Source organism: Psychrobacter sp. DAB_AL43B (assembly GCF_900168255.1).
GTDB lineage: Bacteria > Pseudomonadota > Gammaproteobacteria > Pseudomonadales > Moraxellaceae > Psychrobacter.
Map to the genome: position 1 here is coordinate 1,038,089 of NZ_LT799838.1, position 230,686 is coordinate 1,268,774.

Annotated in this window: 193 protein-coding genes, 6 pseudogenes and 2 riboswitches (2 of these 201 cut by a window edge); of the genes and pseudogenes, 96 read left to right on the forward strand and 103 right to left on the reverse strand. The window is 41.8% G+C overall.

Features of this window, described 5'->3' with window-relative positions; genetic code table 11:
- Together dps and DABAL43B_RS04520 are read right to left on the reverse strand one after the other, a co-directional pair.
- Positions 1–294 carry the 5' portion of a DNA starvation/stationary phase protection protein Dps gene (gene dps, locus DABAL43B_RS04515; RefSeq protein WP_079691263.1) on the reverse strand. 204 nt of this gene lie to the left of the window's left edge, so the window shows 294 of its 498 coding nt (coding positions 1–294); it begins with the start codon at positions 292–294; its stop codon lies beyond the left edge, outside the window.
- Positions 295–605: 311 nt separating this feature from the next.
- Positions 606–1,025, reverse strand: a complete 420-nt coding sequence (locus DABAL43B_RS04520; protein ID WP_079691264.1) for a GFA family protein — start codon at positions 1,023–1,025, stop codon at positions 606–608.
- Between the two features lie 184 nt (positions 1,026–1,209).
- On the opposite strand from DABAL43B_RS04520, the gene uvrB reads away from it, so the two are divergent.
- The 3 genes from uvrB (at position 1,210) to DABAL43B_RS04535 (ending at position 5,491) form a co-directional block, all read left to right on the forward strand.
- On the forward strand, positions 1,210–3,321 hold the full coding sequence (gene uvrB / locus DABAL43B_RS04525; protein ID WP_079691265.1) for an excinuclease ABC subunit UvrB: 2,112 nt from the start codon (positions 1,210–1,212) through the stop codon (positions 3,319–3,321).
- Positions 3,322–3,425: 104 nt separating this feature from the next.
- Entirely contained in the window at positions 3,426–4,886 is a 1,461-nt protein-coding gene (locus DABAL43B_RS04530) for an AbiH family protein (RefSeq protein WP_171996323.1), read from the forward strand.
- Positions 4,887–5,122: 236 nt separating this feature from the next.
- Positions 5,123–5,491: a hypothetical protein gene (locus tag DABAL43B_RS04535; protein ID WP_079691267.1), complete on the forward strand. Its 369-nt coding sequence runs from the start codon at positions 5,123–5,125 to the stop codon at positions 5,489–5,491.
- Positions 5,492–5,619: 128 nt separating this feature from the next.
- Here DABAL43B_RS04535 and DABAL43B_RS04540 read toward each other — a convergent pair whose 3' ends face one another.
- The 3 genes from DABAL43B_RS04540 to DABAL43B_RS04550 all read right to left on the reverse strand — a co-directional run bounded on the left by DABAL43B_RS04540 (position 5,620) and on the right by DABAL43B_RS04550 (position 7,709).
- Positions 5,620–6,006: a hypothetical protein gene (locus tag DABAL43B_RS04540; protein ID WP_079691268.1), complete on the reverse strand. Its 387-nt coding sequence runs from the start codon at positions 6,004–6,006 to the stop codon at positions 5,620–5,622.
- A gap of 149 nt (positions 6,007–6,155) precedes the next feature.
- On the reverse strand, positions 6,156–7,202 hold the full coding sequence (lipA, locus tag DABAL43B_RS04545; protein ID WP_079691269.1) for a lipoyl synthase: 1,047 nt from the start codon (positions 7,200–7,202) through the stop codon (positions 6,156–6,158).
- A gap of 162 nt (positions 7,203–7,364) precedes the next feature.
- Positions 7,365–7,709: a carboxymuconolactone decarboxylase family protein gene (locus DABAL43B_RS04550; RefSeq protein WP_145952549.1), complete on the reverse strand. Its 345-nt coding sequence runs from the start codon at positions 7,707–7,709 to the stop codon at positions 7,365–7,367.
- Between the two features lie 596 nt (positions 7,710–8,305).
- On the opposite strand from DABAL43B_RS04550, the gene acnB reads away from it, so the two are divergent.
- Both acnB and DABAL43B_RS04560 read left to right on the forward strand, forming a co-directional pair.
- A complete protein-coding gene (acnB, locus tag DABAL43B_RS04555) occupies positions 8,306–10,909 on the forward strand; it encodes a bifunctional aconitate hydratase 2/2-methylisocitrate dehydratase (protein ID WP_079691271.1) in 2,604 nt (867 codons plus the stop codon).
- A 206-nt stretch (positions 10,910–11,115) separates the two neighbouring features.
- Positions 11,116–11,559: a PACE efflux transporter gene (locus DABAL43B_RS04560; RefSeq protein ID WP_079693033.1), complete on the forward strand. Its 444-nt coding sequence runs from the start codon at positions 11,116–11,118 to the stop codon at positions 11,557–11,559.
- Positions 11,560–11,681: 122 nt separating this feature from the next.
- Here the strand turns inward: DABAL43B_RS04560 and DABAL43B_RS04565 are convergent, their stop codons facing one another.
- On the reverse strand, positions 11,682–12,479 hold the full coding sequence (locus DABAL43B_RS04565) for an enoyl-CoA hydratase/isomerase family protein (protein ID WP_079691272.1): 798 nt from the start codon (positions 12,477–12,479) through the stop codon (positions 11,682–11,684).
- Positions 12,480–12,838: 359 nt separating this feature from the next.
- Here DABAL43B_RS04565 and DABAL43B_RS04570 point away from each other — a divergent pair, with 359 nt between their 5' ends.
- Complete coding sequence (locus DABAL43B_RS04570; protein WP_079691273.1) at positions 12,839–13,651, forward strand: alpha/beta fold hydrolase; 813 nt, start codon at positions 12,839–12,841, stop codon at positions 13,649–13,651.
- A gap of 118 nt (positions 13,652–13,769) precedes the next feature.
- On the opposite strand, the gene DABAL43B_RS04575 is transcribed toward DABAL43B_RS04570, so the two are convergent.
- The 11 genes from DABAL43B_RS04575 to DABAL43B_RS04625 form a co-directional block, all read right to left on the reverse strand.
- Entirely contained in the window at positions 13,770–14,834 is a 1,065-nt protein-coding gene (locus DABAL43B_RS04575) for an HpcH/HpaI aldolase/citrate lyase family protein (RefSeq protein WP_079691274.1), read from the reverse strand.
- Positions 14,835–14,918: 84 nt separating this feature from the next.
- Positions 14,919–16,100 (reverse strand): cysteine protease StiP domain-containing protein, encoded by a 1,182-nt coding sequence (locus tag DABAL43B_RS04580; protein WP_079691275.1) that lies wholly within the window; start codon positions 16,098–16,100, stop codon positions 14,919–14,921.
- 79 nt (positions 16,101–16,179) lie between these two features.
- Positions 16,180–16,989 (reverse strand): HAD hydrolase family protein, encoded by an 810-nt coding sequence (locus DABAL43B_RS04585; RefSeq protein WP_079691276.1) that lies wholly within the window; start codon positions 16,987–16,989, stop codon positions 16,180–16,182.
- A gap of 466 nt (positions 16,990–17,455) precedes the next feature.
- A complete protein-coding gene (locus tag DABAL43B_RS04590) occupies positions 17,456–18,427 on the reverse strand; it encodes a peptide ABC transporter ATP-binding protein (RefSeq protein ID WP_079691277.1) in 972 nt (323 codons plus the stop codon).
- Positions 18,424–19,500, reverse strand: a complete 1,077-nt coding sequence (locus DABAL43B_RS04595; RefSeq protein WP_079691278.1) for an ABC transporter ATP-binding protein — start codon at positions 19,498–19,500, stop codon at positions 18,424–18,426. The genes DABAL43B_RS04590 and DABAL43B_RS04595 overlap by 4 nt, the downstream gene beginning before the upstream one ends.
- The gene (locus tag DABAL43B_RS04600; RefSeq protein WP_079691279.1) at positions 19,500–20,414 is read right to left on the reverse strand and encodes an ABC transporter permease; all 915 of its coding nucleotides are present in this window, start codon (positions 20,412–20,414) and stop codon (positions 19,500–19,502) included. Before DABAL43B_RS04600 ends, DABAL43B_RS04595 begins: the two co-directional genes overlap by 1 nt.
- Before the next feature lie 270 nt (positions 20,415–20,684).
- Complete coding sequence (locus DABAL43B_RS04605; RefSeq protein ID WP_079691280.1) at positions 20,685–21,701, reverse strand: ABC transporter permease; 1,017 nt, start codon at positions 21,699–21,701, stop codon at positions 20,685–20,687.
- A 212-nt stretch (positions 21,702–21,913) separates the two neighbouring features.
- Positions 21,914–23,557, reverse strand: coding sequence for an ABC transporter substrate-binding protein (locus DABAL43B_RS04610; RefSeq protein WP_079691281.1), 1,644 nt, complete (start codon positions 23,555–23,557; stop codon positions 21,914–21,916).
- A 501-nt stretch (positions 23,558–24,058) separates the two neighbouring features.
- Positions 24,059–25,345 (reverse strand): phosphoribosyltransferase domain-containing protein, encoded by a 1,287-nt coding sequence (locus DABAL43B_RS04615; protein WP_079691282.1) that lies wholly within the window; start codon positions 25,343–25,345, stop codon positions 24,059–24,061.
- A gap of 93 nt (positions 25,346–25,438) precedes the next feature.
- A complete protein-coding gene (locus tag DABAL43B_RS04620) occupies positions 25,439–26,689 on the reverse strand; it encodes a S1 family peptidase (RefSeq protein WP_079691283.1) in 1,251 nt (416 codons plus the stop codon).
- A gap of 274 nt (positions 26,690–26,963) precedes the next feature.
- Entirely contained in the window at positions 26,964–28,043 is a 1,080-nt protein-coding gene (locus tag DABAL43B_RS04625) for an ATP-grasp domain-containing protein (RefSeq protein WP_227516770.1), read from the reverse strand.
- Positions 28,044–28,437: 394 nt separating this feature from the next.
- Between DABAL43B_RS04625 and DABAL43B_RS04630 the strand changes: the two genes are divergently transcribed.
- The gene (locus tag DABAL43B_RS04630; protein ID WP_079691285.1) at positions 28,438–29,682 is read left to right on the forward strand and encodes a TerD family protein; all 1,245 of its coding nucleotides are present in this window, start codon (positions 28,438–28,440) and stop codon (positions 29,680–29,682) included.
- A gap of 117 nt (positions 29,683–29,799) precedes the next feature.
- Here the strand turns inward: DABAL43B_RS04630 and DABAL43B_RS04635 are convergent, their stop codons facing one another.
- From DABAL43B_RS04635 to queC, 12 genes are all read right to left on the reverse strand, one after another.
- Positions 29,800–30,483, reverse strand: coding sequence for a hypothetical protein (locus DABAL43B_RS04635; RefSeq protein WP_079691286.1), 684 nt, complete (start codon positions 30,481–30,483; stop codon positions 29,800–29,802).
- A 117-nt stretch (positions 30,484–30,600) separates the two neighbouring features.
- Entirely contained in the window at positions 30,601–31,209 is a 609-nt protein-coding gene (locus DABAL43B_RS04640) for a TerD family protein (RefSeq protein WP_079691287.1), read from the reverse strand.
- 51 nt (positions 31,210–31,260) lie between these two features.
- Positions 31,261–32,013 carry a TIGR00266 family protein gene (locus DABAL43B_RS04645; RefSeq protein WP_079691288.1) on the reverse strand — a complete coding sequence of 251 codons (753 nt, stop codon included), beginning with the start codon at positions 32,011–32,013 and terminating at the stop codon, positions 31,261–31,263.
- A gap of 185 nt (positions 32,014–32,198) precedes the next feature.
- On the reverse strand, positions 32,199–32,774 hold the full coding sequence (locus DABAL43B_RS04650) for a TerD family protein (protein WP_079691289.1): 576 nt from the start codon (positions 32,772–32,774) through the stop codon (positions 32,199–32,201).
- A 503-nt stretch (positions 32,775–33,277) separates the two neighbouring features.
- The gene (locus DABAL43B_RS04655) at positions 33,278–34,342 is read right to left on the reverse strand and encodes a DUF475 domain-containing protein (RefSeq protein ID WP_079691290.1); all 1,065 of its coding nucleotides are present in this window, start codon (positions 34,340–34,342) and stop codon (positions 33,278–33,280) included.
- A 262-nt stretch (positions 34,343–34,604) separates the two neighbouring features.
- Positions 34,605–35,180, reverse strand: a complete 576-nt coding sequence (locus DABAL43B_RS04660) for a TerD family protein (RefSeq protein ID WP_079691291.1) — start codon at positions 35,178–35,180, stop codon at positions 34,605–34,607.
- Between the two features lie 229 nt (positions 35,181–35,409).
- On the reverse strand, positions 35,410–37,731 hold the full coding sequence (gene rlmKL / locus DABAL43B_RS04665) for a bifunctional 23S rRNA (guanine(2069)-N(7))-methyltransferase RlmK/23S rRNA (guanine(2445)-N(2))-methyltransferase RlmL (RefSeq protein ID WP_079691292.1): 2,322 nt from the start codon (positions 37,729–37,731) through the stop codon (positions 35,410–35,412).
- Between the two features lie 214 nt (positions 37,732–37,945).
- On the reverse strand, positions 37,946–39,130 hold the full coding sequence (locus tag DABAL43B_RS04670; RefSeq protein ID WP_227516740.1) for a mechanosensitive ion channel family protein: 1,185 nt from the start codon (positions 39,128–39,130) through the stop codon (positions 37,946–37,948).
- A 174-nt stretch (positions 39,131–39,304) separates the two neighbouring features.
- Positions 39,305–40,807 carry a dihydrolipoyl dehydrogenase gene (locus DABAL43B_RS04675; RefSeq protein WP_079691294.1) on the reverse strand — a complete coding sequence of 501 codons (1,503 nt, stop codon included), beginning with the start codon at positions 40,805–40,807 and terminating at the stop codon, positions 39,305–39,307.
- A gap of 162 nt (positions 40,808–40,969) precedes the next feature.
- A complete protein-coding gene (locus DABAL43B_RS04680; protein ID WP_079691295.1) occupies positions 40,970–41,467 on the reverse strand; it encodes a peroxiredoxin in 498 nt (165 codons plus the stop codon).
- A gap of 161 nt (positions 41,468–41,628) precedes the next feature.
- Complete coding sequence (locus DABAL43B_RS04685) at positions 41,629–41,958, reverse strand: hypothetical protein (RefSeq protein ID WP_079691296.1); 330 nt, start codon at positions 41,956–41,958, stop codon at positions 41,629–41,631.
- A gap of 267 nt (positions 41,959–42,225) precedes the next feature.
- Positions 42,226–43,005 (reverse strand): 7-cyano-7-deazaguanine synthase QueC, encoded by a 780-nt coding sequence (gene queC / locus DABAL43B_RS04690; protein WP_079691297.1) that lies wholly within the window; start codon positions 43,003–43,005, stop codon positions 42,226–42,228.
- A gap of 402 nt (positions 43,006–43,407) precedes the next feature.
- On the opposite strand from queC, the gene ttcA reads away from it, so the two are divergent.
- Positions 43,408–44,586, forward strand: coding sequence for a tRNA 2-thiocytidine(32) synthetase TtcA (gene ttcA / locus DABAL43B_RS04695; RefSeq protein ID WP_079691298.1), 1,179 nt, complete (start codon positions 43,408–43,410; stop codon positions 44,584–44,586).
- A gap of 104 nt (positions 44,587–44,690) precedes the next feature.
- Here the strand turns inward: ttcA and DABAL43B_RS04700 are convergent, their stop codons facing one another.
- The 6 genes from DABAL43B_RS04700 to ccoN form a co-directional block, all read right to left on the reverse strand.
- The gene (locus DABAL43B_RS04700) at positions 44,691–45,272 is read right to left on the reverse strand and encodes a FixH family protein (protein ID WP_079691299.1); all 582 of its coding nucleotides are present in this window, start codon (positions 45,270–45,272) and stop codon (positions 44,691–44,693) included.
- Positions 45,273–45,484: 212 nt separating this feature from the next.
- Positions 45,485–46,894, reverse strand: coding sequence for a cytochrome c oxidase accessory protein CcoG (ccoG, locus tag DABAL43B_RS04705; RefSeq protein ID WP_079691300.1), 1,410 nt, complete (start codon positions 46,892–46,894; stop codon positions 45,485–45,487).
- A 470-nt stretch (positions 46,895–47,364) separates the two neighbouring features.
- Positions 47,365–48,513: a cytochrome-c oxidase, cbb3-type subunit III gene (gene ccoP, locus DABAL43B_RS04710; protein WP_079691301.1), complete on the reverse strand. Its 1,149-nt coding sequence runs from the start codon at positions 48,511–48,513 to the stop codon at positions 47,365–47,367.
- Positions 48,510–48,692: a cbb3-type cytochrome oxidase subunit 3 gene (locus tag DABAL43B_RS04715; RefSeq protein WP_079691302.1), complete on the reverse strand. Its 183-nt coding sequence runs from the start codon at positions 48,690–48,692 to the stop codon at positions 48,510–48,512. Before DABAL43B_RS04715 ends, ccoP begins: the two co-directional genes overlap by 4 nt.
- Positions 48,692–49,330 (reverse strand): cytochrome-c oxidase, cbb3-type subunit II, encoded by a 639-nt coding sequence (ccoO, locus tag DABAL43B_RS04720; protein WP_079691303.1) that lies wholly within the window; start codon positions 49,328–49,330, stop codon positions 48,692–48,694. The genes DABAL43B_RS04715 and ccoO overlap by 1 nt, the downstream gene beginning before the upstream one ends.
- 9 nt (positions 49,331–49,339) lie before the next feature.
- Complete coding sequence (gene ccoN / locus DABAL43B_RS04725; RefSeq protein ID WP_079691304.1) at positions 49,340–50,821, reverse strand: cytochrome-c oxidase, cbb3-type subunit I; 1,482 nt, start codon at positions 50,819–50,821, stop codon at positions 49,340–49,342.
- Between the two features lie 851 nt (positions 50,822–51,672).
- Between ccoN and DABAL43B_RS04730 the strand changes: the two genes are divergently transcribed.
- A complete protein-coding gene (locus DABAL43B_RS04730; protein WP_079691305.1) occupies positions 51,673–52,062 on the forward strand; it encodes an SCP-2 sterol transfer family protein in 390 nt (129 codons plus the stop codon).
- 129 nt (positions 52,063–52,191) lie between these two features.
- Here the strand turns inward: DABAL43B_RS04730 and DABAL43B_RS04735 are convergent, their stop codons facing one another.
- Positions 52,192–53,175: a hypothetical protein gene (locus DABAL43B_RS04735; protein WP_079693034.1), complete on the reverse strand. Its 984-nt coding sequence runs from the start codon at positions 53,173–53,175 to the stop codon at positions 52,192–52,194.
- A gap of 449 nt (positions 53,176–53,624) precedes the next feature.
- On the opposite strand from DABAL43B_RS04735, the gene DABAL43B_RS04740 reads away from it, so the two are divergent.
- From DABAL43B_RS04740 to DABAL43B_RS04750, 3 genes are all read left to right on the forward strand, one after another.
- A complete protein-coding gene (locus tag DABAL43B_RS04740; protein WP_079691306.1) occupies positions 53,625–54,860 on the forward strand; it encodes a lipoprotein-releasing ABC transporter permease subunit in 1,236 nt (411 codons plus the stop codon).
- A 44-nt stretch (positions 54,861–54,904) separates the two neighbouring features.
- Positions 54,905–55,585 (forward strand): lipoprotein-releasing ABC transporter ATP-binding protein LolD, encoded by a 681-nt coding sequence (lolD, locus tag DABAL43B_RS04745; protein ID WP_079691307.1) that lies wholly within the window; start codon positions 54,905–54,907, stop codon positions 55,583–55,585.
- 174 nt (positions 55,586–55,759) lie between these two features.
- Positions 55,760–56,071 carry a hypothetical protein gene (locus DABAL43B_RS04750; RefSeq protein WP_079691308.1) on the forward strand — a complete coding sequence of 104 codons (312 nt, stop codon included), beginning with the start codon at positions 55,760–55,762 and terminating at the stop codon, positions 56,069–56,071.
- Between the two features lie 45 nt (positions 56,072–56,116).
- Here the strand turns inward: DABAL43B_RS04750 and DABAL43B_RS04755 are convergent, their stop codons facing one another.
- Positions 56,117–56,692 (reverse strand): DUF2062 domain-containing protein, encoded by a 576-nt coding sequence (locus tag DABAL43B_RS04755; RefSeq protein WP_227516741.1) that lies wholly within the window; start codon positions 56,690–56,692, stop codon positions 56,117–56,119.
- Positions 56,693–56,997: 305 nt separating this feature from the next.
- Here DABAL43B_RS04755 and DABAL43B_RS04760 point away from each other — a divergent pair, with 305 nt between their 5' ends.
- The 4 genes from DABAL43B_RS04760 to DABAL43B_RS04775 all read left to right on the forward strand — a co-directional run bounded on the left by DABAL43B_RS04760 (position 56,998) and on the right by DABAL43B_RS04775 (position 63,160).
- Positions 56,998–60,057, forward strand: a complete 3,060-nt coding sequence (locus DABAL43B_RS04760; RefSeq protein ID WP_227516742.1) for a ComEC/Rec2 family competence protein — start codon at positions 56,998–57,000, stop codon at positions 60,055–60,057.
- A 215-nt stretch (positions 60,058–60,272) separates the two neighbouring features.
- Entirely contained in the window at positions 60,273–61,328 is a 1,056-nt protein-coding gene (gene sppA / locus DABAL43B_RS04765; protein ID WP_079691309.1) for a signal peptide peptidase SppA, read from the forward strand.
- A gap of 135 nt (positions 61,329–61,463) precedes the next feature.
- On the forward strand, positions 61,464–62,351 hold the full coding sequence (locus tag DABAL43B_RS04770) for an alpha/beta fold hydrolase (protein ID WP_079691310.1): 888 nt from the start codon (positions 61,464–61,466) through the stop codon (positions 62,349–62,351).
- A gap of 11 nt (positions 62,352–62,362) precedes the next feature.
- On the forward strand, positions 62,363–63,160 hold the full coding sequence (locus DABAL43B_RS04775; RefSeq protein WP_079691311.1) for a CPBP family intramembrane glutamic endopeptidase: 798 nt from the start codon (positions 62,363–62,365) through the stop codon (positions 63,158–63,160).
- Positions 63,161–63,217: 57 nt separating this feature from the next.
- Here the strand turns inward: DABAL43B_RS04775 and dusA are convergent, their stop codons facing one another.
- From dusA to DABAL43B_RS04790, 3 genes are all read right to left on the reverse strand, one after another.
- Positions 63,218–64,189 (reverse strand): tRNA dihydrouridine(20/20a) synthase DusA, encoded by a 972-nt coding sequence (gene dusA, locus DABAL43B_RS04780; protein WP_079691312.1) that lies wholly within the window; start codon positions 64,187–64,189, stop codon positions 63,218–63,220.
- A 227-nt stretch (positions 64,190–64,416) separates the two neighbouring features.
- Positions 64,417–65,718, reverse strand: a complete 1,302-nt coding sequence (locus DABAL43B_RS04785) for an MFS transporter (protein ID WP_079691313.1) — start codon at positions 65,716–65,718, stop codon at positions 64,417–64,419.
- 215 nt (positions 65,719–65,933) lie between these two features.
- The gene (locus DABAL43B_RS04790) at positions 65,934–67,607 is read right to left on the reverse strand and encodes a phospholipase D family protein (RefSeq protein WP_079691314.1); all 1,674 of its coding nucleotides are present in this window, start codon (positions 67,605–67,607) and stop codon (positions 65,934–65,936) included.
- 396 nt (positions 67,608–68,003) lie between these two features.
- Here DABAL43B_RS04790 and DABAL43B_RS04795 point away from each other — a divergent pair, with 396 nt between their 5' ends.
- The 4 genes from DABAL43B_RS04795 (at position 68,004) to DABAL43B_RS04810 (ending at position 71,851) form a co-directional block, all read left to right on the forward strand.
- Positions 68,004–69,278, forward strand: a complete 1,275-nt coding sequence (locus DABAL43B_RS04795) for an O-succinylhomoserine sulfhydrylase (protein WP_079691315.1) — start codon at positions 68,004–68,006, stop codon at positions 69,276–69,278.
- 84 nt (positions 69,279–69,362) lie between these two features.
- Positions 69,363–69,692, forward strand: coding sequence for a YbaB/EbfC family nucleoid-associated protein (locus DABAL43B_RS04800; RefSeq protein ID WP_079691316.1), 330 nt, complete (start codon positions 69,363–69,365; stop codon positions 69,690–69,692).
- 107 nt (positions 69,693–69,799) lie between these two features.
- Positions 69,800–70,393 carry a recombination mediator RecR gene (gene recR, locus DABAL43B_RS04805; protein WP_079691317.1) on the forward strand — a complete coding sequence of 198 codons (594 nt, stop codon included), beginning with the start codon at positions 69,800–69,802 and terminating at the stop codon, positions 70,391–70,393.
- A gap of 147 nt (positions 70,394–70,540) precedes the next feature.
- Positions 70,541–71,851, forward strand: coding sequence for a ribonuclease D (locus DABAL43B_RS04810; protein WP_079691318.1), 1,311 nt, complete (start codon positions 70,541–70,543; stop codon positions 71,849–71,851).
- A gap of 16 nt (positions 71,852–71,867) precedes the next feature.
- On the opposite strand, the gene DABAL43B_RS04815 is transcribed toward DABAL43B_RS04810, so the two are convergent.
- The 6 genes from DABAL43B_RS04815 to gcvT form a co-directional block, all read right to left on the reverse strand.
- Complete coding sequence (locus DABAL43B_RS04815; protein ID WP_079691319.1) at positions 71,868–72,542, reverse strand: esterase/lipase family protein; 675 nt, start codon at positions 72,540–72,542, stop codon at positions 71,868–71,870.
- Positions 72,543–72,753: 211 nt separating this feature from the next.
- Complete coding sequence (gene gcvP / locus DABAL43B_RS04820) at positions 72,754–75,654, reverse strand: aminomethyl-transferring glycine dehydrogenase (protein WP_079691320.1); 2,901 nt, start codon at positions 75,652–75,654, stop codon at positions 72,754–72,756.
- A gap of 98 nt (positions 75,655–75,752) precedes the next feature.
- Positions 75,753–76,124: an RDD family protein gene (locus DABAL43B_RS04825; protein ID WP_079691321.1), complete on the reverse strand. Its 372-nt coding sequence runs from the start codon at positions 76,122–76,124 to the stop codon at positions 75,753–75,755.
- A 22-nt stretch (positions 76,125–76,146) separates the two neighbouring features.
- On the reverse strand, positions 76,147–76,905 hold the full coding sequence (locus DABAL43B_RS04830) for a nitroreductase family protein (protein ID WP_171996324.1): 759 nt from the start codon (positions 76,903–76,905) through the stop codon (positions 76,147–76,149).
- A 328-nt stretch (positions 76,906–77,233) separates the two neighbouring features.
- Positions 77,234–77,614 carry a glycine cleavage system protein GcvH gene (gene gcvH, locus DABAL43B_RS04835; RefSeq protein WP_079691323.1) on the reverse strand — a complete coding sequence of 127 codons (381 nt, stop codon included), beginning with the start codon at positions 77,612–77,614 and terminating at the stop codon, positions 77,234–77,236.
- A 67-nt stretch (positions 77,615–77,681) separates the two neighbouring features.
- Positions 77,682–78,869 carry a glycine cleavage system aminomethyltransferase GcvT gene (gene gcvT / locus DABAL43B_RS04840; RefSeq protein WP_079691324.1) on the reverse strand — a complete coding sequence of 396 codons (1,188 nt, stop codon included), beginning with the start codon at positions 78,867–78,869 and terminating at the stop codon, positions 77,682–77,684.
- 170 nt (positions 78,870–79,039) lie between these two features.
- Positions 79,040–79,178: riboswitch (glycine riboswitch) on the reverse strand.
- Positions 79,179–79,234: 56 nt separating this feature from the next.
- Positions 79,235–79,372: riboswitch (glycine riboswitch) on the reverse strand.
- A 237-nt stretch (positions 79,373–79,609) separates the two neighbouring features.
- Here gcvT and DABAL43B_RS04845 point away from each other — a divergent pair.
- The 4 genes from DABAL43B_RS04845 (at position 79,610) to DABAL43B_RS04860 (ending at position 83,286) form a co-directional block, all read left to right on the forward strand.
- Positions 79,610–79,930 (forward strand): YcgL domain-containing protein, encoded by a 321-nt coding sequence (locus tag DABAL43B_RS04845; protein WP_079691325.1) that lies wholly within the window; start codon positions 79,610–79,612, stop codon positions 79,928–79,930.
- A 237-nt stretch (positions 79,931–80,167) separates the two neighbouring features.
- Positions 80,168–80,773 (forward strand): hypothetical protein, encoded by a 606-nt coding sequence (locus DABAL43B_RS04850; protein ID WP_079691326.1) that lies wholly within the window; start codon positions 80,168–80,170, stop codon positions 80,771–80,773.
- Positions 80,774–81,073: 300 nt separating this feature from the next.
- Positions 81,074–81,937, forward strand: a complete 864-nt coding sequence (locus DABAL43B_RS04855) for an AAA family ATPase (RefSeq protein WP_079691327.1) — start codon at positions 81,074–81,076, stop codon at positions 81,935–81,937.
- 125 nt (positions 81,938–82,062) lie between these two features.
- Entirely contained in the window at positions 82,063–83,286 is a 1,224-nt protein-coding gene (locus DABAL43B_RS04860; protein ID WP_079691328.1) for a vWA domain-containing protein, read from the forward strand.
- Positions 83,287–83,363: 77 nt separating this feature from the next.
- Here DABAL43B_RS04860 and DABAL43B_RS04865 read toward each other — a convergent pair whose 3' ends face one another.
- The 11 genes and pseudogenes from DABAL43B_RS04865 to DABAL43B_RS04915 form a co-directional block, all read right to left on the reverse strand.
- Positions 83,364–84,185, reverse strand: coding sequence for a phosphodiester glycosidase family protein (locus tag DABAL43B_RS04865; RefSeq protein ID WP_079691329.1), 822 nt, complete (start codon positions 84,183–84,185; stop codon positions 83,364–83,366).
- Between the two features lie 73 nt (positions 84,186–84,258).
- A complete protein-coding gene (locus DABAL43B_RS04870; protein WP_079693037.1) occupies positions 84,259–86,061 on the reverse strand; it encodes an FMN-binding glutamate synthase family protein in 1,803 nt (600 codons plus the stop codon).
- Between the two features lie 215 nt (positions 86,062–86,276).
- On the reverse strand, positions 86,277–87,380 hold the full coding sequence (gene rtcA / locus DABAL43B_RS04875; RefSeq protein WP_079691330.1) for an RNA 3'-terminal phosphate cyclase: 1,104 nt from the start codon (positions 87,378–87,380) through the stop codon (positions 86,277–86,279).
- A gap of 538 nt (positions 87,381–87,918) precedes the next feature.
- Positions 87,919–88,377 (reverse strand): DIP1984 family protein, encoded by a 459-nt coding sequence (locus DABAL43B_RS04880; RefSeq protein WP_079691331.1) that lies wholly within the window; start codon positions 88,375–88,377, stop codon positions 87,919–87,921.
- A gap of 97 nt (positions 88,378–88,474) precedes the next feature.
- Positions 88,475–89,455: a hypothetical protein gene (locus tag DABAL43B_RS04885; RefSeq protein ID WP_079691332.1), complete on the reverse strand. Its 981-nt coding sequence runs from the start codon at positions 89,453–89,455 to the stop codon at positions 88,475–88,477.
- Positions 89,456–89,731: 276 nt separating this feature from the next.
- A pseudogene (locus DABAL43B_RS14555) lies at positions 89,732–89,836 on the reverse strand (RtcB family protein); the annotation flags it as partial.
- Positions 89,837–89,908: 72 nt separating this feature from the next.
- Positions 89,909–90,754, reverse strand: a complete 846-nt coding sequence (locus DABAL43B_RS04895; RefSeq protein ID WP_079691333.1) for a hypothetical protein — start codon at positions 90,752–90,754, stop codon at positions 89,909–89,911.
- 27 nt (positions 90,755–90,781) lie between these two features.
- The gene (locus DABAL43B_RS04900) at positions 90,782–91,072 is read right to left on the reverse strand and encodes a hypothetical protein (RefSeq protein WP_079691334.1); all 291 of its coding nucleotides are present in this window, start codon (positions 91,070–91,072) and stop codon (positions 90,782–90,784) included.
- Positions 91,073–91,106: 34 nt separating this feature from the next.
- Complete coding sequence (locus DABAL43B_RS04905; protein WP_079691335.1) at positions 91,107–91,454, reverse strand: hypothetical protein; 348 nt, start codon at positions 91,452–91,454, stop codon at positions 91,107–91,109.
- A gap of 97 nt (positions 91,455–91,551) precedes the next feature.
- A complete protein-coding gene (locus DABAL43B_RS04910; RefSeq protein WP_079691336.1) occupies positions 91,552–92,004 on the reverse strand; it encodes a hypothetical protein in 453 nt (150 codons plus the stop codon).
- 13 nt (positions 92,005–92,017) lie between these two features.
- On the reverse strand, positions 92,018–93,250 hold the full coding sequence (locus tag DABAL43B_RS04915; protein ID WP_079691337.1) for an RtcB family protein: 1,233 nt from the start codon (positions 93,248–93,250) through the stop codon (positions 92,018–92,020).
- Between the two features lie 276 nt (positions 93,251–93,526).
- Between DABAL43B_RS04915 and DABAL43B_RS04920 the strand changes: the two genes are divergently transcribed.
- Positions 93,527–94,240, forward strand: coding sequence for a hypothetical protein (locus DABAL43B_RS04920; protein ID WP_145952497.1), 714 nt, complete (start codon positions 93,527–93,529; stop codon positions 94,238–94,240).
- Positions 94,241–94,322: 82 nt separating this feature from the next.
- The gene (rtcR, locus tag DABAL43B_RS04925; protein WP_079691339.1) at positions 94,323–96,023 is read left to right on the forward strand and encodes an RNA repair transcriptional activator RtcR; all 1,701 of its coding nucleotides are present in this window, start codon (positions 94,323–94,325) and stop codon (positions 96,021–96,023) included.
- A 5-nt stretch (positions 96,024–96,028) separates the two neighbouring features.
- Here the strand turns inward: rtcR and DABAL43B_RS04930 are convergent, their stop codons facing one another.
- Positions 96,029–96,637 (reverse strand): hypothetical protein, encoded by a 609-nt coding sequence (locus DABAL43B_RS04930; protein ID WP_079691340.1) that lies wholly within the window; start codon positions 96,635–96,637, stop codon positions 96,029–96,031.
- A 193-nt stretch (positions 96,638–96,830) separates the two neighbouring features.
- On the opposite strand from DABAL43B_RS04930, the gene DABAL43B_RS04935 reads away from it, so the two are divergent.
- The 3 genes from DABAL43B_RS04935 (at position 96,831) to DABAL43B_RS04945 (ending at position 100,373) form a co-directional block, all read left to right on the forward strand.
- On the forward strand, positions 96,831–97,217 hold the full coding sequence (locus tag DABAL43B_RS04935; RefSeq protein WP_079691341.1) for a hypothetical protein: 387 nt from the start codon (positions 96,831–96,833) through the stop codon (positions 97,215–97,217).
- 56 nt (positions 97,218–97,273) lie between these two features.
- Complete coding sequence (locus DABAL43B_RS04940) at positions 97,274–98,476, forward strand: acyl-CoA dehydrogenase (protein WP_079691342.1); 1,203 nt, start codon at positions 97,274–97,276, stop codon at positions 98,474–98,476.
- Positions 98,477–98,870: 394 nt separating this feature from the next.
- Positions 98,871–100,373: an NAD-dependent succinate-semialdehyde dehydrogenase gene (locus DABAL43B_RS04945; RefSeq protein ID WP_079693039.1), complete on the forward strand. Its 1,503-nt coding sequence runs from the start codon at positions 98,871–98,873 to the stop codon at positions 100,371–100,373.
- A 475-nt stretch (positions 100,374–100,848) separates the two neighbouring features.
- On the opposite strand, the pseudogene DABAL43B_RS04950 reads toward DABAL43B_RS04945, so the two are convergent.
- From DABAL43B_RS04950 to DABAL43B_RS04990, 9 genes and pseudogenes are all read right to left on the reverse strand, one after another.
- Positions 100,849–101,970 (reverse strand): annotated as a pseudogene (locus tag DABAL43B_RS04950) (glycosyltransferase); the annotation flags it as partial.
- Positions 101,971–102,121: 151 nt separating this feature from the next.
- Positions 102,122–103,006, reverse strand: coding sequence for a TIGR03915 family putative DNA repair protein (locus DABAL43B_RS04955; protein WP_079691343.1), 885 nt, complete (start codon positions 103,004–103,006; stop codon positions 102,122–102,124).
- Between the two features lie 56 nt (positions 103,007–103,062).
- Positions 103,063–104,331, reverse strand: a complete 1,269-nt coding sequence (locus DABAL43B_RS04960; protein ID WP_079691344.1) for a putative DNA modification/repair radical SAM protein — start codon at positions 104,329–104,331, stop codon at positions 103,063–103,065.
- A 137-nt stretch (positions 104,332–104,468) separates the two neighbouring features.
- Positions 104,469–105,083, reverse strand: a complete 615-nt coding sequence (locus tag DABAL43B_RS04965) for a hypothetical protein (protein WP_079691345.1) — start codon at positions 105,081–105,083, stop codon at positions 104,469–104,471.
- 170 nt (positions 105,084–105,253) lie between these two features.
- Positions 105,254–106,186 (reverse strand): hypothetical protein, encoded by a 933-nt coding sequence (locus tag DABAL43B_RS04970; protein WP_079691346.1) that lies wholly within the window; start codon positions 106,184–106,186, stop codon positions 105,254–105,256.
- A 355-nt stretch (positions 106,187–106,541) separates the two neighbouring features.
- Positions 106,542–107,018, reverse strand: a complete 477-nt coding sequence (gene greA / locus DABAL43B_RS04975) for a transcription elongation factor GreA (protein ID WP_079691347.1) — start codon at positions 107,016–107,018, stop codon at positions 106,542–106,544.
- A 363-nt stretch (positions 107,019–107,381) separates the two neighbouring features.
- Positions 107,382–110,636: a carbamoyl-phosphate synthase large subunit gene (gene carB / locus DABAL43B_RS04980; protein WP_079691348.1), complete on the reverse strand. Its 3,255-nt coding sequence runs from the start codon at positions 110,634–110,636 to the stop codon at positions 107,382–107,384.
- A gap of 211 nt (positions 110,637–110,847) precedes the next feature.
- Entirely contained in the window at positions 110,848–112,089 is a 1,242-nt protein-coding gene (gene carA / locus DABAL43B_RS04985) for a glutamine-hydrolyzing carbamoyl-phosphate synthase small subunit (protein ID WP_079691349.1), read from the reverse strand.
- A gap of 344 nt (positions 112,090–112,433) precedes the next feature.
- Positions 112,434–113,003, reverse strand: coding sequence for a phosphatase PAP2 family protein (locus DABAL43B_RS04990; RefSeq protein ID WP_079691350.1), 570 nt, complete (start codon positions 113,001–113,003; stop codon positions 112,434–112,436).
- Between the two features lie 175 nt (positions 113,004–113,178).
- Here DABAL43B_RS04990 and DABAL43B_RS04995 point away from each other — a divergent pair, with 175 nt between their 5' ends.
- The 4 genes from DABAL43B_RS04995 (at position 113,179) to DABAL43B_RS05010 (ending at position 115,991) form a co-directional block, all read left to right on the forward strand.
- Positions 113,179–113,715 (forward strand): gamma carbonic anhydrase family protein, encoded by a 537-nt coding sequence (locus DABAL43B_RS04995; protein ID WP_079691351.1) that lies wholly within the window; start codon positions 113,179–113,181, stop codon positions 113,713–113,715.
- 44 nt (positions 113,716–113,759) lie between these two features.
- Positions 113,760–114,467: an HAD family hydrolase gene (locus DABAL43B_RS05000; RefSeq protein ID WP_079691352.1), complete on the forward strand. Its 708-nt coding sequence runs from the start codon at positions 113,760–113,762 to the stop codon at positions 114,465–114,467.
- A 101-nt stretch (positions 114,468–114,568) separates the two neighbouring features.
- Positions 114,569–115,664 (forward strand): peptide chain release factor 2 gene (prfB, locus tag DABAL43B_RS05005; protein WP_145952498.1). Its coding sequence is split into 2 segments (ribosomal slippage): positions 114,569–114,640 and positions 114,642–115,664, totalling 1,095 coding nucleotides; the frame shifts between segments, so codons are not numbered across the junction.
- A 42-nt stretch (positions 115,665–115,706) separates the two neighbouring features.
- Complete coding sequence (locus tag DABAL43B_RS05010) at positions 115,707–115,991, forward strand: pyrimidine/purine nucleoside phosphorylase (protein ID WP_079691354.1); 285 nt, start codon at positions 115,707–115,709, stop codon at positions 115,989–115,991.
- 121 nt (positions 115,992–116,112) lie between these two features.
- On the opposite strand, the gene DABAL43B_RS05015 is transcribed toward DABAL43B_RS05010, so the two are convergent.
- Positions 116,113–116,589 (reverse strand): GNAT family N-acetyltransferase, encoded by a 477-nt coding sequence (locus DABAL43B_RS05015; RefSeq protein ID WP_079691355.1) that lies wholly within the window; start codon positions 116,587–116,589, stop codon positions 116,113–116,115.
- Positions 116,590–116,761: 172 nt separating this feature from the next.
- Between DABAL43B_RS05015 and DABAL43B_RS05020 the strand changes: the two genes are divergently transcribed.
- From DABAL43B_RS05020 to DABAL43B_RS05050, 7 genes are all read left to right on the forward strand, one after another.
- The gene (locus tag DABAL43B_RS05020; RefSeq protein WP_079691356.1) at positions 116,762–117,895 is read left to right on the forward strand and encodes a DNA topoisomerase IB; all 1,134 of its coding nucleotides are present in this window, start codon (positions 116,762–116,764) and stop codon (positions 117,893–117,895) included.
- Between the two features lie 197 nt (positions 117,896–118,092).
- Positions 118,093–119,787: an AMP-binding protein gene (locus DABAL43B_RS05025; RefSeq protein WP_079691357.1), complete on the forward strand. Its 1,695-nt coding sequence runs from the start codon at positions 118,093–118,095 to the stop codon at positions 119,785–119,787.
- A 63-nt stretch (positions 119,788–119,850) separates the two neighbouring features.
- Positions 119,851–120,642 carry an SDR family NAD(P)-dependent oxidoreductase gene (locus tag DABAL43B_RS05030; RefSeq protein ID WP_079691358.1) on the forward strand — a complete coding sequence of 264 codons (792 nt, stop codon included), beginning with the start codon at positions 119,851–119,853 and terminating at the stop codon, positions 120,640–120,642.
- A gap of 132 nt (positions 120,643–120,774) precedes the next feature.
- Complete coding sequence (locus DABAL43B_RS05035; RefSeq protein ID WP_079691359.1) at positions 120,775–121,344, forward strand: L,D-transpeptidase family protein; 570 nt, start codon at positions 120,775–120,777, stop codon at positions 121,342–121,344.
- 272 nt (positions 121,345–121,616) lie between these two features.
- Positions 121,617–124,214, forward strand: a complete 2,598-nt coding sequence (gene clpB / locus DABAL43B_RS05040; protein ID WP_079691360.1) for an ATP-dependent chaperone ClpB — start codon at positions 121,617–121,619, stop codon at positions 124,212–124,214.
- A 176-nt stretch (positions 124,215–124,390) separates the two neighbouring features.
- On the forward strand, positions 124,391–125,641 hold the full coding sequence (locus DABAL43B_RS05045; RefSeq protein ID WP_079691361.1) for a PQQ-dependent sugar dehydrogenase: 1,251 nt from the start codon (positions 124,391–124,393) through the stop codon (positions 125,639–125,641).
- A 385-nt stretch (positions 125,642–126,026) separates the two neighbouring features.
- Complete coding sequence (locus DABAL43B_RS05050; protein WP_079691362.1) at positions 126,027–127,682, forward strand: BCCT family transporter; 1,656 nt, start codon at positions 126,027–126,029, stop codon at positions 127,680–127,682.
- Positions 127,683–127,808: 126 nt separating this feature from the next.
- On the opposite strand, the gene DABAL43B_RS05055 is transcribed toward DABAL43B_RS05050, so the two are convergent.
- From DABAL43B_RS05055 to dnaQ, 9 genes are all read right to left on the reverse strand, one after another.
- Entirely contained in the window at positions 127,809–128,174 is a 366-nt protein-coding gene (locus DABAL43B_RS05055) for a hypothetical protein (protein WP_079691363.1), read from the reverse strand.
- A gap of 241 nt (positions 128,175–128,415) precedes the next feature.
- Complete coding sequence (locus tag DABAL43B_RS05060; RefSeq protein WP_079693040.1) at positions 128,416–128,712, reverse strand: DUF3144 domain-containing protein; 297 nt, start codon at positions 128,710–128,712, stop codon at positions 128,416–128,418.
- 195 nt (positions 128,713–128,907) lie between these two features.
- Positions 128,908–130,074 (reverse strand): methionine adenosyltransferase, encoded by a 1,167-nt coding sequence (metK, locus tag DABAL43B_RS05065; RefSeq protein ID WP_079691364.1) that lies wholly within the window; start codon positions 130,072–130,074, stop codon positions 128,908–128,910.
- 194 nt (positions 130,075–130,268) lie between these two features.
- Positions 130,269–130,601 (reverse strand): low molecular weight protein tyrosine phosphatase family protein, encoded by a 333-nt coding sequence (locus tag DABAL43B_RS05070; RefSeq protein WP_079693041.1) that lies wholly within the window; start codon positions 130,599–130,601, stop codon positions 130,269–130,271.
- 24 nt (positions 130,602–130,625) lie between these two features.
- A complete protein-coding gene (nth, locus tag DABAL43B_RS05075) occupies positions 130,626–131,321 on the reverse strand; it encodes an endonuclease III (RefSeq protein WP_079691365.1) in 696 nt (231 codons plus the stop codon).
- Positions 131,322–131,428: 107 nt separating this feature from the next.
- Positions 131,429–132,340: an RnfABCDGE type electron transport complex subunit B gene (locus DABAL43B_RS05080; protein WP_079693042.1), complete on the reverse strand. Its 912-nt coding sequence runs from the start codon at positions 132,338–132,340 to the stop codon at positions 131,429–131,431.
- A gap of 101 nt (positions 132,341–132,441) precedes the next feature.
- Positions 132,442–133,479 (reverse strand): NAD(+) diphosphatase, encoded by a 1,038-nt coding sequence (gene nudC, locus DABAL43B_RS05085; protein WP_079691366.1) that lies wholly within the window; start codon positions 133,477–133,479, stop codon positions 132,442–132,444.
- A gap of 68 nt (positions 133,480–133,547) precedes the next feature.
- Positions 133,548–135,230: a hypothetical protein gene (locus tag DABAL43B_RS05090; protein ID WP_079691367.1), complete on the reverse strand. Its 1,683-nt coding sequence runs from the start codon at positions 135,228–135,230 to the stop codon at positions 133,548–133,550.
- Between the two features lie 149 nt (positions 135,231–135,379).
- Entirely contained in the window at positions 135,380–137,080 is a 1,701-nt protein-coding gene (gene dnaQ, locus DABAL43B_RS05095) for a DNA polymerase III subunit epsilon (protein WP_079691368.1), read from the reverse strand.
- A 422-nt stretch (positions 137,081–137,502) separates the two neighbouring features.
- Between dnaQ and DABAL43B_RS05100 the strand changes: the two genes are divergently transcribed.
- Positions 137,503–138,063, forward strand: a complete 561-nt coding sequence (locus DABAL43B_RS05100; RefSeq protein WP_079693043.1) for a hypothetical protein — start codon at positions 137,503–137,505, stop codon at positions 138,061–138,063.
- A gap of 138 nt (positions 138,064–138,201) precedes the next feature.
- Positions 138,202–138,507, forward strand: a complete 306-nt coding sequence (locus tag DABAL43B_RS05105) for a hypothetical protein (RefSeq protein ID WP_079691369.1) — start codon at positions 138,202–138,204, stop codon at positions 138,505–138,507.
- A gap of 87 nt (positions 138,508–138,594) precedes the next feature.
- On the opposite strand, the gene DABAL43B_RS05110 is transcribed toward DABAL43B_RS05105, so the two are convergent.
- Positions 138,595–139,005: a YkvA family protein gene (locus DABAL43B_RS05110; protein WP_079691370.1), complete on the reverse strand. Its 411-nt coding sequence runs from the start codon at positions 139,003–139,005 to the stop codon at positions 138,595–138,597.
- Positions 139,006–139,444: 439 nt separating this feature from the next.
- On the opposite strand from DABAL43B_RS05110, the gene DABAL43B_RS05115 reads away from it, so the two are divergent.
- Positions 139,445–140,758: an LD-carboxypeptidase gene (locus tag DABAL43B_RS05115; protein WP_079691371.1), complete on the forward strand. Its 1,314-nt coding sequence runs from the start codon at positions 139,445–139,447 to the stop codon at positions 140,756–140,758.
- A 29-nt stretch (positions 140,759–140,787) separates the two neighbouring features.
- On the opposite strand, the gene DABAL43B_RS05120 is transcribed toward DABAL43B_RS05115, so the two are convergent.
- Positions 140,788–141,834 (reverse strand): GlxA family transcriptional regulator, encoded by a 1,047-nt coding sequence (locus DABAL43B_RS05120; protein WP_079691372.1) that lies wholly within the window; start codon positions 141,832–141,834, stop codon positions 140,788–140,790.
- A 207-nt stretch (positions 141,835–142,041) separates the two neighbouring features.
- Here DABAL43B_RS05120 and DABAL43B_RS05125 point away from each other — a divergent pair, with 207 nt between their 5' ends.
- From DABAL43B_RS05125 to arfB, 6 genes are all read left to right on the forward strand, one after another.
- Positions 142,042–143,859, forward strand: a complete 1,818-nt coding sequence (locus tag DABAL43B_RS05125) for an acyl-CoA dehydrogenase (RefSeq protein ID WP_079691373.1) — start codon at positions 142,042–142,044, stop codon at positions 143,857–143,859.
- 71 nt (positions 143,860–143,930) lie between these two features.
- On the forward strand, positions 143,931–144,938 hold the full coding sequence (locus DABAL43B_RS05130; protein WP_079691374.1) for an NADP-dependent oxidoreductase: 1,008 nt from the start codon (positions 143,931–143,933) through the stop codon (positions 144,936–144,938).
- Positions 144,939–144,941: 3 nt separating this feature from the next.
- Positions 144,942–145,736: an SDR family NAD(P)-dependent oxidoreductase gene (locus DABAL43B_RS05135; RefSeq protein ID WP_079691375.1), complete on the forward strand. Its 795-nt coding sequence runs from the start codon at positions 144,942–144,944 to the stop codon at positions 145,734–145,736.
- 167 nt (positions 145,737–145,903) lie between these two features.
- Entirely contained in the window at positions 145,904–146,665 is a 762-nt protein-coding gene (locus DABAL43B_RS05140; RefSeq protein ID WP_079691376.1) for an SDR family oxidoreductase, read from the forward strand.
- A gap of 128 nt (positions 146,666–146,793) precedes the next feature.
- Positions 146,794–147,639 carry an HpcH/HpaI aldolase/citrate lyase family protein gene (locus DABAL43B_RS05145; protein ID WP_079691377.1) on the forward strand — a complete coding sequence of 282 codons (846 nt, stop codon included), beginning with the start codon at positions 146,794–146,796 and terminating at the stop codon, positions 147,637–147,639.
- Between the two features lie 61 nt (positions 147,640–147,700).
- On the forward strand, positions 147,701–148,114 hold the full coding sequence (gene arfB, locus DABAL43B_RS05150; protein WP_079691378.1) for an alternative ribosome rescue aminoacyl-tRNA hydrolase ArfB: 414 nt from the start codon (positions 147,701–147,703) through the stop codon (positions 148,112–148,114).
- A 121-nt stretch (positions 148,115–148,235) separates the two neighbouring features.
- Here the strand turns inward: arfB and DABAL43B_RS05155 are convergent, their stop codons facing one another.
- Positions 148,236–149,435 (reverse strand): sugar transporter, encoded by a 1,200-nt coding sequence (locus DABAL43B_RS05155; RefSeq protein ID WP_079691379.1) that lies wholly within the window; start codon positions 149,433–149,435, stop codon positions 148,236–148,238.
- A 378-nt stretch (positions 149,436–149,813) separates the two neighbouring features.
- On the opposite strand from DABAL43B_RS05155, the gene DABAL43B_RS05160 reads away from it, so the two are divergent.
- The 9 genes from DABAL43B_RS05160 to DABAL43B_RS05200 all read left to right on the forward strand — a co-directional run bounded on the left by DABAL43B_RS05160 (position 149,814) and on the right by DABAL43B_RS05200 (position 160,793).
- Positions 149,814–150,491 (forward strand): cupin domain-containing protein, encoded by a 678-nt coding sequence (locus DABAL43B_RS05160; RefSeq protein ID WP_079691380.1) that lies wholly within the window; start codon positions 149,814–149,816, stop codon positions 150,489–150,491.
- A gap of 330 nt (positions 150,492–150,821) precedes the next feature.
- A complete protein-coding gene (locus tag DABAL43B_RS05165; RefSeq protein ID WP_079691381.1) occupies positions 150,822–151,166 on the forward strand; it encodes a DMT family transporter in 345 nt (114 codons plus the stop codon).
- A gap of 20 nt (positions 151,167–151,186) precedes the next feature.
- Complete coding sequence (locus DABAL43B_RS05170; protein WP_079691382.1) at positions 151,187–151,756, forward strand: TetR/AcrR family transcriptional regulator; 570 nt, start codon at positions 151,187–151,189, stop codon at positions 151,754–151,756.
- A gap of 204 nt (positions 151,757–151,960) precedes the next feature.
- Positions 151,961–153,463, forward strand: a complete 1,503-nt coding sequence (gene betB / locus DABAL43B_RS05175) for a betaine-aldehyde dehydrogenase (RefSeq protein ID WP_079691383.1) — start codon at positions 151,961–151,963, stop codon at positions 153,461–153,463.
- Positions 153,464–153,581: 118 nt separating this feature from the next.
- Positions 153,582–155,282, forward strand: coding sequence for a choline dehydrogenase (betA, locus tag DABAL43B_RS05180; RefSeq protein WP_079691384.1), 1,701 nt, complete (start codon positions 153,582–153,584; stop codon positions 155,280–155,282).
- 295 nt (positions 155,283–155,577) lie between these two features.
- A complete protein-coding gene (gene betT / locus DABAL43B_RS05185; protein ID WP_079691385.1) occupies positions 155,578–157,623 on the forward strand; it encodes a choline BCCT transporter BetT in 2,046 nt (681 codons plus the stop codon).
- A 738-nt stretch (positions 157,624–158,361) separates the two neighbouring features.
- Positions 158,362–159,267 (forward strand): hypothetical protein, encoded by a 906-nt coding sequence (locus DABAL43B_RS05190; protein ID WP_079691386.1) that lies wholly within the window; start codon positions 158,362–158,364, stop codon positions 159,265–159,267.
- A 36-nt stretch (positions 159,268–159,303) separates the two neighbouring features.
- Positions 159,304–159,888: a YqiA/YcfP family alpha/beta fold hydrolase gene (locus DABAL43B_RS05195; RefSeq protein ID WP_079691387.1), complete on the forward strand. Its 585-nt coding sequence runs from the start codon at positions 159,304–159,306 to the stop codon at positions 159,886–159,888.
- 272 nt (positions 159,889–160,160) lie between these two features.
- Complete coding sequence (locus DABAL43B_RS05200) at positions 160,161–160,793, forward strand: hypothetical protein (protein WP_079691388.1); 633 nt, start codon at positions 160,161–160,163, stop codon at positions 160,791–160,793.
- 163 nt (positions 160,794–160,956) lie between these two features.
- On the opposite strand, the gene DABAL43B_RS05205 is transcribed toward DABAL43B_RS05200, so the two are convergent.
- Positions 160,957–162,855, reverse strand: coding sequence for an autotransporter domain-containing protein (locus DABAL43B_RS05205; protein ID WP_079691389.1), 1,899 nt, complete (start codon positions 162,853–162,855; stop codon positions 160,957–160,959).
- 292 nt (positions 162,856–163,147) lie between these two features.
- Between DABAL43B_RS05205 and DABAL43B_RS05210 the strand changes: the two genes are divergently transcribed.
- From DABAL43B_RS05210 to DABAL43B_RS05235, 6 genes are all read left to right on the forward strand, one after another.
- A complete protein-coding gene (locus DABAL43B_RS05210; RefSeq protein WP_079691390.1) occupies positions 163,148–164,467 on the forward strand; it encodes a short-chain fatty acid transporter in 1,320 nt (439 codons plus the stop codon).
- Positions 164,468–165,175: 708 nt separating this feature from the next.
- Positions 165,176–165,889, forward strand: a complete 714-nt coding sequence (locus tag DABAL43B_RS05215; RefSeq protein ID WP_079691391.1) for a DUF6977 family protein — start codon at positions 165,176–165,178, stop codon at positions 165,887–165,889.
- Positions 165,890–166,406: 517 nt separating this feature from the next.
- On the forward strand, positions 166,407–168,035 hold the full coding sequence (locus DABAL43B_RS05220) for a sodium:solute symporter family transporter (RefSeq protein WP_079691392.1): 1,629 nt from the start codon (positions 166,407–166,409) through the stop codon (positions 168,033–168,035).
- 75 nt (positions 168,036–168,110) lie between these two features.
- Positions 168,111–169,268: an NAD(P) transhydrogenase subunit alpha gene (locus tag DABAL43B_RS05225; RefSeq protein ID WP_079691393.1), complete on the forward strand. Its 1,158-nt coding sequence runs from the start codon at positions 168,111–168,113 to the stop codon at positions 169,266–169,268.
- Between the two features lie 143 nt (positions 169,269–169,411).
- Positions 169,412–169,747 (forward strand): proton-translocating transhydrogenase family protein, encoded by a 336-nt coding sequence (locus tag DABAL43B_RS05230; protein ID WP_197684685.1) that lies wholly within the window; start codon positions 169,412–169,414, stop codon positions 169,745–169,747.
- Positions 169,744–171,141, forward strand: a complete 1,398-nt coding sequence (locus DABAL43B_RS05235) for an NAD(P)(+) transhydrogenase (Re/Si-specific) subunit beta (RefSeq protein WP_079691395.1) — start codon at positions 169,744–169,746, stop codon at positions 171,139–171,141. Before DABAL43B_RS05230 ends, DABAL43B_RS05235 begins: the two co-directional genes overlap by 4 nt.
- 413 nt (positions 171,142–171,554) lie before the next feature.
- On the opposite strand, the gene DABAL43B_RS05240 is transcribed toward DABAL43B_RS05235, so the two are convergent.
- On the reverse strand, positions 171,555–172,571 hold the full coding sequence (locus DABAL43B_RS05240) for an ester cyclase (RefSeq protein WP_079691396.1): 1,017 nt from the start codon (positions 172,569–172,571) through the stop codon (positions 171,555–171,557).
- Positions 172,572–173,120: 549 nt separating this feature from the next.
- Between DABAL43B_RS05240 and hisD the strand changes: the two genes are divergently transcribed.
- The 9 genes from hisD to DABAL43B_RS05285 all read left to right on the forward strand — a co-directional run bounded on the left by hisD (position 173,121) and on the right by DABAL43B_RS05285 (position 181,994).
- Positions 173,121–174,434, forward strand: coding sequence for a histidinol dehydrogenase (gene hisD / locus DABAL43B_RS05245; RefSeq protein WP_079691397.1), 1,314 nt, complete (start codon positions 173,121–173,123; stop codon positions 174,432–174,434).
- Between the two features lie 66 nt (positions 174,435–174,500).
- The gene (locus tag DABAL43B_RS05250) at positions 174,501–175,274 is read left to right on the forward strand and encodes an SDR family NAD(P)-dependent oxidoreductase (RefSeq protein ID WP_079691398.1); all 774 of its coding nucleotides are present in this window, start codon (positions 174,501–174,503) and stop codon (positions 175,272–175,274) included.
- A 127-nt stretch (positions 175,275–175,401) separates the two neighbouring features.
- A complete protein-coding gene (locus tag DABAL43B_RS05255; RefSeq protein ID WP_079691399.1) occupies positions 175,402–176,460 on the forward strand; it encodes a LacI family DNA-binding transcriptional regulator in 1,059 nt (352 codons plus the stop codon).
- Between the two features lie 46 nt (positions 176,461–176,506).
- Positions 176,507–177,499, forward strand: coding sequence for a cupin domain-containing protein (locus DABAL43B_RS05260; protein WP_197684671.1), 993 nt, complete (start codon positions 176,507–176,509; stop codon positions 177,497–177,499).
- 173 nt (positions 177,500–177,672) lie between these two features.
- Positions 177,673–178,383, forward strand: a complete 711-nt coding sequence (locus DABAL43B_RS05265; RefSeq protein WP_197684672.1) for an alpha/beta fold hydrolase — start codon at positions 177,673–177,675, stop codon at positions 178,381–178,383.
- A 93-nt stretch (positions 178,384–178,476) separates the two neighbouring features.
- A complete protein-coding gene (locus DABAL43B_RS05270; RefSeq protein ID WP_079691402.1) occupies positions 178,477–179,181 on the forward strand; it encodes an RraA family protein in 705 nt (234 codons plus the stop codon).
- A gap of 95 nt (positions 179,182–179,276) precedes the next feature.
- Positions 179,277–179,819: an ester cyclase gene (locus tag DABAL43B_RS05275; RefSeq protein ID WP_079691403.1), complete on the forward strand. Its 543-nt coding sequence runs from the start codon at positions 179,277–179,279 to the stop codon at positions 179,817–179,819.
- Between the two features lie 128 nt (positions 179,820–179,947).
- Positions 179,948–181,006, forward strand: a complete 1,059-nt coding sequence (locus DABAL43B_RS05280; protein WP_079691404.1) for an ester cyclase — start codon at positions 179,948–179,950, stop codon at positions 181,004–181,006.
- A gap of 40 nt (positions 181,007–181,046) precedes the next feature.
- Positions 181,047–181,994: an ester cyclase gene (locus DABAL43B_RS05285; protein ID WP_079691405.1), complete on the forward strand. Its 948-nt coding sequence runs from the start codon at positions 181,047–181,049 to the stop codon at positions 181,992–181,994.
- Between the two features lie 217 nt (positions 181,995–182,211).
- Here DABAL43B_RS05285 and DABAL43B_RS05290 read toward each other — a convergent pair whose 3' ends face one another.
- Complete coding sequence (locus tag DABAL43B_RS05290) at positions 182,212–182,496, reverse strand: hypothetical protein (RefSeq protein WP_079691406.1); 285 nt, start codon at positions 182,494–182,496, stop codon at positions 182,212–182,214.
- A gap of 309 nt (positions 182,497–182,805) precedes the next feature.
- On the opposite strand from DABAL43B_RS05290, the gene DABAL43B_RS05295 reads away from it, so the two are divergent.
- The 3 genes from DABAL43B_RS05295 to ppiC all read left to right on the forward strand — a co-directional run bounded on the left by DABAL43B_RS05295 (position 182,806) and on the right by ppiC (position 185,267).
- Positions 182,806–183,597 carry an aspartate dehydrogenase gene (locus tag DABAL43B_RS05295; RefSeq protein WP_079691407.1) on the forward strand — a complete coding sequence of 264 codons (792 nt, stop codon included), beginning with the start codon at positions 182,806–182,808 and terminating at the stop codon, positions 183,595–183,597.
- Positions 183,598–183,819: 222 nt separating this feature from the next.
- On the forward strand, positions 183,820–184,803 hold the full coding sequence (gene rluF, locus DABAL43B_RS05300) for a 23S rRNA pseudouridine(2604) synthase RluF (protein ID WP_079691408.1): 984 nt from the start codon (positions 183,820–183,822) through the stop codon (positions 184,801–184,803).
- 185 nt (positions 184,804–184,988) lie between these two features.
- On the forward strand, positions 184,989–185,267 hold the full coding sequence (ppiC, locus tag DABAL43B_RS05305) for a peptidylprolyl isomerase PpiC (RefSeq protein WP_079691409.1): 279 nt from the start codon (positions 184,989–184,991) through the stop codon (positions 185,265–185,267).
- Between the two features lie 154 nt (positions 185,268–185,421).
- Here the strand turns inward: ppiC and DABAL43B_RS05310 are convergent.
- From DABAL43B_RS05310 to DABAL43B_RS05325, 4 genes and pseudogenes are all read right to left on the reverse strand, one after another.
- Positions 185,422–186,297: pseudogene (locus tag DABAL43B_RS05310) on the reverse strand (IS3 family transposase); the annotation flags it as partial.
- 106 nt (positions 186,298–186,403) lie between these two features.
- Complete coding sequence (locus DABAL43B_RS05315; protein WP_079691410.1) at positions 186,404–187,153, reverse strand: hypothetical protein; 750 nt, start codon at positions 187,151–187,153, stop codon at positions 186,404–186,406.
- Between the two features lie 162 nt (positions 187,154–187,315).
- Entirely contained in the window at positions 187,316–188,254 is a 939-nt protein-coding gene (locus DABAL43B_RS05320; RefSeq protein WP_145952499.1) for a hypothetical protein, read from the reverse strand.
- A 108-nt stretch (positions 188,255–188,362) separates the two neighbouring features.
- Positions 188,363–190,498, reverse strand: a complete 2,136-nt coding sequence (locus tag DABAL43B_RS05325; RefSeq protein WP_145952500.1) for a DUF2345 domain-containing protein — start codon at positions 190,496–190,498, stop codon at positions 188,363–188,365.
- A 257-nt stretch (positions 190,499–190,755) separates the two neighbouring features.
- Here DABAL43B_RS05325 and DABAL43B_RS05330 point away from each other — a divergent pair, with 257 nt between their 5' ends.
- From DABAL43B_RS05330 to DABAL43B_RS05380, 10 genes and pseudogenes are all read left to right on the forward strand, one after another.
- Positions 190,756–191,067, forward strand: a complete 312-nt coding sequence (locus DABAL43B_RS05330) for a transposase (protein ID WP_079690625.1) — start codon at positions 190,756–190,758, stop codon at positions 191,065–191,067.
- Positions 191,064–191,945 carry an IS3 family transposase gene (locus tag DABAL43B_RS05335; RefSeq protein ID WP_171996307.1) on the forward strand — a complete coding sequence of 294 codons (882 nt, stop codon included), beginning with the start codon at positions 191,064–191,066 and terminating at the stop codon, positions 191,943–191,945. Before DABAL43B_RS05330 ends, DABAL43B_RS05335 begins: the two co-directional genes overlap by 4 nt.
- 11 nt (positions 191,946–191,956) lie before the next feature.
- Positions 191,957–192,292 (forward strand): annotated as a pseudogene (locus tag DABAL43B_RS05340) (integrase core domain-containing protein); the annotation flags it as partial.
- A gap of 249 nt (positions 192,293–192,541) precedes the next feature.
- Positions 192,542–193,177, forward strand: coding sequence for a hypothetical protein (locus DABAL43B_RS05350; RefSeq protein WP_079691414.1), 636 nt, complete (start codon positions 192,542–192,544; stop codon positions 193,175–193,177).
- A complete protein-coding gene (locus DABAL43B_RS05355) occupies positions 193,174–193,470 on the forward strand; it encodes a hypothetical protein (RefSeq protein WP_079691415.1) in 297 nt (98 codons plus the stop codon). The genes DABAL43B_RS05350 and DABAL43B_RS05355 overlap by 4 nt, the downstream gene beginning before the upstream one ends.
- Before the next feature lie 138 nt (positions 193,471–193,608).
- Entirely contained in the window at positions 193,609–195,417 is a 1,809-nt protein-coding gene (locus DABAL43B_RS05360; protein WP_079691416.1) for a DUF2345 domain-containing protein, read from the forward strand.
- Positions 195,401–195,961, forward strand: a complete 561-nt coding sequence (locus DABAL43B_RS05365) for a hypothetical protein (RefSeq protein WP_079691417.1) — start codon at positions 195,401–195,403, stop codon at positions 195,959–195,961. The genes DABAL43B_RS05360 and DABAL43B_RS05365 overlap by 17 nt, the downstream gene beginning before the upstream one ends.
- Positions 195,962–195,981: 20 nt before the next feature.
- On the forward strand, positions 195,982–198,396 hold the full coding sequence (locus DABAL43B_RS05370) for a hypothetical protein (RefSeq protein WP_079691418.1): 2,415 nt from the start codon (positions 195,982–195,984) through the stop codon (positions 198,394–198,396).
- Between the two features lie 14 nt (positions 198,397–198,410).
- Positions 198,411–199,232 carry a hypothetical protein gene (locus DABAL43B_RS05375; protein ID WP_079691419.1) on the forward strand — a complete coding sequence of 274 codons (822 nt, stop codon included), beginning with the start codon at positions 198,411–198,413 and terminating at the stop codon, positions 199,230–199,232.
- 258 nt (positions 199,233–199,490) lie between these two features.
- The gene (locus DABAL43B_RS05380) at positions 199,491–199,817 is read left to right on the forward strand and encodes a hypothetical protein (protein ID WP_079691420.1); all 327 of its coding nucleotides are present in this window, start codon (positions 199,491–199,493) and stop codon (positions 199,815–199,817) included.
- A gap of 7 nt (positions 199,818–199,824) precedes the next feature.
- Here the strand turns inward: DABAL43B_RS05380 and DABAL43B_RS05385 are convergent, their stop codons facing one another.
- From DABAL43B_RS05385 to DABAL43B_RS05395, 4 genes and pseudogenes are all read right to left on the reverse strand, one after another.
- Positions 199,825–200,706 (reverse strand): IS3 family transposase, encoded by an 882-nt coding sequence (locus tag DABAL43B_RS05385; protein ID WP_171996307.1) that lies wholly within the window; start codon positions 200,704–200,706, stop codon positions 199,825–199,827.
- On the reverse strand, positions 200,703–201,014 hold the full coding sequence (locus tag DABAL43B_RS05390; RefSeq protein ID WP_079690625.1) for a transposase: 312 nt from the start codon (positions 201,012–201,014) through the stop codon (positions 200,703–200,705). Before DABAL43B_RS05390 ends, DABAL43B_RS05385 begins: the two co-directional genes overlap by 4 nt.
- 66 nt (positions 201,015–201,080) lie before the next feature.
- Positions 201,081–201,206 (reverse strand): annotated as a pseudogene (locus tag DABAL43B_RS14145) (IS3 family transposase); the annotation flags it as partial.
- Between the two features lie 42 nt (positions 201,207–201,248).
- Positions 201,249–202,474: pseudogene (locus DABAL43B_RS05395) on the reverse strand (IS3 family transposase).
- A 344-nt stretch (positions 202,475–202,818) separates the two neighbouring features.
- Between DABAL43B_RS05395 and DABAL43B_RS05400 the strand changes: the two are divergent.
- A complete protein-coding gene (locus DABAL43B_RS05400) occupies positions 202,819–203,571 on the forward strand; it encodes an IS5 family transposase (protein ID WP_079690684.1) in 753 nt (250 codons plus the stop codon).
- A 73-nt stretch (positions 203,572–203,644) separates the two neighbouring features.
- On the opposite strand, the gene DABAL43B_RS05405 is transcribed toward DABAL43B_RS05400, so the two are convergent.
- The 12 genes from DABAL43B_RS05405 to DABAL43B_RS05460 all read right to left on the reverse strand — a co-directional run bounded on the left by DABAL43B_RS05405 (position 203,645) and on the right by DABAL43B_RS05460 (position 220,706).
- Positions 203,645–204,946, reverse strand: a complete 1,302-nt coding sequence (locus tag DABAL43B_RS05405; RefSeq protein ID WP_145952501.1) for a toxin-antitoxin system YwqK family antitoxin — start codon at positions 204,944–204,946, stop codon at positions 203,645–203,647.
- A gap of 155 nt (positions 204,947–205,101) precedes the next feature.
- Positions 205,102–205,797 carry a hypothetical protein gene (locus DABAL43B_RS05410; protein ID WP_079691422.1) on the reverse strand — a complete coding sequence of 232 codons (696 nt, stop codon included), beginning with the start codon at positions 205,795–205,797 and terminating at the stop codon, positions 205,102–205,104.
- Positions 205,790–206,539, reverse strand: coding sequence for a lysozyme inhibitor LprI family protein (locus tag DABAL43B_RS05415; RefSeq protein WP_079691423.1), 750 nt, complete (start codon positions 206,537–206,539; stop codon positions 205,790–205,792). The genes DABAL43B_RS05410 and DABAL43B_RS05415 overlap by 8 nt, the downstream gene beginning before the upstream one ends.
- A gap of 20 nt (positions 206,540–206,559) precedes the next feature.
- Entirely contained in the window at positions 206,560–207,513 is a 954-nt protein-coding gene (locus tag DABAL43B_RS05420; RefSeq protein WP_079691424.1) for a GW dipeptide domain-containing protein, read from the reverse strand.
- 85 nt (positions 207,514–207,598) lie between these two features.
- Positions 207,599–208,012 (reverse strand): hypothetical protein, encoded by a 414-nt coding sequence (locus DABAL43B_RS05425; protein WP_145952502.1) that lies wholly within the window; start codon positions 208,010–208,012, stop codon positions 207,599–207,601.
- A 192-nt stretch (positions 208,013–208,204) separates the two neighbouring features.
- Entirely contained in the window at positions 208,205–210,607 is a 2,403-nt protein-coding gene (locus DABAL43B_RS05430; protein ID WP_079691426.1) for a LysM peptidoglycan-binding domain-containing protein, read from the reverse strand.
- Positions 210,608–210,950: 343 nt separating this feature from the next.
- Entirely contained in the window at positions 210,951–211,436 is a 486-nt protein-coding gene (locus DABAL43B_RS05435; RefSeq protein ID WP_079691427.1) for a hypothetical protein, read from the reverse strand.
- Positions 211,437–213,869, reverse strand: coding sequence for a DUF2345 domain-containing protein (locus tag DABAL43B_RS05440; RefSeq protein ID WP_079691428.1), 2,433 nt, complete (start codon positions 213,867–213,869; stop codon positions 211,437–211,439).
- Between the two features lie 148 nt (positions 213,870–214,017).
- Entirely contained in the window at positions 214,018–214,773 is a 756-nt protein-coding gene (locus DABAL43B_RS05445) for a hypothetical protein (RefSeq protein WP_079691429.1), read from the reverse strand.
- 314 nt (positions 214,774–215,087) lie between these two features.
- Positions 215,088–216,377, reverse strand: coding sequence for a DUF2931 family protein (locus DABAL43B_RS05450; RefSeq protein ID WP_171996325.1), 1,290 nt, complete (start codon positions 216,375–216,377; stop codon positions 215,088–215,090).
- Between the two features lie 136 nt (positions 216,378–216,513).
- Positions 216,514–217,836, reverse strand: a complete 1,323-nt coding sequence (locus tag DABAL43B_RS05455) for a T6SS phospholipase effector Tle1-like catalytic domain-containing protein (RefSeq protein WP_079691431.1) — start codon at positions 217,834–217,836, stop codon at positions 216,514–216,516.
- Entirely contained in the window at positions 217,836–220,706 is a 2,871-nt protein-coding gene (locus tag DABAL43B_RS05460) for a contractile injection system protein, VgrG/Pvc8 family (RefSeq protein ID WP_079691432.1), read from the reverse strand. The genes DABAL43B_RS05455 and DABAL43B_RS05460 overlap by 1 nt, the downstream gene beginning before the upstream one ends.
- Before the next feature lie 216 nt (positions 220,707–220,922).
- Here DABAL43B_RS05460 and DABAL43B_RS05465 point away from each other — a divergent pair, with 216 nt between their 5' ends.
- From DABAL43B_RS05465 to tssH, 9 genes are all read left to right on the forward strand, one after another.
- Positions 220,923–221,402, forward strand: a complete 480-nt coding sequence (locus DABAL43B_RS05465) for a tetratricopeptide repeat protein (RefSeq protein WP_145952503.1) — start codon at positions 220,923–220,925, stop codon at positions 221,400–221,402.
- Positions 221,403–221,421: 19 nt separating this feature from the next.
- Positions 221,422–222,228 (forward strand): tetratricopeptide repeat protein, encoded by an 807-nt coding sequence (locus DABAL43B_RS05470; RefSeq protein ID WP_079691434.1) that lies wholly within the window; start codon positions 221,422–221,424, stop codon positions 222,226–222,228.
- Between the two features lie 27 nt (positions 222,229–222,255).
- On the forward strand, positions 222,256–222,768 hold the full coding sequence (gene tssB, locus DABAL43B_RS05475) for a type VI secretion system contractile sheath small subunit (protein ID WP_079691435.1): 513 nt from the start codon (positions 222,256–222,258) through the stop codon (positions 222,766–222,768).
- Between the two features lie 3 nt (positions 222,769–222,771).
- Entirely contained in the window at positions 222,772–224,262 is a 1,491-nt protein-coding gene (gene tssC / locus DABAL43B_RS05480; protein ID WP_079691436.1) for a type VI secretion system contractile sheath large subunit, read from the forward strand.
- 54 nt (positions 224,263–224,316) lie between these two features.
- Complete coding sequence (locus DABAL43B_RS05485) at positions 224,317–224,820, forward strand: Hcp family type VI secretion system effector (RefSeq protein WP_079691437.1); 504 nt, start codon at positions 224,317–224,319, stop codon at positions 224,818–224,820.
- 99 nt (positions 224,821–224,919) lie between these two features.
- Positions 224,920–225,411: a type VI secretion system baseplate subunit TssE gene (gene tssE, locus DABAL43B_RS05490; protein ID WP_171996326.1), complete on the forward strand. Its 492-nt coding sequence runs from the start codon at positions 224,920–224,922 to the stop codon at positions 225,409–225,411.
- Positions 225,412–225,465: 54 nt separating this feature from the next.
- Complete coding sequence (tssF, locus tag DABAL43B_RS05495) at positions 225,466–227,289, forward strand: type VI secretion system baseplate subunit TssF (RefSeq protein ID WP_079691439.1); 1,824 nt, start codon at positions 225,466–225,468, stop codon at positions 227,287–227,289.
- Positions 227,253–228,308, forward strand: coding sequence for a type VI secretion system baseplate subunit TssG (tssG, locus tag DABAL43B_RS05500; protein ID WP_079691440.1), 1,056 nt, complete (start codon positions 227,253–227,255; stop codon positions 228,306–228,308). The genes tssF and tssG overlap by 37 nt, the downstream gene beginning before the upstream one ends.
- Positions 228,309–228,462: 154 nt before the next feature.
- On the forward strand, positions 228,463–230,686 hold the 5' portion of the coding sequence (gene tssH, locus DABAL43B_RS05505) for a type VI secretion system ATPase TssH (RefSeq protein WP_079691441.1). It continues 701 nt past the right edge of the window; the window shows 2,224 of its 2,925 coding nt (coding positions 1–2,224); the start codon lies at positions 228,463–228,465; the stop codon falls past the right edge of the window.

Here is a 230,686-nt window from a genome sequence, read left to right on the forward strand (position 1 = left end):
ATCAGTCGGGTAGTCATCTAAAATAGAATCTTTCACCACGCGACGGGCTGTACCATTCGGCTCACCACCTAAAATGACAATACGCTCAGCAATCGCATCTGAAACCTCACGAATACGCTCAGCAGTATCGTCTAGTAACTGATGTACACCGATAAAGCCAGTACCTTGTAGATTCCAATGACATTGCTTGCCATCTAGAGTCAAGTCGATGACGTTTGCTAGGTTGGCGTTTAACAGATCAGTCATTTTTTTTGCGGTTGCATCATCTATTCCACTTGCGTAACGTTCTCTCATATTTTGCTCCATTATTTTATTTTACTGATATTTGAGTTTCAATTAATAACTATTATCAACAACTCTTTAAGTTTCTATTTATTAAGTTGTTGCTGACTACTTATGAATTCACTATCGATAATAACAGCTTAAACAAGAGATGGAACCCTGACATTTAGGCTTTATACAGAGGTCGTGTAATGAGTTTGTTAATCGTGAAAACCTTTGTAAACATAGTGGTTAAAATGGACGATCTGATAACAATCGGTGAACACACCAATATTTTTATCTTATTGAACTTAGGCATGTGGGTTTTAAGCGGCTTAAAATTTCTAGTCTTTTGGTCTAATGCCTTTTTCTGCGAATTTATCAAACAGCTCTTGCTGGGTTAAGTTTACCGTGTCATTAGCAAATTCATAATAGTCGGGCTTCTTGTCTATAAAGATCTGGCTCTCGAAACTAAGGTTTGGATTTTCTTGAAATAATCCAAGCGATAGTACATAAGTCTCAGAGCCAAGCTGGTGATAATATAGGTTGGTGCCGCATTTATGGCAAAACGCACGCTCTGCCCATGCAGATGATGGATAGACCGTCATTGAGTCTTCGCCCTGAATGTCAGGTTTTGAGTGGCTATGTATCGCCATTAATGGTCCGCTGCCCCAACGGCGACACATCGTACAATGGCACGCCTCAAAAGTATTAATATCTTCTAATTCGATGGTGACGTTACCGCACAGACAGTGACCTTTCATAACTCGTTCCTTGATTAATGGTCATTGAACTATACCTGAGTTTTCATGCTTTTTATTGAGTGTTTTTGCATCCATCTGTGAGCGTTTAACTTAATAAATGACCTTTAAAAATAATGGTTTAACCCCATATTGTTATAAACCTAACCTCTTATAACCTTTTATAAATACCAGGAAGAAAGCCATTATGCGAATGCCTGAACCGCGCTCGTCGCGTCAGTTAAACCAATTGGCCACTCAGCTACAAGGCGAAGCTGAAATTAGTGGTGTTAATGCGTCTGGTACGCAAATATCAAGTCGCGCCTTTGAGATGATTACCGAATTTGAGCCAGCAGGCGATCAGCCGCAAGCGATAAAAAAGCTGGTTAATGGCATCAATGCTGGTATGGATGAGCAGTTATTATTGGGTGTCACAGGTTCTGGTAAGACCTATACCATGGCAAAAGTTATATCTGAGACCCAACGTCCCACCATTATCATGGCGCATAATAAGACGCTTGCTGCCCAGTTATATGGGGAGTTTAAATCATTTTTCCCCAATAACGCGGTTGAGTATTTTGTCAGCTATTATGACTATTATCAGCCTGAAGCTTATGTTGCTGCCAGCGATACCTTTATCGAAAAAGACAGTGCCATTAACGATCATATTGACCAGATGCGTCTGTCAGCTACACGTGCACTACTTGAGCGCCGTGATGCGATTATCGTTGCGTCAGTGTCCTGTATCTATGGTTTGGGTGATCCAGAAAGTTATCTGAAAATGCTGCTGCATGTTGTTGTCGGTGACAAAATAGACCGTACTGCGACGATTAAGCGTCTGGTTGAGATGCAATATACGCGTAATGAGTTGGACTTTGGGCGTGGTACTTATCGTCTGCGCGGCGAGCTGCTAGATATCTATCCTGCCGAGTCTGAGCAACTGGCGGTGCGTGTGCATCTATTTGATAATGAAGTAGAAAAAATCACGTGGTTTGATCCTTTGACAGGTAAGACCGTACGTAGTGTGCCGCGTATTACTATCTATCCAAAATCGCATTATGTGACCCCGCGTAACAAATTAGAAGCGGCTAGCCATACCATTCGTGCGGAGCTTGAACCGCGGTTAGAGTATTTCCGCGACAATAATAAACTGATTGAAGCACAGCGTCTTAAAGAGCGTACCCAGTATGACCTTGAGATGATTCAACAGCTTGGCTACTGTAACGGTATCGAAAACTACTCGCAGCATCTCTCTGGTCGTCCATCAGGAGAAGCGCCACCGACACTGTTTGATTACATTCCAGAAGATGCGCTGCTATTCATTGATGAATCGCATGTAACGGTATCGCAAATTGGCGCGATGTATAAAGGCGATAGATCGCGTAAAGAGAACTTGGTCAATTATGGCTTTCGTTTACCAAGCGCGATGAATAACCGTCCGATGAAGTTTGAAGAATGGGAGCGTATCAAGCCCAAAACTATTTATGTTAGCGCTACGCCTGCATTGTATGAGCTTGAGCATAGTGAGCAAGTGGTCGAGCAAGTCGTGCGTCCAACCGGTCTGATTGACCCTGAGATTGAGATTCGTCCGGTATTGACGCAAGTCGATGATGTGCTATCGGAGATTACCAAACGCCGTGAAAAAGATGAGCGGGTGCTAATCACGACCTTGACCAAGCGTATGTCAGAGGATTTGACCAGTTATCTAAAAGAATACGATGTCAAAGTCGCTTATCTACACTCGGATATTGACACTCTTGAGCGCATGCAGATTATCCATGAGCTGCGTACTGGCGTACATGATGTGCTGGTGGGTATTAACTTGCTGCGTGAAGGTCTTGATATGCCTGAGGTGTCATTGGTCGCGATATTTGATGCGGATAAAGAGGGCTTTTTACGTTCTGAGCGTGCCTTGATTCAGACCATTGGTCGTGCTGCGCGTCATATTAATGGTAAAGCCATTCTCTATGCCGACCGCATTACCAACAGTATGCAAAAAGCGATCGATGAGACGGATCGTCGCCGTGAAAAACAAGTCGCCTTTAACCTTGAACATAACATCACGCCAACAGGCGCGCGCCGTAGTATCACAGATAAAATTGATACAGGCGATGACCATGATGCCAACGATAATCAGATGATTCCCATTAAGAGCAACCTGCCTGATGTCGATATCAGCATCTTACGTAGTCCTGATTTGCTGGCTAAAGAAATCAATCGTCTTGAGAAGCTTATGAAGCAGATGTCGCGTGATCTGAAGTTTGAAGATGCAGCAAAAACTCGCGATAAAGTGCTAGAGTTAAAAGCGCATTTGATTTAGAAGTGTTGTAAGTTGGATAAATAGGGCGGGTTAACGGATAGTTAGCTCGCCTTCTTTTTGGATTATAAAAAGGAAACTAAAAATTGGACACAAAAAGAATATTCGTGTTAGGTAATGGTTTCGATTTGGCACATTATCTACCAACTGCTTATGTGCATTTTATGGATGCTATGATGGTTATTGAATCTTGCGAAGAAAGTCAAGAGCTTAGGTTTGATGATTTATTTCATACATATATCGCAGGTGAATGTTCCGATAGAGACAAGGATTTTTTTAGCAAAACTGAGGAGTTGTATAAAACAGCTGACTTGAGGTTGTCGATTGATACTGTGAAGGATTTGCAAATAAAGCTAAAGGATAACGGCTGGTTTCAGCATTTTAAGCATCATTTGACCGATGTGGATACGTGGATTGATTTTGAAAACGAAATCCAAAGCCTACTCGTGAAAACATGTGATTTATTTGAAATGAGTTTTGATGATAAAACCATTGGATACTTCTCAGAGAGTAAAGGGATATATTTCCCTAATAGAAGCGACAGCCATAAGTTGACTATAAAAGCTACAGACGTATTAGCTAACAATTATCGCCAAGTTAATCGAATGTTTTTTGATAGCTTTAAATTGCAAAAGATGTTTGTACAAAATACCTTAAGAAATTTTCAGCTAATAACTGATATATATTATAAAGCTGAAGATGTACATAATCCGAATGGTTTCGGTGCAAGCACTATTCAACATAGTGAAATTTGTGAATCAGAGTTTGAAAAGTTACAAGAACTTGATTCATCGTACAGTAGAAGGGTAGCTAAGAAATCGTTTAAAAATGTTATAGATACAAATTTTTTGAAAAAGTATTCAGGTAATTATTTAGAGTTTGAGGGTAGTAAGGTTTTAAAACAGATTCTAAACCATTTAAATGACTTTAATGATATTTTTAAGATGTATATTAAGACTATAGTGAACGAGCTTAAACCAATCAAAGAGTTTAAAAGGTTCGGTGAATTAGGTGAAAATCTACAAGCAATTTTTACCTTTAACTACTCTAACTCTTTCGAGCGCTTATATCCTGATTTAAACTTACTGGGTATCAAAAATGTTCAATACGTTCATGGAAGCACAGTAAGTAAAAAAATTGTTTTGGGTATTAGTGATTTAGAGGATGAACGGCTTAGAAAATATAAAGTTTATGGCTTTGTTAAAACTCATCAAAAGCTTATTAACAACACTGACTACCAATTCCTTGATCATGAAGACTTAGATATTAAGCGCAATTTAGGTCGATCTTTAAATGAAAAGCCTTATGAAATTATATTTTGGGGACATTCATTAGCTGATTCTGATGCAGAATATATTAGAGCTGTTTTTGATATGAACAATGACGAATATTCGCCTAATATAAAACTAAGAGTATGGTGTTTCGAGAACAATCCTCATGAACCCTTAGCCAACCTAATACATATCGCATCTAAGGCAGTTATCGAACGATGGATGAAAAAGGGATGGCTTGTATTTGAAGCTGCACCTGATATAAATGCAGAGAATAACAAGGAAGGAGAGACTTAGGTTAGGTAAAGTAAAGCCCAGTGATAATCTTATAGAAAACTGTGAGTTATGCTCATGTTAACCCAGACTACGGCTACTTATAATGAAATCGCATGCTTTCCAATATTAAACGTAGTTTTACACTTTCTAACTTAAAATAGACACCTACTTTGTGTAGTATAAATTAATAAATGATGGCTTGTTTGACAGCTATTTTGAATTAATTATATTTATAAGTTTTTGAAAGGGATGTAGCTATGTTTGATCTCAAGGCATTATTAAAAAGAGGCATAGAGAAAGAATTGCTCGATGTAGATGACTATATTTTCATGCCTGAGAGTATAGAGATTATGGTTGATGATGGTCAATTAAAATGCATCTTAAACAGTGATGGTCGAGTCAATATTTTTTACACTAAGCAAGGCATAACGGATGTGAGATCAGCGGCTCGTAAGCATCCATTTACTGCTTTTGAGACAGAACTGAATCACGGAATTTATGATGACATCATTCATGACTTGGTCAAAGAGGTGAATAAAATCCTTGATGGTAAATCTAAATATTTCCACCGTAGAGTTCTACCGGTAGCAGTGCCTCAGAGCCTATCGAATGGTGGGGGCTTATAAAGAGTTAAAGAATAAATGAATAAGTAGTATTGTGCTTGATAAAAAAAGAGGACGTTATGGTTAATAACGTTCTCTTTTTGATTGAGTTATCCGTCATGCTTCACGAGACAGATTTTTCAAACCACTGCTTATTTAACGATACTGGTATAACAACTTTGTAGTGACTTAGCGACGACTCTGGTCACCAATTGGGTACGATATTGCGGATCTATGGCTGCATTACCCAATTCAATGAGAGTCACTTGCTGTGGTGCTTGCTCACTTACGCAACCACAAACTCTACCTTTTACGGCTTCTTCTTGGGCGTCTGTCATAGCGACACTAGCAATACGCCACGCATTTTGGTTTTCAATCTGACTGCGACATTGATTATCAATAGCAGCCTTAAAAACGTTCATACCGATCTCGCTTGCAGTACCCATTGTATTGCCTGCATTGGTGTTTCCACCGGTTGTCGCACAACCAGATAGGACAAAAGTAGCCATTAACGCCGTTGAAATAAGTAGTTTTTTCATGATATTCCCTTTGATGTTTGTTGGTATTGATAGCGGTGCTATTTTACAGCGTTTTAACGATATAAAAGTAAAGATAAAAAACAAGAATAAAAAAAGAGGCTGTCATAAGCCTCTTTCTTTATAGTGATACAAGTTTTTGCTAAATAATTTTAACAGCCAAGTTTTCCTTCAGCAATCAGTGCTTTTTTACTACGAATTGGTGCAGGGCAATCTTCGCCATAATACTGGCGATCGGCAAAGTAACTTGAGCGTACCATAGGGCCCGCCCAAATGTTAAAGAAGCCAATCTTTTTGCCGTAGTCCATATAGCGCTGAAATTCATCAGGATGCACATAACGGTCGACTGGTGCGTGGTTTTTACTTGGTTGCAAATATTGACCGACTGTAATCATATCCACATTATGCGCTTTTAGATCATCAAGTAGTGCATAGATCTCTTCTTCGGTTTCACCAAGTCCAACCATAAAGCCGCATTTTGTAGCGATATCAGGGCGACGTTCTTTATAGATTTTTAGTAAGTCTAATGAATGTTGATAATCAGAACCTGGACGGAAGGCTTTATATAAACGAGGCACGGTTTCGATATTGTGGTTAAAGACATCCGGCGCGGTTTCAGTCAGCAAATCTAAAGCAATATCCATACGCCCACGGAAATCAGGTACCAGTATTTCAATCAAGCAATTTGGGCTAAGTGCTCTTGATTCATTAAGCACTTCGACGAAATGCATCGCACCGCCGTCTTTTAGGTCATCACGGTCAACTGAGGTAATAACCGCGTATTTTAGCTTGAGACCTAAGATAGTTTCGGCAGTATGGCGTGGCTCATCTTTATCCAGCTCATTTGGGCGACCATGACCGACATCACAGAACGGACAGCGACGCGTACAGATATCACCCATAATCATAAAGGTGGCTGTACCATCAGAGAAACACTGCGCTAAGTTAGGGCAGGCGGCTTCTTCACAAACGGTATAGAGCTTTTGCTCACGCAAAGTAGCTTTGATACGTGCTACTTCAGCAGGTGATGACAGCTTAACCCGAATCCAATCTGGCTTTTTCTTCGCCTCGATGGTCGGGATTACTTTAATTGGGATACGCGCAACTTTATCATAGCCACGTAGCTTTTCACCTTGGATGGCTTTTTTTGGTTTTGCGCGTGCAGCGGGAACGTGCGTTTGTACGGCGGCGTTTGTCATAATCAAATTATCTCTTAACCCTTGATAGGATAAGGGTTTATGGCATTATTAGAATGTTTTATGAATCGAGCTATTATAGCAGATGTGTAGCCATTAATTTTTAGACGATCGTATTAATGCGACTAGGCTCAGGCTACTATGAATGAACTCTTTAGCGTAGTTTTATTTATTGATATCAATATCTAAGTCATTCAGCACTTCTATGGCGGCACGAAACGCTTCTTGAGTGGCAGGCGCGCCGCAATAAGGCAAACTGTGCATCAAAACTTCTCGAATTTCAGCGACACTGGCACCGTTATTAATCGCACCTCGGATATGCCCTTTTAGCTCACTTGGGCTCTTTTGTGCAATTAAAAAAGCGATGGTGATTAAGGAGCGATATTTGCGCGGTAAAACTGAATCGTCTTGCCACGTACTGCCCCAAGCGTGCTCAATAATCCAATCTTGTAATGGCTGAGTAAATGGCGTCGCTGAGTCAAGCGAGCGTTTGACATGCTCTGCGCCCATTACTTCGGTGCGAACTTTTAAACCGTTTTCATAATTGGCATTTTGATTGGTGCTTTGATTGGCATTGTGACTAATACTATTAGCTTCCGTCTCTTTGTTTTCCATTATCATCCTTGATGTTATGCGTAAATATAGTGAGCCTCATTGAGGTTTAGTTATTAAATAGTATACCAGTCGAGCGCGTTTTATTTAACTGTTAATCGAGATATAGTTGATTTTATACAGCGATAACAACGTGTAATAATAACAATGTCCTAAAGTAGCAATGCCGTATTCTTTTTTAAGTGAATAGACGGTCTTCACAGCACTTTACTACGAACATATATTTTGAATGTTAAGCGGCAAAATAAGTCCTCAGTATGAAAATTTCAGAATTTATGATATAGGCACCATTAGTCATATTATTTATGGCACTATTTTTATAATAAATGTCCAATATGGCCTTATATTGCGCCTTTTCTCGGCTTAGCCATTAACTTTTTAGGCGTTTTAAGCTATGATTGCACGAATAATTATTCAATGCAGTACATCGATGTAGGCTGTCATCCTGACTACTCACGTGATGTACTGGTCACCAACCGACGAGGACGACTATTGTGTTAGAAGCTTATCGTAAACATGTCGCAGAACGTGCTGAGCTAGGTACTGTACCACTTCCACTAAATGAGAAGCAGGTAGCAGAATTGGTTGAGCTACTTAAAACTCCACCAGCGGGCGAAGATGCGTTCTTAATGGATTTGTTAGAAAATCGTATTCCTGCCGGTGTTGACCAAGCTGCCTATGTTAAAGCGGCATTTTTAGCTGCTATCGTGAAAGGCGAAGCGACCTCTTCACTAGTTAGTAAGAAAAAAGCGGTTCAAATTTTGGGTACTATGCAAGGTGGTTATAACGTACAGCCACTCGTTGCTGCATTAGATGACGCAGAAGTCGCGCAAGAAGCCGCTGAAGCCTTGAAAAAAACATTGCTAGTATTTGATGCGTTCAATGACGTGACCGAAAAAGCCGAAGCCGGCAATGCTATCGCAAAAGAAGTGGTTCAATCTTGGGCAGACGCTGAATGGTTCTTGAGCCGTGCTGCAGTACCAGAAAAGACCACATATACGACGTTTAAAGTAACGGGCGAAACCAACACGGATGACTTGTCACCTGCGCAAGATGCGTGGAGCCGTCCTGATATCCCATTACATTCATTAGCCATGCATAAAAACTCTCGCGACGGTATTACTGCCGACGTTGAGGGTGAAATTGGTCCAATGAAGCAAATTGAAGCACTAAAAGAAAAAGGCCATCCGCTTGCTTATGTTGGCGACGTGGTAGGTACGGGTTCTAGCCGTAAATCTGCGACCAACTCAGTATTATGGTTGATGGGCGATGATATCCCGAACGTGCCAAACAAACGTGGTGGCGGTCTGGTACTCGGTAACAACATTGCGCCAATCTTCTTTAATACCATGGAAGATTCAGGCGCATTACCAATTGAGAAAGTTGCTGTTGATAACCTAAATATGGGTGATGTGTTCGATATCTATCCGTATGAAGGCAAAATCACTAAGCATGACTCTGATGAAGTACTGTCAACGTTTAAACTAAACTCGCCAACCTTGCTTGACGAAGTTCGCGCTGGTGGCCGTATTCCACTAATCGTTGGTCGTGGTCTGACCAATCGTGCTCGTGAATACATGGGTCTTGGTCATTCAGACATCTTTGCTAAGCCAGAAGAGCCAGTCGATACTGGTAAAGGCTTTACACTAGCGCAAAAGATGGTTGGGAAAGCTTGTGGTCTAGCCGGTGTTCGTCCTGGTATGTATTGCGAACCAAAAATCACTACGGTCGGTAGTCAAGATACCACTGGTCCGATGACCCGTGATGAGCTAAAAGACTTAGCCTGCCTAGGTTTCCAAGCAGACTTGGTTATGCAGTCATTCTGTCATACGGCTGCTTATCCAAAGCCAGTTGATATCGAAACTCAGCACACCCTTCCTGACTTTATCATGAACCGTGGCGGCGTGAGCTTACGTCCAGGTGACGGTATTATTCACTCATGGTTGAACCGTATGCTACTTCCAGATACCGTTGGTACTGGTGGTGACTCGCATACCCGTTTCCCAATCGGCATCTCATTCCCAGCTGGTTCTGGCTTGGTAGCTTTTGCTGCTGCTACTGGTGTTATGCCACTTGATATGCCTGAATCTGTCCGTGTCCGTTTCATCGGTGAGCGTCAAGCCGGTATCACGTTACGTGATTTAGTTCATGCCATCCCTTATCAAGCGATTAAAGAAGGTCTGTTAACTGTTGATAAGAAAGGTAAAATCAACGAGTTTAACGGTCGTATTCTTGAGATTGAAGGTTTAGAAGATTTAACCGCTGAGCAAGCGTTTGAATTGTCTGATGCATCTGCTGAGCGTAGTGCTGCTGGTTGTACGATTACTCTATCTGAGAAGTCAGTTGCTGAGTATCTGACTTCGAACATCACCTTGTTAAAGTGGATGATCTCAGAAGGTTACGGCGATGCGCGTACTATTAGCCGTCGTATCGAAGGCATGCAAGAGTGGCTGGCTAATCCAAGCCTAATGCGCGCTGACGAAGATGCAGAATATACCATCGATATGACCATCGATATGTCTGAAATCAAAGAGCCGATTCTTTGCTGCCCGAATGATCCAGACGATGCAAAAACGCTAGCTGATGTCGCTGGTGATACTATTGATGAAGTATTTATTGGTTCATGTATGACCAACATCGGTCACTTCCGCGCTGCTGGTAAATTGCTAAAAGATGTCCCAGCAGGTAGCTTGCAAACTCGTCTATGGATTGCGCCACCAACCAAAATGGATGCGCGTCAGTTGATGGAAGAAGGCTACTATAATATCTATGCACAAGCCGGCGCTCGTACTGAGATGCCAGGTTGTTCACTATGTATGGGTAACCAAGCGCGTATCGCACCGAACTCTACTGCGGTATCGACTTCTACCCGTAACTTCCCGAACCGTCTAGGTCAAGGCGCTAACGTCTATCTAGCATCAGCTGAATTGGCTTCTGTTGCTGCGGTATTGGGTAAATTACCAACCAACGAAGAGTATCAGCAGTACGCTGGTATGCTTGATAGCATGGGTGAAGAAGTGTATCAATACATGAACTTCGACCGTATGGAAACCTATACTGAAGAAGCGGATAAAATTAACGTTGCTCAGTTAACCTAGTTGTTAATAGAAACGTTAAGATATCTATAAGAAAACCCCGTATCGTTATGATGCGGGGTTTTTTGCTGTGAGCGATGGGTAGTTTCTCTCATTATCTTATGTATAATATATGTGCAGACGGAAACCGTGGCTCTGTAATTTTTTCTATTTTCTCTCTCGGGACGGACCGATACTTTGATAGGCACTGATGTGCTTTGGAGTTTTGGTTGATTACTTTATCCCCCATCAAACGCCGTATAGTCTATGTGACAGTTTTTGAAATTATTGCTATCATCTCATCCACCTTGGTTCTTATGTTGTTGAGCAACAGCAGCGCCGCAGAATCTCTACCAGTTGCCGTGATGGTGTCATTGGCAGCGGTAATTTGGAATTTTATTTACAATACAGCGTTTGAAAACTGGGAACGTCGTAAGCAGGTGACGCAGCGTACGTTCTTCATACGTAGTGCCCATGCGATAGGGTTTGAAGGCGGATTGGTTTTGATTTGCCTGCCGCTATATGTGATTTGGTACGATGTTGGTTTTATTAAAGCCTTTATAATGGAAGCTGCCTTACTGCTATTTTTCTTAGTTTATACTTTTCTCTTTACGTTGGGTTTTGACAAAATATTTACCTTACCGCATCAATATAAAAGTGCCTCTGCTTCTTAGTAAGTAATAATACGGCTAGAAATTATTGTTTAGGTATCTATCGTTTATAGGTTCTTACCAAAAAAAGGCTACATAATAGCAGCCTTTTTAATGATATTACCCAGAGCAGCGTTATAAGCGTTTTATTTACCCTGATAAACAGGCTTGCGCTTTTCCATAAAGGCGGTAATACCTTCTTTAAAGTCAGCTGTTTTAGCTAGCATGGTTTGCTGATCAACTTCCATATCTAACGCTTCATTAAGACCCATATACGCATGCGTGTTAATCATATGCTTCATCGAGGCTAATGCTTTTCCGGGTAGATTGCTTAAACGAGTTGCCAATGCTTGGACGCTTGCATCCAAATCGTCTGCGCTGACGACTTCATTGATTAAGTTTAGGCGTGCCATATCTTCTGCTTTGAGCTTATCACCGAGCATCACCATCTCTGTGGTTTTTGCGACGCCAATCAATTGATTCAATAAATAAATACCGCCAGCATCTGGAATCAGACCGATATTGACAAAGGCTTGGACGAATTTGGCATTATCAGCGGCGATACGAAAGTCACAAGTAAGGGCAAGATTCATACCAGCGCCAGCGACAGCACCTTCTAGTTTAGCAATAATAGGCTTATGAATATTACGCAGTTTTAAGCTAATCTCAGCCACTTCACCGACCATAAAATTCAGCTTGTCAGATAATGCCTCGCTTTCCATGCCATTCTCTAACATCTCACCGATATGCCCACCGCTTGAGAAATGACCACCTGCACCCTGTAAAATAATGACTCGTACTTGCTCATCTTCATCTGCTTTATTAAGCGCATCTACCATCGCATTCTTGAGTGAGGTGCTAAAAGCATTAAGCGTTTTTGGGTCGTTCATCGTGATGGTAGCGATATGATTTTCTGCTTGGTACTCAACGAGAGCTTGTGACATTTCGATATCCTTAGTTAAATTTTCTATATAAACGTTGTTGGTAAAAAATAGAGGTTGGCAATAAGTGTGACAAATAATGCAATGCTGATTACTATAGCAGTTTGGGATTATTATAAAAGCTGGTTTTGTGGGCGCTGAAGACACGCTTAAAGCAATTTTTTTATTTGCAGTTATATTTATTGATAGAGGTATAAAACCTTACCGTTCAAAAATAAGGCTACTAACTGTAGGTTGGTTAAATTATGCTAGAAGGCTGTGTTTCAAAAGGCTGTGTTTTAAAGGGTTATAGGTTATAAGGGTGAGGGATTTGCTCGGTAATGTGCTTATTTTTAATTTATTAAACAAACAAGGAAGTGGTTATGCCAACGATTAATGTGAATAATGTCGATATTTATTACGAAGACAGTGCGCCCAATGACAAGCAAAAGCCAGTTATGGTGTTTGCCCATGGTTTGCTATGGAATACGAGCATGTATGACAAGCAAGTCGAGTATTTTAAAGCTGGCTACCGCTGTATTGCCTTTGATTTTCGGGGACAAGGTCAGTCTGAAATTACCAAGTCTGGCTATGATATGGAGACACTAACGGAGGACACGCTTGCGCTACTGGATGCGCTAGATATCAATAAGTGTCATTTTTTAGGCTTATCAATGGGTGGTTTTGTCGCCCAGCGTATCGCGCTAAAACGTCCTGAATTATTGCTATCGCTCACGCTACTTGAAACATCAGCCGATCCTGAAGACCCAAAAAACGTGCCACAGTACCGCAAGCTTATGAAGGCCATTCGTTGGTTGGGTATGAAGCGTGTCAGCCAAAAAGTGATGCCTATTATGTTTGGCAGCAGTTTTTTAGCTGATAAGTCGCGTAAGGCTGACCGTAGAGAATGGTTGTCCATATTACAAAGCAACCGTAAAGATGGGGTCATTAAGGCGACCACGGGTGTCATTGAGCGCACGGCAACTTATGATCAGCTAAGTGATATTAAAACGCCCACACTCATTATCGTTGGCGATGAAGATGCCGCAACACCGTATGCAAAAGCTGAGCGCATGCATTTTGCGATAGCAGGCTCTAAGCTTGTAGTGATTAAAGGCGCTGGGCATACGGCGACAGTCGAAGAGCCTGAACAGGTGAATAAAGCCATTAATAAATTCTTAGCAAATTTTGTATAGCATTTATCAGTATAGGTAAAATTTTTTAGAAAAAAGCCGTTATCATTGATTTGATAACGGCTTTTTTCTTAGGAGTCTTAAGGTATTAAATTTAAAACTGCAATTTTACTGCTTTAATTTATAGCCGCGAGGTATAGTCATTATTGCCATCATTAATGGTGCCAAACACGTCGGCTCTATTAACTATCTCAGTTGCCCAAGCGCGATGCGTAGCAGGCTCTAGCATCGTATTGTTATATTTAAATACTGCTTTTGCCTCGCTATGTAAGATTGCCTGAGCCTCGTCTAAAGTACTAAGCGGTACGCAATACGCTTGTTGCACCAAAGCAATTTGGCTTGGATGGATAACGGTTTTTCCGACCAGCCCTAAGCTTACATCACGGGTCAGCTCTTGCATAAATAACGTTGGCTCATCCAAATATTCAAATACCGGTGCAGACAAATAAAAACCATGCGGCACAAAACAGCCAAGTAGCTGATAGGCTAGCGTACCAACGGGCGTGTCATAGACAATGCTATTCTTAGGACGACGCAAACGCAGCGCCGCAAACAAATCATTGCCACCGATACGCAAGGTAAATACGGGCTGGCTAAATGCTTCTTTAAAAGCAATGGCCAACTCTTGATTATGATGTGGATTAAATAGCGCTGCGGTCTCAAGTGTCGGCATCAATAGCATGTCAGTATTTAAATTCTGACATGCCATACGCCAATTAGACAAGCTATACATATCGACTTTGGGCATGACAAAACCATCAATCAAATCGATATGTGCAAAATGCGATAGCTGTTCTAACATTGCCGGATGACGCGGGCGCACAAATACCAGTGGTCTGGTTGGCTGCTCGGTATGAATATCCGCCTCTTTTGATGGCTCATTGATGCTATCGACGTGCGCCGCCCATGTATGCAGCAAGGTTTGCAGACGTATGATTGCCAGTTCAACATCATTGTGGCTGACGGCATCTTCTAAGCAGATAATAATACTGTTAATCGTCGGTAATTTATCACGCTTAATCACTTGCCAAATATCTTGGCGCGTCGCTGGCATATATAAGCTGGCGCCCAACTGGTACGGATGATGCGCATGAGGCTTGATCATGGCATGACGCTCAGTGATGAGATGCGCATAAGACTGGGTATTCTGATAAAGGTTGGACTCGTTGTTTGGTATGTCTGACATAATGGGCATCGTAAATAGTGATAAATGAATGATTAGAGAGAGAAAGTGATACGGTAAAAACGCCAGCGCTAAGACGATAAAGTATTAACGATCTGTGGCGCGCTGCTTGATAAGGGTAATTGCTTGATAGGGTAGTATTTTATCACCTAATACACTGATAGCGATATGTCGTTGCGCACATAAATGTCGTAATAATACGGTATCGGGATGCTCAGCGCTGGCCAGCAAAATACGTTCTGGATCACGGCGTAATATCGCTCTTGTCGCCTCAGCGATAGTCGGCTTAATACGGTTGCGATTGGTGATGTTGTATTCTGCTGCCAGCTTATCGATTAAGTCTGCGGTCTGGTAGCGAGGTTGCTTGTACGTTGGCAAGCATTGCAAAGGCGTGGTCAATGTACGCCTTACGGCATCGATATGATCGACAAATGCTAAGCTATGATCTACCTCTATTAAGTTATCATAAAAGACACTGCGATGTAGCCCCGATTGCGGCTCGGTATATAAGCTACGTGAGATCAGCCCTGACACCGTACTATTTAATAAACCCGATGGAATCAACCAGTCTTCCTCGCTAGCAGCAAGCCAAGCAACGCCAGCCGGATCAGCAAGAGTCAATAAGGGAATAACACCCTTACCTTGATGGAAAATGTTGGCAAAATTGGTATGGCTAGGATCAGCAAATACTTCTAAGCTATGAGCTAACTCTTGATAAATAGCCCCCTTACCGGTCCAACCATCGATAAATACGATGGGACTGTCTGGATGGCTGTCCAATATCATCTGTAAGGCAACAGGATCAAGACCACGATCACGAATGATACTGACGCCGTAATGCACACTTGGTAAAGAATAGCTGCTATTAATATCTGCCAACGCGCGCTGTAATAATACGCCAATCGGCAAACCTGCTCGCACTAAGCTAACCAATATTAACGGGCATTCATTATTGACTGTTTTCTGAAAAACATGCTTTAGCGTATAAGCTAAATTAGCAATATCAGTCGCTGCTCTTATCTTGCCTTGCTCTAACGCCTGCATGTATAGCTGCTCATGCATGGCACTTGGTACGTCCTCTAAGGTCAACATATCGGAATAATGGCGCTGACCACTTTGGATGAGTGCTTCTTTTTGGCTAACAGGCACATCGGCAACGGCGTCTTTATCGACAATATCGAGTAGGACAGTGACATCGCTGGCAAGATAGCTACCTGAGCCGTAACGTTTTAAATCGACTGTTTTTGTATTAGGGTTATTTGAGGTCATGGTAGAAATATTAGCACTCGCTTAATGACAATATGATGATGGTGTAATGACAATGACAATGAAACGTCTATTATTAAGCTTAAAATTGCTCATGAAGTTGCCCGTGATTGGGCATACCGTACCAGTCAAGCAGTTGCAAAAATGGTAAATCTGCCAGACTGTCGCCAAAACCGAAGCTTGGGCGCTGACAGTCCAAATGCTGTTCTAATAAAAACTGCACCGCATGACGCTTATGAACCCCATGCGGCAATATCGCTAAATTATTAGCATTCACATGCACATAAAAGTGTTGTTCAAAATTTGGTATAAATATTGGTAACTGTTTGGCTAAATCTGCTAACGCTTGATGGTCTTTTTCTGTGTGTTTGATAGCGAGGTAAATGGTCAGTTCACTATCAATAAACGTATCCGTATGCGGGGTAAGCTTTAAATCGTTATGAGTACTATCGCTTCTTTGACTATAATTATGAATCCAATCAGTCAGCTGATTTAAGATATTCTGTAGTGGTGCAAGGGCATTATACATATGCTGCTGCCACGTGTTTAGTAACGCGCCATCAGGCGTTAAAATCACTGCACCATGGGTCAATATTTGCCAACTGTTGAAAGGTAATTTAACGCGTTGAATTTCATGACGATCACGCGCTGTGACGGCTATCAATTCAGTGCTAGCAAGGAGCCAATTAAAAAACATTGCTTGGCGCTGACTCATAAAGCTTAACGGCTCATCTTGTTTATTGACTGTGGCGCACACTAAGTTTTTAGGCTCAGTCGTTGGTAATTCCCATGCGTCAATCTTACGCTGAGTTTGGAATAGCGTGTCGTCTAAATCCATAAGAGCATAAGGCTTGATAATGTTTTGATTTGGTTGGAAAAATGGGAGGGACATTACGTTTTCCAAAGATAAAAGTTATGCCAAGGCTGTTTAAGTATGAGTATTCAATGGAGATAAAAGACTAAGGTTTTAAGTCGCCACTTACACATCAAACATATCTTAGCCAAATGCAGATAGTATAACGATAATCATAAAAAAGGGCAGAATAAATGAATAATAAAAGCGCAAATTTGTCAAAAGAGAATTGAATTCAGCGAATTTAAATTTAGGATTGGGCAGGTAGTTTCGAATGACCAAAGAATGAAACACTTCGTTGTAAGAACGAGTTAGGAATGACTATAGCTATAAATTTTATAAACTCAGAAAATTCAGTGTGTAAATGTTCCGAGTTTATCAGAAATTGATTATCCAAATAATAGGACGATCTTAGGCTAGTCAGGAGCCTTATCATAGAATCAGCACCAATCAACGTCCTGTTTTATTCTACTACTATTGAAAAATAGAGATATATTTAGTTGTACTATCCATATATCTCTTCTAATCTTAAACAAGATACTAAGCGTCCTTCCCATTCACGCAGCTCAGGCTCGATTTCGCTACATATAGGCTTGGCGTAGGGACAGCGTTTATGGAGAGCGCAGCCACTAGGCGGATTTAGCGGACTAGGCAGCTCACCTTGTAACGTCAGCTCTTTTTTATGTCCCGTAACTGTCGGTGCTGCTGAGAGTAAGGCAATGGTATAAGGGTGTTTAGGATTATTATAAATAGCATCTTTAGCACCGTGCTCAACAGCCTTGCCTAAATACATCACCATCACATCATCTGCGACATGACGCACAACTGAGAGGTTATGCGAGATAAAGACATAAGCAGTATGGTATTCATCTTGCAAGTCCATAAATAGATTTAACACTTGTGCTTGAATAGAGACGTCAAGTGCTGACGTCGGCTCATCAGCGACGACGATCTTAGGGTTAAGCATCATGGCACGAGCAAGAGCGATACGTTGACGTTGACCACCAGAAAACATATGGGGATAGCGACCCGTATGCTCAGGACGCAAACCTACGTGCTTCATCATTGCATGGACTTTGGTGCGTTTTTCTTCTTTGCTCAGTGTAGTATGAATGTCTAACGGTTCCGTCAGCTGAAAACCAATAGTATGGCGTGGATTGAGACTACCATAAGGGTTTTGAAACACCATCTGAATCTCAGTACGCAAGTTTTTCAGCGCGCTCCTATTATAGCTGGTTGTTGCCTCATCATTAATAAATAGCTCGCCACTGGTCGGCTGCTCTATCAAAGTAAGCTGACGCGCTAACGTCGACTTGCCACATCCTGATTCACCGACGACCGCGAGAGTTTTACCGGCTTCTAGCTCAAATGATATGCCATTCAACGCCTTGACGAATGCTTTACCTTTTCCTAATCCTAGAGATACTTGATAGTGTTTATGCAGATTATCTGCCTTTAAGACAATTTTATGACTCATATTTCAGACTCCAAAGTAGCGGTTTGAGCAGTCCGAGTAGGATGTTCGGGAAGGGTTGCGTGAATACAGCGGACTTCGCCATTTGGGGTTTTTAAAATAGGTGGTGGCACTTCACAAGCTAGCTCTTTATATGGGCAACGTGGGGAGAGTAGACAACCTGTTGGTCTATCATATTGGCTCGGCACCACACCTGGTAAGCTATTCAATCTATCTTGGCCTATTGCAAGTTCAGGAATTGCTTGCAGTAGGGCTTCGGTATAAGGATGAGCAGGTTTTTGGAATATTTCTGGCACTGTGCTGGTTTCAACTACTTGACCAGCATACATGACGGCGACATCACGAGAGTTTTGCGCGACTAAACCCAAGTCATGGGTGATAAGCACCATGGCCATCTGTTTTTCTCGTTGTAAGCGACTGAGCAAATCCATAATTTGAGCCTGAACGGTCACGTCGAGAGCGGTCGTCGGTTCATCAGCGATAAGCAGTTTTGGCTCACAAGCTAATGCCATCGCAATCATAACCCGTTGACTCATACCCCCTGAGAGTTGGTGCGGATAAACGCGCAGGCGATTCTTAGCATCTGGCATTTCAACCAGCTCTAACAACTCTAAAAGACGCTGTTTTACGGCTGCTCCGCGCAAGCCAAGATGGGTAGTTAATACTTCTCCCATTTGCATCTCAACCGTAAAGCTTGGATTAAGGCATGACATAGCATTTTGAAATATCATCGAAATATCTTTGCCGATAATCTTGCGCTTTTGTTTTGCTGGCATGGTTAGGAGTTCTTTGCCATCAAAGTTAAGACGGTCAGCAGTCACGGTAGCAGAGGACGGCAATAAACCCATTAGCGCCATCATAGTGACCGATTTACCTGAGCCAGATTCACCGACAACGGCAACGACCTCTCCTTGTTTTATTTTTAAAGAGACATCATCGACCGCACGAAATGCTCGCGCTCCTTGTCCAAAGGTTACGGATAGATGCTCGATGTCGAGGAGTAATAGGTTATCTGTGTCAAGATGGTTCATTGCTGGTTTATTCACATCAAAGCTATTTATTTGAGAATCGTTCATTAAGATACCTGCTTCAATTTTGGATCTAAGGCATCACGCAGACCGTCGCCCGTTAAATTGATGGACAATGCGGCTAAGAAAATCGCTACACCCGGCCAAATCGCTAACCAAACATTACTTTGGATATATTGACGAGCGGTACCTAGCATTGCGCCCCACTCAGCATCGGGTGGTTGAACACCGAAACCTAAGAAGCCAATCGCGCCTGCTTCCAAAATAGCAGTAGAGAAAATCATGGTAGCTTGGACGATTAATGGCGCCATACAATTGGGTAGTATGGTAATAAACAATAACCTTAATACGCCTGCGCCCATGACCTGTGAGGCAATAAAATACTCACGTTGCAGCTCAACCATTGCCGTCGCACGAGTTAACCTGATAAAAGGCGGCGTACATACTAAAGCAATCGTAATGATGGTGTTGGTCATCGAAGGCCCTAAGATAGCGGCAATAATAATGGCAAGCAACAAGCTTGGATAAGACATCAAAATATCATTAACCAACATGACAGCTTTGCCCCAAACCTTTGGCCAAAAGGCAGCGCTTAGCCCTAAAGATACGCCCACAATCATCGCTATTGAAGTGGCACTGATACCAATAAATAGTGAATAACGTGCCCCATGCATGACGCGAGAGAGCGTATCACGACCGGCATCATCAGTGCCCAAAAAGAACATCGAATCACCGCCACTAAAGAAGGATGGCGGTAGCTGCTCTTTACCGGTAAACAATTCATAAGGGTCATAAGGGGCAATGGTAGGGGCTAAGACAGCGATAATGACCATCAGCATTAAGACCATAAAACCCAGTACTGCGCCTTTATTTCGGCAAAACGTGTATAAAAATAGCTGCCAAGACGTTGGCGGTTTAGGTGCAACCTGCGCAACATCGGAAGGAATTACAGAAGGCTTCATTGGATATTCCTTTAGTGAGTCAAACCTTGTTTTACTCCACTGACTTGATTACTTTATTGGGCTAAGCTGTTTATTTAAGTTGTTTATTGCTTGAGCTAACTTAGCACCTGCTTGTCTTAGGCAAGCTGAGTAATACAAACTTAGGGACACAAGGTCATCATGGGCACTATGGGTAATTATTAAAAACTATAAATAGCTATTGCAGATACAGTTACAATATATTAGAAATGCATCAAAAATGTATTAAATGGGCTTCACCCTAACAATAAGCTATGAGGAATGGCGAATTCTAGGATTAATAAACCCATACAAAATATCGATCATTAAGCTCACTAAAATCAGTGCGGTGGCGACCAATAAAATACCATTTTGTACAATGGGGTAATCACGCGTAAAGAAGCCATCTAACAACCAGTTGCCAACACCCGGCCAACTAAAGATAGTCTCAGTGATAATGGCACCAGCCAGTAAAGTTGCCATCTGTAATCCCACGACAGTAACGACGGTAATGAGCGCATTACGCATCACGTGGATTAAAATCACACGTTTTGGTGACAAACCTTTGGCTCTTGCGGTACGTACATAATCTTCGTCTAACACCTCAAGCATTGCCGAGCGCGTCATACGAGCAATCATAGCTAGCGGAATGGTAGATAGGGCAATCGAGGGTAAGATGAAATGCTTTACAACATTCCAAAAGGCGCCGGGCTCACCAGAACTTAAGGAGCCTAGTAGCCAAGAACCATATAAAGGTTTGACGTCTAGGAACTGTGCGACAGAGATGACGCCAGAGACTGGTAGTAGGCCTAAGTAATGGGCGAAGATACCGGTTAGAATAGGGCCCAGTAGGTAGATAGGCATAGAATACCCTGCCAGTGCTCCCGACATTAACGTGTAGTCAATCCATGTACCTCGGCGTAGGGCAGCAAAAATACCTAGGCTTATACCAACCACACTAGCTATCGTAATCGCGCAAAGAGCCAACTCTAATGTCGGCACAAAATGCGCAAAAAAGTCCTGTAATATAGGCGTTCGCGTACGAAAGGATTCACCAAAGTTACCTTGCAGTATCCCGGTGAGATAATCCCAATATTGCACGGGTAAAGGTTTATCTAAACCAAGGCGGGCTAAAGCCTGTGCATGTAGCTCAGGATCAACCATGCGCTCTCCCATCATGATCTCAACGGCATCGCCAGGTACGAGGCGAATCAGGATAAAGGTCGATAGGGTTAAGCCGATATAGACCGGAATCAGGATTGAAATCCGGCGTAAAATATAAAGTAGCATAGCTCGGCTCATTTTTATAGAATTGGCTTTTACAAGATATAGCTCAGGCTCAAACAAAGACGGCTGGTACAGAGTCTCTGAACCAGCCGCAAACGCATATAAAGCAATGACTATAGAGTAAAAGGCGTCACTAGAGTTTGTTCGGTACTGGTATTGAATCTAATACCAGTACCTAATGCAGCACTGATATTAGCTAAGGTTATTTAATACCTTTATTCAATATCAACGCCGTCAAAGCGGATGGAGCCGAGTGGGCTAATTTTGTAGTCTTTTACGTTAGGTGTGGTTAGTACCGTTACGACTGAGTTGGCAACTGTGGTCCAAGGTAATTGGTCTTTAAAAATGACCTGAGCCTGCCTGTAATTGGCAATACGCTCATCTTGATTGGTAATTGCACGCGCATCGGTCACCAGCTTATCAAAGTCTTTATTACACCAGCGCGAGTAGTTGTTACCACCGACCGCATCACAAGATAATAAAACGCCTAACCAGTTATCAGGATCGCCATTATCGCCGGTCCATCCTGCTAGGATCGCTTCAGGTTCGCCTTTACCAGCGCGTTTAAGATACTCGCCCCACTCATACGTCACAAGCTTGGCTTTAACGCCAACTTTCGCCCAATCCGATTGAATCATTTCTGCCATTAGCTTGGCATTAGGGTTATAAGGGCGTTGAACCGGCATATACCATAAGTCGATTTCTAGGTTTTTAGCACCCGCTTCAGCCAGTAAGGCTTTGGCTTTTTCGATATCGTAAGGCGCGTCTTTAATGTCTTCGTTATAGCCCCACTGCGTTGGTGGCATTGGGTTGGTGGCTTTGATACCAGAACCTTGGTAGACCGCATTGATGATAGCGTCTTTATTAATCGCCATATCGAGCGCGCGGCGCACATTGACATCTTTTAGGTCTGGTTTTTCAGTGTTATAGCCTAAGTAACCGACGTTAAAGCCCGCATCATCTAGTACGTTTGCTTTGCCAGATTTTTTAGCAGAGTCCACTTCAGATGGATTAGCATAAGCCGAGACATTACATTCGCCAGCTTGTATTTTCTGGGCGCGAACCGCTGAGTCTTTAGTGATAACAAAAACAAGATTATCAATATGAATATCGTCTTTATTCCAGTAGTCAGGATTTTTGGCATAACGAATCTGCGCGTCTTTTTGATACGAGGTAAAGACAAATGGTCCGGTACCAACGGGCTTAGTGTTTAGGTCAGCGGCTTTGCCAGCATCTTGTAATTGCTTGGCGTACTCTGCAGAATGTATATAAGCAAATGGCATAGCTAGGTTTTGTAAGAATGGCGCATTGGTCTCAGACAAAGTGATTTTAACCGTATAATCATCAACTTTTTCGACATTTTTGATAATATCGGGTAAGCCCATATCTACTGAATAAGGGAATTCAGCCGGATAGTCTTTATTAAAAGCAAAGCCTGTATCGGTTAGGCGTTCAATAGTAAAGATAATGTCATCGGCGTTGAAGTCACGCGTTGGGGTGAAATAATCGGTCTTGCCGAATTTGACGCCTTTACGTAGATTGAGCGTATAAGTTTTACCATCTTCGCTAATTTCCCAACTTTCTGCTAATCCTGGTTCAATTTCGGTTTCACCACGTTTGAACTGTACGATACCGTTAAAAATAGGATAAGCACTAGCATCGAAGTCAGTACCCGCCGTATATTGCGCAGGATCAAAGCCGGCTGGACTGCCTTCTGAGCAGTAAATTAGGGTCTTAGCGGCTTTAGCATCGCTACCGGCATCTGCCGTTTTGTTCGCGGTTTTATTATCGCCGCTACAGGCACTAACGCCTAAGGTAAGGGCTGCTAGCAAGGTGAGCTTGAAGAAAGGTATTTGCATTATGATTACATCCTGTATGAAGCGTAAGATAATTATCGATTAACGGTACGACAATGATGCTATACACCATTGATAGCGAGCCCTAATCGATAAACCTTTAATTCCTTTTAAAGTATTTATCAATTCAAATTATTTCAGCGCAAGACAAATTATTTGGAATTTTAAATTGACTTAGGAAAAATTCCCTCAAGCTTTTAATCTTCTAATAATTGAGCTGTTGGAGCTGAATAAACAAATGAATAGACCGAATATATATGTAAATATAAGGTTACGCAAGGTATCTATAACGTAAATATGAATTTTTTTATGCTATAGACATCTTTTTTATTATGAGTTGTACAATTAACTTCCTTAAAATCAAAGGTATATAAAAGCAAGCTTTGTTTTAGAGAAAATATGAAACAATCTAAAGGCGCTATTATTACGGCTATCAATCCATTAGCAGTAGCTATTCTCAGTAGTTATTATCAATAGCTATTAATATTTATGCTAAGTGTTCAGTTATGTAGGGCTGACTATCAACACATTATCCAAACCTTTCCACATGCCATCGACGCTATCAGCTGATGTCTCTAGGCACAACACAATTAAGTCCCATTCATTGGGATCGACATTATAAGCAAAGTTGGTCATGCCAAGCCCATAATTATCGCTAAAACTTAGCATGGTAGTAATCGCCCCACCAATGGCAATCGGCGAGCGTGTCAAAGCGCTAAAATTAACAGTAGAGATAGTTCCAGAGTCTTGAGATTGCGCTATTGCTTGGTTTTCTAACCATTCAGCCAATAAGAATGGTAACCAAACAAATTCATTACTACCCAATACTAATATCTTTTTTGGTAACTCAGCTTTATCAAACGATGTTTGCTTATTAAAGAGTGTAAATGCTGTTTGAAAGTTTTCCAGATAGTTATCAAAACCATCCTTGCTATTTAGCGTTGGAAAACGTCCCCAATTACCGGTATTACCTAAAGCGTGACTACCAGCTTCCGTCGTATCGACCGATGGCATGGTAATTGGCTTAGGGTTGGGTGCATCCGTCCATTTCCAAGCGCCAGATAGTAAGTGATGACGATAAAAATCAATATTTGGCAAGCGTTTCGCGACTTGATCAGACACAGCATCATCCGCGTCGGCTTCACCCTGATTCTGAGCTAGTGACCAATCAACCAATGTCGTTAAATGCACCTGCTCCAATTGCGTCAGCCCTGCGTTACGTAGCGCAGTGACGACATTGACGCAAGTATTGCCTGTTGATGCTTCGTCGTCGACCATAATAAGGGTTTTGCTGGCAAGTAATTGCGCTTGGGTGACTTTATCTTTACTTTGATAAATTAAATGCTGGCTGGCATGGCTGTGATCTTCGCTAAAAGTCGTCAATAAAGCATCGGTATCACTGTCATTATGCTGTGCGTGACGAGTAGAGTTGAGCAGTAATGCATTCGGGTATCGCGTTTGAAGTGCTTGATGAACGCCAGCAGATAAGCCAACGGCAGTTTCGGCCATACCAATGACCAAAATAGGCTCAGGTAAATCATTAGGGACTAAGTCAGCCAAATCAGTAAAGGCACTACGCATGGTGCTGGGCGCAACTGGAATATGACGACCTAGTACTTTTGAGACAAACAAAAACGCCCGTTTTGGATTAATACGCTGGGCAAAACCAAGCAGGTCTTCTAGCTGGTATGATTCATCTTCTATTCGTTTGGTGGCAGTATTTATTTGATAGGTTAGATCAAGAGTGCCGCGTGGTAGGGTGATGGTCGCAGTGTATTTTTCATTAGACATTCATATTCCTTAACAGACTTCTGATAAAGTCGCTGTTCTCATATTATTTTAGGTGTTGTTATTATTGTTAGCAAAATTATTAACTAACAGCTACTAACCCTGACAGCCGACTAGCCATAGCGCCCCGCGGCTTTGCTTGCTGAGCTGTGGTGTCGATAATGGCACACTTGCAACCATTGAGGACGAGTTTTGACTATTAGTTAAATCAGTGAGGCTAATGCCGGCGCTGGTCAAGAGCGCAGATAATAACTGAAATTTCACGGCATAGTTCATATTTTGTGCATGTTCATGATTAAGGCTTGCCGTTACCATGCCGACAACTTCACCCGTTGGTAATAGCAGAGGACTGCCACTAGAGCCGGGTTGAATGGGCGCGGTAAATTGCATATAGCGAATATCATCGCCGCAGCCGGTCAGACCCGAAACGCAGCCTTGAGTTACCTGTAACTGACTGCTCACGCCAGATAGAGGAAATCCCAAGGTAGTCACGGTTTCGCCCAAGATATCCGCACACTGTTGCGCCAATGGTAGATAACTTGACAGCGGTTCGCTCACCCTAATAATCGCCGAGTCGCTACCGATATCGCTGAGCACTACTTGTGCCTCACGGTCAGGCTGTCCTTGCTGACGTATACCAATCATCGCGGCTGATTCAATCACGTGATAGCAGGTTAGCAGGTGATAAGCGTCTATGGCAAAGGCAGTGCCCGTCCATGTTTCACCGGCTTGTACTTGCCGAGGAGGGCGTGACTCGTTATTATTTTGTCCCTGCTGATTTTGTTGACGTTGGGCTTCTTGAATCAGTGCATGGGTATCTGGTGGACGGGTATCAAGGCTAACTTGCACTCGATGCTCCAAACTTACCAGCCCTTGGGTCGAGCTTTCACCAAGGGCACGACATTTAAACTGGCCGTTACGCTGGTATATCTCAAGCACGATAGCGGCTTTAACATGACGTTCCATCGCGGTAAAGTTATAACAGATAGCGCTGTTATTTAGGTTCAAGCTAACAGTATTTAGCTCGACCGCAGGCAAGTTGAGGCTTGGCTCTGCATAGACATAGACTATTAGTTGTAAAAAACGGACGCCTTGTGTGCCGAACAGCATCTGCAAATTTAGCTGCCATTCGCTCGGCGTGTCGGTATTATCAAGACGCGCCCATTCTTTAGGTTCATGAAGATAGGCTGGACTACAAGCAGCCTTACGCTGCTCATCTAAAGGTAGCCATATTAGCCCCAGCTGTTGACCAAATTTTAGCTGATTTGTAGTAGCAAAGGCGACTGAACATTGCGCTTGCTCGATAATTGTATTCGCGCCTAACACTAACGTCGTCTGTGCTGTCATCGCCCGGCCTCTAGTCAATATTATGCCATATTATAATAAGGTTTTTTAGTGGTTACTCTGGTGAGTAGTACTGTTGATATAGGCTTATAGTAACGGTTTTATAAACGGCGTGGGTCAGAATTTTCACGTCATCTAGCGATTCTATACGATGTGAAATGAGAAAATTTTAGGCATTATAGGTTTTTTGTCTTGATTACGATTGATAGTAATTAATGGTTCTATTTCATAACTTCATTCAACTCATTCCTTCATCTAATAGATTTATTCGATAAGTTTATTCTATAGATTGTTCTTCAATCTTTACACTCACCATAACTGAGCGTACCTGACAAGGTATAATCTGCTGAATGATGTCTGCTAGCTTAGGTTTATCAGTTAAGCCCAGCCAGTAGCCAAATCCTACTTGCGTTAAGTCCACACCACTATGGGTAGTGTAATCGATGCCACCAGAGGGGCGACTATTAATCTCAAGTGCACGGTGCTGACCGTCATCGTCGGCCTTGGTCTGTACGCTGACGATACCATCACAGCCAAATGCCTTAATGAGTGGAATGACCACATCCATGACCGATTGCTCGTAGCCAATATGCTGGATTTTCCCTGTTTTATAACGAGTGACGGCGGACAATACTTCACCGTATTCACACACCACATCGATAGAGTATTCTTGCCCTGCCAGATAAGGCATCAGTAGCATGGGGATAGGGCGCTCATGGACCATTTGACTGTTTGTATAGGCACTTATAAACTGAGCAGTACTGATTTTTTTCTCTTCAGTAAAGTATAAATGCTCAAAACTATCGTAGTGCTCACCAGTTTCTTTACTCGAATCAAGTCGCCAAAACCCTTGCGCAAAAATACCCGTGACCGGTTTGACACATAAGGGCTGATGACCATGTTTGGCAAGTAAGGCCTTGAGCTCAGAGGTATTATCAAAGCGCCAAGCATCTGCGACAGGGATATCGTGCTGATGACACTGCTGCATAAAGGCAAACTTATCATCTATCGATTCTAATGCGCCGACGCTGTTCGCACCTGTTAATAAGCGAATGCCGGCTGTGCTAAATACCTCACGATGGGCTTCATAATCAATACCATTGCGTCCCGTTAATAGTACTTTGACCTTATCTTGCTTAGCTTGTTCTAATACGAACTGCCAGCGCGGTATCGTTGCTGTAGGTAAAGTTGGCGGTTCAATGTCCAAATACTCATCGCTATCAGCGGCAGTATTAGAAGGTTCATAATAAATCTTATCCGCAAATTCAAAAATCTCCGGTCTATCGTGGCGGTGTGAAGCAATAATGGTAAAGGGCGTATTCGATTGGACTTTTAGTGCTTGTAGACTGGCTAGCATATCGCGCTGGCTTGACTGACCCTCAGCCAACCAAACCGCTGATGGATTAATTTGGCGGTTACTGGTGCTGGTATTCTCAGTTCCAGTTCCAGTTCCAGTTCCAGTTCCAGTTCCAGTGCCATTACTATTGCTATTATTATTGATTTGATTATCCATAATTCTCTCAGCGCGATCGTCAGTTATTAGTAAAAATATTTTTTTGATAATTCTTTCAATACTTTATATGACCGCCATTATATACAAATGCGACAAGATATAAATACTTGTCAGAAATATCGTTAATGGCGTAATAGGATTGTCTTAGCCACAGTACCGATTAAAAAATAGCCAATATCCATGCTACTATATGGCGACAGTCAACATAACAAATTATAATGAATCTTAAGGATAAATAATGAGCCAAACCTTGATTGCCGGAGCAAACGCACCGCTACCGAACGATAATATCAGTATCCGAATTATGAGCCAAAACTCTATCGATTGCGCAGCCTACCGCTTGACGACAGATGGTCGCGTGCGCGGTGACGGCGATATGATTTTTTATGGTCAGACTCGTAGTGATGATGGTAGTGTCAGCTTTCGTGGTCATGATAGCGACGGGTTTTTTGATATTAAGTTGCCCGCGCAATCTGCTACTATTGACAAGATTGCTCTAGCTTTTTCTAGCAGTCAAACTTTAGCGCAGCTGGGTGATGTTGATATCCAAGTCTTGCAAGGCAGTCAAGTGCTGCTGACTTGTCAGCTTAATGCTGCTGGTCGCAACGAAAAAGCCATTATCCTAGCAGAATGCTATCGTCGGCAGGGCAGTTGGAAATTTCGTTTTATCGCCCAAGGTTTTGAAGGCGGTCTTAAGCCGTTATCGGAGCATTTCGGCGTTGAAATTGCTGATGAGGCTCCGGCTCAAGCGTCGCCCGCTAATAATGCGTCTATCAATACGCAAAAGCCAGCGAGTACAGGGCAAGCTAGCAGTCCACCACCGATTCCTGCCAACTCTACTAGCCCTTCGATTAACTTAAGCAAAATCACCTTAACTAAAAATCAATCTAGTATTAACCTAACTAAGCGTGATGACTTTGGTAAAATCTCTGTCAATCTCAACTGGAATCAGCGTCCAGATACCAGCAAGCAAGCGCCTAAAAAAGGCTTGTTAGGCGATTTGTTTAAGCAACATAAGGCTGGCGGGATTGATCTTGATGTTGGCGCGATGATTCATCTTAAAAATGGTGAGAAAACACTCATTCAAGCATTGGGCAATCGCTTTGGTAGCCTAACCTCAGCGCCGTATGTGTGTTTGCGCGCAGATGATAGAACGGGGCAAACCAGTGGCGGCGAATGGCTGGATATCAATGGTCAACAGTGGTCGCAGATTGAAGAGGTCTTTATCTTTGCTTTCATTTATGAAGGCGCACCCAATTGGGCACAAACAGATGGCGTGGTCACTATTCATGTCCCTGAACAGCCACCGATTGAAACACGCCTGACAGAAGGTGCGGGTAATTTGCCCATGTGTGCCATTGCTCGTTTGGTCAATCAAAATGGTAGTATTAACGTTGAGCGTATTAACGAATACTTTAAAGGACACCAAGAGATGGATAAAGCCTTTAATTGGGGCTTTAGCTGGAAGCGTGGTAGTAAATAATTTTTTCGATATTAATGTCAAAATAAAGTAATTAAAAACCAAAAATCAGCCTCTCTATTACTAGTAATAGAGAGGCTGATTTTTTTAAGAATTATTGATTATTAGTGGTACTACTTGTTATGTTTGATTGTTCGAAGTGCTTTTATTTTCATACCTGTCCAACTGACTTTGTAATTGTGTGAGTTTTTTATTAATCATTTCACGGTTTTTTGCTGACTTTATCCAATTGGGCAGTCTTGAAGGCATGCTAGCATTACCAGCATCGGCTGTTCTTTCTCTTAAGGTTGCATTGATATAACTATGTAGTTCAGTTAGATGGCTCTGATTAAATGCCCAAATTTTACCAAATCGGCAGGGTACTTGTAAAAAAAGGGGCAGGCCAAAGTCACAGTCAATGGCTAACCTTGCATCATAACGTTGGTATTTATTTGATCTTTCTACTGGTACCGCATTAGTTTTACCACAACTTGGGCAGTCAATAGCGATAATAGAGGGTAAAACTTGTTTATACGAGGATACGATCTCTTCGTTAGCAGTTAGTCGTGTACCACAAAAACTACAGGGTCGATGTCCTATTAAATTACATTGACCTACCCAATCGGCTTGATCTTCATTTTTTGTTAATGATAATTGGCAGTGCTTACAGACAAATTTAGCAGACCAAACCTTGCGTTCGCTTTCTATTCTGTACTGATATTCATTTTCAATTTTACCTACAGTGTCACATTCGATACAGCATACTATACTTTGCTCGGCATAATACGTTAACCGATATCCGTTATCGATATGTCTTGCTTGCATAGCTATCTCACATTCTAAGCTTGTTTTATTCGTACTATAATAATTAAAAAAACAGCTTAACGAAAGCCGTTAAGCTGTTTATATTGGAAATAAGAAAGTCTAAAAATACATCAAAGATTAAGCATGCGGTGTAATAGCAGGCATCAAGTCATGAAAGGTACGACCTGAAGCGGTTTCACCTATCGCGTGCATTTTCCATTCATCATTATGACGATAAACTTTTGCCATAATCATCGCCGTATGAGTACCTTGTGACGATAGGTTATAACGCGCGACTTCACTATTATTATTGGCGTTAACGATACGGCAAAATGCATTCTCGACCGTCTCAAACGTCTGTCCGGTAAAGCTATTAACGGTAAATACCAATGACACTACACTAGCTGGCACTTTCGATAGGTCAACGTTGATCACTTCGTCATCGCCGTCGCCGTCACCAGTACGGTTATCACCAGTATGAAGGATGCTGCCATCTTTTGATTGCAATTGGTTAAACCAAATAGCGTCAACCGGCTGTTTGTTACTATCGAACATGATGCAAGAGGCATCTAAATCAATAGAATCGCCGCCGCTACCGCCGCCAAATAATTTACCTAAAAAACCACCTTTTTTATCTTGTGGACCTTGCGCAACATCCCAACCAAGACCTAGTTTTACTTGCGTAAGCGTACCGCCAGCTTCTTTGCTTAGGGATATTTTCTGACCTTTTTGTAAGCTAACTGCCATGTGACTGTCCTTATAATAGTTATTTAAAAATCATAGTTATTTAAAAAAGTGCTATAGAATATTGCCAAGTAATCCGCTATTGCCGCCGCGACCACCTGAGCTGGTGCCTAAGATGCTTTGTAGCCAACCTTGGTAGCTGTCACGATTACGCGAGCAAATAATAACTTTGCCCGTACCAGAGAAGTTTAAAACCATACCTTCGCCACTGGTAACAGAGTTGATGATATTGCCCATAAAGCCTTGTTTCTTACTGGTTGCGACCGATAGCTTGTATTCTAAGCGCGAGTCCCAGCACACCACATGACCATTATCAATGATGACATCTTTACCGGGTTCGACATCAATCTCGAACAATGAGCCAAAGCCTGATACCACCACTTGACCATTACCTTGAGTTTGCATCACCATAAAGCCGCCGGTGTCGCCAAATACAGCTCCGCCTAGATTGCGCTGAATCTTAGCTTTCACATCAACACCCGTTTGCGCTGCTACAAATGCGCCATCACTGAGTGTATATTGTTGTGAGCCAACATCGAGTATCTGCATATCACCATCGAGCGTTGGTGCAAGTAGACAATCACCTTCGCCATTCACAGCTTCAATTTGTTGCTGAAATAATGATTCGTCATTGGCAAAGCGCCGCATCAAGGATTGCATTAACCCCCCTTGCAGCTTACCTTTAAGCTCAAGGTTCGACTCCATCATCACCATGGCATTGGCTTCGCAATATATCGAATCACCTTTTTTAAGGTTGCAATGTAAAAAGGGTTCAATCGTACCGATTAAGCTAAATGTTGCGGCCATGGGGTGCAAATCCTTATTTTGATTCTTTAATATGTTTTGAATATGTTTTTTACATATAATTTCGATAGCCAATTAATTTTAAAGCCATCAAATGTGATAGTAGAGCACACTTGATAGCTTATTGGATACATTCAGTCGTCTGCTTGTATCCGTTTACTATAGGATATTTTTTAGCTCAATCAAACTTAGACATTGACGCCATAAGAAGCAGCTAATGGACCTAGACCGCCGCTAAAGCCTTGACCCACTGCGCGGAATTTCCAGTCACTACCATGACGGTATAATTCACCAAAAATCATGGCCGTTTCAGTGCTACCATCTTCTGATAAGTCATAACGGGCAATTTCAGCTGCGCCGTTGTCATTCACGACACGGATGTAAGCATCGCCAACTTGACCAAAGTTTTGGTTACGGGTCTGACCTTCATAAATGATGGCACATAAGGCAACTTTGCTAACGTCAGCTGGGATGCTCGCTAAATTGACTTTGATGGCTTCATCATCGCCGTCACCTTCGCCAGTACGGTTATCACCGGTATGCTCAACCGCGCCGTTGTCTGATTTTAAGTTATTGAAAAAGATAAAGTCTTGGTCATTACGGACTTTGCCAGATTCATCAACCAAGAAGCCGATAGCGTCTAAGTCAAAATCTTGACCGTCGGTCGCGCGTGGATCCCAGCCTAGACCGACGGTAATATTGGTTAAGCCTGGCGCTTCTTTTGATAAGTTTACGTTGCCGCCTTTCGTTAAGCTAATAGCCATATGAATGTCCTTTGGTTTATTAATTAAATGATTTTATTTTTTAATAGTATGAGAATTGAGCTCAAAAACAATATTACATGAATGCTAAGCCACGTCCTGCATATCGTTACGTTTTACTATACTAAGCAGATTGATAGTAAGCAAGGTGAATTTTGTGTGCTTACTAAGCAACATAAAAGCCTTGTATAGCAGATACTTTTTTAACACGCTAAGCTATAGTAAGTAAGGTATTGTTATTAAAAGCGAAGTGAGTTAATTATCAGCTGCTATAGATAAATGGTAGTGCGAAAAGCTTGAAGAGACTAAGAATGATTCTCTAACAGCTTTTTCTTAAGCGCCATTGATAATTTTAAAAGCTATTGGATAAAAGCGGTTTAATAAGAGCCATCTTAGAAAATAAAAACAGGTTACACCAATTGTTTGATATAACCTGTCATTACTACGATTTTCTACCAAAGCACTTTTTACTTAATTTGAAGTTATTACTAAAACTCAAACTAAGATTAAGTAATCGACTTTGCTTCTCGCTTACGATAATTAAGTGACGCAACGAATGCCCAGCCAATAAAGGTAATACCGATAAGGCCAGTGATAAGCTCTGGCACATGGAATTTTACTGACAATAGCATAATAATGGCTAAAGCCCCGATGGCATAATGAGCGCCATGCTCAAGATAGACATATTCATCAAGTGTGCCTTTATCTACCAAGAAGATAGTCATCGAACGTACAAACATCGCACCAATAGCAAGACCGAGCATAATGACGATAACGTCATTGGTAATCGCAAATGCACCAATCACCCCATCAAAACTGAATGAGGCATCAAGGACTTCTAGATATAAGAAACCGATAATACCACCTTTCATAATTGCGCTAGTTGCAGCACCAGTACTATTACCTTGAGCGTCTAGTTCTTCTTCAAGATCACCTTCAAGCATACCAGAAACCACTTGTACACCAAGGTAAACCAAGATACCCCATATTCCAGCGATTAAGACAGCAGCTGATTGAGCAGGATTGGCAAATGATACCGCAATCATCAACACGATAAGTGCGACAAAGACACTCATAGCATCGACTTTGCCTAATTTAGCCAAACGACTTTCAAGCCAATCAAACCAATGGACTTCTTTTTCATCAAAGATAAAGTTTAAGAATACCAGTAGCAAGAAGATACCACCGAACGCTGAGATTTCAGCATGATGCGCCAATAGTCTGGCGGAGTATTCTTTAGGATCGTTCAATGCCAAATCTATAACTTGCATCATACCAAGGTCGGCAGTCACGGCAACGATGACAATCGGGAATACCAAACGCATACCAAATACGGCGACTAAAATACCAACCGTTAAAAATATCTTTTTCCAAAATTCATCCCAGCCCTTAAGGACTGAGGCGTTGACCACTGCGTTATCAAACGATAACGAGATTTCCATGACGGCCAAAATAGCGGTAATGGATAAGGTGGTTATCATACCGCCCATACCGCCATGTGAATATCCCCACCATGCCGCGACCGCTAGGGCAATGGCTGTGAAGATAAAGTCTAAATAAAAATGTCTCATGACACATCCTGTCTGGTTGCGTAAAGCTAAGGTTGGACTGTTATAGGCACAATCCATAAAAAAAGCGGTTATTGCTAACCGCTTTTTATGCATAAATTTAAGAGAAACATAAAGCATTATTGGGCGTTTGGCTATCAATAATTACAACTATTTTGCAACTATTTGCAACTGTCTATAGCGTACTTTTAGTGGCCTCAAGCTAACGACTGTCGATCACCAATAAAATGCTTATCATTAGTTTTATGCTGGTCGTAATTTGGTATTAGATAACAACGCCATATTGCTGACACATTGCTTGCAAACCGCCTGAATAACCTTGACCAACCGCGCGGAATTTCCATTCAGCATTATGACGATAGACTTCACCAAACACCATCGCAGTCTCGACAGAGTAATCTTCTGCTAAGTCAAAACGCACCACTTCAGCACCTGTTTCTTCATTGACGACGCGAATAAAGGCATTAGCAACTTGACCGAAGTTTTGGCTACGAGCGGCAGCATCATGAATAGTCACGGTCACGACAATTTTATCAACGTCAGCTGGAACTTGAGTCAGGTTTACTTTAACGACTTCATCATCCCCATCGCCTTCGCCAGTACGGTTATCACCCGTATGCTCAACCGCGCCGTTGTCAGACTTAAGCTGATTATAGAAAATAAAATCATGGTCGCCGCGTACTTTGCCCGCGCTGCTGAGCAAGAAAACGCTAGCATCAAGATCGAACTCGGCACCAGAGGTTGCGCGCTCATCCCAGCCAAGACCGATAAGGAGCTTGGTTAGATTTGGGTCGGTTTTGGTGAGCGATAAATTACCGCCTTTATTCAATGATAAAGCCATGATATATCCTTGTTATTAGAGTAGGGTAAATTGCGATACTAAATATGTTTATTAGGTAGCGCTCTATCATAACAACAAAAAATGACCCAATCAAAGCCGATTGAGTCATTATTGTTTTAAAACGGTGATTGCTTTATTGACTAAAAAATAAGCGCTATCAAACTAAGTGCTTTTATAAAGGCAATTAAACAAATTATTCTCTAACTTATGCTTTTAGTCTGTAGCAAGCTTAACGATGACGAATCTCAAAGCTTTGATGAATCGGTTTTTTAACATCAAAATCGAAACCAATAGTTTTTTGGGTGATATCGATAATATCGTAGCGCTCGGTCAATTGTTCATCCAACTCAAAACGGGTAAAGTTATTAGAGAAGTATAAAACACCGTCCGCTGTCAAACGGTTCATCGCCCGATTAATAAGCGCGGTATGGTCGCGTTGAACATCAAAGGTACCTTGAAACTTTTTGGAGTTTGAAAAAGTTGGCGGATCAATAAAGATAATATCAAATTGCTCAGTATTGTCTTTAATCCACTCAAAGATATCGGCGGCAACGAATTGATATTTATTGCGACTGACATCTAGGCCGTTAAGCACAAAATTCTGCTTGCCCCAATCTAAATAGTTTTGTGATAAATCAACACTAGTGACTTTTTTAGCGCCAGCCAGTGCCGCGTGTACACTCGCTGTACAAGTATAGGCAAATAAGTTTAGTACGGCTTTGCCACGACTGTTGTCTTTAATGCGCGCACGCATATTACGATGGTCAATAAAGAGCCCAGTATCGAGATAGTCGGTAAAGTTGACATAGAAATACGCGCCATCTTCACGAGCAACATAAAACTTACCACGCTTTTCGGTATTACCTTGTTTGCTATATTGGTCATTACCTGATTGACGGGCGCGAGTCTTGATAAAGATTTGTTCACGGTTAATACCAAAGACTTCACGAATACCCATTAACGCCAGATTAAAGCGCTTTTTAGCGGTCTCAGGTGGAATGGTTTTTGGTGGCGCATATTCTTGCACGTGCACATAATCGCCATATAAATCGACAGCTACTTTGAAGTCGGGCAAATCAGCATTATAAACGCGTAAATTGCTCACATTGTCTTTTTTAGCCAGCTTCTTCAGTTTGCCAAGATTTTTTTGCAAGCGGTTGATAAAGTCTTGTCCTTCTTCTACTTCAATCTCACGCTTTTCAAAGCGACTAACAAGATTACCCGTTTGCCCAGCAATCAACGTTCCATAGCGGAAATAAACAGTGATAGCACCATTATGACAACGCAAGGTTTTTGGCTCTTTGATTGGCAGTATATCTACTTGTTCAACATTGGACGCTAATATACCAAGCATTGGATTGACATCACTACCCGCAAAGCTGTCTTGCAAAATAAGCCCAATCGCTTGGTACAAAGGTTTAATCATTTCTTCATCACCCAAACGCTCACCATAAGGTGGGTTGGTGATGATTAAAGGATTGCTCAATCGACCATCATCAACCAATGGTTTTAGGACGTTACTTAGTTGATCAAGGGCACGAGTTTCAATGTCTAGTAGCGGCAATAAGTCTTGCAGACCGGCGGCAATTATATTCTTTTCTGTGGCAATGATGGCGCCACTATCGGCATCGAATCCCAAGATGAGCGGCAAGGTATCTGGCTGCTCATTAGCAATCTCCAATGCTTCGCGGAAGCGTGTCTGTGCATCATCGATCATCTGTTGCCATAGTGCATCATCATGATGCTGCCATTGGTAAAAACCAAACTGATTGGCCGCTTTATCGATACCCACTGCATAATCGCAATGCATGAGTAGCGCTTCAATGATAAAGGTTCCTGAGCCACACATCGGGTCGATTAGCGCATTATAAAAAGGCGCATTACCAGCTTCGTTTTTCTTATGCCAGCCAGCGCTATAAAGTAGGGCCGCGGCTAAGTTTTCTTTTAACGGCGCTTCAGTCATCGCCACACGATAACCACGGCGATGCAAACTGGTGCCTGATAAATCTAGATATAGCTCAGCTTGCTTATCGTTGACTGTCGCAAACACAGAAAAATCTGGATTTTTACTGTCAACATTAGGACGGCTGTCATAAACTTCGTTAAAAGTATCGGCAATTGCATCTTTGATACGTAGCATGGCAAACTGCTGACTGACCGCAACACGTTTATCGACAGACAGACGGATGGCAAAGGTTTGCTCTAAGCTGAATTGTTCCGTCCAATTGACCGATTTTGCCAAACCATAAAGCTGCTCAGCCACATCGTATTCGGTGTTGATGTTTTTGCGTTTAATGAGCATCAATACGCGAGATGCTACACGCGACCAAAGGCAAATGGTATATAGATCACGCAATGTACCCGTAACCGCAAGACGGCCCGTACTTTTAATTTCGCTTGCCATACCAAAACTTGTTAGCTCAGTCTGTAGCGGTACTTCAAGCCCATCGGCACAGGTGATAATAAGGTCAAGCGACAATGCTTGTGAAGATGCTTGTGAAGATAGTTGCGAAGGTGCTATGGAAGAGGCGAGCGCGGTTGTTTCGGTCATACGGATACCTGTGGGCTAAATTGATAAATAATGCACATCATAAAATAAGATGTTTAACCGCTAATTTTACCATAATTCAATAGAATATGGTTTAAAGCGCTGATGTTTAAGATAACTAGGTGCAAAATGCTCATGTATAAAGCAGGGTGATTTACAAAAAATAGGCCTAGGAAATATGCTTAATAACATTACGGTATAAATGAGTCGCCAGCTATTAATCGCCATTAGTGAGCTTGGGTTTTTCTTCTACTAGCTGAGTAGTTGTCGCAAACGGCTTAGTGGCAATCGGATAATCAACGTCTTTTGGCATAAGTAGACGCATATGAGGGTAAGGAGTCGAGATATTAGCGGCATCAAAGGCGCGTTTGATATTCTCTCGTAAACCCTCTTTAATTTTTGGCATACGAGCAACCGCTGCTGGCTTGACCCAAAAGCGTACGATAAAAAATACGCCGTACTCTCCAATCTCTGCCACGGTCGCTGAAGTCTCAGGACGGTTAAGTACCACATCGCTATCAGTCAGCACTTGTAAAATCTCCTTGCGCGCGGTATCGATATCATCTTCAAAAGCAATGCGCATCTGGATATCAAAGCGTATAAAGTTTTTGGAGGTTAGATTAATGACCACAGAAGAGGCAACATTCGAATTAGGTATGATGACTGTAATATTGTCTCGAGTTAAGACATGGGTAGTGCGCAAAGCGATAACCACGACGCGACCTTCGTTGTCATTGATATTAACCCAATCACCCACTTGGAAAGACTGCTCAAGCAAAATAGTAATACCGGCAATAAAATTAGCAAGCGTTGATTGCGCAGCAAAACCCACCGCCAAACCGGCGATACCCAAACCTGCCACTAGCGAGACAATATCAAAACCAAATTGCGCCATGACGCTGGCAAGCCCCAACACTAAAAGTAGCACCGACAAGATATTTTTGAGTAGCTGCTCAATCGAGGCGTTCAGACCATAATGCTGCAGGACTTTATGAATAATTTGTCCAGATGATGTCCACAGCACGTAATATATCCCAGCCCACGTACTTGCTTTGGCAGTCGCCTTGATAGTATCTGGCTCAAAATTAAGCTGACTCATAATGGCAATAAAGCTGGTCACTATCCAAATATAACGCAGTATTGAGCGGACAATTTTTGCGCGGCGCTCATTAAGACGAATTCGAGATTTACTTTTTTTGAGAATATAAATAGCGAGCCAATAAAAAAATCCCAATACCGCAAGCAGTATTAGGATTTTGATACCAGTACTCACCAATTCTACCAATTTAGATGACCAGTCCAATGTCCCTTCATCGATAGAGCCTCCAATAGCAAGATAAAGGCTAGTATGTAAGTCGCGAACAATCTCTTGAAAGAAGTCAGTAATACTAGCGATTGCCATTGTCTCATCCATGCAAAGTCTGGTTCTAAATTGACTAAGTTCTAAATTAACTAGGTTGTAAAAACTCTAATTATAAATTAGCTCAAATCGTTGATACAAATCAAGTCTAAATCTGACTGGCATGAGCGATAATGAACATTAAGCATACTATTTATAGTACAGCTTAGTAGTCGATTAAGAGTTATCTTGCTGCGTGTCATTAGATTGGTAAGGTATCCTCATCATTTGCTGAACATCATGTAACGCGGTACGTAGACCTTCTAAAATAGTGGGGTGATAAAAAGGCATATCAAGCATGTCCTTGATACTTAAATCATTGGTAATAGCCATCGCTAAAATATGTCCGATATATTCCGCGTCAGGAGCAACCATGCTCGCGCCTAAGATTCTATCTGTTTTTTTGCAACCATAAATATGCAACAGACCACAGTTGACACCCATCACCCGGCTGCGGCCCTGATTGTCAAAGCTCACTTTTCCAATGACATACTCAAGCTCTGAATCTTCTTGGATTTCGGGTAAAGACATGCCGACATTAACGATTTGTGGCGAGCAAAATACGATCGAAAATGGCGTGGCTGGTGGACGAATATAGGCGTCTTTCTTGTTGTCGCAGACCATGCTACCGGCACTAAAACCTTCATCGCTCGCTACATGTAGTAGTGGAAGATTGGCATTGGCATCGCCAACGATATAGACTTCTAAGTCACCGATTTTACCGGTTCTTTTATCGAGCTGCTTTGGACGATTTTTCTCATCAAGCTCGACGCCGAGATTTTCAACGCCCAACTCATCTATATTATTGCGGCGACCTGTGGCGACCAATACATACTCACCTTGCCACTGCTGTGACGCGCCAGCACTATCTTCATAGTCAATAAATGCGGCTGCACTGGCTGCATTGTCCGCATTTGTTTGGCTACCAACATTGATGATCTTACTACCCAAATGCATGGTCAGTTCGCGACTTAAACAATCAATGGCTTTGTTATTTATATCATCATCTTTTAAACCAGCAACTCGTTTGACCTGATTAAATAGAGTAACGTCAACGCCTAAGCGTGTGAAGGCTTGAGCAAGCTCTAAACCGATGGCACCTGCGCCAACCACCGCCATTGATTTTGGTAAATCAGCAAGCTCAAAGACGGTATCTGAGGTGAGTAACGTTTTGCCAAGCTTCTTTGCCCAGTCATCTGGAATAAAGGTTGAGCTGCCAGTGGCGACGATAATTTTCTCTGCTTCAATCAACTCATCGTTGACTTCAATAAGCCCTTGCTTATTAATATGAGCACGTCCGGCTATTTTGTTGTTTTCAGGCCAGCTGTCCACTTGTTCTTTAATATAGTTGGCAAAATGACTGCGCTCAGCGCGAACGCGTTCCATGACCTGCTTGCCATCTATCTGAGCGCTGGCATGAACGCCAAACTCGCTAGAATGATTGGTATCGTAAGCACGGTCAGCCGCTGCAATGAGTAATTTACTCGGCATACAACCAATCTCAATACAAGTGGTTGTCCAGAATCCATCATTAATGATAAGGGCATCTTCTTTTATTTTTCTGGCTTGGCGAAAGGCATTCTGCCCAGCAGTGCCAGCACCAATAATCGCAACAGATACCTTGCGTGTCACTTTTTTATCATTACTATGATCAGATGCGCTATCAGGCTGTTTATTCATATTATTCTCAAATAAAAATGGTTTAATGATTGATTGGTGTTTTAGTGGTCGGCTCTATTTTGATGTCAATTTATTGATAGAATCCAACTTAAATAAAAAACTGACTATCAAAAGCACAATGAAAGAATATCAAAAAAAAGTATCGCAAAATTTCTAAACAAACTAGGGTACTAGTGTGGCTAATAAACGCTCTGTATAGTCTTTTGCCCGTAGATTGCGCTGCGCATGAGTGAGATTGCCATTTTTATCAAATACAAATGCTGAACGTACAAGACCCAAAGTGATTTTGCCATACATGTTTTTTTCTTTAATCACGTCAAAATATTGGCACAGTTTTTCATCACTATCACTGATAAGGGAAATATTAAGATGGTGTTTAGCAATGAAGTTTTCGTGAGATTCGACACTATCGCGTGAAACCCCAATGATGTCATAGCCTAAATCATCAAACTCATTAAGATGAGCGGTAAATTCTGTCGCTTGTGTGGTACAGCCAGGCGTATTGTCTTTTGGATAAAAATAAAGGATCAGTCCTTTACTCGTATTAGCCACGAGCTCTTTTAGACTAATGTCGTCATGGATAAAATTGCCGTCTAGCTCGCGTACGATCGTAACTGGGAAATCAGGTAGAGTAATGGTTTCTGTGGTCGGCTTTGCCATCGTAAAATCCTTATTAGTTTTGGTTAAGCATATAGTGTTATTAGTGGTCTTATTATAGGCAGATTAATAGAAATAAATACTCGGCTTTACACTTCACTTATGTATTAGCAACAAAAAAGACTGGCAATGACCAGTCTTTTGTATTTTCGAGCAATTATTGGTTAAGCAGGTTTTTGTGGCTGCTTTAAATCTAAACCAACGGTACATTGTTGCAAATCTTTTTGCATTTTCTTCACATAAGGTAGGTTTGATGGGTCTTTTTTGTTTTGCGCGTAGCTTTCAATTTCCCACATTTGACCAATGGTCATATTGCTACGGACACCAATGGTGCAATCACAAAGTTTGGTTGCTGTGCTTTTGTCAGCCACTTTATATTTAACCGCGCCGTTGACGCAGGTATTGATGTTACTTTGTTTAATATCGGCAGCATTTGCTTGTGGCATTGCAAACAAGGCAGCGAGAGCTAGGGGTAATACTGGCAACAACTTCATAAATATCCTCTTACGGGTGACGTCAATTTCTTAAATTTTATATTCACGGCAAAACTTGTTACTTTAATGAGTGCTTGTTTTTATATATTGAGCTATATAGCAGCACTCATATCTTGTGATAGGTTTATTCGTCCATACCATAGCAAGTATATTGCTTAAAATACAACGGCAGCGTGCTGTGTTAATGCAAGCGAATGTTTCGCGAATGTTTAATGGTCTTTATTTTAAGACAATTACTCTTATTTTTTAAGATAATTATTTTTGCTATTACGATTGATAATGGGTTGGATCAGCAATGCCTACTTGCGCAAAACCTTGACGGCGCAAGGCACAACTATCACAGACACCGCAGGCAAGACCCTTTGCATCTGCTTGATAACAAGAAATCGTCTGTCCATAATCGACTCCTAGCGATAGACCAAGCTCGATAGTTTTGGCTTTTGATAGTTGTTGCAGCGGTGTTTGAATCGATAAATGATGACCGGTCACGCCAGCTTTGGTGGCAAGGTTTGCCATATGTTGAAAGGCTGCAATGTACTCAGGACGGCAGTCAGGATAGCCTGAATAATCAACTGAGCTAACGCCAATCACAATATGATTGGAGTCGGTCACTTCTGCCACTGCCAGCGCATAAGATAAAAATATGGTATTGCGCGCTGGTACATAAGTATTTGGAATGGCGTCGTTATCAATCTCATCATGCTTTTTATTAGGGAATTTATCGGCATCGCCATCAGGCACAATCATACTGTGGTCGGTTAGCGATGAGCCCCCAAGCTGTGCGATGTCGATATCAATGACTCTATGATTCACCTCTGCGGCGTCAGCGATGGCTTTGGCGGCGACAAGCTCACTATTATGACGTTGACCATAGTCAAAACTGACTGCTGTCACAGAGGCATAGCGCGCCTTTGCCCAATATAAACAAGTCACTGAATCAAGTCCGCCTGACAGTAGCACAACAGCATTTTGGCTCTTATGAAGTGCATTCAAGTCGGCAGTGCTTTCTTGATTAGGGGAAGTGGTCTGTGGAGTAACGTTCGTCATAGTGGTATCTATTATTGGTTTACGAAAAACCCCTATTTTAGCAAAAATACGGTCATTACTGAACCTTAGAGACAGTATTAAAATAATATTAAAGCAATATTATAAAATTGGAAAAAATGCCTTATAAGCCGTCAGCCGTTATTTATCCATAGGGCAGGGTTTAGACGAATTTGGAGGTTTAATACTATAATTTAATGTCATATTTTCAATCTGTTAGCAAATTTTGTTATAATCGCTGCTGCTTTAAAGTTCTGTTTCATTGAAAAGCAGCAATGCTAGCACATAGCCAGATATCGTTTTATCGCAACCCTTTTTATATTAAGTTGATTGATTTTTTATATTAAATCAATTTATTTCACATTTTTATAGTAAAACAATCCTTGTAAAGACATTGAGTAATTTATGACCGCAGCCACCTTGTTTACGCCAAAAATCACGCCTCAGTTTGAAGATAGCTCTATGAATGCTGACTTGTACAGTTATGATTTGGAAGCTGGTGTCGAGTCTGGTATAGATGAAATACAATACGATGAGGGCGATGTTGATTCTACTGATGAGCAAGCTGCTGAAACCTTGACGGACGAGCAAGAATTGACTGAGTCTGCATACTTTCGCAAGTTACAAAAAAAGCTACGCCGCCAAGTATCATGGGCGATTCGTGATTTTAATATGATCGAAGACGGCGATGTGGTAATGGTCTGTGTCTCAGGCGGTAAAGACAGCTATACTTTGCTTGATATTCTTTTACTGCTAAAACGTATTGCACCGATTAATTTTGATGTCGTGGCGGTCAATCTTGACCAAAAGCAGCCAGGGTATCCTGAAGAAATTTTGCCAGCATATCTGAACGAGCAGGGCATCGCGCATTATATTTTAGAAAAAGATACTTATAGCATTGTTAAAAGTGTGGTGCCAGAAGGCAAAACCTATTGTTCGGCATGCTCACGCTTACGCCGTGGCTCACTGTATGGATTTGCCAAACAAATCGGCGCGACCAAGATTGCGCTAGGTCATCATCGCGACGATATGTTGGCGACTTTCTTTTTGAACTTATTTCATGGCGGTTCGCTGAAGTCTATGCCACCCAAGTTATTGAGTGATGACAAGCAAAATATGCTTATTCGCCCATTAGCTTATGTCGAAGAAAAGGACATTATTGAATATGCGCGCTTAAAAGAATTTCCGATTATTCCATGCAATTTATGCGGCAGCCAAACCAACCTACAACGTGCGATTATCAATGATATGCTGCGCGAATGGGATGATGCGCACCCGCAGCGCTTAGCGTCTATTTTTAAAGCGATGCAAAATGTTGCTCCCTCGCAATTAGCAGATCGCGAGTTGTTCGACTTTGAGCGATTAAGTCTCGAGCGTGACGATAACGAGCGTTTATTTGAAGGTGATAATATTCAAGCTGGGCAAACAGAAAGTCTGGCCGAGATTGGATTACCAGTTGCGCCAAAAACGCAGGTATTCAATCCAAAATTTGCCAGTCATGATACGCAAGCAGAAAAGCACACTAAGACAGTCAACAGCAGCCAAACAACGCAAAAAATCCCAACGATTAATCCAATTATTTAACTTGTTGTTAGTGATATCTCTTTAGATTATCTCCATAAAAAAACCAGCTCATTATAGATTAATGGCTGGTTTTCTTATTTTAGCAATGTTTACTTTTAACCATATCAGCTTTTATCAAAGACAGGTAGCGGATTAAAGCTAACCTCTGAGCGCGGCAGTTTAGCGACATCTTGCATACGCCAGTCATCTTTACCATCATTACTGACCTGTAAATAATACTTCGCTTTTAAGGGGTCAATCTGCACTTGCGCGCTGTACTTATTACCTTCTTGGTGTTGTAGTACCACATCGCGATCTTTTTTGATGTCGGTTGCATGCGAGATAGATAAATCCAATGTATCAGGATAAGTTAGCGTCTCGCCATTAAGTAGCTTGCCTGTTTGCAAGCTTTTCTCAGGATAATTCAGATAAAAAGTAACATTACCAGCATCTGAAAACTGCATTTTACCGTGCAAGTCTAAATCATATGTCAGTTTATCACGTCCAACATCGTGATATAGCGTCTTGCCATCCATATACCAGTCGTCACGCACCACGCTATCACGAATTTGGTAAGAGTAATAGACAAACCAAATACAGGCAATAACCACAAAAGCTGGCATACCAATCACAAAGATAATGACCATGTAGTTTTTATACCATGGTTGGCTATCTTGATGCTTAAAGTTCGGTGCTGGAGCAGACATAAAATACCTATTAGTAAATAGTAAAGTACCACTTAAATCTAGCAACTGATAAACCCACCATTAAAAGCTGCTAGACGAATGATAATCAATAATCGCAGCCAGTATAGCTTGATTTAAAAGATACTGCATCTGCTAAGTGCCTGATTTATCTAAAATTTAAGCGTTCAATAAATAAGCCATTAGCAGAATAAGTTGGAGATTTTAATTAACCGTTACTGACCTTGAGTGGTAAAGATATTTTGCTTACTGACTTTATATTTACCATCTTCACTCACTACATTTAAAGTCACTGGCGTTTGACCTGATTCGATAATATCTGGATCACCATAAATACTGACGGACATATCGAAGCTTTCACCCGGCTCTAACGGTACATCGTTAAAGCGCAGCTCTAAACTCATGCCATCTTGTGGCGCTAAAGTAATTTTATAAGTATGCGGCTCTTGTGTTTTATTGGTTAATTTTACAATATAGCTATTTTCAATCATCCCTTGAGCATTAGTTGAGGACAACTGGTTACGGTCACGGCGAATATCAATCTCTAATGGCACACGATCCGATAAGGCATAAATAACACCACCACATAACACTGCCAGTAGGGTCAGATAAGCAAAAAACCGCGGACTGAATACTCGGGTCTCTTCTTTTTCCACCAACTGCCGCTCCGTAGTATAACGAATCAGTCCCCGTGGATAACCAACCTTGTCCATAATCTCATTACAGGCATCGACACAAGCCGCGCACTGTATACAGGCTACTTGCAAACCATCACGAATATCAATCCCAGTAGGGCAGACCTGCACACACATTAGGCATTCAATACAATCACCTAAGTCTTCAGGATTGGTACCTTTTTTACGTGCGCCGCGAGGCTCACCACGCTCATAATCGTAAGAGACAACCAGTGTATCTTTATCGAACATCACACTTTGAAAGCGGCCATAAGGACAGATTTGAATACACATCTGCTCACGCATATAGCCAGCATTAACATAAGTAGAAAAGGCAAAGATAAATATTGAAACCCATATCCACGTTGCCCAATCAGGAAAGGGTATAAATCCGATCATTTGCCAACTTTGATATAGGGCATCTGTGCCCGACACATAGCTGACGAAAGTAGTTGCCGTAATCATCGAGAATACAAACCAAATAAAATAAACCAAAAAGCGCTTAAAAGCTTTGCTGACGCTCATCGGCTCTTTATCGAACTTAATACGTTTGTTACGGTCGCCAATCACCAATTTCTCAGTGTATTGGAACATATGCGTCCAAATAGTCTGCGGACACGCATAGCCACACCACACTCGCCCTGCGTAAACGGTGACCATAAATAAAGTAAAAGCCGCAATGAGCGCAAATGCTGCAATAAAGTAGAAATCTTGGGTTAAAAAGGTCATCCCAAAAATATAGTAATGTTGCGATGGGACATCAAACCATATGGCTTGCCTACCGTTATAACGTATCCACGGTAGAATGAGGAACAGCGCCAAAAATGCATACATACTGATAATACGGATATTTTGATAAAATCCTGTGACAAATCTAGGATGAATACGTTTTTTGGTGGCGTTAAGATCGACTTCAATAACAGGAATTCGATTGGGTTGTGGTGCTGACATAAACTTGCCTCTTTAAGAAAAGAATCAGTCTGCTGGCATGGGTAACAAACACCTATTTTAAAAACAAGATGCGTAGACGTGCGGTGTTATCAATGTCAGTAAGTAGTGGAGTCGTACTGCAAATCTGAATACTATTTCAACTACCAAATGAGCGATTATATATAACGAATTATAATAGCGACTATTTTAGCATTCTCCTTAGTATAAATGGGGAGACAATCTAAAAAAACAATCATTATATGAATATAAATAGCGATTGATAGCCTATGTTTTACCTAGTCTGTAGTCTTAGCTATCAGAAAAAATTGATGATCAAAATTATCTGTTAATAATGGATACTGACGTTCTAGTTAAATATCATTAACTCAATATATTGAACAAAATTATTTCAATAAAAAAGGAGAACTGCAATGACAGTTCTCCTTTTTAAATATTAACTTCTTATGAGTTAGCAATCTAACAAAGTGCTACTAATTAGCAGTAGCCGCTGCGGGTACTGCTGCTTTAGAAGCAGTGGCATTGGCAGGCATTGTTACTTTGGCTGTTTGCGCACCTCGGTCTGATAGCGAATAAACATAAGCAGCAAGTAACATAATACGCTCGTTACCTAACTTAGTTTCCCACTCAGGCATTACACCGGCGCGACCATAACGAAGGGTCTCACGGATAGTTTCGCGGTCACCACCATAAAGCCAAATATTATCAGTTAGATTAGGCGCACCTGTTGAAATCATACCTTTACCTTCTGGACCGTGACAAAGTACACAGTTAGTCGGTTCTTTAAATATGGTTTCACCTTGGGCAACTTTAGCTTGATCAAGATCATAACCAGGCTGATTGCCAGAGATAGACAGGACGTATTCTGCAACCGCACGTACACCATCTTCACCGATTTGATCACGCCATGCTGTCATACCACCAACGCGACCTTTATGTAGTGTGGTCAAGATATTAGTAGCTTCACCACCATATAGCCAATCGTTATCAGTCAGGTTAGGATAGCCAGTTGCACCTTTAGCGTTAGAACCATGGCACACCGAGCAGTTCTGTAAGAATAAGCGGCTACCGACCTTTAAAGCATTCGGGTTTTCAGAAAGCTTTTCTACATAAGGCGCAAGTTCTGCCGTTTTCTCATCAATTTTGGTCTGTAAGTCTGCTGGTGGAGTCTCGCTGCGACGCAATGTTGCTTGCATCTCAGATAGGCTAGCCAAGGTTTTAGTGGCACCACTAGCATCCGCTTTTGCCAAAATATTCTGCTCAAAGTTATCCGTAAATACTTTGTTGTTGCTCTCAAGGTCACTATTCAACTCGTTGTGAGAGGTCCATGGCACGGTTTTGCCATCCACTTCTACGGTTGCAATACCATCCCAGTGTTTTGGAAACATAGCGGGGAAGAATACCCAATAGGCAACACCCCAAATGATTGAACCAAAAAATATCACTAGCCACCATTTAGGCAGCGGCTTGTCGTATTCCTGAATACCGTCATAAGTGTGACCTGTGGTACCGTCTTCTTCTACTTCTGGCTTATATTTCAATACCATTAGTAAAACACCGAGGATAAACGCCCAGCACATGAAACTCAGTACGGTAATCCAAGTACTCCAAAAAAATGTCATCGTTTATCCTTATTGCGCTGCTCTTCAGATAAGGCTTCTACATCCTCGTCATCAAGCGCAAGTTGTGCATCTTCTTCGAAGCGTTTTTTGTTTTTTGGCGAATACGCCCACCACGCCACACCTATAAAAGCTACGAAGGCAGAAACGGTTGCAATTGTTTGTAATTCACCAATACCCATTAGCGCTGTCCTTCCATTGCAGTACCTAATTGCTGTAAATAGGCAACCAAAGCATCAAGCTCAGTGGCACCAAGCACAGCATCTGGCGCTCCTTCGATATCTTCTTCAGTATAAGGAACCCCGAAGCGATCGCGGAATAGACGCATTTTGGTTTGAACATTGGACCCATTAACTTCGTTGGTCGCAAGCCAAGGGAAACCAGGCATAACTGATTCAGGCACTAACGAACGTGGTGCGATGAGATGTTGTTTTTGCCAATCTTCAGAATAGCGGCCACCGACACGTGCTAGATCAGGTCCAGTACGTTTCGAGCCCCATAAGAATGGATGATCCCACGTTGATTCTGCAGCACGTGAGTACGGCCCATAACGTTCAACTTCAGCACGTAGCGGACGAATCATTTGGGTATGACAAACGTGACAACCTTCACGAATATAGATGTCACGACCTTCAAATTCAAGCGCAGTCCACGGTTCCATAGCAGGAAGGGGAGCGTTCACCCCACCTTCTTCAGGACCCTTGTTATCATATATTAGCGGTACGATTTCAACTAGCGTTGCAAAACTAATAGCAATCACAATACCGATGACCAACAAGCCTGTATTTTTTTCAATAATTTCATGCGGTGTACCAGCCATGATCGCTCCTTATACGTTAGCTGCCGAAGGTTTATCAACACTAGGTTCATGATCCGTTGGGTCAGCGATATCTACAGGCTTTCCTTCTGGCATCTTAAGTGTTTTATAAACGTTATATGCCATCACAAACATACCCGATACATACAGTAAGCCACCAAAGGCACGACCAATATATGGGAAATGTGAGAACTCAACCGTATCAACGAAGCTATATACTAAAGTACCATCTGGATTGGTAGCAAGCCACATCATGCCTTGGCCAATACCTGAAATCCACATTGATACGATATAGAAGATAGTACCCGCTGTCGCCAACCAAAAATGCGTGGTGATTAAGCTGATTGAATACATTTTTGGCTTGTTATAGATACGTGGTAACAGTACATATAACGAACCAATGGTAATCATACCAACCCAACCAAGTGCACCTGAGTGTACGTGACCGACTGTCCAATCCGTATTATGCGATAAAGCATTGACGGTCTTAATCGACATCATTGGACCTTCGAAGGTTGACATTGCATAGAATGACAATGCCACAATCATAAAGCGAATGATCGGATCGGTACGTAATTTATCCCAACTGCCTGATAAAGTAAGTACACCGTTAATCATACCACCCCAAGACGGTGCGAATAGGATGATTGAGAATACCATTGCCAAAGACTGCGTCCAATCTGGAAGCGCTGAATAATGCAAATGATGCCCACCAGCCCACATATAAGAGGCGATTAGTGCCCAAAAGTGAACGATAGACAAACGATAAGAATAAATAGGACGACCAATCTGTACCGGAACGAAGTAATACATCATCCCAAGGAAGGCTGCCGTTAAGTAAAAACCTACTGCATTATGCCCGTACCACCACTGCACCATCGCATCGGTTGCACCGCCAAATAATGAATAAGATTTAAACGCACTAACAGGAATAGCCATACTGTTTACGATATGCAGTAGTGCAATCGTAATAATAAAGGCTGCAAAGAACCAGTTAGCCACATAAATATGTGAGGTCTTACGTTTGATGAGCGTACCAAAGAAAACGATGGCATAAGAAATCCATACCAAGGCAATCAAGATATCGATTGGCCACTCCATCTCAGCGTATTCTCTGGTCGTAGTTAAACCTAGAGGAAGCGTAATCACTGCTGACACGATAACCGCTTGCCAACCCCAAAAGGTAAACCAAGCTAGGTAAGGAGCAAATAATCTTGTCTTACACGTACGTTGAACGATGTAGTAAGACGTTGCGAACAAAGCACTACCACCGAATGCAAAAATAACCGCATTGGTATGCAGTGGTCTTAGACGACTAAATGTCAACCATGGAATGTCAAAGTTGAGTGCTGGCCATGCTAACTGTGAAGCAATGAACACGCCAAGACTCATGCCGATGATGCCCCAAACTACGGCCATTATCGTAAAGAATCTTACGACAGTAATTTCGTACTCACGGTCAACTGGGGCGACTGCTGTGTTTTGTAAACTCATTGGATGATTCCTTTACAGCCCGAATTATCAACAGAATTAACTAACTCTCCGCGGCATCTGTATTATATAAAAATATATAACCAGATAAGGATTGCGGTACATGCTGTTTTTTGACTTATCTTATCAGGCTGACGTTATTAACTATCAAGCTAAGCTTTCGCTAGGTATCTGCTGCTGATGGGCAGAGAACAGCGCTAAAAATGCACGGCACTCACAGCTAGTCGATAGTAGGATTGTTAATAAAATGTCAGGTTTAATAAGAAAGTATGCCTTCCTTGAGCATCAAACATCTATTGAGGCGAAGTATTTATCTTCATTATTACTGATAAAAAAAGTACTAACGAAGATAAATACTGATATTCAACTGGTGATAAAAAACTTATCGACCATCAATGTATGCTAGCGGTGGCTGACAAAAAAACATGTTTACGTAATGTTTAGTTAAAACTCCCGACTCTGTTTAAGGGTATTGTAACGCAAACCTAATAAAATATCATCAGAACTATGCGCCAAAATACAAACTCTTTGGTAAAAATATTAGCAAGCAACTTATTATTGCTGCACTATCCACCTATTTTATACCCAATCTTCATACTATTCTAGGGGTGAAAAAATATACTGGTAACAAGGTTAAAAAACAAATTATTCACAAGGTTTTGTAACAATTGCAGTGCTAGCGCTACAAATAGGTTTTACTTATTATGAAGTCGCATCTTATAATGAGACTGAGTATGGTAAGTAATAGAGTGTTTTTGACAGCAATGTTAATAACACTTTGATCATTTAAATAGCGGTCAGGCTAGGGTTATAAACAGCATTAGCCTACCATAATAAGCATTAAGGATAATAATATGGCAGTTTTTTTGACAGATGAGTGGTTCGATCAAGTTGAACAGATGGGTAACGAGGCCGGTGAGTTAAATTTACCACCTGCGCTGGCTAATATGATTGTTAATCTCAAAGTATCTGACGCCGAACAAGATATCGAAGCCAGTTTCGCGGATGGTTTATTACATCGCGGCTTAAATGACGCGGCGACGACCACCTTGTTGCTTGATCGCAGCATTTTACAGTCGATCATCACAGATTTCGATACCAATGAGATCATGGGCGCGTTTATGGGTGGTAAAATCCGTGTCGAAGGTGATATGTCACAATTGATGGCGGTACAAACTGCCCGTCCAAGTGCTGAGCAAAAAGAGCTTTATAGCCGTATTAAATCAATGACCACGATGGCTTAATTTTTTATTGATTTACTTATGTTTAGCTCAAGTAAAAAGCCCCTAATGGATAATTAGGGGCTTTTTATTTGAGCGTTCAACCTGATTGTGAGCGCCCGTTAAATTCTAAAATGAGCGGTTCAAAGCTTACTAGCTGGCTTTTGATTGTTGTGCAGCCGCTTGTGGTTTCTGATTTTCTTTATAAATAGCAGCTTGTAGCCAGACATTCGCTTGCACATAATCATGAACTTTAATAGAGGTAGTCTCTGGCGTTTTGAGCGCGCCAATACGCACCACAAATGGATCGGCATCTTGCTCACGTAATATGACGACATCAAATAAAATGATTGGCTTACCATTGAATAGCGTGTCCTGCTTGCCAAGCACCTGACCTTGACACCATGCTTCGTCTTCTTGTCCCAAGGTGTCGCCAAATAGATAGGCACACATGTGGCCCAAATTGATCTCTACTGGTGCCATTTGTTCTTTGGTTTCTGGCTGCCACTCTTTGATCTGCTCTTGTAAATCGTCGGGTATTTTTCCGTCATTGGCAGCGACAATATCATTAAAGGCACGGTGATAGCGGATAGACTCTTGGTCTTCCACCATAATCACCTCGTTTTGTTCACTTAGCTTAATCTCATGCGCCCAAGCACTAAGATTGACGAAATAAGCCATATCTTGCTGATACAAATGACGGTTGGCGGTATAAAGTTGATCAAAAGCATAGATGATACTACCGTCAGTCGTGCGTAAGCGTAGTACCGCATCGTGTGAGTTGTCATTGACAATCATACGTTCGATTTTACATGTCAATCCATAGGGGCTATCAACACAAGGATAGGCATTGATAAAACATTCAGGCTTACCATCTTTCATAGCCAGTACTTGATTGATGTGACAAGGCTGGTCTTCAGATAGGAGCAAGCAGCTGTCTTTTGCGGCACTGACGCTGGTATTAAGTCCCTTAGGCATTGCGGCCTGCTCAATCATCTTCTGTAACCATTCTGGTACATCATGACTCATGTCATCGGTCAAAATACGCCAATGATCAGCATGACCTGCGGACTGCTCGTCAGTTAAAGTGATTTTGGTGGGAGATTGGATGTTTTTATATTGGTAATTAATAGTCATGAATATACTCAAACTTAAGTCAGCCATGAGGTTTGGCTCTGAAACTGTGATTGCTGACTACCATGCAACATCTTAGATGGTTGGTTTATGGTAGCTCGCAATGTCGTTAGTAAAGAGGCAACAAACAACAATGATGGGTTAATGACAATTGTCCTTAGCCTACAATATATAGGTATAGACGCAAAGAATAGCAAGTCCCTCATGAAAAATAATAATAAAACCTAAATTTTTATTAAAAAATCTGGGCAGTTTGCGCGAATGACTGGCACATATAAGCCGAATTGTGTCAAACTAGCTCCCTTTTGACAGCCGCATTTGGCTTGTCTTATACCCTGTTTTTGTGTTCGATTGATATGTTTCTGTGGCAGGTGCAAAATGTTGATGCCGCTGCCGCTATTTGTTTTGTAACATACATAAAGTCGCACGTAGATAAGATAAAGAGTTTGAATATGTTTCGTCCTTTAGCGTTATTTATCGGCTTACGGTACACCCGAGCAGAGCGTAGTAATGGTTTTATCTCCTTTATATCTCTAATCTCGATGATTGGTTTGACTCTTGGCGTGGCAGTATTGATTACGGTACTATCGGTCATGAATGGCTTCGATCGTGAGCTAAAAACTCGTATTTTGGGTATGGTGCCGCAAGCGACTGTCACTTCAACCGAGATTATTGGTGATTGGAAGCAAATAGCGGATAAGATTAAAGAAGATCCAGAAGTCGCTGCTGTTGCACCTTTCATTCAGTTGCAAGGTATGCTGACCTCCAATGGTCAAGTGGCAGGAATTATGGTCACAGGCGTTGACCCTGAGTATGAAAAAAACGTTTCTATCATTAACGAGCATATGGTGGAAGGGAGCATTGATACGCTACAAAATGGCGAGTTCAGTATTGTGCTAGGCGAAGGAATGGTGCAATCTTTGGGTTTGCAATTGGGCGACAAAGTGACTTTAGTGCTGCCAGAAGCATCGCCATCACCTGCAGGCGTGATACCGCGCTTTAAGCGTTTTACCTTAACCGGAATATTTACCATCAGTCCAGAAGTGGACAGTCTCATGGCATTTATTCCTATGGGTGACGCTGCAAAATTACTGCGACTCCCAGATGGGGCGCAGGGTATCCGTATGAAGCTTGATGATATCTTTAACGCACCGATGGCGGCGCAAAAAGCCGCAGCGATTGCACCTGAACAGTTGTATCCTAGCGATTGGACACAAACGCACGGTAATCTGTTTGGTGCCATTCAGATGGAAAAAGCAATGGTAGGGTTGCTGCTATTTTTAATTATCCTAGTTGCTGCTTTTAATATTGTTTCAAGTTTGGTCATGTTGGTCACCGATAAAAAAGCGGATATCGCTATCTTAAAAACTTTTGGCGCGTCCCCTCGTTTGATTACTCAGGTCTTTATGGTTCAGGGTATAGTCATCGGTTTTATCGGAACGATTGCTGGCACGATATTGGGCGTGATATTTGCGTTGACAGTCAGTGATATTTTGGGCTTTATCAACCAAAGCTTTGGTCTAAATTTATTTGATGCTTATTTTGTTAATTATCTGCCATCGCAGCTGCGCTTGACAGATGTGGTGCTGATTACGAGCGCGTCATTTGTGTTGAGCTTTTTGGCAACTATCTATCCAGCACGCCGAGCGGCTAAGATCCAGCCTGCGCAAACGCTGCGTTACGAGTAATATAAAGGCGTAAATGCCACTATAAATAAAATAAAGGAAGCATTATGTCTGCGATTTTAAAAGCGATCAATATCAATAAGATATATGATGAAGGCGCCGTCAGTACACAAGTATTGACAGGTTTAGATTTGACTGTCAATGCCGGTGAGCGTATAGCTATTGTTGGAACCAGTGGGTCAGGAAAAAGTACCTTGCTACACCTGCTAGGTGGACTTGATATGCCGACTAGCGGCGAAGTTTGGCTGCATGGTCAGTTATTAAATAATATGAATGAGACTGAACGTGGTGCGATGCGTAATAAGCACTTAGGATTTATTTATCAGTTCCATCATCTATTGGCTGAATTTACTGCCATTGAGAACGTTGCTATGCCGTTATTGATGCGCCCAAAAGTATCGACGACTGAAGCGCGTCAACAAGCGATTGATATCTTAAATAGTGTCGGTCTTGAGCATCGCTTGGCGCATAGGCCTGGTGAGTTATCAGGTGGTGAGCGTCAGCGCGTGGCTATTGCCCGTGCCTTGGTTACCAAACCATCACTTATTTTGGCGGATGAGCCAACTGGTAACTTAGATTATGACAATGCACAAAGCGTTTTTGGTCTGTTATCAGAGCTACAAAGCACGATGAAAACGGCGCTGTTGATGGTGACGCATGATCGCAATTTGGCCGCACTGGCTGATCGTCAGCTGCTCTTGCGCAATGGTCATTGGGAAGATTATTAAAGACTGTGATTTTAAATAGTGTGTTTTTAATAAGGTAAGTAATTGCCAGCGCGCTAAGTGTTTTATGCTAAATGCTACTGGGCAGTCTGTTTTTACGGTTAGACTTTTAATAAAAAATAAGATAAAAAAGAGGCTGCAAAATAGCAGCCTTTTTATTTAATGAGGATTGATGTTATGGATAAAGATGACGACCCGATTGCGGCTTTTGGTAGTATTGAAGAAGGTGATGAGCCTTTAAAGGCCTATATGGATCCGACGTTATTCGATACGATTGAGAAACAAGCACAAATAGATCTGCTTACCCCTGTTTTTGATGCTATCACGTTAGCCGGTGTTGATTTCGATTTGAAAGCTCAGGATAGCGCAACAGGTAAGCGCTACATATTACTTAAAGATGAAGCAGTGATTGATGTTTTTGTGATGGATACCAACCTTACCAATAATATTCTGAACACGATAGAGAAACATAAAGAAGACGATTTATAGGTTTAGATAACGATACCGGCTACCACTTTATATTACAGTAACTGATCAAGGTTTAGGTGGTTTATCGGAGGAGTTACTCTGACGTTTCTGCCAAGTAGTCACGGTTTTATAACGCCAGATCGCTTTAAATGCTAAGCCGCATACAATGCTGGTAATAATGGCTAGAATGGTGATACCTAAAGAAAAAGCCGATATTGATACGGTGCCTTTATAAGTAATAAATGGATTGGCGCCGTCTGACAATGCCCATAAGCTAAAATCAGCAATCATCCTGCCAATAAGCCGTAGACTAATCATCGGTACGTCAAGAATTTTGGCACCAATATAATAAGCCGCATAAAAGATAGGTAAGCTGGTGAGCGGATTGGTAATCCATGTCAGACCAAGCGCCATTGGTACATTAGCACGAAAAATAAGCGCGCCGATTAATGCCAATAACATTTGTCCTGGTAGTGGGAAAAATGCGCTAAGCACACCGATATAAACCGCTTTGTTCAAGCTATGCCGATTAAAATGCCACAAACGCGGGTCAGCAAGTTGCGGCGCAAATAGTTTTAATGTGCGACTTTCTAAAATTTGTTCGGGGGTAGGGAGCAAGTCTTGCAGACGTTTTTTTGGCACAGAATCGCCTTCGATCGTTATCTACAGCCCGCTCAATCATATTGATAGGCTAGTATGCAGTAATATTGTTAATAAAAAATACGGATAAGGATGTTATCAGAAAAACAGGATAATAATGTTGGATAATCACGATCGCAGTATGTGTCATCAGTATAGGGTAATATCAGTATAAATACCATTGCTCGATATAGCGGTTTTTATGGCTAAGGTAAGGATAACGGAACAACCCAATTCTTTATGTATGCTAATAAGAAGGTTCTTCTTAGACATAATTTAACATTCAGAATATCAAGCAAGGAGCGCTGGTGTACTGGTTAATTGGTAGCTTTATCATCATCGCTATGATGGGCGTTTTGGCAGTTGCCGATAGTATGGCGCTGCCAATTAATCCGTGGTTAATGGATATCGTAAATACTCCTATTCTATCTTTATCACTCATTTTTCTTGTCATTATTCTGCTGGTTATTAGCCAATTCAATATACCTTTCGTCAATAGTGTAAGCCCTTCTCGCCATTCATCTCGTTACTCTCAGCTTGCTGCTCGTATCGCCACTCATATCTTAGTCGCCATATTAGCAATCGGACTGGTTATTGGAAGTGCGCTGCAAGCCTTAGTTAGCCATCAACAGGCAGAAGCCACAAAAATCATTGAGCCAATGCGTGTACAGGCTTTAGTTAGTATCGAGGGTATCAGTGATAGCGTCTATGATGCCACCACTGATAGTGGCTATCGGCAAGTAGCTACCATCAGTTACGTAACGCCATTGGTATCTGAGTTGACGGCGCAAGATTTAGATACAGTTTCAGCGAATTATAGGGCAGGGCTTAATGATAGCCTAAGCACAAATAAAGTAAGTAACGATTATTTAAGTGAAAATGATTTAAGCGGAAATAGTACCGAAAATATCGAATATCGTGTATTGCTCAATGCTTATCCGAAAAAACCAGTTAAACAGTCATTAAATAAGCCATCTAAGAAAGTATCTAAAAAGTCATCTAAAAAATTATCTAAGCGCTTATCGAACAAAACAACTAAGCAAAATCAGATGATAGACTTAAATCATTTGCAGCCTGGTGATAAGCTATTTATGACCTTGACGCTTACGCCGCTTGCTACTTCTGAGCAAGCGCTAAACAACCCTTCAGGTTTTGATAGTTATCGATGGTTACGGGGTCGTCATATTGATGGGGTAGCCAATATACTGGCTACCAGTAGCTCGACTGTGGCGCTTAATGACTCAGCGTCGCTGGTAATATCTGATGATTCTTATCTAAAACGCTTACGTACTAGTATTGACCAAGGGCGTTGGCAGTTACGCCAACACTTTTATCAAGATTGGTCCGCAAATACTGCCGCAGAACAACAAGCGAAAGCAGTAACTTTAAGTTTGCTGACCGGCGATCGCAGTTTAATCAGTCGTGATACTAAAGATTTATATCAACTGGCAGGTATCTCGCACTTGTTGGCTATCTCAGGTACGCATGTTTTGTTTTTAGCAATTATGTTTGCAGGGGCCGTTGTACTATTGCTGAATCGTCTGTATCCAGCAGTATACCGTTATGTATCGCGCTGGCAATTACGTTGGTGGGTGATGATTAGCGCTGCGTTTATTTATGCGTTATTTACTGGGTTCGATGTACCGGCTGCTCGTACTGCTTGGATGTTACTGGCCGTAGGTGTGGCAAGGCTCACTTTATTGCCCATTAGTACCATGCGCGTATTATTTGCACTGGCAGTGCTAATGGCATGGCGCGATCCCTATGTATTATGGCAGGCAGGTTATTGGCTGTCCTTTATTGCCGTGGCGCTATTACTCAAATATGATGATACCTCACAGCAGCGTCAGCAATTGGAATCAAGCCAATCACCTACCTTTACTCATAGCTTCTCTCAGAATAGCCTCTCTCCGAATAACTCCTCTCCAAACAACCTTTATAAAAACCGTCATGTGCTTACACATATATGGATAGGTTTTAAACGTTTATTTAAATTACAGTGCTGGCTATTTATCGCTCTACTGCCTGTGACTTTATTGTTGTTTGGTAAGGCATCGCTGTGGGGTCTGGTCATTAATCTATTCGCGATTGGCTTATTTGGCTGGATCATTGTACCGCTGAATCTGTTAGCAGGACTTTGCTATTTGATATTACCTCCTGTAGCAGAGGGTATTTGGACGCTTGTCATCGCAATGGTAAGTAGTTTACATGAGCTGATAGCATGGCTAACGGCATTGCCTGCGCTATCAGATGCGTGGCTATATACACCCGTCAATTTGGCGATTTTACTCATGGTATTACTAGCCATGTTGCCTTGGTTGGTGCCCCGCGGTCTGATCAGTCGTTGGTTAGCACTACCGCCGCTCAGCCTTTTAGTCATGACCGTATATGCCAATCAGCAATCACTAACTATGACCCCGAGCTTATATATTTTGCCAACAGGTGATCAATATATAAGTGCTTCTTTGTTACAGTATCCTGTCATCAATAACACGGATAAGAAAAGTGTCAGTTGGCTGTTTTTAGCCGACCATAGACCTATCGATGCAAGAACAATGCCCGGTAGTTTGACAGCAGATAAATTATCTGACGCACTAGAGCAGCAATTGGGTAGCTTATCCGTTAATAAACTAGAGGGCATCGTAGTACAAAGCAGTAGTATTGGCGTGACTGATTCGCGCGCTTATGACAATACGCGCAATGCGATGAATCCCAAAGCCTCTGAGCTTTTACCAATGACAGTCGCTCAGCTAAGTCAGCGTTTACCGGTTAGCCAATATTGGCAAGCAGGGCGTAGTGAGCGTTGGTCAGCGCTTCAGGAAGCTTATAAAGTAGCCAATCACTCTCAGAGTGCTGCGACTATCAGTGCCCAACGCTGCGAATCAGGTAAAACATGGCAACTAGCGAACGGTGGTTTAACGTTGCAAGCAATAACAGGTTGGAGCAGTATAGAGGATGCCAGTGTTTGGGACTGCACTGTTGCTATTGATAGCAGCAAACCTATAAGGGTGCTAAAGTATCATGCAAGTGATCCACTCAAGTCATTACCTGTCACTGTACAAACTCTCACATCAAGCAGCCAACCACAGAACTCTCAAGAAAATAGCTCTCAATCACGTCTGATTTTGAATACAGATACTCATCAGCGCGTTTGGCAAATGTGGTCATTAATGTGCTCGGCTGAGACAAAAAATACAAATGTAGCAATGAATCGCACGACATGGCTTGGTCACAGTGCCTCGCATATATCTGCTGATGTAATCAACCGGCAACAAATACGTGAGATAATAACCTATGATGATAAGCCGTTAGAAGCTGCTTTATCTGTTAATGCTATTGTCGATACTGATACCTACATTAAGCCTTAGCCTTTATCTTGATAATATTGCCATTAGAAAATGCGCGTATTTCACAGATCCGCTATTGAACCATGAGCAAAATGGCACCATACTTAGAAGCCTATTCATACAGAAAGCTTGAACAGTAAGAAATATTAATTTTTGCTGTACATTAATTTTTGCTGTACATAGTTTCTATATCATCTCTTTTATTGTTTTACATTGTTTCTGACTTAGGAAGTTATATGCCCAACTGGCCACCAGACCCTAACAAACGTCCTGACAATTCGGCAAATCAGCCAGTGCCGATGCAGCAGTCAAGCCAGCCGAGCGGACAAGAATGGCGACTGATTGAAAATACTTTACTAGCCAGTGTGGTCGAGCAACGTCGCGCACGTCGCTGGAGTATTTTCTTTAAGCTATTGACCTTTGGTTATATTCTATTGATATTTTTGACGATCGGTCGTAGTTGCAGCACTGAAACAGCATCTGGTCTTGATGGTATCGATACCAGCAAGCCACATTTAGCAGTGGTTGAGCTACAAGGAACAATTAGTAGTGGTGATGTCGCCAATGCTTATGATGTCAATGACGCCTTAACTCGCGCTTTTAAAAATAGTAATTCAAAAGCGGTGGCTCTAGATATTAACTCACCGGGTGGCTCTCCCGTACAGTCTGACGAAATCTGGCAAACCATGATGGACTTACGTAAAGAGTATCCCGATAAAAAGCTTTATGCGGTGATTGGTGATATTGGTGCTTCTGGCGCTTATTATATTGCTTCAGCTGCTGATGAAATTTATGTCAATCCATCAAGCTTGGTTGGTTCGATTGGGGTTATTATGCCAAGCTATAATATAGAAGGCTTAATGGATAAGGTCGGCGTAGAAGATCGCACCATTACTGCTGGCGAGTACAAAGATATTTTAAGTTTGTCACGTCCACTCACTGATTACGAAGAAAAGCACGTCGAAAAAGTGCTGGCCAATACGCATAAACACTTTATCGATGCAGTGAAAGAAGGTCGCGGCAATCGTCTAAAAAATCCTGAACAGAATAAGTTGTTTTCAGGGCTATTTTGGACTGGAGAGCAATCTATCGCACTCGGTTTAGCAGATAAAAAGGGTAGTATCTCAAGCTTAGAAAAGCAGTTAAAACTTGATAATGTGGTCAATTATACCCCAACTGATCCGTTCAGCTTATTTATGGATCGCTTTGCGGTTAAATTGGGCGCAGGCGTTGGTTCAAGTATCAATCTTGATGTGTTACCACAACAAGAGGGTAATGCGCAGATGCGTTAATGACTTTATGTTTTAGATTTAATGTGTATGATTGTTGAGGCTGAGCGTATTATTATGCTCAGCCTTAATTGTATCTCATATTCAATTATTATAAAAAATATACCAAATATCTATTTAAATTAATGAGAGCCTGTCATGAATGGAATCAACTTGCAGACCTTTGCTGCGTTACCTGTATCTAAAATAACACAAAAGCCAGTCATTCATTTTGCCCATGCTAATGGGATGCCAAGTGCAGTCTACCAGCCGTTTTTTGAGAATTTAGCGGAATTTTTTACGATTGAATATATTGCTATGCTGGGTAACACCCCTGATTATCCGGTCGATGATCATTGGCGCAGTCTCACACAGCAAGTTATTAATAGTGTTAAAAATACCTGTGAGAAGCATGGTGTCACCCAAGTGGTAGGCGTTGGTCATTCGCTCGGTGCTATGTGTACCTTGCAGGCACTATATCGCGCCCCTGAATACTTTGCTCAAGCGGTACTCATGGATCCACCTTGGATTTATGGCAAAGTCAGTTTCCTATGGCATCTTGCTAAAACTGCAGATCGATTACCAATGATGAATAATCGCTTGATGGATAAGTTATCACCAGCTGGGGTGTCTAAGCATCGCCGTGACGTTTGGGATAGCCGAGAAGATGCCTATGATAAAATGCGCCATAAAGGGTTTTTCAAAAATTTTGATGAGCGCAGTTTTCAGGGCTATATCGAGCATGGTTTACATGAGCGCGCTGATGGCAAGGTGACACTCGCCATCCCCAAAGAAAGTGAAGTTGCGGTCTTTCGAACCAATCCATCGTGGTATTGGCTGAGCCCAAATCGTGCGCCTAAGCCTCCCGTTACTCTGATTATTGGCAAGGACAGTGTGTTTTTGAAGAGCCGCTTCCCGCAGAAAATAAAATCACGCTTGGATATTCCATATGAAACTCATGCAGGCGGTCATATGTTTCCACTCGAGCATCCAGAATCTGTATCACTGCAAGTGTTAGCGTTGATAAAAAAACAATTGCCCGCTTGAGTTACGACGTTATGCTAAAGCCAAATCCAACGATGACTGTAAATAACGACTCTGCTGCACAGTCTAACCATTTGCCATTATTTTCGCGCTTAGGCACCTTGCTACTTGTCATAGGAATGGTGGTTACGTTTTTTATTAGTCAATTAATAGGCGTTTATATCGCTGGCAAACTATTATTGCCTGCCGCTAAAAATGCAAGCGTAGGCGATATTTTCTTTTTTGGTAGTAATGATGGAACGGTGGTCAGTATTTCTATCATTATAGGCTGTCTACTATTAGTGGCAATCAGCGTTTTAATCATTCGCCTAAGAGGAGGTGATTTACGCCAGTATTTGGCGTTAAAGCCGTTTTCATTAGCGGTTGGCGTGGGCATGATAGGATTGCTGGTGATATTTATGATTGGCAGTCAGGCATTAACGTATTGGCTTGATGCGTCGCCGCTGGCGTTTGTAGACCCTTTATATCAGTCTGTGAGCTCAGTATGGTTACTGGTTTTTGCGATGGTCATTGTCGCGCCACTTTATGAAGAGCTGATATTTCGTGGCATATTATGGTCAGCCATTGCAGAGCAATTCTCTAGCTCATTATATTCCGAGCATCGGGGGGCGATAGTTGCGAGTTTTGTGACCAGTTTGATATTTGCCGTCATTCACTTGCAATATGGCATTTATGAGATAAGTACCATTGTGGTACTGGCGTTGATATTCTGCTATGCGCGTATCAAATCAGGCTCGTTATGGCTGCCAATATTATTGCATATTATAAATAATGGTGCGGCTATGGGGCAATATTTAGCGCAAGTTGCATAAAGCAATAACGGCTGTTCGCGCATACTTAACAGCCATTATGCCATATTATAAATTTAGCTAAGCATCAGGGTTTAATAGTAAAACCTCATCCGCAGCGCGTTTGATATCGTCAATCGTTAAGTGCGGTTTACCACTCAACGCCTGTCGCCATTTTCGTGCACCCGTCAGCCCTTGGAACAACCCTAAATAATGCCTAGTCATCGTTGAGAGTGCTTCACCTTTAGCTATTTGCTCTTCTAAATAAGTATAGAGCTGCGCTAAAATATCTGAACGTTTAGGTGCTGGCTCGCCCCATAAGCTATTGGCTTCTGCTAATAAGTAAGGGTTATGGTAAAACGCTCGTCCAATCATCACGCCGTCTATATGCTGCAAATGTGTGGCAATATCAGCAACCGTCTCGATACCACCATTAATCTCGATATCAAGCGCTGGAAAATCTTGTTTAAGACGGTAAACATCCTCATAGCGTAGCGGCGGTATCTCGCGATTTTGCTTAGGACTTAAGCCCTGTAGCCACGCGGTACGCGCATGAACGATGAATCTTGTACAACCGCCCGCCGCCACTGTTTGCACAAAATCTGCCATAAACTCGTAACTGTCAAAATCATCGATACCAACACGGTGTTTAACCGTCACTGGGATATCGACCGCCGCTTGCATGTGTCTCACTAAATCTGCAACTGTATTGGGCTCCGCCATGAGGCAGGCACCAATCTTATTATGTTGTACGCGGTCAGATGGACAACCAACGTTGATATTGACCTCGTCATAGCCATGCTGCTGAGCGAATTCGGCACATTGGGTCATCTCAGCGATATCTGCACCACCAAGTTGCAGCACCAGCGGGTGCTCAAGCGTATCAAAGCGTAGATGCCGCGCACGATTACCGTGTATCAGCGCACCAGTACTAATCATCTCGGTATACAGATAGACATGTGGATTAAAGAGGCGCGCAAAATAACGGTAATCTGTGGTGGTCCAATCGATCATAGGGGCGACCGAGAGTCGTTTATTGGTCATATCAACCATGTTTGGTAAGCCTTAGTTTTTCAAGAGATTTTGATTAGATTCTTCAAGTGTGGTTTTTGATATTTAGATTCTATATGGCTATTTTGGATGGCAATTGTATAAGGCACAATGGTTCAACTGCGCATTGCACCTTATGGGTAATCTATAAGTTCATTCTATATAAGTTAAATGGTCACTAAGTCAGATGGTAAGAGAACCCAATAGCAGGCAAGTTGACTAACCCTTACCTAAATGACTTCATCAATTTTTTTGAATTCAGGCAAGTTATAAAAATAAACACCCATTATTATTCCAATAAAACCGATGAACGCGATGTAGAGTGCAGGTGAAAAACTCACATATAGAGTGGCATAACCCAGCCCAAAAGGCACCAATACACCTACAATGCCGTAGGCGATATTATAACAAAAAGCCATTCCTGTTAGGCGTACATTGGTTGGAAATAATTGCACAAGGATAGCCGGTATCATACCAACGATGCCAGCACAAAATCCCAAAAGGGCATACATAATTAGGATGTAGTCGCCACTTGCTTGCAGATGATAAAAAAAGGCAAACATTTGGGCGATTAATAAGATAGAACCTATCGTCAAAATTTTGCCAAAATTTTGGTGGTTAGAGATGATGCCATAAAAGACACAGCCAAAAATCATAAAGACAATGCCTAGGCTGTGTGAAAAACCAAATAAATCACTGTCTAATGTAAAGCGTAATTCAATTAAATCAGGTAGCAAGAGCACGACGACGGTCGTTATACTAGAGACAATTAGGGCTAAAACCATGCCAATAAATATGGAATGCTTACAATGCTTAAAAAGAAGGGTAAATGGTTTAGCAACATACTCTTTCGGTTTTGAGTTTTTCATTTGAGCAAAAAACGGTGATTCATCTATCCATCGCCATCCTAATAACGGCAAGACACTGAGGATGGCTGCAACAAAAAACGGTATGCGCCAGCCATAATCAGCAAGTTGGTCAACGGTCATCGAATTGCTTAACCAAAGAAAAAAAGCATTAGAGAATAATACACCTGTAAAAAAACTGGCGGTGACATAACTACAGCCCACTGACAGGTATTGGCGCGGTACATGCTCAGCTACGAAAACCCAGGCAAGCGGTACATAAAGACCAAATGCCATCCCTTGTATCAGTCGTAATATGATAAATAAAGCCGGCGCAATCAATCCCAGTTGTGCATAAGTAGGCAAGCAAGCCATGGCTAATACACTGCCAGCAGTAACCAAAATACTGATTAATAGCATGGGTTTGCGACCTTTGATATCACCATAACGACCAAAGATGACGCCGCCAAGTGGGCGCGCCAAATAACCAATGGCAAACAGTACAAGCCCCTGTATTTTTATAGTAGCAGGATCGGTAATAGCAGGGAAAAAAGAGGCTGCAATAATATCTGCGAGGTATAAGTAAATCAAAAAATCAAAGAACGCGATTGCGCCGCTGAAGCAGATAAACAGTACTGTATTTCTGTCTTTAGAGGACATTAGTGCATATTCAGAACGAGAGGGCATAATAGGTCGCGCATCCACATATGAGAGTATTTGTTAAAAAGGTCATTATATAGATAACCAGCTATAATAAAAAACGACAAATCAGTATCAATAAATAATGATTTGCCGAAAAAATAAAAGTTATTGAGCTGAGAGGTTTGAAAAGCAAGCACTTAAATTAAGAGCATTCAAGTGCTTATTAGAAATTTAAAGCTTATCAGATAAAGTTATGACTATTATAACAGCCAATCGATCGGTAACCATGACATGATAGTAAGCCAAACATGGTCGCTCACATCGACGCGCGGCTCTGAATCGTAAATCACTTTTTTATTATCTTCAATGGTATGCCACTGTAAATTGCCATTATCTTGTAATTTAACCTCATAAGCTTGGCTTAATAAGTCGTCGCTCAACGCATCATGTAACTGGGTGGCAAGTTGATCGTCATTGATAATCACCCCCATCTCAGTATTGATATTAGCGGAGCGAGGGTCAACATTATAGGAACCAATGAATACTTGATAATCATCTACCGCAAAAGCCTTGGCATGTAGGCTGGTTGATGATTGACTGCGTGCTTTCCAGAGTTTGTTTTCGCGTTTTTCTTCACCAGCGGTCGCTTTTAGCTCATAGATTTTGACCCCCGCGCGCAGCAAGCTAGGACGCCATTGGCTATAACCAGAATGTACAGCCGTGACATCGGTTGCATCAAATGAATTGGTCAAAATCTTGATATCGATACCAGATTCGGCTAATTCTACCAGCGTATTGACACCGTCTTTGGTCGGTACAAAGTAAGAGGATATAATGGTCAGTTTTTTTGATGGGCTACCTAATAGAGTGCGTAGTTGATGAACCAAATTGGTGTCTGCTGGCACCGTTTTGGTCAATTTACCCACGTCATCACTTAAAAACTGCATATCCGTCCAGCGGAAGGGCACACGCTTATTGATTAAATCTGTATCAATAGAAGAGTCATCAATCGCAGTCTTATAAATCGCTAAGCTACTTTTATTGTTATTTTTCTCATCTGCTCTTAACTTATCTAATCCTTCTAAGAAGTCAGTTGTTTCCCCTTTATCGAGTTTGGCTAAGGTTTCGATATCAAATGATATCGGCGCCGACCAGTAGTCGGCAAAACTATTGTCTATATCTGCCACCACTTTACCAATCAGTAAAACATCCAAATCAGCAAACTGACTATTTTTATCGTTGCTAAGGTATTCATCGCCAATATTACGCCCACCAATGATGGTGATTTGCTTATCAAAAATCATGCTTTTATTGTGCATGCGTCTATTGATACGAGGCAGGCCTGTCAGATAGTTTAAGGTTTGAAATTTACGATACATCAATGGATTGATGATACGTACGGCGATATTGGGGTGACTGGAAAAACGTAATAAATGCTGATCGAACTTAGCGTTATTATTAAAATCATCCAGTAATAGACGAACAATGACCCCGCGCTCAGCAGCATCCCATAAGTCTTTTAGCATCAGCTGACCCGCCTGATCATCATGCCAAATATAATATTGCGCATCGATATTGCGTGTCGCCATGCCGGTCAAAATACTGCGTGAGGCAAAAGCGTTGGCACCGGTGACGATCGGATGGTAGCCTGACAAATCGGGGTGAATGTCGTTTTGTTCACTAATGGCCGCAACCAAATCAATACTATCCGTGTTTGAGTTGGTAATACTCGTACCGTTATCCAAACGCTTTATTTGAACCCTATCTGATTTTTTATTGTCTTGTTGGTATAACGCTTCAACACGTGCCGATAGTGCTTGGCTCTCAGGTAAATGCGGCTGCTTTGGTAGAATTTGGCATCCACTAAGACATAAAGTCAGGCCGAGTGTCAGACTCAACGATAAGTTGCTTGGTTCTATAGTGAACATCGACATAAATAAGTTACCTTAGTGAGCCTTAATATAATAAAAATTTGCCGAAAAACGTGCGTGAGCTTTGTGACGGTTTTGCAGATGACAATACTAATGACAACACTGATTATGAGGCATAGGATAATATCAGCCCAAGGTAGATTTTAAATGGCCGCTAAGTTTATCAGTTGTCGGCAGCTGTGCCTATTATAAATACGTTGTTTTTGTTAGATGTAGCCTTGGTGATTTCTTTCATATCGTCTTAATCAACAGGTCGATCAGTATTCAAAAATAATATGTAGTGAGTATCTGAAACCAGCTGTTTGGAATAAGTTGACATGATATGATAACGCGAATAAATGATGTTTATAATCAACAATAAGCCGTATTTTTAATAATAACCAGTGCAATGGAAAAATTATGAGTCAGTCGCAAGTGGATAGTGAAAGCAATTTGAATACATTAGATCCAAACTGGCGCGATGATGCGCTAAATTTAGAACTAGATTATGGCATGCAAACCATTGCTGTGCGTGCAGGACAGCATCGTACGGATGAGGGCGAACACTCAGAAGCTATATTTACCACCAGCTCTTACGTCTATCACTCAGCAGCTGATGCTGCCGCCCATTTTGATGGCACAAAAACTGGCAACGTCTACTCGCGCCATACCAATCCAAGTGTGCGTACCTTTGAGCGTCGTTTAGCCGCGCTTGAAAACGGTGAGCGCGCGGTTGCCACGGCTTCGGGTATGGGTGCGATTTTGACCATGTGCTTGGCGTATTTAAAAGCTGGCGATCATCTACTGGCTGCCAATCAATTATTTGGCTCATCTATTGGTCTGTTTAATAACTATATGGCTAAGTTCGGCGTTGAAGTCAGTTACGTTGACTGCTTCGACAATGACGCATGGTCAAAGGCTGTTCAACCAAATACCAAGGTTATTTATTGCGAAAGCCCAAGTAATCCATTGGCGCAGATTTGTGATATCGGTTATTTAAGTCAACTATGTAAAGCCAATGACATACTATTGGTGGTTGATAACTGTTTTGCGACACCTGCATTGCAACGTCCACTCGATTTGGGTGCTGATGTGGTGATTCATTCTGCGACCAAATACTTAGATGGACAAGGTCGAGTGTTGGGCGGCGCGCTGGTCGGCAGTGACAAACTAATGCAAGAAGCCTTTACCGTGATACGTTCAGGCGGTATCAGCATGAGTCCATTTAATGCATGGGTGTTTACCAAAGGGCTTGAGACGCTTAAGTTGCGCATGCAGGCGCATTGTGCCAATGCCAATCAGGTAGCTGATTTTTTAGTCAATCATCCCAATGTTAGTGTTGTGCATTTCTCAGGTTTGAGCGATCATCCCTCACATGAATTGACCAAACGCCAGCATCATATGAAAGATGGCTACGGCGCGATCATGGGCTTTGAAGTTAAAGCTACCGATAAACTTGATCCAAAAGCTGCTGCTTGGCATGTGATTGATTCAACGCAAATGGTCTCTATCACCAACAATTTAGGTGATGCCAAAACCACCATTACTCATCCTGCGACCACCACTCATTTCCGTCTGACGCCTGAAGCACGAGTGGAAGCTGGCGTTAAAGATGGTCTTATCCGTCTGTCAGTTGGTCTAGAAGATGTCGAAGATATCATCAAAGATTTGGCGCGTGGTTTAGACAGTTTGTAAAGATAACGGTATAATCGCTGTTAGTGTTTTATTTTAACTCATGACAATATCAATTATTTATTATTACAAAACAAAGAGGCAACTATGAATATTCAAGCATTAATGCAACAAGCACAAACGATGCAAAAGAAAGTCGAAGCAAACGTTGAAAATGCTAAAAAAGAGCTGGCCAATAAAGAAGTTCATGCAGAATCGGGTAGTGGTCTGGTAAAAGTGACCATGACTGGTCGTCATGTGGTCAAGCGTTTGACCATCGATCCAAGTTTGCTTGAAGATGAGCCAGATATGATCGAAGATTTGATTGCAGCGGCTATCAATGATGCCGTCCGTCAAGCAGATGAGTTATATGAAGAAACGATGGCTGGTGCTACCTCAGGTATGGGTCTACCACCAGGTATGCAAGGTATGTTCTAGGCTTTAATTTGCGTTAAATATGACACATTGAATTTAGAAACGGGGTTGTTATCGACACGATACGACCCCATTTTCATAGCTATGGTTTCTAAATAAAGGAAGACACTTTGCTTACAGCCAAATTTGATCAGCTGGTCAAACAGCTGCGTATTTTGCCGGGTGTGGGTCAAAAAAGCGCCCAACGTATGGCGCTACACCTACTCACCAAAAAACGTCCACAAGGGTTGGCGCTTGCCCAAGCACTCGATGAGGCAATGCGTGATATTGTTGAATGTCAGCGCTGTCATAGCTTTAGTGATGAGGCGATTTGTCCTTTATGCCAAGATCCAAGGCGTGATGACAACCTATTATGTGTGGTCGAAACCGCTGCTGATGTCATGGCGATTGAGCAGACGGCAGGCTATCGTGGGCGTTATTTTGTCTTGGGTGGTCATCTGTCACCGATTGATGGTATTAGCGCTGATGATCTAAATATTGAGCAACTGGTTTGGCGGGTGAAACAAGAGCCGGTAGAAGAAATAATATTAGCAACCGGTACTACGGTTGAAGGTCAGACTACAGCACACTTTATCAGTGAAGCGGTCAGCCGTCATGTTAATAAGGTGACACGTCTGGCGCAAGGTGTACCGATGGGCGGAGAGCTTGAATACCTTGATAGTATGACGCTTGGTCAAGCCATGCAAAATCGCTCTTTTTTATAGTATCTATATAGCATCTTTATAAAATCGAATGCTTGCCCATTTTCTTTTATGATATTGTTATAATTGCTTTATTATTGTTTTCTCCTTTAATTTTATTAAGACGTGTTTTAGCGTTTTATTTTCCCTTATCAATGCAGGTATCTGCCCGTGTCCAACAACGCTTTAACCGATTCAAACCTTCAAGACAAACTTTCTGCTGTTACTGATGACTTATCAAAGCAATCAGACAATACTGATGTAGAGTCAGCAGATTTGCCACTAGAACCAGATATCGATGCGCTGTTAGATATCGCCGATGAAGTTGCTATCACTTGGGTGCGGCAGCAAAGTGGATTGAATGAAGTGATTGAGGCATTAGCCACTTGCGGGCGGGTGGCATTAGATACTGAGTTTATCAAGCGTGATACTTATTATCCGCGCTTGGCATTGGTACAGCTTAACGTTGGTGATCATATTTATCTATTAGATGCGCCGCAGCTACAGCTAGATGAGTTGTGGCAAGCCCTAATTAAAGTGGATGTGGCTATTTGGCATGCTTGCGGTGAAGATTTGGGTATTTTTTACCTATTGTCTGGCTGCCCGCCCTTGACCAATATTTTTGATACCCAAATTGCCTTATCTTATTTGACGGGACAATTGCAAATGGGCTATCAGCAGGCGCTTGATGAGCAATTGGATATGCATATCGATAAAGAACAAAGTCAGTCAGACTGGCTACAGCGTCCGCTATCAAATGAGCAAGAGCAGTATGCGATTGATGATGTACGCTTTTTGCCAGCGTTATATTTGAGCCTTGAATATGAGCTAAAAAAGCAGAATTTATACGATTATGTGTGGGCCGACTGTCAGTTATACGCCCACGATTTATATAAAGCACAGCATGTTGAAGATGAGGCCATGTATCTGACCATGGCTGATTATCGCTATACCTCACAACAAATGGCGGTATTACAAGCAGTTGCGACATGGCGTGAGGAGCTTGCACGTGCGACTAATCAACCTCGTACTTTTGTGATTAAAAAACAAGCGGTACGTGAGATTATCACTGAAAATCCAAGCAATATGCGTGAGCTTGCGCACAAAACGACCATGCACCGTAGTATGCTGCGCCTATATGGTGAAGAGTTAATGAAGGTGATTAAGGACGCAAAAATGCTTGCGCCTGTTGAGCATCCACCTTGCTTACTGCCCCCTTATCGTTCTAAAAATAAAGTGCTATCAAAAGCGGTGCAAGAAGCAATAGATAAACAAGCAGAGAAAATCGGTGTACCCGCTAGCGTACTGATGCGTAAAAAATGGCTAGGACAATTGTACGAAGTTATCGCCTTTGAGCAAGGGCTAGCAGCATTACCACAAGGCTTAAAAGGCTGGCGTAATAAATGGGTCACGCAAACATTGATTCCAGTGATTGAAGCGCATAAAAAAGAGCTACAACAAGGTATGGGAATTAACGTTTAATTTTTATTGATATTGATTAACGTTTAAATTGACCATGTTGTAAAAAATATCCGGTCTGCTTAGCGACGTCATTATCGACCAACATGCCGGTATGTGATACTGGCATGATTAAATGGTCTGTAGCAGCTTCAAGTTGAGTTTCTTTTAAATAAACCGTACCATCATGGACAAGATGTTCATCGAGCAGTGGATTACCAGCTTTACGTAGTTTGCGATTGTGATACTGCAAAAATACTTGCCCTAAACCGTAGGGGCGATTGCCAGCGATGATACCCAAGGTGATATGCTCAGGTAATGGCGCAACGGTACCATCTAAAGCGTCCACATACGATTTTCCTACCATAGCAGGTGTCAGTCGCCAAATATAATCGGCGCATATACTGCCAATATGCGGTGTACCAAGCGTCACGCAGCGTCCGATCTGCCACTGCGGATAATGATAAACAAAATCACGAATGATAAGACCGCCTAAACTATGCCCGACCAGATCTATGGGTTGGTCAGGATGATGATGTTGCTCAAGCCATTTATTAAGCCGCTCACTATTGGTTTGAATGCCATCGCGCATACTACGATAGCCATATTGATGAGTGTCAAGCCCTTGCGCTTGTAGGCGTTTAGCGAGTGGACGCATAATCCATGCGGTTTGATGTAAGCCGTGAATAAGAATAGTGCGGTTTTTTTGCTGCATAGTATTTTCCAAGAAAAGGTTTTTACTTAAATAAATTAGCTTATATTCTAAGTATATTAAGCTTTTATGACAGCTTTCAATATTGAAAGTACATAAATAATATATGACTGAACAATAAACAGACCAAATAAAAACCTCCAAGTCAGTAGCTGACTTGGAGGTTTTTTAAGTTTCATAACAGACAATTTACTGAGAAGTCTGTTATTGGAAACTACATGTAGTTTTCAATACTTGGGCAAGAGCACATTAAGTTCTTATCACCGTAAGCGTCATCAATACGACCAACGCTTGGCCAGAATTTATGTTCGCGTACATAAGGTAATGGGAATGCGGCTACATCACGGCTATACGGATGTGACCAGTCGCTACTGGTAATCACAGCGGCGGTATGTGGTGCATTGACTAATGGGTTGTCCTCTAATGTCCAACCATCTTCGCCAGCTTTGGCTTTCATCGCTTCAGCTTTGATAGATTTCAGTGCATTAATAAAGCGATCCAATTCTTCTTTTGATTCAGACTCAGTAGGCTCAATCATCAAGGTGCCTGATACTGGGAAGCTCATGGTTGGGGCGTGGAAGCCATAATCCATTAAGCGTTTGGCAATATCACTTTCACTGATGCCGGTCTCGTCTTTTAATGGGCGAATATCGATGATACATTCGTGCGCCACACGGCCATTTTTGCCAGCATACAAGATAGGGTAGTCACCTTTAAGCTGATCAGCAACATAGTTAGCGTTTAACAATGCAAGATTGGTCGCTGCTAACAAGCCATCACGGCCCATCATGGTAATATACATCCAAGAGATTGGCAAAATGCTCGCTGAACCATAAGGGGCAGCTGATACTGCTGAGCACTCATTTTGCGCATTATGTACAGGGATAATCTTGTGGTTGGCAATAAACGGTGCCAAATGCGCTTGCATACCGATAGGACCCATACCTGGGCCACCGCCGCCATGAGGAATACAGAAGGTTTTGTGCAAGTTCATGTGCAATACATCAGCACCCACTTCCGCTGGTTGCATGATAGCGACCTGTGCGTTCATGTTGGCACCATCCATATAGACCTGACCACCATGGTTATGAATGAGGTCACAAATATCACGGATACCTTCTTCAAATACACCATGGGTTGATGGATAAGTAATCATCAAGGCACCTAGATTGTCGCTGTGCTCTTCACATTTAGCGGTTAGGTCAGCAATGTCAACGTTACCATTGTCATCAGTTTTGACCACGACCACTTTCATGCCCATCATGATGGCGGTTGCAGGGTTAGTACCGTGTGCAGATTGTGGAATCAGGCAGATATCACGATTCATTTCACCCAACGACTCATGATAACGGCGGATCGCAAGGATACCGGCATATTCACCAGAGGCACCAGAGTTTGGCTGCATAGAGATTTCATCAAAACCAGTGATGGCTTTAAGCTGCTCTTGTAAGCTATCAATCATCGCTACATAGCCAGTTACTTGATCTACTGGGGCAAAAGGATGCACGTTTGCAAACTCAGGCCAAGTAATCGGTAACATCTCACTGGTCGCATTCAGTTTCATGGTACAGCTACCAAGGGCAATCATACTACGGTTCATCGCTAAATCTTTATCTTCTAAAGATTTTAAATAACGTAGCATTTCATGCTCGGTATGATGCGAGTTAAATACTGGATGGCTTAGGATATCATCGGTACGTAAATGCGCTGCATCTAATGAAACAGTAGCCGCTTCTGGTAGGTCATGTGCTTTGCTAACAAATAACTGGGTTAGGACGCTAAAGTCTTCTTGGTCACTGGTTTCACTAAAAGCAACGCCCAGTTTATTATTGCCAAGACGCCATAAGTTATAACCAACATTATCCGCATTTTCAAAGATTTGCGTCGCAAGCTGCTCTGAACCACAATCAACAACCACGGTATCAAAGAATTGGTCATGAACAACGCTTAACTTATTGTCACCATTGGCATTTTTAATCACGTCAGCAAAAGCAGTGGCAAACGCATGAATACGGGTAGCAATACGCTTAACGCCAGTTGGACCATGATACACCGCATACATACCCGCTAAGTTAGCAAGTAGTACTTGTGACGTACAAATGTTTGAGTTGGCTTTTTCGCGGCGGATATGTTGCTCACGAGTTTGTAGCGCCATACGTAGAGCGGTATTGCCTTGAGCGTCTTTTGATACGCCAATGATACGACCAGGTGCTGAACGTTTTGCTTTATCGGAGAAGGCAAAGTAAGCAGCATGTGGACCACCAAAGCCCATTGGAATACCAAAGCGCTGGGTGCTACCAAGTGCTACGTCTGCACCCATATCGGCAGGTGATTTTAACAATACTAAACTCATGATGTCGCTGACAACTGAGGTATAGGTTTTGTTTTCTTTCACTGCCGCGATAACGTCGGTTAAATCTTTAACATCACCTTCTTGGCCGACATATTGGAATAATGCACCAAAGTAATCACCAGACTTAGCTAGCTCGAAATCACCAACGACAACGTCAAAACCAAAGTATTTGGCGCGAGTATTAACAACGTCTAGCGTTTGTGGATAAATGCGCTCATCAACAAAGAATTGGTTTGATTTGCTTTTGCTCATACGTTTTGACATGGCCATAGCTTCTGCAGCAGCCGTTGCTTCATCAAGTAATGACGCACCAGCAAGCTCAAGACCCGTCAAATCGATACAAACTTGTTGGAAGTTAAGCAATGCTTCTAGACGACCTTGGGCAATTTCAGCTTGATAAGGCGTATAAGCGGTATACCAGCCTGGATTTTCTAACACGTTACGCTGAATAACGGCTGGCATGCGCACAGGCGAATAACCCTGACCGATATAGCTTTTATTAACGGTAATACCGTCTGCCATCTTGCGCAATTTGGCGAGAGCAGCGTGCTCACTCATGGCAAGTGGTAAATCTAATGCTTTATGCATACGTACTGGCTCAGGGACAGTATCATTGATAAAGCTTGCCATATCTTTATAACCAACAGCACTAAGTAAATTCGCTTGCTTGGTTTCATTAGAGCCAAGATGGCGATAAACGAATTCAGCTTCGTTAAATAAACCTTTAAAGGTATCGAACGTTGGGTTTTGAGAGATAGTCATGACAATCCTTGGTTAAGGGAGGAATAAAATAATAATGATGAAGCTTGCTTTTAATAGTTTAACTTGAGCGTTTTATGCTTTTAATATTCAGGTAAGAGTTAAGTCGTTTTTACCACACAAGTACCTGCAATGAAGTCTCCTAGCCTACGAAAATAGCTAACATATAAGATATAATCAATTGCAGCGGGTATTAGTAAAAAATTTAATAAAGCTAAACTGTTTCTAATAATTGATCTTATAAAACCTATTGAATTCTGAGTTTTAAATTCAATGACACGAATATTAAGCAAACGTTTTCCAATGCTTTGACCATTTATACTATCGCTCAGTAAGAAAAGAGAGAAAAAAGCAATTTCAGGTAAAGCTGTTTCTCGACCAAATAGTGTAGATATTAATGTGTAGATCGAAAAACATACAATTAAATCAATAAATTTAGCAATAAATCTAATGTGTAATGCCGCCATTTGCATGATTATATTGTCCGTTTATTAATTATACGTAGTGCACAAATTGATTTTGCTCAAAGCGAAACTGGGTATTGTAGACGCCATTGTCCGCACGCTCGCCAGCCCCAATCATCATAACGATATGATGCTCGTCGCTTAACTTTAACAAGCGCTTCATGGCAGGTTCATCGAAGCCGCCCATCGGACAGCTATCAAAGCCATGCGCTCGTAGTGCCAACATCAAGTTTTCGGCAGCTAAAGAGGTGTTATTGGTTGCCCAGTTTTTTGTATCTTCAAAGGTATAGTAAGGCGATTTGATCGGACCTTTTACACGCCTAACCACTTGAGTTGCACCCCATTTAGCGGCTGATAGCATATTGGCTGGCCCACGCAAAAAGTCCATGGCAACGACTTTGGTGTAGTAGTCTTTGACTTTTTTTGGAACCGGTGTATCAGGATATTCACGTAGAATCTGCTTAGCATGGTCATGCCAAACGTCAGTACGAGCAACGACAGCGATTAAGCGCGCTGATGTTTTTGCCGCATTTTGATTCATGCAGTTTTTGACCGCGCGTTTGCGATTATCAGCATCATCGATAACATAAAACTCCCATGGCTGTAGATTGCTAGAGTTCGGCGCTAGCATAGCCAGACGCAGACAGTCTGCTAATACATCGTCAGGTATTGGCGTGTCCGTAAAACGGCGCACCGAACGGCGCGACTCTACTATGTCGCGAAACGCTTGTAGCTGCGGGGTATGATTAGGCGTAGCGAGGCTGTCTTTACTATGAGTGTTGGGGTTCATATTAGGATCCATGCTGGGGATTGAGTAATCAACTTGAGTCATTATCGATTGCACATCTTTAAGATAAACTGACAAGTGATTAATACGAATAAACGAGATAGCGATTGGAAGTAATAAATTGGCCGATTCAGCGCTTTTAACGAGTAGGCGCTTTTAAATAGCAAGAGCCTTTAATTAGCAAAAATCTTTCATTAGTAAAAGCTTTTAAATAAGTAAAAAGTACAGATACCAGCTGACGCTAGTATCTATAATAAGGAGTCGTATTTTTTCTAGATAAAACTGAGACTTAAATCAAATCTCGCTTTTGTATGAGTAGGTAAAGCTAATATTACAGCTCGCTTTCGTACTCATCAGCAGACAGTAATGCTTCGTAGTCAGCCATATTGTCAGGCTTCATTCTAAAGAACCAACCTTCACCATATGGGTCAGAGTTGATGATCTCTGGATCATCTTCTAGTGCTTCGTTAATCGCAACGACTTCACCTGAGATAGGCGCATAAACGTCAGAGGCCGCTTTTACTGATTCAACCACTGAGATTTCGTCATCAACAGCGATGATGTCACCCACGTCTGGCAATTCTACAAATACCACATCACCCAATAGCTCTTGCGCATGGTCAGTGATACCAACAGTAATAGTACCGTCGTCTTCTAAGCGTAACCACTCGTGGCTGGCGATGTATTTTAGTTCTGCTGGGATGTTACTCATGGTCTCTCTCCTAAGTGATAGAGGTTACTTAATAAAAAAAGGAAGCTAATGATAGGGTCTATGACGACTATGCGTCAAACTGCTGTTTGCCATTACGAACAAACGGTAGCTTAAGAACGCGTACATCGACGAATTTACCTTTGCCGCGCAGATCAATTTGCACATTGTCATCGTCTGCTAGGGTAGCAGGAACACGGGCGATGGCGATAGAGTTTTTGAGGCTAGGGGAGAAGGTGCCACTAGTAATGATACCTTTTTGCTCTTTATCAGTGCCTTGATTGATGGTCACTTCCATGCCTTCACGTAATACGCCACGACTGGTCATTAATAGGCCGACTTGTTTCATGGCGGTATTGTCATTTTTTGACTGTTTGCGTTTATTAACAAGTGCCTCACGACCAATAAAGTCACGCTCGTCTTTTAACGCAAGTGTCCAACCCATATTGGATTCATAAGGGCTGATACCTTCATCCATGTCATGACCATAAAGGTTCATGCCAGCTTCCATACGCAAGGTATCACGAGCGCCAAGACCGGCAGGTTTAACGCCATTGGCTTTTAATTGCTCAAAGAACGCTGGTGCTTCATCGGCATGCATGATGACTTCGACGCCATCTTCACCAGTATAACCGGTACGGGCGACGAACCAATCTGCGCCTTCGATATCCGTTAAGTCGGCACCAACAAAAGGCTTAATCGCGGTTAAAGTATCAGCCCAGCTAGGTTTAACTTGTGCCAGTTTTTCAACCGCATTGGGTCCTTGAACAGCAAGCATAGCAAGCTCTGTACGCTCAGTTAACGTAACATCAAACTCTTTCACCGTTTTTTCAAAATGCGCCATATCTTTATCACGCGTTCCGGCATTTGATACGATACGGTATGCCGTTTCTTCACTATTCGATAAGTAGACGATTAAGTCATCGATGATGCCGCCTTGCTCATTAAGCATAGGAGAATAAAGTGCTTTGCCAACTGTTTTTAGTTTATCAACATCATTAGCGAGCAGCTTTTGTAACCATGCTTTGGCATCACTACCTTTCACATCAACAATAACCATATGTGAGACATCAAACATACCGGCATCGCTACGAACGGCTTCGTGTTCTTCGATTTGTGAGCCGTAATGAATAGGCAATTCCCAGCCAGAAAAATCTACCAGTTTGCCAGCACTATCGACGTGAGACTGGTAAAGAGCAGTACGCTGAGGGGCTTGGCTATTGGTATCTTGAGCAGTGGTATCTTGAATATCGGTCATAACAAATCCTTATGTGTATATCAGTCGTACTCGATGAAAAGTATCATAGCTGATGCACATTATCATAGTAGCGAGAAGCAATATCGCAGGGCGCGAATATCACATCAAAGGTTGGTACAGAAAAAATACAAAGCAATTCACCAAACAAACGCTGAACGTCGGTTTAGGTAAAAGCCCTATCTGTCCTGTAACCTGAGATTTTCAACACGACCCATCATTGTCTGTTTTTAAAAAGCCAATGATGTCGCGTTTTCTCCCCTTCGGTGGGTAAGGCGTCGTCCGTCCTTACCGCTCTCCAGATTTGTTATGCCTAAGGTTTAGAGTGCAATACGCCTATCAGCGCGATACAGATAAACCGTTGTGACATGTGTTTTTCAGTCCTTTTACCTGAGCGATTGGCAGGGTGGATGCGCCTTCGGTGGTCATATAGCGGCTGTCAGCTCATGCTCATTGATATGAGCGTAACCAATTTGATGCTAAAGACTCTCTCCTGAAAAACGCTTTTATTATGGAAGGTTCACAGCTTTTTTACAAGTCATCAAAGGTATTAAAGTGAATAATTTTGGCAAAAATCACTTTTTATCAGGATAATCCGCCAAAATTTATAGGATGTGAGCGTTTTTATGTCTATGGTAGCGCATAGCTTTTAAAGCGATTTACCATATCAAAACGTAAAGCGACTAATGATGTTTGCTTGAAATATGCTAACCTATGACGATAGTTTCTGACAGGTTGTTCTTATGCATTGCGATATTTATAAATTCTCCAAACATGACGATATGTATGTCTATGTTGCGCGTCCTGATTATCCTAACGATACCGACGAGATTAAGGATTGGCTGGGTGTCCTACCGAAAGACTTTCGTGCCAGCTTAGGTCGTAGCAAGTTTGTCATGCATTTAGATTTGGCAGCCACGCCAACCCTTGCTCGTGTCGACAAAGCAGAAGTATTGGCAAAATTACAGTCGCAAGGGTATTTCGTGCAGATGCCACCACAAGATGTTATGCGCCGCCAAGCAGAGTTGCGTGCACGCGAAGCCCAAGACAATATTTATGATTAGCAAATGCTCTAAAAAAGGCTTTAAGAAGGTTCAAAATGAAAGCTTTAAATTCGTTTTATTAAATTCTATTTCTTAGTTCTCTTTCTTAATTTGCTTTTTTAAAAATAGTAGATAGACATATATGAAACATTTAGTGTCATTCATTTTGGTGAATAGTCGTGATAAACTAGGCACTGATTAACATGGTTACTATCATCAATATCCCGCATTATTGACAAACGCAGGTAATAAAAACGCATGGACTGGTTAAAAAATCTCTTACATAGCTTACCGCTAGAAGCCATTAGTGACATTCTTGGTGAGATTGCTATTTGGTGGGGGCAGTTGGTAAAAGACGTGCCGGCAGCAGACTTACCGATGTATGCGTATCTTGGCGGTGTCATTATCGTATTGGTACTTTGGGTGCTGGTTGCTCGGGTATTACCACGGCCATTGGGTGGTATGAGCTGGATGATATTGTTTGCCGTTTTGCTCGCTCCAGGGACTGCCCTTGGCGACCCCAGTGTGATTGCACCAGCCAGTATCAGTGTTGTTTATGCCATTATGATGAAAGACACAGCTGGCGCGATTGCGAACTTATTACCCATATTAGTCGTGCTGGTGGTGGGCTTGTTTGTTGGCTTTGTTTGGCAGCTCATTCGCGGAGCATTTGAGTCAAGCTTAGACAAAGCCCGTCGCCATACCTCTGAGGATACCCAAGCTAATATGCAGCTGGCGTCCGGCAACTATATGGCAACAGAGTCTGACGCGTCAGTGCCAGTAGTAAATTCTGAGACAGAGATTAGTCTAAAAAAAGATAATAAGTTGCTTAAGAAAGTGTCTAAAGATGCTGACCAGCCTTAATACTTTTAGTTTTTAATATCTATGACTGTCAACTTTAGCCTCATCATGATTTTCTTATGATCTTAAAAGACACCGTGTGTGTCTTTTTTTATGTGAGATGGTTTGCTCTTTGCTGGTTAACTTGAGCAATTGAGCGCATTCAAAAATAAGTAAGAGTTGTTAGTATCTGCGAACGCATGAGTATTTTGGCAATCAACAATGCTGTGCTAATCTAAATGATTATTTATCATCCATCGATTGCTTATAACCCTTTTATTACGCTTAAATCCTTTAACGTATAACAATAACTGAGACTTGATTATGACCACAGCGGATAAAACGAAGAAAAAATTTACTGGCACGCAAAGCTATATTGCCACCGATGATTTACAGCTGGCAGTCAACGCAGCGATGACGTTACAAAAGCCATTGCTGATCAAAGGTGAGCCGGGTACCGGTAAGACTTTACTGGCAGAAGAAGTTGCCGAAAGTTTAGGTATGCCACTGATTACATGGCATATCAAATCGACTACTAAAGCAGAGCAAGGGCTGTATGAATACGATGCTGTATCGCGTTTGCGTGATTCGCAAATGGGTGATGATAAGGTGTATGAAATTGGCAACTATATTAAGCCGGGTAAATTGTGGGATGCCTTTACTAGTAAAGAGCGTAGCGTACTATTGATTGATGAGATTGATAAAGCGGACATTGAATTCCCAAATGATCTGCTACACGAACTTGATAAGATGTCTTTTTATGTTTATGAGACCGGCGAGACCATTACCGCTGAGCAACGCCCAGTAGTAATTATCACTTCAAACAATGAAAAAGAACTGCCGGATGCATTTTTGCGTCGTTGCTTCTTCCATTATATTGATTTCCCAGAAGAAGAAACCATGCGCCAAATCATTGAAGTGCATTTTCCTAATATTCAAGAAAAGCTGGTCAATGATGCGCTTGATATCTTTTATAAGCTACGTAATATTCAAGGGCTCAAAAAGCCACCATCAACCTCAGAATTGGTCGATTGGTTAACGCTATTACTTGCCGATGATATGGCGCAAGCAGAATTAGAAGAAAACTTGCGCGGTGAAAAATCTATTCCGCCGTTATATGGTGCTTTGCTTAAAAACGAAGCTGATGTGAGCCTGCTCCAGCGCTTTGCCAATATTATGCGTCGTTAAGTATGATTCGCCGTTAAGCATTGTTATTTACAATGAGGTCATGATCTAAGCTTTTAATGGACATGACCAAGTTCATACACAGGTCCAAATCGTAACCATATCAGCCAATAAGTGATGCATATCTTATGTTTATCAAACTATTCTATACCTTGCGGACTTACGGTGTGCCCGTTAGTACGCGTGAGCTGCTTGACCTAAATGCCGCGCTTGAGCAAGGGTTGATGATGCAGCCACATCCTGAAAATCCGGAATTGTCTACCTTTGCCAGTCGTGAAGATATGTACCGGTTGATTCGGCTCTGTATGGTCAAAGATGAGCGCCACTTTGATAAATTTGATCGGGCGATGGCAGATTATTTTGAGGGCGTTGATAGTCTCGATATGGATGAGCTGTTGGCTAAGCTAACGGATATTCCTAAAGAGTGGTTAGATTTAAAATTAGACCCAAAAAACCTGACTGATGAGCAGCGTCGCCTACTCAAAAAATACGGCTCCCTTGAAGAGTTGATGAAAGCATTAGAAGAACGCCTCAAGGAGCAAAAAGAGCGTCATCAGGGTGGTAGTAAGTGGGTCGGTACGGGCGGCACTTCACCATTTGGGGCCTATGGCGATCATCCAGAAGGCGTAAGAGTCGGCGGTGAATCGCGTAAACGCAGCGCCGCCAAAGTTTGGGAGCAGCGTAAATACCGCAATCTTGATGACGACAGTCAACTTGGTACCCGTCAAATTCAGATGGCATTGCGCAATCTTCGCCAGTTTGCACGTACAGGTAGCGCTGATGAGCTTGATATTCATGAAACCATTAAACGCACTGCCAAGAAAGGCGTGCTTGATATTCATATGCAGGCTGAGCGCCGTAACCGTGTCAAAGTGCTGATGCTATTTGATGTCGGTGGTAGTATGGATATCCATGTCGAAGCGTTAGAAAAGCTATTTTCTGCAGCCAAAAATGAGTTTAAGACCTTAGAGTTCTTTTATTTTCATAATTGTTTGTATGATTATGTGTGGAAAGACAATGACCGTCGCCATAGCGCACCGATGCCAACCTTTGAGCTGCTTAATAAATATGGACGAGAGTATCGTGTCATATTCGTTGGTGATGCGTCGATGTCGCCTTATGAGCTGATGACGGTCGGCGGCAGCGTTGAATATATGAATAATGAAGCAGGTATAGTATGGCTGAAGCGTGTGCTAGCACATTTTGATAAAGTGGCTTGGCTCAATCCTGAGAATCCTGCCTATTGGCAATATACTCAAACCATCGTTGAGATTAAAAAGCTATTTGATAATAAAATGTATCCCATGACGTTGCATGGGGTCGAAGAGATGACCAACTATATGGCACGGTAGTAAAGGTTTTGAGCATTATTTGGTTCATTTCAGTAATAAATCACTTAATAAGAAGTAGCCGTTATGATTCATAACGGCTACTTCTTAGTTTCAATGAGCCCAATGATAACACCCATCTCTTTTTTATCGTGTTTATCGATGCTGGGCGCATACAACGCTGAAGCGATACCGCCATCCAAAAACAGCGCATTTGGACACTGTAGATCGTCTTTGAACAGCGCTGAAAATTGATAAAATGTCACAGGCTCATCGCTATTAACAAACCGTATGCTGCCATCACTGCAAACGCCTGCGCCGTTACGAAGCTTGATTGATGTGCTATGAGGGTTAAATTGCGGATGAATCTCATTATTAATAACCAGCATAGGGCCCGATTGAGTGGCATACCAAGGTTGGGCTTGACCACTTGTTAGCTGCTCATCTAAGGTGTTGCTTTCGGTGATTTGCACTGCGCCAGTCTTATCCCACCACATCACACCATTAGGCAATAAGTGAAAGTTGCCACCACCTTCTTTAAGGTTTAACGCACGAATCTCTTTACCTTTGATAACGGTATAGCCGATGGGCGCGTAGTTCTCGTTGTACATGCCAGCGTTCATGGCAAAATTCAATGTTTGTTCTGCTGGCAAAGTCGTTAATAAGTTATCAAAAGACAGTAACGGCTGAGTACTATTGGCTTGCTGCCAAAATAGCTGTAGTGAATAACGTTCGCCAGCTAATACTTCAGATTTAACATAACAAACACTATAAGCAAACGGTGATTTCTGCGACTGACACGACCAGTCAGTCGTATCAGGGGCAGTGCTATGGGTGTCCGTTGGCTGGCAAGCACTTATACTAAATGCGATAAGTGCTGCTGCTAGTATGGTGTGAGGTCTAGTAAAAGTGGAGCTTGGCATCAATGACGTATCTTTTATCATGTGGACAGAGTTTGTTTATTTTAATTATTCAATAGTGCTCAATGTTTAGTATTTAGTCGCTTGTAGGTGGAAAGTCGCGAAAAGTGTTGTTAACGTTACCGATTAACCGCCCACCGCCAGTGATATTCACAAAACTCCCAAGACCCTGATCTGTTGTCGCACTGGTTTCTTTACCTTTATCACGCGAGTCTTGATTATAAGCAATTAAGGCATCGTTATTGGCTAAGAAGCTATCAGCATTTGCCATCACCCACATTTGATTAAACACGTCCGCGCGCGCGCTATTATTGAGCAGCGCGCCCTTATCGGTAAAATAGAAGAATTTAGACAATAGCTTAATCTGTCCGTCATCCAAACGGCGCGCGATATGATAAGGCTGCAATTGACTCGGATGTTGCAGACCAACCGCACCTACGATGCTGGCAAGTGATTTGAGCGTGTTCTTATGGAAGCTTGCGACACGATCCGCTTTGCTGGGCACATCGAGTGCCTTTTGACGATAAGGGTCTTGCGTTGCAACGCCTGTCGGGCAAGTATTGGTATGACATGAGCGCGATTGAATACAACCTACGGCAAACATAAAGCCACGTGCTGAGTTACACCAGTCTGCGCCCAATGCGATCAGACGTGCAATATCGAAGCCGGAGACGATTTTACCGCTGACGCCGAGCTTAATTTTGTCACGGATACCGGCACCGACTAAGGTATTGTGTACTAATAAAAAGCCATCGACCATCGGCATGCCGACGTTATCCATAAACTCAACGGGCGCTGCACCTGTACCGCCTTCAGCACCATCAATCACAATAAAGTCAGGATAGTTATCAGCTTCAATCATAGCTTTAACAATCGCCATAAACTGCCAAGGCTGACCGATACAAAGCTTAAAGCCAACCGGTTTACCTTCTGACAGTTCACGTAGTTGTTGCCAAAATGCGACCAGCTCACGTGGATTACTAAAAGCCGAATGCGAAGAGGGCGATACGCAATCTTGTCCCATTGGCACTTGGCGGGTATCAGCGATTTCTTGGGTAATTTTTTCTGCGGGCAGCACGCCACCTTGCCCGGGTTTCGCACCTTGTGATAGTTTTATTTCTATCATTTTAACTTGTGGGTCGACGGCTTTTTCAGCAAAGGATTGTGGATCAAAATTGCCATGGTCATCGCGGCAACCAAAATAACCCGTGCCCAGCTCCCAAATCAAGTCGCCACCAAACTTACGATGATAAGGACTGATTGCGCCTTCACCGGTATCATGGGTAAAGCCGCCCATCTTTGCGCCTTGATTGAGCGCCATAATGGCATTGGCTGATAAACTGCCAAAGCTCATCGCTGAGATATTGAACACTGACATATCATGCGGCTGCTGACAACGCTCGCCGCCAACAATAATACGAAAATCTTTATTTTTTAACGGTTCGCTAATTGCTGATTGTAAAAACCACTCTTTGCCATGAGCATATAAATTATCAAGCGTACCAAAAGCATTGGTATCGCTGACATTTTTGGCACGTTGATAGACCAAAGCGCGCTGCTGACGCGAAAATGGTACTTGTTCCTTATCATCTTCCAGCAAATACTGACGAATCTCAGGACGAAAATCCTCCAGTACATAGCGGATATGCCCGGCGATCGGGTAATTGCTTAATATAGAGTGCTTTGATTGCAGCAAATCATAAATACCTATAGCGACTCCAATACCGCCAATCACAATCAGCCACCAATTAAATAATAGTACGCCCGCTAAGAACAGTAATATAGCAGCGCCAAAGGTGCTATAGCGCAGCAATACACCGGTCAAATAAGGAGAGTTATGGTCAGGTTTGGGATTTAGATTGGTACGAGATTGGGGCATAGCAACGCTCAACAATAAGACATGAAAGTTAAAAAACGCGCTAATTACTAGTAAGAGATAAAAGCAATATACCCCAATCATCGATACAAATGATTTGGAAGTAAGCCAGCTTTATCTTAACTTGTAATTAACGCGCACATTATACGCTTATGATATCACTGCATCGGTGTAATTGGGTAACAGTGTGCTAACTCGATTTCTGCAGCCAAGTCATTTTAAGCCACAATCTTGACCATTGTTCTATCGTTATCAATAATGTCAAAGGTAATTTTAACTGGTAAGAACTGTTCTATTAACCAAGCTTGAGTCTCGGAATGCTGACTAATGACGCGCGTGGTAAACTCACCGCCGCCGGATAAAGCTAAAGGAAGCAGCAACTGATCGGTTAGATACTCGTCGACTAATGCATCGGTTTTAAACAAGTAACGCTTCACCAGTCCTGCTAAGCGATTGCCTATCTTTTCAGCCGAAGTGCGTTTTTCTCCTAGCAAAGTAAACATCTCTTGGTGATGTTGTTCATGATTGCAGGTTGCAGCAACTTTATGAGTTATTTTCGCGTAGCAAGTATTGCCTTCTCCAATGCCAATCAGTTTATTACCTCTTGTGGTAATAAGCATTTCGTCGATTCCAGCTTCAACCAATAGCGCTTTCGCGCTGGCAAGTTCACGTTGGCAAATGTCGTACTCTAAATTCAGCACACTGGCGACCAACTCTATGCTTATAAGCTCACCGCGTTCCATTAGTTTAAACGGTAACCTATCAGCGCGGCGCAAAAACGGCGCTATCGTTGCCTTAATCACACCGCCACCGATAGGCGCAAAACCTGCTTGCAGACATTCAATGTCTACTTGCATAGCCAGCTTAGTAAGCGCAGGAATAAACGCATGTTGTAAAAAATCTATGGTTGGCGCCATTGGATTGTGAGTGCCGCCTTTAATCGTTACGGTTGAAGCAGCTTTGCTATCAGTATTAGCAAACAGCAGGGCAGGGAGTATAGTTTGCAGCACGAGACTGGTACTACCAGCCGAGCCGATATCAAAAGCATAATCGCCTGAGTTAATCGTATTTGGCGTAAAGCTAAATGCCGTACTACCTAAATGTGCGCCTGACACGCTGGCATCTGATATCGCTTGTGAGGCTTGCACGCACATTAGATGTTGACGCATTAATCCAGGTTTAGCACGTCCAGCCCGAATATTAACTATCTCAATTGGGGTGCCGGTTAACATAGATAATGACAATGCGGTACGGATAATTTGTCCACCGCCTTCGCCAGTGCTGCCGTCGATTTTTAGGGGTTTAGTTTTTGATATTGGCATGATGTGAGACTTTCTTATTTTTTGGGATGCTTTTAGAGTTTTTTGATGACACTCACCGCGTAAGGATAATTGAATAGGTTTTATAAAAATAAAGATGTTAGAGAGCAATAAAAATAAATGCGTTGGGCAAAGCAGTGCTTCGCTTATTCCTCCTCAAGACTTGCAAGGAAAATATCTACAGGCACAGCCTTCCGTCTTGCGCTGCGGACAACTGTCTCCCAGACAGTTGTTACTCCTTGCTCATAAAGAGAATTTTCAAAGGTATTCTGCTTAACTAAATAAATTGAAACCGACTGTCAGTGTCTGGTGGTAAGGTCTAAATAGTGCTATGTGAGCAGTGACGTGTACGGGGCATGAGGTGTAAAAAATGCGTCTGCCCGCAACGCGTAGCGGCCACTACAGTATGTTTTCAACCCCCTGTTGTGGAAGTAAGGGGCCTGACACTCGCTCAGTCGGTTCCAAACTGGTCGTCTATGCGCTTATATTCAGCACGTAGAAAATTCTAAAATATGTGGTTTAACATTGTTATTTAAGCAAATCATTCAACCAAATCAATCTGCCAGTTACTGGCTTGAATAACAATGTTAATTTTGCGTAGTTTCATAGCGATGTCATCGGCTTGCTTTTGTAATCCTGCGACCGAGACTATGATATTCCATTTAATCTCACGATGGCTATAGCGATCTGCCTCAGTATCAGTGGCTTCAATTGCCTCAATCAATAACTTATGGCGCATCTCTAAGGTATCACGCTCAACCAGTAGTGTCAGCATCGATTGACCTTTATCCGTCTTAGCAATGGCATTGGTACGGTGAATACGCTCAATTAAATTACTTAGCTCACTAATAATTTGGCTAGCCTCTATCATCAGCGCATTAGGATCTTCGCTTGGCGTATCGCCGTCTTGGACTTTGACGTTGCTGCTAATACGACCTTTGAGCTGGGCAAGCTTCTTTTGCATATCGCTGCGGATAAGTAGGGCTTCTGCGAGTTTCATTTTGGTTCTCTCTTATAATTATATATGCCAGTATATTGCGAGAATAATATCTATTTTTAAAATTTAAACTGAATTATTCGTGTTTAATTCGAAGTAATCAACTTAAAAATTCAGCAAACGGTATTACAAACAAGTGCCTATTTTTAATCACTACAAAGCTATCACCACGTGCCCATGGATAAGAAAATTTTTCTCCTACTTTAAGAATGTTCTCTCCGTCATGCTCAAAAACGATCTGCTGCATAATTTGCGCTTGATGATCTTTCCTTAGTTCAACTAAATAAAATAGCGTCCTATAATGATAGCCGCCGTCAAATACAGCTTTATTGCCATGAATAATAAAAGCACTACTACCAGAAACAGGCATATGCCAGTAATCGATAATATTTTGATTTTGAATGCGTACTAAATCAAACTCGCCGCAATCGTTATCGTCATTGTAAAAATAATAAACATAAGTATCATTATTTGAAGATACATTTAGTGCATAACAGTCTTCTATAATATGTAAACTACTTGAAGGTTCAAACTCGTATAATTTTTCACCATCGATATTCCATGCAACCAAACCTGATGATCCTATAGGGTCATACCAATCATAACCGCCGCAACCCAATATACCTTGGTCAAAATAACTGATCCAAGTAATATCGTCTTTCGTCATATGAATCTCTGCAATACCGTCGCCTAATAGAAACTGTTGTCTCAATACTCCATCGACAGAATAGATATAGCCATTTTTATCATAGTCATTTTCACTTCTATATTGAGAGCGGTTATTGGCTAATAAAATATCGCCGTTGGTAAAGCGTTGCACATTATGAAAACCAACCTTTGCCGTAATCTCTACATATAGTGATAATTCACCACTATCATCTGTCGTCTGCCAAATCTGATACGTCTGTTGTTGATTTAGATTTGTCTCTACAAAACCAGCGCTATTAATTTGTTCACGATTATCTATAGAGTTTATGGACATCAGTATTAATAATTGACCTGCATAGTCTTGAGATAAGCTAACAAACTCGCCTTTAGGTAGTTTGGTATAGGGCTGAATATCTTTTGTGATAGTTTGCATTTTGTTCTCATTAATTTTATAACTTAAAATATGGTGGACATGACGGGAGTCGAACCCGCATCAATGCAATAACTGCCGTTTTTAGTCGAACAGCCGAGACATCTCATTGGAAACGCGCGCCAGTGGTAGACCATTTGACATAGCCAGCACCTGCATCCACAACCATACCGAGACTCCCACTTACGTATCGCACCAGACATTACTCTGACTACCTGTTAATAATCATTTTTAGTAGCGGCGTCCCCTGTGTGCCTACATGCCCATATTTTCTATAACCTAACCTTTAACACAAACCACCTGTCGCAAAGTATGTACGATCTCTACCAAATCACTTTGCGCTTTCATCACATCATCAATATTCTTATAAGCTGCTGGGATTTCAAAGTAGTCGATCCACTCATAGTGGTACACATAGAAATATTTAATCTTATCTGGTGAATAAGGTAATAAAATCTAATCTCTCAAGCTAATATTACTCAAGTTTTGAAAGTAATTTAAACCTTCCGTAATACATAGTTTGTCGCCATGATTTAATTTTGTAAAATCAGGCTGAAGAGTTGCCTTTATCAAAGCATTAGTAATTGTTTCGGCGTTAGTATTTAGCCAAGTATTAATAAGCACGCTATAAGCAGGGTCATCTTCGGTAAAGATGCTATAGAATCTACTATCTTCCATGTCCATACGCACGATTAAAGCTAAATACAAACACGCTAATAGTTTGTCTAAACTGCTCATCCAAAGCTCAAGTAAAGGCTGAATGTTGAGTCCTGCCATATAGAACATAGTGATAATATCAATTGCTCCTTCAAATTCAGAAAACTTTGTCCAGCCCTTAGAATGATTAATATATAAATCGAAATAGGTCAGAGCAAAATCCTGCATAAACTGTTTTTCTGATTCAAGCCAAAAATGATTATTAGCAAACTGACAGTGATTAAAAGCTCCATAACGACCTAAAATTCCAAACTCTTTGCCTTGGACAAATGAGCTTATAATTCTTGGCAATAAGGCACGCATTTGCTGTTGCACTATTGATTCATCGCTTATCTCAGATGAAAAGTAGCGCTGTAAAACCTCATCGGGAATGGCATTAATATCCGAGTAACTTGCCCAATCATTGATCAGGGGGTCATGAAAACAGATATCGCAAGGACACATACCTGTTGGCTCAATTAATGAGTAGCTGGCAAAAATATTATAAGCCTTATCGACCATAGCCGTTAAGTTAGCACAGTCAGTAAAATTATAATGCTCATCAATTGACGGCTTCGTTAGAGAATCTAAGTATTGTCTATCCATAAATAATCCTACCGTTAATATTCAAAGTTAAGCATAATTTAGCAAATAGTCATAATCAAACAATTCTGCTTCTGATAAAGTGTCTAAGTCATCAAGATTGGCATAAACGCTATCTTGAAATAACTTGATTACCCTTGAAGACGTTGCCCAATTTATTATATTTCGATCAAAGTCATTACAGATAGATATTTGACTAAATTTAAAGTTATCTGCCTTATATAGGCAGCCAATATAGCCGATAATAGCTTTATGACATTTGACCTTTGCCTCCCAAGTTGCAAACAAAAAAGTAGCGCTTAATCCTGCTAAATTCCACATATTCAGTATTGCCTCTACTGATTTATATACGTCATTACATCCTGTAATAAGCTTTTGAAAGTGTAATCTGGCAAATCTCTGTATCTATTCTAATTTCTTGACCATTATTAAATAACTCAAGAATTCTAGACAATAGATATTTAATTTCAACAACCAGTGATTCAGGCTCGTTTGCAGCAGCGTCTAAGTAGTCAAAGATCGCTTGAGCGCTTAGCGAACTAACAGGGTTTTTCTTGATTTCTTCAAGACTATCGCCTGATAAGCAGCAACCCGTACAAACGCCCTTAACCTCCTCAATAGAACACTGTACGAAAGTCTCATAAATTTTAATTATTAAAGCATCCATCTGCTCGTTTATATCTTTACTTTGAGAAGTTGTCATCTGCTGCCTCTTTATATTTACTAAAAGCCTTATCTATTTAAGCGCGCTGCATCGGTAGAGGTTGCCAGTATGTAAAGATAGACGACTAGTGACCAAACTAAATAACAATTCCTGATGCTTTGCAATACTGCTTAATAGCCTTAAAGTATTGAGGTTTAAAGAACGTGAAGGTAATTGCCGAGTCAAACGTAGTTTGATATTCCTCATGTTCCCATGCAATATTTTTCCATTGTACAGTCAACTTTCTAATGATTATTTCAGTAGAAAAAACCCCGCAATGATCGCAGCCACAATGACAACGATATATCACCACTCGGTTTGTGCCTAATTGATTAGGCTGTGATACTTGACCTAGTAGCTGCCATATATAGTTATGTGCTAAAACCCCTTGATAGTTCAGGTCGTTATCGAAGTTACCTAAATGCCGACAGTCTCCTAACAAATTAATTAATGGCCGACCATCAATAAAGAATTCAGGGATTTTTTCATCATCTAAATCGTATGCATCAGAGTAAGTAAAATCGACTAATCTTATATGAAATTTATTCATAACCCAGCCTAACCTATCCCTTAACACAAACTACCTGACGCAAGGTATGCACCACTTCTACCAAATCGCTTTGCGCTTGCATTACGTCATCGATATTCTTATACGCTGCTGGAATTTCGTCAATCACATCCGCATCTTTACGGCATTCTACGTCTTCGGTTTGCGCAATTTGATCGGCTACCGTGAACTCTTTTTTCGCCTGAGTTCGTGACATCACCCGACCAGCACCGTGTGAGCAGGAGCAAAATGATTCCTCATTACCTTTACCACGGACAATAAAGGATTTTGCGCCCATGGAGCCGGGGATGATACCGTATTCACCAACGCGAGCCCGTACCGCGCCTTTACGAGTAACGAAGATTTCTTCACCGTAATGCTCTTCTTTCGCCACATAGTTATGATGACAGTTCACTGCTTTGACCGCTGCGTTAAACGGCTTTGGCACGATTTGGCGCAAGGCTTTAATCGCTTTTTCCATCATGATCTCACGGTTTTTAAAAGCGAATCTTTGTGCCCAACCAACCGCAAACCAATAATCATCAAAGTGCTCGGTACCTTCGGCAAAGTAAGCCAAGTCTTTATCAGGCAAGTTAATAAACCACTTACGCATATCCTCACGCGCCAGCTCAATAAAGTAGCGACCGATAGCATTTCCCACACCGCGAGAGCCTGAGTGCAGCATAATCCACACTTGATTGGTCTCATCCAAGCACACTTCTACAAAGTGGTTACCCGTACCTAGCGTTCCTAGATGCAGCAAGTTATTGGTGTTTTTTAACCGTGGATGCTTTTGGGTTATATAATTAAAGTCATCAACCAGCGTTCCCCAGCCATCCATTACCGTATCATCAGGGTTTGACCATGCGCCAACATCACGACGTGAACCGCGACCACGGGTTTTGCTACGACCATGCGGAATCGCTTTTTCCAGCTCAGTACGCAGACCTAGCAAGTTATCGGGCAAATCCTCAGCGGTTAGGGTAGTTTGCACCGCCATCATCCCGCAACCGATATCGACACCGACCGCTGCTGGGATAATTGCTTCTTTGGTCGGCAATACTGTACCGATAGTCGCGCCAATACCAACATGCACATCGGGCATTACTGCCAACCATTTATAAATAAAGGGCATTTGCGAGGCTTTGATAAGCTGGTCATGGGCTTTTGGGTCAACAGGGACGCCTTTTGTCCAAAGCCTGATAGGGGTTCCACCATCCTGAATAATATCGTGAGTGGTTGGTTGCATAGCACTTTCCTTAGATTTAAAAATATCATTTATTATTGAATAAGCTGTATTTTATACATTGCGAAGGTTGTGCCAAGTTTAATGTATTTGGGTAAGCATTATTTAAGTTATTGATTTTGAATATAAAAAATTAAAAGGGAGGAATATTTTTGAAATATAGGTTGGATATTTTAATTATAAATAATTCTATTTACATAGAATTTAATATATATAATTATATTGACGAGCCTTTCAATGAATATGATATTCATAACTGACAACGAGTAAATTTGAAATATGATAGATACCAGTAAAACATTCAAATCGCCTTTGTTCAGCATGCACTATTTAATCAGTCGATTGTCGATAAGTATACGATTAATGATGGCGTTTCTATTGGGATTAGTCGCAGGGCTGATAATGCAAAGTGAGATATTTAGTATCCTATATGTGCTCTTGTTTTTTATGACAGTAGCAGTTGCCCTGACTATAAAACTATCAGCGCGATTCATAAAATTAGCTACGTTTGCCAGCTTTATGAGTGGTTCACTACTAGTAGGTTTGTACCCTTATTCATCTCTAGGGCCGAAAATATATATCCTGATAATGATGCTCGTAATGATTTGGGTATTCGTCATGGGATGTGCTTTTTATGCGCTATCTAATCCAGAAAAATACTTTAACTATTTTTATAATATTATTTTATGGGTATTAGTATTTACAGTATCGTGGCTGGCGAAAGCATCGATAATCATCAGTTTTGCAATAACAATGACCGTGATTGTAAAAATATTCCAACTATTACTGACCGAGGATTGGACCGTTAAACGTGCTAAAGCTTACGTATTTAGTGTATTGCTACCAAGTATATTAGGGGTTAGTTTTGCCGCATTGTCTAGTTATGATTCTCTAGAGGCTAATTTAGATAATGATTATAGTGAGGTTATCGAGCAATCGCTGATAAATACAGACGATTTTAAAGATAAGAATGAAGGAATGGTGATTAGCTAAAAGTAGTAATTAATCAAATGGATAAAGTCACAGCGTTGATATAGTTATTAGTATTTGCTTGACAGATAATAAAGAGAAATTCATGCTCCAGAAAAACCAGAATAACAAAACCGCCGTCATCGGCTTTCTTGGTACGACTTTAGACAATGGCTTTAATGATAAGCGTTGGCAACGCTGGCGGCCTACGGTGAGTTTGGGTTTGCATGATGAGCTGCTGGTTGATGAGCTGCATATTTTATATAGCACCCGAGACAAGCGACTATTTAAGATTATCAAAGATGATGTGGCACAAGTCAGTCCGCAGACACAAGTTATTGGTCATCATGTCTCGTTATCTAGTCCGTGGGATTTTGCGGATGTCTATGCCGAACTGTATGATTTCGCGGCAGCGTTCGATTTTCAAGATAACACTGACTACTTACTGCATCTGACTACGGGTACGCATGTCGCGCAGATTTGCTGGTTTTTATTGGTAGAGGCAGGATTTATTCCTGCTGATTTACTTCAAACTTCTCCATGTCCGAGACCTGATCAAGCCGATCCGCAAGGTCGCTATCAAATAATAGATTTAGATGTCTCGCGTTATGATGGTTTACGTGCACGCTTTGAGGCGGAAAAGCAACAGCATTGGCAAACCCTGCAAGCCAATCTTGTCACTCAAAACGCTGCTTATCAAAAGCTCATCTCCGATATCGAAAAGGTTGCCACTCGTTCAACTGCACCAATACTTCTAATGGGAGCAACAGGGGCAGGCAAGTCGCAATTGGCAAGCCAAATCTACGCCCTAAAAAAGATAAAATCCGACAGTACGGCACAAGCTAAATATGCTTTGAATAAATTCGTCGAGGTCAATTGTGCCACTTTGCGTGGTGACACGGCAATGAGTGTGCTGTTTGGTCATGTCAAAGGCGCATTTACGGGTGCAGCGAGCAATCGTGATGGCCTACTCAAATCAGCGGATAACGGTTTATTATTCTTAGATGAAATTGGTGAATTGGGACTGGATGAGCAAGCAATGTTATTAACGGCACTAGAGGAGCAGCGCTTTTATCCGCTAGGTAGTGATGCGCCGATTAACGTCTCGTTTCAACTAATGGCAGGAACCAATAAAGACTTGCGGCAAGCGGTTGCCAATGGCGAGTTTCGTGCGGACTTATTTGCACGGCTCAATACGTGGACATTTTTTTTGCCATCGCTGAAAGATAGACTAGAGGATTTACCTGCCAATATCGATTATGAGCTGGCACGTTTGGGCAGTGAGCAGCAGCAGCAATACCGTTTTGCGCCAGATGCGCGGCAGCTGTATGAATCCTTTGCCATGAGTGCTGATGCGACATGGCAAGGCAACTTTCGCGATTTGACCGCCAGTATGATTCGGCTGACTACGCTTGCTGAAAGTAAAGCTATTAGAGTGGAGGATGTGCAAGCGGAGATTGAGCGGTTAAAAGAGTTATGGTTACTACCAATAAGTAATATTCTACAGTCACAAAATAGCCTAAGTGGAAATGAGCCCAAACCCGCTTTAAATAGAGAAACGGTAGAACAAGGTAGCCATATTATTCTAAATCAATATCTTGATGAAGGAACTCTTGCAACTATTGATCCCTTTGATGCGGTGCAATTAGCGTATGTGATTGAGGTTTGTATCCAACATAAGAACCAAGCAACGGCTGGACGCTATTTATATGCTAACTCAAGAGATAAGCTTAAAAGTCCAAATGACAGCGATCGTTTGCGTAAGTATCTAATGAAATTTGATTTGAGGTTTGATGAGTTGGGGTAAGTAATTTATGAACAGCCTTCTCTTACCCTCAACGCTGATTCAAGGCCAATACTAATACTAGTTACGATATCATTATCCACTTGATATTTAGTGCCAACTCTTTGCTCACTGTTTTGACTGTTCTCTTTATACCAATAGTAAATGATAATATTTTCGTTAGGATTGCCGTAAGGACTGTCTTCGACCTCAGGTGATTGACCGTCATGCTTAGCATAGAGCTGATCAAGGCTATCACCAGTCGTAACACCATAGGCCGATGAAATATCTTTGCTCCACGTACTTATTTCAACTACCGTATTATCGATAATCATGTAGTCGGCAGCAGGATGAGAGGGGCTTTGTGCGCCGAAGCAGTTGCCCAAAGTTTCAGTGTTTTGCGTTAATATCTGCGGGTCAAAGGTAGCACCGATCTTTATATTATCAAGGCTATTGGCAGTAAAAGAGCCAGAGGGCGAGATATCGGTAGCCATGCGCTCATCGACTTTGACCTCACTAGTATTATCAACGTCGTTATCGCTAACGGTATCCGTTGTTGGTGTGCAAGCTGTTAAACCTAGTAATAACACGGCGAGCAGAGGAATTATTCGGTATGGGCTTGTGTATAAAGTCGGCATAAGCACTCCTATTCTTTAAAATCATAGCTTTTGACTATCGGTTTGTCGTGACTAAAGTCAATTTTACATGGGATAAAATTATATCCTTTCCTATTTAACTTGTTTTAAGTATCTTTCATCATACACATATAGTTAAGTGTTTCCACAATAACGAATACTACTTTAATGAAATAGAAAGTTAAGTGAGTTAGATATGCAGCACCTCAAAGCAAGCGTTTGTTTTATTTTAATCGTCTTACTGACGGCTTGTCATCCACTGCCCGAATCAAAGCAAACAGTTGGTTTAGTCGACAATAAATCGACTGCAATGGTGGGTATTACCGAGGAGAAGGCGCTTGATGCACTATTAACAGTGCTAGAAGAGCAGGAAATTGGCAACCTTGACTGTTTAGGGTTTCGTTCTGAGAGCAACAATGATGACACCATAGCGACAACTTGGGAGTTTGCCGCTATTGAAATTCACGATGAAATCTGCGGTGGCGATCCTGACGTTGGTCATGTTCGTAATCGCTATAAGGTTAATGCCAATGGTTCGGTTATGGTTTACGATGCTATAACTGCTGAATATGAACCGCTCTAATATTTGCTTATTTAATAAAACCAAAACAGCTATATAAATCAGCTAAGGAATGAACCATGTCTGTCCCTATTACTTTGCGTACCAATGCTAGCCCTAGCTTTGACTGGGAAGATCCTTTCTTATTGCGCGACCAATTGACTGACGAAGAGCGCATGATTACCGACAGCGCACAGCAATTTTGTCAAAAAGAGCTCATGCCCGGTATCGTACAAGCCAACCGCCATGAAACCTTTGATCGCAATATTATGCGCCAGATGGGTGAGATGGGCTTGCTTGGCATGACGATTGAAGGTTATGGCTGCGCAGGATGGTCACATGTTGCTTACGGTCTGGTTGCTAAGGAAATAGAGGCGGTTGATTCAGGCTACCGTTCAGCGATGAGTGTGCAGTCAAGCTTGGTCATGCATCCAATTTGGGCGTATGGCACTGAAGAGCAGAAAGAAAAATATCTCCCTAAACTTGCCACTGGCGAATATGTCGGCTGTTTTGGTTTGACCGAGCCAGATTCAGGATCAGATCCTGCTTCGATGTTGACGCGTGCACGCGCAGTTGCTGGAGGTTATGAGCTGATTGGTAATAAGATGTGGATTACCAATAGTCCGATTGCTGATGTGTTTGTTATTTGGGCAAAAGATGATGAGGGTAAGATACGAGGTTTTGTCTTAGAAAAAGGTATGAAAGGTTTATCAGCACCGAAAATTGAGGGCAAGTTCTCATTGCGCGCCTCAGTCACTGGTGAGATTGTGATGGATAAAGTGTTCGTCCCTGAAACCAACGCTTTTCCAGATATACGCGGTCTAAAAGGCCCGTTTGGCTGTCTAAATAAAGCCCGTTATGGTATCGCCTGGGGTTCGATGGGTGCGGCTGAATTCTGCTGGAAAGCGGCTCGTCAATATACCCTTGACCGCATTCAGTTTGACCGTCCATTAGCAGCAACCCAGTTAGTACAGTTAAAACTTGCCAATATGCAAACAGAGATTACCCTTGGTTTACAAGCGGCGCTACGTGTTGGACGCTTGATGGATGATAACAAAGCGACGCCTGAGATGATTTCTCTGATTAAGCGTAATAACTGCGGAAAGGCGCTAGAGATTGCTCGCGTTGCCCGTGATATGCATGGTGGTAATGGTATTTCTGATGAATATCACGTCATTCGCCACGTCATGAATTTAGAAGCGGTTAATACTTATGAAGGGACACACGATATCCATGCGCTAATCTTAGGCCGTGCCCAAACAGGAATTCAAGCATTCTCGTAACTTCTCACCAAGTTTTATCTGAGTCATAACCAGCAGTTATAGTCGATTCATTTTAAAAACGATACAGTGCTATTGGCTATAAATTTTTTGCAGCCTCTGTCACGCCTGCGAACAGTAAGCAAGAAAAAATTATAGCCAATAGCACGTTCTCACAATCGTATCGCTTTTATTTTGAACTGACTATACGTGCATAAGTTAAGTAGAAAGATAAAGATAAAAGGAGTTCTTCTTAAAGACATTGTCATAATAGTAACGCTTAACTTAGAATGGTGAGAGAAGTGTTAGTGAGGGTTGCGAATGGCGTCTGATGCTTCTTATAATAATGGTTGATTGATAACTACTTTAATAACTATAAATAAGATCAACGCCAAGGAGCGTTACTATGCAAAAAAATATGTCCAAAGCTACGTCAAAAACCACGCCAAAAAATACGTTAAAGCTATCAAACCCAGATTTACTCAAACAACAGTGCTTCATTAAAGACGGCTGGCATGATGCTAGTGACATCAATAATAACAGTGCCACTATTGATGTTACCAATCCTTTTAATGGTGACATTATCGGTACTATTCCAAGCCTGACCAAGCAAGATGTTAATGATGCCGTCACGTATTCTCATCAAGCGCAAGTAACATGGGCGGCAAAAACGCCTCAAGAACGTGCAGAGCTGCTGCAAAAATGGGCGGATCTTATCGATGAGAATCAAGAAGATTTAGCTATTATTATGACTGCTGAGCAAGGTAAACCATTGACTGAGTCGCGTGGTGAGATTGGCTATGCTAATAGCTTTATTCGCTGGTTTGCAGAAGAAGGTAAGCGTGTCTACGGCGATGTCATTCCTGCCACCAAGTCGCAGCTGCGTTATGTCGTCTTAAAACAGCCAGTGGGTGTCTGCGCTGCGATTACCCCATGGAACTTCCCAGCCGCGATGATTACTCGCAAAGCTGCGCCTGCACTAGCAGCGGGCTGTACGATTATCATTAAGCCTGCCACTGAAACGCCATTTTCTGCTTTAGCACTTGGCGTATTGGCTGAGCAGGCGGGTATTCCAGCGGGTGTCATCCAAGTGGTCACCGGTAAATCATCAGTCATTGGTAAAATTCTAACCGGTGATGCCCGTATCCAAAAACTATCGTTTACCGGCTCTACAGAAGTAGGTCGTACCTTAATGGCGCAATGTGCACCGACAATTAAAAAACTGTCGTTAGAGCTAGGTGGAAACGCCCCATTTATTGTATTTGATGACGCTGACTTGGAAAAGGCGGCTGATGGCTTGATTGCTTCCAAATATCGCAATGCTGGTCAAACCTGTGTTTGCGCTAACCGCGTCTATGTTCAAGACAGCATTAAAGATAAGTTCTTAGATATTTTTGTCAAAAAAGTGAAGGAACTTAAAGTTGGTAATGGCATGGACGACGGCGTCGATATAGGACCTCTCATCAATAAAGACGGCTTAGAAAAGGTTCAAGCGCTATTAAAAGACGCGCTAGATAAAGGCGCAAAAATTATCACTGGTGGTGATAAGAATGACGCCTCAGCACTCAGTTTTAATCCGACCATCATTACTGACCTGAATGCTGACATGGACATTGCCAGCGAAGAAATTTTTGGTCCTATCGCAACGATATTTACTTTCTCAAGCGAAGAAGACGTTATTCGTGCTGCCAATGACACCATTTATGGACTTGCCGCTTACTTCTATAGCAGTGATTTTGCACGCTCGTGGCGGGTGACAGAAGGTCTTGAGTATGGCATGGTTGGTCACAATACTGGTTTGATTTCTACTGAAGTGGCACCGTTTGGTGGCGTTAAACAGTCGGGATTCGGTCGTGAAGGTTCGAAATACGGTATCGAAGAGTATGTCGTGACTAAATACTGGTGTTCTGATATTAGCTAGGATGGTTTACCGTAAAACTAACCACTTTTTCTAATAAAGAATATGTGGTTTTAGGACAGGACACCGGACAAAGTTAATAAAAAAAGCCTAGCGTCAAACGTTAGGCTTTTTTGGCATAAGGATACTAATAGTGGGCAGCTTAGAGAAGCTCGCTATTTGAAAGTTCCTCATCATGCTTTTTATCTTTTAGCACTAAAGAGTTAAGATGTTTCGGTGGTTCTTTTTTAAGGTCGGCATCTTCAGTAGCAACAATTTTAGGATTTAAAGGTTCCGTTACTGGCGTGCGCTCAGGTTTGTCACTGACTTTATAATCAGTACCTTTATCAATAGCTTTCTTTTTAAGAACAATAGATGTGTTAGGTTGTTGAGTAACCAAACGCTCAGAGGGCTTATCAAAAGGTTTGATTGTCGGTTTAAGGCTTTTTTTAACTCTTCTTACGGCGGCCGCATCAGCTTGTGCCTGTCCTTCTGCTAGCGATTTTTCATACAGACTTTGGTAAACAGCAAGGGTTTCTTCAATCATTTCACGCATAGTGAATTTATTGGTCATCTCAGGACGAGTGACGCTTTCTAACTGGTTTCTTACTGCTTTACAAAGCGCATTGGCATTGTATTTTTTCACTAAACCTTGCGGATAAAGCGGTTGTAAAATCTCGCTAAAGGCGGCTTGATCCCAGCCAATCACAGGCGTACCTAGATGAATGGCTTGCAGGGCATTAATACCGATTGATTCAGGCTCGTTAGCAAGTGCCAACACGATATTGGCTGCTGATAACCACTCGCGCATGTCATTACGTTTACTGCCTACATAGGTGATGCGTTCAGAAAATCCTAACGTATTGCTGCGTTGGCGAAAGTCCTCGTGTGCGACATCACCAGGTCGATAATCCTCATCCATAATAATGACGTGAATATTAGGGAAATCTGCTTCTAAATTACCCAAGATATCAATAAGCCATTCTTGTCCATACTCCTTGCCAATGATAGTGGGGAATACCAGCCATTTTTTGTTCTCAAGCTCGGGATATTCAGCAAATGTATACCTTAACCAATATACAGATGGATTATGTCGATAAGGGTAACGGCGGGTATCAATACCGCGATAGATACGCTTAATCACTTTAGGATCAAGGTCTTCACGGCGCAGTCCTTTTTTAAGGTAATCGGTCACACTATCAGACACCGTAATGATGGTATCGACATCGAGCAATGCTTGTGAGTATTTATTGATAGGATAAAAACCATACATCGTCGAAACCAGCTTTGGTCGACGTTTAACACGCGCACGGCGCAGTGCTAAATGTAATATCCATGCAGGTGTGCGCGAATGCACATGAATAATATCAGGATCATATTTTTCGATGAGACGACGCAGCGGGGCGACCTGTAGCAATGACAGCCAAGACTTTTTATTCATATATAGCTGGTGATAGTGATTGCCATCACGCTTTAAACGTCTGACCAAATCATTGTCTTCATCAGCACTAGAGATAATGATTGAGGTATGCTCATTTTTGACCAATGCGCGTCCAAGATGAAAAATACCGCGCTCGGATTCATCATGCTTTAAAGACGATAGTAAGCGCATCACTTTCATATTGGCGTAGGTCACTGGTTGAGAAGATCAAGTTGCTATTGTCAGTTAAAAATTGCTAAAACTCAACCATCAAGATAAAAAGATAAGGTTAGATAGTTGGTTTTTCTAAAGAGAGTTATACATGATGGCTTTAATTGAACAATCAAAACGATTAGCGATGTTTTTGTAGATGCTCGGCATTCGGCAATACTTGCTTTTCGCTTAGGTATTTCCAATAACGCTGCGGCAGATACTGCTTATGCAAGCGCGGGTTTTTACGTTCCTTAATATTGACGTTGGTAAAATAGCCTTGCCAAAAACGCTGATAACGCTGCTCATCTTCACTATGGATACTAGCAGGATTACGTAATACTGCATCGTCAAGGTTCGTAATAGTTTGCAATGCAGCAGGGCACGAGGATGTGCTTTGACTTTTGTCATAATAAATACCAAACCCGCGACTGATATCATAAATCGCCCAATGCTGATCTTGATAACGTTGGCGAAAATGCTCACCAATCAATGGTAAGACATTTAAATCAGGTTCTACGCGGGCAAAGTAAATATCATCAATCGTATGCTCAAAGCGCACAAACGCTTCCATACGGTGTTTTTCACGACCAACAGACTTGACCGTTTGTACTAGCTCTAATATATTGAGATTACCCAAATCGTCCATAATAAGGCGATTAGGATAATCGATGGCATATTTTATTACCTGAAATAAAGTAGTACCGATATTGTCTTTTTCGGATAAAAACCCCCACAGTATGTTGCGCATACCTGAGCGACCTAATAAGCTATTAAGCTTTACCAGTACACGTTCAGCTTTATCTTCATTAGTTGCAACGCTGGTCGATTGAGAAATTAATGAGGGCACATAACAATCTTGTGCCGTTAGTTGAAGTGCCTCATCGTCTTGGAGTTTGTGTGCGTAAACATAAAACACCGCACTCAGCCAACCTTCAAAACTTGGTTCATAAAGAACGACGCTGGGCGTTAATTGCCCCAGTTGATAATTTTGATTTTTGGCAAGTTCTGACAGTGATGGCGACATTTTTTGTCCTAAGATAACTTCATGATTATGGCTAACTTCATCAATAATTTTGCTTTTTAAAACAAAGCGAGTTGCCCACTACGTTGATCTTTAAATTTCGTCTGCGTTTGTGCCAGAACATATTGACGGAAATTATTGCGGGTTAAATGAGCAAGGTGCTCGTTTTTACCGGTCGTAGCGATAAAGTATTTAGCGCGATTGACAGCAGCGCCCATCTTTTTTAGATGATAAAGCGTCAATTGATTGAATTTACGCGCTTTGAGAATTTTCTTAGCCGTTTTCGTACCGATGCCGGGAATACGGACAATCATCTCATAGCTTGCGGTTTGAATATTAACCGGAAAATGCTCACGATGGCGAATTGCCCACGCCAGCTTTGGGTCGCAGTCCAAATCTAAAAATGGCGATTCTGGTTCAACAATTTCGTGCGCACCAAAACCATAAAAACGCATCAGCCAATCCGCTTGATAAAGGCGATTTTCGCGTACCATTGGCACAGGCGTGCCAATGGCTGGCAAGCGATCATCAGATAACATCGGCACATAGCCAGAATAGTAAACTCGCTTAAGATCATATTGTTTATAAAAGTGACTCGATAGCTGAATCACTTGCAAGTCAGTCTCGTTACTAGCGCCAACAATCATCTGACTGGTTTGACCTGCTGGCACAAATTTCGGCGCTTTTTTATGGGTCTTTCGGCTTTCACGAATGGTGATGATTTCTTCTTTTACTGTCTCCATCGGTGCTTTTAATTGCTCATGGGATTTTTCTGGAGCAAGGAGCGCAAGTCCTGACTTGGTCGGAATCTCAATATTGACACTTAAACGATCAGCATATAATCCCGCTTCTAATAACAACTCTTTTGATGCGCCCGGAATGGTTTTGAGATGGATATACCCATTAAAACGCTCACGGGTACGCAGTATCTTGGCAACCTCGACCAAGCGCTCCATCGTATAGTCGCCATTCTTAAATATACCTGAGCTAAGAAATAGCCCTTCAATATAATTACGACGATAAAATTGCATGGTTAGATCAACGACTTCCTCAACGCTAAAAGCGGCGCGCGGGGTGTCATTGCTTTTACGCGAGGTGCAATAAGCACAGTCATAAATACAATGATTAGTCAGCAGGATTTTAAGTAAACTGACACAGCGCCCATCTTCGGTATAGCTATGACAAATGCCTGTTGCTGAAGCATCACCGAGACCACCGCCTTGATTTTTGCGCGTGCCAGCCGATGATGAGCAGGAAACATCATACTTAGCGGCATCGGCTAAAATATTGAGCTTGCCTTGGAGTCGTTCATAATTGATGGTTGCCATGAGCGTTGCTTACCATGTCATTGATAAAAGACTATTTTAGCAATATTAGTGGTAAGTCATTGTAATTATAGCGAAAATAGAGAGATTAAACGACAGCTGTTGTCGCCTATGGCCATCAAATTTATGTATTTTTAGGGTTAACTAGAGATACAAGGATTTGGCAAAGTTTGTACTATTTCATCTTCAAAATAGTGCTTAATAATCAAGCGACCTTTTTCATTAAACTCAACATTGTAGTTAGGATAAATGGCAGAATTATTATTGCCATGAGTTGAAGGTAGTATTATCTTTCTGTCAGAAAAAAAACGACGGGCAACCCATAAGTTTTTGTCATGATCATATTCAACAGTACATCGACTTTTCACATCAAAATCAAAATACAGGTCAAAATTTTGTTTTTTACCGCCAAGACCAAATAGTATATTAGTGCCGCACGGACTACCACAACCGATATAAACATGATAAATATATTTATCGATTTTTTTAAGTGAAGTATGACTCCAACCGTAGCCACCCATTCCATCCATAAGCACGGTCTCTATTACTTCGCCATTATTTAACGTTTCGCTTTTAAGGATATAACCATCATCGCAATATTCAACATCGTTCTTAGTTATATAAGAAGTACAAATTTGTGACATATAAAAGCTATCGTCAAATTCTGGTTCGGCGGATTTAGCCCAAGATGTAGCGCTTAAAATACAGCCGTAAATGATAAAAACCAATGAATAGTGAGTAGTAAGTTTATACATGCAAATAGTAGCCGGATATTTGTTTTGAATTAAAAATACTATATCAAAATGGTGGTGGTTAAGGAATAAGGTACGGATATAAAAAAAGGCCTTATAGACTAAAGGGTTAGCCTGTAAGACCTCTTAATATTTTTAGAAACCATCAGATAATAGTATTCTAAAATCTCGTTTTACTGAACTTTGGCACGTATAACGACAGTCTGAGCTGCATTTGGATCAAGGTTTACCAAGTTCCATTTAAGACCAGAGTAATTCTCTTTAACGATGACCGTATTGCCAACTTGCTGAATGGTTTGGTAGTTGTCGCCACCAGTGGTCGCAAGTGTTGGTAGCGGACTATTCAACGATACCAATTTCACACCATTTGGCAAAGAAACCATGGCATTGATATCAGTCACTGGCTGCGCTGTGGTATTGGTATAAACGGTATGATACTCAATGACATCACCAGGTGCGATATGGTTAGCCGGTACTGCAACTTCACGTCCATCACTATTTTTGAGAATTTTCATAACCTTAGTTTGCGCGTTGACTACGCCAGGCGTACTAAAAGTTGGTTTTAGCTGTAAGGTATCTATAGAGGTAATCGTGGTTACAGGGCTAGTGACCACTGGTGCATTAATGGCCGAAGTATTAATGACTGGCAACTGGGTCGCTGTGGTAACAGGCAGTACTTGAGTCATTGGCAATACTTGGGTGACAGTGCTAGTCGGCCCAGCGATGACATCAACACGACTGCTTTGATTGGTAATTTGATTGGTCACCGGTACGCTAGTGACAGTCGCACTACCTTGAGTAACGATAGTATTAACATTGTCTTGGCGAACCACGTAGCGCGGTACATTGGTCACCTGCGTCACAGCAAACGGCATGCCATCTTGCATACCAATGCTATTAGGCGTAGCGGTGATAACAGCCGTTTTACCATCAGAATACTGCTCGACCACGGTGGTACTACCGCCTGTCGATGGTAGAACGGTCACCTCGGTAGCGGCATTGGCAGCAGACATAGCCATAACAGTACCTGCCAACAGTGCGGATACTGCCGTGAATGTCGCTATTTTTTGACTCAAACGTGATGAATAATTAGTAGTGATAGTCATAATAAAGTCCTTTAAAATTATAATAAGTAAAACAAAAATGGAGAGCGCTTAAATAAGAAAACCCTCGTTAATTGACGCTACAGGGCAGGTCAAATAACAAGGGCAACAATACTGATAATAATAGACAGCCAAACGATAAAGGCTATCTATTAAATTATTGATTTATCCGTCATTATTTTAATTAATAACTAAGCATGTGCTTAGTTATTTCAACCCAACAATTATGCGCTAAAATGAGTTAGGTAGAAAAGCAGCGTTGTGTAACTGCTCTTCTATAAACAATGACTTTTGTGTGTTTTACTTTATCTAATTCTTAAGAAAATTACTATTTGACTCACTACAAAAGACAACTATATTAATCGTAGATGACTTTCATGATTTCGTATTCGACTACGCCTTTTGGGGTTTCAATACGGGCTTCATCGCCTTCAGATTTACCAATTAAGCCACGAGCGATTGGTGAATTAACAGAGATTTTACCGGCTTTAAAATCCGCTTCGTCATCACCAACGATTTTGTATTGTTTTTCTTCTTCAGTGTCCATGTTTTCGATAACGACGCTGACGCCGAATATTACACGGCCATCTTTTGGTAACGTCGTAGGATCAATAACTTGTGCGCCGCCAAGCTTGGCTTCGATATCACGAATACGGGCTTCACAAAAGCCTTGCTGTTCACGAGCAGCATGGTATTCAGCGTTTTCTTTTAAATCGCCGTGTTCGCGTGCTTCAGCAATAGAAGCGGTGATGCGTGGACGGTCGACACTTTTTAACTGTTTTAATTCAGCTTCTAAAGCGGCATGTCCTTGCGGAGTCATGGGGTAACGTTGCATGTTTTTTCCTTAAACCAATAACACGGGCACCATCTCCTACTCTTAGTGAATAGGGAGATGGTGTCAGTGTTGTTGCAATGGGTATAAAATATAAAAAGAGTAATGGTTAAGACTGCGTAATAAGTAAGTTGGCTATCATTTATGAGGTTATTTCACCTCAATTCAACAATATGCACACTTAAGCTTACGTAATAAAAAGCATAGTCGCAGTTTAGCCACTATGCTTTTTAGGTCTATCATTTTAAAAGTATTTTTTTCAAGCGTTGCTGTCATGTCAGACAATGAGCAATGCTTGAATAAGCTTTTAGGTAAGCCTATCTGTTATGCTTAATCTACTGAAATTCTTCAGCCAAGTCAATAGAGCTAAACAATAGACTTTGCTTGCTCGTGTAAATCTTGCAGTTTATACACCTCAAATGGCAAGTCAATCGCATAAGATTTACAAACCGCATCTGCCGCACCTAAAGTGGTGACGTAGAATACTTTACCTTGTAGCGCACTACGGCGGATAGAGAATGAATCCTCTTGTGCCTGCTTGCCTTCGGTGGTGTTGATAATCATATCGATTTTGCCATTTTTTAAGGCATCAACGATATGCGGGCGACCTTCGGTGACTTTATTAATTTGCTTACACTCAATACCGTTTTCAGCCAATACTTTTTGTGTACCTGTAGTGGCAACAATATTAAAACCAAAGTCGATTAATTGACGAGCGATAGGCGCAACTTGCTCTTTATCGCTATCACGTACAGAAATAAAGACCGTTTTGGTTTCGCCTTCGGTTGGTAAACCTGGCAGACGCTCATTACTACCGATAACGGCTTTATAAAAAGCTTCGCCAAAGGTTTTGCCAACGCCCATTACTTCACCGGTTGATTTCATCTCAGGGCTCAAGATTGGGTCAACACCCGGGAATTTAGCAAATGGGAAGACCGCTTCTTTGACTGCAAAAAATGAAGGAACGATTTCAGTGGTAAAGCCTTGGTCTTTTAGCGACGTGCCAGCCATACAGCGCGCTGCGATTTGCGCTAATGAGATACCAATACATTTAGAAACAAAAGGTATGGTACGCGCAGCACGTGGATTGACTTCTAAGATATAAACCGTTTCACCTTTTACGGCAAACTGAACGTTCATCAAACCGATCACGCCAAGCTCTTTTGCCATAGCGACAGTTTGCGCACGCATCACATCGCATAGCTCATCAGATAGCGAGTAAGGTGGCAATGAACAGGCTGAGTCACCAGAGTGAACACCAGCTTGTTCGATATGCTGCATGATACCGCCAATCACGACGTCTGTACCGTCGCTAACACAATCGACATCGACTTCAATAGCATCGTCTAAGAAGCGATCTAATAGTACTGGTGCTTCATTTGACGCTTGTACCGCAGTACGTAGATAATGTCTTAGCTCATCTTCGTTATAGACGATTTCCATCGCGCGACCACCGAGTACATACGATGGACGTACAACTAGCGGATAACCAACGTCTTTTGCTTTCACCAAACCATCTTCTAAGCTCGTCGCCAAGGCATTGGTTGGTTGCACAAGGTTTAACTGCTGAATCATATGCTGGAAGCGTTCGCGATCTTCAGCGCGGTCAATCGCATCTGGGCTAGTACCAATGATTTTGACGCCAGCAGCTTCAAGAGCGCGTGCTAGTTTCAATGGTGTTTGACCACCAAACTGTACAATCACGCCATCAGGATTTTCGATACGGACAATTTCTAACACGTCTTCAAGCGTGATTGGCTCAAAGTAGAGGCGGTCAGAAGTATCATAATCGGTCGAAACGGTTTCAGGATTACAGTTAACCATGATGGTCTCGTAGCCGTCTTCGCGCATCGCAAGAGCCGCGTGTACACAGCAATAGTCAAACTCGATACCTTGACCAATACGGTTAGGACCACCACCGATAACCATGATTTTCTTGTTATTCGTTGGATTGGCTTCACATTCGCTATCGTATGTTGAGTACATATAAGCGGTGCTGGTCGCAAACTCTGCGGCACAAGTATCGACGCGCTTATAAACGGGATAAACGTTTAAGTCCCAACGTTTTTTACGTAGCTGCTTTTGTGAGACGCCAAGCAATTTCGCCAAACGCAAATCTGATAAACCTTTACGCTTAAAGCTACGTAAGTTCTTTTCAGTTAAACCACCAAAGCCTAATGCTTTAACTTGAGCTTCGGTTTTCACGATATCTTCAATTTGCACCAAGAACCATGGGTCGATTTTGGTTAGATTGAATACCTCATCGACGCTCATACCAATACGGAAAGCATCAGCAATATAATAGATGCGCTCAGGGGTTGGGATGGTCAAGCGATTGGTAATTTCGCTGCGTGCCTTTTCAATGCTTACTTTTGATAAGTCAATTTGCTCATCAAAACCATCATTGCCTGTTTCCATGCCGCGCAAGGCTTTTTGCATCGACTCTTGGAAGTTACGGCCGATAGCCATGACTTCACCAACCGACTTCATTTGCGTTGATAAAACATTATCCGCTTGTGGAAATTTCTCAAAGTTAAAACGTGGAATTTTAGTAACGACATAATCAATAGTCGGCTCAAAGCTTGCTGGCGTTTTGCCACCAGTGATGTCATTTTGCAATTCATCAAGCGTATAACCAACCGCCAGTTTAGCTGCGATTTTAGCAATAGGGAAGCCAGTCGCTTTTGATGCCAATGCTGATGAGCGTGATACACGTGGGTTCATCTCGATAACGACCATACGACCGGTATCAGGATGGATACCAAACTGTACGTTTGAACCGCCCGTTTCGACACCAATCTCGCGCAGTACTGCCAATGAAGCATTACGCATGATTTGATATTCTTTGTCAGTCAAAGTTTGCGCAGGGGCAACGGTAATTGAATCGCCAGTATGCACGCCCATCGGGTCAAAGTTTTCAATAGAGCAGATGATAATGCAGTTATCGTTTTTGTCACGAACCACTTCCATCTCATACTCTTTCCAACCGATTAATGATTCATCTATAAGCAATTGATGGTTTGGTGATAAGTCAAAACCGCGCTCACAAATCTCGATAAATTCATCGCGGTTATAGGCGATACCACCACCTGAACCACCCATAGTGAATGACGGACGAATGATACACGGATAGCCCATTTTTTCTTGGGTAGCAAACGCTTGTTCCATGGTCTCAGCAGTTTCAGCGCGTGGACATTCAAGGCCGATACGCTTCATGGCTTTATCAAATAAGTTGCGATCTTCTGCCATCTCGATTGAGTCTTTGGTCGCGCCAATAAGTTCACAATTATATTTAGTTAATACGCCATGCTTGTCTAGCTCTAACGCACAGTTTAGAGCGGTTTGTCCGCCCATCGTTGGCAAGATGGCATCAGGACGTTCTTTGGCAATAATTTGCTCAACCGTCTGCCAAGTAATCGGCTCGATGTAAGTGGCATCTGCCATAGCTGGGTCAGTCATGATGGTTGCAGGGTTTGAGTTGACCAAGATGACGCGGTAGCCTTCTTCTTTTAATGCTTTACAGGCTTGGGCACCTGAGTAGTCAAACTCGCACGCTTGACCGATGACGATAGGGCCTGCGCCAATGATAAGAATGCTTTTTATGTCGGTACGTTTTGGCATAGTTAGGGCTACCTTCGTTAGTATGATGTTTTAATTGATTTATAATTCGGATAAAACGGTATTTGAATAAAGCTATATTTTACTAAATCTATATTTGAATAAATACTATCGTATTTTACGTGGGTCAGCTTAAACCACCATTAGTGATTCAAGCTTTATAACGAATAACTACTTATTGTTAATTACTTATACTTAAAAGCTACTTAACAACTTATGCTTTAGCCGCTGCCATCATATCTGCAAATTTATCAAATAATGCTGCAGCTTCATGAGGACCAGGGCTGGCTTCAGGGTGACCTTGGAAGCTAAATACTGGCTTATTGGTCAGCTCCATACCTTGGTTAGTGCCATCAAATAATGAGCGATGGGTTGATTTAATATGCTCAGGCAGTGTATTTTCGTCAACGGCAAAGCTATGATTTTGACTGGTGATTAATACTTTTCCTGTCGCCAAATCTTGTACCGGATGGTTAGCACCATGATGACCGGTTTTCATTTTGATCGTTTTTGCGCCGCTGGCAAGACCAATCAGCTGATGACCTAAACAAATACCAAAGGTTGGAATACTTGTTTCTTCAATGATGTGACGTACCGCTTCGATGGCATAATCACAAGTGGCTGGATCGCCAGGACCATTAGATAAGAAAATACCATCTGGATTCATCGCGAGCACATCAGCGATAGGGGTTTGTGCTGGTACAACAGTCACATGACAGCCTCTATCAACTAACAGACGCAGTAGGTTGGTTTTTACGCCAAAGTCATAAGCCACGACATTGAATTTTTTATCGATATGAGTACCAAGCTGTTTAAAAAAGCCACCCGTGCCGCTGTCATGGCTACCGGTCACATTACGGTTAAGTAGGGTATCCGATAATTCCCACGTTCCCGTTGTCCATTCAAACGTCGTTGGCGTACAGCATTCTTTTGCCAAGTCCATGCCTTCAATACCAGCAAATTCTTGTGCCAGTTTAATGGCTTGGGCTTCATCCTCTTTACTAATGGTGTCGCCGTTTGACGCAGTCATAATACAGCCGTTTTGAGCGCCTTTATCGCGCAATAAACGCGTCAGTTGACGGGTATCAATTTCAGCGATAGCAACCGTATCATTGCGCTGTAAATAGTCGGTTAGAGGCTCAGTGTTACGGAAGTTAGAGGTTACCAATGTTGCATCACGAATGATAAGACCTTCTGCCCACACTTGACGCTTCACATCAACAGTATTGGATTCTGTGTCTTCACTATTGGTGCCGGTATTACCGATATGCGGATAGGTGAGGGTTACTAACTGACGAGCATAACTTGGGTCGGTTAGGATTTCTTGATACCCTGTCATGGCTGTATTAAAAACCACCTCACCGACACGATGACCGAGGCTGCCGATACTAATTCCATGAAAAATCGTACCGTCCGCTAGTGCCAAAACTGCTTGTATTTCTGTCGATGAATTCAAGGGTTGCCTCCGCTGTTATTAGTGAGTGCTGTGCTGATTTTTTGGTTAAAATAAAGCGCTGCTTTTTTGATTATTGCTATTTAACTGCGGCTAAATAATCATAATAAAAGAGACAGCGCCAAAATTTTTCCACAAAAAAGCGAGAAGACATCATAGATGAAAAGGTACAGGATTCACTAAGGGGTGAATAAGTAACTTACATCATGTCCGCTCGCTTTGGCACAGATTTTGCGCATTATACTAGAGTTTTGCGTTAAGGGCTAGCACCTTAAGGATAAGTATGGTGAATAATATTCAGATAAAGCCTAAATGCGTCTTAATTTCTAGCTAACAAAATTTATTTATCAAAAATTATAATGTACCGATAAACCATAATAGTCTGGAGAGAGATTGGTGGCGATATGTAGTTGGTCATCTTGATAGCTTTTTGTCAGATACATACTGCTGGCAACACCCAAAGCGGCTCCCGCTAATACATCAATGGCATCATGTTCATCGGCTTCGACACGGCTATAGGCAACAAAGCCCGCGCCAATATAGGCGGGAACACTATATTTTAGCCCATAGCGCTTATGAATAAAGCTAGCTCCTTGGAACGCCCTTGAAGTATGGCCGGATGGATAAGCGTTATCATCGCTGCCATCTGGTCGCTCTTTATCAATCACGGATTTTAAGGCATAAGTCGCTGCAACATTGGTTGCAAATGAATAATAAAATTGCTCTCGTCCCTCTTTATCATCCATATAATAAGTGCTACCGTAAGCAACTGCTGGTATGGCGAAAGATAGAATGTCGCCTGCCTTGTCGATATTATCGCTACTATTGGCATTGGCTGGCATAGCAACAAGCAAGCTGCTCGATAATAAAAAACTACTGGGTAATAAAATGATAGCGGAAGCGTTTTTGCTGATCATTGCGGCAATCCTAAAGAGAGTTTGGTAGAGCGGATGAAGAGAAATGGCATTATACTATAAATGCTTGCTCCTACATCATGCACGAAAATATTTATAGATCAGTTTTATAGCCGACATCAGTGCCAACTATATTTACGAATAATAACAACTGAATAGAACTCATCAAGGATGGATTATGATTTATCAATATTTAGACAAAGCACCTGAATTCGCTGTACCTTTTAACGGGTGGGTGGCAGACTCCGCACGAGTCATTGGCGATGTGTATTTGGGTCATCAAGCCAGCGTTTGGTTTGGCGCAGTCATTCGCGGTGACAATGAGCGTATCCATATTGGTGACTACAGTAATGTACAAGAAAACAGCGTGATTCATACCGATGCGGGTATTGAAGTCAAGATTGGTAACTATGTCACTATTGGTCACTTGGCAATGCTGCATGGCTGTGAAGTCGGCGATAATAGCTTAATTGGTATTGGTGCGGTGGTCTTAAATAATGCCAAAATCGGGAAAAACTGTATCATAGGTGCCAAAGCTTTGGTCACTGAAGGCAAAGAAATTCCAGATAATTCGCTGGTCATGGGCGCTCCTGCAAAAGTGGTCAAAACATTGACGGATGAGCAGGCAGCAATGCTGAAACTGTCAGCGCTGCATTATGCAGAGCGTTGTCAGAAATTTCAAACCGGTCTAAAAGAGATTGAGCAACCAGAATAAAACCCTATTAATCATCATCAATTATCCTTAATGAGTATTTTATTATGAGCACGCCAAGCATCGACAGCCAGCCAACTTCACGCACGTTAGCGTTATTTGATTTAGACCATACCTTGCTCGATGTCGATAGCGACTATTTATGGGGCGAATATATCGTCAAGCATAACCTTGTCGATGAAGCCGAGTATCGTACTGCCAATCAGAAGTTTTATAACGATTATATCGAAGGCACGCTTGATGCGACTGAATATAACGAGTTTGTCGCGCAATTCTTAAGCAGCCTACCGATGGATAGACTACACGAGCTACGAGAAGATTATATTAAAAGTGAAATCGAGCCGCATATCCGTCCAAAAGCGATGGAAGTATTGTGTCAGCATATTGAACAGGGTCACGATGTGGTAATTATCTCTGCGACCAATGACTTTGTGGTTTCTGCTATCGCTAAACGTTTTGGTATTGAAGATGCCAATGTGTTATCGACGCCGCTTGAGATAAAAGACGAGCGCTATACCGGTAAATTAACCGATAAGCCAAATTTCAAAGAGGGTAAGATTTATCATTTGGATAAATGGCTAGATAAGCAGCAAGCCTCAGGATTGCAATATGATAAAACCTATGCTTATTCTGATTCCAAAAATGATCTTCCATTACTTGAATGGGCGGATGTGGCTATTTGTGTTTCTCCCGATGATGCGCTACATGCACATGCACTTGCCCATCGCTGGGCAGTAGAAGATTGGTCGATTTGATAAAATAGTTGCTAAAATAGTAGCGAGAATTAACCAAACATTTTATGCAAATCTCATTTAAAATAGCGCCACCGTATTTTTCAAAACACACAGGAACACTTATGGAAATCAATCCGTATCAAGAAAGAATTAAAGATTTATCAGAGCGTGGGCAGGACTTGCGGAGGTATCTTTGACTTCGATGGTAAGCAAGAACGCTTAGAAGAAGTCAATTTGGAACTAGAAAACCCCGAGCTATGGAACGATCCTGAGCGTGCGACCAAAATTAATAAAGAAAAAAGCCTGCTTGATGGGGTCATTGATGTGGTGGTGTCGCTTGAAACCACATTGGAAGATGCGTCTGCAATGTTGGAGCTGGCAGTAGAGGCAGAAGACGAGTCATTACTTACTGATGTACAAGCCGAGCTCGACAATGCTGAAAAACGTGTAGCGGATTTAGAATTCCGCCGGATGTTTAGCGGTGAGATGGACCCAAATAACTGTTACTTGGATATCCAATCAGGCAGTGGCGGTACTGAAGCGCAAGACTGGGCAGAAATGCTGCTGCGCATGTATACGCGCTGGGCAGAAGCACATGGCTTTAAAGTGGACGTTATTGAAGTGTCCGCTGGCAGTGTCGCTGGTATCAAGTCAGCAACTATTGAGATTAAGGGCGATTATGCCTTTGGTTGGTTACGTACCGAAATAGGCGTGCATCGTCTTGTACGTAAATCACCATTTGATAGTAATAATGGTCGTCATACCTCATTTGCCGCGGTATTTGTGTCACCTGAAATCGACGATAATGTTGAGATTGATATCAATCCAGCAGATTTGCGCATTGATACTTATCGCTCATCGGGGGCTGGTGGTCAGCACGTAAATACTACCGATTCTGCGGTACGTATTACGCACGAACCGACTGGCGTCGTTGTGACTTGTCAGAACGAGCGCAGCCAGCATGGTAACAAAGCAACGGCAATGAAGATGCTACGTGCGAAGCTTTATGAGCTTGAGATGCAAAAGAGGATGGAGTCTCAACAAGCGGTCGAAGATGGCAAGTCTGACGTCGGTTGGGGCAGTCAAATTCGCTCTTATGTATTGGATGACTCTCGTATCAAAGACTTACGTACTGGCGTCGAGACTTTTAACACCGGTGCTGTATTAGATGGCGACCTCGATCAATTTATCGAAGCCAGCCTAAAAGCGGGATTGTAAAGACGGTTTTGAATAGTAACTAATATCTAATTAAGGAAAATTATGCCAAGCGTTAATCATTATTTTGATAATAAAGTGACTTCTATTGCCTTTCAAACGGCAACCAAACCCGCGACCGTCGGTGTTATGGAAGTTGGTGAGTATGAATTTGGTACCAGCGAGTTTGAAACCATGACAGTCGTTAGTGGTGCTTTGACGGTAAAGCTGCCAGAAAGTGATGCTTGGCAGACCTTTAATGCTGGTGAGCAATTTACCATTGAAGCCAATCAAAAATTCCAAGTCACAGTTGATGTAGAAACGGCTTACTTATGTACTTATGGTGAATAGTTTTTTAGCTTACACTGATATGAATTATAAAAACGCCAAGTATTAAATGCTTGGCGTTTTTTTATGGGTGTTTTATTTTAATTTCAGGTCTTATTTTGAATAATAAAGGAGCTGATATACATTATAAGTTTTTACGGTATTGCACCATATCCGTTTTCGTAGCCAGCGTATCATAAAGTATGCGAGCCGCTGTATTTCCTTCTTGAGTTGTCCAGTAGACACGATTACAGTTTTTCTTACTAGCAAATTCATAGACATGCTGAATCAATGCACGTCCTACGCCTTTTCCACGTACTGATTCATTAACGTATAAGTCCTCTAAGTAGCAACATTCAGTGTTATTCCACGTATTGGGATGTAGCACCACATGCGTAAAACCCACTAAGCCATCATCTAACCAAGCCCCAAACCCATAAATAGGTACATTGCTATCGAGCACATTGTTCCACGTTGCATTCGTAGTTTCTAATGGCAAGCTGCTCTCATAAAAAGTCAGATAGCTTTGCCATAAGCGGAGCCAAAGTTCATAGTCATCGGCAGATAACGGCATTATTTTTAAGGAGCTATTGGTTATGTTCATAGGATTGGGGTTTGTCATATTAGCGGTGCCTTTAGTAAATTTATCTTAAATTATGCCTTAGCGGCTAAAATCCACAAGGCTTTTATCGGTTTATTTTACACAGGATTACACTTTATCCATGGCAAACACACAGCAATAATTGCCGTAGTTAATTATGCTAAAACAACTATGTTATCAAACGAGTATCGTTATGGTTAAGGCAAATCAGCAGACAATAATCCAAGATGTGCGCCATGATTATGAGCACCTAGCTAGCCTAGCAAATTTGCGCTATGTAAACGACGATGAGCCTGGTTATGGGCGCAGACGTTGGGGGCGCGGCTTTACCTATCGAGACGCCACTGGAAAAACAGTAAAGGATAAGGTTCTGCGCCAGCGTTTTGATGCTCTCGTGATTCCACCGATGTGGTCAGAGGTTTGGATATGCCAAGATGACAAAGGACATCTACAATCGACAGGTCGTGATGATAAAGCCCGCAAACAATACTTGTATCATGCAGAATGGGATCGCGTACGTGACCAAGCCAAATTTCATGCCATGATAGGTTTTGCCGAAGCGTTGCCAAATCTACGCGCGCAGGTTGAAAAAGATTTAGAAGCGACACCGTTATCACGCGATAATGTGCTTGCGGCGGTGGTCAAACTGCTAGAAACCACCTTGATCCGTATCGGCAATAGCCGCTATGCAAAACTCAATAAAAGCTACGGTTTGAGTACACTGAGAAGCAAGCACGTGAGCGAGACGGATAATGGGCTGGCGTTTGATTTTGTCGGTAAAAGTGCTAAAGCGCATCATATAGAGCTGCAAGATGAGCGCTTGATTGAGATTGTACAAGCCTGTTCTGAGTTACCCGGTTATGAGATTTTCAAATATTTGGATGAGAGGGGTAATAAGCAACTGGTTGATAGCGCCGATATCAATGAATACATACGCAAGCATACTGGCGATAATGATTGTGAGAGTAAAATGTATAACGGCAATTTATACAGCGCAAAGGATTTTCGTACATGGATGGCAAGTGTGCTGGCTGCCAGTTATCTTTATGATGAGTTGCAAACCAAGTCTGGCAAAGTGATTTTAGCCAGTACGCCTGATAGTAAAGAACGCCAGCAGTTGGTCACTGATATGGTCAAAGAGGTAGCAGAGGAGCTTGGCAATACGCCTGCAGTCTGCCGAGCCTCTTATATCAATCCTATTATTATTGAGCGATTTTTGGTAGGACAGTTTTTTGCAACCTATAAACAAGCGCGGCGCGGACGCACCAAACAGTATCAAAGCTGTGAAGAGAAGGCCTTACTTGGGTTCTTAAGGGCGCTACAATAAATATCTTACTAAGTAGATATTTTATATTAAAAATGATACGTTATGTATTGAAATAAATATAGAAATACGTTACTAATAGAGTATATGTCATTTTATATGTTTAAACAGTTGATAGGATATGACTGTTTTACGCTTTGTTTTATTATTTCTGAATGTCTGATTTCGCCAGTGACTCTCGATTGCTAAAGGATTAGCTTATGAACACCTCACCTACAAATACTGCTGCGCGTACTGCAAGCACGCCAACGAGCTACAGCGATTATTATAATAATTTTGATATCAATGCATTATCGACAGAAATCTTTGGTAAGCATTTAGACGATCGCTTGAACGCTTATATGGCGTGCTGTGGACGCCATGTGCGTGACGGCCGTGGGAATAAGCTTGCGCTGGTGCATGAAGATACGGCTGGTAACGTGACGCACATGAGCTTTGCTGAGTTAGATGCCGCAAGCGCGCAAGTAGCCAATTTACTACAATCTTATGGTGTAAAAGTAGGTGATCAAGTAGCGACTATGCTACCGCGCACCCCCGAATTATTAACCATTGTATTAGCAATTTGGCGGATTGGCGCAGTGTATCAACCGCTGTTCACTGCTTTTGGCTATGATTCTATTAAGTATCGCATGGACAAAGCCAATACCAAAGTCGTTTTTACCAACCAAGAGAATCGCGACAAGTTTGAAGATTTGGCTGAGCAGACCAGAATGGTGCTAGTTGGTAGTAAAGTAGATGCGCAAAGCTGGGGTGATGATAATTATGCTGAAATGATAGCAGCGCAGCCTCAAACCATAGAAGCGGTTATTTTGAATACTGATGCGCCATTTTTACAGATGTTTACCTCAGGGACAGTAGGTAAGGCAAAAGGCGTCAGCGTGCCATTAGCTGCATTATCAGCCTTTTATTTATATATGCGCTATGCCATTGACTTACGCGAGGACGATCATTACTGGAATATGGCGGATCCAGGCTGGGCATATGGATTGTATTATGCTATCACAGGTCCTTTATTGTTGGGCGTCACTACTTATTTTAATGAAGCGGGTTTTGATGCTCAGAATACTCGTGACTTTATGGTACGTCACAAGATTACCAATTTGGCATCTTCACCAACGGCATTTCGTATGATGAAGTCGAGCGGCGTTTTTGAAAAAGCTCATAACGATGCCGATGCAAAGTTGTCGCTACGCTGTGCTAACTCAGCAGGCGAGACCTTAAATACCGAAGTGGTGAATTGGGTTGATACTTATTTAAACTGCAAAGTTTGCGATCAGTATGGTCAGACAGAAACTGGTATGACCTGCTGCGAGCACCATGCATTAGCACATGAATGCCCAGTCGGCTCGATGGGTATGGCGCTACCAGGGCATACGCTTGTGGTATTAGATGATGATATGAAGGTATTACCTGATGGCGAGCAAGGGCAATTGGCAGTCGTAGTCAGTCAATCACCGGCGTTTTATTTCCGTGGCTATAGCTGGAATGAAAAACAAGCGTTCATTGATGATTATTACCTAACGGGCGATGTGGTCGAGCGTCATAGTGATGGCAGTTACTGGTTCTCAGGACGTGATGATGACATCATTACTACCGCAGGTTACCGCGTGGGTCCAACCGATGTTGAAAATACGGTGCTCGAGCACGAAGCAGTTGCAGAGTCAGCCGCCGTCGGTATACCTGATGAGGAGCGCGGTCATACTATTAAGTCTTATGTGGTGCTAAAAGATGGTATTGTTGGGACTGATGAGATTGCTAGGGAAATTCAAGATTTGGTACGCAAGCGTCTATCAACTCATGCTTATCCGCGTGAAGTTGAGTTTGTGTCTGAGCTACCAAAAACGCCAAGTGGTAAGATTCAGCGCTTTTTACTGAGAAGTTTATCCGCCTCTTAAATACATTAAAGTATGAACCAGATAATAAAACAGACAGTTAAATAATAATACCAAGGAATAATTATGCAAATTGAACAACACAGCTTTTTGGTTACTGGTGGTGCGTCAGGTTTAGGTGAGGCAGTAGTTCGTGCTATCGTCGTTAAAGGTGGCAAAGCTATTATCGCTGACCTTAACGAATCAGCTGGGCAGGCGCTAGTCAATGAGCTTGGTGACAATTCTCGTTTTGTACGCTGTGATATCACTAGTGGTGATGAGGTACAAGCGGCTGTTGCTATGGCTGAAAAAGAGTTTGACGGTCTGCAAGGGTCGATTAACTGTGCGGGTATCGCTGTGGTACAAAAGCTGTTAGACCGTGAAAACAATCCAGCCGATCTTGATGCTTTTAGCCGCGGCGTTAATATCAACCTTGTAGGCTCTTTTAACGTCGCGCGTTTGGTCGCAGCCAGTATCGCTAAGCGTGTGGCTAATGGTAGTAATGTAGAAAACAATGCAGAGAAAAATGCGGATCAAGGTGTCATTATTAATACAGCCTCTATTGCTGCTTTTGATGGTCAAGTGGGTCAAGCCAGTTATGCCTCATCTAAAGCGGGCGTGGTCGGTCTGACTTTACCGCTTGCTCGTGAGCTGGCGCGCCACGGTATTCGCGTGATGACGATTGCACCCGGGGTTTTTGCTACTCCGATGATGAATGCTATCCCTGAAAAAGCGCGTGAACAGTTAGAGGCGAGCGTTCCTTATCCTAAACGTCTGGGCAATCCCAATGAATTTGCTAAGTTGGTTATGCATATCATTGATAATGCCTACTTAAATGGTGAGGTGATCCGCTTAGATGGTGCTATTCGTATGGTTTAGTTTAGCGACTGCCAGAACCCATTTTTATCTTATTCATAACTTTTGCACAAAACTTAGTCACAAAACATGGCATAGTGCTTTGATATATTATGACTCATTGCTATTAAATATTAGTTATAAGGATTAAAGCCTATGTCATTTTTTCGTCCAAAATCTAGTAAGTATTCAAGCTGGTTATTTATCGCCATAGGGCTTAGTTTTGCTACTGTTATCGGCACGAGTGCTATCGCTGCTGCTAAAGATACCGCGAAACATCCGCAGCCCATTTCCAGTGCTGCTATTATCGATAAAGTATTTGTCGATAAATCAGAGCGTCGTTTGCAGCTACTAAGTGGTGATAAAGTGGTTAAGTCTTATCATATTGCACTAGGTGGTAATCCCATTGGTCATAAGCAACAAGAAGGCGATCAGCGTACACCGATAGGTTCTTATACACTCGATTATAAAAATGAAAAATCTCAATACTATCGTTCTATGCACGTCAGTTATCCTAATGCTGTAGATAAGGCCAATGCGAAATCACGCGGCGTGAGCCCCGGTGGCGCTATTATGATTCATGGGCAGAAAAATGGTTTTGGTGCATTAGCAATGCTCAACCAGCAACGCGATTGGACGGCAGGCTGTATGGCAGTGACTAATGATGAAATGGATGAAATCATGGCGGCTGTCAAGGTTGGCACAGCTATTGAAATAGTTGAGTAGAAGCTATTGTTTAGTGTTAAGGTTTTAGACTTAAAGGTTTATGCTTAAAAGCTCGGATTTTTTTATTTTAATTCACATTTATATCGTGATTTTTCTTTTGCTTTAGTTACTTAGATACCATGAGTAATATCATTACTATTAATAAGGTTTTACCTATAAATAGCTTGAAATTTTTCACTATATACCACATATAGACAGTAGATGAAGGTAGGTGGACAGCATAAGTCTGCTGCCGAATATACTGTTTATATCAATTATAAGAGGACACAAATATGAGGTTCGAAAAATTTACGCAAAAGTTGCAATCTGCGATTCAAGAAGCACAAAGCCTAGCGTTAGGGCGTGATCATACCGGTATCGATCCTGTGCATTTGCTTGCGGTATTGCTACAAGATGAATCTAATTTATCAATCTGTCAGCAAGCGGGCGCGTCTATTCCTGCGTTGAAAAATGGCGTAGCAAAGGCATTGGACAATCAAGCAACGATTTCGGAGCCAACAGGCGACGTTAATCTAAACCCAAATTCGGTTAAAATTTTGAACTTGGCAGATCGCCAAGCGCAAAAAGAAGGTGATGATTTTATTGCCACCGAATGGGTAATGCTGGCACTCGCTGAACAAGGCGAAACCAAAAAGATATTTGAAAAAGCTGGCGTGACGGCGAGTAAGTTAAAAGCAGTGATTGAGCAATTGCGAGGTGATGACACAGTGGATAATCAAAATGCTGAAGATCAACGTGATGCGCTGAATAAATATACGATTAACCTGACAGAACTGGCTGAAACGGGAAAGCTTGATCCGGTCATCGGTCGTGATGAAGAGATTCGCCGTACCATTCAAGTGCTCTCACGTCGGACCAAAAACAATCCCGTGCTCATCGGTGAGCCGGGTGTTGGTAAAACGGCTATTGTAGAAGGCTTGGCGCAAAAAATCATCAATGGTGATGTGCCAGAAGGTTTACGCCGTAAAGAAGTGTTGTCGTTGGACTTGGGCGCGTTGATTGCGGGTGCAAAGTTCCGCGGTGAGTTTGAAGAGCGTCTCAAAAGCGTACTCAGTGACTTATCGAAGCAAGAAGGCAATGTCATCTTATTTATTGATGAGTTGCATACTTTAGTGGGTGCAGGGAAAGGTGACGGCGCGATGGATGCCGGTAATATGCTCAAACCAGCGCTTGCTCGCGGTGAGCTGCATTGTGTCGGCGCGACCACTTTAGATGAATATCGCAAATATATTGAAAAAGATGCTGCCCTTGAGCGTCGTTTCCAAAAGGTATTGGTCGATGAGCCAACGGTCGAAGACACCATTGCGATATTGCGTGGTCTCAAAGAGCGTTATGAGCTGCATCACGGCGTTGATATTCAAGACAGCGCTATTATTGCCGCTGCACGTATGAGTCATCGCTATATTACTGATCGCAAGCTACCGGATAAAGCGATTGATTTAATTGACGAGGCTGCCAGTCGCTTGCGTATGGAGATGGACAGTAAACCTGAAGCATTAGGTAAGCTTGATAGTCGCTTGATTCAGCTAAAAATGCAGCGCGAAGTGCTTAAGAATGAAGAAGACGCTGGCGCACAAGCAGAGCGTAAAGTGCTTGATATGCAAATTGAAGAGCTGGAAAAAGAATACGCCGATCTCAACGAGATTTGGCAAGCAGAAAAAGCCTTGGTTAAAGGCAGTCAGCAGCTAAAAGACGAGCTGGACAAAGCACGCACTGCTTATGATAAAGCCAGTCGCGAGGGCGATTATGAGACCATGAGTAAGCTGCAGTATGAGACTATCCCGCAGCTTGAGCGCCGCATCACTGAGTCTGACTTAGCAGAACAAAAAGAGCAGACAGGTGAGGGCAGTGGTATAAAGCTACTGCGCAATAAAGTCACTGATAACGAAATTGCAGAAGTGGTTGCTGCCGCGACGGGTATTCCAGTTAGTAAAATGATGCAAGGCGAACGTGACAAGATGCTAGCGATGGAAGAAAAACTCCATGAGCGTGTCATCGGTCAAGATGAAGCGGTCGAAGCGGTGGCCAATGCCGTACGCCGTAGTCGTGCTGGCTTGTCTGATCCGAATCGTCCTTCAGGCTCGTTCCTATTTTTAGGTCCAACGGGTGTCGGTAAAACGGAGTTGACCAAATCACTGGCGAACTTCTTGTTCGATAGTGAAGATGCCATCGTACGTATCGATATGAGTGAGTATATGGAGAAGCATAGTGTCAGTCGTTTGGTGGGCGCGCCTCCAGGTTACGTCGGTTATGAAGAAGGTGGCGCTTTGACTGAGGCTGTACGCCGCAAGCCTTATAGTGTAATTTTGTTTGATGAAGTCGAAAAAGCGCATCCTGATGTGTTTAATATCTTGCTGCAAGTATTGGACGACGGGCGTTTGACAGATTCACAGGGCCGTGTGGTTGACTTTAAAAACACCGTCATCATTATGACCAGTAATTTGGGTTCGCATAAAATTCAAGAAATGGTTGGTGAGAGCTATGAGGATATCAAAGCGGAAGTAATGGATTCGGTTGGACAGCATTTCCGCCCAGAGTTCGTTAACCGTATTGATGAAATTGTGGTCTTCCATCCACTGGGTATGTCGCAGATGGCGGGTATTGCTGAGATTCAATTGAATCGCTTGCGTCAGCGTTTATATGAGCGTGAGATGGATATCGAGCTATCAGCGGAAGCAATGAACAAGTTGGTGGCAGTTGGTTACGATCCTGTGTATGGTGCGCGTCCGTTAAAACGTGCCATTCAGCAAGAGATCGAAAACCCATTGTCATTGAAACTGCTAGCTGGTGATTTTGTCGCTGGTGATATCATCAAAATCGATGTTGGTGCTGATGATAAGTTGACTTTTAATAAGCTTAGAATGAGCTAATAGCAAACTTTAACGGTCGTTTTGAATGTTATATCAAACCCCTTATTTGCCATGAGCAAGTAAGGGGTTTTTGTTTGATGCTCAATCATTATTTTACTGCCTGAATACTTTTACTGTGTTATAAATAGTCTAAGCTCTAATAATATGAATACAAAATTAATGGAGATGACAAGATAATGATAACCAATACTAGACGTGTAAGCGCACCCTTAACATTGCCACTCATCATAGCAGCAATGTTGTTTAGCGCCTCGGCTTGCTCCAATCCTTCAGCAGTCAATACCAATGCAGATCTTGCAGAATATAAAGAAGCGCAGACCTCTACCGCTGATAGGGAAGAAAATGTTGATAAACCTGCTTTTACTACTAAGGCAATCGCTACTTTTAATGAGCCTTGGGCAATGACTGCACTACCAAAAGTTGATGATAAGCCGCCAAAACTACTAGTAACGCAAAAGACAGGTGAGTTATTTATAGTTGATACGGCGACTGGCGTTAAGACAGCAGTCGCTGGCGTGCCCAAAGTAGCTTATGGCGGACAGGGTGGTCTTGGAGATATTATCATTGCGCCAGATTTTGCCACTTCTAATAACGTATATATTAGCTATGTAGAAGCAGGTAAGGGAAGTGATAGCAATATCTTTGGTGCTAAGGTTATCAAGGCCAAACTATCAGATTTTAATAGCAGTGCGCCAAACCTACAGTCGATTACTCCCATTTGGCAGCAGACACCAAAGATGAAAGGACAAGGGCATTATAGTCATCGATTGCTGTTCTCACCTGATGGGCAATATTTATATATCAGCTCAGGTGAACGACAAGAAAAGACCCCAGCGCAAGATATGGCAGTCAACTTGGGTAAAATCATTAGATTAAATCCGGATGGTTCGCTACCAACAGACAACCCCTTTGCAGATAATAACAATGACATCGCCGCTCAGTTTTGGACAATCGGTCATCGCAATGTGCTTGGCATGGCACTTGATAATAAAGGAAAATTTTGGGCGCATGAAATGGGTCCACGAGGCGGCGATGAGTTCAATCTTATTGAAAAAGGCAAGAATTATGGCTGGCCGCTGGTGTCCAATGGGCGTAACTACACGGGTACAGATATTCCCGACCACGATACGCGCCCCGAATTTGCAGCGCCCGCCATTACTTGGACACCGGTGATATCGCCTTCATCAATAAGCATCTATTCCTCTGGTAAATATAATGATTTTCCAGCGTGGCAAGGGAATGCTCTTATCAGCGGTTTGTCATCGAAGGCGCTCATTGTGGTTAATTTTGATGAAAATAACGCGGCTTCTGAGCGTTACCGCTATGATATGGGAGCGCGCATTCGTAGTATGCTGGTTGTGAATGGAGAGGTATGGGTATTAGAGGATGGTGCTGAGGGGAGGCTTTTACGATTATTACCTAAATAAGCTAAAAATGGCACGACGTATAGTCAATACAATATGGAATTGTTATATTAATAGATGGATGGATAGCCAGGTATCAAGAGGTTTAATTTTTCGTCGCTTACTATGCGCTTTACACTTCAGATGCTTCAAAAAATTAAAACCAGTAGCGCTATATTATTTTTTTAAATAAAATTTATCAGTTTTAAAGTATATTTTTATTAATATAATCATATGTTTACTTAGCATTAATATTGTCTAAAAAAGATAAAGAATGTTTAAATCAAAATACTCAGTCACTTGGTTTCTTTAGTGACATTAATTTTTATGATAAAGAGGTGACTGCTGCGATTTGATAGTTCGTACATATCTTGTTAAGGTGGACACCCAAAAAAATTGAGATGACTAAATGGATCATGTAAAAGTTGGCCGATTGGGCCCTTTTCCTCGCGTTAGTAAGCCAGTGTTTTTATCCTCGGCAATTTTAATTGTCGCGTTTATTATTTTCGGTGCTTTTTTTAATGAACTTGCAAATGAGGTATTTGGCCAAGCAAAGGCGTTTATTTCTGTACGCTTTGGCTGGTTCTTTATTGTCGTCGTCAATCTAGCCTTAGTAATGAGTGTTTACTTAATATTTAGTAAATACGGTGATATCAGGCTTGGATACCAGACAGAAAAGCCTGAATACAATCTGATTTCTTGGATTGGTATGTTGTTTTCAGCCGGTATCGGTATTGGATTACTCTACTGGGGTACTGCTGAGCCGCTACAGCATTTTATGGCACCGCCGCTAGGTGAGCCTGAGACGATTGCTGCTGCCAAGCAAGCGATGAATATCTCGTTCTTACATTATGGTCTGCATGTATGGGCAATCTATGGCATGGTTGCGCTGTCATTGGCTTACTTTCACTATCGCCGCGGTTTGCCATTGGCGATTCGATCGACGTTATATCCTTTGATTGGTAAAAAAATCTATGGTCCATGGGGTCATACGGTTGATACTTTAGCGGTATTCGGTACGATGTTTGGGGTAGTAACGACTTTGGGTCTTGGGGTATTGCAAATTAACTCTGGTCTTGACACGTTATTCGGTATTCCTAATAACATTACCGTACAGATTGTTTTGATAGCCTTTATCACTATGCTTGCCGGTCTGTCACTGATGATGGGCTTGGACAAAGGTATCAAGCGCTTAAGCGATATCAATATTTTCCTGACCATTGTACTGCTAAGCTTTGTAATTATCTTAGGGCCGACCCAGTTTATCGTAAATAGTTTTGTAGAAAACATCGGTAACTATATACATCAAGTGATTCCATTAGGTCTTTGGACGGAGTCATATGCTGGCGAAGAAAACTGGCAGTCTTCTTGGACGATTTTCTATTGGGCATGGTGGATTAGTTGGTCGCCATTCGTTGGGGTATTTATCGCGCGTATTTCTCGTGGTCGTACCATTCGCGAGTTTATATTGGGTGTACTACTTATTCCCATTACTATTTTATTTTTATGGTTTACAGCGTTTGGTGGCTCGGCGGTACACATGGAGTTGATGGCTGCGGCTGATCCTAGTCTAGCAAGTCCAGGGTTAGTTGAAGCGGTAAAAGTGGATTATGGTAGTGCTATCTTTAAATTAATGGAGTTTTATCCATTTGCTAAAGCGGCAACCTTACTGATTATTGTCATGATTGTGCTGTGGTTTGTGACGTCATCAGATTCAGCCAGCTTTGTTATTGATATGCTGACCTCAGGTGGTGATGCCAATCCACCAAAGATTCAGCGTTTATTCTGGGCCGGTACTGAAGGCGTTATCGCTGCGGTATTATTGGCAGCTGGTGGATTAGGCGCCTTACAAGCAGCTTCTATTGTCTCAGGCTTCCCCTTTGCAGTTGTTATACTGATTATGCTGTATTCATTACTGCGTGGCTTAAGTCGAGATCGCTTGATTTTGTACCGCAACCAGCAATGGTTTATCACTGAAGAATCAGCTGAGCATAATTCAGCAAATGAATTCCGCGATGAAGACTTACTTACAGGCCCGCCTGATATTGAAAAACCGACTGAATAGGTATTTATTAGCCCATCGTTGAATAGAAAAGCCCCAGCTTATGATGAAGCTGGGGCTTTTTCCATGTATGTGCGCTACCTAGTTTATTTTACTGAAGGGTGTTTAGGTAGGTTTATTAATGATGAGCTATGAGCATTGTCCTTTAATATAACCGACTGCCACAGTTGTGCCACACGCTGAGCATGAGTTGCCCGCAGTACGATAGCTGACTCCTGATCGATTCTTTACGGTCACACAAACAGGATCGTATTGCGCCGTACACATCGTTTGTTCAGGATTATAAGGCGGGCACTTGGTAAAAGGGTTGTTGATAGATCCTTGATTCGCCGCTTGACTTTGATCCTTGTTGTACTCAGTAGTATGAATAGGGGAGGTATCAGGCGCATCGATGCTTTGGATGTTATTACAGCCGGCTAAGGCTATGGTCACTGATAACCCTAATAATGATAAGCATGACAGCGATGAAAGCCGTGATTTGTATAAATGCTTCATAATAATATTTCCTTATAGATAGCATTCGATAACGTCCTGTTATCGACCGTTAACTTCAACCATATCAGTCATAAAGTGGTCTAAATTTATAGTAGCTTATTTATCAGCAGTCAGCCACTGAATCATCGTCAACAAAAAACCCAAGCTTAACGTTAAGCTTGGGTTTAAATTTTATTATTATAAAACTCTTTTTAACTTTAGAAAATTCAGCTAAATACTGTAGTTTTATTTAACAAGAGTCTTATTTAGCAGGCTTATCATCTTGATTGATCTGCACATATTTATCGAAATTTTGTGCGTAATCTGTCAAGTTGTCGCTAAGCATTTGACGGTATTGTTTGACATAGAACTCAACGATATCATCTTTTTCTTTGGCAAAGTCATCGCCTTTTACAAAGCCGATAGAGGCAACAGAGGCGCTATAACGTGCTGCTGCATACAATAAAGAAGCGCCTACTTGTCCTGAATGGGCATCAGAACCCAACTGACTGTTTGCAACACCGATGATGGCATCCGCACGTTGATAAAACGCCTGCATTTCAGGGGTGATTTCAAGGCTTGCATCAATATTATTGTTTTGAGCGTCGTCTTGAATATTGTCATCAGTGTTGCTTTGAATATCGTCTTGAATATTGTCTTGAGACATAAGCGAGTCCTAATAATGTTAGGTAAATTTAAATTTATTATGACAGTTTAAAAACTGGCTAAAATAATAGAGCATTTAATGCAGGTTTTATAAACCTGCATCTGCTTTTAAAATATCAGCTTTGTCTGTTTTTTCCCACGTAAAGGCCGTTTCAGAACCTTGGCGACCAAAGTGTCCAAAACTAGCCGTTTGCTGATACATAGGCTGTAATAAATTAAGCATGCGCGTAATGCCATAAGGGCGCAAGTCAAAATGTTTACGGATCAAGCGAATGATTTCGTCGTTGCCAATCTTGTTGGTACCGAAAGTATTGATTGAAATAGAGGTTGGTTCAGCAACGCCAATCGCATAGCTTATTTGGACTTCACAGCGATCAGCAATGCCGGCGGCAACTAGATTTTTGGCAACATAACGTACCGCGTAAGCTGCACTACGATCAACCTTGGAAGGGTCTTTACCACTGAAGGCGCCACCACCATGCCGCGCCATGCCGCCATAAGTATCAACGATAATCTTGCGACCGGTAAGACCTGCATCACCGACCGGACCACCAATGACGAACTTGCCAGTTGGATTAATATGGTAGCGCGTACCGGCATGCAATAGATCCGCTGGCAATACTTGCTTAATAATAGATTCCATTACCGCTTCTTGCAGATCTGCTTGTGAGATACTTGGGTCATGTTGAGTCGATAGCACCACGGCATCAATGGCAATAGGACGATTGCCGTCATATTTTAGGGTCACTTGCGCTTTGGCATCTGGACGTAACCACGGTAATTCACCAGCACGGCGCAACTCTGACTGACGCTGCATGAGACGGTGGGCATATTCGATAGGAGCTGGCATTAATACTTCAGTCTCATTACTGGCATAACCAAACATTAAGCCTTGGTCACCTGCACCTTGCTCTTCAGGATCGCTGCGATCGACACCTTGGGCAATCTCAGGGGATTGCTTGCCAAGCATGTTGATCACGGCGCAAGTCTCGCCATCAAAACCTAAGTCTGAATGATGATAGCCAATACCGTTGACCGTATCACGTACAATACGTTCAAAGTCGATGTTGGCGGTCGTTGATATTTCACCAGCCAATACTACTGCGCCAGTTTTGACTAGTGTCTCACACGCCACACGCGCATGAATATCTTCACGCAAAATAGCATCAAGGATAGCATCTGAGATTTGGTCAGCCATTTTATCAGGATGACCTTCGCTCACAGATTCTGAGGTAAATAAGTTGTATTCGCGCATAATAGGATCGCTTAGTTGCAAGGACTGTAATCTATAAACTCAGTCATTATTAAATGTTAACGGAAAATAAGAGGCAAAATTGAATCAAAAAATTATGACATTTTAACGTGAATTGAAGTAAAACTCTAGCTGTTGATATTAATGAAGAGACACCGTGTAGCAACTGGCCAAAAAGAATGAGGAGTATTATGATTTTATCTCATATATTGAAGCAAATAAGCGTTTACTGATTCTGTTAACCATTTAATTAGTTCGTCATCCATATATTGGTATTCGTCAGGAATATCTAGAACAATCAGCCTTTTATTATTAAGTTGGTCGCGAAAATGGTCAGTTATATAACTTTTATGCTTATTTTCCATCACAAATATGATGTCTGACCAATTAATATCTATCGAATTTATAAGTTTACGAGCTGATTGGCTGATACCAGCAGAGCGAACATTTAAATTAGGATGGTCTTGGTAAATTCTTTCAGCAGTTGGACTACGCCATTGGTTTTTGCTGCAAACAAACAATAAATTCATTAAAGTCTTCATTATAAAGTGTATTTATACTTCTAAAAACGCTGCTTTATCCTTAAACATACATTCTTCATAGACAGGACAAGCGCCGCATTTCGGTGTGCGTGCTTGACAAGTATAGCGCCCATGCAAAATCAGATAATGATGCGCATCAACGATAAAGTCATCTGGGATACGTTCGACCAGTTTTTTTTCGACGATTAATACGTTTTTACCAGTGGCGAGACCAGTGCGATTACCTACCCGAAAGATATGGGTGTCGACTGCCATAGTAGGCTGTCCAAAGGCAGTATTTAAGACCACATTAGCGGTCTTGCGCCCAACGCCAGCCAGTGATTCTAAGTCTTTGCGATTGTCAGGTACAGTGCTATCAAACTTCTCGATCAAATCACGGCAGGTTTTGATAACGTTTTTAGCTTTGGCATTATATAGGCCGATATTTTTAATATACGCTTTAAGTCCTTCCTCACCTAATGCCAAAATGGACTCAGGCGTATTCGCCAGCGGATATAACTTGCGCGTGGCAATATTGACGCTCACATCGGTTGCCTGTGCCGATAAAATCACCGCGATAAGCAGCTCAAAATTACTGCCATAGTTGAGCTCAGTGACTGGCTCGTCAATCGTCGCTGCCAATTTTTCAAAAAATGGGCGCACGTCACGATTGGGCATCCGCCTCGATGGTGGGGTGTCAGCAGTTTTATGTTTGACGGTTTTACTCATAGTTTTTTTACTATAGTTTTCATTATTAATGCCGCAAGATTATATGATGCAAGAGTATATGTAGGTAATTTTATAGAAATATTATCGAATAAAATATTTATCTACTATTAAAGATCTAGAAGCTCTGCTTGTAAGACGTCAAGCTCTGCTTGTTTGTTCTCATTTGGGCGCACACTAAGCTGCTTTTCTAGCTTTTTAATTTTGCTACGTAGCTTGGCGGCGGCAATGGTGTTTTTCGCTTGCTCTTCACTGATGTTTAACGACTGACTGGCAGCATTATTCAACTTAGCCTCTACCATGCTGACCACGGGTTTGCTATTGCTGCTATCTGCAAGCTGCTCACTGACGCGTTTTAAATGGGTATGATAGCGCTGGCGCAAATCCTCTTGTTCAAATGTACGCTCAGCTATCGAAAGCGTGCGCTCAATGCTGACCAAATCAATGCAATCAACAGGGCAGGGCGCGATACATAACTCACAGCCGGTGCACAAATCAGTAAAAATAGTATGCATATGCTTACCAGTACCGACGATGGCATCGACCGGACAGGCAGGAATACATTTGGTACAGCCGATACAATCGTCTTCACGAATAACAGCGCGCACTTCAACAGGGCGCTGCGAGATGGCATCTATTGGCCATTTTGAAGGTTTAGCGGTAAGCGCTAACGTATTAGAAACTGTATCATCTTTTGCGTTGTTATTTAAGTTATTCAAATCATCTGGATTGTATGCAAGGTCTTCTTGATTGATAATTTGTGCGATAGCATCAGTAACTGGTTGACCACCCGGCACACATTTATTGTACGCTTCATTATTTAGTACGATAGCAGCTGCATAAGGTAAGCAGCCATCTGCATGGTCGCAAAGACCGCACTGTGTCTGCGGTAGACAAGCGTCAATGCGCGCAATCTTTGCTTGTATATAAGCAGGCAAAATTCGTATGTTCAACGTATCGAACAAGATAGGCAGATTGATTAAGCGGATATTGGTGCTACTTTCGCTGGTATTACTTTGCATGTAATTCAAAACCTTCATATCAGTGCTAAACGCTCTGAGCGCTGACATTAGAATAAATAGGATAATGGCGACATTTATCAATCATACGTTGATGCTAGAGCTTAAAGCGATAACCCTTGCTCGTGGGCGATTTGCGCAATCAACTCATAAGCAATACTGCCTTTCGACGGTATTTTTGGCAGATTTGAGAGGTCAAAAAAGTCGGCGTGTGAGAGCTCATCTTCTTGTATAACAATGTCACCACCCGCATACGACGCTCGAAAGCCAAGCATTAAATTGGACGGAAATGGCCATGGCTGACTGCTTACATAGTGAATATCAGATAAACTAATACCCACCTCTTCTGCCACTTCACGTACCACCGCATGCTCTAGACTTTCACCGACTTCTACAAAACCTGCAATCAAACCGTATTGTAGTGATTGTATCGCTGTTTTTTGCTGACCATAACGATGATGATGGGCTAATAAAATTTGCATTTCACCGGTTTGCGGATTAGGTCGGGTAATGGCAGTAATGATGCAGGGTTGCACACGCGGATACTGCCGCAACCTACAAATTTGACAGACCATGGCGCGATCATCCCGTTTGGCATGAACAACTGGCGCCGCGCAGCGACTACAAAACTGCGTATCTGCTTGCCAACGTAACAACTGTATAGCTTGGCTAAGCTGATCAGATAATGCCATAGGCAATTGGGTGATAAGCTGTCGATAAGGCATAAAAGCGTTAGCGTTACTCTCAAAACTACTATTTTCTAAATTATCGGTTTCTAAAGCTCTAGATTCTAAATTACTATTTTCTAAAGTATTGCTTTCTAAAATAATAGGCAAGGTAATATGATGTGCTATTGCATAGTCATAAGTAATCGCGCTGGCGGCTTGAGCGCTTATGGCATTAGAGTCAACATTTTCATTGGCTTCATTTAGACTATCTGTAGCGTCACTAGGTAGCCAGTGGCTTGGCGCTAAGCTTTCAAATAGCGCTACCTGTCCAATTTGATAAGCTTGCTGATAGTCGCTAGCGCTTGACTCTGTCTGGTTATCTGATTGAGGCAACTGAACCTGCAAAGGCCACCAGCCACTAGGCGTCTGACGACATAAAATGGTTTCGTCATTAAGTATAAAGGCGCTTGACATAAGGCAAGTTTCCGAACAGTCAAAGACGGCTCATATCAGCTTAGATATGAGCCTATTAAAGTAATTTATTAAGCGGCAAGTAACTGGCTCAAGCTGTGTTGCCCAACATCAAGTGCTTGCTTACTGACTGGGCGATGGTTTTCAAAACCATCTAAATGATGATCTACTGCCATCATAACATCAGCGATATAAGCTAATGTGTCATCATCGATACGGGTTCCACTATTGATACGGTGCTGCAAATAACTTGCCAATTGGCTGAGCATACTAGCAGGCGTTGGCAGTTGCAAAAAGCGCACCGCACCGGCCACTTGGCGCATCATCTCAGGAATATTTTGAATATTCAGTACATCGCGCTCAGGTTCAGCGAGATAGTCATTAATGGCTTGCTCGGCACTGGCAATAGCGGTACGACTTTCTTGTGTTAACGTATCATAGGCAGTATTGAGCTGGTGCAATGAGATATGCGGATTATTCAAAGGCAGATAAATTGCCCCTGGTGTATGCATCTCTGCCATCGCAATAGTGGCGTTTTCAGCATGCATCAATGCCAAGAGTAAGTGGTCAAAATCTTCTGGAGAGGGCGTACGCCATTTAGTGACCGCTTCCGCTGCTTTAGTAAGGCTGTTGGCAGCATTTGATAGACCCAGCAGATGTAATGATGAGCTCAATGTGGTCAGCTCTTCAATGATTTGAGAGGTTTGCATATCAACTGGATTGATCGAATCACCACGTGCGTAGCTATCGACGTTTTCTTTGATAGCATTGATTTGTGTCTGAATGATTGTATTCAAAGTATCGGTGAGTGCGCGGTTAGGACCGAACAAAAAGCGCGCCATCTGTTTACGTTGCGGATCTTCTAGTTGGTTAGCAGCATATTGTTCACGCAGGATTTTTGCTTCTTCGGTATCACGTTGGCACGCAAAACTGACCAAATCTGCAAAACGCGTATCCATCACAGGCAAGTAGCTTTGGAACTGCTGTTCTAAATAAATGAGCGTGTGTTTTTGGCTCAAGTTAAGAGGCAAGATGGTTGCAATATCAGTGACCGCAGTTGCTGCTGCTTGCCAAAACAGACTACTGCTGTTTACTGCTATCAAAGCACAGGCGGCTGCCATTGCATCCAGTTTTTGCTGATCATCTTGGCTCAGATTACCGTCTCGATTAATCAAAGCGACGCCAAGACCACTACGATACGCATAAGTTAATAATTCACTATCAAGATTTAGCTCATTAAGCGGCTGGAAATTCTGTTCAGGATTGGCAATAATGACACTACTGTTGCCGAAAATAGCAAAATACTCTGCATCGATAGGTGCAATTTGGCTGTGGGCATTGAGCTTATTAATAATGGATAATAATAAAGTCGGCTCTACCGACTCCGTCAGCAGCACAAATTCAACATAACGATCAAGCGTCATGATGGCTTCTGACAAATCCATAATCAAGGCGACATTGTTATTATCACCACTATCATAAAGTTGTTGCAGCCCATGTATAATCGCCGTGTTGAGCGCTTCTGCACCAGCCAAAGAAATCAGCTGAAAAATACAAGACAGCTGTTTTAGCACAATAATAGAGTCTAACAATAAAGGCGCTTGGCTATTGTCGTCAGTAAATTCGCCCAAATGGATCTCAGTGTCTTTTAATATGACATTAATCTCATCGTGCAATAAATGGAGTGATGGTAGATTAAAGTCAGTCACACTCAGCGTTGGTGCGGTTAATTTCATTTGATTAGAGTGATTCATAGTTATTTTTCCATAAGATACTGACGAAAATGGCAATCATTTAGAGGATAAATTAAAAAAAGTATATGGCTAAGGTTTTAACGCTTATTGTTATAATGATCGAGACTATATCCCCTAACGGCCAATTTAAGAAGCTATTTTAATCACTGTTACATTTTGGCTTTTAGCTCAGGATAGTCTTCTGCGAGCGTAGCATACCAGCTTTGATTGGCGCTCTCATCGGTACTCGACTCAAGCAATAAAGCAGCCAAATTGGCAAAGCTGGCATGGGCAGTGTGTCCGCCGTCTGCTTGAGTGTCTTCCTCAATTGCCAGTGTGACCTGTCCGCCGGTCATCGCCAGATAAACTTCAGCTAAAATCTCTGAGTCTAGTAATGCCCCGTGAAAAGTACGGTCTTGCTTACCAACATCTAAACGACGTACGAGAGCGTCTAGGGTGTTTTTTTGTCCAGGATATTGCTGTTTGGCCATTACCAGCGAGTCAGTCACTTTTACCCGCTCGGCAAAGTCATGCATACCCACCTTGGCAAATTCCATATTTAGGAAATTCATATCAAACGTGGCGTTATGAGCGATGACCTCTGCACCGTCCATAAAGTCATAGAGCGACTGAGCGACTTGATCAAAGGTTGGTTTGTCGGTTAAAAAGGCTTCAGAAATACCGTGAATCCGAATAACTTCTTCATCCATACCGCGCTGTGGATTGATATAGACGTGTAACTTTTCGCCGGTAAACTTACGCCCGACCATCTCTACAATACCGACTTCGACAATGCGATCGCCCTTTAACGGATCAAGACCTGTGGTCTCAGTATCCATGATGAGTTGGCGGTCAGACTCATGACGATTGATAGGCTGAGGTAGTAGCGGTTTAAAATGTGGATTGGCACGGCTCGTATCGCCATCGAATTTTGGCGTTTCAGTATCTATAGTAGCTTCTATATCAGTATGTATATTTGGCATATTAGCGTTAATCGTGGTATCAGTCATAAAGGTCTGCGCTTCCGGTATATCTGTGGTAGTCGTTGGTTTGCTAGCATTATCCTGATAGCGATTTGCTTCTACTATATCGCTTCTATGCATCATATCATCGACATGGTTTTTATCATCACCATAATTGTCCAGTATATGACTTTCCGATATCTGGCTTTCTAACGTCTGTTTTTCTAATATCTGACTTACCACCATATGATCATCTGATAGTTCTTCATCAAGCTCATCATCCATCATATCAAAACCTAATGGATCGAACTTTAGCCAATCATCGTTCGTGGATGGCTTTTTATCAGACACTATTTGCTCTTTTTTTTTAGCGGTATCTTGTGTGTCTACTGTCGATAAATCTTCACTACTGGACGTCACGCCTAAATTTGCCAGCTCGTCTGCCTTTTCATTGCCAGCATGCCCAGTATGACCTTTGACCCAATGCCAATCAACATCGCGTGGTTGGCAAAGCTCGTCCAACTGTTGCCAAAGGTCTTGATTGGCGACTGGTTTTTTACTGGCTGTTTTCCAGCCTCGTTTTTTCCAACCCTCAATCCATTCGGTGATACCTTTTTTTACATAGCTTGAGTCTGTCCAAATCTCAAGGTTTTGCCCATGTGGGCTATGTTTTAATGCTTGTATCGCACCCATCAGCTCCATACGATTATTGGTCGTCTCGTTATCGCCACCATACAAATCCTGGGTACGCCCGTCACTAAATATAAGATGCGCGCCCCAACCGCCAGCGCCGGGGTTACCTTTACATGCACCGTCCGTATAGGCAACCGTTGTGTCTGGTTTGGCAGCTAATGGATTCATAGCGTTGTTGGTATTAAGTTGCTGCGCTGAGGTACGATTGTCTGACATAAAAATTTATTGACCTAATAAGGAGAAACGTAGGGTAGAGCAAAGAGGTTTTACTCACATTTTTTACGATAGCTCTACTTGCATATGCTGGGATTGAGTATAACAAATCTAGCATTAGTGTGGGCAGTTGCCATGCACAAAAACGCAAAACCATATATCATAATAGTAACATAGCGGTTTTCTGTTAAAATAAGAGCGATTGTCAGAAGCTATCTTCCGAGATAGCTAAAAACTTCCAGCATAATGCTGTTATAAAAATGGCAGCAATGGTACATATTTTGATACTGTTGTTTATGGCAGTGCTTGATGGTAATGCTTCATGCCCATGCTTGATGCCAATGTTTGATGATGATATTCGATAATATTGTTAGACGATAATACGCCCAATAAAAGCTTTTAATGCACCAATGCAGGATAACCCCATTATGTCCTTACACTCAAATATTTTTTATAAAAGACTGACACGCCTGATGATTGGTATGGCGGCGAGCAGTGTATTATTTTTGACCGCTTGTAATGATACCAACAGCAGCAAAATCGATGCTGGAGCGGTAGAGCCCGTAGTGGATTTGTCAGTTTTTGAAGGCTGTTATACCGTCAGTCATGACGAACCTGCGCAAATAAAAGTCAGCCAACAAGGCGGTTCGTGGGTGATGCAAATGAAAGAGCCGGCTAGTGCTAAGCGCGTTTGGGATGACGCTGAGCCGTTAGAAGTAATTGAGAATAGTGATATACCAACGTTTTTCTCTATTGATCCTGATAATGTTGACGCCGTCATTGGCCGTCCGGATAGAGTATTGGTGCTGGCTCATGTCAAACCTGTTTATGCTAATATCGATCCGTTGCTGGATAGTGAGTATTTATCCTATATTTATCGAGGTGCCAATACCATCTATCGCGTAGAGTGTGATGACGTCAATACCGATATCTTAGCCAATCCACATGCCAATATTGTTATCGATAATGTTAATGATAGTATTTAGGTAAGCGCGATAAGTCATTATTAACAAACCGTCATTTATTATAGATAACGGTTTTATTCAATAAATACTTTTTATAAATCATCGTTTATTATAAGTAACTCCTTATCATAAACGGTGATTTCATTCGAGTCAGGCAATATGAATTTTTTCAGTTATGTAGTATTGGGTGGGTTCTCTTATGCAGCCGGTTGGGCAGTCAGAACCTATGTGCTCGATAAGCAGCCCAAACCTGAGCAGCCTTATAATCTAAAGCATCCCGCCATCTTGGCGTATTTGGGTGGGTTCTTTATTATTATGCTGATTATATCGTGGTTAATCGGTCGCTACGCGCTCGGGCACGTCGCTATCGATGTACCATTTATTATCATTAATAGCCTCGTTGCTACTTTCGTCTATTCATTTGGCCTCAATCCCGAAAAATCCAGTTATGGTGTGCCTGATTGAGTAGCCTAGGTAAGTTGATGCTGATTAATAAAAAGCCACGACCGATAAATTGATTATCAGTCGTGGCTTTTTACTGCATTTAAACGGTCAGGCTTTTTTCTTTAAATGAGTAGTAGGTTTGGCAGTAGACTGACTTTTCTTCCACGTTTGATATTTTTGCAAATCTTTTTCAATCAATTTTAAGCAAAAGGTAAGCACTAGAGCATCGTCAATATGACCAATAAAAGGGATGAAATCTGGGATAATATCTATAGGGTTGATGGTATAGAGTAAACCGACAATTCCTGCTGAAATGGTCTTGTAAGGAATATCACGATAGTTGCCTTTATAGTAGTCCTTAATCAGACTCATAAATAGCATCAAGTCTTTGGTGAAACGCTCAAGGTGGCTGCTGTCTGCCAATTTTTCTTTAAGCTTTTTTTCCTCATTAATGATGTACTCAAGATCAGCATCTAATATTTCTTCTTTTTTCTGTTTATCAGTCGTTTTATCAACCATTATTATTATCCTTATTTAACAGCAATCGGTATTCTTATACTACAACAAAGTCATGAGGTGTGCCAATGTTGCGCTATAGCGATTTGTTGGGTCTGTGGTTTTAAGTATGCAGGTTGCCTGAGCAGTTTTATCTCATATGATAGCGAAAAAGTAAATACAGGCAAAGATTAGGCAACTTTAAGCGCTGACAAACAAGCTACAATGCAGTATCTAGATATAGTCAGTTCAATATAAAAGAGGTACGTTAAAAACAGCGTTATGCTGAGATAAATTTTCCTCGCTTGCTGTGCGCTTCGCACTCCAGAGGCTTCGCAAAACTTATCTCAGCAGCACTGTATTCTTTTTAAATTGAATCGACTATAGTCTAAATAAATCAATAACAAAGATAAAAACCATTTAAAATTATACCAAGATAAAAATTGATAGGTAGCAACAAAATATGGCTTCAAAAATAGCTTCTGCACAATCATTAAAAAATAATAAAAATGAGAGTGATCATAAAGCGGCTGAATCACCTATAAAAAGTACGGCTGGGTTGAATCGGCGCCAGTTTTTACGGAAAATCAGCATAAATGCAAGTGTAGGATTGTTAGCGACCCAAGGTATTACTCAGGTGCTTGCCTCTAATGCGATTGATACAAATAATAATACGTCATTTACTAAAGACGATCTGCCAACCGCACTGTTGGATGAGAGTTTGATATCCCAACCAATATCTTCTCAGAGATTACAGCCACAAATGCGCTGTATTACACCAAGTATTGAGACGCGACTTTTTGCCAGTTCCAACGTCGGTGGCAGTAATGAGCGCAATCAATTGGCATTAGATCGCCTATCTTGTGCCGGTTTTAAAGTGGACAATCCTGCGATTACCAATCGGCAGTATTTGCGTTTTGCAGGTACAGATTCACAGCGAGCCAGTGATTTACAAAACATCGCCACCGGTGCGATCGCAGCCCCTAAGCTGCTACTGGGTGTGCGTGGTGGTTATGGTGCGATGCGTTTATTACCCATGGTTGATTGGTCGACGCTAGGTCGTATCATGGCAGAGCGCGGCAGCATACTCGCAGGCTTTAGTGATGTGACCGCTATCCAATGTGCGCTATTGGCAAAAGGAGGCATGAGTTCGCTTGCTGCACCGATGCTCTATAGCGAGTTTGGAAAAACGAAACCCGATCAGGTCAGCTGTCGACAATTTGTAGAAGCACTAACCAACCCTAATTTAACCATTAGTATAAAAGATGCGGCTTTAACCAGTCCAAATTTACCCAGTATTCTGTCAAGCGGTGAACCGAAAACAATAACCGGTACTATTTGGGGCGGTAATCTAAGTGTAGTATCGGCGCTGGCAGGTAGTGATTATTTACCACGAATTGCTGGTGGCATTGTGTTTTTGGAAGATGTGGGCGAGCAGACTTATCGTATCGAGCGCATGTTATATGATTTGTACTTAGCAGGCGTGTTTAAAGGTCAACAGGCGATTGTATTTGGTGCCTTATCGAGTACGGGTGAAGACAGCTACGATAAGCGCTATGATGTCGCTACGGTGATTCGTCAATTGCATAAGCTGACAGGATTACCGATTTATAGTGGCATGCGCTTTGGTCATATTGGACAAAAACATAGCTTCCCACTTGGGCCGATGTGTCAAATTAGCCCAAATACAATCGGTGGCTATCAATTGGCGTTTACGGATTATCCAACGATTAAGCCTGATGCGATTCATGTAGAAGGGTTATGGCAAAACCTTTAGTCATCAGAGAAATCAGCAACAAAGAAAACCTAAATAGCTAAGCGTGAAAATTTATCCTGATACTCTTTTGGGGTCAGCTCAGTGGCACGTTTAAAAAGGCGGGTAAATGATGAGATATCATCGTAGCCGACTTGCTCCGCTAGCGACTTTATCGTCACATCGCCCAATTCCAATAAACGTTTCGCCTGTTCGATTCTCACCGCTTGAATGTACTCAATCGGACGCATGGCAACAGCGGATTGAAAGCGTCTATTTAACGTGCGCGGAGTGATATTAGCCATGGCTGCCAAGCTACTCACTTGTATAGGCTGATTGAAGTTTTCTTCAATCAACTCTTGCACTTGCTTGACCAATTGGTCTGAATGCGGTTTGTGCAAAGTGACATTAGTATAGCTATTTTGATTACCTCTTTTGCTATCGATGATTTGGGTTTTTGCCACTTGGGTAGAAATCTCACGCCCGCAATAGCGCTCTATCAATAATAATCCCAAGTTATAAAAGGCGCTTCCTCCTGCCGCACAAAAGATATTGCCAGATTGGGTTGTTGAATCATTTTTTGATTGATTCTTTAATTGGTTCTTTGATTGAGTGACAAACTGATTTTCTTGCAAATCAACCAGTGGGAAATCTGCCTTAAACTTACTCGCATAGCCCCAATGGGTTGTTGCTGTTAAACCATTAAGCAGCCCTGCCTCTGCTAAAAAGAAAGCACCGCTACAATTACTAGCGATATCCGCTTTGGTATTAGCTAGCCGCTTTAAATGTGGGATTAACTGGCTATTTTGCTTCAATACCTTATCAATTGAATCGCCAATGGTTGGGATTAATAATAAGTCGCACTCCGTTACCTCTTGAATATCACAATGCGCTTGCATGATTAAGCGGTTGCTACATCTAATATCTACGCCGCCTAAGCTTGCTATCTGCACATTAAATCTTGGTTCTACGGCTTCACCCAAAAATCGTTGCCAACTGACACCAGTAAATGAAAATAGGTCTAACGCGCCAGCCAGTACGCTACCAAGCACGCCATCGAAGCCAAGAATAATCACTTTAAAAGGTTTGAAGTAGGGCATAGAGGTTTATTTTCCTGTATCTTTTTTAATGGCTGTTTTTTGATAGCGGCTGTCTAAAATCAAGTGTTTTTCGGCTGGAAATGTCTAGCTCGGCGGCTTATAAATGTCTTATTTGACCCTAATTATGTCATAAATGACAATACGGCAATGGGCTAAATTAGATTAATATCAATTGATAAACAAATTTAATTAGTTAGCGAGAACACTATGGCAGCAGACACGCTTATCAACGACTTTGAATTACCGTTTCAATTATATGATGTATTGGGTGCAGAAAAACTAACCGAACATCCTAAGTTTGCAGAACACAGCCGCGAAACGTTCGATGCGGTATTGGACACTGCCAATAAAATTGCGACCCAGTTATTTTTGCCGCATAACCATGTGGCGGATAAAAACGAGCCGCAGTTCGATGGCAAAAAAGTCAGCATGATAGACGATGTAAAAGTCGCCTTTGATGCGTTTCGTGAGTCAGGATTTATCGCCGGTCGTTATAGTTTTGACGATGGCGGCATGCAATTACCTGAAACGGTTATGACGGCAGTGGCAGGCTATTTTATGGCGGCCAACCCATCAACCACCGCTTATCCATTTTTAACCACTGCAGCGATTAATGTTATCTCACATTTTGCTAGCGATGAGATTAAAAATGCCTTTATGCCGCGGATGTTAACGGGCGAATTTACTGGCACCATGGCATTAACAGAGCCGCATGCTGGCTCATCACTTGCTGATATCAAAACCACCGCTGTCAAACAAGCCGATGGCAGCTATCGCGTAAAAGGTAGCAAGATTTATATTTCAGCGGGCGATCACGAACTGTCTGACAATATTGTTCATTTAGTATTGGCTAAAGTACCGGGCGGTCCTAGTGGCGTCAAAGGTATCTCTTTATTTGCAGTGCCAAAGTATCGCTTAAATGAGGATTTCTCAGTGGGCGAGCGCAACGATGTTCATTTAACCGGACTTATTCATAAGCTTGGTTATAGAGGCGCGACTTCTACGGCATTAAGCTTTGGCGATGCAGGTGAGTGTTATGGCTACCTTATTGGTGAAGAGCATTTTGGCTTGCGCTATATGTTTAAAATGATGAATGAAGCGCGTATCGCCGTTGGTTTTGGCGCGGCGATGATTGGCTATCGCGGTTATCAGTATTCGCTCGATTATGCTAAAGACAGAACGCAAGGCAGAATCGCACCCAACAATAAACCTGAAGATGCGGCAACCGCTATCATTCAGCATGGTGATGTAAAGCGTATGTTACTTGCACAAAAATCCTATGCTGAAGGCGGTATTTCATTGTGCTTGTATGGCTCAAACCTTATCGACCGTATCAATACCTGTGAAGACGCAACACTAAAAGCTGAGCTTTCAGAATTACTGGACTTATTAACGCCAGTATTAAAAGCATGGCCGTCTGAATATGGGCCGAAAGCCAATGATTTGGGTATCCAAGTATTAGGCGGAGCAGGCTATACACGTGAGTATCAAGCCGAGCAATTTTGGCGTGATAACCGTCTAAATCCTATCCATGAAGGCACAAATGGCGTGCAAGCCTTAGATTTGTCATTCCGTAAGTTATGGCAAAACAAAGGGCTTGGTATTCAAGTTTTAAAACGTGAAATCACTAAAGATTTAGAAAGCGTAACCACTCTAAAAACCACGCCCGAGACAGCCAAACTTGCCGGTAAATTGATGCCTTACATGAGTCATCTACATGAAGTATTGGTACATTTAAGCAAAATCCTACAAACGGAAAAAGCATTAACGCTGGCTGGTAATGCACAAGCATTGATGAATATTTTTGCTTCAATCGTAGTAAGTTGGATTTGGATTCGCCAAGCCAGTAAAGCGGAGCAATTATTAAATGATACAGTGGACGTTGAAAAGCAGAATTTCTATCAAGGAAAAATACAAGCGGCAAAATACTTTATTGATTGGGAATTGCCATTAATCAATCGCGATATTGAGCTGTTAAATAATGACAATGCGGTATGTACCGATATGCAAGCAGAGTGGTTCTAAATGACTTTGAATCAGGTTTGATATTAACAATTTTGGTATTAACAATAAATACAACTTTAAAGGAATAAATAATGACAACAATGAATAAGCAGTGGCGCTTAAAAACAAGACCCGTTGGCGAGCCGAGCGCTGATACTTGGCAATATACCGAATCAGAAATACCGTCTATCACAGATGGTGAGTTACTGATAAAAATTGAGTATATCTCGATGGATCCAGCGATGCGTGGTTGGTTAAACGACGCCAAATCTTATATCGCACCGGTACAGATTGGTGAGGTGATGCGTGCTGGCACCGTGGGTAAAGTGATTGAAAGTAAGCATGAGAAATTTGCAGTTGGGGATTATGTTGCAGGTCACAATGGCGTACAGTCGTATGCAGTTAGTGATGGCACTGGGTTACACAAAGTCGATCCAAATCTTGCACCGTTGTCTTATTATTTGGGTGTGCTTGGCATGCCGGGTATGACGGGCTATTTTGGTTTATTAAAAACAGGCGAGCCAAAAGCAGGTGAGACCATCGTCGTCTCTGGCGCTGCTGGTGCAGTGGGCGGTTTGGTTGGACAAATTGCTAAAATTAAAGGCTGCCGCGTGGTTGGTATCGCCGGCGGTGCTGAGAAATGTAAATTCTTAGTCGATGAGTTGGGCTTTGATGCAGCAATCGACTATAAAAATGAGAATGTAAAAAAAGCGTTAAAAGAAACCTGTCCAAAAGGCGTCGATGTATATTTTGACAACGTTGGTGGCGATATTTTAAATGATGTGCTGACACAAATTAACCTACATGCGCGTATCGTGATTTGTGGCGCTATTAGCCAATACAACGCTACTACAGAAGTAAAAGGGCCGTCAAACTATTTGTCATTATTGGTCAATCGGGCACGGATGGAAGGCATTGTGGTCTTTGATAATATCAAAGAATATCCGACGGCAATGAAAGACATTGCTGGCTGGATTCAATCGGGTGATATTATAGTAAAAGACCATATCGTCAAAGGTATTGAGACCTTTCCTAATACGTTGATGATGCTATTTAAAGGTGAGAACTTCGGAAAACTGGTACTCAAGGTAGAGGGATAAATCATGACACTGAATACAAATGGAATTGCATCAGGTGTAGCAAGTAATGTTACCGGTAAACGCATTTTAATCACAGGCGGTGCGTCTGGCATCGGTGCGGCTAGCGCGCTTCTGCTGGCAAGTCGCGGTGCTAAAGTCGTGATTGGTGATTTGGCAGAGGTATTAGGACAAGCGGTCGCGCAACAAGGGCAAGATGCTGGCAATAGCATTGTTTTTAAAAAGGTGGATGTTACCAGTGGCGATGAAGTACGCGCGTTATTTGCCTTTGCGATGGAAACATTGGGTGGTCTTGATGTCGTGATAAATAATGCTGGTATTGACCATAAGCCTGCACCGATGCATGAGCTGAGCGATGAGCACTTTGACCGTAATATCGCTGTAAATCTTAAAGGAACGTGGCATTGCATGCGCGCTGCGATAAATTGTATGGCGCCTAATGGTGGTGGTCATGTGATTAATGTTGCCTCGATTGCTGGCTTGCGTTCTGCGCCACTGTTGTCAGCTTATAGCGCTGCTAAGCACGGCGTTATGGGGCTGACGAAGTCTGCTGCTCATGAATATGCTCGCGTCAATATCCGCTTTAATGCGGTATGTCCCAGCTTTATCGATACGCCAATGGTACGTAATACCATGGCGAAGATGGACGAACGCGCGCAAAAAGCCACTATTAATGCCAGTCCATTACGCCGTTTAGGGACGGTTGATGAAGTATCCGGCGCGATTGCTTGGCTGGCTAGTGATGAAAGCAGTTTTATGAATGGTCATGCCTTTACCCTTGATGGCGGGATGTTGGCTTAGCTGACTTAATACATTTTATTAAAACGATCGATATTAAGTTTGGCGGCGCTGGTAAAATTTTCTTGCTTGCTGTGTGCTTTGCACTCCAGAGGCTGCAAAAATTTCTCCCAGCCCCGCTACGCATTTAACATGTATAAATAATATATTTAGAAATATAAGGAATAATAATGAAAGATTTATTTGATTTAACCGGTAAGATTGCTTTAGTGACTGGTGCGAGTCGCGGTATTGGCGAATCTATTGCACGCTTGCTCGCGTCAAGAGGCGCACATGTCATTGTTTCTAGCCGTAAGATTGATGCTTGCCAAGCGGTTGCTGATAGCATCATTGCTGATGGTTATAAAGCCAGTGCCTTTGCCTGTCATGTAGGAGAGATGGAGCAGATTGATGCAATCTTTAAACATATCAAAAGTGAATTTAGACAAATCGATATCCTAGTCAACAATGCCGCCGCTAATCCTTATTATGGTCATATCTTAGATACGGACTTAGCAGCTTTTGATAAGACCGTCGATGTCAATATCCGCGGTTATTTCTTTATGTCGACGGCTGCTGGTAAAATGATGCGAGAGCAGGGCGGTGGGGTAATTTTAAATACGGCTTCGGTCAATGGTTTAGTCGCTGGCGATAAGCAAGGTATCTACTCAATCACTAAAGCTGCAGTTATTAGTATGACCAAAGCCTTTGCCAAAGAATGTGGACCGTTAAATATTCGCGTCAATGCGTTATTGCCTGGCTTGACCGATACTAAATTTGCCTCGGCATTGACCACCAATGATAAAGTCTTAAAGATGGCACTACATGCTATTCCACTAGGACGCGTAGCTAACCCAGACGAGATGGCTGGCACGGTATTGTATTTGGTATCTGATGCATCAAGTTATACGACGGGCGCAACGATAGTCGTAGATGGTGGCATGTTAGCCTAGTTAATCTCTGGTCAATAAAAGTAGATTTATTTTTAAAAACCGTATGCTAATAAATGGCATACGGTTTTTTATTTGGTTATAGTAAGTACTAATATTTTAAGTAATAGTATTTAAGGAAGGGGCCAAGCATGCCAGTAACTAATAATAATGATTTTACTAATATTAAAACATGGTTATTCGTTCCGGCGACTCGCATAGATAGAGTGGCAAAAGCGTTTGCTAGTGGCGCTGATGCGGTTATTGTTGATTTAGAAGATGCCGTTGCTAGAGTAGACAAGGCAGAAGCTCGCAAGTCATTACAAGTCTATTATGATAGTCAGGACTATCAGCCTATTTGGATTCGCATTAATCAAGCAAGTAGTGAGGATTTTGTAGAAGATTTAGAACTCTGCCAGCAGATGCCAAATCTTGCTGGGGTAGTATTACCTAAAGCTGAGCGGGCTTCAGATATTGAACAGCTTCATCACTCTACTGGTCTGCCGGTCATTGCATTGATAGAAAATGCAATTGGCTTGTATCAAATCGATAGTATGGCCAAAGCGTCAGGGCTGGTCGCATTTAGCTATGGCTTTCTAGATTTATGCAATGATTTACAAGTGCAAGTAGGCACGGCAGCAGCAGATATTATTGCCAATCAGATTCGCTATCAGCTATTACTTACCTCAAAGATTCATCAATTATTAGCGCCTATTGATAGCGTTTATACCGATTTTAACGATGATAAAGGTCTCGGTCAGCGAGTACAGTTATGGTCACAAATGGGGTTGTCTGGCATGTTGTGTATTCATCCTAAGCAAGTAGCTGTCGTCCAGCAATCTCTACAACCTACCGATACTGAGATTGATTTTGCTAAACGTGTGGTAGAAGAATACGAGCAAAGCGGGCAGGCCGTATTTAAAATAGATGGCAATATGGTCGATGCGCCCGTGATTGAGCGTTGCCGTCAGTTATTGAGTCAGTTATTGTCTAACTAGCAGGTAAGCAGATAATGGTTTATTATTCATCCTACCTATTAATAATTTATAAAAGTACTCTATGATTTTTATCAGCAATACCATTAGCCTGAACGATAGTGAAGTGGAGATTAGCGCCATACGCGCACAAGGGGCAGGCGGGCAAAACGTCAACAAAGTCTCTTCTGCCATACATTTACGCTTTGATATCAATGCCTCAAGCCTGAGTGATGTACACAAACAGCGCTTATTAGACAGTAAAGACAGCCGGATAACCAAAGAAGGCGTGCTCATCATTAAAGCGCAGCAGTTTCGTACCCAAGAAAGAAATAAAATCGATGCGTTTGAGCGCCTGCAAAGTTTTATCATAAAAGCCACTTACGTTAATAAAACTCGCAAAACTACTAAACCAAGCAGAAATGCTAAGCGTAAGCGAGTAGATGAAAAAACCCAGCGCGGCAAGACAAAAGTATTACGCGGTAAAGTGGATTTTTAAGTGGAAGATTTTTAAACGTAAAATGCCAGCCCATTTAAATGGGCTGGCATTTTTGACTGTTTTCATTTGATATTGGCATTTAATGACAATAATCTCAACTATACCGCTAGGTAAAAGCTATTTAGCCGAGCCTTTTACTTAACTCAGGAAAGCGTTTTATCATAAATAGCATCAGCAGCAGCGCCATACTAGCAATAGCCGCACCAACATATCCTACGCTTGATATTGAGATATGCGTCACCGCATAACCACCAAAAAGTGCACCCGTACCAATCCCCAAGTTGATAATTCCCGAAAACATCGACATCAGCATATCTTGCGCATTGACATCGACCATGATGACCTTGGCTTGCATAGAAATAATCAGCAGCATGAGTGCAGCGCCCCAAAGTAAGGCAATCAGGCTGAGCGCCCAGATAGAGGTCACAGCAAGTAATAGCGCAAGCATCGACAGTAATATCAATATCGTCGATATCAGCATCAACCTAGTATTGAAACGATCGCCCCAACGGCTGAATATCACACTGCCCGCAATCCCTGCGACACCGAACAGTAGCAGTATAAAAGTTGCCGAGTTTTCACTGATTGCGCCGACCTGCCGCATGAAAGGCTCGATATAAGAGTAAGCGGTATAGTGGGCGGTAAAGACCAGTAAAATAAGCAGGTACAGACAGACCAATAAAGGATTTTTGAGCAACTCTGGGATTTTTCTAAAAGACCCTTCAAACATACTGGGCAATGTTGGCAAGAGCCTTGCTTGTAGAACGAACACCACAAAAGCAAGCACGCCAATACCGCCAAAGGTCGCTCGCCAGCCAAACCATTGACCAACCAAGCGCCCCAAGGGCACACCGAGCACCATCGCTAACGACGTACCGGTCGCAAGCACACTTAGCGCCAGTGCTTTTTTGCCTTCAGGTGCCACGCGTATGGCGATCGCTGCCGTGATTGACCAAAATATCGCATGTGATAGCGCAATCCCAACTCGGCTGATGAGTAGCACTTGAAAGCTCCACGCAAATACTGACAACACATGGCTGGCAATAAAAACCGCAAACAAGGCTAAAAGTAAGCTTTTGCGTTCAAAGCGGCTGGTCAGTAGCATCAGCGGCAATGACATGGCCGCGACAATCCACGCATAAAGCGTCAACATCCAACCGGTCTCGGCCGTGGTGATGGAAAAATCTTGGGCAATATCGCTTAATAAGGCGACAGGAACGAATTCTGTGGTATTCATAATAAAGGCGCTAACACCCATTAAAAATACTTGGAAGTACTGAGTGCGGCGAGTATTTGAGCTCGCTTCAAGATTGTGTGTCATAAAATCCAACAGTTAGAAAGAGTGCTAAAGAATTAGCGTAAAAACGGGGCAAAAATATCTGCTGACAGAAGAGAGGGAAGCAAGATAACAAGTCAATGGCTTTAGTTAAAGAGGTTTTTTGCTAATAAAAGTGATTATCTAAAAAGGGTTGGTATTATTGAAGGTGAACCTGTTTTATTCATATAAGCAACCTGCTTAAAAAACTGCCCTACTGCTGTAGTAAGTTTTTAAAATTTTCCAGCAGAATTTACCTATAGTAAGCGCAGTTTTGTTCATCATGATAAATATAGATTCTGACAATAGGCTGATCTAATTTGTCAAAATCTATAAATCAGAGGATAATTCCAATAATTCTCGTGCTTTATTGGAAGTTATTCTATGCTCATTAATGCAGATTTCTCTCGTCGTGCCTCATTACTGCCTGAACAATATCAGTGGGTTAAATCACCACAACAAGGTATCGAGCGCGTAATGCTTGATCGCGTGGGCGCAGAAAAAGCGCGTGCAACCAGTATTGTACGCTATGCGCCTGATTCTCATTTTCCTCATCATTTGCATCCCGGTGGTGAGGAGATTTTGGTATTGTCTGGTGCTTTCTCTGCCGATAACACGCATTATCCTACTGGCTGGTATCTGCGTAATCCACCAACCTCAGGACATCAGCCTTATAGTAATGAGGGCGCTGTTATTTTTGTCAAACTCTGGCAGATGTCAGCAGACGAGACGCATGATATCGCTATCGACACTAAAGATGCTGTAAATTGGCAAAAGCAAGGTAGTCGCGAGGTCTGTCATTTATACTCAGATGCGAGAGAGCAGGTTAGTTTACAACGCTTAAATGCCGGCGATGTATTATTCACCGAGACAATCGCTGGTGGAGCAGAGTTATTAGTATTAGAAGGTGACCTGATAGATGCAGGTCAACGCTATTGGCGTGGTAGCTGGATACGTCTACCTGACGGTGCAGAAGCACAAATTAAAGCAGGAGCAGACGGCGTGATGGTTTATCTAAAAACTGGGCATTTATCACAAATCATTGGTGTTGATAGTAGATGAGTTTATTCATCTACTGTTGTCAGTCTACAGCCAAAAAAGGCAATTCTTAAACAATCATTTCTTTCGAATGAGTTCTCCACGCTTATTGGGTGCTTTACTGTCTAAACCTATCTAAAACCATCAAAAATTTATCCCGAAATTATAACTTTCCTTGTAGATTCAATTAAATACTATTGATTAACCTTTTTTCAAACAATCTTCCCTAACATAATTTAGATACATATCAGCCCTTCACATTGCTAGATTCTTTCTATAAAATACCGACCATGTGGTTTCTTTAATGTATATACATTATTAATATATACTTAATTTAAGACAGGTATCCTGATTATGAGTCCTACCGCTATTGCTTACGGTTACCTTGCGATTGCCATTATTTGTGAAGTGATAGGCACTACCTTTTTAGTAAAGTCCGAACAGTTTACCCGTTTGGTACCGACACTAATTATGGGGGTGCTTTATACCATCTCGTTTTACTTGCTGACACAAACCCTCAAGACCATACCACTTGGTATTGCCTATGCACTTTGGGGCGGACTGGGAATTGTGCTGACATCACTCGTGGGCTTAGTGTTTTTTAAGCAAACGCTTGATACAGCAGCAGTGGTCGGTATCGCTATGATTGTTGGCGGTGTCGTAGTGATGAATTTACTGTCTAATTCTGTGGTGCATTAACCATTAGCATGGAGATGAAAATGGAAACTGAAAATGCCTATAAGCGTAAAAAACAGCCAGAGCTCGTCCGCCGTGCGCTGCTCGATCAAGCAGCACGGATAACTTTAGAGCAGGGTTTATCTAAGGTTACCTTTCAAGCGGTTGCTGACGCAGTCGGAGTGACCAAGGGTGGGGTGATGCATCATTTCACCACAAAGAATGCGCTGATTCTTGAGGTGTTTAATGATGCCATGGCCAAGTTTGAAGCAGAAGTAGATGCGGCAATGGCTAAAGACCCTGTGCGTTATGGCTCTTTTACTCGCGCCTATATCGATGCCACTATCAGTTTGGGCGAAAAGGGGCAGCAAGAGTTTAATAGTCAAGCAACGTTGTATGTCTTGATGCTGGGTGATATTGAGCTGCGTGAATTATGGGCCGAGTGGTCAAACGAGCAATTAAAGAAACATGAAGCAACCGACAACACCGAAACTTTATGTATGGTGCGTCTGGTCGCTGATGGTATTTGGCTCTCTGATTTTTCAGGTATCAATATATCGGATAAAACGTCATTACGTGAGCGTTTAATAAAAATGACGCAACACGAAGGTTAGCAAAACACTGCTGCAAATAATAGACATTAAGTAATAGATATTGTCTAAGCGCTTTATAAGCCAACAGTTAAATGCACTGTTGCATAAATGGTTTGTAAATAAAGACCACATCAATTTTCTTTTTAACACTTAAATCATGACGACATTATTCAAGATGAGCGCTTTTTTACTAAGGGCACTTATCAGTAATCGTAAGGAAAAACTATGAAAAATTCAAATAACTTGAAAGACATCATTAATTTAGAGCAAGTGCAAACCGCTTATATCAATGGTCGTTATTTAGCTATCGATAAATCGTTACCAACTTTTGAAGATATCAATCCAGCAACAGGTGAGCTATTGGCCACCATTCAGCAGACGAGCACTGAGCAGATTAACGAAGCCGTAAAAGCAGCACAACAAGGTCAAAAAGTGTGGGCAGCAATGACAGCGGTTGAGCGTAGTCGTATTTTATTAAAGGCGGTTGAGATATTACGTGAGCGCAACGATGTGTTGGCATTGCTCGAAACCAAAGACACGGGTAAAGCACTCTCTGAAACCAAATACGTCGATATCGTCACCGGTGCTGACGTCGTTGAGTATTATGCAGGTCTTGCACCCATGCTTGAAGGTCGTCAGATTCCGCTACGTGATACTAGTTTTGTTTATACCCGTCGCGAGCCACTTGGCGTGGTTGCGGGTATCGGCGCATGGAACTATCCTATCCAAATCGCTATGTGGAAAGCAGCACCAGCGCTTGCAGCTGGTAACGCGATGATTTTTAAACCATCAGAAGTGACGCCTTTGACTGTTTTAAAATTGGCAGAAATATTCACAGAAGCAGGTTTGCCAGACGGCGTGTTTAACGTCGTGCAAGGCGACTATAAAGTGGGCGAAGCATTAACCCAGCATCCTGATATCGCCAAAGTATCGTTTACTGGTGGCGTACCGACGGGTAAAAAAGTCATGGCAAGCGCAGCAGCATCGTCGCTCAAAGACGTCACTCTAGAGCTTGGTGGTAAGTCACCATTAATCATATTTGAAGACGCTGATATCGATACCGCCGCTGACATTGCCATGATGGCGAACTTCTATAGCACCGGTCAGGTCTGTACCAATGGCACACGTGTCTTTATCCCGAAAGCCTTACAAGCCAAATTTGAGCAAGCTATCTTAACGCGCGTTGAGCGTATCAAGCTCGGCGATCCGATGGATGAAAGTATCAATATGGGTCCATTGGTCAGCTTTTCGCATATGGAAAGAGTGCTTGGCTATATCGAACAAGGTAAAGCCAGTGGTGCACGCCTATTGACGGGCGGTGAACGTATCACGGCAGGTACACTTGCTAACGGTGCGTTTGTCGCACCGACTGTATTTAGCGATTGCAGCGATGAGATGACTATTGTACGTGAGGAAATCTTTGGTCCTGTGATGTCGATATTGACTTATGAGAGCGAAGAAGAAGTGATTCGCCGTGCCAATGATACGGATTATGGCTTGGCTGCAGGGGTCGTGACTGCTGATTTGACCCGCGCGCATCGAGTCATCGCACAAATTGAAGCGGGTATCTGCTGGTTAAATACTTGGGGCGAATCGCCCGCGCAAATGCCAGTCGGTGGTTATAAGCATTCAGGCATTGGCCGCGAAAATGGCATTGAAGCGCTTGAGCATTACACGCAGACAAAGTCTATCCAAGTAGAGCTGGGCGCGTTTGAGTCGGTATTTTAATCACTTATATTTGAAAATTTTTTAAAACAGTAAGGTTGATGTATTAGGAATAGTTTGTCCTTTGAACACAGCCTTACTGATATGAAATGATGGATTTTTTAACATTATGGAGCGTTTTATGACATCAACCACACCTGAGTATGACTACATCATTGTCGGTGCCGGTTCAGCAGGTAACGTGCTGGCCACGCGCTTGACTGAAGATGCCAACATTAAGGTATTGCTGTTAGAAGCCGGTCGTCCAGATCATCGTTTAGACTTTCGTACCCAGATGCCAGCGGCGCTCGCCATGCCGTTGCAAGGAACGACTTATAACTGGGGCTATAAAACCGATCCTGAGCCGTATATGAACAACCGCGTTATGGACTGTGGTCGCGGTAAAGGGCTTGGCGGCTCATCTTTGATTAACGGCATGTGTTATATCCGTGGTAATGCTTTAGATTTTGATGATTGGGCCAAAATTAAAGGCTTAGAAGATTGGACCTATTCGGACTGCTTACCTTATTTTAAAAAGTTAGAGAACAGAGATGCCGGCGCCAATGATTATCATGGTGTGGGTGGTCCGGTTGAAATGACCACCTCCAAGCCAGGAGTCAATCCACTGTTTCAAGCGATGATTGAAGCGGGCGTGCAAGCAGGCTATCCAAGCACCGATGACTTAAACGGCTATCAGCAAGAAGGCTTTGGGCCGATGGATAGGTTCGTCACGCCTAATGGTCGCCGTGCTTCGACTGCTCGCGGTTATCTTGATCGCGCTAAACCACGTAGCAATATCACGATTTTGACTGGTGCGCTTACCGATATTATTTTGTTTGATGGCAAGCGTGCTGTCGGCGTTAAAGTCGAGCACCAAGGTCAGACCAAAAACTTTTATGCGGCTCGTGAAGTCATTGTCTCATCGGGCGCAATTGCCTCACCGCAATTATTGCAGCGTTCTGGCATTGGTCCTGGTCAGTGGCTCAAAGAGTTGGGCGTCAATGAGGTTCTTGATTTGCCCGGCGTCGGTAATAACCTGCAAGATCATCTAGAGCTGTATATGCAGTATGAATGTAAGCTGCCAGTCTCAATTGCGCCTGCTAATAAATGGTGGAATAAGCCAGCAATTGGTGCGGAGTGGTTATTCAATGGCACAGGACTTGGTGCATCAAATCAGTTTGAAGGTGGCGGCTTTGTTCGTACCGATGAGAAGTTTACCCATCCTAATATTCAGTATCATTTCCTGCCATTAGCCGTTCGTTATGACGGCCGCAGTGCCATTAATTCTCACAGCTTCCAAGCGCACGTTGGCTCATTACGGTCGCCAAGTCGTGGTCGTGTCAAGCTGACCTCTAAAGACCCGAAGGCGCATCCGAGTATCTTATTTAACTATATGTCTCATGAGCAAGACTGGCAAGAGTTCCGCGCAGCCATGCGTATCACCCGTGAGATTATGCATCAGCCTGCGCTCGACCCTTACCGCGGTCGGGCTATTGCGCCAACCGATGATTTAGTGACCGATGCGCAGTTAGATGAATACGTCCGCAATAATAGTGAGACAGCTTATCATCCGTCTTGTACCTGTCCGATGGGCGAGGGTAATGATGCCGTGGTTAATGGTGAAGGGCTGGTGCACGGTATTGATGGTTTGCGCGTTGTCGATGCGTCGATTATGCCAAATATTATCAGTGGTAATCTCAATGCGACAACCATTATGCTGGCGGAAAAAATCGTTGATAAGATGAGAGGCAAACAGCTGCCACGCTCTACCGTGGACTATTATGTCGCCAATGGTGCACCGTTAAGAGGCGAGCCGATACGTGCTTACAGTTCTGCTGTCTAAGCAAGCTATTTCATAAGCGGTCATACAAACTACTCAATTACTTAGCCAGTTTTAATAAAAAGGCCTTTCAATGCAAAGGTCTTTTTCATCAGCGCTAATGTATTTGAGTCATGAGTAAAGCCTGACAGCGCTTATCTAATTTTAGATATTAAATTTTCATTTATTTTATATAACCATTTTTATTTATTGGTACTGCTTTGTGCATCATACCGTTATGAGGTTTTATATATAGTCATAAAGTTATGACGGACAAAGCAATATCAGACCGTGTTTCATTTACTTATTGAGGTCTTATATGTACAGCTCGCCATCAGAAGATGCGCCGAAACTCCTGAGTTTAAATAAAACGGTTTTTTTAGGCTCAGCTATTATTTCAATTTTATTAATAATCTGGACGATTGCGTTTCCAGATTATAGTCAGAACTTGCTCAGCGCCAGCATGGCTTGGGTATCAGAGAGTTTTGGTTGGTACTACATGTTGGTGGTTGCTGCCTATAGTATTTTTGCGTTATTTGTTGGTCTGTCCAAATATGGCGATATCAAACTTGGTCAAGACCATGAAAAAGCCCAGTTTCCTTTTTTAACGTGGGCAGCCATGCTGTTTTCAGCGGGTATCGGTATTGATTTGTTATTCTTTGGCGCGTCTGAGCCGTTGATGCATTATCTAACACCGCATACAGGGCTTGAACCTGCCAGTGCTGAGGCCATGCGTGAAGCGCTTGCCCAAACTTTTTTGCATTGGGGCTTACACGGTTGGGGTATTTATGCCCTCATCGGTATGGCGTTGGCTTATTTTGCTTATCGCAAAAATATGCCATTGGCATTACGGTCTCCATTGACACCGATATTTGGCGAGCGCCTAATCAAAGGCTGGCTTGGTGATGGTATTGATACCTTTGGCGTCGTCTGTACCTTGATGGGCATTGCCACCAGCTTAGGTATTGGGGTATTACAGGCCAATGCTGGTTTGACGCATGTGTTTGGCATTGAATCCAGTAAGATGGTACAGACGCTCATTATTTTAGGTGTTGTCACTGCCGCCGCTATCTCTGCCATGACTGGTGTGGAAAGAGGTGTGCGCCGCTTATCTGAATTCAACATGTTATCTTCAATATTGCTATTAATCGCGATATTAGTGATGGGTAATACGGTGTATTTACTGAATACATTTACCCAAAATATTGGGCAGTATTTCCAAACCATTATTTATAAAACCTTTGATGTCTATGCTTATGACGGGACTGCTGGAGCTGACTGGAAGTCAGGTTGGACGATATTTTTCTGGGCATGGTGGGTGGCTTGGGCACCATTTGTAGGCTTATTTATCGCCCGTATTAGCCGTGGTCGTACCCTGCGCGAATTCGTATTTGGGGTAATGTTTATCCCACTTGGTTTCATATTTGCTTGGTTCTCTATCTTTGGTAATTCAGCGATAGATTTGGTCGCTAATGGTGCTACTGAGCTTGGTGAAATCGCAGTCAATGACGCTGCAATGGGCATGTTCGCCTTGTTTGAGTACTTTCCTTATAGTGATGTTTTATCATTTGCTGGTGTGGTTATTGGGCTAGTATTCTTTGTCACCTCAGCGGATTCGGGCGCATTAGTATTAGCGAACTTGAGCTCAAGAGGTATGACCAATGATACCGATGCGCCAGTGTGGTTGCGTTTGTTTTGGGCTGCGGCAACGGGTCTTATCACTTTAGGCTTATTGTTTGCTGGTGGCTTTGCATCATTGCAGTCCGTATCGGTCATTGCTGGTTTACCGTTCTCGCTTATCCTCGTGCTCTACATGATGTCGATGTGGAAATCATTAAAAGAAGAAGGTAATAAGCGTAAAGCAAGCACGATTGGTATGGCAAACGTACTTGATAGTGGCAAGGGCTGGAAAGCGCGCTTGCAGCGTATCGTCAGTTTCCCAAGCCATACGCAAGTCGAGCGATTCTTGCAGAATATCGTAAGACCGGCAATGACTGAAGTTGAAAACGAGTTGAAAGCCGGTGGTCTGAAAACCTCTCTAGATATCCGTAACCCAGCCCATATAGGGCAAGATATCGATGAGGGTATAGATGAAAGTAGCGGTCAAATAGATGGTCTAAAATTGCGGGTTGGACATGGTGATGAAGATGACTTTATCTATGAGGTCAATTTAATCAAAACGGAGCGACCTAACTTTACGATGAAAACCTCAAGCAAGCATACAGAGTATTATTATCGTGCGGAAGTTTTCTTAAGTGATGGTTCGCAAGAGTATGATTTGGTTGGTTATACCAAAGAGCAAGTGCTGGTCGATATCTTACATCAGTATGAACGCCATTTGCAGTATCTACACTTAGAGCGTTAATGATTAAATAATACATTGCTAATGTACATTGACCCTATAAGTTGAAGGCAGCTTATAGGGTTTTTTAAAGATATTTTTTAGTCTTAAAATTTAAGGAGTTGTAGTCAGTTCAATATAAAAGAGGTACGTTAAAAATAGCGTTGCTGGGATAAATGTTTTTCGCTTGCTGTGCGCTTCGTACTCCAGAGGCTTCGCAAAATTTATCCCAGCAGCACTGTATTCTTTTCACATTGAATCGACTATATTAAAACTCTAAGCGACACCAGTTGTCGCTACTCTTATCCAAACCGCTTTATTTTTATATGAGTTTGTATTATAGTTATTGAGTCAGGCAAAAATAACGTGACAGATAATTAACCCTCGGGGCGCAACGCTTCACTTCTTAATTAATCTGTTTTTAACGAATTATGATTCCCAACGTTATTTTCGTTTATTCATAAACAGCTTCGCCTGCATAAATCCCAAAAACTATCTTTATTAATAACCAGAAAAACTGAACAGAAAAAATGCTCGTTAACTTTGTGAAAATGTTGACGCTGCAACCATGAAAGTCTGTGTTAAAAAACTAGCCATAAATAAAACCGCTACGCTACCAAATCGATTCACTCACTTAACTTTATAGATAATGACGACATTTAACAAAATGGCGAACAGCCTCGGCTGACTAAAAATTGTGACTAAAAAACTGATAATTAAAAATGCTGCTACAAAACCATATTCAAAAAAAAGGCAAACCCTATGACAAATACCAAATACTTTTTTGAACAAAATCGCATAGACGATGTGCAGTGGTCAGGTGTATCAAGACTCTCAAGCTTGCCGTCATTGCCAGACGATGGGAAATTCCCACCGCTAAAAACCCCTTTGTTTTATCTTAAAAGCGTGTCTATTAACACTTATGAAGATGATATTTATTTTGTTAATAATACCGAGCAGACGCTACACTTTGTAGCGCCATTTAAGCTATGTAAAAATTTAGCTGATGCCAATGCCAAGCTCGGTGATGTAAGCGATAAAAATGTGCATAAGGCCAAACTTTATGTTGACGATATGGATCGTTTATATACCGATGTGTTACCCAATCAAGGCGTGCGCATTGGGCGTACGCATATTATTTATGACAGTGACGGGCTAAGGCAGTGGTTTATTCAAGTGCCATTTAAAGCTGTTGACGCTCATTACGCTATGTGGCGCTTTAATGTGGTTGAAAAAGGGGGCGTTGGTGAGGCGTATCCACTGCTGTGGGATAATTTTGCCAAACCCACGCACATGGTCAGTTGTCAGTGCTCGACTGAACGCGCTGATATGCCGATAGAGCCTTCGGTTTATGAAGAGCGTTGTTGGGTATTCGATAGACTAATCGAATCGCTGGGTATAGCGGATGCGCTATTTGTACTGGCGATTAATGACATTCTTTATCGTTATTGTGTGGGCTGGAGTGCCCCTTACAATGAATCGGATATCCAAGCAAAAGATATTGCGCATAAACTGCAAGAATCAAAGCCTAAAGATGCGCAAGCAGTGAAAGCCATTGTCCAAAGCGTTTATGACTTTTGGTTTAATGAAGGTTTTGCGAAAAATATCTCAGTAGAGGCTTGTACGGAGCTTTTTGATTTGTACCAAGAATGGATGGCGAAATATTAAAAAATAACTAAGAAATAATAAAAAAAGGAGAAGGCAATGATGTTGCCCATTGAGAATAACGACACGTTTTTACTGTTTTTTCATGGTCTTGATTCAAGCAATGAGACCAGTAAATATACTTGTATTACGCGTGAACCGAAGATCTGCCAAACGGTTAATTACCGAGATGACTTTAAAAAAGTTTTTGAGATTTATGAAGCGTTGATTCAAGAAAAAATGCAAACGTATCCTAGAGTGGTATTAGCAGGGCATTCACTTGGTGGTTGGTTTGCCAATCACTTTGCCCATAAATATAATCTGCGGGCGTTATTGATTGCGCCCTGTATTTATCCTAGTGAAGTTTTAGCCGATCGTATTCCAGAAGTGGCTAATATGAAACTGTCTTTTCCGACATCTAACACTGAGATGACACGGGTGATGGTCGAGGTCGATGATGAGTGCCTAGATGTGGCTGTCGCTAAGCGCACGTTAGTGAACTTGCCTGAGAGCTGGGAGGTTGAATATTTTGAGCGTGGTCATCATCGCATTGCTCGTAGCAGTGAGATTTGGAGTCATTTGCTAGATTTGTGCGAAGATCCTCTGGTTTGGATAGATACCGCTACATTTTATGGTGAAGATTAACAGTCATAACATAATCTGGTATGCTATGATTATTAGAAATGGTCATTAACAATAATTGTTAAGACCTATCGTGGGTTTAATGGTTTTGTTGTGCTGTCATTGTCAATAAGTAATCAATGATAGCGCGACAAACCTTGCAACTTCCAGCACGATATAAAATAACTCTGGTAAAGCGCATGAGCCTGTACTCCGACAAGGTTATCCATGCCTAATTTTATTTGCCTATTTAGGCTTATTTTTATAAATCTGTTGTCGGAGTTCAGGAGTCTTACATGCTAGATAAAAAAACCAGTCATTCTAAATATACTTGTCGTTATAATCCGCGTCACCCTTTAGCGCAACAGGTTATCAGTCAAATAGATAAGCTTGAATTGCGCCCACAAGATATCGTCAAAGTGATGGGTTATCCCATCAAACATACCATTCCCGCTTGTGATCGTCTGCGTCATGTATTGTCTAGCGAAAAACTGGGGCTGGATGGGAGTTATATCGATGGCTACTTTACGGCTGATCAGTTTTTAGAGAAGTTGTGCTCAGTACTTGATATGAATTATCAAAAATTTGCAGATGATATCGCCCAAATCAAATATGATCTGGCGCATTATCCGCAACCTCAATATAGCTTGCAAGCCGATGTTGATTTTACGTTTGGGGGAAGCTCAAATTGGCTGTCGCGTTGGGGTGCTTCACTGTCTACTCGTGTGTATTTGCCAAGCGGATTCGGCAAATTGAATGAAGCCGAGCGTAAAGCGATTATTAAAGAGAACATCCACGAGCATTATCGGCAGTATGAAGGTAACGTACCGTATGATGGTATGATAAAAGGCTATCATTTGACGATTGAGCAGAATAATAAAGTTATCGATAGGGTGAAGTATCGATTACCAAGCTCTACTAGCGCTTGATATAGGTTTTATAAAAGAAGCAAATTAAGGTCAAATGTTATCTTGATGTTGTAATCAAGCTGATAGATGAGTTGACTTAGAAGCTATGTTAAATACCTTTAAATAAAAACCGCCCAGTGCTAAATAGCGCTGGGCGGTTTTTTTGACGATTCATTAGGGCTATTTAAAACGCGCCGCTAAGCCCGACAAATACACTCGTTGATTTGTCATCATCGCCTTGCGAGTGAGTGACGCCAGCATTGGCATTGAGCAAACCAAAGCTTTTGGATACGCCCAGTGTCATACCAAAACTATCATCGTCGGTCTCTATCATTGGCGTATCAAAGCTGATATTTGATATGGTATTAAGGCGGGCAGAAGCAGCTTCCCGATTGTCGCTCAACTGCTTTTGATAATGAATATCACCAAAAACACTAAGCGTATCGGCTAAGCTATGATTGGCTTTTACACCAAGTTTGCCATAGGTTGTAGTATATTTTTGCTCGTCGAACTGCATGGCAATACCAGACATTTCTTGCTCTTTTAGCGCATCCAATCTTACGCGGCTAGCCGTTGCACCGATATATGGCGTGATAGCGAGGCTGCTTACTTGCATCGGGTAACCGGCCTGCAAATTGGCATAATAGCGTTTACCATCGGCATTGGATTTAAATTCTTGTTTATTGCCACCAAGCGTGACCGCACGTGTGACATCAACATCCATATTACCGAAGCCAATTGCACCATTAAGCTGCACACCGCCAAGACTATCTAAAGTATTGCTATGATAGACACCGAAGCCCACTTCTTCTAGTTCAATATTGCTTAAGCCAGTACGAACCGCTGAGTTCTCAAACTCTTTTTGAGTGATGTTGCCATACAACCCTGTGACGGCGTTTGCCGAATTGGGATGAGAAAAATCTACGCCCAATAATACTTGCGTATTACCATCTCCTTCAAATCCTGCAATATCTTGATTTTCAAACTCACCGGTTGCCCACAAGTTACGGGCAGGTTTTTGCTCACTGCTTTGGATTTGATTGATGTGAGATTGCAAGCGCTCGCTGGTTGCCAGCCCTGCTGTCGTCGCAATGTGCGGCAGTACGCCAATCAGACTAGGTGCGGTCACAACGGCACTGGCATAATCAGCAATCATTTGGTGCGCGCGTCCTGACGGGTGAATACCATCAGCAAAGAAATAGCTCTCATTAGCACCTGGCGTTACTAAGTTATTCGATCCACATAGCAGTGAGCTTGCTGTCGTACAAGCTGCTTGAGTAACATTCGTAAAACCATAAGCAGTAGGGTTGGCAGCTACCTGTTGTAGTAAGCTAAAGGTATCTAGCGGTATAATATTTGCACCTGTAGCGACAGCACCACTATACATAGATTGGTTGTATAGATTTGCCAACATAGTACCAGACGATTGGAAGCCTGCTCCTACAGCAATAGCAGTAGGTGTGAGCCCTATATCAGGAATATTGGGTACTAAAATATAGTTTGCACCATTATCTTTTAGCGCTTTGATGGCTGCGACTTGGCTACCCGCAGCAGCTGAAACAGTATTTATAGCATTAGCAGGATTGGTGGCTGCTGCAAGTAAATCGTTTGCGCCTCCCCATACCACATACATGCCATTAGGATCGACTTTTTTATTAGTAAGATAGCCATTAACTTGAGTATTGACAGAGGCAACGGGAACGTTAACGCCGAAATCTGTATTAACGATATCTACGCCAGCTCTTGCCCCACCAATAGCATAGTTATTGCCAGTTTGCGCACCACCAACGGTATTGGCAACAGAGGTTGTACCAAGCTGCTCAGCAAATGAGGTCGCCCATACATTATCGGGATTGGTCGTAAATTGACCTGATTCGTTAAGACCCAGCCCTGAAGGAGGAGTACCTTGGGTAATTGGGCTAAAGTAGCCGCCATCGGTTAAGCTGTCTCCAAAAAATGTCACGCTGCTATAAAGCTCAGCGTGAGCCAAACCAGCTACAGATAGTGAGATAGCTAGCATGCTTTTAGTTAGAGTTTTGAGGGTAGTAGGTTTAACAATAGCACGAGAGATATTAAGAGGCATATCGACTTCCTTGTCGTCAATGTAGCGGGTTTATTAAGAAAGTGTAACTGCTTTTAAAAAACCTAGCAATCTATTTAACGGCAAAGCTTAATGTAAGTTGAATAACTCAAAGACTTCATCGAACAATATAACTCTCGAAAGTTTTTTCTCGTGAAGAGTAAGGATAGTTTGAAGGGTAAATGCAGTATGAGAAAATCGGCTTTATGCTAAATGAGTAGGAATAAAAAAGGAGAATGAGGTAGCATTAGACAGGATCTGCAAATTCAAATGTAAATAAAAAGGAATTTATAAAATGAAAGGAATCACACGTTTTTCGAACAGCTTAATGGAGAAGTATTTACCAGATCCGTTTTTATTCGTCATTATCTTAACAGTCGTTATTTTCGCGCTGGGCTTAGGCTTAACTGATTCTTCACCTATACAAATGGTGGCGTTTTGGGGTGAAGGATTTTGGGCGTTACTTGCATTCTCGATGCAAATGGTGCTCGTACTGGTCACTGGTTTTGTACTGGCAAGCAGCCCGATATTTAAAAAAGGGTTAGGCAAGCTGGCGAGTTTCGCAAATTCACCAGGTAGCGCGATTATTTGGGTAACCTTAGTATCACTTGCAGCAAGCTGGATTAACTGGGGATTTGGCTTGGTTATTGGGGCGCTATTCGCAAAAGAATTGGCGAAGCGTGTTGAACATGTCGATTACCGTTTGCTGATTGCCAGTGCTTATTCGGGATTTATCATTTGGCATGCCGGATTTTCTGGATCGATTCCGTTGTCGATTGCGACAGAGGGACATCCATTCGTTGACAAAATCGGTATCATTCCAACGAGTGCAACCATTTTTGCTAGTTATAACTTAATCATCGTTGCGGCATTAGTGATTATTGTGCCTTTATTAAACCGTTTAATGATGCCGAGAAAAGAAGATACGATTACCGTCGATCCCAAACTTCTGGTTGATCCGATTATTGAGGCGCTTCCGGCAAAATCAGAGATGACACCAGCAGAGCGTTTGGAAAACAGCTGGATTTTATCGATGGTCATCGGCGCAATGGGCATTGCTTTTATTGTTTATTATTTCGTACAAAATGGCTTTGCGTTAACGCTCGACTTGGTGAACTTTATGTTCTTATTCCTTGGGATTATATTCCACGGAACACCTCGTAAGTATTTGATTGCCGTTCAAGAAGCCGTCAAAGGAGCAGGCGCGATCATCGTTCAATTTCCGTTTTATGCAGGCATTATGGGAATGATGACGGCATCTGGTTTGGCAGGTGTTATGTCAGATGCGTTTGTCAACGTTTCGACAGCAGACACGCTGCCACTTTTTGCTTTCCTAAGTGCAGGACTCGTCAACTTCTTTGTCCCTTCAGGTGGTGGACAATGGGCAGTTCAAGCGCCAATTATGTTAGAAGCCGCGGAAATGCTTGGCAGTGACCCAGCGAAAGTTGCCATGGCTGTTGCATGGGGCGATGCTTGGACAAATATGATTCAACCGTTCTGGGCATTACCAGCACTGGCAATTGCTGGACTGAAAGCCAAAGATATCATGGGCTTTTGTGTCATTGTGTTGGTGGTCAGTGGCGTGGTAATTGGTTTAGGATTATTGTTCTTGTAAATAAAGACTAGGGTTTCGGCCTTGCCTATTTTAGGGGTTTTCTTGAATTACGATTCATATATTTTTCTAGAAAATTGCTTCAACCTTTAAAAATACTTAAAAAGCCTCACTGTGTAGTGAGGCTTTTTAAGTATTTAGTGCGGGGAAATAGCTAATATCTATCCTAGCTGCGCCAACGATGCTAACTGAATCGTCCCGACTATATTGGAGACTGTTTTATGGGTGTCAGGCTTTTAAACCTGCCGCGGTAAATTTATCTTAATAGGTAGCTTCAAGTTTTTAAGGCGGTGCATAATTGATAACGTTATGTAGTTGCCTTTATTATGCCACTACATGTCTATTCGGGTCATGTAAGCGATAAATACTAGACCACTAGGCAAGGTACTCTCTAAAAAGACCTATGCAGATTGGAATGAGATAGTCCAAGAGCGTTATCCTCAACACTATTAGTTGTTTTAAAATATGGTTTTATTCATCTTTCAACACCTTATACTATGTGAGTTATTGACGCCAAAAAGCCAGCGAGGTTATCAATAACCCTAAAATAGGGCAGGATAAATGACCGATAATAAGATAAACTCCCCCGCGAGCGCTGATGGGGTTCAATGCATATAGGACTGGGCAGATGCATTTGGCTGCTAGGGTAGTTGTGAGAGACCATTTATACAAGAACATTTATACAAGAACATTTATATAAGGCACATCGCTATGGAACAAACACAAAACGCTGTAGAACAAAGACCCGTATTCATGCCTAGAGTCAACAGTGACAATCTGGTAAAAACGGATATGGTTAGGTTTGAGCGGCATGTGGGATTCGCGAGTAGACAAAAGAAAAAGTCCATCAATGACCTACATCAAGTCATTCGCAAAAAGTATGGATTTAATAACGTCTTAGAGCTATCTAGTAAATCCGGCAATAAGCTAAGTTTTGCGCTGAGCCCATCGAGCTTAAGGCTTGCTAATGAGCATGATGGGCAACAGTATAGTGTCGAAAATGCCTTTCAAAGCAGTATGGTTTTTGAGGACGGCGGTCCCTATACCGACTTGCTGAGCGCCCCGCCAAGACAAGCCAAAAAAGACGAGCGATTAATAACTTCGGGTGAATTAATGAGCTACGATTATTTTGGCGTAGAGTGGAGCGTAGAGCCATTAACCACGTTTTACGATTGGCTGTATGTGAATGCCCTAAAGCAAAACCCTCAGCTGCATGAAGAGGTCATGCAATATCAAGCTTTTACTGATATTGAGTTTAATCCCAAAAAGTCTATTCATTGTGCGGCTTATGCGCTGGCTATGTTTGTGGCGCTCAATAAACGAGAGTTGCTCGATAATGTTGAAGACCCAACGGTATTTTTTAATTTATATCATGAATTTAAAGTGAGTAATACCGAGCAGCTGTTGGAAGAGGGTTGGCTCTGATAGCTAGACCAGCTGTACTGAGTCTGAAAGCCTACCTAATTTTTAAATTTAGCCAGCACAGCATTTTCAATAAAAAAGGACACAACATCATGTTGTGTCCTTTTTTATTGGTATACATTTTGCCAGTAGCTCAGCTTTATGCTTTATTATCATCCAGCTCAAAGTTTCGCCCAGCCGAGATAATACCTCAGTGATGCCAACCAAACTCCCACCTTGGCAATGCTGAGGCACCATTTTATATAAATAGCTATAAATTCACATTCACTTATATCCATTGTTATCAGAGGCTTTAAGCGAGTATATATTCTTTATTCAGTATAGACCAATCTAGGCAAAGTATATTTTTGACCATCGTCTAAGGTCAAAATACACCAAAACACCCATATCTATAAATTGATTGCATTCGAATTCAATATTAAATATACTCAAGTTATATTAATTTATAAGAAATTCCAATCAAGTTAATAAAGTATTACTTTATGAGTTTGGGAGGGCCATTAACAAAAGGATTTTGATTATGGAAAGTTTTGGTGCCCTTAACTGGGGGATTGTCATTGTTTATTTATTAGTTAATCTTTTGCTCGGCTGGTTTATGAGTCGGAAAATTTCTACTGCTGAAGATTATTATATTGGTGACCGTTCAGCCCCTTGGTGGGCGATTGGTATTTCTGTAATTGCCACTTATATCAGTGCCTTGTCGTTTTTAGGTGGTCCTGCCTGGGCATATGGTGATGGTATGGCAGCTCTCGCCATTCACATCAACTATCCATTAGTTGTTTTCATCGTCGTAGTATTTTTCCTACCTTTCTTTTATAGCAGCGGCGTAGCGTCTATTTATGATTATTTAGAACGTCGATTTGGTAAGAAATCCCGAGCAATCATGAGTGTATTGTTTTTGATTAGCCAAACCATCACTACTGCTTCTATTCTAACAGCCACCGCTTTTGTCATAACCTTTGCAACAGGTATAGAGCCAAAAACGGCAATTATCATTATGTCAGCTATCGTAGTGGGTTATACGTTAATGGGCGGCATGAATGCTGTTATTTGGACGGACGTCTTGCAAGGATTTATTTTATTTCTTGGTGCGGGGATTATCTTTTTCATACTAATTGGCGAAGTGTCACCGATGTCAGGGGCTCTTACCATGCTTGGCGAAAACGATAAACTAAATCCACTCAACTGGAGCGTAGACTTTTCGGTTACCCCAACGGTCTGGGCAGGCGTTGTAGCGATGACATTGTTTCATGTCACGGTATATGGTGGTAATCAGATGATGGTACAGCGCACCTTGGGTGCAAAAACTATGGGAGATGCTAAGAAGTCTTATCTATTGATGGGCTTTGTTGCATTTTTTATCTACTTTTTGTTCTTCTTTATTGGTGCGCTATTATACGTTTATTTCAAGGGTAAACCATTTGCACAACCAAATGAAATCATCTTGATATTTGCTAATATGCTTGCCATTCCTGGTTTGATGGGGATCATTGCTGCCGCAATCTTATCAGCTTCAATGTCAAGTCTATCATCGGCACTAAACTCTCTAGCGACGATATCTGTGCTCGATTTTTATCAGCCGTACGTGAAAAAAGATGGTAATGAAAGGCACTATTTAGCCGCCTCTCGTATTCTTACCATCATTTGGGCAATATTAATCATTCCTGCTGCATTCGCATTCATTGATAGTAAAGGGTCTATTTTAGAGACATTTACAGAGGTTTCTTCATATTTTGTTGGGGCAAAGTTGGCCATGTTTGGTTTGGGCTTCTTTTCGAAACACACCACCGAGCGAGGTCTTATCACTGGTGTGATTGCTGGTTTTATTGGTTTATACGTGTTCGCAGTCGGTATTCCATTTACCGATTGGACACCACCAAATATCGCATGGCCTTGGTTTGTGGTCATTGGCGGTGCTATTAATATCATTGTTTCCATCAGTGCAAGCTTGTTACTTGATGGTAGACAAGAAGTTTGGCATGAACAAACGGTCAAAGGTCAACAGCTAAAGTTTGCCGCTGAAGGCAGACCTGAGAAAGTTGATGGATGGTATGTGGTACCTGGTAGGGTTGATAAAGTAGTGTGGTTATTACCAGTGCTATTTGTCTGTATTATATTATTCTTAGCATATTTTGGTACGTTAGGCTAAAGCGTGTCACTGGTTGGATTATGAGACCTACAAATATGAGACCTACAAAGTAGTCATTAGACGTAAGGAGACGGTATGAGAATCGGTGTCATCAGTGCAGATAGCGCAAGCGAGAGTCGGGTCGCATTAACCCCAGACGCAGTAAAGAAATTACGCAAACTTGGGTTTGAAGTCATCATTCAATCAGGTGCAGGTCAAGCATCTTATTATGCTGATGAATTATATCAAGCGGCTGGAGCCGATATTGCCAACAGCAGCATTGATGTCGTCAGCCAGTCTCAAATTATTACCACCGTCAACGACTTGCCACCAGCGGTAACCGATCACTTAACCTCTGGTCAAATCGTTATCGGTATGCTCGACCCGTATCGCAATACCCAACTTGACACTTATGCGGTAAAAGGCGCAACCGCCTTTGCCATGGAGCTGTTACCACGTACCTTATCGCGGGCGCAGAATATGGACGTCTTGTCATCGCAAGCCAACCTTGCCGGTTATAAAGCCGTATTGCTCGCGGCCAATGAATACTCGCGTCCTTTCCCCATGTTTATGACCTCAGCCGGTACGGTTAAGCCTGCCAAAGTGGTCATCTTAGGGGTCGGTGTGGCAGGCTTACAAGCCATTGCCACCGCTAAGCGCTTAGGCGCCGTCGTTGAAGCAAGCGATTTACGTCCGACCGCTCGTGAGCAAGTAGAGTCATTAGGGGGTAAGTGGCTTGATGTACCAATGAGTGCAGAGGAAGCTGAGACCGCTAAATCCACAGGCGGCTATGCGTGGACGCCATCAGAGCAATATGTCAAAGACCAAGCCGCTGTCGTCGACAAAGCCTTAAGCAATGCAGATATCGTCATCACCACCGCACAAATCCCCGGTCGCCAAGCACCGCGCTTGGTCCATCAAGCAACCCTTGCCAAAATGAAGGCAGGTTCGGTGCTGATTGATATGGCTGCTGGAACAGGCGGTAATGTCGAAGGTAGCGTCCCTGATGAAACCATTATGACGGCCAATGGCGTACGTATCGTCGGTGCCGCCAATATTCCATCCATGCTCGCGGCGCAATCATCAGACCTGTATGCCAATAACCTGGTCAATTTTATTACTACCTTAATTGCGCCTGCCGCGACAGACGACGCTGCAGCAAACACACTGGCACTCAACTTAGACATGGAAGATGAGATTCAAGGGGCATTAGCCGTGACGCATGACAACCAAGTGCGTCTCGCTAAGCGCTAAATCTCAATTCCCAAGTCTCAAATCTCAAGTCTCAAGTCTCAAGTCTCAATATCTTATGATTATACATTTGCCAGTAACGAAACAATTTTTAGGAGGATAAGATGATTGCCACTATTTTAGCGGCAGCGCCAGCGGGTGCGGCCATGAGTAGCACGCCATTTGTAGCGATTTTTACCGTGTTTGTGCTTGCTATTTTTGTCGGATACTACGTCGTTTGGGGCGTGACCCCAGCACTACATACACCATTGATGGCCGTAACCAATGCCTTATCCAGTATTGTCATCGTCGGGGCGATGCTACAGACCGTCACCATTGATGGTTCGATATTTACGCCGACCAGTTTACTTGGGGCGTTTGCGGTCTTTTTAGCCAGTATTAATATCTTTGGTGGTTTTGCAGTAACTGAGCGTATGCTAGCGATGTTTAAGCCAAAAGCGAAAAAAGCGGTCGTAGCACCCACTACTGGAGGTGACGCATGAATGAGTTTGCCAATATGATTGCGGCTAATGCTGACTGGTTTTACTTAATCGGTGCCATCCTTTTTGTCTTGACCTTACGTGGTTTATCTAGTCCCAAAACGGCTATTCGTGGTAATCGCTTGGGTATGGTTGCCATGGCGATTGCCGTTGTAACGACATTCTTCTTAGCAGAAGGCCCCGTACTGTGGTTGATTATCGGTGCGATGGTGTTAGGGGCTATCGTCGGGATGTGGAAAGCGAAGACAGTCGCCATGACTCAGATGCCAGAGACGGTCGCCTTAATGCATTCATTCGTTGGTTTGGCAGCCGTAGCGATTGCCTTAGCAACGGTATTGCATACTGAACAACAGCATGGCACGGTTGCCCGTATCGAATTGTTTATCGGTTGTTTTATCGGTGCGATTACTTTCTCAGCCTCAGTCTTTGCCTTTGGTAAATTGGCAGCGAAAAGCTGGGCGAAGACCTTGGTTGGCGGCTGGGTAAAGCCGGTACAAGCGCTATTATTCATTGCGATGATTGCTTTTGGCGGTGTGTATTTTGTCACGGACTCATTACCCGCATTCTATGCGATGGCAGTGATTGCGGTGATCTTTGGCTGGATGTGGATTGCGCCAATTGGTGGCGGTGATATGCCAGTGGTTGTGTCTCTACTGAACTCATTCTCAGGTTGGGCAGCAGCGGGTATTGGTTTTACCCTTGGCAACTCGATGTTGATTATCGCCGGTTCGCTGGTCGGCTCATCTGGTGCGATCTTATCTTACATCATGTGTAAAGCCATGAACCGCTCATTATTGAACGTGCTATTTGGCGGTATGGGTACATCAGCAGTAGCTGCAGGTAGCGATGATGGCGCACCAAAGAACTATAAAGCAGGCTCAGCAGAAGATGCGGGTTTCTTAATGGCCAATGCCAGTAGTGTGGTGATTGTCCCAGGTTATGGCATGGCGCAAGGTCGCGCACAAAACGCGGTCAAAGAGTTATATGAGCTATTAAAAGAAGAAGGCGTCAATGTGCGCTTTGCCATTCATCCGGTTGCTGGTCGTATGCCAGGACATATGAACGTGCTATTGGCGGAAGCCGATGTGCCTTACGATGACATCCTTGAGATGGATGAGATCAACTCTGATTTCGCCAGTACCGATGTGGTGTTAGTCATTGGGGCCAATGATGTGGTCAATCCTTCTGCGAAAGACGATCCGTCGTCACCTATCTTTGGGATGCCGATTCTAGAAGTGACTAAAGCGCAAACGGTGATGGTGATTAAGCGCTCGATGAGCACGGGTTATGCAGGTCTAGATAACAGCTTGTTCTACATGGACAAAACCATGATGATCTTTGGTGATGCGAAGAAGATGGTTGAAGAGATGGTTCGTAGTATTAATGGTGCTCATTAATCTCTGAAATAATAGGTAGTTCTACATAAAATTGATACGTTGGTAGCCACGTGCTACTGTTATAAAATTTTCTTGCTGGCTGTTCGCAAGCGTGACAGAGGCTGCAAAAAATTTATTTCAGTAGCACGCGTATCGGTTTTACAGTGAATCAACTATATGATAGCTAAACGATAGCGTATAAAAAGTCCTTGTATAAAAAGTCACTGCGGTGGCTTTTTTTGCGTTACAGTATGCCGCTTTTAGGGGCTGGGTATTACGCGTTGGTTCATGGCGTGCTGCCATCAAATAGAGATCAAACACTTAGACTGGATTATCGCCATTCACGAGCATTTACTAAGAAATTATTTTTCTCAGTAAATGTTCGTGAATAGTATGATTATTGGTAGAGGTCTACTTTTTACTTAGGTCTAATATTAAACTTGCGTTTCTCGCATACGTTCTAGCACATCAAGCCCTTGTTGTTTTAACCACCAAGGTATATCTATAAATACCCAGTTTTCAGACAGCTTATCGTCTTTACGATAATAGATATCCACCACTTGCATATCTGCTTGTACACTGCTTGGCATACCTAAAAACCCTCCTATCGGGGTGTTGGTTAAGTTAGGCCAGCCAAAAAAACAAGCCAATTCGCCATCAGCAAAACGGCATACATGTCCATTGTACTTCTTATCCCCCAAGCCATTACGGAAGGGCAGTTGATGCTGTTTTTGATAGCGTTCAATGGTGTAACTTGCGCCAATGCCACAAGGGCCGTACCAAGTCATATTTTGGTGCCAGGTTCGAGCCAAGACTTCGGGAGGACAGCCCATGGCACCACTTAAATTGAGTTGATTAAGATCATCAATCATCATATTGACGGTATCAAGGGTTTTTTGGGTCTGCAAAGGGTCGCTTTCACCGCGTAAAATTCCTTGATGGTTGCGCGGGCCAGGGTAAACGAAATACTGCCCTGTCGAAGGGGGAAGAGGATAGACCCCCGCCTGTTGCATGACACCAATAAGATCTATAAATAATCCCGTATCGGTGATTTTATTGTTTTCTATTCGGTGAAACTCAGCATAGCGAATATTGAGCATTTTGCCAGTAGGGGGTATGTCGAGCCACGGCTTATCAAAAAGCCCTGTTAAATGGCCCATATTCATCACCCAAACGGCCTGATTCTTACTTTCGCTATTATCTTCAATTTCATTGGAACCACCAATAAAAATATCAATGCGTCTTTGTAGATTTGTGACGGATTCCTTGAGCGGTCGCCAAAACTGCTCAATTACCTCATCATATCCAGATATTTCTCGAAATGGATATACCCCCTTCCAGCTGTAATCATCAGTTACGAATTGACTAAACAGTTCTGGTAACGAGTCTGCATCTGTGTTGTCAAAGGCTTCACAGTATTCCCAGATAAACTCTTTGGCTTGTTGAATCATATGTTGTCCTATTAATTTCCAGTTATTATTTAAATAAGATAGGTATATACGATAGCTAGGGTCTATTGAACGCTCAACACCCTAAACTATATCACTAAAGTTTAGGAATGCATTTATCTTATTCTACGTTATTGAACAGAGCCTTCTATAAATATCAATCGCTTCCATTGCCTTGATAGAGCCAAAACTCAGAAGATCCTAATTAAAATAGCTAAGGTAAGTTCTATATTAGAACAATTTGAATTCGATTGCACTTTTTATTGTTATATAACTATCCATAGATAATATATTGGCTATAAATAAGGAAGTTATAGCCTGAATTATAATAAGAATATGGTATTTATTTACTGTATCTATAAGTAAATAAAGGGTTTTATGTAAATAATTCATATAATTAGATATCAGGTATTATAGTGTTTTTTAATATTAAATTCGTATGCAAAAATACTTGTGGTATGAAAGCAAAGTTGATATGATTAAAAACGTAATATAAGAAAACTAATCTAGTTTATCTATTAAGTAACATACTAAATAAGCACAAACGAGGACATGGATGTGATTACCTATTTAAAAGAAGGCAAGCCTGAGACAGAACGTAACCAAGATGACGCTAAAGTACGTCAAGTGGTTGAGTCAACATTAGCAGATATCGAAAAACGTGGTGATATTGCGGTACGAGAGTTGTCAGAGAAGTTTGATAACTATTCTCCTAAAGCATTTCGTTTAAGCCAAGAAGAGATTGATGAGTTGATTGCACAAGTGTCACCTCGTGATTTAGAAGACATTAAATTTGCTCAAACTCAAGTACGTAACTTTGCTCAAGCCCAACGCAACTCCATGCAAGACATTGAGATTGAAACAATGCCAGGGGTTATTTTGGGACATAAAAATATTCCTGTGCAGTCAGTAGGTTGTTATATACCAGGTGGTAAGTTTCCAATGGTTGCATCCGCTCATATGTCTGTTGCCACAGCTTCGGTTGCAGGTGTACCTCGTATTATTGCTTGTACACCGCCATTTGAAGGCAAGCCTAATCCTGCTGTAATTGCTGCTATGCATTTAGGTGGTGCTCATGAAATTTACGTATTGGGCGGCATTCAAGCAGTGGGTGCAATGGCTTTAGGGACTGAGACTATTGAGCCTGTTCATATGTTGGTTGGCCCTGGTAACGCCTTTGTCGCCGAAGCGAAACGCCAGCTATTTGGCCGAGTAGGTATTGATTTGTTTGCAGGACCTACCGAAACGATGGTTATTGCAGACGAGACAGTTGATGGTGAAATATGTGCTACAGATTTGCTGGGTCAAGCAGAGCATGGTTATAACTCACCTGCTGTACTGTTAACGACTTCACAAAAACTTGCTGAAGACACCATGAGTGAAATCGAACGTCTACTGAAGGTATTACCCACAGCTGATACAGCATCGAAAAGCTGGGAAGATTATGGGGAAGTCATTGTTTGTGAGACCTATGAAGAAATGCTTGAAGTTGCGAATGAGTATGCTTCAGAACATGTGCAGGTAATGACGGATCGAGATGATTGGTTTTTAGACAACATGACCTGTTATGGCGCATTATTCCTAGGTCCTCGTACTAATGTCTCTAATGGCGATAAAGTTATTGGAACGAACCATACTTTACCAACTAAAAAAGCAGGTCGATATACAGGTGGATTATGGATAGGTAAATATTTAAAAACCCACTCATATCAAAAAATAACCACAGATGAAGCAGCGGCAAAGATTGGCCGATATGGCTCTCGTTTATGCATATTAGAAGGCTTTGTTGGTCATGCTGAGCAGTGTAATGTGCGTGTACGTCGTTATGGTCATCAAGAAGTACCTTATGGCGCAGCTGCTGATTAAGCAAGCATGATAATCCAGTCATATTTATTTGATATCAGATATTTAAATTAGAGAAGGTAAATACTTATGCAATTACCAACGACACCATCATTTAACCTGACTGGTAAGCGTGCGTTAGTTACTGGAGCCTCATCTGGTATCGGATTAGGGTGTGCTGTTGCATTGGCTGAATCTGGTGCAGAAGTGACATTAGCAGCGCGCTCTTCCGATAAGCTACAAGCCGTGGTTAAGCTAATGAAAGATAAAGGTTTCAAGGCTAACGCTTTAAAGCTAGATATTACCGATGTTGCTGCAGTTCGTCATTTATTCAAACATGTATCTGATGCAGAAGCGTTTGATATTGTCGTTAATAGTGCCGGTATGGCAAAACACAGCCCTGCGCTAGAGACTGAACCTGATGACTTTGATGAAGTTTCTGATATCAATCTACGAGCATCCTACTTTTTGATGCAAGCGGCGGCAAAACAACTTATTGGCGCAAATAAAGCAGGTAGTCTTATCAATATTTCCTCGCAAATGGGGCATGTTGGCGGGTTTGATCGGGCCGTATATTGTGCTACCAAACATGCTGTTGAAGGCTATACCAAGGCCATGGCGATAGAGTGGGGTAAGCATGGCATTCGTATTAATACTATCTGTCCAACATTTGTAAAAACAGCCTTAAGCGCTTCAACCTTTGCTGACTCTAGTAAAAGCCAATGGATTATGAATAAGATTCATTTAGGCAGAGTTGCCGAAGTAGAAGATATTATGGGAGCTACTGTGTTTTTAGCTTCAGAAGCATCAGCAATGATAACGGGAACTTCATTGTTAATAGACGGTGGATGGACGGCAGAATAGCTCAGTGTTGAGATGTCAGCGACTTTACTATTGAATGTTTTTGACTTGCTAGCTAGCTAGGTATAATGATTATTAGAAAACTCTATCAACAACCATAGCTAAAAGCAGGGCTATAAAAGGTTATGAAATGACAAATAAAAGTCTAAATATCAAAAATAGCATAAAGCATCAACGCGTTACAGCAGATCAAGTTGCTGAAGCAGCAGGGGTTAGTCAATCTGCGGTATCTCGGGTTTATACCCCAGGTGCAAGTGTGTCACAAAAAGTTAAAGATAAGGTGAAAAAAGCCGCTAAAGAATTAGGTTACCGTCCAAATATGTTAGCGCGCTCGTTAATTACCGGACAAAGTCGTTTGATTGGTTTGGTTGTGGCTCATTTAGAAAATCTGTTTTACGCAGAAGTGATCGAAAAGCTGTCTCATGCGTTGCAATCGCATGGTTATCATTTATTGATTTTTATGGCGATGAATGACAAAGAGTCCACCCTTAAGGTGGTGGATGAGCTTTTGGATTATCAAGTGGACGGTATTATAACGGCATCTTTGAGCTTATCGAGCGATTTGACGGATCGCTGTCATGCAGAAAGTATTCCTGTAATTATGCTCAATCGTTTGCAAGATGATGATCGGCTTTCTGGTGTGAGCTCTGACAACTTTGTAGGCGGTCGTAAAGTAGCGGATTTTTTTGTCAAAGGTAATCATAAAAGAATCGCTCATATTTCAGGTTGGACTGGATCTTCTACTCAACGCGACCGTGAAGCGGGTTTTATTTTAGGGTTGCAAGAGTCTGGTCAACAGTTATTTGCCAAAGCGGTCGGTAATTATGATCGTGAAACCGCAAAGCAAGCCACGATAGAATTATTTGCTAATAAAACTGAGACAAATCGCCCAGATGCTGTCTTTGTTGCCAATGATTTTATGGCTTTCGCTGTGATTGACACCTTGCGTTACGAGCTAGGACTTAAAGTTCCAGAAGATGTGTCCGTAGTTGGATACGATGATGTTGCCGCTGCTTCTTGGGAATCCTATAGTTTAACGACAGTAAGTCAACCGGCTCAACGTATGGCAGATGAGGTGGTATCTACTTTATTAGAGAAAATTGCAGCTCCTGACTCTCCACCGAGACGTATTTCGATAGATGGCCCATTGATAATTCGTAAGTCGGCAAAAACACCATCAATAATTTAGATTTAAAAAAGTTATTTAGAAAGCAACTAAAAATAGGAATAAAACAATGAAAGGAATTAGTAGAGTAGAGATGGAAAAGCGTATCGTGCGTTATGGAGATTTACAGCCTTGCCGCACTGCTTTTATTGATGCTCATACCCCAGGATCAAATTATAAAGAAAACTTCACTATCATTGGTGGTGGTGTATCAGAAAGCCCAGACCAACATGTGCATATCAAAGAAACCCCTGGTTTCAACATTGGCGCAGCTGGCCAACCCCCACATTGTAAAAATAGCCTGCACCTCCACACCACTGCCGAAGTGTTTTTTGTGTTGAGCGGGCGTTGGCGTTTTTTTTGGGGTCTTCATGGTACAGCGGGGGAAGTGATTTGCGAAGCAGGGGATATTTTTAATATTCCGACTGGGGTATTTCGTGGCTTTGAAAACATCGGTGACGACTATGGCATGATTATGTCGATACTCGGGGGTGACGATGCAGGTGGCGGTGTGACTTGGGCACCACAGGTCATTGAAGACGCTAAGGCTCATGGTTTAATCTTGGGTGACAATGGTCGATTGTATGACAGTAAAAAAGGGGAGAGTCTACCTGAGGGTATTGTCCCAATGCCGCTACTCACAAAAGAAGCGCTTAAGCAGTATCCAGAAGTGCCGACTTCAGTAATCGTCCCTGATTATGTCGCTCGTTATTGGGATATGATGGCGCTCGCCAAGAAGGCACCTTGCCAAGTTATTGGCGAGCAAGCATTGATCAAGGATAAGCCTGGTTTTGCGGTAGATTTTTTGACGCGCGGCTCAATTAGTGAAGAGGCTTATCAAACTGATCGTCATGAAGTTTTGATGGTAAAAACGGGGCATTGGACATTGAAGTGGCTAGACGATGCTGGTGCAGAAGTCAAAACCAGTATCGCACCAGGAGATGTAGTAGCAGTGCCGCCCAACCTAATGCACAGTATTTATCCGTCGATGTCTGGCGAAGCAGCGCTATTTAGAGTGAGAAATACAGTCGAATCCGCAGGGCCTACTTGGATGCTTAATTGATAGCTTAAAATCTAAAGTAATTATAGTTGAACATATAATTGAGCTCAGGTATATCAAGATAAGATAACAGCGTAAAAATAGTATGCACAGAGCGAATAGCCATGCAATCGAGATGGTTATCTTAGGGTTATATTTGCGACTTAAAACTCACTATACATATTAGGAATATACCAGTGATACCGTTAGTTCTTATCCCCGGCATGATGTGTGATGCAAGACTTTATACACCGCAAATTTCCGCATTTTCTCATAAAGTTCCGATTCATATTGTGCCTATTTCAACTCATAATAATATGCAGGATTTAGCAAAAGATATTCTAGATAATGCACCGCCGATCTTTGCATTGGCAGGATTATCAATGGGCGGTATTATTGCGATGGAAGTTTTGCGTCAAGCACCTCATCGCATTGCCAAACTCGCTTTACTTGATACCAATCCAAAAGCAGAAGCGGAGGAGGTTAAGCAAAGTCGTGAGCCATTAATGGCTAGTGTGCAACAGCATGGATTGGCTGAGGTAATGGCGAATACGATCCCTAAGTATTTCTCACCCGATGAAATTCTATCGACTAAGAAAAACCTAGACATAATTGAGCTTTGCAACACGATGGCTCAGTCATCAGGGACAGAGGCTTATATCAACCAAAGCCTTGCTCTACGTGATAGATACGACCAGCAAGAGACACTAAAAAAAGTTGACGCTAATGTGCCGACTTTAATTTTATGTGGTGAGAATGATCAGCTTTGTCCAGTGGAACGCCATACTTTAATGAAATCTTTAATACCCCATGCAGACTTACAGATTATTAAGGGTGCGGGACATTTACCAACATTACAATCACCAGAGCAGACCAACTTTGCGTTGGAAAACTGGCTATTTACGTAACTTACGCTTTAACAAAAGCAGCGAGTGTGAAACTGGCTATCTAGCTGGAATTGGCTTGTCGCTTAACTCATATGGAAATGAGAGGATAGATTTATGAATAATACCTTACTTAAGCTGTTGCAATCCGTTGATACGCCGACGGTATGTAATGCTATTGAAGTTGCTCAGGGCAAACGAGGCTTTGATAGTTTTACACGTGGAAACATGTTGTCATCTGATCCTGATTCAAGACCAATTGTAGGTTATGCAGTTACCGCAAAAATCAGTGCTATTGCAGAATCTACAGAACCAAAAGAGGTTATTCGCGCCAGACGTATGGATTATTATCGTGCTATGTCAGACGGTGCAAAAGGTGGTATGCCATCAGTCGCCGTGGTCGAAGATGTCGATTATCCAAACTGTATTGGCGCGTATTGGGGTGAGATTAATACGACGGTACATAAGGCATTTGGGATGAATGGGGCATTAACAAATGGCGTGATGCGTGATTTGGGTGACATGCCAGAAGATTTTACCGTTATTGCCCCTTTTATCGGTCCTAGTCATGGCTTTGTCCATGTTAAAGAAATCAATACGACAGTCGATATTATGGGTATGACGGTGGAGGCAGGAGACTTAGTACATGCTGACCGCCATGGCGCCGTAGTTATTCCTGAAAATATTATTGATAAATTAGAATCAGCCATTCACAAATTATTGAATAGCGAAAAAATCATCCTAACCCCTGCAAAACAAGAAGGCTTTGACTTTGCAGCTTTTGAGAAGGCATGGCAAGCGTTTGAAGAATCAAGAGTTTAATTTTTATCTTAATTAATGCATAACAATTAATATTTAAAAGCCAACGCTAAAGCTTAAAAAGACCTTTATATATTAACTTAATAGAGAGAAATACTATGACAATATCAAAACGTCCAGAGCAAGGCATACTAACAAAAGATAATGATCTTAGTAAAACAGATGAAACCATAGGTGTGATTGATGCCATGGTTGATGGTTTGAACGATCATGATATTGACAATATGGGGCGATTTTTTGCCGAAAGTTTTCGCTGGATGGGTAATGCAGGATGTGGTTATAAAGAAGGCTTAGAAGAGTTTCAGAATGGTTGGCAGCGCCCGTTTCAGCAGGCATTCTCTGAGAAAGTTTGTATTGATGAAGCAAGGTTAACCCAAGGCGAGTGGTGTGCAGCATTTGGTCGTCAAGAAGCAGTTCACAGCGGTGAATTCATGGGTATAGAACCCACAGGCAAAAAAATTATTATTCGCTATATGGATTTTTGGAAAGTAGAAGATGGAAAGATCGTCGATAACTACGTAATGGTAGATTTTCCTTCTATTATGATGCAGCTGGGTGTTGATCCTTTTAATGGTCATGGTTGGGAAAAGTTTGATACTAAATCAGGTGATTTAGCCCATACGCCTAAGGTAATGAAATAAATTGCTCAAGTGCGATTAATCACAGCTTTATCTAGAAAGATTCTTGTAGGTGTGGTTATGATTATTTAACTTAGCACTTGTTAGATTTTTAATTGTTAATATTTAAGGAATAACGCAAGGGAAAGCAGATGATAAAAAAGACAGCAGAACAACAAAATAAACATCAAATCGAGAGGTTTAATCAAGCACTATACAATTATGATAGTGAGAAAGTGAGGTCTCTAATAGATGACATCTTTGCTGAATCTGCTGTCATTCAATTATCTTACCCACTAGAAACCTTAAAAAACCGTGGTGCTTTATTTATTGAAGGTTTTGAGCCATTAAAACAAGCCATTCCAGATTTAGAGCGGCGTACTTTTATTGTGATGGCTGGCAATAGTGGTAGCAGCATGGCTGGGAATGATAATAGTAATACCGATTGGGTAGGTTGCGCAGGTTATTACACAGGTACATTTATGGAAAGCTGGCTTGATATTCCTCCAACAGGACATCAAGTTACCATGCGTTTTCATGAGTTTTATCGCTTTGAAAATGGCAGAATTGTTGAAATGCAAGCACTTTGGGATATACCTGAAGTGATGCACCAAGCGGGAGCATGGCCAATGGTAAAAAGCCTTGGACGTGAAGGTATCACATCAGCACCTGCTACCCTTGATGGAAACCTAGTAGGAAAAGATTATCCTGTTGAGCACAGTCAGCGTAGCCAACAATTGGTACTTGATATGTTGAATAGTTTAGGCGAGTCTTCTACAGGTGGTGTCTCGGCCATGAAGTTAGAAAAATATTGGCATCCTCGTTGTAGTTGGTATGGACCTTCTGGTATTGGTGCCTGTCGAGGTATCGCAGGTTTTCGTAATTGGCATCAAATCCCGTTCTTAAATGCTATGCCAAACCGTAAAACGATTGAAGAGAATGGTTATTTATTTGCTGAAGGGGACTATGTCGCATTCACAGCTTGGCCCGGAATGTCAATGACCGTGTCTAACGATGGATGGCTTGGTATTGCACCTGCAGGACAAGAAATAACGCTTCGTAGTTTAGACTTTTGGCGTTGTGAGGATGGCTTAATTCGTGAGAACTGGGTACTTGTGGATATTTTACATGCTTATAAACAAGTTGGCGTAGATGTCCTTGCTCGAATGCGCGAATTTAATAAGGCACGCTATCGTCAATTTGATAAATAAAATCAATCTATTAATACTTACTTTAAACAAAGAGAAATTTATGAAAGGATTCGATGAAAAGTTTAGCGATTTTCCTGATTATATATTAAAAATTACTAATGAAATTTGGGAAAATCGTGGCTTACACACTCTACACGACTATTATGCCCCTGATATTGTTGTTAGAACGCCGTTAGGTATAGACTTCGGAAATCAAGGCGTGATAAACGCTACCATGAATGTATTAGCAGAGTTTCCTAACCGTACACTGCTTGGTGAGGATGTCATTTGGAGCGGTACTCCAGAGACGGGTATGCTATCTTCACATCGTATAATCACCACTGCTACGCATGTTGAAACGGGTCAAAAAATTCGTTTTCGAGTCATTGCTGACTGTCATGCAAAAAACAACCAGATTGATGATGAGTGGCTGATAAGAGATCAAGGGGCAATCGCTCGCCAAATGGGGCAAACACCTAAAGATCGCGCGCAAGAAGTTATTGAAATGCAAGAGAAAAGTGGTATTGTCAAACCACCATTTACCCCAAATATTGATCAAGACGGTCCCTATTTAGGCCGTGGTAACGACAATGAATGGGGTGAGAAGTATGCTGATATTTTAACTCGCTTAATGAATGCAGAGTTTGCTTTAATTCCACATGAGTACGATCGTTGTTGTTTAGGCGAGTATCCAGGTGGTGTTTCAGGTATATCGCATGGTGACGTTGATGCTTTTTGGTTAGGATTACGTTCGTCATTTCCTAATGCTGAATTTAAGACTCACCACCAGATTGGACGAGAAGATAAGCTTATGTCACCTCGTGCAGCGATCCGATGGTCATTAACTGGAAAGCATGAAGGTTATGGACATTTTGGACAACCAACTGGCGCAGAGGTACATATCATGGGAGCCTGCCATGCTGAGTTTGGGCCTTGGGGACTACGCCGCGAATATGTAATGTATGATGAGGTGGCGATTTGGCAGCAGATTTTACTGGCTGAAAAATAGTTTGGCCGCTAGAAAATCTTGCCAGTGCATGCATTTAAATTATAGTTATAACACTATTATATAAAAAATATTGAATAAAAAAGGGTGCTAATACTCTCTGGTATTAGCACCCTTTTTTACCTCTAAGGTGAAATTCAAATCACATTGGCATTGGCGTATTTTAGCTACAACTTTGCCTTCGATTATTAGATAGATAAGTAGGGTATAAGTAGCTAAGTTATATATGTTTTTCAGCCATTCTTATAGCTAGCTTCAATAGCTCGTCGGCTGTCATATCTTTTAAAGGCGCTGCTTTAATTGTATTGCCTTTTTTCAGAACCTGTCTCATTACATCCTGTTCGGATCGCATACTGTGGTTTTTGGAGGTGTTAATATAATCTTGCATCAACTCACGCAGAACAAGCGACTTTGTATAGCCGTTTTTCTCGACTACTTGCTTAAATTCATTGGCTAAATCGTAATCACAACGAATATGAATAGATGCCTGTTTAGGTCCGCTCATCAGTATTCAACTCCTTTTACAAAATCAAAGTTTCTGTCGTAATAATTATATTAAAGCTAAGACCTGCCTATCTCTACTGTACCATTTGTAGCCCACTTTGCAACACGTAGTCAAAATAGTCGCTTACCGTTCAACATAAGATGAATAACATCATAAAAGCCTACTGTCATTGCCTTAGGGCGTGCCATCTATTAACATAATTGATGTAATGGACATAGTTACTTTTATCTTCTTATACTATAGGCTCAGTGATTGATGTCTCAAGTAGTTTGAGCAAAGAAGTATAAAAAACAATAAACAGGAGTAAGTATGAAAAGCGTGATGTTCATAGGCTATGGATCGATGGCGAGGAAAGTCCATGAGATGCTGCCTGACAACATTGTTCTCTCGACAGTATTAGCCAGCACCAGAAGCGCAGAGAGGTTAAAAGCTGAAATAAGTGAGTCTATAGAAGTGATTACTTCGGTAGACGATTTGGTAAAAATGCCTGATTTGGCGATTGAGATGTCGGGTCAGAATGGGCTCAAAGAACATGCTATTAAAATATTGGAACAGGGCATACCACTTGGGATTGTTTCTGTTGGTGCCTTTACTGATGAGAAATTCGCTGTATCGCTCGCTGATACTGCAGAAGCGAGCGGTGTAAAAATTCATATCTTAGCGGGGGCAGTTGCTGGGATTGATGGCATAAACGCTGCGAGTTTGGCAGGACTCAGTGATGTGGTTTATCAAGGTAGAAAGCACCCATCGAGTTGGCAAGGAAGTTATGCTGACCAGCTTATTGACTACGATAATTTAGCCGAGCCTACCGTATTCTTTACGGGTACTGCTAGAGAAGCTGCTGCTTTATTCCCTGATAATTCAAATGTTGCTGCTACTATTGCGCTGGCAGGCGTTGGCCTCGATGATACGATTGTAGAGTTAATCGCTGACCCAACGCTTGAGCACAACGTTCATCATATAACCGCTGAAGGCGTATTCGGTAAGCTTGAGATTAGTATGACGGGATTACCATTGGTCGAAAATCCTAAAACGTCAAGTTTAGCAGCCTTTAGTGCTTTGCGTCTGTGTTGTCAGATTGATCAGGTTATACAAATATAACGCATCATTAAAATCAAAAATACTATGGAAAAATTATTCTTATATATTAATCACAATAACCTTTTATATGATTCTGGGTATATTTCTAAGTTTTTGCCCATCTCGCCTGAAATGGGCACTGAATCTCCTATATAATGTGAGCCATCTCGTTGTTAATTATTCATTCAATTTAGGCTTTTTTCTTAGCAAGAAAGGCTTTTTATTAGGTAAAAATGGCACTTTATGTTTAACACTTCCTCGACTCGTTTAAATAAGTACATCAGCGAAAGCGGTATTTGCTCTCGTAGAGACGCTGACCGCTTTATTGAACAAGGCAATGTGTACCTCAATGGCAAGCGTGCTGCGGTGGGTGCGCAAGTGGTTGCTGGAGATACGGTAAAAGTGAACGGCCAGCTCATTGAGCCGAAAGAAGCTGATGACTTTGTTTTTATTGTATTAAATAAGCCAGTCGGTATTGTGAGCACCACGGAAAGCTCCGAGAAAAACAACATTGTTGATTTTGTCAGACATAGCGTACGTATTTTCCCGATTGGCCGTTTGGATAAAGATTCCCAAGGTTTAATCTTTTTGACCAGTAATGGCGATCTGGTTAATAAGGTATTACGTGCTGGCAATAACCACGAGAAAGATTATGTGGTGACGGTGAATAAGCCGATAACGGATGATTTCATTAAAGGTTTGGCTGGTGGCGTACCTATTTTGGGGAAGATGACGAAAAAATGCCCGGTTACTAAGGTGGCACCTACCGTGTTTAATATCACGCTAGTGCAAGGTTTGAACCGTCAAATTCGTCGTATGTGTGAGCATTTTGGCTATGAAGTCGTGAAGCTTGAGCGTACGCGGATTATGAATGTGAATCTTAAGGGTATACCCGTTGGAGATTGGCGAGACTTAACCCAAAAAGAGATGTCTGTTTTACTTGAATCTATAGAAGGTTCTTCTTCGGAAGACAGTACTCCGGCTAAGAAATCTCGTAATACGCCTCGAAAAAACTCTGGTAATAATTCTTCAAACTCAAAAGCGTCTGCAAAATCTACGGGAACAGCAAAGAGCAATATTAAACACCCCAAAGATGGTGCTAGAAAACCAGCGGATTCTAAAGGTAAAAATAGGCGTCCTTTTGGTGATGGCAAGAAATCCGGCGGCAAGGGCAAACCTGCTGCCAATGGCAAGCGCCCTGCAAAAGGTCGAAGTTCTAAGCGGTAGTGGTATTCGTGACTATAAATTGATTGGTAGTGGCAGCGTCACTCAAAAGGTATCTATTCTATCCAAAGACTAGCGCCTTGTAGATAATGACTTTTGATAAAGTAGAGCATACAAGTGAGGTTAGCAATCAAAGTAAGTAGTGATATAATGCCTCAATAATCGTTATTTTATAAAAGGTTTACATTATGGCTCGTACAGCTAGCGCATTGCATATTTTAGTAAAAGACAAAGAACTGGCTGACGACATTATTGTCAAGCTTAAAAAAGGCGCCCAGTTTGATGTGCTGGCTAAGAAACACTCAACCTGTCCATCAGGTAAAAAAGGCGGCGACTTAGGTGAGTTTAGACAAGGGCAAATGGTACCCGCATTTGATAAAGTCTGCTTCAACGGCGAACTCTTCACCCCACATTTAGTAAAAACCAAATTTGGCTGGCATGTGGTTAAAGTGCTTTACAGGACGTAAGAGGTAGAGTCTGTAGTGGCATAGAAGCTTTGAAATGTTTTTAATAGATGATGCACACAAAAAGCCAGACAACCTAAGCTGTCTGGCTTTTTTATGCTTAATACTTATTGACCCCTGCCGTCAAATCCGTAGAACCAAACTTGGGAGATTTTATTTACGCAGCCTGACGATAATAATTAAACCACATCTGTCTTGGCGATTTAAAGCCCAAACCCTTTTGAATCCTCGTTTGATTGTAGTACAACTCAATATACCTAATGATATCGTTAATGGCGGCAAATCTGGTCTTATAGTCTTGATGATATACCAGCTCATTCTTCAACACGCCCCAAAAGCTTTCTATTGGCGCATTGTCATAACAATTACCTTTGCCACTCATTGAGCCTGTAAACAGATGCTGTTTGATGTTCTTGTGGTAAGCATGGCTACAGTACTGGCTACCTCTGTCTGAATGTACAATCAGCCCTTGGCTTGGACGTTTGTTCTTGATGGCCATGTTCAATGCTTTACACACTAAATCTGCGGTCATTCGCTTATTGATCGCATAGCCGACCAGCTCTTTGGTGTATAAATCTTTGACTCCAGCTAAGTACAACCAGCCCTCAGCAGTCCAAATATAGGTGATGTCACTGACCCACGCTTTATTAGGACGCTTAGCATCAAACTGCTGATTTAGTATGTTCGGATAGACTAGTTTGTTGTGATTGGAGTCAGTGGTGACTTTAAAGCGCTTGTGACGACGGCATTTGATATCATGTTCTTCTTTGATGCTTCTCACCATGTATAGGCTAATGTCATGGCCTTGCTCTGTTAGCTTTGCATGCAAACGCTCATAACCATAACGCTCTTTACTTTCACTGTGAGCGGCTTTAACTAGTAGCTCGCAATAATTGCGATGTATCTGCTGCTCGCTGATATCGCGTCTACTCCAGTCGTAATAACTTGATGGTTTGACGCTTAACACACGGCACATAGTGATAATGTTAAATATCTGCTGATTGTCTTTAATAAAGGCGTACCTGACTAGCTGTAGGTTCTTACTTTCTTAGTCATGGTAAACGCCTGTGAATACGCTTAGTTTACCAAGTTTAGGTGTACGGTTTCTTCAGCATAGCTCAGTTTTGATTAAAGTACTCCTAGAATAATTTTTTATCAACTGACATAACTCGTTCAAAAGCTTCTTCTGAACTTAAACCTTGAGACATTAAAGTTTTATAATCACTATGCATATCTTGTAATGCTTTTATTACTAAAGCTGGTGGAGTATGAGCTTTGTTTCTACCTGTGCCAGACCAATAGCTCTGACCTTTTTTGAGATAAATAGTATATGGAACTGATTTGCCATTTACTTTTTTATAGGCAATTCTAGAAGTATCAAATGGAACTCCTACTGAAGCCCATATTTTAGCTATTTTTATAGCAGCGGATTCAATGTTTTTACTACTACCAGATTTAATAGCAGTTATAATATTAGTCTTTTTAATAAAATGTTCTAAAAACATCAGTTCTTGTGTTTCAGGAGTCAGTTTAGTGCTTCCTGATAATTTTAATGATTTTTGAACTTCACCTAATGTATCAGGTATAATTTGATATTTGCCCATTGCAAAACGTTTAGCTTTATTATCACCACTTAAAGCACCCAATTCCCGCCACTCGTCGATAGTTCTATCTCCAATGTTTTCATATCCCGATGTCCATTTGTACTTACCTACAGCACCCCTATTAAAAATATCATAGCGTCCACCTTCGCTTTCATGTAATGCAATAACCTTACCAACGATACCACCTATACTTTTTGTATTCTTTGATTTACTTTTTACAATAAAGTCACCATCGCAAGCAAGCATTTTATTATTGGCATGAGTACTTAAGTCACTACCAATCATACCTGCAACAGTTTTAGCAAAAAATGAATTTTTTAGATACTTTTCTTCATATCTACTTACGTCATAATGAACCCAACTGGTAGCAGCATTACTTCCATCATTCCACTTAGATGGCTCGAGCCAAATTATATTCGTTTCTCGTTTTAAATTTATGCATTTCTATTAATAAAAATTTCGAGACTTAGCTTCACTATCACGCGGGGTATCTCTAATCTCTAGGTAGCGATTTTGACACTGTTGCTGGTCGAACTCCTCGTTTTTGAGCTTCCTCTCTATAAAATTAATTGTATTATTAAGCGAATCTTTTCTAGTAGATAAAGCTGCTAGTTGATTTTTCTGAATAAATGGTAAAATATCTCCTTGGAAATACTTGAGCCATGCACAGGCTTCTACTGCATCAAAACTGTATGGGTCATAAGCCAGTATTTGCAGATATTGATAAGCTTTATCAGTATCTGCTAAGTTATTAGCTGGTACATCACCATAGAAATCATTTGTCCAATAAAATAGATAATCCAATAAGTATTCTTTTACCCTATTGAGTCTCGCTTTGTCAGCATTTTTCATAAGCTGTGGGGATAGTTTGTCATATTCATCATCATCATCTCCGTAACTAAATAGAAACTTTTTTATATAAAACTGTTTGATCTCATTAGCATTGATCTCTAATGCTTTTTCGAAGCAAAAGTCTTGGATTTCAAGAATTTCCTTTTTATCAACTTTAAGATCATTTCTAAAAAATTCGTCTGAGAAATTGACACTCCAAACATACACATCTGCACAGGCATATGGATAACCACGTTCGGCTAACTTGAATATGGTTTGATATCCTAAGTTTTTTACATCTTGTTCCTGTTCGTGCCACGTTTGATAAACTGCCCACACATATTTAGCATTTATTTCCTTAGGATCTTTAGCATATTGTTCTAATAAAGTCAGTTTATTCTCATCTTCATGCATAAAATTAATATTACTGGCTCTTAAACTTAATGCTTCTTCATAACTCAAAGGTCGATCAGCTGGAAGATTAAGCTCTTGCTGAATCTCTGTAGGAGTTTTACCAACTCCATTATCTAATGCCTCGTTGTCTTTGCTATACATTGCTTTCTCCTTAAATACGTTATTGGAACTGTCACAAGCGCTTATAATTGAAAGCAACACAATAGCTGTCATTGTCAATAGCATATGTGGATACATAGCTTGTTTACCTTATTTAATAGGGGCACTATTGAAAATTCTAAAATGTCCTAACATTCTACGCTCCGAACTCTTGCCTGTAATATTTTTCCATCTTGCACAGCTATATAATCTGGGGCTAGGTGAGTACCAAGTTAGTGAAGTTGGCGCATAAACTGTACCAATGTCTTTATGCTCAGAGAGAAACTGACCGATAGTTTTGGACGTACCATTGCCAGCATTACAAGACACAAGAATAAGGGTTTTGTTCTTTACATAACCCTGTTTTTCAATAAGATCTTTGACAAACGCACTAACTGCTTTCTTCTTTTCAGATGCAGTAGGATGTTGGCTGATATTAATATAGTTGCTACCTACTCTTAGACTTTTACTTGAAGCGTGAGCAAAAATGTAGAAATATTGATTAGGTAGATAACCATCATCTAAAATTTTTTTAATAGTGTCATGAAATGTTGTTTCATTAGCGGCAAATCCGTTTATATATTTGTAGTTGCCAGTACTGCCAGTTTTTGGCTTCAACTTAAGTAAATTGTTGAACGTAATTATTTTAGCACCATCAGGAACAATAGGAACAATAGGAACTGAATCTAGCTCTCCACCATCTTTGATATACTGATCATAATCTTTTTTGAAGCTTGCATCTTTCAACTTTAACTCATCAATTACCTTTTTCTCTGTACTTATCTCCTTTGCGGTTAATACTTTGCCTTTACCCTTACTAGCCGCTGCCGCAAAATCCTCTTCGACCAACACAGGTGGCACAGCTCCTACATCTTGAGAGTAAGTACGGCCCATCTCAGGTAATATCTCAAATATCATATCTGGCTGATACTCATCAACCTTACCAGCACCATCAGATTTACCTAACACTACATCACCTGTCAGCGCATCTATCAGGCGATAACGACGATTTCTTAATACTTTTCCTGTATCGTTATCAACTAAATAGTTATTTCGCTCAATAACAGAATCAACAAACTGTAATACTTTAGTCTGAGACATACCCCCCGCAACCAGACTCTTCTTCACCGCCTTAACTTTAATCGTCCCCGGACACACCAACTTAATACCGCTGTCATCTATCGTCAGTGATGCCCCTGCTGACGTTTGCAGCTTAATGCGCCTCGGACTGGAGATATTTAATTGTCCCGACTCACTACCAATCGTCATACCTTGCTGGCTGTGCAATTGCAACTCACCGCCTTGGGCTTGTATCGCTAGTGGTTCTCTGTTTGCACTAATATGTAGACCTGACCCATTTTGATCACTACTGGCTTGACCACCAACCCCAGAGAGCGAGTCAATCGTATTTGCCGTCAGCATATAATTACCTGCCACCACATCCGACTGGGTGCTGCCTGATTGTCTGACGATAGTTTTCGCTGTCCATAACGTATTATTAGCAGAGGCAAGGATACTGTCTTTACTGACCAGCATCACATCGGCTGCGCCCAATACTTCCGTATTTAGCGTCTCATCTATAATTTGAGCGCTGGTTTTAAAGGCCTCTATCGTTTGGTTGGCATTACTAAGTGCTGCCGTGGATTGCAAGTGCGCCTGCTTGGCCTCTTTGAAGGTCTCACTCAGCTCAGTGCCGATCTTAAGCTGGCGTTGTCCTGCATCATTGACCCACGCCGACTCATGCTCGCTTTGACTATGCCTGATACCAAAGGTGGAGAGCAGTACGCCTGACTCTCCGGTGATTTGCAAGCCATGGTCGCTTGCCAGATTAATACCTTGACCACTATCACTTGATTGATGATTGCTATAGCGATGACGCAGTACGCCAAGCTCTAATATATGCTCATCAGGGGCAAAGGTGGCGCTAGAAGTGATGGTTGGCGTTTCAGCGTTGGCTTTGCTGCCTGTATTCACCGTCCACTGCAGTCCTATCTGCTTGGGCGTATCATCAAAGCTAAGCGTCACCTCAGAATCTGTTTTCAGTCCATACTGGGCAATACCCGTTAGCCAGCCACTGTGGCCGTCATTGTCATTAACTTGCGAGTGACCCAGACCATTACCATGCCATCTAGGAGAAGATCCGCCTTGCAGGTTGTGTCTATTCGATAACCCAGCGTCACGAGTGGTAATGTCTTTCTCGTCCACATCACCCATACCGATACCGTCGAACAGTGATCGGCTAATCACCGGACTGTCAATATCACCGTACCAGTGGTTAAGCAGTACCGATTGTCCAAGACGTGGAGCGAACTGCCAACCATGCGAAGCACCCGATGAGAGTTGTAATGCACGCAGCGGCGGGGTAGTGCCGTCATCGTGAGGGCTGATGCCTGACCAAACGGGCGTAGTAATGGTTTGTTGTAGGTTGTCAGTGCTGACTGTAGTGGCATAATAAATTAGGACAGCACGTAAGAGGTTTATACTAACCCAAAGAGGAAAATAGTATGACCAACAAACGCAATCAATATACCCGAGAATTTAAATTAGAAGCCATCAGCTTAGTTGTTGATCACAACCGCACCATACCTGATGTGGCCGATTCCTTAGGGATAGGTAAATCCACCTTGCAGAAATGGCTGAGTCAATACCGTCAAGAAATGAGTGGCCAAGCACCTAAAGTCGGCAACGCTTTAACGGATGAACAGCGAGAACTTCAAGAATTGCGCAAACAAGTTAAGCGGCTGACTATGGAGCGTGACATTCTAAAAAAGGCTTCTGCTCTGCTGGCATTGGACAGTCTGAACGGCTATCGTTGATAAGAAATCTGGCAGAGCAAGATAAACAGGTGAGTAAAAGCCTTTTGTTCAAGCTGTTTGGCGTGATGAAAAGCAATTACTACTATGGCATGCAGCCCAAGCCCATCAGTCTTGAAACCGTCAAGCACAAGGCATTAATTCGTCAAATATTTAACGACTCAAAGCAATCAGCAGGCGCTCGCAGCATTGCCGCCATACTAATGAATGAACACGGCATCAAGCTGACCCGCTATATAGCAGGTAAATTCATGGCGCAGATGGGGCTTAAAAGCTGTCAGTTAAAGATGCATAAATACAAGCACGCTGACGAGGCGCATAAAACGCATCACAATATCTTAAATAGAAATTTCAGTCAAACAGCACCCAATCAAGTCTGGACGGGCGATGTCACATATATTCGTATCAAAGGCGGCTGGTGCTATTTAGCTGTTGTTTTAGATTTATATGCCCGTCGTATTGTTGGCTTTGCCGTGTCAGATTCGCCTGACAGTATGCTGACAACCAAAGCGCTGCAGATGGCATATCAGACGCGCTTACAGCCAATTGGAGTGCTGTTTCACTCTGATCAGGGAACCCATTACACCAGTAAGAAGTTTGCTGAATCCGTGGCGAGTTGTGAAGGTATGACACAGAGTATGAGTCGTCGTGGTAATTGTTGGGACAACGCGCCTACTGAACGCTTCTTTAGAAGTTTTAAGACTGAATGGATGCCAAAGGGCGGTTATGAGAATATTACTGAAGCTAAGATCGCCATCAGTAATTATATCTGGGGCTATTATCAAACCGTGAGACCGCATACTTTCAACGATTATTTAACACCGCTAGAAAAAGAGAAACGATACTTTAATAAAAACCTCTTATCAGGTGTCCTAAATTAGTTGACCACTACATACGCAGTCTGAACCAGTTAATTGAATACCGAGGTAAGCCTGTTCAAGTAAGGTGTGATAATGGACCTGAATACATCAGCAATGCACTAAAAGACTGGGCACTAGAACAAGGCATCATCTTAAGCTATATTGAACCTGACAATCCACAGCAAAATGCTTATGTTGAACGCTACAACAGAACCATGCGCTATGATTGGTTAAACCAAGAGTTGTTTACCACTTTAGATCAAGTCCGTCAGCAAGCAGAGGACTGGTTGTACCACTATAATAATGAGCGCCCGAACATGGGCAATGGCCGCTTTACGCCGATACAGAAACTAAACCACGCAGCTTAATTCTATTTATTAGGTGTCTTATGGTTGGGAGGATTACCGTTGGTATGCCTTTAGCCCGAGATGGTAAAACGACAATGGGTACTAAGGATAGACCAGTCGTCAGATGGGAAAAATTAACTACTGACCAGACTCAAAGTGTTGCTTGCCTCACAAGATATTTACTTATTCATTATGGATTGGATCAATCTAATATAGCAGTGCATGAGGATGTTGCGGCTAAGACAGAAGGTGAAGGGAGGACAGTATACAATGCTATCAAAGACTATTTATAAAACTATAAGCGTATTATTAATTCTAGTATCTTTAGCTGCTTGTCAAGAGGAGGCTGAAGTTTACCAAACCTTATGTGTTGACACAGATACTACAGTTGCGAACGACATACCTGAAAAGGGTATTTTGTGGTCATTATCTACGGATGATATCAAACATCTGATTCCGTTAATTACGCAAGAGTCATCTCGAGACATTTATATTATGAATTCTATTACTACTTGCGCAATGGAATTTGATGATATTAAAGTAGATAATAATATTTGTAAAATTGACTTGAATGCTGGGGCTTATGGTTATGCAGAATGTAATGATGGCTCTAAATACAGTTTCGGATGCTATCAAGAAGAGTGTGATCAGTACTTTCCATTTCCCTTTGAAGACGAAAGAGTATCTGATACAGAACCTCATCTTGCAAATGAACCTAATCCAATTATTGGAAAAATATATGCCGAAAACTATAAAAGCTACCTCAATAAAATGAATGGAAAATCTGTCGAAGGTAAAATAGCTGTAAAAATTTATTTTGAAAACTCAAATTCAGACAACTCAAGCTATGTTATTCGGTATGTGAGTAAAGATTCACCACTAAAAACAGCATCCAAGAGTACTTGAACGGTGTAACACTAGAGGAGGAAAAACTAGGGTTTGAAACAAGTAATTTTAGTAATGATAGCTTTCAGGTGAAAATTGAAAATAATGTTGCTTTTATAAATTTCAGTGCTAATGATTTAGCAAGGGATCTAGAATCTCCTCAGCAAGTAATTGACTTCACCCATGCTATTAGCATGACCTCAGAGCAATTTGACACTGTCAACAGAACAGAGATTTGTGTTAATAATACTTATAACTATCAAATGATTTTTTTTGCCAATGTAGATTCTGTAGACTGTCCTTTTAGCTTCTAGATCAACAATCTAGCTAATGACCTAAGCCCTGTTACCTCCATTCCTCAGTACGGTTACATCATCGCTCGCGATACTGGGGTTTGGGTATCCGCGCGTCTGCTAGAGTACTCCATTGCCTATTGCCCTTATCCCAGTTCTTTGTCCTTTGTCAGCAGCACCTATCATGGTCTCGCCCAAGCGCGTACTGGCAGCGCTACTACACCAAGTTATGACTCAAGTGTCAGCACTGACAATCTACAACAAACCATGACCACCCCCGTTTGGTCAGGCATCAGTCCTCACGATGACGGTACTACCCCGCCGCTACGTGCACTACAACTGTCATCGGGTAGCACTCATGGCTGGCAGTTCGCCCCGCGGTTGGGACAGTCAGTACTCCTTAACCATTGGTACGGTGATATTGACAGTCCCGTCATTAGCCGCGCACTGTTCGACGGTATCGGTATGGGCGATGTCGATGACAAAGACATCACCACTCGTGATAGCGGACTATCGAATAAACACAACTTACAAGGCGGATCTTCTCCTAGATGGCATGGTGGTGGCCTCGGTCATTCGCAAATCAATGACGATGATGGACACAGTGGCTGGCTATCAGGTATTGCCCAGTATGGATTGAGTTCTGATTCTGAGGTGAGCCTAAGCTTTGATGATACGCCAAACCAGATTGGTATGCAGTGGACGGTGAATACGGGCAGCAAAGCCAATGCTGAGACGCCAACCATCACTTCTAGCGCCACCTTTGCCCCTGATGAGCATGTATTAGAGCTTGGCATACTGCGTCATCGTTATAGCAACCATCAATCTAGCGATAGTGGCCAAGGGATTAATCTGGCAAGCGATCATGGCTTACAAATCAGTGGCGAGTCAGGCGTGCTGCTCTCTACTTTCAGATTAAGACACAGCCAAACGGAGCATGAGTCAGCGTGGGTCAATGACGCCGGACAACGCCAGTTAAAACTGGGCATTGAACTGAGTGAAATCTTCAAGGAGGTCAAGCAGGCACACTTGCAATCTACGGCAGCACTTAGTAATACCAACCAAACGATAGAGGCCTTTAAAACCAGCGCACAAATTATAGATGAGACGCTAAATACGGAAGTGTTAGGCGCAGCCGATGTGACGCTGGTCAGCAAAGACAGTATCCTTGCTTCCGCAAGTAATACGCTATGGACGGCGAAAACAATAGTCAGACAATCAGGCAGCACCCAGTCGGATGTCGTGGCAGGCAATTATACGCTGACGGCAAATACGATTGATTCGCTCTCTGGGGTTGGTGGTCAAGCCGATCGGTCAGGATTACATATCAGTGCCAATAGAGAGCCACTAGCGATACAAGCACAGGGTGGTGAGTTGCAATTACACAGCCAGCAGTCGATGACGATTGGTAGTGAGTCGGGTCAGGTGAACCTGTCCAGTCCGAAGCGTATTAAGCTGCAAACCTCAGCAGGAGCATCCATTACGATTGATGACAGCGGGATTAAGCTGGTGTGCCCGGGGACGATTAAGATCAAGGCGGTGAAGAAGAGTTTGGTGGCGGGGACTAAGGTGAATGCGCCAGTGGTTGCTTTGCCAACTTCGGGGTTGTTTAGTCGTCGTTTTGATTTTAGCCAGCTATTAGAGGCAGATATATTAACAGCAGGTAGACAGTACAAAATCATTAATCGTTCTAAAGGAACAGAGTTTTACGATGTGTTACCTGAAGATGGTAGAACGCCTAGAATATTTGGAATTGAAGAAGATGAGATTGAAATTGTTATTATTGGTCATGAGGATGCTGGAGAGCTCCTGATGATAGAAAATGAGATTGACAATAGTAATCATGACCATGAGGACGAGGAATGCTGTGCTCCTGAAGAGGACGATGATACGACTGAATCTCAACCTGATTCATATACTAACTTAGATGACAATCTAGAGGATGACTACTATGAATTTGGTAATTAATAATTTGTTTAAAACTGTACTCTTATCTTTAACATTAGCTGCCAGCTCTATCAGCTGTGTGAGTGCTAAGCCTTTGACCGAAGTTTCCAAAGTTTCAATAACGCCTGTCATTGTGCCAAAAAACCAAAGTAATTTAGAAACGAATCAAAATGTAAAACTAGAGTTTAATACCATTCATGATTCAAAAGGAACGTGCGATCAGGAAAATTTTGGATTTACTTGGCAGGACCTTGAAGATGATCTGGAGTATTACGGAATGGGATGGGACAAGATTAGCTGGCTAATGAGCCCTTATTACTGTACTCAAGTAAGAACATTAGGCTTCAACAATGTAATAATTTACGAGCTATATGATAAAAACAGTCCATTGTATGTCTTTTATATATATGAAACAAAGAAAAACAAACGCGTTTTGGTAACAGTAACACGTACTAATTCTCTTCAACATATCTCAGAAGGTAAACGTAAGTACCTTGGAGACTTAGATAGTTTTTCAAAAGGAAAATTTATTCTTGATCAGTATATAGATGAACAAAGTTATTAAAAATAATAAGTGGGGAAAGAATGAGCTTTGTCAAACCAGTCAATAAAATTACTTATCCATCTGATCGTCAAGGCTTTTTCTATGCATTGTCTAGTAGAGAAACCAGTTCTGATTTAAATCAGCCTGATAACAGCCCAATTAATATTAAACGTCAAGAGGTTCATAACCAGCCAGGAAATAGAGGGTATATTGGGTATTTTCAAACTGGAGAGTCTGCTCTTTATGATGCAGGATTTTTTACTATACCTTACCCTTTTAGTCTTGATGAAAATAGTGCCTTCCAGAAAAATATCAAGAATAATGATTGGGTTGGCAGGTGGACTGGTAAAGATGGAGTAAAGTCTAAAGCGGATTATCTTAGAGGAAGACGACATCAGTTAACTGCTATTAATATTCTCGTCAATAAAAACTGTAATTATATAAGAAACGATAATATAAATGAGTTTTTCGGTATAACCATAAATAAAGTTGAACTCACCGAATCTGGCTGCATTGCTGCTTCTCATTTAGTTGGTTATGGAGAACTAAAAAAGTATGCCTTATCTGGTGGTTCTCTAAATAAAAAAGATGGAAACGGCACAAGTGTAAAAGATTATATGGATTTGCTTAACTATTACGATCTAGAGTCTTGTTGCAACCGCAAAATATATATTACAGTTAAAGATAATAATAGCCCTGTACCAGGTGTTGCAGTACAAGTTGAGTCTGAGTATAAAGCTGGAAAACACTACTCAAAAATAGGCAAAATTAAGAACACCTATACAACCGATAAAGACGGCAAAATCCCTGTTATCGTTCGTCATCCTGGTGCTGTCATTAAAGTTACCGTTAACGGCAAATCGAGCACTATTATCCAAGAAGCCAGTAAAAGACAAAACTATACTATAGACATAACAGGCAGCATTAAAGCAACGGGTAAGTTAGACAAACCAAGTAGCCCGAAACCGCGCCCTGTACCAGACAAATCTCCTCAAGATCAACGTAATGAGCAAAATGGCAAACCACAAGCTCAACCTCCTTCCTCGTCTACAGCACCAAAAGAGGTTACCTTTAATATCACTGTCGTTGAAGGTGATACCAAAAAACCCATTACCAATTTGCGCTACTACCTTATCTATAAAAGCAAACCCAAAGAGCATCGTACTGACAATCAGGGTATAGAATCTAATATCACAGCAGAAGTCGGTCAAGATATAGAAGTCTGTGTGGCTGGCAATGGCAAACTACAAGCAGTCGCCCATTTTAAAGTGAGTAGCAGTCATCAAGGTAAAACAATAAGGGCTTTACTGCCTGTAGAAGCATTCAATATAGAAATAAAAGATCATAATAAACAGCCTGTTAAAAATACTAGGTTTATCATTTATTATAGAGGACGAGAAATTGTCAAACAGACCAATAGTCAAGGTTTGATTAATGTAAAAATGCTCGTTGGTTTTGTCTATAAGTTTGGACTAGTGGGTGGTAAACCATTAGCGACACTACGCTGCATCAAGGGAGCACAGACCCAGACTATTAACATTAACGAGGCAGCAAAAAATAAAGCGCAGGGAGTAAGTAGACCTACGACAACGACTACTAAAAACCCTAGCTCACCGCCAAAACCAGAAAATAATCCGCCACCGACTAAGCCCACGGTAACCAAACCCAAGCCAAGTCCTGTAACGGAAGAGAGTCATACAGAGAAGAATGGTCGTCCTATTACTACTGTTATCACAGATAAAGCAGCAAGTGACACGACACGCTATCATATCTATCACAATGGCAAAATAAAAAGACAGAATGCCGACGCCAAAAGTTATGCTGAGTTCATTTATTACGATGAGAATGGAGGTAAGCATAATTTGGGTAAGTCAGCTTATATTCGTACTCTTAGCCTAAAAGCGGGAAATATTCCAGATGGAGGTGATATTTATTTGGTAGATGAAAGAAAACATGACAGCTATATCAGCTCTGATAAGAAGTTAGGATATAAATGGCACATTCCTGCATACATAGGTGAAAACCTTAGGGAAAGATATTACTTAAATGGTTTAACTATGGCTGGCACACTTGGTGCGTTAATGAAAATGGGATATCAAGAATATGAAGGTACTGGTTGGAGTAATCGTAAGGCTGAATCTAAGGGAAGTTCATCTCATTTTAATGGACGTGCAGGGGATTTTCGTTATTTAGGTATAAATAACGTACATCGAAATGGTCCTGTTTATACTACACCTGATCATGTAAAAAGATTCGATAAAGCCGAGAACGAAAGGTGGGTAAAAGTATTCAAAACCTACGGGTTTCAAACGTTTTATACAGGTACTTCAGCTAAAAGCGGTGTACCCGCATTAAAAGGTACAACTTTTTGGAAAAACCACCACGATCATTTACACCTTGGTAATCAAGGTTCAGCAGACAGTTTAAAATCGCGTGGCATTCTTGAAGATATTTAAAAAGGACATTTAAAATGAAATATTTATCATTAGCTTTATTTTGTATCGCTTTATCAGCGTGTAATGTCAGCAATGAAGAGGCTGCTAAAATTGATACTAACGATGCTATTAAAATAAATAATAAAGATATAGATAAAGTTGACAACACTGATACTATTAATTTTGATAAAAATGATAACGCTTTAGTCGAGGTTTCAAACAACAATGATTCAGGATGTCACAATACCATACCAGATTGGCAAATCGAAGAGCTAGCGCAAGTTCCGTGTTTAACATTACCAATTTCTAATCAAGACTTTTTAAACATAAAGAAGTTTGATAATGGTATGTTCGATGTTGAAGGCGATAATAGATTTACAGAAAGTAAAATCTGGAACGATGAATACATACCTCTTGGTCTTATTTCATTCAATGATGAAGAAACGTTTCTTATTACTTTCAAGAATGATCAGTATGAAGATGTATATCCAAATCAATCATTTCATATTTATTCAATTAAAACAGATAACGAAGAGAATTCTAGTTACCCCGTATTATCGTTTCCTCTAGGACTTTTAAATTATGACTTTCAGGATAGTGAGCTAAATAAGCTAGGTATCGACCCTAATGAGTTCGCTGATATAGATTTCAATACTCTTGGAGAAGAGAATATTCGTATAGATGATGTATGTATGATGAACTTCAATATCGATACTGATTGGAAGCTAACTCGTTCATATTCTTGTCAGGACAGCCACGCTGACAAAGAAACTATCAACAGTTTCAAAGAACAATTTGGTTTTGAGTATAAATTAGTTAATACAGACATGGGTATCAACTATGAGCGTGTGGATTAAATCACATAAATAATTTAAATTTAAATCGATATAAATTGAAGGTTTTAAGTCGAGAACAAGTCGTCTTCTATTAATATCGACATAAAGCGAGTAGAAGCAGATACAAGAAAGCCATTACTAAATTCAACCTACCATCTTGAATATAAAAATAACGTTAAACCGCATAAAACTAATAGCTCAGGTATAAAAGCAGATGTCAGTCAATCTATTGGCGTCTACCTTGACGATGACGGTGATAAGAAACAATCCATTTACAGCATGGCATTCCCCGTTACTGGTGACCTAAACGGACAGACCAAAGTACTAAATGTTCCTGTAGGCACGCTACAGCTGAAATTCGTTGATAAGAATAAAAAGCCTGTCCCTAATTACGAGTTTAAAACCGTCTATCGTGGTCGTACCTCTGATATTAGAAAAGCCAATGCTAGAGGCATAGCCATTGTCAAAGCACTAGCGGGACAGCAATTAAAAGTCATTCATGTAGCCGCAAATAAATTTACCAGTAATATTGTCACTGACGGCTCAACTGAATGGACATACAGCACCGATAAGCTGACTGAAAACACTACCAGTTCAGCAGTGTAGTGGTCAACTAATTTAGGACACCTGATAAGAGGTTTTTATTAAAGTATCGTTTCTCTTTTTCTAGCGGTGTTAAATAATCGTTGAAAGTATGCGGTCTCACGGTTTGATAATAGCCCCAGATATAATTACTGATGGCGATCTTAGCTTCAGTAATATTCTCATAACCGCCCTTTGGCATCCATTCAGTCTTAAAACTTCTAAAGAAGCGTTCAGTAGGCGCGTTGTCCCAACAATTACCACGACGACTCATACTCTGTGTCATACCTTCACAACTCGCCACGGATTCAGCAAACTTCTTACTGGTGTAATGGGTTCCCTGATCAGAGTGAAACAGCACTCCAATTGGCTGTAAGCGCGTCTGATATGCCATCTGCAGCGCTTTGGTTGTCAGCATACTGTCAGGCGAATCTGACACGGCAAAGCCAACAATACGACGGGCATATAAATCTAAAACAACAGCTAAATAGCACCAGCCGCCTTTGATACGAATATATGTGACATCGCCCGTCCAGACTTGATTGGGTGCTGTTTGACTGAAATTTCTATTTAAGATATTGTGATGCGTTTTATGCGCCTCGTCAGCGTGCTTGTATTTATGCATCTTTAACTGACAGCTTTTAAGCCCCATCTGCGCCATGAATTTACCTGCTATATAGCGGGTCAGCTTGATGCCGTGTTCATTCATTAGTATGGCGGCAATGCTGCGAGCGCCTGCTGATTGCTTTGAGTCGTTAAATATTTGACGAATTAATGCCTTGTGCTTGACGGTTTCAAGACTGATGGGCTTGGGCTGCATGCCATAGTAGTAATTGCTTTTCATCACGCCAAACAGCTTGAACAAAAGGCTTTTACTCACCTGTTTATCTTGCTCTGCCAGATTTCTTATCAACGATAGCCGTTCAGACTGTCCAATGCCAGCAGAGCAGAAGCCTTTTTTAGAATGTCACGCTCCATAGTCAGCCGCTTAACTTGTTTGCGCAATTCTTGAAGTTCTCGCTGTTCATCCGTTAAAGCGTTGCCGACTTTAGGTGCTTGGCCACTCATTTCTTGACGGTATTGACTCAGCCATTTCTGCAAGGTGGATTTACCTATCCCTAAGGAATCGGCCACATCAGGTATGGTGCGGTTGTGATCAACAACTAAGCTGATGGCTTCTAATTTAAATTCTCGGGTATATTGATTGCGTTTGTTGGTCATACTATTTTCCTCTTTGGGTTAGTATAAACCTCTTACGTGCTGTCCTAATTTATTATGCCACTACAGTATGACTCTTTGGGCGGGTAGTGAGAAGTCAATCTCTACCGTCAAGGCTGCTCGGTTGTAATCATCAATCACGTTGAACAGTCTAAAGGCGCGACCATCGGTTAGGGCATCATGCATAAAGTTGACCCCTGCCGTCAAATCCGTACAAACAAACTTGGGAGATTTTAATTACGCAGCCTGACGATAATAATCAAACCACACCTGTCTTGGCGATTTATAGCCCAAACTCTTTTGAATCCTCGTTTGGTTATAGTAAAGCTCAATATAGCCAATGATATCGTTGATGGCTGTAAATCTGGTTTTGTAATCTTTATGATATACCAGCTCATTCTTTAATACGCTCCAGAAGCTTTCTATCGGAGCGTTGTCGTAGCAGTTGCCTTTAGCACTCATTGAACCCGTAAATTGATGCTGATTGATAATCTTGTGGTAGGCATGGCTACAGTACTGACTGCCTCTGTCAGAGTGAACGATTAGCCCTTTAGCAGGTTGTTTGTTCTTGATAGCCATGTTCAATGCACGACAGACCAAATCTGCTGTCATGCGTTTATTGATAGCATAGCCAACCAGTTCTTTGGTACATAAGTCTTTAACGCCTGCTAAGTACAGCCAGCCCTCAGCAGTCCAAATGTAGGTAATATCGCTAACCCAAGCCTGATTCGGTCTTTGCATGTCAAACTGCTGATTTAATAAGTTGCCATAGACCAGCTTATTATGGTTTGAGTCAGTAGTGACTTTAAAGCGCTTATGACGACGGCATTTGATGCCAAACTCTTCTTTAATACTTCTAACCATGTATGGGCTAATATCATGCCCTTGCTCAGTCAGCTGGGCATGTAGACGCTCATATCCGTAGCGCTCCTTTGTTTCACTGTGAGCGGCTTTAACCAGTAGCTCACAGTGGTTGCGATGGATCTGTTGGTCGCTGATGTCACGGCTTATCCAGTCGTAGTAGCTTGAGACTTTAACGTTCAATACACGGCACATAGTGGTGATGCTAAAGAGGGGCTGGTTGTCTTTAATAAAGGCGTACCTTACTAACTGTTTTTCGCAAAGTACGCGGTGGCCTCATTCGAGCATAGCTCTCATCTTGCGTCGGGGCGAAGCAGTGCTTCGCTTTATCCCTCCTCATTTAAGATCTCACGTTCCTCCTCGGCAACTTTAAGCTGTCGCTTGAGCCGTTTCACTTCTTCAAGCGCACTCATAAGATCAGGATTATATTGCTCAGTGCCCTTAAGCTTGCCCTGATTAGCTTTATTGTGCCAATTGGATAAGGTCTGCATGGCGATACCAAGCTGCTTTGCGGTAGCTGAGATATTACCGTTATTGTCTGCTATCTTCTTAACGGCTTCTGCTTTAAATTGGGTGCTATAAGTTCTGATCTTCTTGGTCATGATAAACTCCGGTTATTGTGCTTAGTTTACCAAGTTTACTTGTACGGTTTCTTCAGCATAGCTCACTACTACAATTAGACGAGGATTCAAAAGAGTTTAGGCTATAAATCGCCAAGACAGGTGTGGTTTGACTATTATCGTCAAGCTGCGTAATTAAAATCTCCCAAGTTTGTTTGTACGGATTTGACGGCAGGGGTCAGGTTCTGAAGAGGGTGATTGTGCATTGCAAGCAACGATAGAGATCGGGGCTATTAGGGCGTGTTGAACATTGGCGATAAAGTGTTGGCAAAAAAAATAGCGAACGTCTAATCTTTAAGTTCTCACACCAAAAGATCACGTTCGCTATGCCTCGTACCATGCTCAAAGATGAACACTGGACTAGACTAAGACCTATCTTACTAGAACTGAATATTTATGACAAAGGAAATCTAAGACAAACAGTTGAAGGTATACTTTATCGAATGCGCGTTGGTTGCCCTTGGCGTGACTTACCCGAGAATTTTGGTAAGCCTAATACCATCTACAAAGCTTATCAACGCTGGTTTCGCAGTAATAAGTTGATTGCGTTGTTCGCTTTATTAATCAAAGATTCAGACCTCGAATGGGTATTTATCGATGGTACTCATATTAAAGCGCATCAGCATAGCAGTGGTGGTAATGAGAACCTGCAAGGTATTAGCAAAAGTGTGGCAGGACGTGCCACTAAGATCCATTTAGCGGTTGATGCTCATGGTAACCCAATCACTTTTATCTTATCAGATGGCACCACTCATGATGTGAAGATAGCACCAGACTTAATTGATAACATAGATTTGAGCGCAACAGTGACCGTATGCGCCGATAAGGGTTATGATTCTGAGGCACTGCGGGCGCATATTAAACAAGCAGGGACGCGTGATAACATCCCTCGAAAACGAAACACGAAGTCCTCTAACGACCATATGGATTGGGACTTGTACAAAGTCCGCCACTTAGTAGAAAACGCTTTCGCTAAACTAAAAAACTATAGAGCAGTTGCCACAAGATTTGATAAGCTCAAGCAAAGTTATGAGAATACGGTGGCGCTTGCTTGTGCTTATCTCTGGTTGAAATTGTGAATGTTCAACACGCCCTAATCAAAGAAATGTTTTTAGCGCATTTTTCATTTAGTTTTTGTTTTCTCATTAAAATTTAGTCTGAAATAGGCGTTAAATCACGTTTATCGATCCAGCCAAATCTAGTGCCATTTTTATAAGAGACTTGTACCCAGTCCTCATTTTGATCAACAGCTTCAATAGTATTTTTTTGGATATAGTAATTTGGTGGTGATCTAGACTCAAAGGTATCAGACAATATTTCTGCCTTATCTGACGTGACGACGTACTTGGTGGGTGGTGGGGTACAGGGTTTAGTATTATCAGGAGCAGGCGGCATACTGTTAGTATATTCTTTTATATGTTTCTGATTACTATCAATACAATAATAATATTCTCCACTAGGCATAGACCCACCCATCGTAGTGGTTGAAACATACCAATCCTTATTTTTAAAGGTAAAGTAGTAATTAATGTTTGGTTGACCTTTACTTGAAAAATATGTACCAAGAATAAAACCATTATAGTTCGGTCGAGGTAATATATCGTATAAAAAGTAACCTCCATCGCTGGCATAATTTGACGTATTCAAGCTCAATTTGTATTTACCACCTTTGTCTCCAATAAGAACATAAAGTTCGTCACCTTGATATAGATTAGCATTATCATTGATACGACTAATCACTAAATCATCTATACCATCTGCAGTAACATCAAGAGTAAATATTTTAAATTGATCTTTTGTTAAATCGTTTTTGATTTCCTGCAAAGATAACGACCCATTAAATGTGAATTCTTCAATGGTGCCATCTATATTCCATGATTTAGAAATACCAATTTTTTTGCCATATTTATATTTAAAGTCGTAAATATAAATATTAGGATACAATGAGTATTTAACGTAACAACGACCATTTTTAAAACCTTGATCATAAGTGCATTCATCTGTCAGATCACCCTGTTCATTCCATCCCTTAGATATTCCTTGTAAGACCCCGTCAATATAATGGTTCTCACTTTTTTTCTGACCATTTTCAAAGTACTCAATCCAAGTTCCTGTCGGCTTATTATTTTTATAGTGTGATTCTATTTTTTTGTCACCAGACTCAAACCATACTATTCTTGCTCCTTCTTTTGAATAATAGTTATTGGGATGAGCTACGTCCTCATTATCAGTATATTCAAGCTTGCCATCTGTCAAAATATAGGGATTGGTAAACTTTTCTCCAGAAATAAAAAAGTCCTGCACTAAGTAACGATTATTAGGTAGTTCCTTAATGAGAACTCGATAATAATAGGCATCTGACTTAGAGGATTTTTCAAGACCCGATGAATCGTGAGCTCTCATATACAGAACGATATTTTTCTTAGCGTTAATGTCGCTGTTAATGTTATTCACTTCAGCCGTGGTTATCGTTTCTTCATTGCTTGGTTGATGTTCTGAAGAAGTTGATTGTGCATTACAAGCAACGACAGAGATTGGGACTATTAGTAAAAAAATGTTTTTAGCGTGTTTTTCATTTGATTTGGTCTTACTAGAAATTCAAAAAAATGCTACAACCACTCACAATCATCATTGTAAGATGAAAACAAATATCCATTATCTTTGCAATTGAACGTTTGGTTCATCTCATTCGATTCAGAGTTAAAGAAGCTTATTATGTTTTTAGTCACTTTAAAATCATCTGACTGAGGGTCATATGAAAAGCTCACAAACCTTTTAGCATACTTGTTATCGTAGCAAGACGTATATTCAATAATAAACTTACCTGAGCTTGTACTGATCTCTTCCAAACCGTTCATCATGCAGCCATTGATTGGGTCCTTAAACATTAACGTGTTTTGTTGCCATAGAGAGACTTCCTTATTGACCATTCGATATACGGAAACTTCAAGATCAAAGTTTCTATCGTCTTGTTCTTTAGGCTTTACAACGCTTATGAAATCGCTATCGCCGTCCATATCTAAGTCAGCTTCTTTCTCTAAAATGACTTTAGTATAACTATCGTTGGTTTGAATTGATTCATTATTAATATTACTATTGATCTCAAATACCAAAGATTTATTCTCATTATTAAGATTATCCTGCTCAATATTTTCAGCTATATTTGTAGAGGGGTTTTGTTTATTGCCTGTTATGATTGGCTCTTTCTCACAGCCATTGACAAAGATTAGAAATACAAATAATGCTAAAGAATAGCCAATATATTTAGTCTCTCTATGATAGTTTTTATAGAAATTTTCACCCATTAAAATCACCACATATATCTTCTGTGACTATGTTAGATTGATTTTTAGGTGCAACGAACTCGGGCAAGTTTAGATCTTTAATTGAACCCCATTTTCCTTCAATTACTATAATATAGATATCATCTACTTTATGTTCAAAAGCTGTTTTATATTTTGAGCCGTAAGGATTAATAGCTGTAACTTCTAAGCGTCCTATTTCATCGAAAGTAAGGCTTATAATTTCGTCTTCTATTATTTGACCAGATTCGTTATTTTCACAGCTAGTAGATGCTAGAAGCTTGTTTTTCTTAGTGTCAATATAAGGGATAGAAACATCACATAAGCAATAAATTTGGAAGTCAAGAGAATAATTTTTGTTATCATCAAAATCAAGAGACCTGAATGAAGTATTTATTATGTCTTTAAGTATTTTATAGTTATTTTCAAGCTGAACAATACGTTTGCTATTCTCTGCCGTGAAACACTCTGTACTTTTAACATTATTGGGATGATCTAAGTTGGGAGTATTGCAAGCTTTAGCTCTATACTGCAACCAATCAACTTGACTATTCTTTATATTTTTTTTAAGTGTGCTCGAAGAATATTCGTTTATCTTTTTATATGATTTATTGAGTTCAATATTACTATTTTCGTATTTAGACTTTGTCAAACTTTCCGTATCTACTTTTTCAGCGATACTGCTTGTGCAACTAATAGTTAGTATAGGCGCAATTAAGAAAAATATTTTTAGAGTGTTTTTCATTTGATTTAACCCTATTAGGATTAGTCTGAAACAGGTGTCAAATCACGCTTGTCAATCCAACCAAATTTAGTACCATTTTTATATGAAACTTTTACCCAGTCTTCATTTTGATCAAAAGTTTCAATAGCATCGCCTTTGATATAATAGTTCGGTGGAAATCTAGATTTAAAATTCTCATCAAGTATTTCTGCTGTGTCTGCTTTGACCCTAAACTTAGTTGAAGGGTAGGGGCATTCTATGGAGATATCTTCGTCAGACATACTGTCTTCTGAAAGAGCAGATGAAGAGCTGTTCACAACATAACTTTGTGGGTGGTGGCAATAGAACTGATCTTCACCTAGGTATCCTTTGATTACCACTTCTTTAATCTGCCATTGGTTATTATTTCCTATGAAATAGTAATCTTTAAAAGGGTAGCCTCTACTACTGAAGTAGGTAGATAGAATAAATCCTTTACCATTAGATCTCGGTATAATATTGCTAAGAAAGAATCCTCCATCATCGGTATGATTGGAAGTACTTAAGCTTAATTTATATTTACCGCTCTTGTCTCCAATAAGAATATAAAGCTCATCACCTTGATGCAGGTTTAAATTACCGCTAGTATCATTGATACGACTAATCACTAAATCATCTATGCCATCTGCAGTAACATCAAGAGTAAATATTTTAAACTGATTTTTTACCAAATCCTTTTCGATTTCCTGCAAAGATAGTGGGCCATTAAATATGAATTTCTGACTGTTAACTTGAATTAGTTGCTCAGTTTTATTAGACGATACATCTTTATTATCTTCATCATCTTTAATATCTGAAATTTGTCTTTCATTTTCAAAACTATTCGGTTGAATATCATGAACTAGATTCAGAACGGGGGTTTGAGTGTCGTTGATTAAGGTTGAATTTTCTTTACATGCACTAATCATTAAGGTAAGTCCAAATAACAGTAAGTACTTTTTGTGGTTTATTGGCATTTTAGAAACCTCTATTTCATATATAGCAATATGATAATTTTTCTACAGCAGTAGATATTGAATAAATATTTTTATGTACAAATCCTTAGAATATGCATCTAACTCTAGTATTGTCACCTTCTGTTTTTTCTATTTTAATATTTTCTAACTCCTTATTATTATTATTTAAATTTTTGAGTTTAGCTATATTAATGTTAGGTAATCCTTTAATGATATAGTAGTAACCACTATATTCTAATCCTCTTATCAAATCATCTGTTTCGAACTTAGCAAATCTTAGAATATGAATATCATCTTTATGTACGTCTATATCCACGCTCCATACAAATTCGTTATAATCACTAGTTTTACGTTTAAAGTTCTTCATAGCTTTTATGCCTGAAATTTTTAAAGTTTTAGTACCTGTTGTAATGCTTGGCTTCAAATTAACTCTCTCAGAGTTATCTATATACAGTACATCACCAACAAGCCTTTTTTCTTCACTTTTATTATTAGACATATAGAGATCTATAAACAATGGCGAGCGAAAGCGACAATCTATTAATACATCATTGTCAAATATATCAGAGATTGCTGTGATATCTGAACTACTTTGAAGCACTTGTCTTGACGTAGATGTATTGCCGATTATTGGAAATGTCAAAACAAGAGCTATAAATACGAATTTAATCATCTGAATGACTCACTTAGCTTAAGTTGTCGACCCTTTATCTCTACCTACCCAACTAATACGCAACGCTTTCATATCAGACTCGCTTCGAATTTCTGCCCTATCTTGATTGATTGCAGTTTGGTAATAAGTAGTCGGTACATAAAATGCATGAGAACTAATTGTTCGAATATCTATAGTAATTTTGTCAGATTGGTTGCCTCCTAAACGATAAAACTCTATATTATTGACAGTACCAAGAACTAAACCTACATGACTTTTTCCAATAACTGCGATAGCACCATATACTGGTTTATCAATTTTTTTAAAATTTACCGTATCTAATCTAAATCCATTTGCTCGTATAACATCGTAATCATCACCAGTACCGCTTACTTTAGTAAACTTTGATTCTTGCAAACAATAACTAACAAAAGCAGCACACCACGCATTCCTTCTATTTGTCATCTCATCATATGAACGATCAAGAAAGTTTATCAATCTAAAATAGCTATCTGTATCATCAATGACATCCTCTGTTTTACCATACCATTCTTTACCTTCACGAATAGCAACATTCATCCATGGGGCGATATTACTATTACTTACTTGAACGACAGGTTTTTGTACACCCGTACTTACACATTTGGAAGGATATTCAAAAAACGACTTTAGGGTTTTGACACATTTTTTTCTATGATCAATGCCGTTATCTCCTCCATTTATTAGATATGTGATTAAAATGATATTGTCATCATCTGCAACTAGATTCATATCTACTGCTCCATACGTTGCACTTTCCTCTTCTATACGCTGTTTAGGATAATCAATAGATTGATCTTTTAGGTAACTAGGTCGAACACTTGGCCCTGTCCAGCGAGCGCTCGAAGATAAAGATTTGCCTTGTTTCCAAAACCAACCAGAAACGTCACAAGAAAGTGCGAGTGATTTACTTATTGACTCAAAATTACTCACTACATCTTTGCTTGAGTAACTTTTATATAGTTTATAATTATTCTTCCAAGTGATCTGTATTAATCCTCGCCCTCTATATCTAGGTCCGTCGCCCATTGTAGTATTACCATACTCAATGGCATTTGGATGTCTACCAGGGTTATACTGAGTTCCATCTGAAAACTCTGTGGTTGTAGAGAAGCCTGCAGATTCATGGTAAAGTTGCGCTAAAAAGTGAATCCTTCGAATACAAGTACTAATTCCATATTTCTTAAATATTTGGTTCACTTCAGTTAGCAAGCTTTTAGTATTTCTTTCGACAGTGTTAAGTGTGCAATTTTTATGATCAAAGAGTTCTATTTCACTTTTACCTGATAGCTGACGAATCATATCCTCAAATTCACCAAGACTTAAATCTCTATTGCAACTACAATCACCTAATTTTGTCACATCAACCTTAGGGGTTCCTGTCTGTCCCCTATCATTTTTTGATTGAGTTTCAATAGGATTTGATGGTTGCTTAGATTGTGATGAATTAGCAGAGTTAGAGTTATCAGATTCTTCCTTATTCTTTCTTTGGGTTGATTTACTTGGAAAAGAACGAGAACCATCAGCTGATTCTCCCTCTTTAGTACCACTAACAGCATCATTAAAATCTTCAAACCCTTCTTTTAGATTTTCAGCCATTTCTTGAACAGCGTCCTTCGCTCTATCAAGTAGTCCTTTTTCCTTATTGTTAGGAGAGTTAGAAGAAGTCGAGGGCTTCGTTGTTGGTTGAGCAACAGGTGGGCGGGCTGAACCACTGTTACGCAGCTTGATAGCCTGCCCAGCTTGTAGCGTTCTCGGGTCTGTTATGCCATTGAGTCGTTTTAAATCTGCAACCGATACCCCACTTCTTTCTGATATACCTGAAAGCGTTTCATTTTTTCCTACGGTATGTTCAGTTTTTAGTGATAAGTCACCATCTTTAGAGCTATTTTGGGGGCTTGAATCTGTGGAGGTTTTTTGCCTTGCTTTTGTGGGTGGTAATTTTAAAATGTCCTTTGGTCGTATTTTGTAAGGCTCTTTTAAACTATTAAGTTGGGCTATTTGCTGCCACTGTATTCCATATACTTTGGCAATAGAAGATAAAGTTTCTTTAGATTCAACTTCGTGAGTTTTTCTTAAATAGTCTCCTGTAGACCCTTCGAACATTTTAAGTTTAAATTTGTGCTTTGCAAAAGGAGCCTGCGCTTCTAATGTCGTTTTCTTGATAGGTACTATGAGGTCTTTTATAATATCGATCATTGAACCATTACGAGGATCTTTAATAGATACGTTAAAGCGAGTCCCTGCAGGTTTTGATATCCATACGGTATATCCTCCTTCTATAGATGCGCCTGAACAAGCGGTTCGTCCATTTATCGTTACTATATGATATAAACCTTCCAATGGTACTTTGTAAAGGTCTATAAACTTTAGCCTAAATAGTATGATTTTAGTCTTACTCACGCGTCAGACTCCTGCGAGTTTTTTATAAAAAATTAATTGGTAAATCTATAATGGATAAGTTTTTTAAATCAGTAGTGTAAATTAGATAGTCGTTAATAGTAGATCCACTGACTATCTATTTTTTCACCCTCTATGGTTGTCAAGTAATAGTAAGTTGGTACTGAGGTATTGACCGTGATGAAGTAGTAATCTTTATCATCAACGATAGCTACTTGGTTGATATATAAGGAATATTCTTTAGGTTCTTGTTTGTCTAAGCACGCAATATTATGATATTGATCAATAGAACAATTGACTTCTCTATTTTCAGAAACTTTAGAAGGGATGCTAGCCAATATTTTTTTTAATTTTTTTCTACTATTGGTATAAAATCACTATTTTCGTAGTGATTAGCCAATGCTAAAATACTTGAATCGCCCGTAATTTTTTTTACTAAAAGACAAGACCTTTTTCTTGTTAATAATATATTACGGTCACTATTTGCAATGTTTGTTGTCTCTCTAAGATCGTGAGCTAGCAGGTCATTACAGTTTTTAATTGTGATGTTTTTACCTAAATAATTGATATCTTTAAATTCACCATCAATAAATGTATCAATAAAAATCAACTGATCATTTTGTTTTACAGGTGCAACGAATCCAGCAGTGAGATTGTCAAGATCATAAATAGGGTCATTTTCTAGTCCATTATTATCTAGATTTAAGGACGAATAGTTCTCTAGGCGGACAGAAGCATTAGTAGCTTTGGTATTGTCAGGTTGTATTTTCATACATCCTGATCCAAAGATTAATAAACATAATGCAGGAAGTATCATTAATTTCTTTTTCATTTACTGTCTCGATTTCTGTTGTTGATCGGCTAGCAATAAAAGCTCTCTTACGTGCATATTTCTAGAATTGCGAAGTTGTGGTCTATTCGATTCAGCAGCAGCAGATGCAAAATCTTTATTCTTAATACATCTATTAAAACTAGGGAATTTTGACACCCCAGCGCTAGATATGCCTAAGTTATAAGCCATATCTAAGATAGCTTCTTGAGCTGTGATTGGATAATCATCGAATTCTGGAAAAGCTTGTCGTGCAGAGTCCAAATTACCCTGAATATGAGCGAGTGTTATTGCTTTTGCATCTTCTTCTGTCATACGAATTGTTGTCAAAGATTCAAAGTAAGATGCTCGATTATTGTTTCTACCCTGAACCGAATTGTAAACCGTACGCCACGATTGTTTTATTTGAGCATCGGTTGCTGATACATTACCGATATAAAAAGGATATTTTGTCGCTTCATCCACAGACGACAGCATTTTGCCATAGCCTACAGTTACAAGGCTCTTAGGTTCGGCGCTATCAAGGTACATGTGATTGTAGAAGCCTTCCTCTTTTACAATTGCTTCAAAGACTTTGTTTAAATCTAGTTCGTCAGTCTGCTCTAAAGCTAAATCATTCACATCTTCCTCTTCAGAAATATACGATACGCCCCAGTTGGTATCTTTAAAGCTCACATAGGCTTCAATATCTTCTTCTTTATCACTAATAACTGGCGCGGTACGCCCGTGCTCATCGAGTACACCTTCAATAAGCTGCCCATCAGGGCGCAGTATTTGAAACTCAATATCCTCAAAATTGTGCTGATAAAACAAATCATAAACATCTAGCTTATTACTGAACAGCGGAATCGTCTTAGGCATCATTGGTAATGAATAATTAGCCCTTGCTCCTGATACAAGACTCTTCTTCACCGCCTTAACTTTAATCGTCCCCGGGCACACCATCTTAATACCGCTGTCATCTATCGTCAGTGATGCCCCTGCTGACGTTTGCAGCTTAATGCGCCTCGGACTGGAGATATTTAATTGTCCCGACTCACTACCAATCGTCATACCTTGCTGGCTGTGCAATTGCAACTCACCGCCTTGTGCCTGTATCGCCACAGGTTTGGTATTGGCACTGATATGTAAGCCTGACTGATCGGCTTGACCACCCACCCCTGAAAGCGTGTCAATCGTATTTGCCGTCAGCATATAATTACCTGCCACCACATCCGACTGGGTGCTGCCTGATTGTCTGACGATAGTTTTCGCTGTCCATAACGTATTATTAGCAGAGGCAAGGATACTGTCTTTACTGACCAGCATCACATCGGCTGCGCCCAATACTTCCGTATTTAGCGTCTCATCTATAATTTGAGCGCTGGTTTTAAAGGCCTCTATCGTTTGGTTGGCATTACTAAGTGCTGCCGTGGATTGCAAGTGCGCCTGCTTGGCATCGAGAAGCGTTTCACTCAGCTCAGTGCCCAGTTTTAGTTGACGTTGTCCTGCATCATTGACCCATGCTGACTCATGCTCGCCTTGTGTGTGTCTTAATCCGAAAGTAGAGAGCAGTACGCCTGACTCGCCGGTGATTTGCAAGCCATGGTCGCTTGCCAGATTGATCCCTTGGCCACTGGTTGATGATTGATGGTTGCTATAACGATGACGCAGTATGCCAAGCTCTAATACATGCTCACCAGGGGCAAAGGTAGCTTTGTCTGTAATAGTTGGCGTCTCAGCATTTGCTCGCGTACCACTATTCATCGTCCACTGCAGTCCAACTTTGCCTGGCGTATCATCAAAGCTTAGGCTCACCTCAGAATCAGAACTCAATCCATACTGGGCAATACCTGATAGCCAGCCACTGTGTCCATCATCGTCATTGATTTGCGAATGACCGAGGCCACCACCATGCCATCTAGGAGAAGATCCGCCTTGTAAGTTGTGTTTATTCGATAGTCCGCTATCACGAGTGGTGATGTCTTTGTCATCGACATCGCCCATACCAATACCGTCGAACAGTGCACGGCTAATTACCGGACTATCGATATCACCGTACCAATGGTTAAGGAGTACTGACTGTCCCAACCGCGGGGCGAACTGCCAGCCATGCGACGCACCCGATGACAGTTGCAGACTACGAAGAGGCAGGGTAATGCCGTCATCATGAGGGCTGATACCTGACCAAACGGGCGTAGTAATGGTTTGTTGTAGGTTGTCAGTGCTGACACTTGAGTCGTAGCTAGGAGAGGCTGATAAACTGGTGTCACCGGTACGCGCTTGGGTCAGTCCCATATAGGTACTACTAGCAAAGGACAAAGAACTGGGATAAGGGGTGTAGGGGATAGCAGCGTCAAGTAAAGTGGCTGAGACCCAAACCCCAGTATCGCGAGCGATGTCAAAGCCATGATCAGGTATAGACAGATGAATGGCGTTTGTTGTCTGGCGCTGCATGTTCTGAGCAGTGTGCTGTAACCATTCCTTGATAAATACTTGATGATGATAAGAGACGCTATCATCTCTTTCTATGGGAGCATATTATTAATTTTAATTAATGTGTACTATATGTTAAAAAAATTAAATTAAAGTTCATCTTATTTTTCTACTGCACATCGTTATTCATACTAAACTCTACTATTTTTTCTGTAGGGCGATACTTTACAGTTTGAATTTTATGCTCAATTAAAGGTTCGAAAACTTTGTTTGGAGAGAATATTAGAATAGGCAAGTTCACTTGATTTTCAGCCATCGCATAATCATCATCTCTTTCAATATAAGTATATGAGCTATAAATTTCTTTCTGATTATTGATTATGAGACTATCAATGTCCCATGCGTAACCCCAATAATATTTATCGTTACTATAAATAATAGGATTAAAATAAAATAGTGTATCTAACGATTTCTTATTAAAATTTATTTTTGCAATTTGTGCATCACTGCCGTCTTCGTAACCTCTTATACTAATTAGTTCTTTTTGGTTGTCATTATCCACATCTATAAAAAGGTGATGGTTCTGGCTAGGCAGGTCACTCAATGTGAGAAATAGTTGACCATTGTCTTGAACCCAAAATTCTCTAAAATCTGATAGCTCTTCAGAGTAAGCAAGATATATATAGTCATCTATTAGGTTGTTGTCGAAATCTTCACGAACAGTTTTTTCTACAACAAACCCCTTTGGTAAGATAAAAGAATTATTTGTTTCTTCATCGGACGTACTAACAGATGAGACTATGCTCTTTGAAGAATTATTTACTCCTTTATCGGAGGAACTAATAGACGACGCTACACTATCTGTGGCAACATCTGTACAACCAACTAAAAGAAAGAAAAAAGCTGTTAAAAAAATCGTTCTCATAGTACTACCTCTGTGAAGATTTGCTCGGAGATTTGTTAAGAGTTTTTAACTCTTCGATCGTGTAAGGATTAATTCGTCCACCTACTCTGTTAGGAGTAGTACGCACCTCAAAATGAAGATGATGACCTTTTGTTAGTCTTTTATCTACATTGCCTGTCTTACCTGTTTTACCTATGGGATTCCCAGAAGTTTCTTCAGCATAGCTCAGTATCGACTATCATAACGCCACACAAATGCTGCCGATAGCAATGCAAACATAGCGATCAATATAAGTTTTGTCGTTGTAGACCATTTAGACATCACTACTATTAAACTCAATCAATATCCACAAAAGCAGGATCGCTTAAGTCTTCTACATTTGGTTCAGTAATAAATAGAGGATAACCTCGCTTAGCAATATATTGACCTTCTTCTGGGTCTATTGGCGCACGTGAGAACTGATAAGCGCCCTCAATTGATATTTTTTGATTGCCCTTTTGCAAGTAAGCTTCTTTCAAGACTAAATCCTTATCAAAGTCTAGCTTGAGCGCTGCAAACGCATCTGCATTAGTAGATTGTTCATTAGTTGCAAGCGAGCGTTTAGGATACAAGTTTTCAAAGTATTTGAAGAAACAATTTAGATTAGGGTCTTGGTAGTAAGGTCGATAGGAGGCTTTGTTGGTACCTTGAGCTGCCCATTGTGGTCTAGGAAATAGATGCACTTCGACCTCGATACGATCGCCAGTATCTGGGTCAGTGGCCCACGTACTGATTTTAGTCGGTACCGCTTTCAGCATTTTATGGTATGTCTCAAACTGATCATCGAGTACTGCAAATCTTTCGGTATTGGCAAATTCAGCATAGTACTCACCATTCCATTCCTGCCCATCTATACTTACAGATAGATTCCAAGGATATTTGGTCTGCATTTTTTTATACCAGTCAGATGAGATAACCCATTCGCCTGATCGCCATTTTTCGTAGGCTTTAGGACTTTTATTTTTGAACGCTTCGAGGCTTTCATTTTTCCTAACATCTTTATTTTTTAAGTAAAATTCGTAGTCGATAAGGAGGCTATCATCACCGCTAGATATGGGGTCGCCTTGAATCGTTTTTGGGTCAGGCTCGATAGGAGTAGCCTGAAATGACGCAATTTCTTTACGTCCAGACCATCCAGTAACAAAGATGATTACCCAGCCATTGGGGGCGAAGCCAAGCTCTATGGCATAATAGTTTTTATCAGCACTATCGGACCCTGGGTTACTATCGATCTTCTTTCTATTGGTGCTGGTCATCAGTGCATATATTTTCTCAGTGGGTAGCATGTAATCACCTTGATAGTACTGATTAGCTACTTCATCCAAATATGTGACCCGTACTTTGTCTGGCAATGGCTGCTCGAACTCATTGCCTCCTAGTGGCGCGCTGCCATAGCCCCAAGTATCTCCACTACCGTGTAGTGAGCGTAACCAAGTACCGTCCGCTAAATAAAAACTGGTACTATAACTGCGTATTTTATCTGACTTTTGTAAACTGACTCTATTGCTCAGATTGTCTTGTTTGTATAGGGTATAGTCTGCGTCTGAGACATGAGCCCCCCAGTCGACCACTTTATTATCTCTCATCATTTTTTCCTTATATAGCCACGCAAATGCTATCGATGATAATGCAAAGATAGCAATCATTATAAGTTTTGTTGTTGTAGAGCATTTGGATAACATTATTGTTTGAACTCAATCGTTAAATTTACAGCTATTAGTATCAGCCATTTATTATTTTTCTAGAAGGCACGCCTTCACCATCTCTTGTTCGTCTTAAACCAAAACCCAAGTCAGCTGTTGCGGAACCTTTAACATATTTGGCTGACCAGTGTACATAGTTACTTCTAAATCCCTTGGTTGTCTTATTTTCTACTAGACTCAGGTTTAGACGACCTCCCCATTTAACACCTTTTATGACTTTATCTGGCAATCTACCCATCAGTTGCCTAACTCCCGGTCTTAAATTACTATAATAAGCACTTAATGCTGAGTTAAAATTCATACTGCCATAGGTTACCGCCATGCGAGCCGTCATGTTTAAAGAGACTTTGTGTATGTCGTAATAGACAGCATTGGTACGTTCAGCTTGATAGTAATTACTCCCAATAGTTCGCTTGATTAGCTTTATTTGATCGGTTTTATAAAATCCTTTAGTTATTAACCAAGCTTTTAGAGTCACATCTTCTTCTTCAATATCATATTTTTTACCTTTAGTATTATCAGGGTAGGCACCACCAACATCGGCATGTGCCCCATTCATTACTACTTCGTAGCCAAAGCTACCATTAATCGCCGATCTAATATTGGTTACTGAAAAGTTCTCGCGATACTCATCTGCGGCTATAATATGGAAAACTTTAGTAATTTTTTTATCATTGGCATCTAAGTCTCGAAAGTCCAGCTTTAGCTCTGCTACATCATTGTCAAAATTATGGTTGACAGCCTGTATAGCGGGTATCAATCCACTTAGTAAGCCAGATCGTAAACTTACGTATTGATAGGAAGAGACTGTGTCAAATAAACCAACGAATTTAAAGCGAATTTGGTTTTTTGATAATTTCCACTTTTTGAAAAGTTTAGGGTTTGATTTGGCTAAATGGATAAAATGACGGGCTGTAGCTGCTCCGCGACTAAAACCAAAGACGTTAATGTAAAGTATATTGGGCTTTCTTCCTACCTCTTTTTCTATTTCCCCAAATGCTTGTTTGGCTCGTTCAACCACACCAGTATCTCCATCACCAAACGCAAAACCTAGCATTTCATCGTCTTCATCGCCTCTGACAGTTCCAATCCCTTCCATATAGATCCAAAATTGACCGTTGCTGCTAGCCTTACGGTAAAACATCCAAGCTACATTGGAATAAGCATTCGAGTAGCTGGTCTCATCTTCATTATGCTTTTTTTTCTTTTTCGTAGAAAAACCTTTATAGGTATCGGTGTTGTATAGATTGTTCTTTGTGCCATCAAAGAATAGGTTTACTGTTTTGATGTCTACTTCTTTTGGAACAAAAGAGTTTTTCGTATCATTAGTGGGATTAGCCATTACTCATCATCCTCATCAACATCTTCGCTAAATGTGAGATCAACTTTTCGCATTCCTGAACCAATACGTATCGTCTCACCCCTCTCATTAGTCACCCCGCGATACACTTTACCTTCGGACGTCTCAATTTTATAAGCATAGCCTTCCACAGGGTTGCCTAATGTATCTTTGATTATATACATCTCATTATAGGGGTCTTCTGGTGGTATATAGTCACATCTAGCCCCACTCACCAACGCCTTCTTCACCGCCTTTATCTTAATCGTCCCCGGGCACACCAACTTAATCCCACTATCATCGATTGTGATGGACGCACCACCACTCGTTTGCAGTTTAATGCGCTTCGGACTCGACAGATTGACTTGTCTCGATTCACTACCAATCGTCATACCTTGCTGAGAGTGCAATTGCAGCTCACCGCCTTGGACTTGTATTGCTAGTGGCTCTCTATTGGCACTGATATGTAACCCTGACTGATCGGCTTGACCACCCACCCCTGAAAGCGTGTCAATCGTATTTGCCGTCAGCATATAATTACCTGCCACCACATCCGACTGGGTGCTGCCTGATTGTCTGACGATAGTTTTCGCTGTCCATAACGTATTATTAGCAGAGGCAAGGATGCTGTCTTTACTGACCAGCATCACATCGGCTGCGCCTAACACTTCCGTATTTAGCGTCTCATCGATGATTTGGGCACTGGTTTTAAAGGCTTCTATCGTTTGGTTGGCATTACTAAGTGCTGCCGTTGATTGCAAATGTGCCTGCTTGGCCTCTTTGAAGGTCTCACTCAGCTCAGTGCCCAGTTTTAGTTGACGTTGTCCTGCATCATTGACCCATGCTGACTCATGCTCGCCTTGTGTGTGTCTTAATCCGAAAGTAGAGAGCAGTACGCCTGACTCGCCGGTGATTTGCAAGCCATGGTCGCTTGCCAGATTGATCCCTTGGCCACTGGTTGATGATTGATGGTTGCTATAACGATGACGCAGTATGCCAAGCTCTAATACATGCTCACCAGGGGCAAAGGTAGCTTTGTCTGTAATAGTTGGCGTCTCAGCATTTGCTCGCGTACCACTATTCATCGTCCACTGCAGTCCAACTTTGCCTGGCGTATCATCAAAGCTTAGGCTCACCTCAGAATCAGAACTCAATCCATACTGGGCAATACCTGATAGCCAGCCACTGTGTCCATCATCGTCATTGATTTGCGAATGACCGAGGCCACCACCATGCCATCTAGGAGAAGATCCGCCTTGTAAGTTGTGTTTATTCGATAGTCCGCTATCACGAGTGGTGATGTCTTTGTCATCGACATCGCCCATACCAATACCGTCGAACAGTGCACGGCTAATTACCGGACTATCGATATCACCGTACCAATGGTTAAGGAGTACTGACTGTCCCAACCGCGGGGCGAACTGCCAGCCATGCGACGCACCCGATGACAGTTGCAGACTACGAAGAGGCAGGGTAATGCCGTCATCATGAGGGCTGATACCTGACCAAACGGGCGTGGTCATGGTTTGTTGTAGGTTGTCAGTGCTGACACTTGAGTCATAGCTAGGAGAGGCTGATAAAATTGTGTCACCAGTACGCGCTTGAGTGAGTCCTGTATAGGTGCTACTGGCAAAGGACAAAGAACTGGGATAAGGGGTGTAGGGAATAGTGGCTTCTAATAAAGTGGCTGAGACCCAAACCCCAGTATCTCTGGCAATATCGTAGCCATGATCAGGTATAGACAGATGAATGGCGTTTGTTGTCTGGCACTGCATATGCTGAGCAGTGTGCTGTAACCACTCTTTGATGAATACTTGATGATGATACGAGACGCTATCGTTATCAGGCTCGATACCGATTGTCGTTACCGCTATACAGTGAGTCGATACGCTGCCAATAGATGGTAAATTGTTAATACTCACAGGACTACCAATCATGAGGCCACGCATGGCACCAGTCGCTTGATAGATTTCGCGTTGACAGCGATTTGCAGACACCCATTGCTGTGCCAATTGCACGGCAGCGTCATCACTATGCACTCGAGAAGGGGAAGCAATTAATACAGTGCTGTCATCCGTCGTTAACGGTGATTCATCTACCGCTTGACCTTCATAGATTGTATCGGCTGCCAAACCATCTGCCCGTACTATAACCGTATGACTACCAAGTTGCCGAGCACTCATCTGTAGCGCATTCACACTGTCTTGACCTGACTGTACCGAGGATTGCGCGTAGCGGTAGCTTAGTGGCAATAGCTCACTTTCATCTAAGTCACTGACCAGCCACCACGTACCAAGTTCATCAACAGAATCCCCTGATACCCACAAGGTAGACACTCCAATATCAGCAAGCAGTCCAGTGATGAACTCATAGTCACTGACGTCCGATTGGGTACGCATTGGTAACGGTATATATAAGTGCTCTGACGATGCATTGTCTGATGATAAAAGGGACTCAGACACCTGCCATTGCACATCATAGTCGCCAAGGATAGTGGTCACGATATCGAGCGTCGATTGATTGATAAAACAACGGGTATGTATCGACTGGGTCAACTGCCAATCAGGGCTAACGATATCTAAAGTATAGAAATGCATCGCCCCATCCGACTGCTGATACTTTATCCCTCTTATCCGCCCAGTACGACCGCTAGAAGTACGATCAGCGGATAATGTGGTTAAGCATATAGGGGAGTCGATTAATAATAAACAATCGTCCGAATGCAAAATATTATTAACAAACAAAAGTATTTCAATGTTGTCAGCTCGATTAACACCACTTACCATAGAAAATGCGATAGGATAAAAGGCGTTTTTAGTTAAAATACTAGTATCAATGGCTATTTTATGTAGACGAGCGGTCTGAGAAGGCATAATAGAGGTACCATGACTGCTTATTTTATACCAAGGAAATGGCTAGAAGAGAGAGATTACTGAATTATTTACTAAGAAAATTATAGAGTTTATTGAAATATTGTCAAGTATATGTATAATCAATCTCAATTATTTTTAAAAAATAAAGAACTTTAGTTCTATTAATAGTGTTTTTAGATGTTTTCTCTTTATACTTTTAGTGATGATACTGCGCTTATGAACCACATTTATCGTACCAAGCTTATAGACAATAAACTTACAACTGCAGGTCTGCTATCTGTTGTGCTTACCGCTTCTTTGTTGACAACTGGCTGTAGCACGACCACCAAGGAAAGCCAGCAAAATACAGACAGTCAACCAATAGTCAAACAGTTAAGTGAGCCGTCACTCGCGTACCTGTCTGACGCCACTGAGATGAGTAATGCCAATCAAAGTGATGTTGAGGCGTGGATGACTATCGCTAAAAGTAACTATGAAGCGAAACGCTATGCACGGGCGTTAAGAGCGGCGAACGAAGCTCTTAGTATTGACAACGAAATGGTCGACGCGCGTCAGATTGCGATGCTCTCAGCAGTCAAAGTGATGGAGAGCAATATTGATGCTTATCACGACGATGCATTGATGGATAGCGGTGATAAGACAATGTTTAAAGACACATTAACTGATATTACAAGCCTAATTAATACGTCTAATTAAAACAATTTTGGGCAGACAAATGCATTTATCTCATACTAATAATGGCGAGCAACGACTTACGATGACCAGTATAAACAGCAGTATAAAAGTCAGTTTTAAGCTACCTAAAGCGCTCTTGGTGGGTTTGTTTATTATGGGCTCAGCGATGAGTGCAGCGCATAGTGAGCTTGTGATACAAGAAAAAGATCCAGGCGCTAGCATCATCAATCAATTTGCTGCGCTCAAGAGTGCTGATGCGCAGTCAGTGCAACTGCATCAATTGATTACAGATCTCAATCAGAGGCTAGATAGCAATCCAAATGATTCTTTAGCATGGGAGATTCTGGCGCAGATTTACTATAACAATGGCTATCATGATTATGCTGTCTATGCAGCCAGTGAGGCAATTGATCTGGGTCAAAATACTGCTAAGCTGAAAAAGATACTGCTAAATAGCAGCGCTATTGTCTCCCAAAGCCAATTGCAATCAGATTATTTGACGGATGAGGTCGATGGAGAGTTTTTAAAACAGTATCAGTACGCTCTTAGTAAAATCTATGGTGAAATCTACGGTTTTAATTACGATGAGTCTTTGCCAAAACCACCTGCACCAGTTGTAAAGTCTAGAAACAATAAAACAACAAGCAAATCAAAAGCCCAGCGCCGTGCCTCTGTAAAAAAACAAGCCACTCCTGCTAAAAAGGCGACTCCTCCTAAAAGAAAAGCAGCAGTAAAACAACCGCCACGACCAGTACCAAAAGCGAAGCCTGTGAACAAACCGGCTAAACCACCATCATCCAGAAACAGCAACGCCAAATCCACTGATCCATTCAGTATATTACGTTGAAACCAGAAACTGCTGAGGTAACTTATTATGGCAAAGCAAGACAGTGTGCAAAAGAAACTCGCAAAAGTACGTGCGCCTCGGGTGCATCTTACTTATGACGTCGAGGTTGGCGATTCGATTGAAACGAAGGAAATCCCCTTTGTAGTCGGCGTGCTAGGAGAGTTCTCAGGAGATTCTAAGCTTGAACAACCGCGCTTTAAAGACAAAAAGTTTGTCGAAGTGGATTTGGATACTTTTGACGAGGTAATGTCAGGTCTAGCACCGCGTGCGACTTTCCGAGTGAAAAATGACCTGAGCGATAAAGGTGGCGAGTTTGCGGTTGATTTAGCATTCAATCGTATCGATGATTTTCGTCCAGAATCTGTGGCTGCTCAGATTGAGCCGTTAAAAAAATTGGTACAAGCACGAGATCGCTTAGCAGATTTACGCAACAAGATATCGGCCAATGAAAAGCTTGAAGACTTATTGGACGATGTGCTCAAAAATACTGAACAAGTCAAAAAAATGGCAGAACAAAATCAAACTGACGGTGAGGATTAAACGATGAATGCCCAAGCCCAGCAGCATATAGCAACTGATTCGTTAAATAGCGAAAGCTATGACTTACTCGAAGAAATCGTCAATAAAAGTAACGTTGCCAAATCCGATGATGAAAAAAATCGTGCGATGTCGCAAATCGCAGAGCTGGCCAATGAAGTCATGCAAGGTACAGTGACGTTATCAGATAACTTAGCCGCATCGATTGACGCTCGTATTGCCCAGATTGACGCGCTGATATCTAAACAGTTGACAACAGTCATGCACGCGCCTGAATTTCAAAAGTTGGAGTCTAGCTGGCGTGGCCTACATTATCTATGTAGTCAAACACCGTCGGAATCCATGCTAAAAATCCGCATGATGAATACCAATAAACGTGAGCTAACCAAAGACTTTCAGTCTTCCATCGATTTTGATCAAAGCACCTTGTTCAAAAAAATCTACGAAGAAGAGTTTGGTAGCTTCGGCGGTGAGCCGTACGCCGCTATCGTCGGTGATTTTGAATTTACCCGCCAAAACTCAGATATGTATCTACTTGAGCAATTGTCTCATGTCGCTGCGGCTTCCCATGCACCCTTTGTATCGGCAGCATCTGCTGAGATGTTTGGGCTTGATTCGTTCACTGATATTGGTCGTCCTCGTGATTTATCAAAAATATTTGAAACGGCTGAGTACATACGCTGGCGTGCGTTTAGACAGTCAGAAGATGCGCGCTACGTCGCACTGACGGTACCTAGTTTCTTAGGTCGTCTGCCTTATGATCCTAAAGATGGCACAGTGGTTGAAGGTTTTAACTTTACCGAAGAAGTATCAGGTACAGATCATAGCGACTATCTATGGGTAAATGCTGCTTATGCCTTTGCTTCACGTTTGACCTCAGCTTTTTCTGATTATCGTTGGTGTGCCGCTATTCGTGGCGTTGAGGGAGGCGGCTTGGTAGAGGGTTTACCTGTCCATACCTTTAAGACAGATGAAGGGGACTTGGCACTGAAGTGTCCAACGGAAATCTCTATTACCGATCGCCGTGAAAAAGAGCTGAGTGATTTGGGTTTCATTCCGTTAGTCCATTGCAAAAATACCAATTATGCGGCCTTCTTTGGTGCGCAATCCGTGCAAAAAGCCAAAACATACCAAAACGATGATGCGAATGCCAATGCGGTGCTGTCAACTCAGCTGCAATATATCATGGCAGTGTCACGTATTGCTCATTATCTAAAAGCGATGATGCGCGATAAGGTTGGTAGTTTCTTAGCGCCTGGTAACGTTGAGTCGTTTTTAAATGACTGGATTTCTCGTTATGTGTTGCTAGATGACGGAGCCTCACAAGAAGCAAAAGCCCAGTACCCACTGCGCGAAGCTTCTGTACAAGTTGTAGAAGTACCGGGCAAGCCTGGAGTCTACAAGTCAGTGGTATTTTTAAGACCACACTTTCAACTTGACGAATTGTCTGTTTCTTTGCGTCTGGTCACTCAACTGCCGCAGTCTAGCAACAGCTGATCGTTTATTAAAATCCAACGTTAAATTTAAACTTCTCAAAACAAGGTATGTGATATGAAAGATATTTATATTCAGTTCCGTGGCAAATACAAAATTGATGGCGAGTCTCGTGATAGCGAGCATAAAGGTTGGCTTGAAGTAAATACTTGGGATCATTTGATCCGTCAGCCAAAATCAGCGACAGCTAGTAGCGTTGGTGGCCATACTTCTGAGCGTTGTGAACACGCTGACATGACGTTTATGAAGGACTTGGACTCAACCAGCCCTAAGCTATGGGAAGCTTGTTCTGCTGGCTACACTTTTGATGAAATCCAAGTTGATTTTTATCGTGCCAACGGTGATAAACGTGTTAAATATCTTGAAGTAAAGCTTAAGCATGCGCTTATCGCGAGTGTTGAGCCGACTGTACGTTCAGAAGGCGTACCAATCGAAAAGTTTGGCATCAAGTATGCTGCTGTTGAGTGGACTTACACCCAGCAAGATATTGATGGTACTGCTAAAGGCGCTGTCACTAAGAAATGGTCGCTAGCCAATAACACTGCTACTTATACCGCCTAAGCTAGATCGTTTCAGGTGTTGTCTATTTATTGTGACAAAAAAGAAAGGTTTATATTTAGGCCTTTCTTTTTATTTTTTCAAATGGGAGTGATCGTATCGATGAATTACGCTGCTAAGGTATCTGCCAAAGAAGTCGGTTTTCGCCCAAACCTGTTCGAACAGCTATTTGATGATCAGCCTCGTCATTTGGCGCATGAACTCGTGGTCCGCCGCCTCAATATTGATGAGTTAAAATCTTCGGTCGCACAAGACTTAGAGGCATTATTAAATACGCGCTGTGTGTTGTCCAGTAAGCTTCAAGCTTATCAACATGTGCGCTCATCGATATTGAACTTTGGCATATTGGACTTTGTGGGATTAAGCAGTGCCAATCCTGCTGATTGTGATTATATCTGTCGGCAAATCGCCCAAACCGTCGAGCAACAAGACACACGATTAAAAAACGTGCGCGTATCGTTAGATATTGGCGCCATCGATGTCAATCAGCTGTGTTTTTCTATTGAAGCTTTACTAAAAGTTTACCCTGCCCAAGAGCTGGTCAGTTTCGATGCATTCTTTGAGCCAAGCTCTCAGCGTTACTTAATAAAATAAAAGATATCATCGTCCAATCTGCACAGTTGGCAGCGATAAATATATTGAGGCATTATGGACAGTCTACTTCCTTACTTTGAGCATGAGCTTAGTCTGTTTAATAAACAGTCAAAGGAGTTTGCCAAAAAATATCCAAAAATAGCCAGTCGGCTATTGATGGGACACGATACGGTAGATGATCCACATATTGAGCGGCTGATACAGGCTTTTTCGCTGATTAGTGCACGCATTAATAAGAAGCTGGACGATTCGTATGCTGATTTTACCGAGTCTTTATTGGAAGTTGTCTATCCCGATTATCTCAAGCCCTTTCCATCTGTCTCTATCGCGCAGTTTAATCTAGGCATACAGGGCAATGCAATGAATGAGGCGGTCCTAGTCCGCAAGCAAAGCACGTTTGCCAGCCAAAAAATAAATGGCACGCCTTGTCAATTTCAGTCAACCCAAGACGTGACCTTGCTGCCGCTACAGATAGACAGCGTCGACTTTGAGACACGCCAAGAAGTGTATGACAATCAGCATGGACTGCTTAACGGTTGCATTAGCATTAAGTTTAAAGCGCTTAATTCGAGCTTTGATTATCAAGCATTATTAAATCATCCATTAGATTTGTATATAGATGAAGACGCCAGTCAGGGCACCAGTCTGTGGGATCTACTAGGATGTGATATTAAGCAAACGCATCTGCATGGTAGGCAAGTCAATAAGATAATGGGCAGTCCGTTTGAGATTATAGGCTTTGATCCTGAGCAGCAAATTCTCCCCAGTCATCGAGTCAGTAATGCGGCCTCTGCTTTATTAAAAGAATACTTTTATTTTCCAGAGAAATTCAACTTTTTACGCCTCAATCTTGGTCGTACTTGCCCTGATTTAAAAATTGATAGTACTGGCTTTGAGATTCGCTGTTATTTTAAGTTTGATAAAAAAAATACCATTCGGCTAAAAAACCTGCAGCAACTGAGTGCCAGCAGTATTAAACTATTTTGCACGCCTGTGGTTAATTTATTCAAAGCCGCCGCCAAGCCCATCCAAGTCACCCATCGTTCTATCTATTATGATTTGGTACCCGATACCCGCGCGCTGTTTCAGCATGAAATCTATGAGGTCAATAAAGTCATAGAGTCCAAACAAAGCGACAATCGTTTGCTACAGCGTGAATACCATCCATTTTATGCGCTCAATCACTATGAGCAACAAGATGACGGTCGTTATTATCATATCAAACGTGACAAGGATATGGCTGAGTTTAAGCAAGGTTTTGAATATCAGATTATGTTTGTAGAAAAAAACCGTGAAGACTTGTCAGGCGCAGTGAGCATGAGTGCCTCTTTGTTATGTACCAATAGAGACTTGCCTGCACAAGTGGTATTCGGTCAAAGCCGCGGTGATTTGTTTAGCGAAGGGATGACGGGCTTTAGTAGTTTATCGTTGTTAAAGCAGCCGACTCGAACAGCTCGGTTTGAATATACCGGCGAGGAGCGTTGGCGCTTGATATCGCTGATTAGCCTAAACTTTTTATCGCTTGCTGCCCAAGATGCTGAGCTGATGAAAGAATATCTGTCGCTCTATGATATTACTCAATCTGCCTCTAACAAACTCTTGGTCGAAGGTATCGTCTCCGTCACCACCAGTATCAAAGCTCGACGTATTCAGCGTTTGCCGCAGCCGGGGTTTGTGCGCGGGACGCTGATTGATATTCAAATTAACCAAAAGAATTTCGCTGGGGTCAGCATTCGCCAGTTTGCCCATTTATTGGCGCATGTTTTTGGCTATCACGCCAGCTTAAATAGCTTTGTTGAAGTGTCCATCAGTGATGCCGTGACCAAAGAGGAGGTATATAGATGTCAACCACGCAGCGGTCTCAGTCCTCTTATTTAACTGACCTCATCGCCGCACCGCAATCCTATGAGTTATTGCAAGCGCTACGTTTGGTTCGCCATGAAGTCAGCATGGGTCATGCGCCTATTGAAGTGCGTTATCGTGCTTCCTTGTCATTGGCCTATCCGCAGGCTGAGATTGAGTCGATGTCACTCATTACCCAAGACCATATGGAAGACGGTGGCAGTTCAGTAAAAGATGGTCAATTAGAGGCTGGTTCATTAAAGGTTAGTTCATTAAAGGCTAGGCAGATAGAAGTTTACCCAGCAGTTATTGGACTGACTGGCCCATTATCTGCCTTGCCCGCGATGTATACCGATCATCTGGCGTCGCGGGTCAATCATGCAAAAGATAAAGCAGCACCAGCATTTTTAGATTTGTTCAATCATCGTTTGACAGATTTGTATGTGCAAGCAAGCTGGTTTTACAACTTGCCATTACAGTATGAGTTAAACAATAAAAAAGACAGCTATCTGCTGAGCTTACGAGCGTTGGCACGGCAGCCGAAGAAGCTAACGGCAATCGATAGCTTGATTGCCTATGCTGGCATGATTGCCCCAGGGCGTTTGACCGCTGACCAGTTGTCGCATGTGTTGTCGCATTTTTTGAACAGCACCGTCAGTGTCGAGCAATTCGTGCCCGAATGGTTTGATCTACCAGCAAGCGAGCAGACAGCCCTCGGTGGGCAGCATGCTGCACTTGGGGTATCTGCATTTTGCGGCGCGCGGGCCGTACAGTTCGATAGCAAAATTAGAATTGTATTTCATCAGTTGGATGCCAAACGCTATTTAAGACTGTTACCAGCAGGGGATATGTATCGCGTGATTATTGATTTTATTCGTAAATGGTGCGGTGTCTGCTTGGCGGTCGAGATGCAATTGGAGCTGGACAAGCAATATATAAGCCCTTTGTCATTATCAGAGAGCAGCTTTGGCGGCTTAGGGCAGGGTGGGTTTTTGGTATCTCAGCCTGCAACCGAGCACTATGATGATACCCGCTATGCGTTGCCTATTCAGTGATATTAATAGTACTAGTGATGTTAATAATGACGAGATTGTTGGTAATGCCAACCAAACGTTATAGCTAGAATTCATACCTAAAACTTATAAATTAATAGCGACAACCTATAACCATAACTTCCGAATTTATCGATAATGTGAAAGGAAAGAGTCTATGAGCCAGTTAAAAGCTGTAATTACCCGCTTGAGTCCGAGTTGCCGACAGTGTTTGCAGCAGGCGGCTAGGCTTTGTATCAATAATGGGCATCGCGAAGTTGACACCGTCCATCTATTGCATGAGCTGATTGCGACGCCGCACAATGATGTGGCTCAAATACTCAAAGTGAATAAAATCAATCAGCATTCATTACTAGCAGAGATAACGGATCTGCTCAATACTTTTGGTCAGGCAACAGGCTCAACCCCTGTATTTAGTCAAGACTTGATGGCGCTGTTAGAAGACGCATGGGAGCTGGCCAGTAGCCAACATAGTGAGCATAACCATAGCCCACTAGAGATTCGTTCCGGACATATATTATTGGTGCTATTGGCTTATGAGCGTTATCAGCCATTATTAAAAGCCCTTCCTGAACAGCTACAGTATATCGATCGTTTTACGCTAAAGGATGATTATGAGCATCAATGTCTTGGCAGTACAGAAGGCAGTGGCTCGGCTAACGTTAATCAAAGCGCAAATAAAAACACCCATAAAGATGCTGAGGCTAATACAGACAATCATGAGTCTTTAGACGCAGAGCAAGCAAATACCAAGCCAACCCCTGCATTAGATAAATATACCTATGATTTAACCGCTAAAGCTGATGCCGAGCAAATAGATCCAGTCATTGGCCGCGAGTTTGAAATTCACCAGCTTATCGATATTTTGATTCGTCGTCGCCAAAACAATCCCATCTTAACCGGCGAGGCTGGTGTCGGTAAAACAGCAGTGGTAGAAGGCTTAGCGCAAAAGATAGTCGCCGGTCAAGTACCTGATCAGCTCAAAGAGGTGACGATACGTAGTCTCGACATGGGGCTACTGCAAGCTGGGGCGAGCGTCAAAGGGGAGTTTGAAAACCGTCTAAAGCAAGTCATCGAAGAAGTACAAGCTTCGGTACAGCCGATTATACTGTTTATCGATGAAGCGCATACCCTCATTGGTGCTGGCGGGCAGGCGGGTCAAAATGACGCGGCTAACTTGCTAAAGCCTGCACTGGCTCGCGGTGAGCTCAGAACCATCGCTGCGACGACTTGGTCGGAATATAAAAAATACTTCGAAAAAGATGCGGCATTATCACGTCGCTTCCAAGTGGTCAAAGTCGATGAGCCTGATATCGAAACGGCAGTGGCGATGATTCGCGGTCTAAGTGCCAAGATGCAGGAACATTTCGGCATATTAATAGATGACGATGCGCTGCAGGCGGCAGTGGAGCTATCGGCACGTTATATCAGTGACAGGCAACTACCGGACAAGGCTGTTAGCGTGTTAGATACGGCGGCCGCACGGGTGAGCTTATCAAAGACCGCCATGCCCAATCAGCTGGATAAGTTACAAGCCAAAGGGTTGCAGCTAGAGCAACATATCAATAATCTCAGTCAGCAGCTTGAGCGTATCGGCGGCGTCGATGAAAAAGAAAAGGTCAGTCAAAAAATAGCGGTGCTTGATGAGCTGCGTCAGGCCAACCAACAAAGCATTGCTGATATGACCAGCCGCTGGCATGAGCAACGCAAGCTTAATGACCAACTTGATACGCTCAATAAACAATTAAATGGCCAGCTCAATACTGCTGATACGCTTAGTGCAAAAGCGCGCTTGGACAAACAAGTTGAGTATCAAAATACCGAGCAGTCGCTAAAACAGATACAAGAAACGCAGCGCCTTATTCATCCTGTATTGGATCGGCAGGTCATCAAGCAGATTATCTCAGATTGGACCGGTATTCCACTTAACGATATGGCAGGTAATGAGAAAAACCATATCTTAAATTTGGCTGATACCTTGCAAGCACGCATCATTGGCCAAGATCATTCTGTCGCCGCTATCGTCAAGCGGATTCATACCGCAAAAGCCCGCCTAGATGATCCCAACCGTCCGCAAGGGGTGTTTATGTTAGTAGGGCCAAGTGGTGTGGGTAAGACGGAAACCGCATTGGCGCTATCCGAGGTATTATACGGCGGTGAGCGTAATCTCATTACTATTAATCTATCAGAATACCAAGAAGCACATAGCGTTGCCTCATTAAAAGGCTCGCCGCCAGGTTATGTTGGCTATGGTGAAGGTGGCGTATTGACGGAAGCTGTCCGCCGTCGCCCTTATAGTGTGTTGCTACTCGATGAAGTCGAAAAAGCCCACCCAGACGTATTGGATTTATTTTATCAGGTCTTTGATAAAGGGATCATGG

Excerpts from the sequence above, each read along its gene's own strand:
- DABAL43B_RS04520 (WP_079691264.1), bottom strand. The coding sequence starts at position 1,025 with ATGAAAGGTCACTGTCTGTGCGGTAACGTCACCATCGAATTAGAAGAT.
- uvrB (WP_079691265.1), top strand. The coding sequence starts at position 1,210 with ATGCGAATGCCTGAACCGCGCTCGTCGCGTCAGTTAAACCAATTGGCC.
- DABAL43B_RS04535 (WP_079691267.1), top strand. The coding sequence starts at position 5,123 with ATGTTTGATCTCAAGGCATTATTAAAAAGAGGCATAGAGAAAGAATTG.
- DABAL43B_RS04540 (WP_079691268.1), bottom strand. The coding sequence starts at position 6,006 with ATGAAAAAACTACTTATTTCAACGGCGTTAATGGCTACTTTTGTCCTA.
- lipA (WP_079691269.1), bottom strand. The coding sequence starts at position 7,202 with ATGACAAACGCCGCCGTACAAACGCACGTTCCCGCTGCACGCGCAAAA.
- DABAL43B_RS04550 (WP_145952549.1), bottom strand. The coding sequence starts at position 7,709 with ATGGGCGCAGAGCATGTCAAACGCTCGCTTGACTCAGCGACGCCATTT.
- DABAL43B_RS04565 (WP_079691272.1), bottom strand. The coding sequence starts at position 12,479 with ATGTCACAAGCTCTCGTTGAGTACCAAGCAGAAAATCATATCGCTACC.
- DABAL43B_RS04570 (WP_079691273.1), top strand. The coding sequence starts at position 12,839 with ATGCCAACGATTAATGTGAATAATGTCGATATTTATTACGAAGACAGT.
- DABAL43B_RS04575 (WP_079691274.1), bottom strand. The coding sequence starts at position 14,834 with ATGTCAGACATACCAAACAACGAGTCCAACCTTTATCAGAATACCCAG.
- DABAL43B_RS04580 (WP_079691275.1), bottom strand. The coding sequence starts at position 16,100 with ATGACCTCAAATAACCCTAATACAAAAACAGTCGATTTAAAACGTTAC.
- DABAL43B_RS04585 (WP_079691276.1), bottom strand. The coding sequence starts at position 16,989 with ATGTCCCTCCCATTTTTCCAACCAAATCAAAACATTATCAAGCCTTAT.
- DABAL43B_RS04590 (WP_079691277.1), bottom strand. The coding sequence starts at position 18,427 with ATGAGTCATAAAATTGTCTTAAAGGCAGATAATCTGCATAAACACTAT.
- DABAL43B_RS04595 (WP_079691278.1), bottom strand. The coding sequence starts at position 19,500 with ATGAACGATTCTCAAATAAATAGCTTTGATGTGAATAAACCAGCAATG.
- DABAL43B_RS04600 (WP_079691279.1), bottom strand. The coding sequence starts at position 20,414 with ATGAAGCCTTCTGTAATTCCTTCCGATGTTGCGCAGGTTGCACCTAAA.
- DABAL43B_RS04605 (WP_079691280.1), bottom strand. The coding sequence starts at position 21,701 with ATGCTACTTTATATTTTACGCCGGATTTCAATCCTGATTCCGGTCTAT.
- DABAL43B_RS04610 (WP_079691281.1), bottom strand. The coding sequence starts at position 23,557 with ATGCAAATACCTTTCTTCAAGCTCACCTTGCTAGCAGCCCTTACCTTA.
- DABAL43B_RS04615 (WP_079691282.1), bottom strand. The coding sequence starts at position 25,345 with ATGTCTAATGAAAAATACACTGCGACCATCACCCTACCACGCGGCACT.
- DABAL43B_RS04620 (WP_079691283.1), bottom strand. The coding sequence starts at position 26,689 with ATGACAGCACAGACGACGTTAGTGTTAGGCGCGAATACAATTATCGAG.
- DABAL43B_RS04625 (WP_227516770.1), bottom strand. The coding sequence starts at position 28,043 with ATGCTAGCCAGTCTACAAGCACTAAAAGTCCAATCGAATACGCCCTTT.
- DABAL43B_RS04630 (WP_079691285.1), top strand. The coding sequence starts at position 28,438 with ATGAGCCAAACCTTGATTGCCGGAGCAAACGCACCGCTACCGAACGAT.
- DABAL43B_RS04635 (WP_079691286.1), bottom strand. The coding sequence starts at position 30,483 with ATGCAAGCAAGACATATCGATAACGGATATCGGTTAACGTATTATGCC.
- DABAL43B_RS04640 (WP_079691287.1), bottom strand. The coding sequence starts at position 31,209 with ATGGCAGTTAGCTTACAAAAAGGTCAGAAAATATCCCTAAGCAAAGAA.
- DABAL43B_RS04645 (WP_079691288.1), bottom strand. The coding sequence starts at position 32,013 with ATGGCCGCAACATTTAGCTTAATCGGTACGATTGAACCCTTTTTACAT.
- DABAL43B_RS04650 (WP_079691289.1), bottom strand. The coding sequence starts at position 32,774 with ATGGCTATTAGCTTAACGAAAGGCGGCAACGTAAACTTATCAAAAGAA.
- DABAL43B_RS04655 (WP_079691290.1), bottom strand. The coding sequence starts at position 34,342 with ATGAGACATTTTTATTTAGACTTTATCTTCACAGCCATTGCCCTAGCG.
- DABAL43B_RS04660 (WP_079691291.1), bottom strand. The coding sequence starts at position 35,180 with ATGGCTTTATCATTGAATAAAGGCGGTAATTTATCGCTCACCAAAACC.
- rlmKL (WP_079691292.1), bottom strand. The coding sequence starts at position 37,731 with ATGACCGAAACAACCGCGCTCGCCTCTTCCATAGCACCTTCGCAACTA.
- DABAL43B_RS04670 (WP_227516740.1), bottom strand. The coding sequence starts at position 39,130 with ATGGCAATCGCTAGTATTACTGACTTCTTTCAAGAGATTGTTCGCGAC.
- DABAL43B_RS04675 (WP_079691294.1), bottom strand. The coding sequence starts at position 40,807 with ATGAATAAACAGCCTGATAGCGCATCTGATCATAGTAATGATAAAAAA.
- DABAL43B_RS04680 (WP_079691295.1), bottom strand. The coding sequence starts at position 41,467 with ATGGCAAAGCCGACCACAGAAACCATTACTCTACCTGATTTCCCAGTT.
- DABAL43B_RS04685 (WP_079691296.1), bottom strand. The coding sequence starts at position 41,958 with ATGAAGTTGTTGCCAGTATTACCCCTAGCTCTCGCTGCCTTGTTTGCA.
- queC (WP_079691297.1), bottom strand. The coding sequence starts at position 43,005 with ATGACGAACGTTACTCCACAGACCACTTCCCCTAATCAAGAAAGCACT.
- ttcA (WP_079691298.1), top strand. The coding sequence starts at position 43,408 with ATGACCGCAGCCACCTTGTTTACGCCAAAAATCACGCCTCAGTTTGAA.
- DABAL43B_RS04700 (WP_079691299.1), bottom strand. The coding sequence starts at position 45,272 with ATGTCTGCTCCAGCACCGAACTTTAAGCATCAAGATAGCCAACCATGG.
- ccoG (WP_079691300.1), bottom strand. The coding sequence starts at position 46,894 with ATGTCAGCACCACAACCCAATCGAATTCCTGTTATTGAAGTCGATCTT.
- ccoP (WP_079691301.1), bottom strand. The coding sequence starts at position 48,513 with ATGACATTTTTTTGGAGTACTTGGATTACCGTACTGAGTTTCATGTGC.
- DABAL43B_RS04715 (WP_079691302.1), bottom strand. The coding sequence starts at position 48,692 with ATGGGTATTGGTGAATTACAAACAATTGCAACCGTTTCTGCCTTCGTA.
- ccoO (WP_079691303.1), bottom strand. The coding sequence starts at position 49,330 with ATGGCTGGTACACCGCATGAAATTATTGAAAAAAATACAGGCTTGTTG.
- ccoN (WP_079691304.1), bottom strand. The coding sequence starts at position 50,821 with ATGAGTTTACAAAACACAGCAGTCGCCCCAGTTGACCGTGAGTACGAA.
- DABAL43B_RS04730 (WP_079691305.1), top strand. The coding sequence starts at position 51,673 with ATGGCAGTTTTTTTGACAGATGAGTGGTTCGATCAAGTTGAACAGATG.
- DABAL43B_RS04735 (WP_079693034.1), bottom strand. The coding sequence starts at position 53,175 with ATGACTATTAATTACCAATATAAAAACATCCAATCTCCCACCAAAATC.
- DABAL43B_RS04740 (WP_079691306.1), top strand. The coding sequence starts at position 53,625 with ATGTTTCGTCCTTTAGCGTTATTTATCGGCTTACGGTACACCCGAGCA.
- lolD (WP_079691307.1), top strand. The coding sequence starts at position 54,905 with ATGTCTGCGATTTTAAAAGCGATCAATATCAATAAGATATATGATGAA.
- DABAL43B_RS04750 (WP_079691308.1), top strand. The coding sequence starts at position 55,760 with ATGGATAAAGATGACGACCCGATTGCGGCTTTTGGTAGTATTGAAGAA.
- sppA (WP_079691309.1), top strand. The coding sequence starts at position 60,273 with ATGCCCAACTGGCCACCAGACCCTAACAAACGTCCTGACAATTCGGCA.
- DABAL43B_RS04770 (WP_079691310.1), top strand. The coding sequence starts at position 61,464 with ATGAATGGAATCAACTTGCAGACCTTTGCTGCGTTACCTGTATCTAAA.
- DABAL43B_RS04775 (WP_079691311.1), top strand. The coding sequence starts at position 62,363 with ATGCTAAAGCCAAATCCAACGATGACTGTAAATAACGACTCTGCTGCA.
- dusA (WP_079691312.1), bottom strand. The coding sequence starts at position 64,189 with ATGGTTGATATGACCAATAAACGACTCTCGGTCGCCCCTATGATCGAT.
- DABAL43B_RS04785 (WP_079691313.1), bottom strand. The coding sequence starts at position 65,718 with ATGCCCTCTCGTTCTGAATATGCACTAATGTCCTCTAAAGACAGAAAT.
- DABAL43B_RS04790 (WP_079691314.1), bottom strand. The coding sequence starts at position 67,607 with ATGTCGATGTTCACTATAGAACCAAGCAACTTATCGTTGAGTCTGACA.
- DABAL43B_RS04795 (WP_079691315.1), top strand. The coding sequence starts at position 68,004 with ATGAGTCAGTCGCAAGTGGATAGTGAAAGCAATTTGAATACATTAGAT.
- DABAL43B_RS04800 (WP_079691316.1), top strand. The coding sequence starts at position 69,363 with ATGAATATTCAAGCATTAATGCAACAAGCACAAACGATGCAAAAGAAA.
- DABAL43B_RS04815 (WP_079691319.1), bottom strand. The coding sequence starts at position 72,542 with ATGCAGCAAAAAAACCGCACTATTCTTATTCACGGCTTACATCAAACC.
- gcvP (WP_079691320.1), bottom strand. The coding sequence starts at position 75,654 with ATGACTATCTCTCAAAACCCAACGTTCGATACCTTTAAAGGTTTATTT.
- DABAL43B_RS04825 (WP_079691321.1), bottom strand. The coding sequence starts at position 76,124 with ATGCAAATGGCGGCATTACACATTAGATTTATTGCTAAATTTATTGAT.
- DABAL43B_RS04830 (WP_171996324.1), bottom strand. The coding sequence starts at position 76,905 with ATGAACCCCAACACTCATAGTAAAGACAGCCTCGCTACGCCTAATCAT.
- gcvH (WP_079691323.1), bottom strand. The coding sequence starts at position 77,614 with ATGAGTAACATCCCAGCAGAACTAAAATACATCGCCAGCCACGAGTGG.
- gcvT (WP_079691324.1), bottom strand. The coding sequence starts at position 78,869 with ATGACCGATATTCAAGATACCACTGCTCAAGATACCAATAGCCAAGCC.
- DABAL43B_RS04845 (WP_079691325.1), top strand. The coding sequence starts at position 79,610 with ATGCATTGCGATATTTATAAATTCTCCAAACATGACGATATGTATGTC.
- DABAL43B_RS04850 (WP_079691326.1), top strand. The coding sequence starts at position 80,168 with ATGGACTGGTTAAAAAATCTCTTACATAGCTTACCGCTAGAAGCCATT.
- DABAL43B_RS04855 (WP_079691327.1), top strand. The coding sequence starts at position 81,074 with ATGACCACAGCGGATAAAACGAAGAAAAAATTTACTGGCACGCAAAGC.
- DABAL43B_RS04860 (WP_079691328.1), top strand. The coding sequence starts at position 82,063 with ATGTTTATCAAACTATTCTATACCTTGCGGACTTACGGTGTGCCCGTT.
- DABAL43B_RS04865 (WP_079691329.1), bottom strand. The coding sequence starts at position 84,185 with ATGCCAAGCTCCACTTTTACTAGACCTCACACCATACTAGCAGCAGCA.
- DABAL43B_RS04870 (WP_079693037.1), bottom strand. The coding sequence starts at position 86,061 with ATGCCCCAATCTCGTACCAATCTAAATCCCAAACCTGACCATAACTCT.
- rtcA (WP_079691330.1), bottom strand. The coding sequence starts at position 87,380 with ATGCCAATATCAAAAACTAAACCCCTAAAAATCGACGGCAGCACTGGC.
- DABAL43B_RS04880 (WP_079691331.1), bottom strand. The coding sequence starts at position 88,377 with ATGAAACTCGCAGAAGCCCTACTTATCCGCAGCGATATGCAAAAGAAG.
- DABAL43B_RS04885 (WP_079691332.1), bottom strand. The coding sequence starts at position 89,455 with ATGCAAACTATCACAAAAGATATTCAGCCCTATACCAAACTACCTAAA.
- DABAL43B_RS04895 (WP_079691333.1), bottom strand. The coding sequence starts at position 90,754 with ATGGATAGACAATACTTAGATTCTCTAACGAAGCCGTCAATTGATGAG.
- DABAL43B_RS04900 (WP_079691334.1), bottom strand. The coding sequence starts at position 91,072 with ATGTGGAATTTAGCAGGATTAAGCGCTACTTTTTTGTTTGCAACTTGG.
- DABAL43B_RS04905 (WP_079691335.1), bottom strand. The coding sequence starts at position 91,454 with ATGACAACTTCTCAAAGTAAAGATATAAACGAGCAGATGGATGCTTTA.
- DABAL43B_RS04910 (WP_079691336.1), bottom strand. The coding sequence starts at position 92,004 with ATGAATAAATTTCATATAAGATTAGTCGATTTTACTTACTCTGATGCA.
- DABAL43B_RS04915 (WP_079691337.1), bottom strand. The coding sequence starts at position 93,250 with ATGCAACCAACCACTCACGATATTATTCAGGATGGTGGAACCCCTATC.
- DABAL43B_RS04920 (WP_145952497.1), top strand. The coding sequence starts at position 93,527 with ATGATAGATACCAGTAAAACATTCAAATCGCCTTTGTTCAGCATGCAC.
- rtcR (WP_079691339.1), top strand. The coding sequence starts at position 94,323 with ATGCTCCAGAAAAACCAGAATAACAAAACCGCCGTCATCGGCTTTCTT.
- DABAL43B_RS04930 (WP_079691340.1), bottom strand. The coding sequence starts at position 96,637 with ATGCCGACTTTATACACAAGCCCATACCGAATAATTCCTCTGCTCGCC.
- DABAL43B_RS04935 (WP_079691341.1), top strand. The coding sequence starts at position 96,831 with ATGCAGCACCTCAAAGCAAGCGTTTGTTTTATTTTAATCGTCTTACTG.
- DABAL43B_RS04940 (WP_079691342.1), top strand. The coding sequence starts at position 97,274 with ATGTCTGTCCCTATTACTTTGCGTACCAATGCTAGCCCTAGCTTTGAC.
- DABAL43B_RS04945 (WP_079693039.1), top strand. The coding sequence starts at position 98,871 with ATGTCCAAAGCTACGTCAAAAACCACGCCAAAAAATACGTTAAAGCTA.
- DABAL43B_RS04955 (WP_079691343.1), bottom strand. The coding sequence starts at position 103,006 with ATGTCGCCATCACTGTCAGAACTTGCCAAAAATCAAAATTATCAACTG.
- DABAL43B_RS04960 (WP_079691344.1), bottom strand. The coding sequence starts at position 104,331 with ATGGCAACCATCAATTATGAACGACTCCAAGGCAAGCTCAATATTTTA.
- DABAL43B_RS04965 (WP_079691345.1), bottom strand. The coding sequence starts at position 105,083 with ATGTATAAACTTACTACTCACTATTCATTGGTTTTTATCATTTACGGC.
- DABAL43B_RS04970 (WP_079691346.1), bottom strand. The coding sequence starts at position 106,186 with ATGACTATCACTACTAATTATTCATCACGTTTGAGTCAAAAAATAGCG.
- greA (WP_079691347.1), bottom strand. The coding sequence starts at position 107,018 with ATGCAACGTTACCCCATGACTCCGCAAGGACATGCCGCTTTAGAAGCT.
- carB (WP_079691348.1), bottom strand. The coding sequence starts at position 110,636 with ATGCCAAAACGTACCGACATAAAAAGCATTCTTATCATTGGCGCAGGC.
- DABAL43B_RS04990 (WP_079691350.1), bottom strand. The coding sequence starts at position 113,003 with ATGATCAGCAAAAACGCTTCCGCTATCATTTTATTACCCAGTAGTTTT.
- DABAL43B_RS04995 (WP_079691351.1), top strand. The coding sequence starts at position 113,179 with ATGATTTATCAATATTTAGACAAAGCACCTGAATTCGCTGTACCTTTT.
- DABAL43B_RS05000 (WP_079691352.1), top strand. The coding sequence starts at position 113,760 with ATGAGCACGCCAAGCATCGACAGCCAGCCAACTTCACGCACGTTAGCG.
- DABAL43B_RS05010 (WP_079691354.1), top strand. The coding sequence starts at position 115,707 with ATGCCAAGCGTTAATCATTATTTTGATAATAAAGTGACTTCTATTGCC.
- DABAL43B_RS05015 (WP_079691355.1), bottom strand. The coding sequence starts at position 116,589 with ATGACAAACCCCAATCCTATGAACATAACCAATAGCTCCTTAAAAATA.
- DABAL43B_RS05020 (WP_079691356.1), top strand. The coding sequence starts at position 116,762 with ATGGTTAAGGCAAATCAGCAGACAATAATCCAAGATGTGCGCCATGAT.
- DABAL43B_RS05025 (WP_079691357.1), top strand. The coding sequence starts at position 118,093 with ATGAACACCTCACCTACAAATACTGCTGCGCGTACTGCAAGCACGCCA.
- DABAL43B_RS05030 (WP_079691358.1), top strand. The coding sequence starts at position 119,851 with ATGCAAATTGAACAACACAGCTTTTTGGTTACTGGTGGTGCGTCAGGT.
- DABAL43B_RS05035 (WP_079691359.1), top strand. The coding sequence starts at position 120,775 with ATGTCATTTTTTCGTCCAAAATCTAGTAAGTATTCAAGCTGGTTATTT.
- clpB (WP_079691360.1), top strand. The coding sequence starts at position 121,617 with ATGAGGTTCGAAAAATTTACGCAAAAGTTGCAATCTGCGATTCAAGAA.
- DABAL43B_RS05045 (WP_079691361.1), top strand. The coding sequence starts at position 124,391 with ATGATAACCAATACTAGACGTGTAAGCGCACCCTTAACATTGCCACTC.
- DABAL43B_RS05050 (WP_079691362.1), top strand. The coding sequence starts at position 126,027 with ATGGATCATGTAAAAGTTGGCCGATTGGGCCCTTTTCCTCGCGTTAGT.
- DABAL43B_RS05055 (WP_079691363.1), bottom strand. The coding sequence starts at position 128,174 with ATGAAGCATTTATACAAATCACGGCTTTCATCGCTGTCATGCTTATCA.
- DABAL43B_RS05060 (WP_079693040.1), bottom strand. The coding sequence starts at position 128,712 with ATGCAGGCGTTTTATCAACGTGCGGATGCCATCATCGGTGTTGCAAAC.
- metK (WP_079691364.1), bottom strand. The coding sequence starts at position 130,074 with ATGCGCGAATACAACTTATTTACCTCAGAATCTGTGAGCGAAGGTCAT.
- DABAL43B_RS05070 (WP_079693041.1), bottom strand. The coding sequence starts at position 130,601 with ATGAATTTATTGTTTGTTTGCAGCAAAAACCAATGGCGTAGTCCAACT.
- nth (WP_079691365.1), bottom strand. The coding sequence starts at position 131,321 with ATGAGTAAAACCGTCAAACATAAAACTGCTGACACCCCACCATCGAGG.
- DABAL43B_RS05080 (WP_079693042.1), bottom strand. The coding sequence starts at position 132,340 with ATGCAAAGTAATACCAGCGAAAGTAGCACCAATATCCGCTTAATCAAT.
- nudC (WP_079691366.1), bottom strand. The coding sequence starts at position 133,479 with ATGTCAAGCGCCTTTATACTTAATGACGAAACCATTTTATGTCGTCAG.
- DABAL43B_RS05090 (WP_079691367.1), bottom strand. The coding sequence starts at position 135,230 with ATGAATCACTCTAATCAAATGAAATTAACCGCACCAACGCTGAGTGTG.
- dnaQ (WP_079691368.1), bottom strand. The coding sequence starts at position 137,080 with ATGTCAGACAATCGTACCTCAGCGCAGCAACTTAATACCAACAACGCT.
- DABAL43B_RS05105 (WP_079691369.1), top strand. The coding sequence starts at position 138,202 with ATGAATTTTTTCAGTTATGTAGTATTGGGTGGGTTCTCTTATGCAGCC.
- DABAL43B_RS05110 (WP_079691370.1), bottom strand. The coding sequence starts at position 139,005 with ATGGTTGATAAAACGACTGATAAACAGAAAAAAGAAGAAATATTAGAT.
- DABAL43B_RS05115 (WP_079691371.1), top strand. The coding sequence starts at position 139,445 with ATGGCTTCAAAAATAGCTTCTGCACAATCATTAAAAAATAATAAAAAT.
- DABAL43B_RS05120 (WP_079691372.1), bottom strand. The coding sequence starts at position 141,834 with ATGCCCTACTTCAAACCTTTTAAAGTGATTATTCTTGGCTTCGATGGC.
- DABAL43B_RS05125 (WP_079691373.1), top strand. The coding sequence starts at position 142,042 with ATGGCAGCAGACACGCTTATCAACGACTTTGAATTACCGTTTCAATTA.
- DABAL43B_RS05130 (WP_079691374.1), top strand. The coding sequence starts at position 143,931 with ATGACAACAATGAATAAGCAGTGGCGCTTAAAAACAAGACCCGTTGGC.
- DABAL43B_RS05135 (WP_079691375.1), top strand. The coding sequence starts at position 144,942 with ATGACACTGAATACAAATGGAATTGCATCAGGTGTAGCAAGTAATGTT.
- DABAL43B_RS05140 (WP_079691376.1), top strand. The coding sequence starts at position 145,904 with ATGAAAGATTTATTTGATTTAACCGGTAAGATTGCTTTAGTGACTGGT.
- DABAL43B_RS05145 (WP_079691377.1), top strand. The coding sequence starts at position 146,794 with ATGCCAGTAACTAATAATAATGATTTTACTAATATTAAAACATGGTTA.
- arfB (WP_079691378.1), top strand. The coding sequence starts at position 147,701 with ATGATTTTTATCAGCAATACCATTAGCCTGAACGATAGTGAAGTGGAG.
- DABAL43B_RS05155 (WP_079691379.1), bottom strand. The coding sequence starts at position 149,435 with ATGACACACAATCTTGAAGCGAGCTCAAATACTCGCCGCACTCAGTAC.
- DABAL43B_RS05160 (WP_079691380.1), top strand. The coding sequence starts at position 149,814 with ATGCTCATTAATGCAGATTTCTCTCGTCGTGCCTCATTACTGCCTGAA.
- DABAL43B_RS05165 (WP_079691381.1), top strand. The coding sequence starts at position 150,822 with ATGAGTCCTACCGCTATTGCTTACGGTTACCTTGCGATTGCCATTATT.
- DABAL43B_RS05170 (WP_079691382.1), top strand. The coding sequence starts at position 151,187 with ATGGAAACTGAAAATGCCTATAAGCGTAAAAAACAGCCAGAGCTCGTC.
- betB (WP_079691383.1), top strand. The coding sequence starts at position 151,961 with ATGAAAAATTCAAATAACTTGAAAGACATCATTAATTTAGAGCAAGTG.
- betA (WP_079691384.1), top strand. The coding sequence starts at position 153,582 with ATGACATCAACCACACCTGAGTATGACTACATCATTGTCGGTGCCGGT.
- betT (WP_079691385.1), top strand. The coding sequence starts at position 155,578 with ATGTACAGCTCGCCATCAGAAGATGCGCCGAAACTCCTGAGTTTAAAT.
- DABAL43B_RS05190 (WP_079691386.1), top strand. The coding sequence starts at position 158,362 with ATGACAAATACCAAATACTTTTTTGAACAAAATCGCATAGACGATGTG.
- DABAL43B_RS05195 (WP_079691387.1), top strand. The coding sequence starts at position 159,304 with ATGATGTTGCCCATTGAGAATAACGACACGTTTTTACTGTTTTTTCAT.
- DABAL43B_RS05200 (WP_079691388.1), top strand. The coding sequence starts at position 160,161 with ATGCTAGATAAAAAAACCAGTCATTCTAAATATACTTGTCGTTATAAT.
- DABAL43B_RS05205 (WP_079691389.1), bottom strand. The coding sequence starts at position 162,855 with ATGCCTCTTAATATCTCTCGTGCTATTGTTAAACCTACTACCCTCAAA.
- DABAL43B_RS05210 (WP_079691390.1), top strand. The coding sequence starts at position 163,148 with ATGAAAGGAATCACACGTTTTTCGAACAGCTTAATGGAGAAGTATTTA.
- DABAL43B_RS05215 (WP_079691391.1), top strand. The coding sequence starts at position 165,176 with ATGGAACAAACACAAAACGCTGTAGAACAAAGACCCGTATTCATGCCT.
- DABAL43B_RS05220 (WP_079691392.1), top strand. The coding sequence starts at position 166,407 with ATGGAAAGTTTTGGTGCCCTTAACTGGGGGATTGTCATTGTTTATTTA.
- DABAL43B_RS05225 (WP_079691393.1), top strand. The coding sequence starts at position 168,111 with ATGAGAATCGGTGTCATCAGTGCAGATAGCGCAAGCGAGAGTCGGGTC.
- DABAL43B_RS05230 (WP_197684685.1), top strand. The coding sequence starts at position 169,412 with ATGAGTAGCACGCCATTTGTAGCGATTTTTACCGTGTTTGTGCTTGCT.
- DABAL43B_RS05235 (WP_079691395.1), top strand. The coding sequence starts at position 169,744 with ATGAATGAGTTTGCCAATATGATTGCGGCTAATGCTGACTGGTTTTAC.
- DABAL43B_RS05240 (WP_079691396.1), bottom strand. The coding sequence starts at position 172,571 with ATGATTCAACAAGCCAAAGAGTTTATCTGGGAATACTGTGAAGCCTTT.
- hisD (WP_079691397.1), top strand. The coding sequence starts at position 173,121 with ATGGATGTGATTACCTATTTAAAAGAAGGCAAGCCTGAGACAGAACGT.
- DABAL43B_RS05250 (WP_079691398.1), top strand. The coding sequence starts at position 174,501 with ATGCAATTACCAACGACACCATCATTTAACCTGACTGGTAAGCGTGCG.
- DABAL43B_RS05255 (WP_079691399.1), top strand. The coding sequence starts at position 175,402 with ATGACAAATAAAAGTCTAAATATCAAAAATAGCATAAAGCATCAACGC.
- DABAL43B_RS05260 (WP_197684671.1), top strand. The coding sequence starts at position 176,507 with ATGAAAGGAATTAGTAGAGTAGAGATGGAAAAGCGTATCGTGCGTTAT.
- DABAL43B_RS05270 (WP_079691402.1), top strand. The coding sequence starts at position 178,477 with ATGAATAATACCTTACTTAAGCTGTTGCAATCCGTTGATACGCCGACG.
- DABAL43B_RS05275 (WP_079691403.1), top strand. The coding sequence starts at position 179,277 with ATGACAATATCAAAACGTCCAGAGCAAGGCATACTAACAAAAGATAAT.
- DABAL43B_RS05280 (WP_079691404.1), top strand. The coding sequence starts at position 179,948 with ATGATAAAAAAGACAGCAGAACAACAAAATAAACATCAAATCGAGAGG.
- DABAL43B_RS05285 (WP_079691405.1), top strand. The coding sequence starts at position 181,047 with ATGAAAGGATTCGATGAAAAGTTTAGCGATTTTCCTGATTATATATTA.
- DABAL43B_RS05290 (WP_079691406.1), bottom strand. The coding sequence starts at position 182,496 with ATGAGCGGACCTAAACAGGCATCTATTCATATTCGTTGTGATTACGAT.
- DABAL43B_RS05295 (WP_079691407.1), top strand. The coding sequence starts at position 182,806 with ATGAAAAGCGTGATGTTCATAGGCTATGGATCGATGGCGAGGAAAGTC.
- rluF (WP_079691408.1), top strand. The coding sequence starts at position 183,820 with ATGTTTAACACTTCCTCGACTCGTTTAAATAAGTACATCAGCGAAAGC.
- ppiC (WP_079691409.1), top strand. The coding sequence starts at position 184,989 with ATGGCTCGTACAGCTAGCGCATTGCATATTTTAGTAAAAGACAAAGAA.
- DABAL43B_RS05315 (WP_079691410.1), bottom strand. The coding sequence starts at position 187,153 with ATGATTGGTAGTGACTTAAGTACTCATGCCAATAATAAAATGCTTGCT.
- DABAL43B_RS05320 (WP_145952499.1), bottom strand. The coding sequence starts at position 188,254 with ATGTATAGCAAAGACAACGAGGCATTAGATAATGGAGTTGGTAAAACT.
- DABAL43B_RS05330 (WP_079690625.1), top strand. The coding sequence starts at position 190,756 with ATGACCAACAAACGCAATCAATATACCCGAGAATTTAAATTAGAAGCC.
- DABAL43B_RS05350 (WP_079691414.1), top strand. The coding sequence starts at position 192,542 with ATGCTATCAAAGACTATTTATAAAACTATAAGCGTATTATTAATTCTA.
- DABAL43B_RS05365 (WP_079691417.1), top strand. The coding sequence starts at position 195,401 with ATGAATTTGGTAATTAATAATTTGTTTAAAACTGTACTCTTATCTTTA.
- DABAL43B_RS05370 (WP_079691418.1), top strand. The coding sequence starts at position 195,982 with ATGAGCTTTGTCAAACCAGTCAATAAAATTACTTATCCATCTGATCGT.
- DABAL43B_RS05375 (WP_079691419.1), top strand. The coding sequence starts at position 198,411 with ATGAAATATTTATCATTAGCTTTATTTTGTATCGCTTTATCAGCGTGT.
- DABAL43B_RS05380 (WP_079691420.1), top strand. The coding sequence starts at position 199,491 with ATGGCATTCCCCGTTACTGGTGACCTAAACGGACAGACCAAAGTACTA.
- DABAL43B_RS05390 (WP_079690625.1), bottom strand. The coding sequence starts at position 201,014 with ATGACCAACAAACGCAATCAATATACCCGAGAATTTAAATTAGAAGCC.
- DABAL43B_RS05400 (WP_079690684.1), top strand. The coding sequence starts at position 202,819 with ATGCCTCGTACCATGCTCAAAGATGAACACTGGACTAGACTAAGACCT.
- DABAL43B_RS05410 (WP_079691422.1), bottom strand. The coding sequence starts at position 205,797 with ATGGGTGAAAATTTCTATAAAAACTATCATAGAGAGACTAAATATATT.
- DABAL43B_RS05415 (WP_079691423.1), bottom strand. The coding sequence starts at position 206,539 with ATGAAAAACACTCTAAAAATATTTTTCTTAATTGCGCCTATACTAACT.
- DABAL43B_RS05420 (WP_079691424.1), bottom strand. The coding sequence starts at position 207,513 with ATGCCAATAAACCACAAAAAGTACTTACTGTTATTTGGACTTACCTTA.
- DABAL43B_RS05425 (WP_145952502.1), bottom strand. The coding sequence starts at position 208,012 with ATGTCTAATAATAAAAGTGAAGAAAAAAGGCTTGTTGGTGATGTACTG.
- DABAL43B_RS05435 (WP_079691427.1), bottom strand. The coding sequence starts at position 211,436 with ATGAAAAAGAAATTAATGATACTTCCTGCATTATGTTTATTAATCTTT.
- DABAL43B_RS05440 (WP_079691428.1), bottom strand. The coding sequence starts at position 213,869 with ATGCAGCGCCAGACAACAAACGCCATTCATCTGTCTATACCTGATCAT.
- DABAL43B_RS05445 (WP_079691429.1), bottom strand. The coding sequence starts at position 214,773 with ATGAGAACGATTTTTTTAACAGCTTTTTTCTTTCTTTTAGTTGGTTGT.
- DABAL43B_RS05450 (WP_171996325.1), bottom strand. The coding sequence starts at position 216,377 with ATGAGAGATAATAAAGTGGTCGACTGGGGGGCTCATGTCTCAGACGCA.
- DABAL43B_RS05455 (WP_079691431.1), bottom strand. The coding sequence starts at position 217,836 with ATGGCTAATCCCACTAATGATACGAAAAACTCTTTTGTTCCAAAAGAA.
- DABAL43B_RS05460 (WP_079691432.1), bottom strand. The coding sequence starts at position 220,706 with ATGCCTTCTCAGACCGCTCGTCTACATAAAATAGCCATTGATACTAGT.
- DABAL43B_RS05465 (WP_145952503.1), top strand. The coding sequence starts at position 220,923 with ATGAACCACATTTATCGTACCAAGCTTATAGACAATAAACTTACAACT.
- DABAL43B_RS05470 (WP_079691434.1), top strand. The coding sequence starts at position 221,422 with ATGCATTTATCTCATACTAATAATGGCGAGCAACGACTTACGATGACC.
- tssB (WP_079691435.1), top strand. The coding sequence starts at position 222,256 with ATGGCAAAGCAAGACAGTGTGCAAAAGAAACTCGCAAAAGTACGTGCG.
- tssC (WP_079691436.1), top strand. The coding sequence starts at position 222,772 with ATGAATGCCCAAGCCCAGCAGCATATAGCAACTGATTCGTTAAATAGC.
- DABAL43B_RS05485 (WP_079691437.1), top strand. The coding sequence starts at position 224,317 with ATGAAAGATATTTATATTCAGTTCCGTGGCAAATACAAAATTGATGGC.
- tssE (WP_171996326.1), top strand. The coding sequence starts at position 224,920 with ATGAATTACGCTGCTAAGGTATCTGCCAAAGAAGTCGGTTTTCGCCCA.
- tssF (WP_079691439.1), top strand. The coding sequence starts at position 225,466 with ATGGACAGTCTACTTCCTTACTTTGAGCATGAGCTTAGTCTGTTTAAT.
- tssG (WP_079691440.1), top strand. The coding sequence starts at position 227,253 with ATGTCAACCACGCAGCGGTCTCAGTCCTCTTATTTAACTGACCTCATC.